Origin of the sequence: Bradyrhizobium lablabi, from assembly GCF_900141755.1 — a bacterium.
Taxonomy (GTDB): domain Bacteria; phylum Pseudomonadota; class Alphaproteobacteria; order Rhizobiales; family Xanthobacteraceae; genus Bradyrhizobium; species Bradyrhizobium lablabi_A.
The window spans coordinates 623562-852151 of record NZ_LT670844.1; the positions used below are offsets into that span (position 1 = coordinate 623562).

General features: G+C 60.9%; 221 protein-coding genes, 1 tRNA gene, 5 pseudogenes and 1 riboswitch (1 of these 228 only partly in view). Of the genes and pseudogenes, 90 read left to right on the forward strand and 137 right to left on the reverse strand.

Annotation, left to right across the window (positions count from 1 at the left end; genetic code table 11):
• Window positions 1–87: 87 nt before the first annotated feature.
• The 8 genes from B5526_RS02965 to B5526_RS03000 all read right to left on the reverse strand — a co-directional run bounded on the left by B5526_RS02965 (window position 88) and on the right by B5526_RS03000 (window position 11794).
• A complete protein-coding gene (locus B5526_RS02965) occupies window positions 88–756 on the reverse strand; it encodes a LuxR C-terminal-related transcriptional regulator (RefSeq protein WP_172841954.1) in 669 nt (222 codons plus the stop codon).
• A gap of 521 nt (window positions 757–1277) precedes the next feature.
• Window positions 1278–2444 (reverse strand): hypothetical protein, encoded by a 1167-nt coding sequence (locus tag B5526_RS02970; RefSeq protein ID WP_079536739.1) that lies wholly within the window; start codon window positions 2442–2444, stop codon window positions 1278–1280.
• A 131-nt stretch (window positions 2445–2575) separates the two neighbouring features.
• Window positions 2576–5518 (reverse strand): HAD hydrolase family protein, encoded by a 2943-nt coding sequence (locus B5526_RS02975; protein ID WP_172841955.1) that lies wholly within the window; start codon window positions 5516–5518, stop codon window positions 2576–2578.
• Window positions 5519–5543: 25 nt separating this feature from the next.
• Window positions 5544–6755 carry a glycosyltransferase family 4 protein gene (locus B5526_RS02980; protein ID WP_079536742.1) on the reverse strand — a complete coding sequence of 404 codons (1212 nt, stop codon included), beginning with the start codon at window positions 6753–6755 and terminating at the stop codon, window positions 5544–5546.
• A gap of 7 nt (window positions 6756–6762) precedes the next feature.
• Window positions 6763–7563, reverse strand: coding sequence for a polysaccharide deacetylase family protein (locus B5526_RS02985; RefSeq protein WP_172841956.1), 801 nt, complete (start codon window positions 7561–7563; stop codon window positions 6763–6765).
• A gap of 37 nt (window positions 7564–7600) precedes the next feature.
• On the reverse strand, window positions 7601–9772 hold the full coding sequence (locus B5526_RS02990) for a hypothetical protein (RefSeq protein WP_154071099.1): 2172 nt from the start codon (window positions 9770–9772) through the stop codon (window positions 7601–7603).
• A gap of 226 nt (window positions 9773–9998) precedes the next feature.
• The gene (locus tag B5526_RS02995) at window positions 9999–10814 is read right to left on the reverse strand and encodes a WecB/TagA/CpsF family glycosyltransferase (RefSeq protein ID WP_079536747.1); all 816 of its coding nucleotides are present in this window, start codon (window positions 10812–10814) and stop codon (window positions 9999–10001) included.
• Window positions 10811–11794, reverse strand: a complete 984-nt coding sequence (locus B5526_RS03000) for a UDP-glucuronic acid decarboxylase family protein (RefSeq protein WP_079536749.1) — start codon at window positions 11792–11794, stop codon at window positions 10811–10813. The genes B5526_RS02995 and B5526_RS03000 overlap by 4 nt, the downstream gene beginning before the upstream one ends.
• Before the next feature lie 259 nt (window positions 11795–12053).
• Here B5526_RS03000 and B5526_RS03005 point away from each other — a divergent pair, with 259 nt between their 5' ends.
• The 4 genes from B5526_RS03005 (at window position 12054) to B5526_RS03020 (ending at window position 18048) form a co-directional block, all read left to right on the forward strand.
• Window positions 12054–13403 carry a polysaccharide biosynthesis/export family protein gene (locus tag B5526_RS03005; RefSeq protein WP_079536751.1) on the forward strand — a complete coding sequence of 450 codons (1350 nt, stop codon included), beginning with the start codon at window positions 12054–12056 and terminating at the stop codon, window positions 13401–13403.
• Between the two features lie 155 nt (window positions 13404–13558).
• Window positions 13559–14869, forward strand: a complete 1311-nt coding sequence (locus B5526_RS03010) for an O-antigen ligase family protein (protein WP_172841957.1) — start codon at window positions 13559–13561, stop codon at window positions 14867–14869.
• A gap of 14 nt (window positions 14870–14883) precedes the next feature.
• Window positions 14884–16287 (forward strand): right-handed parallel beta-helix repeat-containing protein, encoded by a 1404-nt coding sequence (locus tag B5526_RS03015; protein ID WP_172841958.1) that lies wholly within the window; start codon window positions 14884–14886, stop codon window positions 16285–16287.
• 285 nt (window positions 16288–16572) lie between these two features.
• The gene (locus B5526_RS03020) at window positions 16573–18048 is read left to right on the forward strand and encodes an exopolysaccharide biosynthesis polyprenyl glycosylphosphotransferase (protein WP_079536756.1); all 1476 of its coding nucleotides are present in this window, start codon (window positions 16573–16575) and stop codon (window positions 18046–18048) included.
• Between the two features lie 456 nt (window positions 18049–18504).
• Here B5526_RS03020 and B5526_RS03025 read toward each other — a convergent pair whose 3' ends face one another.
• On the reverse strand, window positions 18505–19500 hold the full coding sequence (locus B5526_RS03025; RefSeq protein WP_079536758.1) for an aldo/keto reductase: 996 nt from the start codon (window positions 19498–19500) through the stop codon (window positions 18505–18507).
• Window positions 19501–19628: 128 nt separating this feature from the next.
• On the opposite strand from B5526_RS03025, the gene B5526_RS03030 reads away from it, so the two are divergent.
• The 4 genes and pseudogenes from B5526_RS03030 to B5526_RS03045 all read left to right on the forward strand — a co-directional run bounded on the left by B5526_RS03030 (window position 19629) and on the right by B5526_RS03045 (window position 22242).
• Window positions 19629–20531, forward strand: a complete 903-nt coding sequence (locus B5526_RS03030) for a LysR family transcriptional regulator (RefSeq protein ID WP_079536760.1) — start codon at window positions 19629–19631, stop codon at window positions 20529–20531.
• A 203-nt stretch (window positions 20532–20734) separates the two neighbouring features.
• Window positions 20735–21016, forward strand: a pseudogene (locus B5526_RS03035) (tyrosine-type recombinase/integrase); the annotation flags it as partial.
• A gap of 683 nt (window positions 21017–21699) precedes the next feature.
• The gene (locus B5526_RS03040) at window positions 21700–21894 is read left to right on the forward strand and encodes a hypothetical protein (RefSeq protein ID WP_079536762.1); all 195 of its coding nucleotides are present in this window, start codon (window positions 21700–21702) and stop codon (window positions 21892–21894) included.
• Window positions 21895–21930: 36 nt separating this feature from the next.
• Window positions 21931–22242, forward strand: coding sequence for a hypothetical protein (locus B5526_RS03045; RefSeq protein WP_079536763.1), 312 nt, complete (start codon window positions 21931–21933; stop codon window positions 22240–22242).
• A gap of 71 nt (window positions 22243–22313) precedes the next feature.
• On the opposite strand, the gene B5526_RS03050 is transcribed toward B5526_RS03045, so the two are convergent.
• The 4 genes from B5526_RS03050 to B5526_RS03065 form a co-directional block, all read right to left on the reverse strand.
• Window positions 22314–22571: a hypothetical protein gene (locus B5526_RS03050; RefSeq protein ID WP_079544644.1), complete on the reverse strand. Its 258-nt coding sequence runs from the start codon at window positions 22569–22571 to the stop codon at window positions 22314–22316.
• A gap of 88 nt (window positions 22572–22659) precedes the next feature.
• Entirely contained in the window at window positions 22660–22902 is a 243-nt protein-coding gene (locus tag B5526_RS03055; RefSeq protein WP_079536765.1) for a hypothetical protein, read from the reverse strand.
• Between the two features lie 356 nt (window positions 22903–23258).
• The gene (locus B5526_RS03060; RefSeq protein ID WP_079544645.1) at window positions 23259–24419 is read right to left on the reverse strand and encodes an IS30 family transposase; all 1161 of its coding nucleotides are present in this window, start codon (window positions 24417–24419) and stop codon (window positions 23259–23261) included.
• Between the two features lie 437 nt (window positions 24420–24856).
• Window positions 24857–25048 carry a hypothetical protein gene (locus B5526_RS03065; RefSeq protein WP_154071100.1) on the reverse strand — a complete coding sequence of 64 codons (192 nt, stop codon included), beginning with the start codon at window positions 25046–25048 and terminating at the stop codon, window positions 24857–24859.
• Window positions 25049–25533: 485 nt separating this feature from the next.
• Here B5526_RS03065 and B5526_RS03070 point away from each other — a divergent pair, with 485 nt between their 5' ends.
• From B5526_RS03070 to B5526_RS38785, 5 genes are all read left to right on the forward strand, one after another.
• Entirely contained in the window at window positions 25534–25746 is a 213-nt protein-coding gene (locus tag B5526_RS03070; protein ID WP_079536769.1) for a hypothetical protein, read from the forward strand.
• A gap of 1234 nt (window positions 25747–26980) precedes the next feature.
• A complete protein-coding gene (locus B5526_RS03075) occupies window positions 26981–27142 on the forward strand; it encodes a hypothetical protein (RefSeq protein ID WP_154071101.1) in 162 nt (53 codons plus the stop codon).
• A 288-nt stretch (window positions 27143–27430) separates the two neighbouring features.
• Complete coding sequence (locus tag B5526_RS03080) at window positions 27431–27793, forward strand: YciI family protein (RefSeq protein WP_079536773.1); 363 nt, start codon at window positions 27431–27433, stop codon at window positions 27791–27793.
• A gap of 616 nt (window positions 27794–28409) precedes the next feature.
• A complete protein-coding gene (locus B5526_RS03085) occupies window positions 28410–28652 on the forward strand; it encodes a hypothetical protein (protein WP_079544646.1) in 243 nt (80 codons plus the stop codon).
• A gap of 446 nt (window positions 28653–29098) precedes the next feature.
• Window positions 29099–29341: a DNA-directed RNA polymerase subunit alpha C-terminal domain-containing protein gene (locus B5526_RS38785; RefSeq protein ID WP_283807645.1), complete on the forward strand. Its 243-nt coding sequence runs from the start codon at window positions 29099–29101 to the stop codon at window positions 29339–29341.
• Between the two features lie 365 nt (window positions 29342–29706).
• Here B5526_RS38785 and B5526_RS03100 read toward each other — a convergent pair whose 3' ends face one another.
• A complete protein-coding gene (locus tag B5526_RS03100) occupies window positions 29707–30642 on the reverse strand; it encodes an oxygenase MpaB family protein (protein WP_079544647.1) in 936 nt (311 codons plus the stop codon).
• Between the two features lie 172 nt (window positions 30643–30814).
• Between B5526_RS03100 and B5526_RS03105 the strand changes: the two are divergent.
• Window positions 30815–31168, forward strand: a pseudogene (locus B5526_RS03105) (transposase); the annotation flags it as partial.
• A gap of 13 nt (window positions 31169–31181) precedes the next feature.
• Here the strand turns inward: B5526_RS03105 and glk are convergent.
• Both glk and B5526_RS03115 read right to left on the reverse strand, forming a co-directional pair.
• Window positions 31182–32135 (reverse strand): glucokinase, encoded by a 954-nt coding sequence (gene glk / locus B5526_RS03110; protein WP_079536778.1) that lies wholly within the window; start codon window positions 32133–32135, stop codon window positions 31182–31184.
• A 736-nt stretch (window positions 32136–32871) separates the two neighbouring features.
• Window positions 32872–33675 carry a YiiX/YebB-like N1pC/P60 family cysteine hydrolase gene (locus B5526_RS03115; RefSeq protein ID WP_079536780.1) on the reverse strand — a complete coding sequence of 268 codons (804 nt, stop codon included), beginning with the start codon at window positions 33673–33675 and terminating at the stop codon, window positions 32872–32874.
• Between the two features lie 248 nt (window positions 33676–33923).
• Between B5526_RS03115 and B5526_RS38350 the strand changes: the two genes are divergently transcribed.
• Window positions 33924–34112 carry a hypothetical protein gene (locus B5526_RS38350; RefSeq protein WP_172841959.1) on the forward strand — a complete coding sequence of 63 codons (189 nt, stop codon included), beginning with the start codon at window positions 33924–33926 and terminating at the stop codon, window positions 34110–34112.
• A 12-nt stretch (window positions 34113–34124) separates the two neighbouring features.
• On the opposite strand, the pseudogene B5526_RS38790 reads toward B5526_RS38350, so the two are convergent.
• A pseudogene (locus B5526_RS38790) lies at window positions 34125–34300 on the reverse strand (IS630 family transposase); the annotation flags it as partial.
• A 71-nt stretch (window positions 34301–34371) separates the two neighbouring features.
• Here B5526_RS38790 and B5526_RS37365 point away from each other — a divergent pair.
• A tRNA-Arg gene (locus B5526_RS37365) sits at window positions 34372–34490 on the forward strand.
• 39 nt (window positions 34491–34529) lie between these two features.
• Here B5526_RS37365 and B5526_RS39680 read toward each other — a convergent pair.
• The 3 genes and pseudogenes from B5526_RS39680 to B5526_RS03135 form a co-directional block, all read right to left on the reverse strand.
• Window positions 34530–34742 (reverse strand): annotated as a pseudogene (locus B5526_RS39680) (putative quinol monooxygenase); the annotation flags it as partial.
• Window positions 34743–34745: 3 nt separating this feature from the next.
• The gene (locus B5526_RS03130) at window positions 34746–35675 is read right to left on the reverse strand and encodes a DMT family transporter (protein WP_079536784.1); all 930 of its coding nucleotides are present in this window, start codon (window positions 35673–35675) and stop codon (window positions 34746–34748) included.
• 5 nt (window positions 35676–35680) lie between these two features.
• Window positions 35681–36016, reverse strand: coding sequence for a DUF1127 domain-containing protein (locus tag B5526_RS03135; RefSeq protein WP_079536786.1), 336 nt, complete (start codon window positions 36014–36016; stop codon window positions 35681–35683).
• 187 nt (window positions 36017–36203) lie between these two features.
• Between B5526_RS03135 and B5526_RS03140 the strand changes: the two genes are divergently transcribed.
• Window positions 36204–37193 carry a helix-turn-helix transcriptional regulator gene (locus B5526_RS03140; protein ID WP_349642762.1) on the forward strand — a complete coding sequence of 330 codons (990 nt, stop codon included), beginning with the start codon at window positions 36204–36206 and terminating at the stop codon, window positions 37191–37193.
• Between the two features lie 486 nt (window positions 37194–37679).
• On the opposite strand, the gene B5526_RS03145 is transcribed toward B5526_RS03140, so the two are convergent.
• Window positions 37680–38939, reverse strand: a complete 1260-nt coding sequence (locus B5526_RS03145; protein WP_079536790.1) for a hypothetical protein — start codon at window positions 38937–38939, stop codon at window positions 37680–37682.
• 123 nt (window positions 38940–39062) lie between these two features.
• Here B5526_RS03145 and B5526_RS03150 point away from each other — a divergent pair, with 123 nt between their 5' ends.
• Window positions 39063–40535, forward strand: a complete 1473-nt coding sequence (locus tag B5526_RS03150; RefSeq protein ID WP_079536792.1) for a PLP-dependent aminotransferase family protein — start codon at window positions 39063–39065, stop codon at window positions 40533–40535.
• Here the strand turns inward: B5526_RS03150 and B5526_RS03155 are convergent.
• The 4 genes from B5526_RS03155 to B5526_RS37370 all read right to left on the reverse strand — a co-directional run bounded on the left by B5526_RS03155 (window position 40456) and on the right by B5526_RS37370 (window position 43801).
• A complete protein-coding gene (locus tag B5526_RS03155; RefSeq protein ID WP_244562185.1) occupies window positions 40456–40911 on the reverse strand; it encodes a methyltransferase family protein in 456 nt (151 codons plus the stop codon). The genes B5526_RS03150 and B5526_RS03155 overlap by 80 nt on opposite strands.
• 72 nt (window positions 40912–40983) lie before the next feature.
• On the reverse strand, window positions 40984–41349 hold the full coding sequence (locus B5526_RS03160; protein ID WP_079536794.1) for a phasin family protein: 366 nt from the start codon (window positions 41347–41349) through the stop codon (window positions 40984–40986).
• A 331-nt stretch (window positions 41350–41680) separates the two neighbouring features.
• Window positions 41681–43330, reverse strand: coding sequence for an OFA family MFS transporter (locus B5526_RS03165; RefSeq protein WP_079536796.1), 1650 nt, complete (start codon window positions 43328–43330; stop codon window positions 41681–41683).
• Between the two features lie 351 nt (window positions 43331–43681).
• Window positions 43682–43801, reverse strand: a complete 120-nt coding sequence (locus tag B5526_RS37370; protein WP_154071102.1) for a hypothetical protein — start codon at window positions 43799–43801, stop codon at window positions 43682–43684.
• On the opposite strand from B5526_RS37370, the gene B5526_RS39685 reads away from it, so the two are divergent.
• Complete coding sequence (locus B5526_RS39685) at window positions 43757–43975, forward strand: hypothetical protein (protein WP_172841927.1); 219 nt, start codon at window positions 43757–43759, stop codon at window positions 43973–43975. The two genes, B5526_RS37370 and B5526_RS39685, sit on opposite strands and share 45 nt — an antisense overlap.
• Before the next feature lie 68 nt (window positions 43976–44043).
• On the opposite strand, the gene B5526_RS03170 is transcribed toward B5526_RS39685, so the two are convergent.
• The 3 genes from B5526_RS03170 to B5526_RS39690 form a co-directional block, all read right to left on the reverse strand.
• Window positions 44044–45594 (reverse strand): ABC transporter substrate-binding protein, encoded by a 1551-nt coding sequence (locus B5526_RS03170; protein WP_079536798.1) that lies wholly within the window; start codon window positions 45592–45594, stop codon window positions 44044–44046.
• 79 nt (window positions 45595–45673) lie between these two features.
• A complete protein-coding gene (locus B5526_RS03175) occupies window positions 45674–46228 on the reverse strand; it encodes a hypothetical protein (protein ID WP_079536800.1) in 555 nt (184 codons plus the stop codon).
• Window positions 46229–46636: 408 nt separating this feature from the next.
• Complete coding sequence (locus tag B5526_RS39690; RefSeq protein ID WP_079536803.1) at window positions 46637–46924, reverse strand: transposase; 288 nt, start codon at window positions 46922–46924, stop codon at window positions 46637–46639.
• A 950-nt stretch (window positions 46925–47874) separates the two neighbouring features.
• Between B5526_RS39690 and B5526_RS38810 the strand changes: the two genes are divergently transcribed.
• Entirely contained in the window at window positions 47875–48144 is a 270-nt protein-coding gene (locus B5526_RS38810) for a phasin family protein (RefSeq protein WP_433994635.1), read from the forward strand.
• Between the two features lie 224 nt (window positions 48145–48368).
• Here B5526_RS38810 and B5526_RS03195 read toward each other — a convergent pair whose 3' ends face one another.
• On the reverse strand, window positions 48369–48599 hold the full coding sequence (locus B5526_RS03195) for a DUF2721 domain-containing protein (RefSeq protein ID WP_079536805.1): 231 nt from the start codon (window positions 48597–48599) through the stop codon (window positions 48369–48371).
• 232 nt (window positions 48600–48831) lie between these two features.
• Here B5526_RS03195 and B5526_RS38815 point away from each other — a divergent pair, with 232 nt between their 5' ends.
• Both B5526_RS38815 and B5526_RS03205 read left to right on the forward strand, forming a co-directional pair.
• A complete protein-coding gene (locus B5526_RS38815) occupies window positions 48832–49383 on the forward strand; it encodes a hypothetical protein (protein WP_244562186.1) in 552 nt (183 codons plus the stop codon).
• Between the two features lie 167 nt (window positions 49384–49550).
• A complete protein-coding gene (locus B5526_RS03205) occupies window positions 49551–50336 on the forward strand; it encodes a response regulator transcription factor (RefSeq protein WP_079544652.1) in 786 nt (261 codons plus the stop codon).
• Window positions 50337–50368: 32 nt separating this feature from the next.
• On the opposite strand, the gene B5526_RS03210 is transcribed toward B5526_RS03205, so the two are convergent.
• The 6 genes from B5526_RS03210 to B5526_RS03235 form a co-directional block, all read right to left on the reverse strand.
• Window positions 50369–51793: an HlyD family type I secretion periplasmic adaptor subunit gene (locus B5526_RS03210; protein ID WP_079536807.1), complete on the reverse strand. Its 1425-nt coding sequence runs from the start codon at window positions 51791–51793 to the stop codon at window positions 50369–50371.
• The gene (locus B5526_RS03215; RefSeq protein WP_079536809.1) at window positions 51790–53577 is read right to left on the reverse strand and encodes a type I secretion system permease/ATPase; all 1788 of its coding nucleotides are present in this window, start codon (window positions 53575–53577) and stop codon (window positions 51790–51792) included. Before B5526_RS03215 ends, B5526_RS03210 begins: the two co-directional genes overlap by 4 nt.
• Before the next feature lie 122 nt (window positions 53578–53699).
• Window positions 53700–54164: a hypothetical protein gene (locus tag B5526_RS03220; protein WP_079544653.1), complete on the reverse strand. Its 465-nt coding sequence runs from the start codon at window positions 54162–54164 to the stop codon at window positions 53700–53702.
• Window positions 54165–54419: 255 nt separating this feature from the next.
• The gene (locus B5526_RS03225) at window positions 54420–55889 is read right to left on the reverse strand and encodes a hypothetical protein (protein WP_154071106.1); all 1470 of its coding nucleotides are present in this window, start codon (window positions 55887–55889) and stop codon (window positions 54420–54422) included.
• Window positions 55890–56273: 384 nt separating this feature from the next.
• Window positions 56274–57479, reverse strand: a complete 1206-nt coding sequence (locus B5526_RS03230; RefSeq protein WP_079544655.1) for an EAL domain-containing response regulator — start codon at window positions 57477–57479, stop codon at window positions 56274–56276.
• 225 nt (window positions 57480–57704) lie between these two features.
• The gene (locus B5526_RS03235; RefSeq protein WP_079536811.1) at window positions 57705–57890 is read right to left on the reverse strand and encodes a hypothetical protein; all 186 of its coding nucleotides are present in this window, start codon (window positions 57888–57890) and stop codon (window positions 57705–57707) included.
• A gap of 677 nt (window positions 57891–58567) precedes the next feature.
• Between B5526_RS03235 and B5526_RS03245 the strand changes: the two genes are divergently transcribed.
• Complete coding sequence (locus B5526_RS03245) at window positions 58568–58915, forward strand: hypothetical protein (protein ID WP_079536816.1); 348 nt, start codon at window positions 58568–58570, stop codon at window positions 58913–58915.
• 31 nt (window positions 58916–58946) lie between these two features.
• Here B5526_RS03245 and B5526_RS03250 read toward each other — a convergent pair whose 3' ends face one another.
• Together B5526_RS03250 and B5526_RS38820 are read right to left on the reverse strand one after the other, a co-directional pair.
• Window positions 58947–60491: an ABC transporter substrate-binding protein gene (locus B5526_RS03250; protein ID WP_079536818.1), complete on the reverse strand. Its 1545-nt coding sequence runs from the start codon at window positions 60489–60491 to the stop codon at window positions 58947–58949.
• A gap of 79 nt (window positions 60492–60570) precedes the next feature.
• Window positions 60571–61164, reverse strand: a complete 594-nt coding sequence (locus tag B5526_RS38820) for a hypothetical protein (protein ID WP_244562187.1) — start codon at window positions 61162–61164, stop codon at window positions 60571–60573.
• An 861-nt stretch (window positions 61165–62025) separates the two neighbouring features.
• On the opposite strand from B5526_RS38820, the gene B5526_RS03265 reads away from it, so the two are divergent.
• Both B5526_RS03265 and B5526_RS03270 read left to right on the forward strand, forming a co-directional pair.
• Complete coding sequence (locus B5526_RS03265; protein ID WP_079536822.1) at window positions 62026–62265, forward strand: hypothetical protein; 240 nt, start codon at window positions 62026–62028, stop codon at window positions 62263–62265.
• Window positions 62266–63151: 886 nt separating this feature from the next.
• On the forward strand, window positions 63152–63337 hold the full coding sequence (locus B5526_RS03270) for a hypothetical protein (RefSeq protein ID WP_079536826.1): 186 nt from the start codon (window positions 63152–63154) through the stop codon (window positions 63335–63337).
• A gap of 47 nt (window positions 63338–63384) precedes the next feature.
• Here B5526_RS03270 and B5526_RS38825 read toward each other — a convergent pair.
• From B5526_RS38825 to B5526_RS03290, 3 genes and pseudogenes are all read right to left on the reverse strand, one after another.
• A pseudogene (locus B5526_RS38825) lies at window positions 63385–63546 on the reverse strand (tyrosine-type recombinase/integrase); the annotation flags it as partial.
• A 381-nt stretch (window positions 63547–63927) separates the two neighbouring features.
• Complete coding sequence (locus B5526_RS03280; RefSeq protein ID WP_079536828.1) at window positions 63928–64182, reverse strand: hypothetical protein; 255 nt, start codon at window positions 64180–64182, stop codon at window positions 63928–63930.
• A 1082-nt stretch (window positions 64183–65264) separates the two neighbouring features.
• A complete protein-coding gene (locus B5526_RS03290; protein WP_154071107.1) occupies window positions 65265–65993 on the reverse strand; it encodes a hypothetical protein in 729 nt (242 codons plus the stop codon).
• A 1014-nt stretch (window positions 65994–67007) separates the two neighbouring features.
• Here B5526_RS03290 and B5526_RS03295 point away from each other — a divergent pair.
• The 3 genes from B5526_RS03295 (at window position 67008) to B5526_RS37380 (ending at window position 68623) form a co-directional block, all read left to right on the forward strand.
• Window positions 67008–67394, forward strand: coding sequence for a type II toxin-antitoxin system RelE/ParE family toxin (locus B5526_RS03295; protein ID WP_079536834.1), 387 nt, complete (start codon window positions 67008–67010; stop codon window positions 67392–67394).
• Between the two features lie 55 nt (window positions 67395–67449).
• A complete protein-coding gene (locus B5526_RS03300; protein ID WP_244562333.1) occupies window positions 67450–67707 on the forward strand; it encodes a helix-turn-helix domain-containing protein in 258 nt (85 codons plus the stop codon).
• A gap of 292 nt (window positions 67708–67999) precedes the next feature.
• Window positions 68000–68623: a hypothetical protein gene (locus B5526_RS37380; protein ID WP_154071108.1), complete on the forward strand. Its 624-nt coding sequence runs from the start codon at window positions 68000–68002 to the stop codon at window positions 68621–68623.
• A 132-nt stretch (window positions 68624–68755) separates the two neighbouring features.
• On the opposite strand, the gene B5526_RS03310 is transcribed toward B5526_RS37380, so the two are convergent.
• Entirely contained in the window at window positions 68756–69172 is a 417-nt protein-coding gene (locus B5526_RS03310; protein WP_079536839.1) for a hypothetical protein, read from the reverse strand.
• Window positions 69173–69221: 49 nt separating this feature from the next.
• Between B5526_RS03310 and B5526_RS03315 the strand changes: the two genes are divergently transcribed.
• A complete protein-coding gene (locus B5526_RS03315) occupies window positions 69222–70046 on the forward strand; it encodes a hypothetical protein (RefSeq protein ID WP_079536841.1) in 825 nt (274 codons plus the stop codon).
• Window positions 70047–70149: 103 nt separating this feature from the next.
• Here the strand turns inward: B5526_RS03315 and B5526_RS03320 are convergent, their stop codons facing one another.
• Entirely contained in the window at window positions 70150–70557 is a 408-nt protein-coding gene (locus B5526_RS03320; RefSeq protein ID WP_079536843.1) for a RidA family protein, read from the reverse strand.
• A 321-nt stretch (window positions 70558–70878) separates the two neighbouring features.
• Between B5526_RS03320 and B5526_RS03325 the strand changes: the two genes are divergently transcribed.
• On the forward strand, window positions 70879–71445 hold the full coding sequence (locus B5526_RS03325) for a GrpB family protein (protein ID WP_079536845.1): 567 nt from the start codon (window positions 70879–70881) through the stop codon (window positions 71443–71445).
• Window positions 71446–71749: 304 nt separating this feature from the next.
• On the opposite strand, the gene B5526_RS03330 is transcribed toward B5526_RS03325, so the two are convergent.
• The 6 genes from B5526_RS03330 to B5526_RS03355 form a co-directional block, all read right to left on the reverse strand.
• Entirely contained in the window at window positions 71750–73591 is a 1842-nt protein-coding gene (locus B5526_RS03330; protein WP_079536847.1) for a tetratricopeptide repeat protein, read from the reverse strand.
• Between the two features lie 693 nt (window positions 73592–74284).
• A complete protein-coding gene (locus B5526_RS03335; RefSeq protein ID WP_079536849.1) occupies window positions 74285–74677 on the reverse strand; it encodes a RidA family protein in 393 nt (130 codons plus the stop codon).
• 125 nt (window positions 74678–74802) lie between these two features.
• A complete protein-coding gene (locus tag B5526_RS03340; protein ID WP_079536851.1) occupies window positions 74803–77148 on the reverse strand; it encodes an acetamidase/formamidase family protein in 2346 nt (781 codons plus the stop codon).
• Window positions 77149–77434: 286 nt separating this feature from the next.
• Window positions 77435–78676, reverse strand: coding sequence for an acetamidase/formamidase family protein (locus B5526_RS03345; protein ID WP_079536853.1), 1242 nt, complete (start codon window positions 78674–78676; stop codon window positions 77435–77437).
• 249 nt (window positions 78677–78925) lie between these two features.
• Window positions 78926–80557, reverse strand: a complete 1632-nt coding sequence (locus tag B5526_RS03350) for an amino acid ABC transporter permease/ATP-binding protein (protein ID WP_079536855.1) — start codon at window positions 80555–80557, stop codon at window positions 78926–78928.
• Complete coding sequence (locus tag B5526_RS03355; protein ID WP_154071109.1) at window positions 80557–81474, reverse strand: ABC transporter substrate-binding protein; 918 nt, start codon at window positions 81472–81474, stop codon at window positions 80557–80559. Before B5526_RS03355 ends, B5526_RS03350 begins: the two co-directional genes overlap by 1 nt.
• A gap of 206 nt (window positions 81475–81680) precedes the next feature.
• Here B5526_RS03355 and B5526_RS03360 point away from each other — a divergent pair, with 206 nt between their 5' ends.
• Window positions 81681–83417, forward strand: a complete 1737-nt coding sequence (locus tag B5526_RS03360; RefSeq protein WP_197688409.1) for a CocE/NonD family hydrolase — start codon at window positions 81681–81683, stop codon at window positions 83415–83417.
• Here the strand turns inward: B5526_RS03360 and B5526_RS03365 are convergent.
• The 5 genes from B5526_RS03365 to B5526_RS03385 are packed head-to-tail and all read right to left on the reverse strand — an operon-like array spanning window position 83401 to window position 87420.
• Window positions 83401–84375, reverse strand: coding sequence for a catechol 2,3-dioxygenase (locus B5526_RS03365; RefSeq protein ID WP_079536859.1), 975 nt, complete (start codon window positions 84373–84375; stop codon window positions 83401–83403). The genes B5526_RS03360 and B5526_RS03365 overlap by 17 nt on opposite strands.
• Before the next feature lie 12 nt (window positions 84376–84387).
• On the reverse strand, window positions 84388–85239 hold the full coding sequence (locus B5526_RS03370) for a hypothetical protein (RefSeq protein WP_079536861.1): 852 nt from the start codon (window positions 85237–85239) through the stop codon (window positions 84388–84390).
• A 5-nt stretch (window positions 85240–85244) separates the two neighbouring features.
• Window positions 85245–85937 (reverse strand): 4-carboxy-4-hydroxy-2-oxoadipate aldolase/oxaloacetate decarboxylase, encoded by a 693-nt coding sequence (locus tag B5526_RS03375; RefSeq protein ID WP_079536870.1) that lies wholly within the window; start codon window positions 85935–85937, stop codon window positions 85245–85247.
• Window positions 85934–86647 carry a PIG-L deacetylase family protein gene (locus B5526_RS03380; RefSeq protein WP_079536872.1) on the reverse strand — a complete coding sequence of 238 codons (714 nt, stop codon included), beginning with the start codon at window positions 86645–86647 and terminating at the stop codon, window positions 85934–85936. The genes B5526_RS03375 and B5526_RS03380 overlap by 4 nt, the downstream gene beginning before the upstream one ends.
• Before the next feature lie 59 nt (window positions 86648–86706).
• A complete protein-coding gene (locus tag B5526_RS03385) occupies window positions 86707–87420 on the reverse strand; it encodes a TetR/AcrR family transcriptional regulator (protein ID WP_079544658.1) in 714 nt (237 codons plus the stop codon).
• Window positions 87421–87546: 126 nt separating this feature from the next.
• Between B5526_RS03385 and B5526_RS03390 the strand changes: the two genes are divergently transcribed.
• Both B5526_RS03390 and B5526_RS03395 read left to right on the forward strand, forming a co-directional pair.
• Entirely contained in the window at window positions 87547–88527 is a 981-nt protein-coding gene (locus tag B5526_RS03390) for a Bug family tripartite tricarboxylate transporter substrate binding protein (protein ID WP_079536874.1), read from the forward strand.
• A gap of 7 nt (window positions 88528–88534) precedes the next feature.
• Complete coding sequence (locus B5526_RS03395) at window positions 88535–89362, forward strand: transporter substrate-binding domain-containing protein (protein ID WP_079536876.1); 828 nt, start codon at window positions 88535–88537, stop codon at window positions 89360–89362.
• Here B5526_RS03395 and B5526_RS39370 read toward each other — a convergent pair.
• Window positions 89359–89490, reverse strand: coding sequence for a hypothetical protein (locus B5526_RS39370; protein WP_283807597.1), 132 nt, complete (start codon window positions 89488–89490; stop codon window positions 89359–89361). The genes B5526_RS03395 and B5526_RS39370 overlap by 4 nt on opposite strands.
• Before the next feature lie 117 nt (window positions 89491–89607).
• On the opposite strand from B5526_RS39370, the gene B5526_RS03400 reads away from it, so the two are divergent.
• Window positions 89608–90234 carry a methyltransferase family protein gene (locus tag B5526_RS03400; RefSeq protein WP_154071110.1) on the forward strand — a complete coding sequence of 209 codons (627 nt, stop codon included), beginning with the start codon at window positions 89608–89610 and terminating at the stop codon, window positions 90232–90234.
• A 19-nt stretch (window positions 90235–90253) separates the two neighbouring features.
• Here the strand turns inward: B5526_RS03400 and B5526_RS03405 are convergent, their stop codons facing one another.
• The 10 genes from B5526_RS03405 to phnG all read right to left on the reverse strand — a co-directional run bounded on the left by B5526_RS03405 (window position 90254) and on the right by phnG (window position 98556).
• On the reverse strand, window positions 90254–91513 hold the full coding sequence (locus tag B5526_RS03405) for an MFS transporter (protein ID WP_079536880.1): 1260 nt from the start codon (window positions 91511–91513) through the stop codon (window positions 90254–90256).
• A gap of 97 nt (window positions 91514–91610) precedes the next feature.
• Window positions 91611–92222: a pyridoxamine 5'-phosphate oxidase family protein gene (locus tag B5526_RS03410; protein WP_079536881.1), complete on the reverse strand. Its 612-nt coding sequence runs from the start codon at window positions 92220–92222 to the stop codon at window positions 91611–91613.
• Between the two features lie 24 nt (window positions 92223–92246).
• Window positions 92247–92828: a phosphonate metabolism protein/1,5-bisphosphokinase (PRPP-forming) PhnN gene (gene phnN, locus B5526_RS03415; RefSeq protein ID WP_079536883.1), complete on the reverse strand. Its 582-nt coding sequence runs from the start codon at window positions 92826–92828 to the stop codon at window positions 92247–92249.
• A complete protein-coding gene (locus B5526_RS03420; RefSeq protein WP_079544659.1) occupies window positions 92825–93982 on the reverse strand; it encodes an alpha-D-ribose 1-methylphosphonate 5-triphosphate diphosphatase in 1158 nt (385 codons plus the stop codon). Before B5526_RS03420 ends, phnN begins: the two co-directional genes overlap by 4 nt.
• A gap of 15 nt (window positions 93983–93997) precedes the next feature.
• Window positions 93998–94696, reverse strand: a complete 699-nt coding sequence (gene phnL, locus B5526_RS03425) for a phosphonate C-P lyase system protein PhnL (protein ID WP_079544660.1) — start codon at window positions 94694–94696, stop codon at window positions 93998–94000.
• 8 nt (window positions 94697–94704) lie between these two features.
• Complete coding sequence (gene phnK, locus B5526_RS03430; protein ID WP_079536885.1) at window positions 94705–95493, reverse strand: phosphonate C-P lyase system protein PhnK; 789 nt, start codon at window positions 95491–95493, stop codon at window positions 94705–94707.
• Window positions 95486–96370 carry an alpha-D-ribose 1-methylphosphonate 5-phosphate C-P-lyase PhnJ gene (locus B5526_RS03435; RefSeq protein ID WP_079536887.1) on the reverse strand — a complete coding sequence of 295 codons (885 nt, stop codon included), beginning with the start codon at window positions 96368–96370 and terminating at the stop codon, window positions 95486–95488. The genes phnK and B5526_RS03435 overlap by 8 nt, the downstream gene beginning before the upstream one ends.
• Complete coding sequence (locus B5526_RS03440) at window positions 96367–97470, reverse strand: carbon-phosphorus lyase complex subunit PhnI (protein ID WP_079536889.1); 1104 nt, start codon at window positions 97468–97470, stop codon at window positions 96367–96369. Before B5526_RS03440 ends, B5526_RS03435 begins: the two co-directional genes overlap by 4 nt.
• Before the next feature lie 3 nt (window positions 97471–97473).
• The gene (gene phnH, locus B5526_RS03445) at window positions 97474–98082 is read right to left on the reverse strand and encodes a phosphonate C-P lyase system protein PhnH (protein WP_079536891.1); all 609 of its coding nucleotides are present in this window, start codon (window positions 98080–98082) and stop codon (window positions 97474–97476) included.
• A 3-nt stretch (window positions 98083–98085) separates the two neighbouring features.
• Window positions 98086–98556, reverse strand: coding sequence for a phosphonate C-P lyase system protein PhnG (phnG, locus tag B5526_RS03450; protein WP_079536893.1), 471 nt, complete (start codon window positions 98554–98556; stop codon window positions 98086–98088).
• Between the two features lie 120 nt (window positions 98557–98676).
• On the opposite strand from phnG, the gene phnF reads away from it, so the two are divergent.
• A complete protein-coding gene (gene phnF / locus B5526_RS03455; protein WP_079536895.1) occupies window positions 98677–99405 on the forward strand; it encodes a phosphonate metabolism transcriptional regulator PhnF in 729 nt (242 codons plus the stop codon).
• A gap of 7 nt (window positions 99406–99412) precedes the next feature.
• Here the strand turns inward: phnF and phnE (B5526_RS03460) are convergent, their stop codons facing one another.
• The 4 genes from phnE (B5526_RS03460) to phnC all read right to left on the reverse strand — a co-directional run bounded on the left by phnE (B5526_RS03460) (window position 99413) and on the right by phnC (window position 103026).
• Window positions 99413–100261, reverse strand: a complete 849-nt coding sequence (phnE, locus tag B5526_RS03460; protein WP_079536897.1) for a phosphonate ABC transporter, permease protein PhnE — start codon at window positions 100259–100261, stop codon at window positions 99413–99415.
• Entirely contained in the window at window positions 100258–101142 is an 885-nt protein-coding gene (gene phnE / locus B5526_RS03465; protein WP_079536900.1) for a phosphonate ABC transporter, permease protein PhnE, read from the reverse strand. The genes phnE (B5526_RS03460) and phnE (B5526_RS03465) overlap by 4 nt, the downstream gene beginning before the upstream one ends.
• A gap of 67 nt (window positions 101143–101209) precedes the next feature.
• Window positions 101210–102142, reverse strand: a complete 933-nt coding sequence (gene phnD / locus B5526_RS03470) for a phosphonate ABC transporter substrate-binding protein (RefSeq protein WP_079536902.1) — start codon at window positions 102140–102142, stop codon at window positions 101210–101212.
• A gap of 68 nt (window positions 102143–102210) precedes the next feature.
• Entirely contained in the window at window positions 102211–103026 is an 816-nt protein-coding gene (gene phnC / locus B5526_RS03475; protein ID WP_079536904.1) for a phosphonate ABC transporter ATP-binding protein, read from the reverse strand.
• 197 nt (window positions 103027–103223) lie between these two features.
• Here phnC and B5526_RS03480 point away from each other — a divergent pair, with 197 nt between their 5' ends.
• From B5526_RS03480 to B5526_RS03490, 3 genes are read left to right on the forward strand one after another with little or no spacing between them, the layout of a single operon-like run.
• Window positions 103224–103892, forward strand: coding sequence for a chloramphenicol acetyltransferase (locus tag B5526_RS03480; RefSeq protein ID WP_079536906.1), 669 nt, complete (start codon window positions 103224–103226; stop codon window positions 103890–103892).
• Entirely contained in the window at window positions 103889–105094 is a 1206-nt protein-coding gene (locus tag B5526_RS03485) for an alpha-D-ribose 1-methylphosphonate 5-triphosphate diphosphatase (RefSeq protein WP_079536908.1), read from the forward strand. Before B5526_RS03480 ends, B5526_RS03485 begins: the two co-directional genes overlap by 4 nt.
• A 6-nt stretch (window positions 105095–105100) precedes the next feature.
• Entirely contained in the window at window positions 105101–105823 is a 723-nt protein-coding gene (locus B5526_RS03490) for a DUF1045 domain-containing protein (RefSeq protein ID WP_079536910.1), read from the forward strand.
• Here the strand turns inward: B5526_RS03490 and B5526_RS03495 are convergent.
• Together B5526_RS03495 and B5526_RS03505 are read right to left on the reverse strand one after the other, a co-directional pair.
• Window positions 105811–106572, reverse strand: a complete 762-nt coding sequence (locus B5526_RS03495) for an NUDIX hydrolase (RefSeq protein ID WP_079536912.1) — start codon at window positions 106570–106572, stop codon at window positions 105811–105813. The genes B5526_RS03490 and B5526_RS03495 overlap by 13 nt on opposite strands.
• A gap of 599 nt (window positions 106573–107171) precedes the next feature.
• Window positions 107172–108023: a division plane positioning ATPase MipZ gene (locus B5526_RS03505; RefSeq protein ID WP_079536914.1), complete on the reverse strand. Its 852-nt coding sequence runs from the start codon at window positions 108021–108023 to the stop codon at window positions 107172–107174.
• A 365-nt stretch (window positions 108024–108388) separates the two neighbouring features.
• Here B5526_RS03505 and B5526_RS03510 point away from each other — a divergent pair, with 365 nt between their 5' ends.
• From B5526_RS03510 to B5526_RS03520, 3 genes are all read left to right on the forward strand, one after another.
• The gene (locus B5526_RS03510; protein ID WP_154071113.1) at window positions 108389–110146 is read left to right on the forward strand and encodes an ATP-binding protein; all 1758 of its coding nucleotides are present in this window, start codon (window positions 108389–108391) and stop codon (window positions 110144–110146) included.
• 110 nt (window positions 110147–110256) lie between these two features.
• Window positions 110257–110835 (forward strand): peroxidase-related enzyme, encoded by a 579-nt coding sequence (locus B5526_RS03515; protein ID WP_079536918.1) that lies wholly within the window; start codon window positions 110257–110259, stop codon window positions 110833–110835.
• Between the two features lie 132 nt (window positions 110836–110967).
• A complete protein-coding gene (locus B5526_RS03520; protein WP_079536920.1) occupies window positions 110968–111258 on the forward strand; it encodes a DUF1330 domain-containing protein in 291 nt (96 codons plus the stop codon).
• 222 nt (window positions 111259–111480) lie between these two features.
• Here the strand turns inward: B5526_RS03520 and B5526_RS03525 are convergent, their stop codons facing one another.
• Window positions 111481–112119 (reverse strand): ParB-like protein, encoded by a 639-nt coding sequence (locus tag B5526_RS03525; protein WP_079536922.1) that lies wholly within the window; start codon window positions 112117–112119, stop codon window positions 111481–111483.
• Between the two features lie 108 nt (window positions 112120–112227).
• Between B5526_RS03525 and B5526_RS03530 the strand changes: the two genes are divergently transcribed.
• From B5526_RS03530 to B5526_RS03560, 7 genes are all read left to right on the forward strand, one after another.
• Window positions 112228–113115, forward strand: a complete 888-nt coding sequence (locus tag B5526_RS03530; RefSeq protein WP_079536924.1) for an ion channel — start codon at window positions 112228–112230, stop codon at window positions 113113–113115.
• A gap of 87 nt (window positions 113116–113202) precedes the next feature.
• Window positions 113203–113610, forward strand: coding sequence for a hypothetical protein (locus B5526_RS03535; RefSeq protein ID WP_079536926.1), 408 nt, complete (start codon window positions 113203–113205; stop codon window positions 113608–113610).
• Window positions 113611–113803: 193 nt separating this feature from the next.
• Window positions 113804–114085: an acyl carrier protein gene (locus B5526_RS03540; protein ID WP_002711294.1), complete on the forward strand. Its 282-nt coding sequence runs from the start codon at window positions 113804–113806 to the stop codon at window positions 114083–114085.
• A 9-nt stretch (window positions 114086–114094) separates the two neighbouring features.
• Window positions 114095–114565: a 3-hydroxyacyl-ACP dehydratase FabZ family protein gene (locus tag B5526_RS03545; RefSeq protein ID WP_079536928.1), complete on the forward strand. Its 471-nt coding sequence runs from the start codon at window positions 114095–114097 to the stop codon at window positions 114563–114565.
• Window positions 114562–115782, forward strand: a complete 1221-nt coding sequence (locus B5526_RS03550; protein ID WP_079536930.1) for a beta-ketoacyl-ACP synthase — start codon at window positions 114562–114564, stop codon at window positions 115780–115782. Before B5526_RS03545 ends, B5526_RS03550 begins: the two co-directional genes overlap by 4 nt.
• A 28-nt stretch (window positions 115783–115810) precedes the next feature.
• Window positions 115811–117088, forward strand: coding sequence for a beta-ketoacyl-ACP synthase (locus B5526_RS03555; protein ID WP_079536932.1), 1278 nt, complete (start codon window positions 115811–115813; stop codon window positions 117086–117088).
• A 20-nt stretch (window positions 117089–117108) separates the two neighbouring features.
• Complete coding sequence (locus tag B5526_RS03560; protein WP_079536934.1) at window positions 117109–118044, forward strand: lipid A biosynthesis lauroyl acyltransferase; 936 nt, start codon at window positions 117109–117111, stop codon at window positions 118042–118044.
• 1 nt (window position 118045) lies between these two features.
• On the opposite strand, the gene B5526_RS03565 is transcribed toward B5526_RS03560, so the two are convergent.
• The 6 genes from B5526_RS03565 to B5526_RS03590 all read right to left on the reverse strand — a co-directional run bounded on the left by B5526_RS03565 (window position 118046) and on the right by B5526_RS03590 (window position 124696).
• Window positions 118046–119158 (reverse strand): polyamine ABC transporter substrate-binding protein, encoded by a 1113-nt coding sequence (locus B5526_RS03565; protein WP_154071114.1) that lies wholly within the window; start codon window positions 119156–119158, stop codon window positions 118046–118048.
• Window positions 119159–119172: 14 nt separating this feature from the next.
• Window positions 119173–120336: an aminotransferase gene (locus tag B5526_RS03570; RefSeq protein WP_079536936.1), complete on the reverse strand. Its 1164-nt coding sequence runs from the start codon at window positions 120334–120336 to the stop codon at window positions 119173–119175.
• A gap of 7 nt (window positions 120337–120343) precedes the next feature.
• On the reverse strand, window positions 120344–120673 hold the full coding sequence (locus B5526_RS03575) for a rhodanese-like domain-containing protein (protein WP_079544663.1): 330 nt from the start codon (window positions 120671–120673) through the stop codon (window positions 120344–120346).
• Window positions 120674–120786: 113 nt separating this feature from the next.
• Window positions 120787–122712 (reverse strand): potassium transporter Kup, encoded by a 1926-nt coding sequence (locus B5526_RS03580; protein WP_079536937.1) that lies wholly within the window; start codon window positions 122710–122712, stop codon window positions 120787–120789.
• A 347-nt stretch (window positions 122713–123059) separates the two neighbouring features.
• Window positions 123060–123890: an OmpA/MotB family protein gene (locus B5526_RS03585; protein WP_079536939.1), complete on the reverse strand. Its 831-nt coding sequence runs from the start codon at window positions 123888–123890 to the stop codon at window positions 123060–123062.
• Between the two features lie 32 nt (window positions 123891–123922).
• On the reverse strand, window positions 123923–124696 hold the full coding sequence (locus B5526_RS03590) for a motility protein A (protein ID WP_079544664.1): 774 nt from the start codon (window positions 124694–124696) through the stop codon (window positions 123923–123925).
• Window positions 124697–126097: 1401 nt separating this feature from the next.
• Here B5526_RS03590 and B5526_RS03600 point away from each other — a divergent pair.
• The 3 genes from B5526_RS03600 to B5526_RS03610 all read left to right on the forward strand — a co-directional run bounded on the left by B5526_RS03600 (window position 126098) and on the right by B5526_RS03610 (window position 129049).
• Window positions 126098–128158 carry a hypothetical protein gene (locus tag B5526_RS03600; RefSeq protein WP_154071115.1) on the forward strand — a complete coding sequence of 687 codons (2061 nt, stop codon included), beginning with the start codon at window positions 126098–126100 and terminating at the stop codon, window positions 128156–128158.
• 260 nt (window positions 128159–128418) lie between these two features.
• Window positions 128419–128640, forward strand: a complete 222-nt coding sequence (locus B5526_RS03605; protein ID WP_079544665.1) for a hypothetical protein — start codon at window positions 128419–128421, stop codon at window positions 128638–128640.
• 7 nt (window positions 128641–128647) lie between these two features.
• Window positions 128648–129049, forward strand: a complete 402-nt coding sequence (locus B5526_RS03610) for a hypothetical protein (protein ID WP_433994636.1) — start codon at window positions 128648–128650, stop codon at window positions 129047–129049.
• Window positions 129050–129187: 138 nt separating this feature from the next.
• Here B5526_RS03610 and B5526_RS03615 read toward each other — a convergent pair whose 3' ends face one another.
• The 5 genes from B5526_RS03615 to B5526_RS03635 form a co-directional block, all read right to left on the reverse strand.
• Complete coding sequence (locus tag B5526_RS03615; RefSeq protein ID WP_079536944.1) at window positions 129188–130015, reverse strand: SDR family NAD(P)-dependent oxidoreductase; 828 nt, start codon at window positions 130013–130015, stop codon at window positions 129188–129190.
• 48 nt (window positions 130016–130063) lie between these two features.
• Window positions 130064–130783, reverse strand: a complete 720-nt coding sequence (locus tag B5526_RS03620) for an RraA family protein (RefSeq protein ID WP_079536946.1) — start codon at window positions 130781–130783, stop codon at window positions 130064–130066.
• Between the two features lie 429 nt (window positions 130784–131212).
• The gene (pssA, locus tag B5526_RS03625; RefSeq protein ID WP_079536948.1) at window positions 131213–132094 is read right to left on the reverse strand and encodes a CDP-diacylglycerol--serine O-phosphatidyltransferase; all 882 of its coding nucleotides are present in this window, start codon (window positions 132092–132094) and stop codon (window positions 131213–131215) included.
• Between the two features lie 175 nt (window positions 132095–132269).
• Complete coding sequence (locus B5526_RS03630; RefSeq protein ID WP_283807598.1) at window positions 132270–132992, reverse strand: phosphatidylserine decarboxylase; 723 nt, start codon at window positions 132990–132992, stop codon at window positions 132270–132272.
• A 47-nt stretch (window positions 132993–133039) separates the two neighbouring features.
• Window positions 133040–134995 carry an ABCB family ABC transporter ATP-binding protein/permease gene (locus B5526_RS03635; RefSeq protein WP_079536952.1) on the reverse strand — a complete coding sequence of 652 codons (1956 nt, stop codon included), beginning with the start codon at window positions 134993–134995 and terminating at the stop codon, window positions 133040–133042.
• Between the two features lie 229 nt (window positions 134996–135224).
• Here B5526_RS03635 and B5526_RS03640 point away from each other — a divergent pair, with 229 nt between their 5' ends.
• Complete coding sequence (locus tag B5526_RS03640) at window positions 135225–135830, forward strand: TIGR00730 family Rossman fold protein (protein ID WP_079544667.1); 606 nt, start codon at window positions 135225–135227, stop codon at window positions 135828–135830.
• A gap of 19 nt (window positions 135831–135849) precedes the next feature.
• Here B5526_RS03640 and B5526_RS03645 read toward each other — a convergent pair whose 3' ends face one another.
• From B5526_RS03645 to cysS, 4 genes are all read right to left on the reverse strand, one after another.
• Complete coding sequence (locus B5526_RS03645) at window positions 135850–136227, reverse strand: VOC family protein (RefSeq protein WP_079536954.1); 378 nt, start codon at window positions 136225–136227, stop codon at window positions 135850–135852.
• A 127-nt stretch (window positions 136228–136354) separates the two neighbouring features.
• On the reverse strand, window positions 136355–137953 hold the full coding sequence (gene cimA, locus B5526_RS03650; protein WP_079536956.1) for a citramalate synthase: 1599 nt from the start codon (window positions 137951–137953) through the stop codon (window positions 136355–136357).
• Complete coding sequence (locus B5526_RS03655; protein ID WP_079536958.1) at window positions 137950–138462, reverse strand: GNAT family N-acetyltransferase; 513 nt, start codon at window positions 138460–138462, stop codon at window positions 137950–137952. The genes cimA and B5526_RS03655 overlap by 4 nt, the downstream gene beginning before the upstream one ends.
• Window positions 138463–138501: 39 nt before the next feature.
• Complete coding sequence (cysS, locus tag B5526_RS03660; RefSeq protein WP_079536960.1) at window positions 138502–139896, reverse strand: cysteine--tRNA ligase; 1395 nt, start codon at window positions 139894–139896, stop codon at window positions 138502–138504.
• Between the two features lie 385 nt (window positions 139897–140281).
• On the opposite strand from cysS, the gene B5526_RS03665 reads away from it, so the two are divergent.
• The 3 genes from B5526_RS03665 to B5526_RS03675 all read left to right on the forward strand — a co-directional run bounded on the left by B5526_RS03665 (window position 140282) and on the right by B5526_RS03675 (window position 143294).
• Window positions 140282–140587 (forward strand): hypothetical protein, encoded by a 306-nt coding sequence (locus B5526_RS03665; RefSeq protein WP_079536962.1) that lies wholly within the window; start codon window positions 140282–140284, stop codon window positions 140585–140587.
• A gap of 145 nt (window positions 140588–140732) precedes the next feature.
• Window positions 140733–141911 carry a DUF2865 domain-containing protein gene (locus B5526_RS03670; RefSeq protein ID WP_079536964.1) on the forward strand — a complete coding sequence of 393 codons (1179 nt, stop codon included), beginning with the start codon at window positions 140733–140735 and terminating at the stop codon, window positions 141909–141911.
• 222 nt (window positions 141912–142133) lie between these two features.
• Window positions 142134–143294 carry an IS30 family transposase gene (locus B5526_RS03675; protein WP_079544668.1) on the forward strand — a complete coding sequence of 387 codons (1161 nt, stop codon included), beginning with the start codon at window positions 142134–142136 and terminating at the stop codon, window positions 143292–143294.
• 139 nt (window positions 143295–143433) lie between these two features.
• Here B5526_RS03675 and B5526_RS03680 read toward each other — a convergent pair whose 3' ends face one another.
• Complete coding sequence (locus B5526_RS03680) at window positions 143434–144405, reverse strand: LysR family transcriptional regulator (protein WP_079536966.1); 972 nt, start codon at window positions 144403–144405, stop codon at window positions 143434–143436.
• Between the two features lie 119 nt (window positions 144406–144524).
• Here B5526_RS03680 and B5526_RS03685 point away from each other — a divergent pair, with 119 nt between their 5' ends.
• From B5526_RS03685 to B5526_RS03695, 3 genes are all read left to right on the forward strand, one after another.
• Complete coding sequence (locus B5526_RS03685) at window positions 144525–145637, forward strand: alpha/beta fold hydrolase (protein ID WP_244562188.1); 1113 nt, start codon at window positions 144525–144527, stop codon at window positions 145635–145637.
• Between the two features lie 120 nt (window positions 145638–145757).
• Window positions 145758–146168 carry a hypothetical protein gene (locus tag B5526_RS03690; RefSeq protein ID WP_172841960.1) on the forward strand — a complete coding sequence of 137 codons (411 nt, stop codon included), beginning with the start codon at window positions 145758–145760 and terminating at the stop codon, window positions 146166–146168.
• 498 nt (window positions 146169–146666) lie between these two features.
• Window positions 146667–147170: a GlcG/HbpS family heme-binding protein gene (locus B5526_RS03695; protein WP_079536968.1), complete on the forward strand. Its 504-nt coding sequence runs from the start codon at window positions 146667–146669 to the stop codon at window positions 147168–147170.
• Between the two features lie 109 nt (window positions 147171–147279).
• Here B5526_RS03695 and B5526_RS03700 read toward each other — a convergent pair whose 3' ends face one another.
• From B5526_RS03700 to B5526_RS03710, 3 genes are read right to left on the reverse strand one after another with little or no spacing between them, the layout of a single operon-like run.
• Entirely contained in the window at window positions 147280–149037 is a 1758-nt protein-coding gene (locus B5526_RS03700; RefSeq protein ID WP_079536970.1) for an NAD+ synthase, read from the reverse strand.
• A 45-nt stretch (window positions 149038–149082) separates the two neighbouring features.
• Window positions 149083–149436, reverse strand: a complete 354-nt coding sequence (locus B5526_RS03705; RefSeq protein ID WP_079536972.1) for a diacylglycerol kinase — start codon at window positions 149434–149436, stop codon at window positions 149083–149085.
• A gap of 1 nt (window position 149437) precedes the next feature.
• On the reverse strand, window positions 149438–150826 hold the full coding sequence (locus tag B5526_RS03710) for a class II 3-deoxy-7-phosphoheptulonate synthase (RefSeq protein WP_079536974.1): 1389 nt from the start codon (window positions 150824–150826) through the stop codon (window positions 149438–149440).
• A 174-nt stretch (window positions 150827–151000) separates the two neighbouring features.
• On the opposite strand from B5526_RS03710, the gene B5526_RS03715 reads away from it, so the two are divergent.
• The gene (locus B5526_RS03715; RefSeq protein WP_244562190.1) at window positions 151001–151906 is read left to right on the forward strand and encodes an alpha/beta hydrolase family protein; all 906 of its coding nucleotides are present in this window, start codon (window positions 151001–151003) and stop codon (window positions 151904–151906) included.
• 259 nt (window positions 151907–152165) lie between these two features.
• On the opposite strand, the gene B5526_RS03720 is transcribed toward B5526_RS03715, so the two are convergent.
• Window positions 152166–152378: a hypothetical protein gene (locus B5526_RS03720; RefSeq protein ID WP_079536978.1), complete on the reverse strand. Its 213-nt coding sequence runs from the start codon at window positions 152376–152378 to the stop codon at window positions 152166–152168.
• Between the two features lie 299 nt (window positions 152379–152677).
• Window positions 152678–153889, reverse strand: coding sequence for a sodium/glutamate symporter (gltS, locus tag B5526_RS03725; RefSeq protein WP_079536980.1), 1212 nt, complete (start codon window positions 153887–153889; stop codon window positions 152678–152680).
• Between the two features lie 265 nt (window positions 153890–154154).
• Between gltS and B5526_RS03730 the strand changes: the two genes are divergently transcribed.
• A complete protein-coding gene (locus tag B5526_RS03730) occupies window positions 154155–155009 on the forward strand; it encodes a transglutaminase family protein (protein WP_172841961.1) in 855 nt (284 codons plus the stop codon).
• 91 nt (window positions 155010–155100) lie between these two features.
• Window positions 155101–155979, forward strand: a complete 879-nt coding sequence (locus B5526_RS03735; RefSeq protein ID WP_079536984.1) for a transporter substrate-binding domain-containing protein — start codon at window positions 155101–155103, stop codon at window positions 155977–155979.
• Between the two features lie 182 nt (window positions 155980–156161).
• Here B5526_RS03735 and B5526_RS03740 read toward each other — a convergent pair whose 3' ends face one another.
• The 3 genes from B5526_RS03740 to B5526_RS03750 are packed head-to-tail and all read right to left on the reverse strand — an operon-like array spanning window position 156162 to window position 158893.
• A complete protein-coding gene (locus tag B5526_RS03740; protein WP_079536986.1) occupies window positions 156162–156830 on the reverse strand; it encodes an amino acid ABC transporter permease in 669 nt (222 codons plus the stop codon).
• Between the two features lie 47 nt (window positions 156831–156877).
• On the reverse strand, window positions 156878–158122 hold the full coding sequence (locus B5526_RS03745) for an NAD(P)/FAD-dependent oxidoreductase (RefSeq protein WP_244562191.1): 1245 nt from the start codon (window positions 158120–158122) through the stop codon (window positions 156878–156880).
• Window positions 158123–158134: 12 nt separating this feature from the next.
• Window positions 158135–158893 carry an SDR family NAD(P)-dependent oxidoreductase gene (locus B5526_RS03750; protein ID WP_079536987.1) on the reverse strand — a complete coding sequence of 253 codons (759 nt, stop codon included), beginning with the start codon at window positions 158891–158893 and terminating at the stop codon, window positions 158135–158137.
• 261 nt (window positions 158894–159154) lie between these two features.
• Here B5526_RS03750 and B5526_RS03755 point away from each other — a divergent pair, with 261 nt between their 5' ends.
• Window positions 159155–159490 carry an antibiotic biosynthesis monooxygenase family protein gene (locus B5526_RS03755; RefSeq protein ID WP_172841962.1) on the forward strand — a complete coding sequence of 112 codons (336 nt, stop codon included), beginning with the start codon at window positions 159155–159157 and terminating at the stop codon, window positions 159488–159490.
• A 19-nt stretch (window positions 159491–159509) separates the two neighbouring features.
• Here the strand turns inward: B5526_RS03755 and B5526_RS03760 are convergent, their stop codons facing one another.
• From B5526_RS03760 to B5526_RS03780, 6 genes are all read right to left on the reverse strand, one after another.
• Window positions 159510–159836, reverse strand: a complete 327-nt coding sequence (locus tag B5526_RS03760; protein ID WP_154071116.1) for a hypothetical protein — start codon at window positions 159834–159836, stop codon at window positions 159510–159512.
• A 172-nt stretch (window positions 159837–160008) separates the two neighbouring features.
• Window positions 160009–160140: a hypothetical protein gene (locus B5526_RS39375; RefSeq protein WP_283807599.1), complete on the reverse strand. Its 132-nt coding sequence runs from the start codon at window positions 160138–160140 to the stop codon at window positions 160009–160011.
• A gap of 181 nt (window positions 160141–160321) precedes the next feature.
• On the reverse strand, window positions 160322–161707 hold the full coding sequence (gor, locus tag B5526_RS03765; protein ID WP_079536989.1) for a glutathione-disulfide reductase: 1386 nt from the start codon (window positions 161705–161707) through the stop codon (window positions 160322–160324).
• A 119-nt stretch (window positions 161708–161826) separates the two neighbouring features.
• The gene (locus tag B5526_RS03770; RefSeq protein WP_079536990.1) at window positions 161827–162351 is read right to left on the reverse strand and encodes a DUF2059 domain-containing protein; all 525 of its coding nucleotides are present in this window, start codon (window positions 162349–162351) and stop codon (window positions 161827–161829) included.
• 25 nt (window positions 162352–162376) lie between these two features.
• Window positions 162377–163075, reverse strand: a complete 699-nt coding sequence (gene rpiA, locus B5526_RS03775; protein WP_079544673.1) for a ribose-5-phosphate isomerase RpiA — start codon at window positions 163073–163075, stop codon at window positions 162377–162379.
• Between the two features lie 150 nt (window positions 163076–163225).
• Complete coding sequence (locus B5526_RS03780; protein ID WP_079536991.1) at window positions 163226–164062, reverse strand: SDR family NAD(P)-dependent oxidoreductase; 837 nt, start codon at window positions 164060–164062, stop codon at window positions 163226–163228.
• 85 nt (window positions 164063–164147) lie between these two features.
• On the opposite strand from B5526_RS03780, the gene B5526_RS03785 reads away from it, so the two are divergent.
• From B5526_RS03785 to B5526_RS03805, 5 genes are all read left to right on the forward strand, one after another.
• A complete protein-coding gene (locus B5526_RS03785; RefSeq protein ID WP_079536992.1) occupies window positions 164148–164834 on the forward strand; it encodes an HAD family hydrolase in 687 nt (228 codons plus the stop codon).
• 154 nt (window positions 164835–164988) lie between these two features.
• Window positions 164989–165474 carry a hypothetical protein gene (locus tag B5526_RS03790; RefSeq protein ID WP_079544674.1) on the forward strand — a complete coding sequence of 162 codons (486 nt, stop codon included), beginning with the start codon at window positions 164989–164991 and terminating at the stop codon, window positions 165472–165474.
• 102 nt (window positions 165475–165576) lie between these two features.
• Window positions 165577–166611, forward strand: a complete 1035-nt coding sequence (gene moaA, locus B5526_RS03795) for a GTP 3',8-cyclase MoaA (RefSeq protein ID WP_079536993.1) — start codon at window positions 165577–165579, stop codon at window positions 166609–166611.
• Between the two features lie 329 nt (window positions 166612–166940).
• Window positions 166941–167480, forward strand: coding sequence for a TRAP transporter small permease subunit (locus tag B5526_RS03800; RefSeq protein WP_079544675.1), 540 nt, complete (start codon window positions 166941–166943; stop codon window positions 167478–167480).
• Window positions 167477–169084, forward strand: a complete 1608-nt coding sequence (locus tag B5526_RS03805; protein ID WP_079536994.1) for a TRAP transporter large permease — start codon at window positions 167477–167479, stop codon at window positions 169082–169084. Before B5526_RS03800 ends, B5526_RS03805 begins: the two co-directional genes overlap by 4 nt.
• 68 nt (window positions 169085–169152) lie before the next feature.
• Here B5526_RS03805 and B5526_RS03810 read toward each other — a convergent pair whose 3' ends face one another.
• A complete protein-coding gene (locus B5526_RS03810) occupies window positions 169153–170238 on the reverse strand; it encodes a TRAP transporter substrate-binding protein (RefSeq protein ID WP_079536995.1) in 1086 nt (361 codons plus the stop codon).
• 978 nt (window positions 170239–171216) lie between these two features.
• On the opposite strand from B5526_RS03810, the gene B5526_RS03815 reads away from it, so the two are divergent.
• Window positions 171217–171936: a hypothetical protein gene (locus B5526_RS03815; RefSeq protein WP_079536996.1), complete on the forward strand. Its 720-nt coding sequence runs from the start codon at window positions 171217–171219 to the stop codon at window positions 171934–171936.
• Window positions 171937–172714: 778 nt separating this feature from the next.
• Here B5526_RS03815 and B5526_RS03825 read toward each other — a convergent pair.
• The 3 genes from B5526_RS03825 to B5526_RS03835 form a co-directional block, all read right to left on the reverse strand.
• Complete coding sequence (locus B5526_RS03825) at window positions 172715–173803, reverse strand: TRAP transporter substrate-binding protein (RefSeq protein WP_079536998.1); 1089 nt, start codon at window positions 173801–173803, stop codon at window positions 172715–172717.
• A gap of 201 nt (window positions 173804–174004) precedes the next feature.
• Window positions 174005–175141: an Mrp/NBP35 family ATP-binding protein gene (locus B5526_RS03830; RefSeq protein WP_079536999.1), complete on the reverse strand. Its 1137-nt coding sequence runs from the start codon at window positions 175139–175141 to the stop codon at window positions 174005–174007.
• Between the two features lie 56 nt (window positions 175142–175197).
• Window positions 175198–175635 carry a VOC family protein gene (locus B5526_RS03835; RefSeq protein ID WP_079537000.1) on the reverse strand — a complete coding sequence of 146 codons (438 nt, stop codon included), beginning with the start codon at window positions 175633–175635 and terminating at the stop codon, window positions 175198–175200.
• 255 nt (window positions 175636–175890) lie between these two features.
• On the opposite strand from B5526_RS03835, the gene B5526_RS03840 reads away from it, so the two are divergent.
• From B5526_RS03840 to B5526_RS03855, 4 genes are all read left to right on the forward strand, one after another.
• A complete protein-coding gene (locus B5526_RS03840) occupies window positions 175891–176820 on the forward strand; it encodes an NAD(P)-dependent oxidoreductase (protein WP_079537001.1) in 930 nt (309 codons plus the stop codon).
• Window positions 176821–176963: 143 nt separating this feature from the next.
• Window positions 176964–178568, forward strand: coding sequence for a sensor histidine kinase (locus B5526_RS03845; protein ID WP_079537002.1), 1605 nt, complete (start codon window positions 176964–176966; stop codon window positions 178566–178568).
• An 81-nt stretch (window positions 178569–178649) separates the two neighbouring features.
• Window positions 178650–178859: a DUF1289 domain-containing protein gene (locus tag B5526_RS03850; protein WP_079537003.1), complete on the forward strand. Its 210-nt coding sequence runs from the start codon at window positions 178650–178652 to the stop codon at window positions 178857–178859.
• Between the two features lie 25 nt (window positions 178860–178884).
• Window positions 178885–179397, forward strand: a complete 513-nt coding sequence (locus B5526_RS03855) for a TIGR02281 family clan AA aspartic protease (RefSeq protein WP_079537004.1) — start codon at window positions 178885–178887, stop codon at window positions 179395–179397.
• Window positions 179398–179462: 65 nt separating this feature from the next.
• Here the strand turns inward: B5526_RS03855 and dusA are convergent, their stop codons facing one another.
• Window positions 179463–180467 (reverse strand): tRNA dihydrouridine(20/20a) synthase DusA, encoded by a 1005-nt coding sequence (gene dusA, locus B5526_RS03860; RefSeq protein ID WP_283807628.1) that lies wholly within the window; start codon window positions 180465–180467, stop codon window positions 179463–179465.
• 263 nt (window positions 180468–180730) lie between these two features.
• Between dusA and B5526_RS03865 the strand changes: the two genes are divergently transcribed.
• Entirely contained in the window at window positions 180731–181069 is a 339-nt protein-coding gene (locus B5526_RS03865; RefSeq protein WP_079537006.1) for a type II toxin-antitoxin system RelE/ParE family toxin, read from the forward strand.
• On the forward strand, window positions 181066–181347 hold the full coding sequence (locus B5526_RS03870; protein ID WP_079537007.1) for a helix-turn-helix domain-containing protein: 282 nt from the start codon (window positions 181066–181068) through the stop codon (window positions 181345–181347). Before B5526_RS03865 ends, B5526_RS03870 begins: the two co-directional genes overlap by 4 nt.
• A 344-nt stretch (window positions 181348–181691) precedes the next feature.
• Here the strand turns inward: B5526_RS03870 and hydA are convergent, their stop codons facing one another.
• The 7 genes from hydA to B5526_RS03905 are packed head-to-tail and all read right to left on the reverse strand — an operon-like array spanning window position 181692 to window position 188225.
• Window positions 181692–183095 carry a dihydropyrimidinase gene (gene hydA / locus B5526_RS03875; protein ID WP_079537008.1) on the reverse strand — a complete coding sequence of 468 codons (1404 nt, stop codon included), beginning with the start codon at window positions 183093–183095 and terminating at the stop codon, window positions 181692–181694.
• A gap of 28 nt (window positions 183096–183123) precedes the next feature.
• On the reverse strand, window positions 183124–183903 hold the full coding sequence (locus B5526_RS03880) for an SDR family NAD(P)-dependent oxidoreductase (RefSeq protein WP_079537009.1): 780 nt from the start codon (window positions 183901–183903) through the stop codon (window positions 183124–183126).
• A complete protein-coding gene (locus B5526_RS03885; RefSeq protein ID WP_079537010.1) occupies window positions 183900–184904 on the reverse strand; it encodes an NAD-dependent epimerase/dehydratase family protein in 1005 nt (334 codons plus the stop codon). Before B5526_RS03885 ends, B5526_RS03880 begins: the two co-directional genes overlap by 4 nt.
• A 4-nt stretch (window positions 184905–184908) precedes the next feature.
• Window positions 184909–185637, reverse strand: a complete 729-nt coding sequence (locus tag B5526_RS03890) for a maleate cis-trans isomerase family protein (protein WP_079537011.1) — start codon at window positions 185635–185637, stop codon at window positions 184909–184911.
• A 2-nt stretch (window positions 185638–185639) separates the two neighbouring features.
• Window positions 185640–186422, reverse strand: coding sequence for an ABC transporter ATP-binding protein (locus B5526_RS03895; RefSeq protein ID WP_079537012.1), 783 nt, complete (start codon window positions 186420–186422; stop codon window positions 185640–185642).
• 1 nt (window position 186423) lies between these two features.
• Window positions 186424–187233, reverse strand: a complete 810-nt coding sequence (locus tag B5526_RS03900; protein WP_079537013.1) for an ABC transporter permease — start codon at window positions 187231–187233, stop codon at window positions 186424–186426.
• An 8-nt stretch (window positions 187234–187241) separates the two neighbouring features.
• Entirely contained in the window at window positions 187242–188225 is a 984-nt protein-coding gene (locus B5526_RS03905) for an ABC transporter substrate-binding protein (RefSeq protein WP_433994637.1), read from the reverse strand.
• 232 nt (window positions 188226–188457) lie between these two features.
• Here B5526_RS03905 and B5526_RS03910 point away from each other — a divergent pair, with 232 nt between their 5' ends.
• Window positions 188458–189237 carry a GntR family transcriptional regulator gene (locus B5526_RS03910; protein WP_079537015.1) on the forward strand — a complete coding sequence of 260 codons (780 nt, stop codon included), beginning with the start codon at window positions 188458–188460 and terminating at the stop codon, window positions 189235–189237.
• Here the strand turns inward: B5526_RS03910 and B5526_RS03915 are convergent.
• Window positions 189234–189500 (reverse strand): hypothetical protein, encoded by a 267-nt coding sequence (locus tag B5526_RS03915; protein ID WP_079544676.1) that lies wholly within the window; start codon window positions 189498–189500, stop codon window positions 189234–189236. The two genes, B5526_RS03910 and B5526_RS03915, sit on opposite strands and share 4 nt — an antisense overlap.
• A gap of 482 nt (window positions 189501–189982) precedes the next feature.
• On the opposite strand from B5526_RS03915, the gene B5526_RS03920 reads away from it, so the two are divergent.
• On the forward strand, window positions 189983–191446 hold the full coding sequence (locus B5526_RS03920; RefSeq protein ID WP_197688410.1) for a catalase: 1464 nt from the start codon (window positions 189983–189985) through the stop codon (window positions 191444–191446).
• Window positions 191447–191569: 123 nt separating this feature from the next.
• Entirely contained in the window at window positions 191570–192313 is a 744-nt protein-coding gene (locus B5526_RS03925; protein WP_079537016.1) for an MIP/aquaporin family protein, read from the forward strand.
• 142 nt (window positions 192314–192455) lie between these two features.
• On the opposite strand, the gene fdhA is transcribed toward B5526_RS03925, so the two are convergent.
• Window positions 192456–193664 carry a formaldehyde dehydrogenase, glutathione-independent gene (gene fdhA / locus B5526_RS03930; protein ID WP_079537017.1) on the reverse strand — a complete coding sequence of 403 codons (1209 nt, stop codon included), beginning with the start codon at window positions 193662–193664 and terminating at the stop codon, window positions 192456–192458.
• Window positions 193665–194264: 600 nt separating this feature from the next.
• Between fdhA and B5526_RS03935 the strand changes: the two genes are divergently transcribed.
• The 5 genes from B5526_RS03935 (at window position 194265) to B5526_RS38355 (ending at window position 201226) form a co-directional block, all read left to right on the forward strand.
• A complete protein-coding gene (locus B5526_RS03935; protein ID WP_172841963.1) occupies window positions 194265–195044 on the forward strand; it encodes a helix-turn-helix domain-containing protein in 780 nt (259 codons plus the stop codon).
• 339 nt (window positions 195045–195383) lie between these two features.
• The gene (locus B5526_RS03940; protein ID WP_079537019.1) at window positions 195384–195911 is read left to right on the forward strand and encodes a DUF305 domain-containing protein; all 528 of its coding nucleotides are present in this window, start codon (window positions 195384–195386) and stop codon (window positions 195909–195911) included.
• A gap of 75 nt (window positions 195912–195986) precedes the next feature.
• The gene (locus tag B5526_RS03945; protein ID WP_079537020.1) at window positions 195987–199163 is read left to right on the forward strand and encodes an efflux RND transporter permease subunit; all 3177 of its coding nucleotides are present in this window, start codon (window positions 195987–195989) and stop codon (window positions 199161–199163) included.
• 2 nt (window positions 199164–199165) lie between these two features.
• Window positions 199166–200434: an efflux RND transporter periplasmic adaptor subunit gene (locus B5526_RS03950; protein ID WP_079537021.1), complete on the forward strand. Its 1269-nt coding sequence runs from the start codon at window positions 199166–199168 to the stop codon at window positions 200432–200434.
• Window positions 200435–200458: 24 nt separating this feature from the next.
• A complete protein-coding gene (locus B5526_RS38355; RefSeq protein WP_172841964.1) occupies window positions 200459–201226 on the forward strand; it encodes a hypothetical protein in 768 nt (255 codons plus the stop codon).
• Window positions 201227–201395: 169 nt separating this feature from the next.
• Here B5526_RS38355 and B5526_RS03960 read toward each other — a convergent pair whose 3' ends face one another.
• From B5526_RS03960 to B5526_RS04015, 11 genes are all read right to left on the reverse strand, one after another.
• A complete protein-coding gene (locus tag B5526_RS03960; protein ID WP_079537022.1) occupies window positions 201396–201746 on the reverse strand; it encodes a Rieske (2Fe-2S) protein in 351 nt (116 codons plus the stop codon).
• Window positions 201743–202393 carry an urea amidolyase associated protein UAAP2 gene (locus tag B5526_RS03965; protein WP_079537023.1) on the reverse strand — a complete coding sequence of 217 codons (651 nt, stop codon included), beginning with the start codon at window positions 202391–202393 and terminating at the stop codon, window positions 201743–201745. The genes B5526_RS03960 and B5526_RS03965 overlap by 4 nt, the downstream gene beginning before the upstream one ends.
• Before the next feature lie 13 nt (window positions 202394–202406).
• Window positions 202407–203228, reverse strand: a complete 822-nt coding sequence (locus B5526_RS03970) for an urea amidolyase associated protein UAAP1 (protein ID WP_079537024.1) — start codon at window positions 203226–203228, stop codon at window positions 202407–202409.
• A gap of 19 nt (window positions 203229–203247) precedes the next feature.
• The gene (locus tag B5526_RS03975) at window positions 203248–203850 is read right to left on the reverse strand and encodes a DUF1989 domain-containing protein (RefSeq protein WP_079537025.1); all 603 of its coding nucleotides are present in this window, start codon (window positions 203848–203850) and stop codon (window positions 203248–203250) included.
• A gap of 9 nt (window positions 203851–203859) precedes the next feature.
• Window positions 203860–204252, reverse strand: coding sequence for a RidA family protein (locus tag B5526_RS03980; protein ID WP_079537026.1), 393 nt, complete (start codon window positions 204250–204252; stop codon window positions 203860–203862).
• Window positions 204253–204274: 22 nt separating this feature from the next.
• Window positions 204275–205060 carry an amino acid ABC transporter ATP-binding protein gene (locus B5526_RS03985; RefSeq protein ID WP_079537027.1) on the reverse strand — a complete coding sequence of 262 codons (786 nt, stop codon included), beginning with the start codon at window positions 205058–205060 and terminating at the stop codon, window positions 204275–204277.
• Window positions 205061–205067: 7 nt separating this feature from the next.
• Window positions 205068–205724: an amino acid ABC transporter permease gene (locus tag B5526_RS03990; RefSeq protein WP_079537028.1), complete on the reverse strand. Its 657-nt coding sequence runs from the start codon at window positions 205722–205724 to the stop codon at window positions 205068–205070.
• A complete protein-coding gene (locus B5526_RS03995) occupies window positions 205721–206368 on the reverse strand; it encodes an amino acid ABC transporter permease (RefSeq protein WP_079537029.1) in 648 nt (215 codons plus the stop codon). The genes B5526_RS03990 and B5526_RS03995 overlap by 4 nt, the downstream gene beginning before the upstream one ends.
• A 29-nt stretch (window positions 206369–206397) precedes the next feature.
• Window positions 206398–207255: a transporter substrate-binding domain-containing protein gene (locus tag B5526_RS04000; RefSeq protein WP_079537030.1), complete on the reverse strand. Its 858-nt coding sequence runs from the start codon at window positions 207253–207255 to the stop codon at window positions 206398–206400.
• A gap of 91 nt (window positions 207256–207346) precedes the next feature.
• Window positions 207347–208180, reverse strand: coding sequence for a nitroreductase family protein (locus tag B5526_RS04005; protein WP_079537031.1), 834 nt, complete (start codon window positions 208178–208180; stop codon window positions 207347–207349).
• Window positions 208181–208341: 161 nt separating this feature from the next.
• Window positions 208342–208448, reverse strand: a riboswitch (guanidine-I (ykkC/yxkD leader).
• A gap of 289 nt (window positions 208449–208737) precedes the next feature.
• Window positions 208738–209223: a MarR family winged helix-turn-helix transcriptional regulator gene (locus tag B5526_RS04015; protein WP_079537033.1), complete on the reverse strand. Its 486-nt coding sequence runs from the start codon at window positions 209221–209223 to the stop codon at window positions 208738–208740.
• A 176-nt stretch (window positions 209224–209399) separates the two neighbouring features.
• On the opposite strand from B5526_RS04015, the gene B5526_RS04020 reads away from it, so the two are divergent.
• From B5526_RS04020 to B5526_RS04040, 5 genes are all read left to right on the forward strand, one after another.
• Window positions 209400–210677: an amidohydrolase/deacetylase family metallohydrolase gene (locus tag B5526_RS04020; RefSeq protein ID WP_079537034.1), complete on the forward strand. Its 1278-nt coding sequence runs from the start codon at window positions 209400–209402 to the stop codon at window positions 210675–210677.
• 34 nt (window positions 210678–210711) lie between these two features.
• Entirely contained in the window at window positions 210712–213099 is a 2388-nt protein-coding gene (locus B5526_RS04025; RefSeq protein ID WP_079537035.1) for a xanthine dehydrogenase family protein molybdopterin-binding subunit, read from the forward strand.
• Window positions 213096–213932: an FAD binding domain-containing protein gene (locus B5526_RS04030; protein ID WP_079537036.1), complete on the forward strand. Its 837-nt coding sequence runs from the start codon at window positions 213096–213098 to the stop codon at window positions 213930–213932. The genes B5526_RS04025 and B5526_RS04030 overlap by 4 nt, the downstream gene beginning before the upstream one ends.
• Window positions 213929–215125, forward strand: coding sequence for a xanthine dehydrogenase family Fe-S subunit (locus B5526_RS04035; protein WP_154071117.1), 1197 nt, complete (start codon window positions 213929–213931; stop codon window positions 215123–215125). Before B5526_RS04030 ends, B5526_RS04035 begins: the two co-directional genes overlap by 4 nt.
• A gap of 69 nt (window positions 215126–215194) precedes the next feature.
• Window positions 215195–216601 carry a purine-cytosine permease family protein gene (locus B5526_RS04040; RefSeq protein ID WP_079537038.1) on the forward strand — a complete coding sequence of 469 codons (1407 nt, stop codon included), beginning with the start codon at window positions 215195–215197 and terminating at the stop codon, window positions 216599–216601.
• 31 nt (window positions 216602–216632) lie between these two features.
• On the opposite strand, the gene B5526_RS04045 is transcribed toward B5526_RS04040, so the two are convergent.
• Genes B5526_RS04045 through B5526_RS04065 form a run of 5 tightly spaced genes read right to left on the reverse strand, consistent with a single transcriptional unit; the run spans window position 216633 to window position 221635 of the window.
• A complete protein-coding gene (locus tag B5526_RS04045) occupies window positions 216633–217658 on the reverse strand; it encodes an aromatic ring-hydroxylating oxygenase subunit alpha (protein WP_079537039.1) in 1026 nt (341 codons plus the stop codon).
• Between the two features lie 17 nt (window positions 217659–217675).
• Window positions 217676–219028: an amidohydrolase family protein gene (locus tag B5526_RS04050; protein ID WP_079544678.1), complete on the reverse strand. Its 1353-nt coding sequence runs from the start codon at window positions 219026–219028 to the stop codon at window positions 217676–217678.
• A 5-nt stretch (window positions 219029–219033) separates the two neighbouring features.
• Window positions 219034–219834 carry an ABC transporter permease gene (locus tag B5526_RS04055; protein ID WP_154071118.1) on the reverse strand — a complete coding sequence of 267 codons (801 nt, stop codon included), beginning with the start codon at window positions 219832–219834 and terminating at the stop codon, window positions 219034–219036.
• Window positions 219831–220637: an ABC transporter ATP-binding protein gene (locus B5526_RS04060; protein WP_244562336.1), complete on the reverse strand. Its 807-nt coding sequence runs from the start codon at window positions 220635–220637 to the stop codon at window positions 219831–219833. The genes B5526_RS04055 and B5526_RS04060 overlap by 4 nt, the downstream gene beginning before the upstream one ends.
• A gap of 56 nt (window positions 220638–220693) precedes the next feature.
• Window positions 220694–221635 (reverse strand): ABC transporter substrate-binding protein, encoded by a 942-nt coding sequence (locus B5526_RS04065; RefSeq protein WP_244562194.1) that lies wholly within the window; start codon window positions 221633–221635, stop codon window positions 220694–220696.
• Window positions 221636–221951: 316 nt separating this feature from the next.
• On the opposite strand from B5526_RS04065, the gene B5526_RS04070 reads away from it, so the two are divergent.
• Window positions 221952–222359, forward strand: coding sequence for a RidA family protein (locus B5526_RS04070; RefSeq protein ID WP_079537041.1), 408 nt, complete (start codon window positions 221952–221954; stop codon window positions 222357–222359).
• On the opposite strand, the gene B5526_RS04075 is transcribed toward B5526_RS04070, so the two are convergent.
• From B5526_RS04075 to B5526_RS04095, 5 genes are read right to left on the reverse strand one after another with little or no spacing between them, the layout of a single operon-like run.
• A complete protein-coding gene (locus B5526_RS04075) occupies window positions 222356–222940 on the reverse strand; it encodes an NAD(P)H-dependent oxidoreductase (RefSeq protein WP_079537042.1) in 585 nt (194 codons plus the stop codon). The two genes, B5526_RS04070 and B5526_RS04075, sit on opposite strands and share 4 nt — an antisense overlap.
• A gap of 4 nt (window positions 222941–222944) precedes the next feature.
• Window positions 222945–224300 (reverse strand): FAD-binding oxidoreductase, encoded by a 1356-nt coding sequence (locus B5526_RS04080; RefSeq protein ID WP_079537043.1) that lies wholly within the window; start codon window positions 224298–224300, stop codon window positions 222945–222947.
• Window positions 224297–225106 (reverse strand): cysteine hydrolase family protein, encoded by an 810-nt coding sequence (locus B5526_RS04085; protein WP_079537044.1) that lies wholly within the window; start codon window positions 225104–225106, stop codon window positions 224297–224299. The genes B5526_RS04080 and B5526_RS04085 overlap by 4 nt, the downstream gene beginning before the upstream one ends.
• A 3-nt stretch (window positions 225107–225109) precedes the next feature.
• Entirely contained in the window at window positions 225110–225529 is a 420-nt protein-coding gene (locus B5526_RS04090) for a cupin domain-containing protein (protein ID WP_079537045.1), read from the reverse strand.
• A gap of 27 nt (window positions 225530–225556) precedes the next feature.
• Entirely contained in the window at window positions 225557–226375 is an 819-nt protein-coding gene (locus tag B5526_RS04095; protein ID WP_079537046.1) for a creatininase family protein, read from the reverse strand.
• A 189-nt stretch (window positions 226376–226564) separates the two neighbouring features.
• On the opposite strand from B5526_RS04095, the gene B5526_RS04100 reads away from it, so the two are divergent.
• Window positions 226565–227467, forward strand: a complete 903-nt coding sequence (locus B5526_RS04100) for a LysR family transcriptional regulator (RefSeq protein WP_079537047.1) — start codon at window positions 226565–226567, stop codon at window positions 227465–227467.
• Between the two features lie 62 nt (window positions 227468–227529).
• The gene (locus B5526_RS04105) at window positions 227530–227919 is read left to right on the forward strand and encodes an ArsR/SmtB family transcription factor (RefSeq protein WP_079537048.1); all 390 of its coding nucleotides are present in this window, start codon (window positions 227530–227532) and stop codon (window positions 227917–227919) included.
• Here B5526_RS04105 and B5526_RS04110 read toward each other — a convergent pair.
• Window positions 227891–228590, reverse strand: the 3' portion of a protein-coding gene (locus tag B5526_RS04110; RefSeq protein WP_079537049.1) for an alpha/beta fold hydrolase. It continues 53 nt past the right edge of the window; the window shows 700 of its 753 coding nt (coding positions 54–753); its start codon lies beyond the right edge, outside the window — the gene reads right to left on this strand; its stop codon occupies window positions 227891–227893. The two genes, B5526_RS04105 and B5526_RS04110, sit on opposite strands and share 29 nt — an antisense overlap.

The window sequence follows — 228590 nt, forward strand, 5'->3', positions numbered from 1 at the left end:
GTTCGGCGCTCTTTCATCGCACCGATCCCAATGAATAGAGGCACACCGTCGATCCAGTGTTGATTTGCGTTTCCGGCGATGAAGTTTTCACCTCGAATCCGCGGGACGCATACGCCCGATATTGGCAAGCACCGTCCGGTTGCGAATCGAGAGCTTCTGGAAAATATGATGCAGGTGGACCTTGATGGTTCCTTCTGAAATGTGGAGCCGCTTCCCGACTTCCCGATTTGAAAGCCCGGTTGACACCAACTCTATGATCTGCCCTTCGCGAGCTGTTAGAGCGACCACTGATTCGTCGGGCTCGCCGCGCACGCGGGTATTGCGGACCGCGCGCGGCACGAGTTGCTGCCCGGACATGATCTGTCGCAACCACCGTACTAGCGACTGCGGCGTGCCATCCTTGGGTAGGACGCCGCTGGCGCCCATGGAGAATGCTGTCGCCGGGTCGGTGGCCGATGATGATAGGAAGACCACTCGCGTGGGAAGCGCTTCCGTCCTGACCACCGCGAGAACGGGAAGTCCGCTCAAGTCCGCCAAGGACATGTCGAGCAGCGCCAAGCTCGGGGAATGACTGCGTATGGCCTCAACGCATTCCGTTTCGTCCTGGCAACTCGCCACGACGACGAAATCGTCCTCGGTCTGCAATACGCTCGCCAGGCCGCACAGGAACACGGGATTGCGATCGCCAATAACAACGCTGTTCCGGCGCGGCGTTTTGTCCGTATCGCGCGGTACACGGGAAGTGGACGCGACCAATGGCGTACTCCGGGTCAAGCGTGGCCTTGTCGCGGCCGGCCTGGATCGTCCGCGGCCATCGGTGCATTCGCGGAATCTTGCAACAAACGGGATCTGGCGAGGCCGAGCCGTGCGGACATTCAATCGGCGACGCGTGACTCTGGGACCATCATGCTTAGCAGCCTCAAATAACGGATACGACCTCCTCACGTCGCGCCCTCCTCATTCGACACCAACGACACGCCTGCTCTTGACGGCGGCGACTGCCGCGGACCATCTTCCAACTCGGCCAATTCTTCTTAAGCAATATGGTCGCAAATGGGCCAGAAGGTGGTGGCAAGGACAATGATACATAGGAGGTAACTATGCGTCGTCGTGCACATGCTACCGCTCTTGTTGGATAGTGTTCCCTTCTGCGTGGGCTCTCCTACATGCTATGAGCGGATCATCCACAATCTGGTTTTTGGGGCGGATCGAACAGCACCAGCCCCTTCTTGATTCGAGGAGCGACCCACGGGCGATGGCCAATCAGATCTAAGCCTTCAAGGATCCAGCACCGCGCCGGCCGCGTCGCGTTTCAACGTCGCCGAGTTGGGTTCGACAACATTGCTGCCGGTTCGCGCCGAGAGAACTGTCGCAGGGAGTCGACGCAATCGGCCAGGTGATTCCGGATCCGCCCCCCTCATGATCATCGGACCGAATTTCCGCCCCCAGAATAGGCCGCGTCCGGCGAGCAGAGCCGGCGACCACGTCCAGTGGACTGCAGGGAGGGGAACGGACCACCAGAGCAAGCCTCGTTCGGCGAGCAAGGAAAGCAGGATTCCGACCGCCAATGCGGCAACGGTCGTCAACGCGAAGAGCAGCGCGACATTTGGCCCGGACGGCACCATGACGGGCTCCGCTGGCAGCAGCAATTGGCCGTCAGCGAACCTGACCATGTCCGGCGCCACCACCGCCTCTCGTTCCTCGGCCACCACCCCTTCCCGCGCAGCGGCCAACGCTGCTTTCAGACGTGCGAGTTTGGCCGATCCGTTGAGATAGCTCGGGTGGCGTGGACCGAAAACGGACGACAGCGCGGTCATTTCTCGTTCGGCCACGGCATACGCCTCGATGGCCTGTTGCCGCAGTCGTCCGCGCAGATATTCGGACGCCACCCAATTCGCCAATCGGGCGGCGCGCTCCGGATCGGACGCAGTGACCGCGACCGTTATCAAATAGGACCGCGGATCGTTGGTCACGGTGATCTGCCTCATGACGCGTGCGACGGCAAGATCGCGCGGCATCGGCGCGGGCAGCCCGAAAACCGACCGAACGGACGACAGCACCCGCGCCGGAAGCGACGGGCGCGCATAGGCCGGATCATTGTCGAGCCCGAGCACCGAAACGACCGCGCTGGCGGTCCCGCGCGAGCGGACGATGCGGGCCGCGCTATCCACGACGGCTGCCGCGTCAACCGCAGCGGTCGACTGGACTTTCTCACCCGAAACAGTTTCGTCACGGGTGAAATCGAGCTTGATCATTGCTTCGCCGGTATAGCGTGGCGCGATCAGCACGAGTGCGACCGACAGGGCCGCCAAGGCGATGCCGAGAACCGCGGCAAAGAGAGCCCTGTGCCTCCACAGGATTCGCAGCGTGTCGTACACGACGCTTTCGTAGTGGATGCGCGGGGTGTAGATCGCCTTCTTCTCGAGTGTAGACCTGCTGGACATCCTGGTCTCCCGGATAGATGCCGTCCTTTAATCGCCTGTTGCATTGCACCGGTTAGACCGGTTCCCTTCCGCCACCGGCGAAAGAGTGGCAGGAATGGGTACCTCCTATTCCCCAATTCGCCCGGCCGCCGTCATCGCACGAAAATCCTGAAGACAGCGGGGTCGAATAAGCCGCGGAACAGATTTCTGGCCCGGCTCTCGTCCGCGGCTTGCAGCACTTCCAGAAACAGGGTCGGGCCGCCGGGCCGTAAGGTTTTACCCTCGGCGCAGTGTTCACATGACCCACCGTGCGGATGCACAAGCAAGCGTGCGATTTCGAGCAGGCCCCGCTGGTACGGATGTCGAACGATCTGGCAGCCGAGGAGCCGGGCCTCACGGACACGATCGATATTGGCCGGGGCAAAGCTATGAGTGGCTGCGCGAAACATCGGCAGATCCCATTCCGAGTCGCCGACCGCGATCGTCTCGGCGTCGGGCCTCAAGACCCAATCGCGCAGGGCCGACAAGCCTGTACCCTTATTGACATCCTTGGCCACGATCGTCGTATCGATTGTGGTTTGGTGGAAGGAAAGCCGATCCAGCCCCAAGGATTTCATCAAATGATGCATGATGAGCTTCGGGAGGGGGGCAGGTGCGCCGCCTCCGATACTGAATGAGCGCGCCGAATTCAAGACAGAGGAGAGAAGGCCGCGCGGTTTGTCATGATAGCTGAAGGCCCTAATGGAATATTGATGGCGGTCGTCGAGGAATACCCCGGGGAGCAGCCGCAAATGACTTCTCAGCTGGTCCAACTGGACCATAGCCTCCGGGTCGATGAGAATTCGCTCGCGCTGACCTACAGCGTCCCACAGATAGCTGCCGTGCTCGGCGACGCCTCCGGCCAAATGATAGGCCTGGCAGTAATCCTTCACTTCGGCGGCCGACCGGGCCGTGTTCAGGGCGACCGAGAATCCATGCGCGTTCAACAAGGAAAGGGCCTCGATCCCGACCGCTGAGGCGCACGGAAAACCGAAGAGCCGACGGTCGAGCACGCCGTCGACATCGAGCGCGACAAGCGGCGAACGCCACTCCAGCGCTTGCGGCGGCCGACAAAAGCTGCCGCAATATCGCGCGGCATGGACCGTGAGAAAATTCCAGGCGCTCATGAATTGGAGATGGAATTCCTGCTGCCTGTCGGCGGCAAGCGGCTTGCCGAAGAGGTGCGCTTGGGCTGTGTCCATCGCCCAAAAGCCTGCCAGCAATTTGTTCATGAAGAGCCTTCGCTCTACGCCTGTGTCTTCCGACTGCTCGACATAGCGTCGGATTAGCCGGCTCTCCTCATCGGGTGAGAGCGCCAGGGTCAGGATGGTCTCCGCCAGGTCGTAGGCAGGATCGACCACGTTCAGCTCGGATTTGCCCATGCCGTGATGCTCGTAGTCGGTCTTGAGCAATCCGTGTGACCCGTTGATCCATTCGGTGCGCGCCATATTGCCGTCGATGAGCGTGGGCAATGGGCAGTGCTGCTGTGCCAGTCTCCGCTCAAGGCGCGGCCGCATCAGCGTGTCTGTAATGATTCTGCCGTAGGCCTTGCTGAGAGCCTCCTGCAGCAATCGATAACCATTTTGATGCTGTCGCAAATGCTTGCTTGAAACTAAATTTGTTCCGAGACTCAGGCAGCGAACTCTCGCGGCCACGTATGAGGCGGACGTCTCAATTAGTTTTTCGCGCTCCTCGGCTCTGTTCAGGGGGAATGAAGCCTGCGGAAACCATTCCATATAGAGGATCCCGTCGCGAAGCCCGAGAATCGGCGGGACGAAGCCTGAGAGCCGGTGACCGGCCAGAAACGCGTGATAGCCGAGCCATCCCCAACCGACGCTCTTTGCCAGGACGTACCGCGTTCCCTCCTGTCCCTGAGGCGTCTTCAAGTGAACTTCGTAAATCCGTTTAAGCCGCGTGCTGCGGCCGCCGCGCGACAAACTCTGTAAGCGAGCATTGAACTCCGTTACGCTTTTGCTGGCGACCAGCCGTATGTCGGCGACATTCTGGCGCCAAAAGTACTCAGCCAATCGGCCTTCCACCAGTCTTTGGTCGAGTAGCCGATGCTTATGCCATTGCTCAGGTTCCAGCGACACGACAAAATTTTCGGACAGAGGCCCGAAGCAGTCTCTTCTCGCCGGGTGAGCAGGGGCGAGGACTCTGAGCTTATCGGGAGCAAATCCTGCTCGGCGAGCCAGATCGAGACCCAAGACAATCGTATCACCGGTGTGTGGCGCATCGTCAACAATCAGGGCCGTGAAGCCCCGCTGGGCGCAACGACTGAGTTCCTGACGCTCCCACCGCCCCGGACCTTTGTTCGGCTGAATCGTCAATGAGGACACCGTCCGATAGCCTTCAGCCTTGAAAAACGCTCGCAGCAAAGGAGCAAAATAGGAACCTGAGGTGCGCAGCCCCAGGATCAGGATTGCTTCCGACCGATCCGGGAAGCGCTGCGCAAAGCGTTGTCCGAGCGCCAGGACATCGAAATGTGTCAAGTCGAGCCGGCGGAATGGGGTTGGGACACCGATGTGCTCAGTTTGCAAATCGGGTGGCAGAGGCGAAAGCAACAGCTTGGCCAAATTGCTGCCTGACTCGGCGAAGCAGGTCGGGTCAGAGAGTTGCCGGGCAACGACGACTGCAAGAAAATCGTCCAGCCCTGCCTGCCAGCGCTCCCGCCAGCGACGTACCTGCGCCCGGCGGCGCTGTGGCAGGATACCCGTCAGTCTTTCCGTCGCCCATCTGGCGCTACGTCCAAGAGCCCTTGCGGCCAATGCCCTAGGCATGCGCAGGGTTGGCCCGCGCAGGTGCTCGTCCACAGCGTTCAACAATCCGCAGGAAAGCAGAAATACGTTGGTGACGACTTCACTGGTTTGCCAGCCCCCCGGAGTACTCGGCAGCCGATCGATTTCGTCGGCAAGGCGCTCAATTGCTTCGCCAACCGTCAGATGCGGATCCAGACACCAATTATAGGCGGAATAGAAATTCGTCTCGGCCGGCAACGCGTCGTGTCGCGCCGGCAGTCGGTCGAACATCGCAGGTTTTGTCAGTGTGAGCATCATGCGTTTGCTGCAATTCTCCGTCGTCCTACGACGCCGATACGGTATCCATCTCGTGCACATCATGCCGGGAGTATCCGTCGACGGCGCGTGCGTAGATTGCCATGAGCACCTCATGGTTCGCGTCGGCGGTGAAATTCTGATCAAAGGTCTCCCGCGCGGCCCGTCGCATCCGCTTCAGAGCGGATGAGTCCGAGAAGAGGCATCGGACCTTCGCGGCCAAGTCTTCCGGGTTGCCAGGGTCGAAGCGCAATCCGTTGCGGCGGTCCTCGACGATTTCGGCCATCGCTCCCAGTCTGGAGACGACGACGGGCGTGCCCTTGGCGAACGCCTCGATCACAACGCGCGGAAGCGCACTTTCGTAACATTGCGACGGCAGCACTAAAAACGCCGCCGCTCCGATCAGATCGTAGACCTTCTCGTGCGAAACGCCTTGCAGCCACTGAATCGCGGCATTTTGTGCCGCCGCCTCCTGAACCGCGGGCGCCAGCGGACCGTCGCCGGCGATCTTCAACGGCACCGCCTTCCCAACGCTCCGCCACGCCCTCAGAAGGGTCTCGACCCCCTTTTCCGCCGACAGCCGGCCGACATAGACGGCATATCCGCCGTTTCCCGCGCCCGCGCCCGGCTCCGGATAGGCGAAGTTGGATTTGACGGCGATTTTGTCTGCGGGAAGCCCTCCCTCGATGAACTTGCGCCGGCTGAATTCACTCAGGGCGATATACGCGTCGACTGCGTTGCGCCACGTTCCCAATAAGCGATGCGACGCGATCATCGCCGCGACTGCGGCGCTGGCGGCGCGGCTGTCGCGGTAGCAGCTGTGCGCAACGCCGCGCCAGGGGACCGTCTTGCCGAGGCAATCCTCGCAAGGCTTGCCGTCGCGGAACAGGAGGGCGTTGACACAGACAAGCCGAAAGTTGTGCAGCGTCTGGACGACGGGAACGCGCTCGGCCCGCGCGGCGTAATAGGCGGCAGGAGAGATCAGCGGAAGCGTATTGTGGAAATGGACGACCTGCGGGTGATGCACGCCAATCAGACGCCGCATCTCGAGAAATGCCGGACGGCTCCAGATCGTGCGGCCCGCGAGCTCCAGGCGTCCCATGCCGTCGGTTGCGTCGTTGGACAGGCAATATTGCGTCACACGGTGTCCGTGCGCCCTGAGCATTGCGACCTCGGCTGCGACGCATTGGTCCTCACCGCCGGCGAGCTTGTAGAAGTTGTGCGCCACCAGGATGTTCATGATCGTCTCATCCTCCGGCTGCGGCCGTTTTCGCCGCCTGCGCCGCTTGGTCGAGCACCGTGACCGAGGGCATGGACAGCCGGCAGAGTTGTCCGTTGGTGAGGGCGGGCGCTTCACGCACGAAACTGCCCATAAGACACAGGACGTCTTTCAGACGCTGCCATTGGCTGGCGTCCTGCAACTCCCAGGAATGTCCCCATAGATGGAAGACGCCGCCTCGGTCGATGGCGTGGCGCAACAACGATTCCGCCATCGCGGGCCATTCGGCCGCACGACCATGGATGACGTAAAGCCAGAGATTGGCCAAAGCCTTCCGCTTGATCGCGTTTTTTGCGAAAGCCAAAAAGCGGTGCGGAAAGGCCTGAATGGTTGTCGGCATCAGCATGAGCCCCGCTTGCCGCCGCGGGAAGTCGAGCGAAAGCAATTCGACGCCGCGCACGCCGACGTATCCTGCCTTTTTCGCGATCGCTAGGTGCCGGCCCGAGTACTTGCCTTCCGGCGGACAAAACATCAGGCACGGCAGGCCGGTGTTGTTTTCAAGCCAGGATCTGGAGCCGACGATCTCTTGCCAGGCTTGTTGCTCCGTCGCGCCGGTGAGAACAGTGTGGTGCAGAGTATGCGCGCCAATTTCAAAAACGAGGCTCAGCTCCCGAAGCTGGGCAGCCGTCATCGTGCCATTCTCTGCGGTCATCGGTATGTAAAAGGTGCCGCGCAGGCCATACTTCGTGAGCAGTTCGGCGACGCGCAAATCCAACGGATGGCCGTCGTCCCAGCTTGTCGTGATGTATGTCGTCGGCTTTACAATCACACTTCCACCCATGCATTGAGGAGGGAAATACCTACGTCTAGCCAAATCTCTTATGTGGACACAGCGGATCGTCGAATTCAGCCTTCAGCCTGCCAACCATTGTGTCGATGCGGCGGGAGGCGATGTATTTGATGAGCACGTACCAAAGTCCGCGCAGCGACCACGATGCGGCGAGCCTCTTCAGATGTGCTCGCGCGCAGGCCTCGATTTCGTCCAGAGACCGCTGCTTCTCTTCGAGAGGCTTGATCGTCTCAATGAAGGTTCGCAAGACGCCATGGGTGAACATCTGTCTGCGCAATAGAGCGCCGGGGTGGCCTATGGTGGCCTTCACAGTTATTCCCGTACCATACAGCATGTACGCCAGATCGTGTGATGCCGGATACCAACGCTTGGGGACGTCATCGCGGAACAAGCAATGCTCATGCGCGCCCAGGTCGACGAATGAGAGATCTCTGGCCACGATGCCGCACAAAACATTATTGAGACTTAGATCGCCGTGAACATTTGAGTCGATCGACCAATATCTGTTCATTGCAGCGACAAATGCGCGCGAGGCCGATTCCAACACTTCAGATGTCACGTTCTCACCGGTATCCAGGCACAAGTCGAGCTTTCTTCCTGGAACCATAGTCATCACCAGTGCGAGTGGTGATTCGCATAAGTACAGTGGCGCCGGACTAGAGATTTTCCAGCCATTGATGGTGAGACCGTCCACCGCTGCATGCAATCGAGAGAGCGCATCAAGCTGCGTGCGCACCACTTCGACATTTGGCGCTGCGGATGGTTTGTACAACTTGATCACCAAACTGCGGTATGCTTGCCAGACCGGCTGCTGGTTCGGCGATGTAACAGCATAAACAATCGCCTGGCCCCCCTCATCAAGCTGTTCAACAACCCAGCCGCGGTCTATGGAGCTTCGGGTGAACTGCTGGATTACCCGGACCGCCATCGCTGAGTTGGAATCCGAGCCAATCTGCATGGGATCTGGTTTTGGGTTGCATTGCGGGACGAGGGTTAGGAACGCTACCCACCGTCCCACCGACCCGGCGACGTTACCCGCCAAGAAACCGTAAGCCGCCCCCACCAACCCCCACTCGACCATCAAAAGCCAGACGAGAAGGCCGGTGATAACGGCCCCGATTGAACCGGCCCAGACGATTGCACGAGCGCGCTCCAAGCTCGCCAGCGCGATGGAAGCTGGAGTACCTACGGCCGACGCGAGCAGCGCTACGGCCAGAACGGCGACGGTGTGACCCTGTCCCTCGTACTCCTTGCCGCGATAGAGCAAACGCATCACGTCGTCACCGATGAACAGGACCACGAAGCAGAACGAAGTCATCACCACACCGAGCAATAACCCCTCTCGAACCATCTGACGGCGCAGCAGCGCGCCGCCGCCCTCCTTCAAAGCGAAGACTGCTCTCGGTGTCATTATATTGTTCATCCCGGTGATCACGGGGTTCGCAAACAGCACGACGCTCATGCATGCAGCGAAGACGCCTGTCGCGGTCGTGCCGACGACCAGGGCCAACAGCCAGTAAGTTATGTATCCCTGCACGGACACGGTGATCTGGCCGGCGAAAAGCCATCTGCCCAAGCCCCAACTTTGTCTCGCTGTTGTCAGCACCTGAGTCCAGCGGAACGCAAATTTGCCGCGGGAGAAGCACAGCCACACGATCGAAGTGGAGGCGCAGGCAAAGCCAAGCGCGGCACAGGCGGTAGCGCCGGACATCCGCCCGACCCATCCTATCCAGCAGAGTCCGGCCAGCTGGATCGTCGCTACCGCCGAATCCAGAATCAGAGCTTGGCCGGTGTGCAGGTGCGCCAAGGAGAACTTGCGACCGAATTCCCGCAAAAATGCGAAAGGCAGCACCCCCGCCAGCGTCCAGGTCATTGCGCGGAGCCGCGGATCTGCGCCAGTTGCGGAAAGAGCCAACGCGATCACGAGCAGGATGACAATGCCGAGCGCTGACAATAGAGCACTGTGTGTCAGCGAGCTGCCCGCATGTTCAGCTGGCGTTCCCCGAGCGCGGTGCTGTTGGATCGTATAGGGCAGTGAGATCAGCGATTCCTGGATGGAAAGCGACGATACCAGCAGAGAGATTCCGATCGAGTAAAGTCCGAGTTCGTTTGGAATAGTCCAGCGCGCGATCACGACCGTTGTCAGAAAACTGGCAGCGCTCACTACCGCCTGATCTGCGAGCGCCAAGGCGTGCGTTCCCCAAGTTCCCCAAGCGGTGCGCAGCAGACTGAGCGTAGTCCATCGCTCCTCCTTCCCGCCTAGCGTTTCGCCGGTGCCATGAGGTGCGCGGTCGAAACCAACGACGTTGGGCGTCAACGGCGGACGCCGGCTTTCGCCGTCGTGCGAGTGGGAGAGGGACACAGCAATCGTTCTCCGCGCTGTCCATGGATTGCCGTTGCGATGCATGGGCAGCCTATTTCCAAGATGGCGACCCTGAGGGCGCGTCCTCGGAGGGTCTGATTGCGCGGCGCATCAGTTCGCCAACGGCGAGAAACGCGAATCCGGGCACAATGTAGGCGTAGCGCCGCCACAGGCGCCGGGGCTCCGAGCACAGTCGGAACAGCCACTCGAGCGCGTGACGTTGCATCCACTGCGGCGCCTGGCGCTTCGTCCCGGACAGGAAATCGAATGCCGCGCCGACGCCGATCATGACCGGTGCGTCGATGCGCCCGAGGTGTTCCGCCATCCACCGCTCCTGTTTCGGCGCACCCAGCCCTACCCAAACGATGTGCGGCCGCGCGGCGTTGATCGCATCGACGGCCGCGCGGTCCTCCGCGGGCGTCATTTTCCGGAACGGCGGGCAGAACGTGCCGGCTACTTGCAATCCCGGGACGAACCCGACCAAAGCTTCCTTCAGTTTCTCGGCGACGCCGACGTCGCCGCCGTAGTAGAACTGCCGGTAGCCGCGCCGGCCGGAAACCGCCGTCATTTCCCGCATCAGGTCAGGCCCATAGACCCGTTGCGTGCGCTTCTTGCCGATCAGACGCAGGAAATACACCACAGGGACGCCGTCGGGCGTCACCATGCCGGCCTCGTTGTAGATCTTGCGCAGCAACGGGTCACGGCGGCATTCCATGACGGCGTGGACGTCGGTGACGCAGACGTACTCGCGGCATCCCTCGCTTATCCAGCGTTCGAGCGTCGCGATCGCGTCGTCCATAGCGATGGCGCAGACGTTGACGCCGAGAACTTCGCCGCGGTCAGTATGCAGGCGGACCACTGCGCTCATTGGGGGAACTTCCATACGAGCTTGTCCGCCTCGCGCGAATTAGCCAGCAGCGCGTCGAAATAGTCGATGGTCTTGTTGAGACCTTCCTCCAAGCTGACCTTGGGCGTCCAATGCAGAAGCTGACGCGCGCGCGAGATATCCGGTCGGCGTTGGCGGGGATCGTCCTGCGGCAACGGCCGGAATTCGAGTCGCGAGCGCGAACCCGTCAGGGAAATGACGAGCTGGCCCAGCTCGCACATGGTCATTTCCGCAGGATTGCCCAGATTGATCGGCCCGTCGACGTCCTCCTGCGGCACGTTCATCAATCGCGTCAGTCCGTCGATCAGGTCGTCGACATAGCAGAACGACCGGGTCTGTGCCCCCGACCCGAAGATCGTGATGGGCTCGCCTTTCAGGGCTTGGACGATGAAGTTGGAGACGACGCGCCCGTCCTGGGGATGCATATTCGGGCCGTAGGTGTTGAATATGCGCGCGACCCGGATGTCCAGCCGATGCTGCCGCCGGTAGTCGTAGAACAACGTCTCGGTGCACCGTTTGCCTTCATCATAGCAGGCGCGCGGCCCAACCATGTTTACCATGCCGTGGTAATCCTCGGTCTGCGGATGGACGTCCGGGTCGCCGTAAACTTCGCTGGTGGACGCCTGCAGGATGCGAACGTGCAGCCGTTTGGCGAGCCCCAGCATGTTGATCGCCCCGAGCACACTGGTTTTGGTGGTTTGGATGGGATCGCGCTGGTAGTGGATCGGCGAGGCCGGGCAGGCGAGGTTGTAAATTTCGTCGACCTCGACATAGAGCGGGAACGTCACATCGTGCCGCATGACCTCGAAAGCAGGTTCGCTGAGTAGCGGTTCGATGTTGCGGCGCATGCCGGTGAAGAAGTTGTCGACGCAAAGCACCTCGCATTCCTGCTTGAGTAATCGCGCACATAGATGTGAGCCGAGAAACCCCGCGCCGCCGGTCACCAGAACACGTTTCTTCACGATGCGCCTCCTGCCCGTTGCATGTCAGCCAATCCGGCATGTGGCACCGGCACGTGGCAGCCAACAACCGCGCACATGGATTGCAACGGGGCGCATAAGGACTATCGGAAGCAGAACAAGGGTACTCCAACGGGAGTACTCCCGAGGAGCGCGACGATAGTCCCTGTTTTTCAGCATTGCAGCGCACGCAACGACTAGTCTCGACGCGAGCGGATGACGAGGCCGAACTCGGGTCAGGCCGACAACGCACGGAGCCGTCGTGGTGCACGATCAGGAGCTGATTTCGATAACCTCTGCAAACGCCCGCGTTGCGGCCGCATTTCGGCGCTTCTCGCAGGCGGCCTGTCTGGCTGCGTTGCTATTCCCCGCCACGCTGTCGGCCGAGGGCGTCGATAGCCATGCCTATCGGCTGGCCCCGGGCGACCGCATCACGGTGACGGTCTTCGGCCAGCCGGAACTGTCAGGCGACGTGCTCATCGATGACGCGGGCGCCATCACCATTCCTCTGACCGATCCCATCGAGGTCAAGGATGTAACGCTGCTCGAATGCCAGAAACGCATCGTCGACCGACTTGCCGACGGGATCCTGCGGAAGCCCTCGGTGAGCGTGCGCATCGCCGAATTGCGTCCGATTTCCGTGTTAGGCGACGTGCGCCTGCCGGGAGCCTACCCGTTCCGTTACGGCAGCACGATACAAAGCGCCGTGGCCCTCGCCGGAGGCTTTGGCCCCGGCGAATTGCTGCGTAACACTGCCGTTTCCGAATTCCTGTTAGCCGAGGAGCGCGTAAGTCAGCTGACCTTGCAAAAACGCACCCTGCTCGTGCGCAAGGCCCGTCTCGAGGCGCAGCGCGACGGACAGGACACCTTTTCACCGCCAGCCTTTTCCGACGCTGACGATGACAAGGACACCATCAAGATCGTGGCAAACGAAAGGGATATCTTCGCCACCCGAGGCGCGATCCTGCGAGATCAGATCGACTTGCTCCGTTCGGAAAAGCCGCATCTGCAGGAGCAAATCGAGGCCAATACCAAACAGGGCGACGCCGGAAAGAAGCAGCTTGACCTGATCCAGCAGCAAATCGAGCGCTACGAAAAGCTTTTCAAACAAGGACTGGGGACCCAGAACAACGACTTCCAGTACCGCGTCCTTGAGGCGAACCAGGAAGCCAGTGTCTGGAGGCTGCTGTCGGACATCTCGCGCCTGCAGATGCAATCGGGAGAACTCGACTTCAAGATCCAGGAGGTGGAAGCCGCATTCAAGCGACAGGTCGCGACGGAACTGCAGGAAACTCGCGACCGCCTCAACGAACTGGAAGTCACGCTGCCGGCGGCGATTAGAATTCGAGACGTCAAGCTGCAATACGCCGGCGGCGCGGCGGCTCAGGGCAGTAGGCATTTGATCAGCATCACACGCGCGCGGAGCGGTCACCCTGTTGTTCTCGACGCGAGCGAAACGACGCCGGTCGAACCTGGCGATGTCATCAACGTCCAAAGCGAGATGCCGCACGTCCTGCAGCACGACGAAGCCGCTGCCGGCCCGCTGACTTTGCAATCCTACAAGATGCAAGAGACCCAGTCTGGAGAAACGCTCAGCCCGATTTCCCGGTAGCGGCCGTCACTGCGAGCATGTCCTTCCGGCGGCCACCCATTTGGATTCCCTGTTTCCCTGGACGCCGTATGATCCGATCTCTCTCAGTTCCACATTCCACGAGCCTGGGCGACCGTTACATCCTGGCGCTCTCGTGCGTTCTGCTGGGATATGCGATGATCGGAAAGGGCTTTGCATATCTGGGATTGCCGCCTCTCTTTATCGGAGAGATAGCCCTCCTCGCCGGGTTTGTCGTCGTGTTGCGGACCGGCTGTCTCGTCGCTGCGCTGGCTACGCTGCCGAGCCTTGTCCTTGCAGCAACGATGATATGGGTACTGCTGCGCACACTGCCCTATGTAGGCGCATATGGCTTCGATGCGCTGCGCGACAGTGTAGTGATCATGTATGGGGGATTCGCGTTCGTCATTATCGCGCTGCTGCTGGAGGATGGCCGCCGCATCAATTCGATGCTTCGGTCTTTTGGAGCGTTTTTAAGCATCTACGGCCCGACAATTCCCTTTATATATGCGCTCCATCATTACATGGCGAATTACGTTCCAAACTGGCCCGGATACAACGTTCCCGTGCTCGAAATTCGATCGGGCGAGATCGCGGTGCATCTGACCGGAGCCGCCCTGTTCGTCCTCGTCGGGTTTCGCAAGGTATCGTCGCTCTGGATCCTCTTTGTGTTGGCCGGGATGATGATGGCGAGCGTTTCGAGCCGGGGCGCGCTGCTTGCCATTGTTCTTCCCATCATCTTTGCGGTGCTGGTGCTTGGCAAGCTGCGCGAACTGGCGCTTGTGATCGTGGTCGGACTGGCGATCTTCGCAACGGCTTATGCCGTCGAGACGACGTTCAGAGACCGCCGTGAAGCGCGAGCCTCCTCCGAGCGTTCGCTCAGCGCACAGCAGATCGTCGACAATGTCGTGAGCATCGTGGGCCAGGGAGGAGAGCAGACGGAGGGCACGAAGACATGGCGTCTCGAATGGTGGAACATCATTTTGGCGAACACTATGTTCGGCCCGAATTTCTGGACCGGACGTGGATTTGGTTTGAATCTCGCCGATGCCGACGGTTTCCGGGATGGAGATCATCCTGATCTTCCGGCGTTGCGGAGCCCGCATAACGTACACATGACAATGCTGGCGCGTGCCGGCGTTCCTGGGGCGGCGCTGTGGCTCGGCTTCCTTACCTCTTGGTTCGCCATGATGATGCACGCGATGCTGACCGCCCGTCGCCACGGGCAGACTGAATGGGCTGGTCTGTTCCTGTTCGCCAGTTGTTATGCCGCGTCCTTCGTCATTAATGCCAGCTTCGACGTCGCGCTCGAAGGACCCATGCAGGGCATTTGGTTTTGGTGTCTGATCGGATTCGGCATCGGCACGACGATGATCTACCGGTACATGCAGGATAACTGCTTATGGAAGGCCCGACTAGGTCGCCAGCTTCTGCCGGCCCGCGCGCGCCGAGGCCTGCCGCCTGCCTGACGGTGCTTCTGTGCTTGCTGGCCGCAACGTCGGTGCAGTCCGGCGTTCTCGACGAGCCCTGCCCCGCGGCGACGATCGCGATAGAGCCGGGCGCGTCGATTCAAGCTGCCGTCGATCGGTCCGGAGACGGTGCCGCATTTTGCCTGAAAAACGGGATCCACCGAATCCAGGCCGTCCGGCCCCGCCCGAATCAGCGCTTCTATGGGGAAGGCCGGACGATCCTGAACGGCAGCCGCCTGCTCATGCAGTTCGGCCGGGAAAACAACTATTGGGTCGCGCGCGGCCAGCGGCAGAACGGACAAAGACGCGGGGAATGCGCAAAGGAAGCGCCGGCTTGCAACTTGCCGGAAGGCCTGTTCATCGACGACATCCCGCTGGTTCAGGTGCTCGCCAAGGACGAGGTCGGGCCGGGGCGGTTCTACTTCGATCATGCCGCCGGAGACATCTACTTCGCGGACGACCCGGCTGGTCACAAGGTCGAAGCCACGGTAGCCGCATTCGCCTTCGAGAGCAGCGCGCCTGGCATCCTAGTCAAGAACATGACAATCGAAAAATACGCCAGTGTCGCCCAGAAAGGTGCGATCCAAGCCCAGCAAGCCGCCGGCTGGGTCGTCGAGAATTGCGAGTTGCGGCTGAACAGCGCCGCTGGGATCGCAGCTGGATCGGGCACCCGCGTACGCGACTGCAACATTCACCACAACGGCCAGATCGGTATCACGGGCGTCGGCCGGGACGTCCTGATTGAGCGCAACCGCATCTGGGAAAACAATACCCGCGAATTCCTGTCCAGTTGGGAAGCCGGCGGCGTCAAGTTGGCGGTCAGCGAAGGCGTCGTCCTGCGCGGCAACTACGTACATGACAACCGCGGCGCCGGCCTGTGGTGTGACATCGAATGCCGCGACGTCCTCTACGAGGACAATATCGCCGAACACAATCACGGCGCCGGGATCTTTCACGAGATCTCGTTTTCGGCGGTCATCCACAACAATATCGTCCGCCACAACGGGAGCGCCGAAAAAATCTGGTTCTGGGGCAACAACATCCTGGTTGCGGCGTCGCAGGATGTGGAGATCTACGACAACACGCTGACCGCGGACGCCGGTAAATGCGGCATCGTCCTGGTGGACCAGGGCCGGCGCATGAAATCAGGCGGGACATACAAGACGCGCAACAACAAAGTCTACGACAACGACACAATATTCGAAGGTGCAGCCTGCGCCGGTGCCGCATCCGACGTCAGACCGGGCGACGAAAACGCCTCCGTCATCGAAGACGGCAACAACCTGTTCGATCGTAACATCTATCGCGTCCCGCGCGGAAATACGCCCCTCCGGTTCGCGTGGGGACATGCGGTTTTCGGGTGGGAAGAACTGCACCGCGCGGGGATCGAGCAAAACGGCAGCCTGATCATTTACTGAGGGACAGAACACGCCCCACCGACCGGGCCCGCCACAGCGGCGATTTCGGGTTACCACCTAGTTGCAGTCGGGACTGCGGTACGGCGCGTATAAGAATCGGCGCGTACGGCAAGTTTCCGCAGTTGCCGCGCGGCGGACGCAGACAGGATTGCGGGCAGTCAACGGCGAGGAGCGCGCGGCGAGCGAACGCAGGCTCTGCGGAATTGCAGCCGAAGAGTTGCGGCAATCCCCTTGTCGGCCGGCAAGAGGCGCGTCCCGCGCGCATCGAACGGAGCAAGAGACAGCATGGCAGACGAAGGTCTGAACCTGCATCCGGCAGGCCCGGCGCGACTCCGCCGCCGCAGTCGACGAGACCGCGATTTCGGTCTCGTCTATCGGTACCGGAAACCTATCGTCGTGGCTTCGCTCGTCTGCGGCGATCTCGCCGCTGCGCTGGCCGCAATCTTGTGTACCCATTTGCTGATACGGATGACCGGACTCCCGTCGCCGGCGCCTCAGCGCGTCACCGCATCGTTTGTCGTCCTCGCCTTCTTCGTCGTCGGACTTTACACCGGATCCGGTCCGGGACCTTACGAGCGATTCCGGCTACGCTCCATCGGTATTGCGGGCTTGATCGCCATCTCGACCATTGCCACGCTGCCCGAACGAAACGTTATCGACTTCATGATCGTGCAATTCGCCAATGCGGCCTGCTTGCTGCTGATCGGCCATTATATCGAAGCCACGACCCGGGGTCTGCTGATCTATACCGACTTGTGGGGGGCCTCGACCGTTCTGGTCGGCGCGGCCGACCACTGCCAAAAGCTGGCACACCTCCTGGCGCGCAACCCCGAGCTTGGTCTGAAGCCAATCGGCTTGATCAGGACCGCCGATGCCAGCAATTCGAAGGGCGAACCATTCCCTATACCCGTGATCGGGACGACGACCGACTTCGGTAACATCCGGCCGCGGACCGAAATTGAAGTCGCAGTTTTCGCGACCACAAGCGAATTGGCGGCGGTCCCTCGCGATTGCCCTGCGTTCGCCCCCTCCTGCTGTTTCATGCTGCTTGAAGACATCCACTACATTCAGGGCCCCTGGGTACACGCGCGAACTATGGGCACAATGATCGGCGTCGAGATCAGACGCAACCTATGCTCTTGGCAGAGCCGGCTGCTGAAAAGGACGTTCGATATCCTGGTCGCTATTACTATCGCACTGTTAGTTCTGCCGGCCGTAGCCTTGGCGGCGCTAATGATTAAACTCGTTGACCAAGGACCGGCCTTTTACGTCCAGAAGCGCATCGGGCACAACGGGACGACCATAAAGGTGCTCAAGCTGCGGACGATGTATGCGGATAGCGAGCGGCTCCTTGAAGAGCATCTACGGCGCGACCCGCAAGCCCGCGCAGAGTGGCAGCGATTCTTCAAGCTCCGCCGCGATCCGCGGATTTTACCGATTGTCGGCAACTTTCTGCGTAGCTCCAGCGCGGACGAATTACCGCAACTCTGGAACGTAATCTGCGGCGATATGAGCCTAGTCGGCCCGCGGCCCCTACCCGCCTATCACGCCGAGCAGTTTGACGAGGAATTTCGGTTGCTCCGGATCGGTGTCATGCCGGGCATCACTGGACTATGGCAGGTTTCCTCTCGCAGCGACGGCGATCTGCAGATTCTGCGGGAACAGGACCTTTTCTACATCCGTAATTGGTCGCCTTGGCTTGATTTGTACATCCTGCTGCAGACCGTGCCGGCTGTTCTGGGTGCCAAAGGAGCTCGTTAGTTGTGCCGGAGACACCTCAGTGCGCGATGAAAGCGGTCGTTTTCTATCTCTTATTGCGGCGCGGTGGCGGGCATCCGTCGTGACCTACGAAGGGCTGCTGCACCGGGCCATAACGTTCAGAAGCATTTTGCGGGTCGGGTCCACTGCAGCGCGTTCAGAGCGCCGCTCACGATGGTTGTCTCTGGATTTTCCTTGACCTCTCGGTGCACGTATCGTGCATACGCGGCCATCTAACACATCGAAAAATTTGAACTCTCGCTCGAATCCATCATGAGCGAGTTTGGGATAGCTCAAGCTAATGAAAGCCAAGCTGATCAGCCTTTAGATGGCCTCAACGTCCGCTTTGCGCATAATCGGACGTTCTCTTAAGGGCGCGCTTTGGACCCATAGCGTACTTACTCGCATTTTCTCCTCCTCGATGGACAGGGCACGCTTCACTTCCGGACGCGCTCTCGCTCAGCGGCCGGTCGTTGCTTCGAGCCACTCGGGGTAGCGCGCGCCCTGGACCGTGATCGCGGACGCGGCGCGTTCGATCTCGGCGAGGTCGTCCCCCGTCAGCTCGACATTCGCCGCGCCAAGGTTCTCCTCGAGCCGGTGGAGCTTTGTGGTACCGGGGATCGGGACGATCCACGGCTTCTGTCCGAGGAGCCACGCGATGGCGATCTGCGCGGGAGTCGCGTTCTTCTTTTTCGCGATTCGGCCGAGCAGGTCGACGAGCACTTGATTGGCCTTCATTGCCTCCGGTGTGAAGCGCGGCAGAATGCTGCGAAAGTCGTTGCTGACGAGCTTAGTGTTCTCGTTCATCGTGCCGGTCAGGAAGCCCTTACCGAGTGGGCTGTAAGGCACGAAGCCGATGCCCAACTCCTCGCAGGCCTGCAGCACCCCGTTCTTCTCCGGCCCGCGCGTCCACAGCGAATATTCATTCTGAATCGCTGTGATTGGCTGGACCGCATGGGCGCGCCGGATGGTCTGCGCGCCAGGTTCGGATAAGCCGAAATGCTTGACCTTACCCTCCTGGATCAGATCCTTCACCGTACCCGCCACATGCTCGATCGGCACGTCGGGATCAACCCGGTGCTGATACAGCAGGTCGATGACGTCGACCTTAAGCCGCTTCAGCGACGCCTCAGCGACCTCGCGGATGTGCTCGGGCCGGCTGTCCAAGCCGATCTGCCTTCCCGTCTCGGGATCGAGCCTCCAGCCGAACTTGGTGGCGATCACCACCTGGTCGTGAAACGGCGCGAGCGCCTCGCCGACCAGCTCTTCGTTCGTGAACGGGCCATAGACCTCTGCGGTGTCGAAGAAGGTTACTCCGCGTTCGACCGCCCCGCGGATGAGATCGATAGCCTGCTGCTTGTCGAGGGCGTGGCCATAACTAAAGTTGACTCCCATGCATCCGAGGCCGATCGCGGACACTTCGAGCCTGCTTTTTCCAAGCTTGCGCTTCTTCATCGTTGTTTCTCCATTCTGTTAAGATCGTTCCGCAATCAGCCCTGAGCGACGTCAGTGGTGACTTAAGGGGATGGAGCTTGTGCGATTAGATGCTAGAACGCGCAAGGATCTATGAGTCGCATTCATAAATGCTTCGAGAAAATCTGAATGACGTCCTCGCTTTCCTCGCCGTCGCGAGGTATCGCAGCTTCACGCGGGCGGCGGCGAAGCTCGGTGTTTCGCAGTCGGCGCTGAGCCACACCATCCGCGGCCTCGAAGCTCGACTGGGGCTGCGACTTCTGGCACGAACCACACGGAGCGTCGCGCCCACCGAAGCGGGCGAACGCCTGCTCGGGGCACTTGGACCGCGTTTCGACGAGATCGAGGCCGAACTCGCCGGACTAAGCGAACTCCGGGACAAGCCTGCGGGCACCATCCGCATCACCAGCGGCGAGCACGCAGCGGAAGCCATCCTCTGGCCTGCACTGGCGAAGCTCTTGCCGCGCTATCCCGACATCAAGGTCGAGCTCAACATCGACTATGGCCTGACGGACATCGTCGCGGAGCGCTACGACGCCGGCGTTCGTCTCGGCGAGCAGGTAGCAAAGGACATGATTGCGGTGCGCATCGGTCCCGACTTTCGCATGGCGGTCGTCGGCGCACCTTCCTATTTCGCCAGACGCCCGAAGCCGAAGCACCCGCAGGACTTGACCGCGCACGACTGCATCAATATCCGCCTGCCGACCTATGGCAGCATCTACGCCTGGGAATTTGAAAAGCGAGGGCGTGCACTAAAGGTGCGCGTCGAAGGACAGCTGGTGTTCAACAACATCGCTCTGAGAGTGAATGCGGCACTGGCGGGATTGGGCCTGGCTTACTTGTCCGAAGACCAGGTGCGGGAGCACGTCGCCGAAGGCCGTCTCGTCCGGGTCCTCAGCGATTGGTGCCCGCCGTTTTCAGGCTATCACCTCTACTATCCAAGCCGCCGACAAGCTGCGCCAGCATTCGCTTTGCTGGTCGAAGCGTTGCGATACCGCGGTTCAAGTCGCTAACGTCCACTCATGGCACTTAGCTAAAGTCAGCGGTTTAGTGTACGTCCGCTTCGCGCCACAAGCGGTCGATCACGATGCTCGTTTGAATGAGAACATGAGTTGCTATCATAATGCGCTCACAACAGAGCGACGCGGAAGGGCGGTGAGGCGGAGGAACCGCTATGCCTGCTCGTCCTGTCAAAGATCGTTCTCGACCTTGGAACAGACGATTGCTCTTCCCCAGTCGGCTTCATGCGCGGCCTCACCTATCCACCCGACAATATGCCCGGCTCGTGCATCGTTGGGTCGAAAGCATCGGCTTGGAATCGGCCTCTTATGGTACGCATTCGATGCGGCGCACAAGGGCTACCCAGATCTATCGCAGGACTAGCAACCTGCGCGCTGTGCAGCTCCTCTTGGGCCATTCGAAGCTGGAAAGCACCGTCCGATATCTCGGAGTTGAAGTGGACGACGCTCTGAACATCGCGGAGCAAATCGAGCTTTAGTCATCAACCCGGGACGCTATCCGTCCCTTCCCACCGCATTTCTTACACGGCGCGGGATAGATCTTTCGGCCGGGCTGGACTGGCTGCTTGACCGGAGCGAATCCAGTGCCGTCGCATTCCGGACATTTGATCTCAGGCGGGTTCGGGAATGAGTGTTTCGCAGACGGCTTTTTCATTGCGACCTTTCAAAGAAAATCGTCGGCCGGAATATGATCGACCGACGGTTTTCCGACTGGGTCCGGGAAAATGTCCGGTGTTTTCAACCTAGCCGGACTTTACGCCTTCGCAACAAAAGTCGCTCATTAATATTGATACCTGCGCTGCGCGTTAAATCTGGAACCGGCAAGCAAGAGCCCACTCGCTTTCTCTCGAATAGCTGGAATTGGTAGGTAACTCGAATGTACCTAGCCGAAATTCCTCCTCCGTTTCGCCTCCAGGCTGTGTCGTCGTGCTCGCATTGTAGAGCGTGAACGCTGCATTCGGGAATTGTTTCCAGATGGCGCAAGTACCGAATGCGTTCGGCCCTTGCACGGGAGCCTTAGATCGAATGATCGCGCCGCGCCTCACGGGAGGTGATGCATCGCAACATGCACACCTTAGCAAGCGCAAGATGTTGCTGCGCCATCATGCCATCTCCTAACAGCCTCGAAATCCGTGTATGGTCTGTCTTCGGTGAGGTTGCCATGACATTCGCCATTCACGCATCGAAGAACGGCCAGAGCGTCGTGACTGTTCGTATCAACCCCGCTGTTGCTGTCAACAAAGCGCGCGTGCTGGAAAGCTTGGGCTGGCAAGTTCACGTTACCGATTCCGCTGGGCACCAGTTCGACCCTTCTGACTTCGATCGGCTTTCATCGCTTGCTGACGAAACGGCCTAGCCGCCTCGTAGGGTCGGGGCTGAAGGCGAAGGGAAAATGAGCGACCGGCTCTCACTCTCGATATTTACGATCGAAGTTGACGGCAAACCGACGCTCGCCTTTGAGGCCAAAAGATACTCCGAGGCGGAGGCTATCTGCGGAGACGAAGAGCTCAGAGCCAAGCTGAGTTTACTGAAGTCCGGCGACGTCACTATATGCGGCGACAACGCGCTTCTGGATGTACGGCTCGCCCGCCCCGATGAAGCAGCATTTTATAGGCAAGCGGCTGAAGCGTCACAATCGAACGACGATCTCCTGCTGGTCTACCTAGTTGAGTTGGATGGGCCGGAGGACCAGCAGACAGAGTGACAACATTTGCCAAGCACTGGCATAGGCGGGCACCACTTGATGCTAGAGAGACCGCCCTCGGGCTTTGTCTTTCAAAGCAACTTTGCGCGCACAAAGAACACTCGAAGCGCGTTTGTCGCCTGCACACTCATCATCGCATCTTCAGCTGCCGCCTCCAGGCCGACTTTTGCATCGTTGTGCTGTGATTGAAACTCCATCCATTCGACCGTGCTGAGACTGGTTATGAACCGATAAGCATCCCCGATCGTCTTGATCGCAACGGTCTCGCCGTTCAACTTAATTCGGAACGTCGCTTTCAGCGGTGTGTCAGAATGTGATACATCGTTCATCATATTTTCGTTTGTGCAATGGTACCGGCAAAGTCAATCCCAGCATCTTTTGCGCGACAGCTCCAGCCGCGGGCTCCGCGACCCGCCCTTACGCACCGAACGGCCGCGCGCATGGAATGAAGCGCCATCTCGCGATGGTCAGATGGAGCGTAACCTCCTCGTGCGCATAGAGGCTGTTCAACAGCATCTTCATGTCGGCCATGTTGCGCGTCGGCTGACGCGCATCGGGTAGCTGCTCAAGCGCGATCAAGGCAGTCGCGAGAGCCTCGCCGATAATGAACTCGTCGCGGCCCGTCACCGATCCCAAACCGGCAGTTTTTGGAGTACTCATGGCGCACGCCCTTTCGGCATTCTCTCGGGCACAGCAGTGAAGGGCCGTTCCCGATCGCCTGGCTTGGAAACCACAATCTTAGAAAGCTAACCTCGTCTTGCGGCGTTTCAAAGACGTCGGGAGGGCCACCGGACGTGCGAGGAGACCGTTCTACATTTGCACCTTGCTACCGAACAGCGTGCGACGGCGTGACGCCCATGGAGCGACCTGGCGTTTTGCCGCCATCGCCTAAGCCAGCCATCAATGTCCGCTATCGGGGTAACCCGGAAAACATATCCTCCCACTGAGTTCTTCTCAGTTTGGCACCTTTGAGACATGCCGCCCTTACGATGGATGTCGGCTTTCAGGGTGCCGGCTCAACCGGTCGACGCAACACAGGCGCTAAATCTCTCTGCTGGGGTTTCAAATTGCAAGGTCTCACGTGGTCGTTCGTTTAGCTGACGAGCCACTTTGTTCAGGTAGGCTTGTGAGTGCACCGACAAGTCGGTGCCCTTCGGAAAGTACTGTCTCAGCAGGCCATTGGTGTTCTCGTTCGACCCGCGCTGCCACGGGCTTTGCGGATCGCAAAAATATACGTCGATTTTGGTCGCCAACGTAAAGCGACGATGATCCGTAAGTTCCTTTCCCCGATCCCAGGTCAGGGACTTATACAGCTCCTTTGGTAGCTTCTTCGCCTGCTTGATGAGCGCGGTGACGACCGTTCGGGTGTCCTTACCGGCCACCTTGGCCAACATCACGTAGCGCGTATGACGCTCGACCAAGGTCGCGATGTAGCTGTTGTTCGGCCCGGACAGCAGATCGCCTTCCCAATGGCCAGGCACCGCTCGATCTTCAACCGCCGCCGGTCGCTGGCGGATTGAGACGATATCCTTGATATGCCCCCGTCTATCGCCATCCGGATCGACCGGCTTGGAGCGACGCATCGAGCGCTTCGATCGAAGATGACTAAGCAGCTCTTTCTTGAGCACGCCACGGGTTTGTACAAATAAGCTGCGGTAGATCGTCTCGTGTGACACCTGATTACACTCGTCTTCAGGATGCGTTCTCTTCAGCCAGCCGGCTATCTGCTCGGGTGACCAATCCAATCTGAGCTTCCCCGCGACAGCTCGCCGTAGCCGCGGACTGCTCGCCAATTTACAGCATTTTGGACGACGAGCTCGCGCCCAGGCATTCTCGTCCGCAAGCGTCGCTCGGTAGCGATCATAGCCGCCATTGCGGCTCATTTCCCGGCTCACCGTCGAGGGTGAGCGGCCAAGCAACTTGGCGATCGATCGGGCCGATCGATGTGCCGTAACACCTCTGGAAATCACCTCGCGTTCCGCGAGCGTCAATGCCAGCCTGGAGCGACGCCGCTCGGCAGGACGAATCCCACCATGCGGAGCCACCAAAAAATAGATCGACGATGACTGCTTACCAAAAGCGCGTCCGATCGCCTTTAGCGACTCCCCGCGCTTCCAGCGATCCCATAACTCCGTTTTCTCTGCCGCAGTAAACCCTCTATGAAATTTGTGAGCCATCAAACCACACTCCATCTCTCCTTTAAGATAAAGTGTTGCGTCAACCGGTTGAGACCACCGGGGTAAAGCGGAAGTAACGCGGACATCGCCAAAATGGCGCGATTGACCCGGTCTGCCGCCTGCTAGTGTCAAGGCGCAGACAATCCCATTCAATACCGCACGGTCTGGGATTGGATGACTTCGGCGGTCGGGTCAGATGCCAAGAACCGGTGTATCGCCATCGCGCCCGTTAGAGCCAGCATGAAAAGCGCAGCCACCAAAACAGAGTCCACGTAACGTGACTTGTCCGTTCGCATCGCAATCACTCCCGTTGGCTGGAAGTTCAGCACCGCAGGGCAGAATCTACACCCGTCACGTTTGATCACAAGAGCCTAGTTACGCGGCCTAGCTAGGTGACGCCGTGCTTGCGAAGGAAGATTCGACTGATTCCGACCGGATCATCGGGCAATAGCTACCTCGCCCGCCGGAATGGGCTTTGCTGTTTTATGCTCTGCTGCTTCGTTCGTGCGCAGAAGTTCTTCTGCATCATGGGCAGTCCGAAGCGCCACGGATTTCCGGTTAAATCTAATGAGCTTGGTTTGCCCATCGCAAACGATCCAGCCTTTTTCGACATGGATGATTGTGTACATCGCCATGATCCCCAAAATTTGACGCGATCATTTGGCTAACGCGGACAATTCTAGTTCACGCAAGTTAAGACAACCCGCGACCAAATGAATAAATCTGGTTTCATCTATCTTAATCGGATTGCAGAAATTCACACCCGGCGCGCCGGGGGCACTGCGCGCTCGCGCCGACGAGGTGATCGAGTAACCTGTTAAATTGCTGCAGTGCACGAGCCTCTTGTTGGCACGTTTGAGACATGCCGGCTGCGTCGACCGGTTGAGCCGGCAAGGGCAAAGCGGAAAACATATGCTCGTACTGAGTTCTTCTCAGTTTGGCCCAGGCTCAATGAGAGTGACAGTGAACCCTTCTCACGATGCATCTCCAATAAACAGATAGCGGGTAGTCGATGTGTCAAGGGCACTTCCCTTTCACGCAATAGCCGCACCGATGTAATGAAAGCCTGGGCAAACAAAGCGTAGAATGCGCTCCAATCTTAGGTAGGTAAGCCATGAAACAACAAATGAGTTGCCGCGATATGGAACTGCTCTATCGACGACGAGCCGTGTTTGACTGTGAGCATAGTTGGAAATGGCTTGGCGAAGCCGAGCGCTGGGGACACCTGGCACAGAAGGAGACCGCATCGCGCTTTAAAAAGATTGGGCCGATGGCGATGGGACCGAACACCATCCACGGCGATTTACGCGGTAAGCAGATGGGCTAACACCCTCTGAAGAATGAGCAACAACTCAGCTCAAGTGACCTAGCAGAATCCAACAGCGTAAAAGTCAAATGACACGCGAGGGAAGACGATTGCTGAAGCATCGAGGCTCTGTGAGATGTGAAGAGCTTGGCGGCTTCTATCGCGCTTCAAGAAGAATTTAAGGAACGGCGGAAAGACGGTGTGCGGTTGGCCGAGCATCAAGGCCGCTGCGTCCTTTGACTCACGCTTTTGACGTGGCTCACGAGGGCGATCCTCCCGCCTTAGACGGAAAGCAATGAAAGAGGTTCTTCGCGGGAGTGATAACGATCGCCCGCGGGCCTCCACGGCAGACCGGGCGGGCGCCCGCAGCTGGGAACGCTCTTCGGCGGTGTGCAGTCCAAGTAATTTAGCTGCTTGGTCGATGGAGCAGCGCGCCTTCACTTCAGCGAAGTCAAATGAATGACATGGCAATCGCCTTTCGAGGAACAACTGCCCCTAATCGTACCATGCGCCAGGAACACTTCGGGTACATGGGTATTGCGAGTCCAGCATGGAGTTTTAAAATGAAACAAGTGCTCGGAGTGAGTGTCGCTCTCCTGCTCTTCGGGAGCGGCGTGTGGGCAAACCTCAGCGTCGGCTCACTTTCTCAAAACACCGGCGCGTGGGTCTCGCATTCTCGTTGAACGCGGACCGAACCAGGAATGGCACACGCGCTTATCGCGCTGAACTAAGGCAGTGACGGTCTCTTGCGACGCGTAGAAGCGCACGCCGGGTGCGACAGGCGTGAAAGCTGCGAAGCTTGGCGTATCGCTCGATACGCGAGGGTAACTGAAAGCAAAGGTCGCGATAATTAGCAAGTAGTCTGCCACATTTGAATTGAACGGCTTTCTTTTTGATTTGCCGGAACAATCCACCGTATGCTCGGTTGTCATATGTTCCCGACCATCAGCGAGCCGTGATGACAAACAGAATGATCCCAACAAGTATGTTCGGCAGAATCGACAGGGCGATTAGTCCGCTAAGTCCTGCCAGAACCCGAATCAGACGCTTGGCCAACAGACGCAAAGTCCAAACCAGGGCGGCCAGCAGAGCAGCGGCCAACAAAGAGAGCCGCAACGCTGATGGAACCGAACTGCTCGCTTCGACTAGCAGTTTTGTTTAGCAGAGTTCTTTCGGCTCCCAATCCGCCTTCTTCGACACTTCCCATTCTTAGGCGCACGATGCCCTTCGGTCCATGCCCTCAGAGGAGGTAGCTATGGAACATCAATTTTTCATTCGCCAGCAAAACCTTAAGCTCTATCGCAGTCTTGTGGCTGCATCGGAAGCAGCGGCGGCGAAAGCTGACGCGCGGCAGGAGAAGCTTTTAAAGCTACTGGCAGAGGAAGTAGCGAACGAACCGCCGGCCAGAAAGCACTAAGGCGCTTGATGCCGGCATGAGTGGCTTCAACAGATTGTATTCGTGACGAAACTTGTGCTGAGCGCAAATCGCAGCGCGGTTTGTGGCTTGGGGTCAACGCCTTCGCCGCTTACGACTTGGACAGACCAATTGCTTTCGACCACCTCATCTGTGACGGGATAAATGCCGACGGCGGATACGTCCTCGCATCCGGGTAGGTGTGGATTTCCCTGAGAGCTATTTGCTTCAGTTCTTCTGTGGATATCAGCTGACGTACTCTGTTGAAACTCAACTCTAGAGAGGCAACAAATGACCTACTTCTTGTGCAAAATGATCTTGCCGCGCTCGGACTTCGTACAAACGATGACCGACGCCGAGAAAAACATCATGAAGGCTCACGGCGACTACCTTCAGAGCCTGGCCGAAGTTGGTTCGATCGTGTGTCACGGCCCTGTAGATGATCCCAAAGGTGGGTGGGGGCTGTCGATCTTTTCTGCAAGGGACCAAATGGAGGTTGAGCGTCTGACAGCCGCCGACCCGATAATTCTGGATGATGTCGGTGCGAGGTATGAAATTCTTCCGATGAAAAAACTTCGGATGAAGGGAGCGAGCCGAGCAAGCCGAGCGCCGTTGAAGTTCCCTACATGCGCGTCGTCGGTGAGCCGGCAGTAGATTCACTGCACAGTCGATGTCGCCCATTGGCAGATAGTGTTGCAAAAGTCTTTTTGCGGCATGTGACTCAAATTCTCCGAACCGTAGACGCGGCGATCGAATAAAAATGTGGGGGGACTACGCCGGCATGCGCGAAACTCACCGGCGATTCCGGTAACGGGTTTGAGGCTGCATTGATCCGCGATTGTCGCTTGCTTCGTCCTTTGGCGGGAAATCAGCCGCAGTGCCTTTTGAGACTTTTGCAACAAAATCGGCACTTAGCTGACATTAGGTTTTGGTCAATGTCCGCTTTGCGGCGGGCGGTCATACAATGTCTGGCAAGCTGAGACTGCTCCCACTAAAATGTTTGGCTCAACGAACGAGCCAGTGTGCTGCGCAGCGTCAGCGGAATGCGGCGTCAAGAGCAACACGACTGAAAAAAGCGTTCCAGCCATGGGTGATGGCTGAGACGCTTTGGGAGTTCCGCCGGATTTGGCAATCGCGCAGCTGATCGGTCGCCTCACCCCTCATCGTCCGGATGATGCCGCGCATAAAACATGATTTCGCGAGCGTAGTTTAGTTGCCATTCGGTACCGGCGGGAGGAAGCTCTCGGCTGTGGGCACAATGGAGAGCAGCATGAGCAAGGCAGGTCTCGGCAATCGCCACCGCAACAAGGATGGCGAAATCAGCGGCAAACACGGAAACACCCCCGTCCGCACGCTGCGCAAAATTTACGGACAGGGTTTTGCCGCCGGGTATCCGGAAACCGCGCAACTGAGTGAATTAATGCTGCAACTCAATGAGACTTCGCTAAGCCAACTCCGCCGCGACCACGAGACGCACCATTTAAAGCACAAGATCGCTCACGTATCGGAATAAAGGCGCCGACTTTTCGAACTGGAGCTGAAGGTGAAGGCACCAAAATGAACCAGGTGAATGCCAGGCACGAGATCATTCGCGAATGGCGTTCGCTTCCGAAGGAGCTGAGACAAACGGACGAACAAGCCGCAGCGTTCGCGATGCAGATAAAAGACAAATACAAATTCTCTAGCGACAGCGCTGACCGCTATCAAACCGTCAAAGATTGGTTGCTGCGTTACCTATCGATTACGCGCGGGCTGGAGCGAAATGCTGAAGGCGAAGGGAAAATGAGCGGCGACGAGAAAAGCACCGATCCCGGCCTCTCGGCTGCTGAGCGGAAAACTCTCAGAAGCCGCGAGGCAGAAGAAGCGGTCGCGGAGCATGAAAGCGCTCAGAAGGCATTTCATGAAAATCGGGAGCGGCTGCGGGAAGAACGTCTCAGGCGGGAGACAGCGGCGGGGCCGATACTTTATCCGGCCCCAGAGCTTCCAGACGACACCCCCGTCGAGAACGTCCGATTTGCTACCAGGATACGGAAGACACTCCATGCCGCTGGCATGAAGACGATTGGCGACGTGCGTGAAGTTTCCGACGCTGCGCTGCTTAGCCTTCCAGATTTCGGCAGCGGTTCGCTATCTTATCTTCGTGAGGCCCTTGGTCTCCCGTCAACCGATGGCGTACGTCCAAAGATCAAAAAGCCCACCTGATTTGCGGTGATTGCTAAGCCGCTCGGGGCGGCTTTCGCGGGCCACCTACCCGTGTTTGACCCCATGCGCGATAGCTGCTGTCGCAGGATCAGGGGCGGCAGTATGAGAGGCCTTTCCACTCGTCAGCGCCGCGTCCGAATAGATTTCGCCGGCGATGGTGATCAACGCTAGTATGAAGATGACGACCACAGCTCTCATGGTCGCTTTGTCGCGCGCGAATGCGGCAAACTCAGTCAAATACCTCGGCTAAAAACGGAAGTTTCGATTCGAGATGCCCCGCTATGACTCAAGGAGCCAATGGAGGGAAGCTGCTCTCTTCCGCAGGCTTACGTTGTCTGGTTTGCGATTCCATTCCGAGGCATTTTTTATTCCATCATCGGCCGGCCGATCCAAAGTCTGTTGAGCCAACGCACTGCCAAGTCGGGCCGCCTCTCGCCTTGCAAGCGCGCCAGGGCCTCTTGATAAGGGCCCACCGCTCGTATGCGTATTGGAAGCCGCGGATAGAGGCGTCGGATCAGCGCGAGCGCCAAATTCATGCTACGTTGTTCACATTCGCCGAAGACCAATCCGAATTCACCGCGTAGCCGCTCTGGCAGCAAGTGGGCCGTGAGCGCTAGATACCACTTCGGCGCACGCAATTTTGTCGCGCCCCCCGAGAAGATTTGCTCAGCAATTTCGCGGGCGGCGGGGCTGACAGTGAGCATATCCGACCGCAGCATCGCCTCATTGTAAGCAGTGAATGACGTCCAGCTTGATGGTAAATCGGCTGGCCGAATGCCGAATAACGCCGCGAACAGGCGGGCCTCGACCCAGTATTTCTCACGCTCGATATCCGTGAGCGCTGGCAAGACGAGATCATGAGTTAACACGGCAGTCTCTGCGAGCGTGGAGTGCACCCACCGTAGCGCCGAGACCTCGTTGGCGCGGTATTGAGAGCCCGCGGCGAAGCGGCCAACCGTCCCCGGCAATATTCCTGTCACCGCGGCGTGACGCCGATGCAGTCGCCGGGCCGCAGCCAGCGCCTGATCGCGCGTGCCAAACACCATCGTGAAAACAGTGTTGAACGTTTGGTGGAACCGGCCGATCGGATCAGCAAAGGTCCGGGAATGCTCGGCGATGGCAGCGGCAACCCAGGGGTGCGCTAACTGAAGCAACAAGGCGCGGCCGGCGCCAAGGAAGACGGCCGCCTCGCGGTCGACCCGCCAGGTCAGTGAAGCGGGACCGAAGACCCCCTCAATTGATCCGGCCGCCGCCTCGCAAACGGTGTCGAGACTGCTTTCAAAATCATCTTCAGACAACAACGGTATATCCTTGCGATCTGCAACCGGATGACCGGCCGACAAGTCCCGGATCCAAGTAAGAGCAGTATTTTTCCCTATTGTCATCGCTGGCGCGCCAACCGAGAAATACCTCTGCTCCATCGAGGTCGCCTGTGTCCTCCGGGCGTGCCCTTGGGACATTACCTGAATTTTGCCTTGCGCTCTTGATGGACCGATCAATGGCGAAAGCTTCAAGGCCTATATCGATCAGTTCCTCGTGCCGACGCTCAAGCCTGGCGACATTGTCATCATGGACAATCTCGGCAGCCACAAGGGCCAGGGGTGCGCCCGCTATTTGCTCTGTCGGCGCGAGGCTTCTCTTCCCGCCGCCCTACAGTCCTGACCTCAATCCTATCGAGCAGGTGTTCGCCAAGCTGAAACGCTGCTCCGAAAGGCCGCCGAGCGAACTGTCGAAGCAACCTGGCAGCGCATCGGAGCCCTGCTCAATTGCTTCACACCACAGGACTGCGCCAACCACATCCGGAACGCAGGATATGCTGCCACCTAAATGGAAAATGCGTCTAACCCGCCAACGGCAGATGAGCTAGGCCGAGGAGCGCCGGCGACTCTTCGAGGATGAGACAGGTCGGAATTTTGGCCAGCATGCCGGCGAAACGTCCCTTTCGTTCGAATCTTTCGCGGAACGGAGACGACGCGAACGCTTCCTTGAACTGCAGCAGTATCCCGCCGGCGATGTATATGCCGCCGGTGGCGCCGAACGTCAGTGCGAGGTCGCCGGCCGCCGACCCCAGGAATGCGCAGAAATGTGAGAACGCCCTCACACATTGGAGATCTGTCCCGCCGATGGCGTAACGAGTTACGTCGGCCGGCGTCAACGCCCGCGCGGCGGAGCCGTCGATTGTGCAGAGTGCTTCATAGAGATTGACGAGACCTGCGCCACTGAGCACGCGCTCGGCCGAGACATGGCTCCAGCGCTTCCGAAGGACCTCGATGATGGCGTCCTCCTCTTTGGACGCGCTCGGCAAGGTCACGTGCCCGCCCTCGCCCGCGACCATCACCCATTTTCGCCCGTCAGGTATCAAGGCGCTCACGCCCAGTCCCGTGCCGGGACCGATGATCCCGATCGGACCGGCGGCTTCCGGAGTTCTCGGCCCGACCGGAAACACGTCCGCGCCCGGCAGATGCGGTACCGCCATTGCCGTTGCGGCGAAATCATTGACAACCTTCAGCGAGCCCAGTCCAAGGCTTCGATGTAGATCGCTGATTGAAAATGACCAGCCCAGGTTCGTGAGCGTCACCTTGTCGCCGAACACCGGGCCCGCGACCGCAAGAGCGCCGTCGAGTCCGGACCGCAATGCAGGCGGCAGACCGTTGAGATAATCGGTCAGCGCGTCGTGAAGCGAGCCGAATCGGGCCACCTCCACATGCATGAGCTCACGATATTTGCCGCCCTCGGCGATCGCGAACCGTGCGTTCGTACCTCCGATGTCTCCGATGATGCGTCGGCCGCCCAATCGATCCCCTCCTTTTCGCTCTCGGTACCTGCAAAGCTTTCCCGGTGGCCCGCCTCTACCACGGACCGCGCGCTTCGGAGAAGCCCGGCGCCTTGCCGCGCGGGCCTTTTGCTCATAAAGCCGAGATGCTTTGTCGAGGAGGAATGCGGCGACGAAGTGATCGAGCGCGGTGTTCCGGTGGTTCACCCGACCGCAGCACCGGGCCGGGTGCACCACGTCAATCTAGCTGGTCCTTTCGGGATCCGTCCAATTGTAGGCCTCAAGAACTGTTAAACTCGCCTGCATGAAGGCAAGGTAACTTGTATGGGAAACTAAAAAACCAAGATCGATCAGTTCAAGCGCAGCCTCCCACGAACTCTGTCTCGGTACGGATCTCGCTCGCGCGCCCCCACGAATAACCAAAGGTCGGAAGCTGCGGCCGCGCTGCCGGCCCTTCGTTCCCGCTAGGATGTCGTCCGAGCAATGGATCAATAGTAGGTGTGGCTTAGACATATCAATCTCCAGACTTGTGGTCGACGAGACGGCGATCAATAACCAAGCGATTGAAGCCGTGAGCGCTGCACCGCGGCCGTTTCGTTCACCGGCCGTCGATCGGTGAGGCGACTGACAACGGCAGTGCGCTTGGGCTGCCGGGTTCACCATCGCGGCCTCGCTCGATCCAGGACAAAGTACTGATGCCCATATCTGAAACGGCGTGAGCGTTGCGCAACTCAGTGCCTCATCCGGGAAATTTGGGCTAGGCCACCTCCGCGATCGCGCCTTCGATTTCTGGAGCGAGCGTGACGTGTGCGGTGTGAGCCTGGGGAAGATCGGCCCAATGCATGTCTTTATAATTGAAGCCGCGCGCGAGCGTGGGCTTCACCACCATGAAGTAGGGCGAAATATCGAAGTCGCACGGCGCATAAAGTGACGAGTGACGGATCTCGGCGATTTCGCGCGGCGCCGTCTGACTCTCGACGCGCGTGATCTTAGGCAGGATCGGGTAACGCACGGCGTCGAATGCTTGCGCAATCAGCGAAGAACAGATGATGCGGCTGGCATCGCCGGAGCCGAGTGCGATCGTTCGGCGGTTCCAACGCTGCGTCACCGGCCATGGGAATAGATAGCGCATCAGGTCGATGACGTTCTTGAAATCGTAGCCGAGCCCAATGCGTTCGGAGGCGTAACGGCAGACCTTTTCGCAGTCCGCGTCGCTCAAGCCCACCGGCCGACAGATACGGGTTTGACAATGCAGATATTTCGACAACGGCGCCGACACGACACCTTCGTCGATATTAGCTTCGATCAGTACGTGGGGCTCGCCGTCGGTTGCGGTGCCGGCGATCGGCCCGACGTACAACGCGGAATGCGACCAGGTTGATTGAGTGAGATATTTGATGCTGCCGGAAATACGGCCTTTGCCCTCAACGAGCAAAACATCACCAGGTTGAAGGGTGTCGCGTAAGGCCGTCAAATCGTTAACAGTGAATGGCGCACGGTGGTTGGTCGGCTTCTGCAACCGGGCAATCAAACGTCCGGCACTGTCGAACATCCAGCCCATGACTCGTCCCTCACCTTTTTGGTGTTTTCCTGTATGGCAGTTCCAGACAGCTCTTCTGCCGTTCGGTCACCCACGTTACATCCCAAGCGTAATCATTGAGAGATGGAGTGGACCATTGCACGGAGGTTGATCCATCCGTTACATTTGGTTGAGACGAGCATACCTAGGTTTAGGGATCGGCCACCTGGGCCGTTGCGACTGATGGGAACGTCGCACCTCGTTCTGGTCCACACCCGAGGAGCAACAACATGACCCCACACATCCCCGAGGAATTTTCCACCAGGTTGATCGACTGGAGTCCCTTCGTGATCATGGGCAACGCGATGCCGCCCCGAGATCCTGATGAAGACGAAGAGGACGAAGAGGACGAGGACGAAGAGGACGAAGAGGACCGCGCCGACGAACCGCCGGTCGTGCGCGAGCCGGACGAAGACTAGAGCATGATGCTTTTAGGATTGGGCATAGCCTGAGTTTCGGAAATAGTTGGCGCATTCGGTGGGCGTAAATGCTCGGAGGATTTCGCCGATTGTGACGCAGATGGTTTCGGCCGAGCGCGCGGCGGCCTTGCGCAACAAGTGCTTGAACTTGGCGAAGACCTGTCGATCGGGTTCAGGTCCGGCGAGTGAACGGACGTCGCAGTCGCGACAGTTGATGTCTGCTTTTGGCGCGAAACGTACAAGCTGATGGACTCGCCGCGTGTCCGTTGTTGAGGGATCAACGGACCAATTTCAGATCCGGCCCCGAGGTCTGAAAATGACGTGTGACCCCAGACCACGAATCTGGGGTCCAGAGTTCGAATCTTTTCGGGCGCGCCAGTCTACGCCACGGCACGCTGTGGCAAGCTCGGCGTGAAGATCGAACGCGGCCTCGTCCTTCCACCGCGAGTGGATGTAGAACAGGTGAGGACCGCGCACCGAGCGGAAGGCGTGAATATTCAGGCAGCCAGCCTCCTCGCGGGACGCAGTGACCGATTCGCAAATGGCCTGCGCGAGCGCGGCTTCCTGGCCCTCCCGGGCGTGAAAGCGGGCGAAGACGAAAAGCTCCAAAGCTGTCTCCCAAGATAACAAGTGTCAGGCCGCCTGCTCCACACGCTCGGGCACTGCGCTGGATTTCTTGAGCAGAATGTCGGCGAGAATTGCGGCCAGGACGATGAGCCCGCCGACGACCGTTGCGACCGCCGGGATCTCCCCGACCGCGAGCCAGACCCATGCGGGCGCAAGCGGCGTTGCTAGGCTGCCGATCAGGGCTGACCGTGTTGCGGAGACGAGCCGCGTGCCGAGCGTAAGCAAAAGCAGGCCGAGGCCGAACTGCATCGTGCCGAACAGCGCGAGGTAGAGGAAATCGTGTGCCGTTGCGGCGAGCGGATGCGAAACCGGCGCGACGATGACGGCGCACAGGAACGCGGAGAGGCATGCGGCGGGGAGCATCGAGATATTGCGATTGCGGCGCACGATCACCATCATCGCCGATATCAGGATCGTCATGATGAGCGCGAGCAGGTCACCGAGCAGGTGACCAGAGGCGAGCGCGCCGCTGCTCATCACGACGACACCGACGAGCGCCACGAGGCTGGCGGTGAGCGTCGTCCAATGCTCCCGGTCCGCCGTCCACGCATACGCCAACGTAGCCGTGATGAACGGCGCCGTCGCGTTGATCACCAGCACGTCGGCGACGCTCGTCTGGCGCAGCGCGTTGATGAAGCAGATTGTCGCAAGCGCCGATGAGATCGTCACCGCGACCCCAGCGATCCCCGTCTGGCGAATCGCCGGGAGAACGCGACGGCCTTCACGCCAGACGATGTAACCGGCGATGAAGATGCCGCCAAACAAGGCGCGCCAGAACAGCACCGTCCAGACGTCGAGGTCGATAAGACGGGTGAAGAGCCCGGCCAGGCTGAAAGCGATGGCAGATGCCGTGATCAGCACGGTGCCCGGCCATCTCCGGCCGCCATCGTTTGCGGTCGCGAGAGCCACCATGACGGCCGTTGCGGTCGCCGCCATGGCAATCAATGCCGCCAATCGCGAAGTGGCCGCCAGAACGACTGGCGCATCTCGTAGTCGACGATGCTGGGATCGACGCCGATGTCACGCAGGATCCGCTCGTCGAAGTTCGCGAGCTCGCGGCGCGCCACGCTGCGGCGGCGCCACTCGCGCAGCGTCGCGACGATCGAGCCCAGGATCAGGCGCCAGGGCCCACGCGGCGCCTCGACCGGGCGATTGGGAACGGTGGCCGCCGGCTCGTGCCTGGCCGATGCCCGCGGGGTCACAAATTGCGCCGCAACTCGGTCCCGAAGCCTGGGCGCGGTGATCGGCTGCTGGCGCTCCTGCAAGAGTGTCGACATGATCGCCTCCTCTTTCTCTGCGTTGCGACTACCGAAACAAATATCGCTGTTACTTCAGTGTCTTATTTCAGGTTTCTGCCGAACCGTGACGGCCTCGGCGATTGCTACACCGGTTATACGCCGCCATACCTGCCAACACGTGTCAGGTATTTTCTGCTAGGCTGTGGAAATGCGAGCGAGCCGGCTGTTGTCGATCCTATTGCTCTTGCAAGCCCGCGGTCGGATGACGGCCGAAGCGCTGGCGAGCGAATTCGAGGTTTCGGTTCGCACCATCTATCGTGACGTCGATCAGCTCAGCGCCGCGGACGTGCCGATCTATGCGGATCGCGGCCCGAGCGGCGGATTCCAGTTGCTCGACGGCTATCGCACCAAGCTCACCGGCCTTTCGCCCGCCGAGGCCGAGACACTGTCGCTCGCCGGCCTGCCGGGACCCGCGGCGCAACTTGGCCTCGCCGATTTGCTCACGGCGGCCCAACTGAAATTGAGCGCGGCATTGCCCGAACGCGCACGCGCAAACGCAGGCCGCGTCGGCGCGCGGTTCCACCTCGATCCCGTTGGCTGGTTCCGCAGTGCCGATGACGCCAAGCTGCTGCCGACGATCGCCAACGCGGTGTGGAACGAGAAGTGCCTCGACGTGCACTACCGGCGAGCGGAGGGCGCGGTCGAGCGCCGGCTGCAGCCGCTCGGCCTCGTGCTCAAGGCCGGCGTCTGGTACCTCGTCGCGCAGGTCGGCGATCAGCCGCGCACCTATCGTGTCTCCAACATCATCGACCTCGCGGTGACCGAGGAGTCGTTCAAACGGCCGAAGGATTTCGACCTGACGCGGTTCTGGGTCACGTCATCACGCGCGTTCGAGACCAGCGTCTACCATTCCAGCGCGACGCTGCGGGTGACGGCGCGCGGGCTCGCCAAGCTCGACGTGCTCGGCTCGCTGGTCGCCCGGGCGGCCGCCGAGACGGCGACGCCGCCGGATGCCGACGGCTGGGTCAGCGTCACGATCCCGATCGAGTCGATCGACCGGGCCGCGTCCGGTCTGATCGCGCTCGGTGCCGACGCCGAGGTCGTCGAACCCTCGGAGCTGCGCGAGCGGCTCGTCACGACGGTGCAGGAGCTCGTCCGCCTGTACGCGCCCACGCAGCTGACGGAGCGCCGCCCGCGACAGCGCAAGCGGCGCTGAAGGCCGCCCTTTCGAGTGAGACGAGAACCGGTTCGAATACCGTATCGAACGTGACCCGCGCTTCTTGCGTCGTATCGAACAGGCGCGGAATAACCTGCGGGCAGGACGCGGGATCAGGCTGGATAACCTTGAAGCGGAATGATGGCGCCTGCACGCGTCGCGTCGGAGCATGCCCACACAGTTGAGCAAATCACCGGATAGAATATCGCGGGCTCGCGCGCTGCATCATAGCGCCACGGCGAAGCAATAGTGCCCATCTTCATCGACCGTGGCGCGCCATTCTGCGCCAGAGCACGCGATAGCGGCCTACGGTAGCCGGTGCGGCGCTCTCGTCCTCCGAGAAATTCCGACCTCGTCACGACCTGCAATCCCAATTTGAGAGGCTGACTTTGCTCCACAGTGATCAAGACCGCAGTCGGCCGAACTGCTCCCGGGGGAAGAGCCGGGTGGCCACCGGATGATACTTCGATCATAGCGGCGCCGACCTCACGGGTGCCAGGTCGCCATGTGCGCCGCGTGCGCCGGCCCGTAGGCGCCGGGACCAAAGAACCGGTCGTAGTAGTCGGTGTCGATGTGATGAGCCTGCATCACCCACATCAGATGCATCGCATCGGTGCCGCCGGGAAAGCGGCCGTAAGTGTCGTGTATGTAGTTGCAGATCGCCTTGGTGCAGGCGAGCCCCTCCGCGCTGATTCGAATCGTGCCGGCGCGATGCTCCGCCTCCGACATGCGATGCGGCACCGGCCCGGTTTCCTTGCGGCCGCGTAACGGCGGCGCAAGCACCGCGTCAATTGCTGCATCCATGCTCGGGTGATAGGGCGGACAGCTTGCCTCGAACACGCCGTCGAGCCCGACCGGATTGCCGAATGTTGCTCCGCCATTCGCCGCGACGATGCGAAAGCCCACGCGCTTAAGAATTTCGAGCGAGAGAAATCCGCAGTGCTTCCATCCGCCCAGCCCCAGAGCCTCGGTTGCCAGGAACATGTTCTGGCAGATTGCCGCCGGCTCGCTGAAGACGTAGTAGCAGGCCTGCCGCTCGACGATCGATAGCGGCAGCATCCGTTCGGCATCGAGGAAGCCTTCCTTCAGCCAGCGCTCCGTGCCGGCTGGCCGATAGCCGTGGCGGTCATCGACAATGTTCATGCCGCCGCCCGCAGGCGCGTAGCGGCGCAGCGCGGGATCGACGAACTGCGCGATCAATGAGATCAGCGACGCGCTCACATCGCATACCGGCAGAAACAGCGTCGAGCCTGGCTGGTTCGAATCCCAAAGGTCGTGCCCGCTCATCGGCGGTATGCGGCGCGGAATGTCGAGCCGGCCACGGCGGAGCTCCCGACGCTGCGCGCGGTACGCTTCAAGGAGCTTGGTGCGCTCGTCCGGGGTCTCGATCTCGCGCAGCTTGCTCGCCGCGACGTTGGCATCGAGGACATAGAGCCCTTCATCGTTGGTGAAGAAAAGCGCCGTGTGGCCGCCAGGCCGCGTCGTCGGGAATGTGCGGCCGCTGCGGCGACGGTAAGGCGCCGGCGTCGGCAGATCCCAGAGCGCCAGTCCGGAGAATCCGGCGCCCGCGCCGACCAGCAGCGCTTCCTCAATCTCGCTCAGGGGGACCGGTGTGTGTGCGGACTTGCAGCGGAAGGGCCCCTCCGGCATCTCGAAGCCGAGACCGAACCGCCGCGAGCGCCGGCCATAGAGGGCTTCGAACAATGGGTAGCTCCAGGCCAGGTCCAACAGTTCGGACGGCGTCATCAGCTCGATCCTTGCAAAACCCGCGACCAGCGCGGAACGAGCAGAAGCTAGCTCTTTACTGGATCGGCAAGATGGTCCACTTTCGCTCATTACAGCAAACCACTTATAGGCTGACTTTTTCCGATGACATTGCGCGGATGGGCCGATCTCTACGCTTGGCAGCTCGATCGGGCGAGCCGCACGCCGCTCACACGGCAGATCTACATACAGGTGCGCTCCGCCGTGCTGTCCGGCGCGCTCCGTCCGGGCACGCGCATGCTGTCCTCCCGAGCCATGGCATCGAAGCTCGGCGTGGCGCGTGCGTCCGTGGTTTTGGCGTATGAGCACCTGCTCGCCGAAGGCTATGTCGAGAGCCGCCACGGCTCGGGCACGTTCATCGCGGGCGATCTGACCGGCCTTGCATCACGACGGCGCGGCGCTCCGCGCGCGACAAAGCGCGCCGTGCCGACATCGGCGCAGACCTTTTCCGACTTCGAGCGATCGGCGGTGCAGAGCGACGCCCGCCCGTTCAACACCGGCCGCACGCTGATCGATGCGCGTACCGCCGAGACGTGGCGCAGCCTGACCCATCGCGCCGTGCGCCGGCTCGGTGCGAATGACCTCGGCTACACCGATCCCGCCGGCCTAGCCGAGCTGCGCGAGAACATCTGTGACTATGTACGAGCGGCGCGCGCGGTGCGTTGCGACCCCGAGCAGATCGTCATCACGGCCGGCACCCAGCAAGCAATCGACATCGCAATCCGTGTGCTGCTCGCGCCCGGCGACGAGGTGTGGGTCGAGGATCCTGGTTATCCGCTGACCCACGCGCAGTTGCTGCTCGCCAAGGCGCGGCCGCATCCCATTCCCGTCGATGCCCAAGGTCTGGTCGTCGACGCCGGCATGCGCATGGCACCTCGGGCGCGCGTAGCGTTCGTCACGCCCTCGCATCAGTTTCCGACCGGCGTTGCGCTGTCCATGGCGCGTCGCCTGGAGCTGTTGGCGTGGGCGCGGCAGAGCGGCGCGTTCATTGTCGAGGACGACTACACCAGCGAGTTCCGCTATTCGGGGCCGCCGCTCGCATCGCTGCAGGGCCTCGATAACACCGAGCAGGTGATTTACGTCGGCACGCTCAACAAGGCGCTATTTCCGGGTCTACGCATCGGTTACGCCGTGGTGCCGCGCGCGTTGCTGCAGGCTTTTGTAGGCGCGCGCTATCTCATCGATCGCCAACCTGCGACGCTGCAGCAGGCGGTCGTTTCCGAGTTCATGCAACAAGGCCATTTCGCTGCGCACATTCGTCGCATGCGCCAGCTATATCGCGAACAGCGCGACGCGCTGGCGGAGACGCTGATGCGTCGCGCGGCGGATCGGCTCGACGTTGCGGTGCCCGATCAGGGCATGCACCTCGTCGCCTATCTGCGCGACGGATCGTCTGACATCGCTGTCGAGGCCAGCGCCCAACGCGCCGGTATCGTCGTGCGCGCGATCAGCCGCTTCTATCGCACAGCGCACCCCCGCGCAGGTCTCATGCTGGGGTTTAGCGGGTTTCCGCGGCAGTCGATCGTACCGTCGGCCGCTCGGCTGGCGACGCTCGTCGCCAAGTGTGTCCGAGCTTAGGCTGATAAGCGTGGCCACATTTGCGCTCGAGATAGGCTTCCTCCCGAGCCACTACGCCATAGCGGATAACGAGGACGAAGGGCACGAGCGCCGCCAGCAGCCAGAGGCTGTCGAAGGCAATGGCGAGACCGACGAGCCCAAGAAACATGCCGAGGTAGATGGGGTCGCGCGTGAAGCGATAGGGGCCTGTGTCGACGATGGTGGTGGTCGGCATGTTGGTGGGTACGTTCGAGCCAGCCCGAGTGATGGTAGTGATCGCCCAGGCGGCGAGCGCGAGCGCTATGGCAAACACCGCACCGCCGATCCAGCCCGCGGGCACCGCAGCCGGCATGAACGGCAAGGGCATGAGCCATTGCAGGGCGACCGCGGCAAGCACCGCGAGCGCCGGCCGGACGCCCGAAGCGGGCGCGGGATGGATGACGAAAGCAGTGAGGTATTGGCCGGGGCGTTAGCCGGTTCGACGCTCGTCGGTCTGCGGCGCTTCCGGCCTTGCGCTTAGGTTAGCTCCGGCCTTCAACAATTGTTGCTGATAGGCGTTGCCATCCTCCGCGAGCAGTTCCATCGCTCGCGTAAGCCAGTTCTGATATTCCCGGAATACATCGGAGGGTGTCGCGGCTTCGCCGATCTGTTTGGCCGCTTCAAGCGCCGCTTGCGTGCTCTTACGACGCCGCGCAAACCAACCGTCGGCAAATTCCTTCAAGCCATCGAGCGCGGTTTCTTGGTTCTCCCAGAACTTGACGCCTATCGGTGCATAGGCCTTCAAAGCAGTTGCTGGCTGCAGGATGTTCGGAAATAACGTCACGTTGTCGCTCATGACCTTCTCCGCATGAGTTGCCTGCCCTGTAACTAGAAATAACCGTCCGCGCCGAGGACCCGGTGGTCAATATCGCACAGTCGGTCCGTTATTATCACGTCAGGAAGACTGTCTTGCCGACGCCGTGCTTGCATCCGCGCTGCCACAAGGTTCTTGTTGCTTTGACGGAACAGCATTTTTGATTCGCGCCCTCGGCGGCGCCTTTGGGGCTCCGCAACGGCCCGATGTCTGCGAGAGCCACTGTAACGATGTGGTGCACCGCGGCGAACGGGGAAACGGAAACGCCGTGGAGCGTTGAGGTTGGTACCGTCCCACGGCCTTTAATCAATCATCAAAAAATCTTGGCCGCGCTTTGCAGCGTGATCCAGACACCCCATGCAAGTGGGAGTCCGACGAATGCCCAGAACAGCGCGGCCCTCGCGTCGAGCCCGCCGAACCCGATTCCGAACGATCCGGAGGGTCCCGATGCGCTCGCCGTCGCCGTCTGCAGTTTTGCGACTTCTGCTTCGCGCATGTACCACTTCGGATCGACCGGCTTGATCAGATAGTTGCAGATCAGACCGGCGATCAGCATCGCGCACAGGATGTACATCGTGGTGTTGTAGAGCTGGTCGGGCTTGACGCCGGCCGCGAGCTGGAATTCGCGGATGTAGTTCACCACGACCGGACCGATGATGCCGGCGGTCGACCACGCCGTCAGCAGACGGCCGTGAATGGCGCCAACGAACTGCGTACCGAACATGTCGGCGAGATAGGCCGGCACGGTGGCGAAACCGCCGCCATACATCGACAGGATGATGCCGAAGCCGAGCACGAACAGCAGTTTTGAACCCATCGCCGCAAACGTCGGCGCCAGCGCGTACAGCGCAATGCCGAGCAGGAAGAAGCAGTAATAGGTGTTCTTGCGGCCGATCTTGTCCGACAGCGACGCCCAGAAGAAGCGGCCGCCGATGTTGAACAACGAGAGCAGCCCGGTGAAGCCGGCTGCGATACCCGCGATCGTCGCCTTCTGCGCGGCCGTGAGTGCATTGAAGCCCAGATCCGGCAATCCGATCAGCTTTCCGGCGAAGATTTCCTGGAGCATCGGCGAAGCCATGCCGATCACGCCGATCCCTGCCGACACGTTCAAACAAAGCACCCCCCAGATCAGCCAGAACTGCGGCGTCTTGTGCGCATCTTTGAGATGAACGTTATACTGCGAGATCATCGCATTGGCCTTGTCCGGCGGGGTCCATCCCTCCGGACGCCAGCCCGCCGGCGGAATGCGATAGCGGAAGGCGCCGATTGTCATGAACACGAAGTAGATGACGCCCATCGCGACGAAGGTTTCCCAGACGCCGACCGAGGTCGGGGTCTTGAAGTAGTTCATCAGGAGGTTCGCCAGCGGCGCGCCGATCATGGCGCCGCCGCCGAAGCCCATAATCGCCATGCCGGTCGCCATGCCGCGGCGGTCGGGAAACCATTTCACCAGCGTCGAGACCGGCGAGATGTAGCCGAGACCGAGGCCGACGCCGCCGATCACGCCCGAGCCGAGCCACATCAGCCACAGTTGATGCGTGATGATTCCGATCGCACCAAGGAAGAGACCGCCGCACCAGCACAGTGCGGCGACAAAGCCCGCCTTGCGCGGCCCGACGCGCTCTAGCCAGCCGCCCCAGATCGCGGCTGAGACGCCGAGGAATACAAAGAACAGCGTGTACATCCAGCCCATGCTGGCGACTTTCCAGTCGCAGGTCGTTGTGAACAATTCCTGCACCAGCGTCATGTCTGGACACGCCTTCGGCGCGGTCAGCCCGATCGCGCGCGAGAGCGGCAGCCAGAATACGCTGAAGCCGTAGGCCATGCCGATGCACAGATGAATGCAAAGCGCGGCGGGGGGCACCAGCCAGCGGTTGAAGCCGGCGGTCGCAATCGTTCGTTCCTTGTCGAGGATACTACCTCCGGTGCGAGGCATGGCTCCAGCGCTACTGATCGTCGTCATCGATTCCTTCCCTCGCAGTTGCCTTTTGCCGGGCAGGTCTGCCGCCTAGGATCCTGTGTCTTCAGTTCTTCGCGGCGCAAGCTCCATTGCTGCCCGCACATTTTCGAGATGCGCCAGGATCGCAAGCGCATTCGATGATTCCAACGCCGGATACAACCGCGCGGCGGACGCTTGGTCCGTGCAAGCTCGCAGTGCGTGCCGCGAGGCACAAAAGGACTTCGCATCCTTGCGGAGAAATCAATTGGGACTGAAGCCCGATCGTGTGTCGATACCATGGCGAATGTCTTTTTGATTGGGCTCTGCAATCACTTGAGAACGAACCGCAACGGCCCACGATTCAATCGGCAGCTGTTACGCGCGTAAAGTCTTCAATGTTTCGATGGCGTCCCGAACGTTTGGATCGAGGCCCATACCACCGACTTTGAGATGCGCGAAGAAGTTGGACATCCGGGGGCTCCAGGACTTTCCCATGTGCTCGGCGATGCCCGGGACCGCTTTGTCGTCATGGCCAATGTCAGCTTCCCCGACGCCCTGTTTGAGGTGGGCGAGGTAGAAGAGATAGCCAAATCGCTAGGCATCGAGATTTCTTCTCTGAGTTGGAATGATGCCCATTTTGAGACGTTGGCGCGTCTCATGGTCTCGTAACCCTCAAGCGGCTTCTCGCATAGCGCGCTTAGGACATTTTCTCGGTCACTCATGACGTTGCGCACTTATTATTCCAGTTCGATCGGCTGGTAACGTCCGTTTTCGTCAAGCGCAGTTCCCCATATTTTGTGCGAAGACTGGTGTTCCGAGCGGCTATAATTGAGGGGGATTCCGAGACCGAGATCGAGATTGCGCGTGCTCTCAAGATTGTCGATAAGCCGCTCGGTATCGAGCTGCGGGCCTGTCCGCTTCAAGGCCTGGATCAGGACGTTCGCGCCAACATAGCCTTCGAGCGACACGTAGTCCGCCGCCTCGCCGGGAAAATATTTAGCAAGGGCGTTCTTGTATTCGAGGACCATACTCGAATAGCCGGCAACGGCCGGCACTACCTGTGTCACGATGACGCCGGTGGCAAAGCGTGGTCCCAATAGCCCCAATTCTTCGGCGAGGGCGGTGCTGCCGACGAAGGACACGTTGGTGTAGATCATTCCGGGATAGAGGTCGCGCGTCTTCTCGATGAACTTGGCGGCCGCTCGATAGCTGGCAACCATGACCACGGCCTTGATGGCCGGCTTCTGCGATTTCAACTGATTTACCGCCTCGTCCACGTCCACGGTATTTCGCTTGTAGTTAAGCCGGACAATCGCGCTGTCGTTGACGCCGAGCGTGCGAAACGCCTTCGCGACACCCGCGAATCCCGCGTCGCCATATGAGTCCTGCTGGGCGAATACGGCGATCTGTCTGGGCTGTATCCGTCGCAACTTTGTCAAATAGCGGACGACGGCATCGGTTTCCTCCGCATAGCTCGCACGATAGTTGAATACATAGTGATCGGGGGGATCGTTACGCAGGATATTCGCGCCCGTAAAAGCGCCGAAGAACAGCGTCCGCCGCTCAAGTGCATAGGGCACTCCGACGGCCGCGGTGGGCGTTCCGACATTTCCGATGAAACCGAATACCTGATCTTTCTCGTAGAGCTGTTTCATGGCCGGACCGGTCCGCGTCGGTTCATAGCCGTCATCAGCCGCGATCAGCCGGAGCATCCGACCGTTCACGCCACCAGCGTCGTTGACCCGGTTGAAAGCGGTATCGATCCCGAGCTTCATCTGGCGCCCAAGCTCCTTTGCAGGCCCGGAAAAGGGCGCCGCGATTCCGAACCGGATTTCGGTATCGGTGACGCCGCGCACCGGAGGCCCAGCCGGAACCGGCGCGTTTGCTGTGGCGGCGGCGGCGGAAGTCGGCCCTACAACACCCGCCAGGGTAGGCCCCGGCCCGGTGATCGATCGTTCAAGATCGGCAAGCTGACGCTCTGCCAGCCTGCAATCCATCTTCCCGGTTGTCACAGCGTTACGGCCGTCGGCCGCGCTGCGATTGAGCAGTTGTGTAAGGTCGTCTCGCTCGGCTTCGTTCGACGAGGCCTCCTTGATCACAGCCGCGAACTTGTCGACGATGGTCTGGATGCGGGGGCGCGCGACGTCGGTGCAGGCCAGCGCTGAACCAATGATCGGTCCAACGCGGCCCGCGAGGTCGCGAACGACGTCGGTATTGCTGCCGGGTGCTGCGCTCGCGGCGCCCGCGAGCAAAGCGCCGAACAGTACGGATATCCAACGAGGGGTCATCGCAAACTCATTACCAAGGTCGTAGTGGACGCTTGATTCGGCATCTTCGCTTCTCCCCTTGTGGATGTATCGTTTTCTGTCATTGAGACGTTTCGCTTGAGTTGGGTTTCCGACGCCATTGCAGGAACTGCTGCAGTAGCTGCTCGGACTGCTCGTGCGTCGCAAGCCTGGTCTGCGCTGACGCAAGGATTGGTTCAAACTCGGCAATCGCTGGCTTCGATCCCTCGTCCCGTTGGCTGGGTTGAAGCAGAACGGCCTTTATCGACCGCATGATGCCAGGAGCAGAAGACCCAGGGACCATGATGACAAAGAAAGACGCGGCGATCGCCGAAACGCCCAGGGCCGCCGCGGAGCGGCTTGCGATGGCAATCACCGTTGCCCGCCAATCCTCTTTCGCGAGCCCAGGCGGTTCGTGAATGAACTCGGGGTCAAGTGGATGCCACAACGCATCGGAAATCGCGTTCTCAAGCTGGTTATCGAGCGAGGCTGAAGAGGAAATTGGGCTCCTTACGGGCTCGGATACTGTTTCGTGGGAGAGGGATAGACGTGACTGCGATCTCTCGCGCAGCCAGCGCGGTGCATAGGAGATAGGATCGTTGGGATTCAGTTGCTCGTGCTCACTCAGGCTACTCATACGCTACTCCTCATAACTCTTAGGAATTGCACCGCGGTCGCGGATGGCGCCGCAGTGACTCTGCCGTGGGTGCTCTCAGGATGTGTTGGACGGAAGTTCGAAGCGTAAGCACCGTCGCCCCCGGAAAATCCGAGGTCGGTCCGAACGATTTGCAAAGCCAAGCTGGAGAATTTGAATCAAAGTGTCCGATGCTACATCTGGATCGTGCGTCTCTGCATCGAGCGGCGCCCAAGTCGGCCGGCGAATAAGATCGCAAGACCGCGGCCTTTCCATCGCTTCCACTGCCCCTCCCCCTAGCAATTGACCGTCCTTGACGACGGCGGAAATGTCTCCAGCAACCGGACCGGAAAGTCACCGAGATTTGATGGAACCGAGCCAAGACATTATTAGGTCGAAAACTCGACGAAACTAGGGCCTGTCGTCATTTGAGCCAAGCGAGCGCGCAGACCAGGTGCAGTCCGGCAAGGAAGTTGCGGGCAGTTTTTTCGTAGCGTGTCGCGATACCTCGATAATGCTTGATGGCATTGAAGAAACGCTCGAATCGCGCCACGGAGCGCCTGAACGGAATTTCCAGATCACCGCCTCGACAAACAGGCGGTTGCCAAGCTCGCTGCTGCGGCCAACCGTGCCGGGACGGCCCGGCAGAAGAGTCTCAATCCGCGCAAACTGGTCGTCGCGCGATCCATAGCGCTTCATCGCAAAGCCTCCCAAAATGAAGGCTCCCTATGAATCACGCTTCAGATGATTTGCGAATCCGCCAAATGACGACAGGCCGTAGGGTTAGTTTTTTTCTAGCAACAACCTTGGAACGACGCCGACTTTGCGAGAAGCCATTTATCCTCGGGCATTAACACAAGCCTTGAAGCCGCCGGTAGCCACAAACTCGACAAAATCATCGCATGGTTTGGACCCGCCGCAGCGCATCAACCTAACCTGCAATGACGCGTCGGTGATTTTGGGGAAAATTGCGATGCGTACACGATGGAAATCCCTAAGCGAAGTTGAATTCGAAAGATTGCTGGATGCCGTGAGAACGGCCGTTGCGCCTGCTCCGGAGGAGGACTTTTTGACCTACCCGTCAACCTTCAATCAGCCGGCGACACCCGCAAACGATAACCAATTGGGCTTGCCGCTCATTCCGTTTCCGGAAGGCTGGTACGCCCCCTGACTGCGCGCGTTTCCTCACCTCGCCGATACGCCTGAACGATAGACCGAAGTCGGACCTCGACTGCCTTGGGGCGCGTCAGGTATCCGCCTGCGTTCCATTCAGAGTTCCAGTCACCACATGAACGCCGCGTAAGGAACAAGGCAGAACCGCGATTCCATCGCAAACATGGCGGAGTCCTTGCGTTTGGTTTGATTTTGAACAGCGGAGGAGTTCAACAATGTCGACCACACACCAAGACAAATCGAGCGATAAGCCCCGCCAGCGCAGCCGGAAGGCGGACCGGCGGGGCCAAAAAACTGATCAACAGCAGAGCCCGAAGTTCGACCAGCGGGATGAAGATCAAATCGGCCCAATGATCGCGTCAAATGACGCCCCCACGAACGACGCAGCCGCACCGGCGGAGCTCCCCTCAAGCGGGGCACCGCCCCCAGCGGATGTGCCCTTAATCGGCAAAGCCGCACCGGCGGATGCCCTCTCAATCGGCGCGCCGGCGGACGGCCATCCAGTCAGCATTCAAACTATCGCGATTGCCTACGGGGACTACACCAAGAAGTCGTTCCAGGAGACCAGGTCCTTTGTCGAGAAGTTCATGGGCGTGCAGTCATTCGACAAGGCGATTGAGCTTCAGACCGAATTCGCAAGGCAGGCTTATGCGAACTTTGTCGCTGAGTCGCAGAAGATTCTTGAACTCTACAGCGAACTTGCCAAGCAGATCTTCAAGCCTTGGGAGGCCTTGCGGCCAAGGTGACCCAAGCCGGGCGCAAGATCTCACAGTGGCACGCGAAGCAAATAGCTGCCTTGGTGCAGGCTGTGTGAAAACAGAGGCCCCGGTTTCTCCGGGGCCTTTTTTGCACCGGCTCGGGCGGCTTGAAAGCATCAGGACGCCATTGCGTATGTCAGGAGAGCCCCGATTACGGGCTCAGCTATATGTTCTCCGATTTTGAGCGTGCGGCATCGTTAAATGATCCACGCTTATAAGTGATGATCGAAGTCATGAAGCACAATTCGCGTCCCGCGGGCGAGATTTACCAGCGACAGGATGAAAAATACCAGCGCTACAATAAACAAGATCGCAACGCCGTACTCGTGCGCCATTCGCAGCATGGCACTCGCAAACGCGATGATCAGCAAGGCCGTGATGATGGCGCTGACGGTGGAGTAAACTATCGACCTGTTGAGCAGCGTGGCCCGACCCGCCGACAATCTACACACTTATCGCGAAACTGGATGCGCCGACATTAACCATGCGGGAGCTTACCGCGACAAGGGCCGGACGCTTAATGAGCGCTTAACTTTTTTGCGCAACACATAGGCAATCAACTTGACGTTTTGACTATCGCAAGAATTGCGAGCGGAACTCAGCCCCTGATGCGGGAGTTGGATGAGAACGCTTCTCATTGGTACTTTAGCCGCGACGTTGGTCGGATGTAGCTGCATGTTGCCGCCGCAACTGAGGATGGACGTATGCGCGGACCCGAACGGGTTCGCCTGTTTCGACAGGACGGCTGCTAATCAACCGACCAATGCAGAGCCAGCGTCGTTCAAGGCCAATTCCGCGACAATAGGAGTGAAGTCCACGATCGCGGAGAAGACGCAAAAGCCGTCGTCTGCTCATGTCCGCGATAGAATCCATCTCGCCACGAAAAAGGCGAAACCCACCACGATTGCGGCCAAAGTCGAGCCTCCGGCTTCCGGTCAGCTCGCCGAGACGTCCGATCCAGTCATTATCAAGGCGAAGACCACGATTGCTGCGAAGTTGGAGGACCCAGCGTCTGCCGACTTCGTTGAGATGAAACGGGCCATCCGAAAAAATACATTCGGGCAGTCTGTCGATACCATTTGCGGCCGCGTCAAAGGAAAAAAAGCTTCGGGTGAAGATACCGGAGATAGGCCGTTTCTATATCTCGTGAAGGATGATGACGCATACGTTGTCAATGGTCCCGCTGGTTCAGCGGCGGCGACCGCGTATCGCAACATTTGCAACTAGTGCTGGAAACAGAGCGGCGACGGAAGTTTGTTGCCTGCGATGGACCCGAAGGGGCCTCTGACCGACACACCTGCGCGCAGGCCGCAGGGCTGTGTGAGGCAAATCTGGTTCCATGGAAATCCCGGACTAATGGAGTGGTTCAGCAGTTTTCTGAAATCGGGGACATCATGGACGATTTTGCCAATCCTGCAGTACCCCTCAACGGAGCGCAAAAGTCGCCGGTACTCGTGATCATCGAGCATCACGTCCTGGCGCGCACCTGCATCCTGAATATTCTCAAGAGAGAGCTTGCTGGTTTCGAATTTGTCGAATTGGCAACGACGAGCGGGCTGAACTGGTTAGCAGGAAGAGATGTCCGATTGATCACGCTGCATACCGGGGACAAGCGGATCACTGATCCTTCGATCGAGGATAGTCTTGCGCTGATCGCAGAGTACTGTCCGAACGCGTACGTTGCGCTGTTGTCAAATCGCGACGACGATGCCACCGCCTCGGCGGCGATGCAGCGGGGAGTCCGTGGTTTTTTTCCGACCTCGATTCCGCTCGAGGTCGCTATCGCTGGATTGCGCCTTGTTCTTGCCGGGGGGGTCTACCGACCGCTGGCGATTTTTGGACAAAGTGATCCGTCGAACCTCAACACCATATCGGAATACAACGGCGCTCCCGAGCTACCCGCCCTCCACGCGGGTAACGGCGCCACCATGATTGTGCCCGAGCAGACGATGGTCGACCTTACGCCCCGCGAGCAACACGTGCTCGAGGCGCTGAAGCTCGGCCTTCCCAATAAGCTGATTGCCGTCAAGCTAAAGCTTTCGGAAAACACCGTGAAGATGCACATTCAACACATCATGCGGAAGTGTTCCGCTCACAACCGCACCGAGGCGGTGCTTCGTTGGAGCCAACGGTTATCCGGTCATAACGGTCACGCACGCTCACGACTGCCTCCATCTTGAAGGTAGCCTTGCTCTCCCGATGTTGGCAGCGCTCAATCCTCGCGGAACGCGCTGTTGAAGCTGTCGAGCAGGGGCCTCAGCGCATAGAGTGCCACGGTGCCGCGACCAGTCTTGATGAACACCTGGGCCGGCATTCCCGGAATAATCTGGACACCGTCAATCCCAGCGACCCGCGGATGCACTCGAATCTTCGCGGCGTAATATGGCTGATCGGTGCGCTTATCGACAAGTCTGTCGGCAGAGACTTGCGTCACAGTCCCTTGGAGCGGTGGTACGCGGCGCTGGTTGTAGGGCAGGAGATTCACATCGGCACTGAGTCCGGGACGGACCACATCGATGTCCTCAGGCCTGACGCGCGCAGTTACGATGAGACGATCTTGCCGCGGAACCAGATCCATGAGAGGCGCGCCGGCGCCGATCACGCCACCGAGGGTATGAATCCGCAGTTCGGTTACCACGCCGTCCTCGGGCGCCCTGACCGCCGTTCGCAAGAGTTGATCCTCGGCCGCCTGTAGCCGCTCGCGGATCTGAAAAATCTGGTTTTGTGCCTCGCGCAGCGACTGCGCAATCTCGCTTTGCCGGTCACTCTCTAATTTGAGGAGGGTCGCCTGCGATTCGTTGATGACCTGCCCGGCGCGCGAGATCTGTGCAACAATTTCACCCCGCCGCCCCTCGATGTCAGCCATTTCCCGCTGGAGGTTCAGAAGCCGCGGGCGCCGCTCAAGGCCCTTATCAACGAGCATGGCGACCGTAGCGGCTTCCTCGCGGACGATTTCGACGCGCTTCGAGGCCGCGCTTTCCTGCGCCCTGAGGCCCTCGATTTCCTTTTCGACCTGCGACTTTTTTTCCCGATTTACGGCCGCCTGCGATTGAAAGACCTGCCGACGTGTTTCGAAGATGCGTTGCTGGGCGGTAAGGACGGCCGCGACTGACGGACTCTCGTTCTGCATCATTTCCAACTTGGCCGGAAACGATACCCGCTCGTGCCCGTGCTGTTCCGCCTGCAGCCGTGCTTCTCGTGCCGTCGCGTCCCACAACTGGCCTTGCAGGCTCTGGACTTCGGCACGGGCCTTGGTGTCCTCCAGCGAGATCAGTGTTTGTCCAGCGCGGACAACATCACCGTCCGCGACCAGAATTTTCCTGATGATGCCCCCCTCAAGGTGTTGGATCGTTTTCCGGCTCGACTCCGATTCCACGACGCCGGAAGCGACCGCGGCGCTCTCAAGCGGCGCGAAGCCCGACCACGTTCCCAGACCAAGCACAAAGCAGAGTATGAGCAGATTGCCTGCCAGGGTGACACCGCGAAGCCTCGTGCGAGGCGAGGTCGGCGTCGGAACCGAGCACCAGGCAAACTCAAGAGGCACGAATTCGTCGATTCCGGTAATCACGACCCCGAACCGACGCTCGCGGAGAAGGTCGGGCGAAGGCGCCTGCGTTTCTTGTCGCTTCCAGATCACGGGACAACTTGCTCCGCCGATATTTTCGCGGCCGTGCCGGTACTCTCGGGCAGAGTAACCTGCAACGGAACCTGGGGTCGGCTTAAATGCCTTTCGAAGATTTCCTCGCTGTCGCCGAATGCGGTGACCGTGCCATCCTGCATGATGGCAATCTTGCTCGTAGCGGCGAGAATACCCATTCGATGGGTGATGACGATCACCGAGCTGTTGGCGATCTTCATTTGTTCAATGGCATCCAAGAGCACGCGTTCGCCGACGTAGTCGAGGCTGGCGTTCGGCTCGTCGAGAACCACAAGGCGCGGGTCTCCAAAGAACGCCCGCGCAAGGCCGAGACGCTGTCGAAATCCGCGCGAAAAACCGAAGCCCCCATTGGGAACAGGGGTGTCATACCCCTCGGGTAGGCGCATGATCGTGTCATGGATTCCAGCGAGCTTCGCGGCTTTGATGACCTTCTGGAGATCGGGATCATCGAGCCGTCCAATATTGTCCCTTATCGTTTCCCCAAACAGGTTGATGTCCTGGGGCAGATATCCGAGGTGACGGCCGCCCCGCCCTTCGCGCAATACCGACACGTCAATATTGTCGAGCAGGACTCGACCGTGGGTAGGCAGTGAGATTCCGGCAATGATCTGGCCGAGCATTGACTTGCCCGAACCCGACGGACCAATGATGCCAAGGCATTCGCCAGGCGCGACACTGAGCGAGACGCCGGTTAGCAGGAAGCACCGCGACTCACGCAGCACCACGCCAACATTGTCGACCATGAGACCGGCCCGCGGTTGATCCGTTGGAACGTCTGTCTCTTTTGGTACAGCGGAATTGGCGGCAAGAACGCCTCCGAGCCGCCGATAGGCGCTCAAGGCCGCCGCTAGAGCCTTCCAACCCGCGATAGCGCCCTCGACCGGTGCGAGCGCGCGGCCGAATAGCAGTGTCGCGGCAAAAATGATGGCGGGACTTCTGCCGTGATCAAGGACAAGCCACGCGGCCGCGCCCATCATCAGGACCTGCCCCAGCGCGCGTACCGGCTTGGCGACGAGCATGATGATCTCACATCGCCGCTGGGCCAGGTCTTGTTCGCTTCGCGCGTCCTGCGTGGACTGGTAGATCAGGCGCGCGGCGCCGTCGAACATTCCCATGGTCCGGATCATGTGAATGTTGCCGGCAACCGTCATGAGCCGGCCATAACTTCTGGACAGCGCGGCGCTGGACCTTGCCATTGCATCTTCCGTGAGGAGCTCGCTGGCAAGTGTGAGGCCGAAGAGAACAAACACGTTGCAGGCACCCACCGCGCCAAGCAAGGGATGCACGAGAAAAAGGACCATGAGAAAGAGAGGCGCCCAGAGCGCGTCAAACAGCATCGGGCAAGCGCCGGATTCGATGAATTGGCGCAGAACGGCAAGATCCCGATAGACGTCCGATGCGCGTGCCGGATCGCCGCGGAAGGCGTATTCCAGGGAAGCCGACAGCACGCTGGGGCGAAGCCGATCTTCAAACCACGCAGCGAGCCGGCCCAATATGCCGCGCCGCAAAGCATCAAGCACGCTTCCGACCACAACCGTGAGCGCAACGATCAGCGTGAGCATCAGCAGCGTGTCGATGCTGTGGCTCGACAAGACGCGATCATAGATCTGAAGGAGGTAGATGGACGGAGCAAAGAGCAGCAGATTGTAGCTGCAACTGTATGCGAACACGAGGCCAAGCGGGCCTGCGCAAGCCCAAAGGGCCGCCTGCAGCGGGGTCTGTGGAGGCGGAACGATATTTAACCGGATGGACGGCATCAGCATCGTCGTTACCGCCAGAGATTTGACTTCGCTCGACCGTCAATCCGACGTGGCGACAGATCGACCGGCGCCAAATGGACCGGCGGCACCTGCCGCCGGTCTTCGCCAGCCTGACGGGCCGCCGGTTAGATGGAAGTGTCGAATTGGAAGTCCACGTTCCCGCCCATTGCGAGGTTGCCGCTTCCACCACTGCCGCCAATGCCGGCCATCACGGCCTGGTGCTGGTCGACCCAGAGCGAGTTGTCCTGGGTGGCTGTCGTATTGGCATAGACCTTGGATGTGTCGTGGCCACTATACGACTTCTGGTCGCCGTTCGAGTTGGCGTTGGCATAGGCCTTTGACCACTTCTCAGCCTCCGCGCTCGCCTTGCCTGCGTCCCAATAGGCCTTTTGATCGACGTGATCGCCGGTGCTGACATGCACGCTTGCGCCGTTCGCCGTGTTGGATGGATCGAAGTTGAGCGTCGGCGCGTTGACGACGTATCCCTTGAAACTACCTTCGCCGCCATTGCCGGCGCTGTTGCCGCCGGTGTTGATCGACTTGAATTCGATCGAGTCGGAAACGTGAATTGATGGCTTTGCGATCTTCATGCGAGCCTCCGTGATGAGTTTGTTTTCGTGCGTCATCCGTCAGGATCAGGATAACGGATTTGCGCGCCGAGTGTGATCCGAGCTTGCTTGAACGGGATAGATGCCAAATGGCATGTCATCCGGTTCGATGGGCTACACACGAAAGGCTTACATGCCTCGTGGGCGTCTCGATGGCGCGAAGATCGGCGGCGTGCCAGAGCGCCGGCACACCCTTGGTCTGAACATCGAGCCGGACAACTGGTGCGCGTTGTCGCTCTATGACATCAAATGAAGATCGGACAGAAGGTGCATGGCAACGTCACCGCCCAGCGCAACATTGCCGTGGCCGCCGTTGCCGCCGATTCCGGCCATCTGGATCGCGCTCTGGTCGATGTGCACGTTGTTGACCTGATGCGCTTCGGCCGTCGAATGGGGGCCCGCGATCGCAATATTGATTGGAGCATAGATCGCGACACTGAAATCGATGAGGCTCCCCGAGAAGTGGCCGCTGCCGCCATTGCCCGCGCCGTTGCTCCCGGTTGCGATCGCGTCGGAGCCGCCGCCCAGGCCCGAGAAGAGGATGCTGCCATTCCCACCCATTGCCACGTTGCCGCTGCCGCCATGTCCCCCCACGCCGGCCATCTGTGAGGAGGATTGATCCAGATGCACGTTGTTGGTCTGGGTGGCGTTCGCACTGGAATTGTATCCCGCCACCGCGATGTTGATCGGGTCATACAGCGCGAAAGATGCGTGGACGAGGCCTCCGTAAGCGTAGCCGTCTCCGCCGTTGCCGGCATGGCTGCCGCCGCTCTGGATCTCCCAGCCACCTGACGCAGAACCGGATCCGAGCGTAGACACGTGGCCGCCGATGGCGGCGTTGCCGTTTCCACCATTGCCGCCGACACCCGCTATCTGGATAGCAGCTTGATTGATGTCCACCGTATTCGACTGAGAAGCTTCGGCCGTGCCGCCGGGGCCCGCGACCGCGATGTTTATCGGATGGTAGATGACGACAGGGGCATCCACCAGCGTTCCTGAGAAGGTGCCGTTGCCGCCATTGCCGGCGCTGTTGCCGCCGGTCGCGATCACGTGGGAGCCGGAGGAAGAAATGCCGACATTGCCACCCGACGCGATATTGCCGTCGCCACCGTTCCCCCCGATACCGGCCATCTGAACGGCGGATTGATTGAAATTCACATTGTTCGTCTGCTCAGCTTCGGCAATGGAACCGTATCCCACCGCCACACTAATGTTGATGGGTTCATACACGACCATGGAGGCGTGAATGATGCCTCCATAAAAATAGCCGTTTCCGCCGTTACCGGCCGTATTGGCTCCGCTGTCGATCGTACCGGAGCCAAGCCAGGCATGGGCTGAGCCGGAGTGGGCCTCGAGGGCGGAAATGTTTCCGCCAGCGGCCACGTTGTCGTTTCCACCGTTGCCGCCAATGCCTGCAACCTGAACGACATGTTGATCAATCTGAACTATGTTGGACTGATGGGCATCAGTCTTGCCGTGAATGCTGGCGTGCGAGGCGTCAAGCGGACTGAAGATCGCGACTGGAGCGTTCACCTCCAATTCGGAGAAGAAGCCGTTGCCGCCATCGCCGGCGCCATTGTCGCCAGTGTCAATCGTGGAATACGGTGAAGAGTCCGGCCATCCGGGAGCAGGCGCGCCATGGCCATCATGCCCATAATGGGACTGATGATGCAGTCGGATTCCATCCGACAGCTGCCAAAAATTCATAGTCGCTCTCCCTGGTCGCAATCGCTCCGCACAACTCGACAGACCTCTTCCGACCTCAAGGAGAAATCTCGTCCTCGGCAAGCGAAAAGCCGAGTCGTCAATTCGGATTGGAACGTGCGGGCGATAGACGTGATATCGGTTACGCCGATTCGGGTGTGGAGTAGTTGTACCCTGTCGAGCGCCAAGACAGGAATCGGCAGGTTGCCGGACGTTTGCCGGTCAATGTTTGGTTTTGGTCAATCTCGTCATTCTGACCATGCGCCGATCACTTCCCGTCTACCCCCGAAAGCAGACAATTTCAGAGCCAGTTGGCACTTCGCATTTGTGCCAAGGCGAATTTCCCCGTGTTTTTCAGCTTTAGTGGACAGGCCAGCCCGCATATCACTATGGCATCGCCACGGAGCGGCGCAGCGTGGTCAGCGCGAACTTTTGTGCCGTCATAGGCTTCGCAAACAGAAAGCACTGCACCAGATCAAAACCCATATCGCGCACGGTGAAAAAGTCGGCTCGGGTCTTCACGCCCTCGGCTACGGTGCGAGCGCCAAAGCCACGCGCAAGGTCGAGGATTTGGCGGCATACGACCTGCTTCAAGCGATCGTCGGCGCAGCCGGCGATGAATTGTCGATCGACCTTGATCTCGACAAAGGGAAAGTCCTGAAGTCCAACCAGCGACGGCCATTCCGATCCAAGATCATCGATTGAGATGCCGATGTTGCTGAACCGAAGCTGTCTGGCGGCCGCTTTCGCCAAGTCCAGGTTAGAAATGACATCAGCGGCGTCAATCTCAATGATAAGCCCTTCGAAGGCCGGGTGATCCGGCATCTGCCGGCGCAGAGTCGCGACCGATTTTGGGTCCTGAAAAAAAGTCATCGGTAGGTTGATGCTGATCTCAATGGCCCGGTGCTGGATGAAGTTGCGCCAATCTTCAACCGCCCGGCCAATCACGAATTCTGATAAAGCGGAAAGGAAGGGGTCGTCCTTATCGGTCAAAAAATACGCTGGCGCAATGACACCCCAGGTCGGATGTCGGACGCGTATGAGCGCCTCGGCGCCGCACAGTGCGAGCGTGTGTGCGTCGAATTTCGCCTGGTACCATAGTTCCACCCAGCCTCCGTTCAGCGCTTCGGCCGCTTCGATCACGGGGCTCGGCGGCGCTTCGGTGGGCAGCAGCGGAGCGACACTGTTGCCCAAACTCCTGCTGTCAAAAGGCGTGGCGAGCGTCGGCAACATCGCGATCCCGCGATGCTCGCCGAGTTCTTGGACGGCCGCCAGCATCAACGAGTTGCGGGGGCCAAGCAGGAGAACCTTACCGTCGAATGATCTTGCTGCGAGCGCTTCCAGCATCCCAGCCGCCTCGATCCCGCCTGTCGACAACCCTACGATAACGAGGTCGGGCGCTTGTCCATCGAGCACCGCGCTCAGTTCGCCAACTTGCGTGCACTCGCAGGTGATAAAGCCGAGTTCTTCCAGAGCCTCTCCGAGGAACTTCCGAATGTGCCGCTTGCCGTCGGCGATGCAAACGCGAGGCGCGACTTTTCGCCGCCCAAACGTAGCGAACTTGATCGCCTCTTCGGCGGGCGAATTTTCCATCGCGTCCTCCTGCATTGACGGGACCGCACTTTTCTCTTCGATGATTCGGAAAATGTGGCGGTTCCCGACGATCAACAGGAAAATTCAGATTTTGGCGCTTCACAAGGGACGGTGGGTGCGTTGAGAGACCTAGCCGTCCGACCAAATGCGCATGCTGTGCCGCCTGCGAGACCACGGCTACCAGAGGCGAAATTCCCTATCAAACCGACGCGATAAAGCTTGTCCTCAGTGATCACGCAGGGTCTTTTCAGGGGCGCTATATTCCGTCGCGGCCGTGTCAATCATCAAGGCGTTAAATATTTCAGCCGCCATATGGTTTAGTTTTGCCAGACTTGTTTCGATATCGCCGTGCGTCGGCGCGAGATCGCGTGGATTCTGGTAATCCCTGAATTGGATAATCTGGCCTGTCATGCGCAATTCTCCGTTATCAGGATTATCACGATGCCGATCATTGCCAGAGTAAGCAGATATGCCGTCATTCCCATACGGCTATTCGGGTGGGGGGTCGCACCCGTTCGAGTGTCTATTAGGAAAGGCGGGAGCCGAGAGTGATTTTAACATCTTAGGGATTTGAGGTCGTCTTTTCTCATAGGAAGAGAACGATTTTGTAACCATTTGCTCGAACGTTGCCATTCTCGCAGATTGGTATTTCGCAATTCAACCGGGCGTGTGCTGAATGAAACAGCAAGACGTGAAGCCTCTGATTATCTGGGAGTGGGACCGATGGGTCCAAACGCAGTCTATCAATCCCAGGAGGGCGAGCGCCCGAGATTCGTTTAAGTTCTTTCTTGAGCTGCAAGAGGCGCGGTCTCCGCTTTTGGATTTTCAACCAAGAGGTCGAGACAAGTGGCAAATCGTGCACGGGTGGCTGCTGAGCGAGGGACGGGTGTCGAATTGAGATCTAGCGCGCTGCGCAAAATTTTGGGCGCTGCAATAAATTACGCGGATACGGTCTTCGGTACAGGACAGCGATGTACCCCTTCATGCCGGTAGGGCCTCGGAGCGATCCGAGGGCCTTGCTTTTGTGCAGGAACGATTCCCGGTTTCGTGCTAAAATGGCCGCTGCTTGCGTTTGTTGGGAGTTGCTTATGCGTCGGAGCTGGACCCCGTCGATTGTCCCGAACGGCGACGACCAGAACGTGTACCTTGTCGTTGACGACTTCGGCGATGGTGGCCGTGTGTTTCGCGAAGCCGATCTTGAAGGCACCGATCTTGAAACGTTGATCGTCGATCTTTTGGACGGTCAATACCGAAATCCCATTCGTGTCGTCGCGTTTAACACCGCCGAGAGCTGGTCGCAGGACGTCTCATCGGAGATCGCGCAAGAACTTCGTCGCCGCTGCGATCTCCAACTGCGCGACGTTCCATCGAGCATTCAGGATTTCGTCGAGCGCCACGAGGGCCGCGACCGCCAGCTCACGTTGCGGCTCGCCTGAGCTATGCCCTTACAAGCGATGACATCGATGCTTATTCAAGTTCGATCGCCTGGTACTTCCCCTTGTCATCAATCGCCGTTCCCCATATTTTGTGCGAGGCTTGGTGTTCAGCGCGGCCATAACTGAGAGTGGCTCCAAGACCCATGTCGAGATCGCGCATACCCTCCAGGACGTCGACGAGCTTCTCGGTATCGAGTTGCGGTCCAGCACGTTTGAGCGCCTGGATAAGGACGTTTGCCGAGATGTAGCCCTCGAGCGACACGTAATCCGGCGCCTCGCCAGGAAAATATTTGGCAAGGGCATTTTTGTATTCGAGAACCACACTCGAGTAACCGGAAACCGCCGGCACCACTTGCGTCACGATTACGCCGGTGGCATAGCGCGCTCCCAATAGCATCAATTCATCGGCAAGGGCGGTGCTGCCCACGAACGACACGTTGGAGTAAATCATTCCAGGATAGAGGTCGCGCGTCTTCTCGATGAACCTTGCGGCGGCCCGATAAGTTGCAACCATGACTACCGCTTTGATTGGCGGCTTCTGCGCTTTCAACTGATTAACCGCTTCGTCCACATCCACGGTGTTTCGCTTGTAGTTAAGACGCAGAATCGCGCTGTCGCTGGCGCCGAGCGCACGAAATGCCTTCGCGACGCCGGCGAATCCCGAATCGCCATATGCATCCTGCTGGGCGAAAACAGCGATCTGCCCAGGCCGCAGCCGGCGCAATTTTACCAGATAACGCACCACGGCGTCGGTTTCCTCCGCGTAACTCGCACGATAGTTGAATACATAGCGATCGGGAGGATCGTTGCGGAGCACATTCGCACCCGTGAAAGCGCCGAAGAACAACAGTCGTCGCTCGAGTGCGTATGGTACCGCAACGACCGCGGTGGGGGTTCCGACATTTCCAATGATGCCGAATACCTGGTCTTTCTCGTAAAGCTGCTTCATGGTTTCGGCGGTCCGCGTCGGCTCATAACCGTCATCAGCCGAGATCAGCTTGAGCATCCGGCCGTCCACGCCCCCGGCGTCGTTGATCCGGTTGAAAGCGGTATCGATCCCGAGCTTCATTTGGCGCCCCAGCTCTTTTGCAGGGCCGGAAAAGGGTGCCGAGATTCCGAACCGAATTTCTCGATCGCTTACACCACGGGTTGTGGTGCCGGCAGCTGGCGGTGCGGATGTTGTGGCGGCGGCGGCGGAAGACGGTGCAATTGCACCGGACAAAGCTGGCCCGGCGACCGACCGTTCAAGATCAGCGAGCTGGCGTTCTGCTAGTCTGCAATCGACTTTGCCTGTTGTCACGGCGCCATGGCCGCTCGCGACGCTGCGATCGAACAGCTGCGTGAGGTCGTCACGGTCAGCCTCGTTGGACGAGGCTTCCTTGATTACAGCCGTGAACTTATCGACGATAACCTGAATACGGGGCCGCGCGATGTCCTGGCAGGCCAGCGCTGAACCAATGATCGGTCCGACGCGGCCTGCAAGGTTGCGTACAACGTCCGTCTTGTCACCAGGCGCTGCGCTCGCAGCGCTTGCGAGCAAGACACCAAATAGGATCGTTATCCAACGGGGGGGCATCGCCGACTCCGCAACCAAGGGCACATTGGACCCGTGATCAGGCATCGTCGCTTCTCCCCCGTTTGATTGATCGGTTCCGCTATTGAGATGTTTCGGTCGAGTCAGGTTTTTGGCGCCATTGCAGAAATTGTTGAAGTAGCGTTTCGGACTGCTCGTGCGTCATGACAGGCGGGCTGGTCCTGGTTGACGCCAGGATCGTCTGAAACTCGGAAAGAGCGGGTTTCGAGTCATCGTCTCTCCGAGACGGCTGATAGAGAGTGGCTCTTATTGATTGCAAGATCCCGGAGAAGGACGAAGCACCGGCGTCCGGTTGCCGGGCATAATCTCGCGAAACAGGGACCACAATGACGAAGAACAACGCCACGAGGGCTGAAACGCCGACGGCTGCTGCGAAGCGACCGGCGACACTCATCAATGCCGTTCGCCGATCCGGTTCACGCACGAACCCCGGAGGTTCGTCAATCACCTCAGGGTCGAGTGGACGCCGCAGGCCCTCGGAAACCGCATCCTCAAGCAAAGCGTCAACAGAAGGTGGAGAGGAAACAGGGCGCCTGGCGGAACTTGTTGCGCGCGAAGAGGGTAATCGCAGCTCTGCTCTTTCACGCAACCAGCGCGGTGCATAGTACGTGGGATCGTTGGGATTGAGATGGTCCTGTTCATTCAAGGTACTCATATGCTACTCCTCATAATGCTTGGCTGTTACACCGCAGTCACCGCATGGCACCGCAGTAGCAGGCCTGTGGACGTTTCTCTGGATGCGATAGACGAGGGTTCCAAGCGGGTATGTCCGTCGCGCGGAGAAATCCGCAGTCGATCCGAATGAGATGCAAAGTTTGGTGGGAAATTTGAAGCAAAGTGCCGGATACCAAATCCGGCACCGTGCGACGTAACCCGCGTCAGCCCGCGAGATACAATCTCAAGACCGCAACGTCCCACCGCTTCCATTGTCTGTTCCCCTCGGCAAAAGTCCGCCTTGAGGGCGGAAATGACCTCCAGCAATCGAGCTGGAAAAATCACTGAGATTTGAAGGAACCGAGGCAGGGCAATATTAAGTTCGAACCTCGACCAAATTGAGGTTAGTTTTTGCCGATCAACAACTTGGCGCGATGCTGAATTGCAAGGCAGCGCGCTGTTGATCGGACAAAATAACCGGCTGTTTCAGAAACGCGGGGCCGGCCACAAACTCCGACAAAATAATCGCACGGGTTCGAAATGTTGCATCGCAACATCGAAGCATGAGCGAACAGAATCTTCATTCAACGCGATGCAATCGGCCGTTCTGCAGCCGAATAACCGGTGCCATTAGTCAACGGTTAACCAAGACCTCGCGATTCTGATTTTCGCGGCTTCAGTGGCCTTTACCGTGTGGACGAACTGACTCACCATTTTCCGAATTAGGCCACACCGAAATTCAACTTAGGCCACTGAGGATTAAAACAGGCCAGTGTTACACCCATAGAACACCCAAATGGGCGATGGCCGAACCAATTGCGAGCCCGTATGTTGAATTCCAGTTCTGTTGCGGAGTTGCATTGTGTCTTGGGATGAGCGTTTTGCCGAGCCGATTGTGCTGGACGATGGCACCACCAAGTTGGCGACCCTGCGCGAGGCTATTGCGCACCTCGCCAAGATTATCCCCAAAGCCGAACGCAACCTGCCGGAGATCCTGACGGCGTCCGATATTTTAACGAAGGCGGCCCGGTCGAGTTCGCGCGCATCGCGACCATCCAGGCACTTCAACGGGACAGAGAAAACGTGGTCTGACGGGTTGTAGGATGCCTCGTTTCAGGAGACGAAGTTGGAGCCCGGACGAGCTAAGGCTCCTAAACAAACTAGTTGTCGCCGGCGCGTCACCACGCACAGCAGCCGAGGCACTGAACAGAGCAAAGGAAACAGTTCGCACCAAGGCGCGGATGATCGGCTGTCCCTTCCCTCACCGCGATGAGGTCAAACGCAACCGGCTGCAGAAGGAGGAGAAATCTCGCGGGCAAATGCGATAAAGAAATTGAGCCCTCGGCAAAGATCAACTTCCACGATCATATCTATCCCTATTGGACGCCAAATCGTCACATTTGGATTCTCAGTGCACACGAAAATCCGAGCGCACACGCGAGGTTATCCATAATGGTCCGGAGCGAAACAGCTCCAATCAAAGACCGGATACATTGATGCAAGACCGCTTACCGCCAGCTCGACGAAAACCTCTTGCAACGCACGGCCGGACCATACATTGGGTCAAACCCCGGAGGTCAGACCCCGTCGATGCGGAGTCTGCTCTTCCAACGATAGTGTTGCAAAAGTCCCAAAAAAGCCCTGCGGCTGATTTTCCGCCAAAGGACGAAACAAGCGGCAATCGCGGATCAATGCAGCCTCAAACCCATTACCGGAATCGCCTGTGAGTTTGGCGCACGGCGGCGTAGTCCGCCACATTATTATTCGATCGTCGCACCTACGGCTCGGAGAATTTGAGTCCCTTCCGCAAAAAGACTTTTGCAACACTATCCCAACAACAGCGGACATTGGTTTGCGGGATCGGCACTGGCGGGCGACAGAACCTGCCTAATTTCGGCCGTCAGGGCACCCAATATCGACACCGTTTCGGCGAACTGCCGTCAAACGCACGGACAACCGTGTCCCTGTACAGCGTACGGGGAACTCACATGTCCTTTGAAATTGTTGCGGAAAAAGAAAGCGAAACTGTAAGAATGAAGAGAAACAGTTCGCTGATAGCCATTGCTAAGGCGCAGGTGTGGGCTAGCGAAGGATGGAATGTCACTATCGTGGTCGTGGATGAGAATGCACCGGGGCTAGGCGAAGAATTCGCTTCATCGTTGGCTTGTGCGTGAGCAATCCACGTAGATCTACGGAGAAGGGAGGCGACACCTTTGTTGATTAGGATACTGTCGATCGCCAAATTGAACATGGCAAGGTCCCGAGCGCGCCCTTCGATCTGAAGTTTCGTCCGGATCGACCAGACATGTTTGGGCCGCTACGGCGGCTTTGCTCCGGTCACCTTGCCCTTGTTCCAAGGCACCCGCTTAGGAGGTGCGGGTATAGCATTCGCTTGATCCTGCGTGGTTATTCTCCTCGGTTGCAGACGAGGAGAATCATGGGCGACTGGTTACGGCATTGAAATTAGTTCGGCTTTTTCCAACCTTCATTTGGCCATGGCGCGGTGGCTTCGTTTTGAGTGGATTTGACGTGGTCTCGACTGCTTGGGGCAGAGTGAAATGCAACGACGCGATTTCATCAAAGCGCTCGGTGGAACGGTGGCGTTGTGGCCTCTCTCGGCGCACGCGCAGCAGGGAAAGGGCGCAATTTTGACGACGTCCGGTTTCAAATCGAGATAGAAAAAGCGGTGAACGCCGGCGGTGAGTTTGGTTGAGAATGGCCATCTCTTCTGGTTTTCAAAATAATTTGGATCGCCAAAAGCTCTCTAAAAATCATCCTCGTCGGCTTCGCGGTGACCCGGCGGGTTGCCCTTTCTGAAATCGGAACAGTACTCAGCCACCAGCGCTTCAATTTGGGCAGCGTTGAAAAAGGATGGGGTTTTGCCGACATCTCGGTGGAGCATGGATAAGGCACCGATGCGGTCCGGCATTCGCTTTAGTGCCGACTTCAGCGAAACAAGCCCGACGCCATCCATCTTCACAATTTCTTCGAGATCGTGATCGAAGTCTATCTGCACCATTTTCGCCTCTCTTGGTTGTTCGGGGCGGAGCGACGGACTGTCACCGCACTTGTCACCGGACGGGTGAGTATAGGCCCATACCAGACTGGAAAAGAAGCCGCACAGGGGTCTCAAAAATGGACCAGGCCATACGGACGAATGGGGATTTCAAGACCGGTGCTCATGCCGTTCAGCAGACCTTGATGCCGTCTTCGGTGTGAATGCGCAGCTGAGCCGACGAGTGCGAGACGACGTAGTTTTTTCCACGCCACTCGAAAACCGCTTTCATTGTGTTCTGCGGCGCGCGCTCCCACGCGTCTCTTGCGCGCGCCAGTAACTCAGTCCGTTCTTGCTCGGACAGTTGCTCGCTAGAGGACACTTAGACCGCCTCCTTGTCGCATCAATGTCGTACGGAGTTTCCGTGCTTAGTTCGCCACCCGTCGGCAAAAACCCCGGGCGCCCCTCGGTGACTCAGAAATGGCCGCTGGTGCGTTTTGGCCCATTTCCGCGAAAAACGAATCCACGAGCCTCTAATACACGCTTACCGCCAAGGAGGCGCTACCCAGCAATGAAGCGGCCCGGCGCGCGGTGAGTGGTGGACGACACGCGCCGGGTCTGACCATCCCCCTTTGGCCCGCGAGGCATGGTCGAAATCGAACGTAAGGACGATTCGTGGCAAAAACCCGCCCGCATGCACTCTGCACACAGGCGGGGAACCTGTTTGTCGGCGTTCGCCTAGATCGCCTAGAGGAGAAATAATGTTGAATAACTTGCCAGCCCACAGTTCGGCCACCAACGGGCAGTCCATCGCCCGTAAAATAGGGGGATCTGCGGGAAATCGCGGGAACCGAGCGCGCGGGGTTTGACGCCAGCACGTTTTCCGGACACTCGCTCTGGGCGGCTTCCTGACCTCCGCGGCGAGCAAGGGAGCATCCATTTTCAAGATGATGGACGTATCCCGTCACAAGTCGGTGGATACCTTGCGGGGCTATTTTCGCGATGCAGCGTTATTCAAGGATCATGCGGAGACCGGTTTGCTTTAAAGGGGGCTGTGCGCCGATGCCGCTGGGCTTGGCAAGGTACAGCGTCATTTCCTGCTAGGTCTAATCGAGCCAACCGGTGCTTTGCACGGGCCACGGCGCCTGGGCATTTTGCTCGGGCCGGACCTGTGCTCGGGCATTTTGCTCGGGCCGGACCTGTGCTCGGGCATTTTGCTTGGGTCGGACCTGTCGGTGCTTTTGCGCGGGCCGGACCTGTGCTCGGGCATTTTGCACGACCTGTGCCCGGGCATCTTGTACGGGCTGTACGGGCCGGATCTGTGCCCGTGCATCTTCCTCGGCCGCCCAAGCCTGGAATTGCTTGAACAAGGCTTCCGGTGATGGCTGACGGATTTCGGTCTGACTCTGATAGGCAGTTTTGAAAGCGGCGGCAATTTCGTCGCCCGTCGGCGCCTCCCTTGCAGTCGGCAGCAAAGCCTGAGCGCCGGCGGTCGATTGAATTATTGGCATCGACTGACCGGTGCCATCTTGAGGCGCCGATGTGGCGACCAGGGAAGCCGTCGCGCTCGCAAAGTGCACGAGTGGATTTCCCACGAATAGAATCGCGAACACGATCGCTGCCGCCGTTACAACCAAAATACTCGTCTTGAGGATTCGCGACGAAATAGCCGCTCTGTCCCAAGCCTTTCCGATACCCGGCTGCTCGGATTCTTCGGTATGATCGGAGAGAAAGAGAGGAATAAGATGGTTCGTCGCCATGGGTGATGCCTCCACGCTAAACGCAAAATCGGGCCATCCTGGCATCAGGTTCTTATTGTTCTTGTTGACCGGCACCCTGCTATCGAGGCCTAAAAAAGAGCAAGAATCGCCGGCACGAATTAGGAGAAATCTTGATTTCATTGGGGCGAGACCGCACGATTTTTCGTTGGTTTTTGCGGCACCGGTAACCCGCGATCTTCCAAGATGATAGATCCGGCGCGCTGCGGACAGCAGCGCAGCGGCTTCCTCCTGAAAACCCTCTGTAGGGCCTGGGGCCTGTCATCGGTCGCGCGCCCGCTTGCGGCGCCCCCAATGCTGCGAAAGAGATCGCCCGCCACCGCCTGTCCGTTCCCGACCCACGCATTTAGGCTTCACACAGGCCATGACTTCGCGGTCTCGCGGCGCGATGCGCCCGAGTCTTGATAGGGTTCACCCTCGAAAATAAGAGGGCGCAGGGAATGCCGGGTGCGCGCTGCACCCGCGGTCTCGTGTGCAAGATGCACAAGGAAATGCGCACACGAGCATACAGGTTCAGCGGAGGCATCCGGCATCCCCTGCGTGATGGCTTTACGGCTTATGCCGTGCTCTCCCCGGCGACGAATTCGTCTTGTCACCGTCGTCGACGGATTTGAGCGGCTCCTCAACCCCGGTCGGGTTTGAGTTAGCCACCGCCGACTTGGCACCAGCAACGGGTGTCAGGACCACACGGTTTTGCCGTACGCTAAAACGTCGTTCGTCTTGCGCGCCTGCAAATCGCTCACGAGGTTCAACCCGCCCTGCGACCGCCATTGCGCGCCGACGCTCTCGCGTCCACCACATCCCGTCCCGCGTTCGTGACGACGCGCGACCGCCCCTCTTCTCGGAACGGGACGGCCGGAGTTAAACTACTGATTTGGGGTCTCCGTGAAGCGGAATTTTGCCCGTCGTGCCAATCTGCCGCAAGGCGACGGGCACCGCGTGTGGCAACGATCTTCGCGCGCTCGGGCCGCGCTGTTCTTGCCGATGCTCGCGGTTTCCGCGTCGGCGACGTTTTGATCCCTTGCAAACTATAGTTCATAGTATTATAGTATAGAGAACGACAGGTCAGCGTTGAGAATATTCAAGACCAAGCCTTTTTCCCGCTTTGCCCGACGCGAACGGATTTCGGATGCCGCGCTCCGTGAAGCTGTCGATCGCGCCGAGCGCGGCCTGATGGACGCGGATTTGGGAGGCGGTGTCATCAAGCAACGTGTCGCGCGGCCCGGACAGGGACGCTCGGGCGGCTTTCGCGTTCTGATCGCTTACCGCGCGAAGACCCGCTCGGTGTTTCTGTTTGGCTTTGCCAAAAGCGCGCGCGGGAATGTCGAAGATGACGAACTCGCGACCGCGCGGGAGATCGCGCGGCTCTGGCTCGAAGCGGACGGGAAGGCTTTGGCGAAGGCGCTTTCGGAAGGCATTATTGAGGAGGTAGACCATGGCAAAGAAGAAAAAAGTTAGCCCGCTGGCGAAGGCCCTGCTGGAAACGGCGGGCGACATGCGGAAGGCCGGGCTCATGGACAAGGCCACCCACGAGAAGATCACCCTGCGGCATTTGGGAGCGACAGGCGCGCCCAAGGCCCTTCCGATTACAGGGCCGCAAATCCGGGCCATGCGCGAACGGGCTCAATTGAGCCAGGCGGTGTTCGCCCGCTATCTCAATCTGACCGTGGGTTACGTCTCGCAGTTGGAGCGCGGCGCGAAACAGCCGACCGGCGCGGCACTGGCCTTGCTCAACGTGATCAAGCGAAAGGGGATCGACGCTATTCTTTAGTGGCCGCGATCAACCGGGACGTCGAACAGTTTTGCCTCGAAATACTGAATTGCGGTGACGGCACGACCAGCCGCGCTTTCGCGGCACCATATCGCAAGCTGCGCAAGCGCGGGTTGAAGCCGCTCGAACCGGAAAGCCGTTGACGCGTGCTATGGTCGAATTTGAAACGTGAATTAAGTGCGCTGGCACCGTAATTCTCCTACCATCATGCCGACGATTCATTCGAAAGGGCTTTGACGTGCCATTGTGCTGGATTTGCAATAAAGAGCCAGGAACGACCGGCGAGCATCGCTTGAAGCGATCCGATATAAAGGAGCAGCTTGACGACAACGTGTCGTTGCATTTTCATACTGACGCGCGCCGGAATCTCAAGCTACAGAGTTCAAATGCGAAGCGGCTTAAATTCGAGCCCTCAATATGCAATAGCTGCAACAGCGCAAGAACCCAACCGCATGATCTTGCTTGGCAACAATTATCGGCGGTTCTCCGGAGGAGAAAGTCCCCACTTAAAACAGGCGATGTCATTCGGGCGAACAGAATTTTTCCCTACATGACATCTGCCGAGATGCGGAACGTACATCTTTTCTTTGTTAAGTGGCTTGGATGCGAAATTGTCGAAAGCTGCATTCCGATTCAACCTCCAATCGAAACGCTTTCGGAGGCAATCATGGACGGAAAGCCGCACCCGAATATCTGGCTGGCATTCGGCGTCGCGCAACGCGATGCGGATTGGGTCGGAGCTTCTGTCGTCGACGCCGCATCTTTTAATGGCCGGGCGAAGCACGATTACCTTTGCCGAATTTATGAGGTGGGAATGTTAAGCGTTCGGGTGAGGCTGTCCGGAATAAAATTGAAGGACGACTGGCATCCCTCTCCTAGCAACCGTTTCCTCATTACTGATCTTGAGGGAGCATAGACGAACTGGCGAGCAGAGCCCGTAGGATGGGTTGAGCACTCGCGAAACCCATCACCTTGCCGCGTGACATTGATGTTAGCACGATGACGGGACGACGTGATGGGTATCACTGCGCTCAACCCATCCTACGGGTTACTGCGCGTCTTTTACAGCGCAACGCTGGTATGGCGTGCCGTCGATTTTGAGTGCGCTCTTTTGACCTGGCGAAAGCCTAATGGTCGCCTTTTGCCCTTCGATTCCCTTTGTGAAGTATTCCCAAAACTCAAAGCACGTTACAGATAAATTCGTTCCGTCTCCGACAACAGATTTCCGCTCTATCCGACAGTGATTTTCGTATTGGTCGAAGATCGGAGCGGGTTTGCCATCGATAACATTGCCTAGGTCGATTAGCGTCCTGCTATTCGGATCTTCTTCGTCGAGACATTCTGCTTGGGTTTTGGCCCAAATTCCTTCAAATAGCTCTGCTGCGCACAAGGGTGTTTGCGACGCTAATGCGAGGATGAAAAACGCCCCGAATACGTCTCGCCCAATCGTCGTAGTTGTCCGCATATACCAGCTCCCGTTAGGGACTTTGCGGCATTTTCCTGAAGGCAGCAAGATGCCCCGCCAGCCGCCCGTAAAGGTGACCTTCGACACCAACACACTGTCCGGCATCATCGACCCGGATCGACAGCTTGGCGAGGCCGACCATACGGCCTATCAGGCGGTCCACGCCGCGGTGAAGACGGGACAAATCCGCGGCTTTTTCAGCGAAGCGCTCGTCACCTTGGATGCGATCGGCCGCAAAGCCAAGGCCGAGGTCTTGGGCGCCGCCCGCTTCGTGTCTGAGACCGCCTCGACCGGGCCGAACCAGATCACGATTACCCTGGGTCCTCGCTGGAAACGTGTCGATATTGACCATCGGATTCTGACACGCATTGAAACTGCGCGCGCGATTGGGATGCGCGGGTTGATTGGACCCCGGCGCTTCGGCGACAGCCTGGTGGTGCGCGGGTTTGGCGAGGATTTTTATGAACCCTATCCGTCCGGGGCAGCTTTCGTGGCCGCGACAGACACCGCCAACGGCCTTGACGCGGCGATCGTGGCGCGGGGTCTCGGCCGGGCGCAGGTGATCAAACTCGCCAAATTCTTCAGCGAACGCGATGGCGCCGACGGCGAATGGTGGCCTCAAGGGCTGGAGCGGACTCGGAGCGCCGCTGAAAGGAAGAAAGTGCGCCTTGCTGTCAATGAATGGGCGGATGGCGAAGCTCTGGCAGCTCATGCCGGCTACGGCAACGACCTGTTTTGCACGGACGACAGGGGTGGCGACCTAGGCGATAGGTCGATCCTTCATCCCAATCATCACACCTGGTTGTCGGAAACGCACGGCGTGATCATCGTCAACGTCGCCGAACTGGCCAAGCGCTTGGCGACAGTGCCATGAAGGGGTCGAGCAGCGTCTGAACTCGGGCTCGGTCATTCGGCCGGACGTGCGAAGCCATCCGGTTCATCATGTTCGAGACCGGCAAGAAGGCCAGAGCAGCCCGTCAGCTATCTGTCAAAACCTTCGTGCAGGGCCGCCGGCAAACTAGGTCGATCTCGATCAGCGCATCGTACGCGAGCCCCGTCACCCCCACACAGGTTCGCGCCGGCAGGCGGCCTTCGGCAAAATAACTACGATAAGTCGCGTTGACAGCGGCGTAGTCTTGCTTGACGCGCGTGAGGTAGATCCGCGCCATCACGACATCTTCAAGACCGAGCTCGAGCCCGGCCAGCACCAGCCGCAGATTTTCCATCACCGCGCGGGTCTGCGCCTCGATGCCGTCGGGCAGTTGGCCCGGCGCGGCCGGCGTATCGGGCATTTGTCCGGTGACAAAGACAAAACCGTCGGTTTCGACGGCGTGGCTGAGCGGCGCTACCGGTTTCGGGCCGCCGGCGATCATGTGGAATTTCAATGAAGCAGCCTCGTGGAATTTCAATGAAGCAGCCTCGGTTGTTTAGGATCGCGGAACGTTTTCAAACAAGCGCTTGCTCAGGATGGCGTGAAGCCCCCAGTTTGGGAATTTGAATCACAGACGCCCGGCCAAACACAATGCTCCTGCCTCGGCCCGGCAACCAGTTGGCGCAAAGCGGACATCAAATGTTAGGTAACGCCCGCAGACTCGGTCGAAAATGATTCTGAGCGGGCTTACTAAAGCGGGACGATAACCAAGGAGTGATGCTTCGGCCGCCACCTGCGTGATACGTTTCCGTGAAACGCAATCAGGGGCGTGAGCATGGAGAAATACGGAGCCGGGTCGATTGTTGTCTCCGACTATGATCCCAACTGGCCGATCTTGTTCGAGCAAGAAAGCACGAGGATCAAGAAAGCTCTCGGCTCGTTCGCTTTGGCCATCGAGCACATGGGTAGCACGGCGGTTCCAGGCCTGCCATCGAAGCCCATCATCGACCTGCTAGTTGGCGTACCTAGCCTAGAGGAGGCAAAAGAACGATGGATCGAGCCGATCAGGTCGCTTGGCTACAATTACGTGCCGGAGTACGTGTCGTGGCTCCCTGGCGAGTTGTTCTTCCGAAAGGGGCCTCCGGGCCCGTGGACCCATCATGTGCATTTGATGGAGCCGTCTTATCCTCGGTGGGAGGCATTGCTGGTATTCCGCGATTATCTCCGCGCACATTCCGAGGCAGCCCAAGCTTACGCTAACATTAAGCGGGCCCTCGCCGCCTCGTCGGTAGACGACATAGAGGCTTATCGAACCGGCAAACATATCTTCGTCGAGGAGACCACTGCCAAGGCGCGTGCTTGGCGCGCGCATGCAGCACGGTCAATGATGGCGCCCGATTAGGATACGCCTCAACTTCTGCATTTGGCCCTTCGCGTCACTTCGCTACCTGCAGCAACCACGTCGCTTCAGGAGCAAAGCGGACGTGACCGAAATTTATGAGTACGCTCCCTAGCTAGGGCGTGAACCCATAAATCTGTAGTAGTCGGCGGAGTCCGCTTTGGTGCGCGTAACGGACTCAAGTCGGACATCGCGTCATGTCCGAAAAGTGCCATTTTCGGAAGTCAGACGTCGAGAGTTATCCGTGACGAACAAAAAAAACTGGACGTTGCCGGGGCTTTGAGTTTGTAATCTGGAGGCCGAGTGCTCATGGGACTACGCCAAGCGCCTTCAGTTCGGCATTGGCGGCATCCCACTCGGGGGAACTGTGCGGGCAATCGCTTGCTACCAGACGGAAAAGGCGAGTTGCTTCATCTTTCAACCCCTTCGTCAGCGAAAGCTCCCCGCTGTAAAAATTCGTCTCGCAGACCTGGCCCTTCTTCTTGGTGGCGTCCGGATCGTCTGAGGCAGCAAGTACAGCAGCAGGCGTCATCTGGTCCATGAACAATCTGATGACAGGCGCCGGCCAGACGGTCATGTCGATCTGGGAACTGGTTTGCGCCAGACGGCTCGGGAGATTGTTCCGCTGACCGACGATATCGGCCCACAGCGCCAGATAGGCATTTTCCGGTGCCTGCGCACTTGCTTGGTTAAAATCGGCCAGCGCCTTTTCGACTGAGCCGGCAAAGAGATATGAACGCCCGCGAGCAAAGTAGGGCACGGGGGATTTCGGATTGAGCCGGATCGCCTCATTGTAGTCGGCGATGGCGCGCTCGAAGTCACCCTTGGAGCTGAAGACGTCACCTCGACCGACGAAGGCCTTGCCGGATTTTGGATCAAGCCGGATTGCCTCATTGTAGTCGGCACTTGCGCGGTCGAGGTCGCCCTTGGCGCGATAAGCGACACCTCGACCGTTGAAGGCGCTGGCATCTTCGGGATCGATCCGGATCGCCTCACTGTAGTCGGCGATGGCGCGGTCGTTGTCGCCCTTTTCGAGATAAGCGATAGCTCGATTATTGAAGGCCGCGGCGTCTTTGGGATCGAGCCGGATCGCCTCACTGTAGTCAGCCATGGCGCGCTCGTTGTCGCCCTTGTCGCTGTACGCGTAACCTCGATTGTTGAAAGCCTTGGCGCGTTTGGGATCGAGCCGGATCGCCTCATTGTAGTCGGCGATGGCACGGTCGTTGTCGCCCTTGTCGTGATAAGCGACACCTCGATTGTGGAAGGCCGTGGCGAATTCGGGATTGAGCCGGATCGCCTCATTGTAGTCGGCGATGGCGCGGTCGTTGTCGCCCTTGTCGCTGTAGGCGTAACCTCGATTGTGGAAGGTCTTGGCGCGTTTGGGATCGAGCCGGATCGCCTCATTGTAGTCGGCGATGGCGCGGTCGTTGTCGCCCTTGTCGTGGTAGGCGCTACCTCGATTGTCGAAGGCCATGGCGTCTTTGGGATCGAGCCGGATCGCCTCATTGAAGTCGGCGATGGCGCGGTCGTTGTCGCCCTTGTCGCTGAAGGCGATACCTCGACCGAGGAAGGCCTTGGCGTGTTTGGGATCGAGCCGGATCGCCTCATTGTAGTCGGCGATGGCGCGGTCGTTGTCGCCCTTGTCGTGGTAGGCGCTACCTCGATTTTGGAAGGCCATGGCGAATTTGGGATCGATCCGGATCGTCTCATTGAAGTCGGCGATGGCGCGGTCGTTGTCGCCCTTGTCGCTGTAGGCGTTACCTCGATTGCTGAAGGCCATGGCGAATTTTGGATCGATGCGGATCGCCTCATTGTAGTCGGCGATGGCGCGGTCGTTGTCGCCCTGTTCGTTATAAGCGGCACCTCGATTGTTGAAGGCCATGGCCAATTTGGGATCAAGCCGGATCGCCTCATTTAAGTCGGCGATGGCGCGGTCGTTGTCGCCCTTTTCGTGGTAAGCGGCAGCTCGATTGGTGTAGAAAGCCGCCAGATAGCGTCCTTTCCATTTCCCCGAATTGATGCTCCGTGTACAGTCAATGATCGCAGCTTCGGGGTCTTGCGGAGTATCACAGTCAGCGGCGGCTGAATAACTCAAGAATATCGTAGCGGCAAAAAGCGCGCTCCAGAATCTCCAATCCGTGGGGCTCATGCAATCTCCTTGAGCGAACCTTGGTATCCTGAAATATGTGTCAGTATTTGTTGTTCTGGTTCACATTCAACTGACAAGGTCACTTACTAAAATGTTCTGCTGAGGGTACATAAGTTGATTGGTGCCAGGCTACTAGCTTCTAAAACGTCGCCATTGGGTCAATCGCGTCGCCTTTGGCCCCGCGCCGGTCACTTCCGGTCTTCTCTTATTAACGGACATCATCAGGCCACCCCGGCATGTCTCAAACGTGAGGTATGATCCTTCTTTGCGCGAGGACTTCTTGAACCGGCGACATGGCGGGAGCGACCAACGGATGTTCGCAGAGTCCGACGATCCTCGTCGCAACGGAAACGGCCAACGCGAACCGACATGGTTCTTTTTTTGAGGTCGGCCTCGCGGAGGAGCCAATCCGAGATGATGTGCTCGCGATTCCTCTTCTGACCCGTAAAGGACTTTCCGCAGAAACAACAAAGTCTCGCCATGCGTCGTGCTATCAAGCCTGACCCGTTCGAAATGCTCTCGACCATGCCATTGTACTCTCAAATTTCTTTCAAGAATTAAGCTTAAGCTGTTCAAATAACGCAATAATTTCGGCAGTCGGAGCCGAGCATAGAGTTCTAAACGTATCCAGGAACCCCAGCCAGCCGCCGGATTGAGAGATCAATGAAACGGCGGCGCGTCTCGACAGCCGCGTTAATGACGCGCCGGCCGCCGGCACACCAGATCAATCTCGATCAGGGCATCATACGCAAGCCCGGTCACGCCGACACAGGTGCGGGCCGGCAGGCGGCCCTCCGCGAAATAACTCCGATAGGTCGCGTTCATCGCCGCGTAGTCCTGCTTGAAACGCGTCAAATATATCCGCGCCATCACGACATTTTCAAAACCAAGATCGAGCCCGGCCAGTACCAGCCGCAGATTTTCCATCACCGCGCGGGTCTGCGCCTCGATGCCGTCGGGCAATTGGCCGGGTGCATCGGGCGTATCCGGCATCTGTCCGGTGACAAAGACAAAACCGTCGGTTTCGACGGCGTGGCTGAACGGCGCTACCGGTTTCGGGCCGCCGGCGATCATGTGGAATTTCAATTGAAGCAGCCTCTATTTTTATTCGAGCATGATCTCCGGGCAAACGCTTCGCGTTTGTCCCGAGGAAAACCGGTTCCCACCCTCGGGTCAAGCCCGAGGGCATGCTCTTCCGGATCATGCGGTTGTCAGGATCGCGGGACGTTTTCGAACAAGCGCTTGCTCAGGATGGCATGGACGCCCCAATTGCCATCCACCACTTGCGTCACGCCGAAGTCGACCGCGGCCGACATCAACGCGATCGCCTCGTCTTCGCTCAACCCTTTGACGCTCATCAGGAAGCGGCGCATTTTGCGGAAGGCGTCCTTCATCGCAAGATCCAGCGACGAAGTCGCATAAACCTCGCTCTGCCCCTCGGCGCCGAATTCGGCGAGATAGTTCGGATGGCTGAACCCGGTCAAGACCCAGTCGGTCGCGGTTTCGATCAAGGGATAGGTCAGGTCGGCGAAGATGCAGCCCGCCAGATCAGCTTTCTTGTGCAGGATGAGCTGGAACGTTCCGGTCATCGAACATTCGATGGCGGTGCCACCCAACTCACCGTCACCCTGCGAGGCATGTGGATCGCCGACCGAAAACAGGGCGCCCGGCACCGAGACCGGCAGATAGACCGTCGATCCCTTGCCGAGCCGCCAATTGTCGAGATTGCCGCCGAAATAGGACGGCGGAATCGAGTCGACAAAATCGACCTCGCGCGGCGCCACCGCGATCACCCCGAAATGCGGCCGCAAGGGAATGCGAATGCCGTCGAGCACGTTATGCCTGCGCTTGACCGAGCCTGCTATCACCGGCACGCCGGGGTAATCGTAGGTCACGTGAACCACGCCGAACGGATCGACCTGCGGTTCCCAGCGATAGGAGTACAACGCCCGCGCATAGGGCGCCTCGTTGTCTTCGAAAATCTCAAAGATCGTCACCGCCTCGCGCGGTTTTGGTTCGGCGAGCAGCTCGTTGTAGTGATATCCCCACCACGCCGCGACGCTGGAGCCGAAGACCTGGCCGTCGAAATCCGGGTTTTTGCTCGGGCGCGGCACGATGTCGAGGATGCGGACCTCGAGCACATCGCCGGGCTGCGCGTCCTTAACCGCCACCGGCCCCGTGCAAATGTGCACGCCAAACCCCTCGCCAGCGCCGCGGCCGTAGACCGACGCGTCCATCGGGCCGGCGCCGCGCCGATCGACATTTTTTGCCTCACGAGTCCAGTGAAACACGCTTTCGGCCCCCGCATCGCCCGTGATCATGCGCTCCGGATCGTCGGAGGCATGCTGGGTCAGGGTCTCGATGGTGATCGTATCGCCGGAATTGATTTCGATTTGCGGCTGTAGCGATCTGGAAAAATATCCCCAATGCACCCGCGCGGCCTCCACCGCCAAATGATGGTGACGACGCTCGCCTTCGGCGCCCGGGCTGGCTTCGGCTGGCACCGGCGCTGCGCTGTTTCGTGCTACCGCGGAGGGATGATGGCTGCGCAGCTGCGCCAGCGCCTGCTGCGGCCAGCCGCGCTGGCCGGTCGCAGCCGCGGACGCCGCGGCGCGCTCGAGCTCCTGCTGGCGGAATTCGCGCGGCGACAGTCCGAAGCGGTGGCGGAACGCCCGGCTGAAATGCGCGGAATCATTAAATCCGTTGCGAAAGGCGATTTCCGAGATCGAGTGATGGGCTTCCGCTGGACTTGAAAGCTCCGTCGATGTCCGCTGCAGCCGGCGCTCGCGCAAATAATGCGTAAAGCTGCTGCCGGAGCCTTCGAACAGCTTTTGCAAATATCGCTCGGAAATCCCCTCTAGCTCGGCCACCCGCGCCGGCGTCAGCTCGGGATCGTCAAGCCTGCGCTCGATGGTCTGGCAGAGACGGTGCAGGATCGCCGCCTGCGTCACGGTGCCGCCCGCATCCGCTGTCGGCGGCACCAATTGCCGAACGAAGGTCGGCAAGAGATCGGCGAGGCTTTGGGCGACCGCAGCCCATTCGGGATCGGACAATGTCTCGAGGTTTCGCGCTGATGTCTCCAAGGTGCGGGAAAACACCTCGGTAAAACCGCCCGGCGGCAGCACCCGGACTTCGTCGAATACCGGGTTGCTCACTTTGCGGCCATGAAAGGCTTCCGAGGTCACCGACAGGACCACGGCGCGCAAATCGCGCTGGAACGCGACGCTCCAGTCGCCCTTTCGCGGCAATAGAAGTAGCTGCCCGACTGAGATGATCTGATGACCGGCGCCAGTCCGCAACGTGACCCCGTCCTCGGCCGGCAACAATACGATCGGCACGTCGTCGGCCGGGTGTGGCAACGGCGATACAGCCTGCGATCCCGCGGCCAGCTTTGCCAATACGACGCCTTCGGCATGGCGCCGTGATGCGGTGGCATGCCCAGCGTGCACGCTGGATGCCGCCGATGGCTTGAGGCCGACAGCGCTCAAGACGTCCTGCCACGCCTCCTGCCGGTCGCTTTCGCAATAAGATTCGCTCGTGAATGGGCGGAAGCTCATACATCGACCCCAAACACGCGAATCGAAGCAACCTCCGTGCCAAAGGCGCGGCCCCAGCCGCCCCGCGGGCGACCAGATACCGCTTCCGGATATCCTCAAGGGGATTCTCCCCCGACATCCCGCTGGGTTCCACGCTCTGGAGCCCACTGCATGGCCTCGTGGTTCGAGACGCGCGGCCTTGCCGCGCTCCTCACCATGAGGGTCTTGGACCTCATCCTGAGGAGCCGCGCCCTTGCGCGGCGTCTCGAAGGATGAAGCCACCGAACTGGAAAATCGCTCCCGGACCTCAGTCGCACCGGAAGACGTTTTTCCGGATGGTGCCGTGGACGCCCCAATTAGCGTCGACCACCTGGGTCACGCCGAAATCGGCGCCCACCGACATCAGCGAGATGGCCTCGTCTTCGCTTAGGCCATGCACCGTCATCAGGAACCGGCGCAATTTTCGGAACGCGTCCCGCATGGCGCGGTCGAGGCTCGAATGGTTGGCAATCTCTAATTGCGCATTGGCGCCGAGCTCGGCGAGATAGTTCGGATAGGTAAAGCCGTAGACCGACCAGGCGTGGTCGGTCTCCAGCATCGGATGGGATAGTCCCTCCAGCGCCGTGCCGCCGAGATCGCGGTTCTTGTGCAGGATGAACTCGAAATCGCCGGTCAGCGAGGTCTCGATGGCGGTGCCGCCGAGCTCGCTGTCGCCCTGGGCCGCATGCGGATCCCCGACCGAGAAGAAGGCGCCGGGAACGGCGACCGGATAATACATCCGCGCGCCCTTGCCGATCCGCCAGTCATCGATGTTGCCGCCGGTATAGCTCGGCGGGATCGAAGAGACAAAATCCGCCTCCGAGGGCGCAAGGCCCATGGTGCCGAAATGAAGCCGCGCCGGCACTTTTACATTCGCGAGAATGTTCTCGCGCTTGCGGATGGTCGCGTGATCGACCCGCACGCCGGGATAGTCGATGGTGGCATGCACAATGCCGTCGGGATCGGTCTGCGGGGTCCAGACATAATTATAGACGGCTTTTGCAAACGGCTCGCCTGACGTGTCCAGTTCGAAGATTGTGATGACTTCGCGCGGCTTCGGCTCCTCGATCAGGTCGTGATAATGAAAGCCCCAATTCGCCGCGGCGTTGGAGCCGAAGCACCGGCCGGCGTGGCAGGCGCTGCAACTCGGGCGCGGCTTGATGTCGATGATGCGGACTTCCAGCACGTCGCCGGGCTCCGCGTTCTCCACCGCGACCGGCCCCGTCAGGAGGTGCACGCCGACGCCCTCGCCCGACCCGCGGATGAACGGCCCCTGCGTCGGGCCGGCGCCGCGGCGCGCCATCGCCTTATGCTCGCGGGTCCAGTGGAACACGCTTTCCGCGCCGGGATCGCCCGCGATCATGCGCTCGTAATCGTCATTGGCGTGATGCGTCAACGTCTCGATGGTGGCGCGGTCTCCCGAGCGCAGCGTCAGCGCGGGCGCGACCTTCTTTGAGAAGTATCCCCAGTGGACGGTCGCCGGAGATACCGGCAGCAGATGGTGCTTCATGCGAGTGCCTCTTCAAAAAGCGATCGGTGGTGGATCGGGCGACCGACGCCGCCCCGCCGTCGTGCCGGTGAAAATATCTCCGACCTCATCCTGAGGAGCGCGCCCTTGCGCGCGTCTCGAAGGATGGCCGCGAGTCCGTGCGTTGCCGCCATCCTTCGAGACGCTTGCGGAGCCTGTCATCGGGCGCGCATTCGCGCGACCCGTTGGCAAGCTCCTCAGGATGAGGTCGGTATTCTCCTACAAGCGCGGTCATGCCGCGCTCTCCGGCGCGTCGTCGCCCTCCATCACGCTCAGGAAGCGCTGGGTCACGGGGTGGCTCGGATTGGTGAGGATTTCGTGGGCCGGCCCCTCTTCGAGGATCGAGCCGCCGGACAGGAATGCGACGCGATCGGCGACTTCGTCGGCGAAACGAATTTGATGGGTGGCGATGATCATGGTCAGCCCGTCATCGACGGCGAGCCGCCGGATGACTTCCAGCACCTCGCCCACGAGTTCGGGGTCGAGCGCTGACGTTGGCTCATCCAGCAACAGCACGCTGGGATTGGGCGCCAGCGCACGCGCAATGGCGACGCGCTGCTGCTGGCCGCCGGAGAGATGCCGCGGCAAGGCATCCGCGCGATGGCTGAGACCGACGCGCTCGAGCAATTCGCGGGCGCGCCGGTCGGCATCGACACGGGTCATGCCGTGGACCCAGCGCAGCGGCCCCGCGACGTTCTCTTTTGCGCTCAAGTGAGAGAACAGGTTGAACTGCTGGAACACCATACCGACGCCGACGCTCGCCCGTTCATGGGCGATGGCGCGCGGCGATAATGGCTTGCCGTCGTCGCGATGGCCGAGACGGCGGCCGCCGACGCGGACCATGCCGGAATCCCAGTCCTCCAGATGGTTGATGCAGCGCAGGAGCGTGCTTTTGCCCGAGCCGCTCGGCCCAAGCAGCGCCACCACCTCGCCGACCCGCACCGTCAGATCGAGCCCGTTGAGGACGGTCTGGCCACCGTAATTCTTGCGCAGATCGCTCACTTCGACGGCCACATTGTTGCGCTCGACCATGGCGGCGTGTTTTGCGCGATCCAGCCGCGAGGTCGCGCGGCGCGAAGGTGGCGGCAACTCGTCCGGCGGCGGATTTTGGGGGGCGATCGCGGGCACCGAGGTTTGTTCGGCCAGCGTCAGCCCGCCCGCCAGATCGGCGCGGCGCCAGGGCAGGAAGATCGCAAGCCGCCCCTGCGCCGTGGGCCGGTCGAGGTCGAGTGCGCGCTCGACGAAGAGCTGGATCACGCTGACCGCGGTGGTGAGCGCCAGATAGATCAGGCCGGAGGCAAAGAAGATCGAGAAGAAATCGAAGGTAGACGACGCGAGCTGCGTGCTCCGCAGCGTCAGCTCTTCCACCGAGATCACACTTGCGAGCGAGGAATTTTTCAGCGCGCTGACGGTTTCATTGCCGAAGGCCGGAATCATGGTCCGGATCGCCTGCGGCGCGATGATCCGCCGCATCAACAGCGCCGGCGTCATCCCGAGCGCCTGGCCGGCCAGCACCTGTCCGCGGTCGACGCCGAGCACGCCGGCGCGAAGCATCTCGGCGATGAAGGGCGCTTCGTTGGCGGCAAGCGCCAAACCCGCCGCGCCGACCGCGCTGAGCTTGAGACCGATCTGCGGCAACGCGTCATAGGCAAAAACCATCTGCAGGATCAGTGGCGTGCCGCGGAAGATCACGGTGTAGCCGCGGGCGAAGGCAGCCAGCACGGAAAACCGGCTGAGCTGCATCCACGCCAGAACGAGGCCGAGGATCAGCCCGCCGCCTAACCCGAGCGCGGTCACCATGACGGTGAACCAGATGCCCTGGATCAGGTACGGCAGGCTGAGATAGTGGACGAAAAGCGACATCACTTGACCGAGAGGATGTCAGGCTCCTTGAAGTTATTGACGTCGAGCTCCCACTTCTTGAGCAGCGCCATGTGAATTCCGGCTTTTTGGACTTCGATCAGCGCGGCGAGCACGGCGTCGCGAAATTCAGGCTTGTTCTTGGGAACGGCGATACCGACCGAATAAGGAATGGTGACCGCGATCGCCTTTTCCAGTTTGTCGGGGTTGGCCTTCACCGCCTGATCGACGGTGTTGACGTCATTGACATAGGTGTCGGCGCGGCCGGCGAGGATCGCCTGAATGCAGTTGGCGTTGTTGTCGTAAAGCTGCAGCGTCGGCTCCGGCTTGCCGGCGGTCTTGCATTCCGGGATCAGCGCCTGGACCAGTGGGACTTCGACGAAGCCGGTATTTTCCGCCGCGGCCGAGCCGCACATCGAAATGTTGATGCCGGTGATCTTCTTTGGATTGCCCTTGGCGACCAGAACACCATCAAACACTTTCGAATAGGTGATAAAATCGGCCGCCTTGGCGCGTTCTTCGGTCGCATAGATGTCGGAGATGACGATATCGGCCTGCCCGCTCGCCAATGTCGTGAGTAGGGCTGCGAAGGTCACGGGCTTGTAGGTCAGCGTGAAGCCGAGGCACTCGCCGATCTGCTCGCCGAGATCGATATCGAAGCCGACATATTTATTGGGGTCTTTCGGATCGATCGCTTCATAGCCCGGGGTGTGCGGGTTGATCGCGTTGACGAGCTGCTTGCCTTTGAGGCTCGGATATTTGGCCTGCAACGCGGCGCAGCCGGCTGGTGCTGCGGCATTGGCTGACATCGGGGCGCAAATGCCGGCCAGCAGAAAAGCAGCCAGCGCAGCCGTTCGAAATCCGGCACTCCCGGCGGATGGCCGCCGCATGTGGGCTTTTAAGGAAAAACGCTTATGCATCGGTTTGCTCCTTCGACGTTGCCATGGCGAAGCCATGTTCCAAGTTCGAAGCAGGAGCCTACGGTCACGTCCCCGTGCGCCGCTTGTCCCGGGGCGCACAAAAAGTTGGATCAGCCGCCCCCAGGATTTGGGCAACGGCTGCGGAATTTATGGGCGTGGGGATAAAAAATATGCAAGCGTGATCAAAACAAACTCAAGGCGAGGAAATGGTTGCACCGACCGAGCAGGACAACATGCTTATCGAGTGGGACGTCGGAGTTACGATGGACGACGGCCTGACGCTGCGCGCCGACGTGTTCAGGCCGAAGACGGAAGGAAAATGGCCGGTTTTGCTGACATATGGTCCTTACGCGAAGGGGCTCGCGTTTCAAAAGGGCTACCCGAGTGCCTGGCAAAACATGATCGCCAACCACCCTGATGTCGCATACGGCTCAACCAACAAATATCAGAATTGGGAAGTGGTGGATCCCGAAAAATGGGTGCCGTATGGGTATGTCTGCGTGCGGGTCGACTCGCGGGGAACCGGACGATCGCCCGGATATGTGGATCATTTTTCTCCCGGGGAAACACGCGACTTCTATGAGTGCATCGAATGGGCTGGCGTCCAGGCGTGGTCGAACGGCCGCGTCGGCCTCATCGGCATCTCCTATTACGCCATCAATCAGTGGCATGTGGCTTCGCTGCAGCCGCCCCACCTGGCGGCCATGTGCATCTGGGAAGGCGCGGCCGACTGGTATCGCGACATGACGCACCATGGAGGCATCCTTTCGACGTTCTGGGCAAACTGGTACGACATGCAGGTAAAGACCGTACAGTATGGCTTGGGAGAACGAGGGCCTCGCAGCCAAGTTACCGGCGCATTGGTTTGCGGCGACGAAACCATGTCCGACGATGAATTGGCGCATAACCGGACGAGCTTCGGGGAGGACATTCTCGCCCATCCCCTCGACGACGGTTACCACAAGGCCCGTTCACCAAACTGGGACAAGATTACGGTGCCGTTTTTGTCAGCGGCGAACTGGGGCGGACAGGGCCTGCACGCGCGAGGAAATTTCGAGGGTTTTGTTCGGGCTGCCTCAAAGGAGAAATGGCTGGAATGCCACGGACTGGAGCATTGGACGCATTTTTATACCGACTACGGACGCGAGCTGCAGAAGCGCTTCTTCGATTTCTATCTCAAGGGGGAACCCAACGACTGGGGCCAGCAGCCGAAAGTTCAGCTGCAGGTCCGGCACATTGATCGTTTCGTGACGCGACATGAAACCGATTGGCCGCTACCCGCCACGGTGTGGACCAAGTTCTACCTCGACCCCAGGAATCAAGTTCTTTCCCTGCAACCACCTGCCGAAGACGCGGAGATTAGTTTCGCAGCGATGGGCGACGGACTGACCTTCTTGTCCCGGCCTTTGACGGAGGAGACCGAGATCACAGGGCCCATGGCGGCGAATTTGCGAATTTCTTCGAGCACCGAGGATGCCGACCTCTTTGTGGTTTTCCGGATTTTCAGTCCGGACCTGCGGGAGGTGACTTTTCTGGGCGCGATTGATCCGCACACACCCGTGGCACAGGGTTGGCTGCGCGCTTCCCACCGCAAGCTCGACGACACGCTGTCTCGACCGTATCGCCCTTATCACAGGCATGACGAGGTGCAGCGATTGCAGCCGGGCAAACCCGCCGATCTTGCCATCGAGATATGGCCGACATCGATCGTCGTCCCGAAGGGGTATCGAATTGCGCTAACCGTTCGCGGAAAGGACTACGAGTGGCAGGCCACCACAGGCGCGAAACTTTCGAATTTCAAAAACGAACTCAGGGGATGCGGACCATTTCTACACGACGATCCCCGCGATCGGCCAAGCCGGCTGTTCGCAGGAACAACCACATTACACGTCGACAGAACGGGCTTCAGCCACGTCCTGGTTCCGATCATCGCGAGTGGCTAGAAGGGCTCTCGACCGGCGGCGTGCCGTGGGTGTGAAACGACTCGATCGTCTTCAGCCCCCACGCCTGGCCTTTCTTGCGCTCTTCCTCGGTCCACACGATCGGCTTCCAGTCGGGTGCGAGAATGAGACGGGCGCCGGCGTTGGCGACTTCGACGCGATTGCCGCCGGGCTCGTAGACGTAGAGGAAAAATGTCTGCTGGATGGCATGCTTGTGCGGTCCGGTCTCGATATGGACGCCGTTCTCCAGAAAGATATCGGCGGCGCGCAAGATCTCCTCACGGCTGTCGAGCGCGTAGGTGACGTGGTGGAAGCGGCCCGGCGTATTGGAGTGATCGCGTGAATAGGCGAAGTCGTAACTCTTGTTCGACATCGTCATCCACATCGCGGCTTCCGTGCCGTCGTTGAGCACGATCTGCTCGGTGAGCCGGCAGCCCAGATAATTTTCAAAGAAGATACGGTTGGCCTTGATATCCACCGCGAGGCAATTGAGGTGATCGAGGCGTCGGACATTGACGCCGCGAGCGGGAAAGCGCTGTGCCTGATTTTTCAGCGCGGGCTTCTGGTCGGGTGGCGCCTGGTACCATTCGGTCTCGTAATAGAGCTCGATGACATGGCCGTCCGGATCGCGGCAGCGGAACGCCGGCCCCTGCCCCATATCGCCCTCGGTCCAGCCGATCTCGAAGCCGGATCCTTTCAGCGCGCTGACGCGGCGCTCCAGCGCCTGCGGGCTCCGCGCGCGCAACGCCATATGCTCCATGCCTGAGGTTTTCGAGGCGGTCAGTTTCAGCGAATAGCGCTCGTAATCGTCCCAGCCGCGGAGATAGACCGAATCGTCCTTGCGGCCGCTGATGGTCATACCCATCACGTCGACGAAAAATTTCAGGCTTTCGTCGGGTTTTGGGGTCAGCAGTTCCATGTGCCCGAGATGGGCGAGATCGAAAATCGGCTCGGGGTTCATGGCAGCGTCCCTCTAAAAAAGCGGTCGCGTCACGTCGTCGAATAATTCATCGACCGCGAACGCGCGCGGAATAAGCCCTTGTTGCGCCGTGTATTGGATAATCAGTTCCAGCGAGCGGCGCATTTCGTCGGCGCTAAACTTGGGCGATGCGGCCGGCGCACGCGCCGCGCTTTCTTGCAGCAGCCTGAAAACCTCCCGCACCGCTTCGGGTTGCGTGCGCGACAACGTCTCACTTACCACCACCATATGGTTGATCGGCATCACGCGGTGCTTGGCGAACCAAGACTTCTCTTCCGCCACGGCGTCCGGAAACAGCAGTTTCAGGCCGGGGCGATCGACTTTTTCTCCGAGCACAGCGTCGAGCTCGCCGTCGAGCAGCATCTGGATGATCTCTTTGCCTTTCGGCGCCCGCTTGGTCGTGTCGCGGAATTCGGCGACATGCGCGTCCTCGAATGTCACCCAGTCAATGGAATCGAGATCGACGCCGTAGTCGTTGGCGAGGATGCCGCGCAGCCAAGCACCGGTGGTGGTGGTGAAGGAGCGGATGCCGACGCGCTTGTTGTTGAGGCCGACGGGCGTCAACGTTCCAAGCTTCGCATTGTAAAGCGCGTATGCGTGCTGAAACCGCGCCAGCACGACGTTCGGCAATAGCACCATCGGCTTGCCAAAGCTTTTCGCCATCAGATAGGTGACGATCGCCATCTCGGAGACGTCAAACGCGCCTTCGCGGACCATCGGCTTAAAGCCCTTGTTGGTCGGCGAATGCTCGACGAAATCGAACTCGACCAGATCGGATTTGATCAATCCGTTCTTCAGCGCCGCGGTGCCGGGATGATCGCCGAGCAATGTGCGTAGCCGCATCATCGGGGTCAATCCGCCTCCGGTTCGTCGATATAGACCAGCCCCGCCTTGGCCAGCGGCTCGCGCATCTTGTACATGTCGAGCCCGAGCACGCCGGAGGCCAACTGCTTGCGCTTGCCCTCCTCATCGGCCTGGCGTTTTTCGCCCTTGGCGGCGACTTCGGCGGCCTCTTTCCGCGCGACCACCACGACGCCGTCATCATCGGCGATCACGGCATCGCCGGGATGGACATTGATGCCCGCGCAGACCACCGGCACATTGACGGCACCAAGCGTCGCCTTGACCGTGCCCTTCGCCGAGATTGCCCTCGACCAAACCGGAAAGCCCATTTCGCGCAGCGATTTTACGTCGCGACAGCCGGCATCGATGACGAGGCCAGTGACGCCGCGCGCCATCAGCGAGGTCGCCAGGAGATCGCCGAACATGCCGTCGGTATTGTCGGTGGTGCAGCCGACCACCAAAATATCGCCCGGCCGGCACTGCTCGACCGCGACATGGATCATCCAGTTGTCGCCGGGCTGCGCGAGCACGGTGACGGCGGTGCCGGCGGCCTCGGCGCCCGTCCATACCGGGCGCATATAGGGCTTCATCAGCCCGACACGGCCGTAGGCTTCGTGCACCGTGGATGTGCCGAGCGCGCCGAGCCGTTTGACCACCGCGGCGTCGGCACGGTTGATGTTGCGGACAACCACCGTCTTCATGCCAGTTCCTCCATCGCCATCGGGAATAGCCGCTGATAGGCCTCGCCATAGGTCATGGCCCTACCGGAGTTGCGCCCGCCCTGCATGCCCCGCTGCAGCGCCACCCGCTCGTAATAGGCCCACAGATGCTTTTGTGCCGCCAGAATCTCGAACGTCTTGCGTTTTATGTCCCAGACCTCATCGATGTTGAGGATGACCTGCGGCTTGAAATTGCACATTTCCGGCTGATGCGGTTCGAACAAGAACACCGGCGGCGCGGCGTAGTTGTAATCGGCCTGCGGCTTGTGCCCCATCGCCTGCGCCACGATCCGCGCCTCCTGCGCGTAAGCGGCGGCTGCCGGATGATCGACATTATAAGGATCTTCCAGCGAATGCGTGAGCACAAAACTCGGGTTGAGCTCGCGATAGATATCGATCAGCCGCTCCATATGCGCAGGCGTCAAGTGCAGCGGATAATCGCCGGCATCGAAGAATTCGATCTCGGCGCCGAGGGCGGCCGCCGCACGCTCCGCCTCGTCCTTGCGGCCGGCCTTGACCTTTTCCAGCGTCATCCCTTGTTGCTTCCAGGCGAACTGGGATTCGCCACGCTCGCCGAACGCCAGGCACACGATCTTGACGCGGTAGCCCTTTTTGGCATGCAGCGCGATCGCGCCGCCGGCGCGCCAGACAAAGTCTCCGGGATGGGCTGAAACGACAAGTCCGGTTTTCATGGGATGCAAACTCCCCTTTTGGTTGGAATTTAAGGAACGTGCCTCTCGAGGCGGGCCGCTCAGTTCTTGGCTGACACGGCAGATCTTCGACGCAGCGCCTCCGGCTGATCAAGCGCGGGCGCCTGGAGTGAAGCGACCGTCGCATGCACCAGCTGCTCGATGGCATTTCCCGCATCAGCGCCATCCGCGCCACCCCTCGACAGGCGAGAGACGCGTTCGGGCGTCACCAGCGAGTAGTAGAGCGCGCCGAGCAGGAAGTGGCTGCGCCAGACGATCTCGTTACGCGGAATGTGCGGCAGGCTCTCGTGGATCGCATCGATAAAGGCGTGGCTGGTGTCATCAAACGTCTGCGCGATAATGCGCCGCGCGACTTCGTTTCCCTCAGCCGACATCACCGCGCGGAGCCGTGTGAACCGCGCGCCTCCGCCTGCGAGATCGCTGCCCGAGGAGAATGCGGGCAGCACATAGGCGCGGACGATCGCCTCGAGCCTGTCCTGCAGATCGCGCACCCGCATGGCGGCGGCCAGCAGTTCGGAGCGCCTGCGGTTCATCGGCCCGCAGTGACGGCGGTAGATTTCGAGAAGCAGTCCGTCCTTGGTCTTGAAATGATAGGTCACGCTGCCGGGATTGGCGCCCGCTGCCTGCGCAATGTCCCGAACCGAAACGGCGTTGAAGCCGTTGGTCGCGAACAACTCTTCCGCGGCGCACAGGATCGCCTCCCGCAGATTCGGCTTGCGGGGTGCGGTGGCCTTGCTGGCGGACTTGCGGACCATCATTTGTATGAATGTACAAAAGATAAGGTCTGGTCAATAAAAATAATGGGCATTAGTACTGGGCCGGGCTGTTCCCGTCGCTCTCGGCGATGGACTTCACCAAGCAAGAAAGAGGAGCGTACCGGCATGCCGGGCTTGATCAAGAAATTCGGCTATCTCGTCGCGGGCGCAGCCCTGGTGCTGGTTAGCGCCGGCGCGAATGCCGAAGATTTCCCGAACCGGCCCGTCCACATTTTGGTGCCTTACGCGGCGGGCGGCGCGGTGGACGTGCTGGCGCGCACCGTCGGTCAGTCGCTGGGAAAGATCTGGGGCAAGCAGCCGGTCATTGAGAACCGCCCCGGGGCCGGCGGGATCATCGCGTCGCAGGCGCTGACGCAAGCGGCTGCGGATGGCTATACGTTGATCCTGGTCGCGAGCGGGCACCCGCTCAATCAGTTCATCTACCCCAGCCTGCCCTACGACACGTCAAAAGATTTTACCGCAATCAGCGAGGTCGCCTCGTCGCCGCTCGCGATCATGGTCTCGACGAAAAGCCCGTATGCCAATCTTGGGGATCTGCTCGCGGCCGCCCGGAAAGACCCCGACGCCCTGTCCTATGGGATGTCGGGCAATGGAACGTCCGCGCATCTCGCCGGCGAACTGTTGAAGTACATGGCCAAGGCCAAGATTGTCGCCGTGCCCTACAAGGGCGGAACGCCGGCGCTGACCGCCGTGATCGCCGGCGACATTCCCATCAGCATCAATCCGCTTGCGGAGGCCGTCGGCCAGATCGGACAAGGTGGCCCATTACGCGCAATTGCGGTGACCTCGGCGGAGCGTTCGAAGATGTTACCCGAGGTTCCGACCGTGGCGGAGTCCGGTGTCCCCGGCTACGACGTTTCGGTGTGGTGGGGATTTCTTGGACCCGCGCACATGCCGCCCGAGTTGGTCACAAAACTCGAGACCGATCTGAAAGCGGCCTTGCACGACCCGAACGTGCTGACGACTCTGGAAAAGATCGGCGCAACGCCGGTGGGCAGCACCTCCAAGGAATTCGACGCGTTCATGCACGCGGAAGTGACAAAATGGGAGCCGGTGCTGAAGGCGGCAAATATTCGCGCGCAGTGAGAACAAGATGTCAGCATCCCAACTATTTCGCTCGATCCTGCATCCTGGCTGCGTTATTCGAAGCGCGTTCGTCGTCGCCATCCTCACCGGCGTGCTGGGCGCGCTTGGCGTCCACGCGGGCGACGAGAAAGACCTGCTCGCCCCCACGGGCAGTCTGCGCGTCGGCGTTTATCGCGGCAGCCCGACCTCGATGGTCGTCGACCCCGCCACCGGGCAAACCCATGGCCTCGCTTACGATCTTGGACAGGAGTTCGCGAGGCGCCTGAACGTGCCCGCGAAATACGTAACCTTCCAACGTGTTGCGGATGTCGTAACCGCGATCAAGAACAATGAGGTCGACTTCACCGTCACCAATGCGACGCCCGCCCGGGCGGAAGATGTCAGCTTCAGCCCGCATTTGATATCCGTCGAGCTCGGCTATCTCGTTCCCGCCACGTCTCCGATCAACCGAGCTGATGAGCTGGATCGGCCGGGCATCCGTATCGGGGTTACCAAGGGCAGTACATCGGAGCGCACGCTGCCGGCCAAATTCAAGAACGCAAAAATCGTTGCCGCCGAGAATGTCAGGGTGGCGATCGAGATGCTGAACCGCGGTGAAATCGACAGCTACGCCACCAACAAGCCGACGCTGTTCGAAATGTCGGATTCGATGCCGGGCGCACATGTGCTGGATGGCAATTGGGGCCTGGAGCACATGGCGATCGCCATTCCCAGGGGACGCGAGCAAGGCTTGCCGTTCGTTGCAGACTTTGTACGGGAGGCACAAGCCAACGGACAGCTGAAGAAGACGGCGCAGCAAGCGGGATTAAGGGGCGCCGTCAAAGCAGAGCCCTAGGGCGTGATGATTTTGAGTTGAATCGTCGCCTGCGCAAGTTCGATCACCTCGCCCCGCTTGCGGGGAGAGGTCGGATCGCGCAGCGATCCGGGTGAGGGGGATTCTCCGCATACGTTGTGCTTCAGCATTCGCGGAAACAGCCCCTCACCCCAACCCTCTCCCCGCAAGAGCGGGGCGAGGGAGAAGTCACCGCTGTGCCTCAACCTAAAGTCATCACGCCCTAGGGGCCGCCGACGTTTCATCACGTGGTCGTCAAGTCAGCTTCCGTTGACGACAGCGCGGCGGAGGCCGAAATTCACCCCATGAAATCGCCATACGCCATCATTGCATACTGTTCGTGGCTAGTGCTCGGGCTGGTTTGGCTGCCGGGCTACTTCATGAGCAAGAACACTGCCAATGTGCCCAGTCTGGCCATGCAGATTCCGGCTTCGGCCCTCCTCGCTATCGGCTTTGTTTTCCTGCTTAGTCCATGGCCTCGTTCTCTGAACGTGGCGGTCACGCCCCAGGATGCGTTTTTTGGAATAATCGGCGTCGCGCTCGATTTGGCCGGGGTCGGTTTTGCCATCTGGGCCCGCCTCGCCCTTGGGGCCAACTGGTCAGGATTGGTCGTGACGATGAAACAGGCGCACGAACTCGTTCAAACCGGTCCGTATGCCCTCGTACGCCATCCGATCTATACCGGGATTCTGCTCGCAATGATCGGCACGGCGCTGACGCGTGGAACATTGGCGAGCTACATCGGCGTTGCAGCAGGCTTTGTCGCCATCATGATCCGCGTCGGCATCGAGGAACAACTGATGGGCAATCGGTTCGGCGAGGCACACCAGACGTACCGGCGGCGAACCTGGAAGCTGATCCCGTTCGTGTGGTGAGCAGGGCAAAGCCGGTATCTCACTTCGCGTTCGCAGGCGCGTGCAGATGCCACAAATCCGCGCGCCAATGCAGCGCAATCACGAGCATCAGCGCCAGCCCTGTCGCCGCATAGAGCGTGCCGGTCGCGGCGAAGCCGATCGCGTCGATCAGGCTGCCGGAGGCCAAGAGGCCGAGCGGCAGGCTGTAGATCACGAGCATGCGCACCCCCATCACCCGGCCGCGAAAATGCTCGGCCGCGGTCCGCATCAGGATCACCGCGATCGAGATCATGGTCAGGCTCTGCGAAAAACCCGCCAGCATCAGGCAGGCGATCGCGGTTGGCATCGATTGCATCTGCGCAAACACCAGAAGTGCGGCGTACCACGCAGCCGTCGCGCCGATCATCAGCCGCGCCACCGGGACGCCGCCCACAAAACTCAGCAGGACCGAGCCTGCGAGCGAGCCGATGGCAAAACTCGCCGAGAGATAACCGAGCCCGGTCTGGTCGGTGCCGTAAATCTCGCGCGCGACATAAGGCAGCAATCCGTTGGACAGGGGATAGGCGGTCAGGTTGGCGAGGAACGCGATCCAGATCGCGGCCCGCATCCGCGGCGTGGTCCAGACATAGGCCCAACCCTCCCTGAGGTCGCGCAGCGGCGATCGCCGTAGCGCGCCGCCGGCCACTTCATCGGCAGGAAACGGCTTTGCGGGCGCCACGACGCACAGCGTCAGCACGGTGCTGACGACGTAGAGGCTGAAGATCGCTACATAGGCCGGCCCGATGCCGAGGGATGCGAACAATCCGGCGCCGCTCAGCGCGCCCGCGATCCGCGCGGTATCCATCGTGGTTCTGGAAACGCTGATGGCGCCGATCAATTGGTCATGCGGCATGATGGTGGCAACCAGCGCGCCGCGCACGCCGAGATCGGACGGCCGCACCAGGCCCATGATCGCCACGATGATGAATACGTAAAGCGGGGTCAGATACCCCGTCAGCGCCAGCGTCATCAGCGTCGCCGACAGCGTCGCATAGGTCGCGCGCATCATGGCGAGCAGGTCGCGGTGACCGATGCGGTCACCGACCACGCCGAACACCGGCGCGATCAGTGTGCCCACATAACTGAGCGACGCGAACACGGTCAACAGCAGCACCGATCGGGTCTCGACCAGCACATACCACCCGAGAATGAGCGTCTCCATCTCGAAGGCCCACGATGTCAGGAGATCGGCAGGCCACTGGAAACGGTAATTCCTGATAAGGAAGGGTGCGAACGCGGCAGGCCGCGCGAGCGCGCTCAAAGCCCGTTGCCCCGGTTCATCGCGTTCCACCCTGCCCTGGTTTTTTAATTAGGGGCAGCGTAACGACGATATTACCGGTGTCAATCGTGCCGGATCGTCACCACATCGTTTGCCGCGCGCGTTCCGGCCAGGCGCGGTCGTATTCCTCGCCGCCGACCCTGTTCTCGCTCATCTCGGCAAGGATCTGGCCCGGCGTCGGCAGGGTTTTGGGGTCGATCCGCTTGTCGGGATTCCACAGGTCGGATCGGACGATGGCACGCGCGCATTGAAAATAGATCTCGTTCACGGTCATGACGATGACGGAGCGCGGCGCCTTGCCGTCGACCTTGAACGACGCCAGCACATCCGGATCGACCGAGACCTGCGCAGAGCCGTTGATGCGCAGCGTCGTGCCGGAGCCCGGGATCAGAAACAACAGCGCGACCTTCGGATCGCGCACGATGTTGCGCAGTGAATCGACGCGGTTGTTACCGCGGCGATCCGGCATCATCAGCGTTCTGTCGTCATGGATTCGAACAAAACCCGGCAGATCGCCGCGCGGCGAGCAATCCAGTCCCTCCGGCCCGCTTGTTGCGAGCGCTGCAAACGGCGACTTCTCGATCAGCACGCGATAGGACGGCGTGATGCGGTCGGCGACCTTGACGGTGGAGGCCTCGTTAGTCTCTCCGTAGATCGCTTCAAGCTGCGCAATGGTTGCAATCATCGTCATTGCCGTTCTCCCGAAATCGCAGCCTCACTCGCCTCTGATGATCCGCGTCAGCTGACGCGCATGGTATTCGACGCTGCCGACATTGATAATGGTGGCATCGGGAGCCGCCGCGTCATCGACGGCGCGGCGAAGCCGGTGCTCGATCTGGCCGTCGCTGCCGCGCGCCCGCGCGGCCAGGCGTTGCGCGAGAATGTCGGAGGGCGCCGTAATCGAAACCACGGTGACATGCGCATAGACGCGGCGCATCGTCTCGACCACGGCGCGTGATACGTTGACGACCACCGTGCGGCCGGCGCGGATCTCGTCATCGATGGAGACGGGCAGACCATAGCCATGGCCATGGGCTTCCCAATGCACGGCGAACCCGCCGTCCGCGCGCCTTTGCTGGAAGGCCTCAAGACTCACCTGCTCATTGTCCTCGGAAGCCGTGGCTTCCCGCGTCACCACGCGGCGCGGAAAGACGACGGTGCCGTCCTCGGCGCATGCTGATTGCGCCAATCCGATCAGCGTATCCTTGCCGGCGCCGCTCGGCCCGACCACCAGGATCAGCCGGCCTGGCCCGATCGCGGTCTTCGCGTGATCCGATATGGCTGGAGCTTCGGTCATGCCACGCGATGTCCTTCGCGCCAGACGCTGCGCACCACCGGCGTATCGCGCGCCACATGCACGCGAATGAGATCGGCGCGCTTGCCGATGACGATCTCGCCGCGGTCCGGCAGGCCGACCGCTTGCGCCGGCGTCTTGGTGACGGTGCGGACGGCGGAGGCCAGATCGATCCCCGGGACGCGCTGCGGCAGTTGCAGCGCCGCCATCAACAGGCTCGAGGGGATGTAGTCGGATGAGAGGATATCCAACAGCCCCTCGCGGGCGAGATCAACGGCGGCGATGTTGCCGGAATGGGAGCCGCCACGGACGACGTTGGGCGCGCCCATGAGAATTCCGATGCCGGCCTGATGCAGGCCGCGCGCGGCCTCTAACGTCGTCGGAAACTCCGCCACCGAAACCTTATCGCGGATGGCGTCGCTGACGTTCTCCTCGGTGGTGTCGTCGTGACTGGCGAGCGGGATCTCGTATTGACGTGCGAGCGCGACGATCTCGCGCATATTGCCCGCGGCATAGGCCTTTTGATAGGCAAAGCGCCGCTCGAACAGCGTGTCGAGCTCGGCGTCGGTCATGCCGGCGCCCTTGCCGCGATAATAATCCCGCAATTTGCCTTCGTCGCGGAACTGGCGTTGTCCGGGGGTGTGATCCATCAGCGACATCAGCCGCACGTCCGGCCGCCCGATCAATTCCCTGGCTTCCTCGACCACGCTCGGCATCGGGATTTCGCAGCGCAGATGCAGGAAGTGGTCAGCGCGCAGGAGGTTCGCGTCGCGCGCTGCTGCGATCGCTTCCGCCATCACCCCGGCCCGGCCATCGACTTCCTCGGCACCGTCCTCGCGCCAGACCCGCAACGAATCCAATACCGTCGTGATGCCCGACGTGGCGAGTTGCCCGTCATAGGAGACGACGGCAGCGATCGGGTCCCAGAACACTTTTGGGCGCGGCACGTAATGCGCCTCGAGATGATCGGTGTGCAATTCGATCAGGCCCGGCATGATCAGATCGCCGCCGGCGTCCTCGCTGCCGAGAGGAACCTTGCCCTCGCCAAATCCTGCAATGCATCCACCGGCAAACGCGATCCAGCCGTGCTCGATCACTTGATCCGCCAGTACGATCCTGGCGTTGCCGATAACGGTTTCGGAGGGTGTCGAAGTCATCTCAAGCATCTTCCTTCAAGCCGCAGCGGCGAATGATGTCACGTCGACGATCCGGTCGGCGATCAGGTGCCGGATCTCATCGTCATGGACGATGGCGACCATGGCAACACGAGCGCGCTTCTTTTCACCGATCAGATCGACCACCACAGTGCGATTGGCGGCATCGAGCGAGGCCGTTGGCTCATCGAGCAAAAGGATCGGCAGGTCGGAGATAAAGCCGCGCGCGATATTGACGCGCTGCTGCTCGCCGCCGGAAAAGGTCGAAGGCGGCAGGGCCCAGAGCCGCTCGGGAATGTTGAGGCGGCGCAGCAACTGTCCGGCTTTTTCCCGCGCCAAAGGTCGCGGCGTCCCGTTGGCGATCAAGGGCTCGGCCACCACGTCAATGGTTGCGACCCGTGGCACCGCGCGCAAAAACTGGCTGACATAGCCTGTCGTGGCGCGGCGCACGCTGAGAATCTGGCGCGGCTCGGCGTTGGCGAGATCGATCAGTGCGCCATCGTGACGGACGCCGATCCGGCCGCCATCGCAGCGGTAATTGCCAAAGATCATTTTCAGGATCGAGGATTTACCGGCGCCGGAGGGACCCGACAGCACCACGCATTCGCCGGCCTTGACCTCAAAGGAAACGCCGCGCACCACGGGAAGCTGCACGCCGCCCTGCAGATGCATCGTAAAAGTCTTTTCGGCGTTTTCAATTTCGATCATCGCGGTCATCGGTGCGCTCATGCCGGCAAAATCGAGGAGACGAGCAATTGGGTATAGGGCTCGCGGGGATCATCGAGCACCTGATCGGTCAGCCCTGTTTCGATCACCCGGCCGCCTTTCATCACCATCACCCGGTGCGACAACAGCCGCGCCACCGCGAGATCATGGGTGACGACGATGGCGGCAAGATCTAATTCGCTCACCAAATTGCGCATCAAATCGAGCAGCCGCGCCTGCACCGAGACGTCGAGCCCGCCGGTCGGTTCATCCATGAACACCAGCCGCGGCTCGGTGACGAGATTGCGCGCGATCTGCAGCCGCTGCCGCATGCCGCCGGAATAGGTCCGCGGCGCGTCGTCGATGCGCTCCGTATCGATCTCGACGCGCTCCAGCCAGGACGATGCCGTGTTGCGGATATTGCCATAGTGGTTCCAGCCGACCGCCATCAATCGCTCGCCGACATTGGCGCCGGCCGACACCGCCATCCGCAAGCCCAGCGCGGGATCCTGGTGCACATAGCCCCAGTCGGTACGAAACAGAAACCGCCGCTCAGCCTCGCCGAGGCCAGCGAGGTCGCGCAATACCCCGTCGCGCATGCGATAGGACACGCGCCCCGCGCTCGGCGCGAGCTGCGCCGACAATAATTGCAGCAGCGTGGTTTTGCCGGAGCCGGACTCGCCGACGATCGCCAGCACTTCGCCGGGATAAAGCGCAAAGGAAACGTCTCGGCAGGCGGTCAGCCGGCCATAGGTTTTTGTCAGTCCCTCCGCGACCAACAGCGGCTGGTCGCTGTCATGGTCAGCCATGCGCCCTCTCCTTGTGCGGCGCCGCGTTTTCCGTGCCGCGATGACCGGAGGCCTGGCGGCTCTCGCAAAAATCCGTGTCGGAGCAGACGAACATCCGGCCGCCCTGGTCGTCGGTGACGATTTCATCGAGATAGGAATCATCCGCCCCGCACAGCGCGCACGGCGCGTCGAAGCGGTAGCGGGTGAATGGATGATCCTCGAAGTCGAGCGATACTACCGAGGTATGCGGCGGTATCGCATAGATGCGCTTTTCGCGGCCGGCGCCGAACAATTGCAGCGCCGGACAATTGTCCATTTTCGGATTGTCGAATTTCGGTGTCGGCGACGGGTCCATCACGTAGCGCGCGTTGACCTTCACCGGATAGGCATAGGAAGTCGCGATATGCCCGAAGCGCGCGATATCCTCGTAGAGCTTGACATGCATCAGCCCGTATTCGCCGAGCGCATGCATGCGCCGCGTTTCGGTCTCGCGCGGCTCGAGGAAGCGCAGAGGTTCGGGGATCGGCACCTGATAGACCAGCACTTGTCCGGCATGCAGCGGCGCTTCGGGAATCCGGTGCCGGGTCTGGATCACGGTGGCGTCGGCCGTTGATGTTGTGGTCGCGACATCAGCGGTCTTGGCAAAAAACTTGCGGATCGAGATCGCATTCGTGGTGTCGTCGGAACCCTGGTCGATCACCTTCAGCACGTCTGATGGCCCGAGGATCGCCGCGGTCACCTGCACGCCGCCGGTGCCCCAGCCATAGGGCATCGGCATCTCGCGGCTCGCGAACGGCACCTGATAACCCGGGATCGCGATCGCCTTCAGGATGGCGCGGCGGATCATCCGTTTTGTCTGTTCGTCGAGATAGGCGAAATTGTAGGCCGGCGCGTTCATTCGGCGGCCTCCTGAAGGGGCGGCGACGCTTCCGCTTCGGCAAACTCCTTGCGGAGTTTTCGTAGCAAACCAAGCTCCGACTGAAAGTCGACATAATGCGGCAGTTTCAGATGCTCGACAAAGCCGGTCGCCTGCACATTGTCGGAATGCGACATTACGAATTCCTCGTCCTGGGCGGGCGCGATCGTCTCGTCCCCGAGTTCGCGGGCGCGGAGCGCCCGATCCACCAGCGCCATCGACATGGTCTTGCGCTCGCTCTGCCCGAAGGCGAGACCATAGCCGCGGGTAAAGCACGGTGCTTCCGTCGCCGAGCCCTTGAACTGATTGACCATCTGGCACTCGGTCAAGGTGATCGGACCGAGCGGCACCGCAAAACCGACGTCTTCGGCGAAAAATTCCACCTCGACTTCGCCGAGGCGAATTTCGCCGGCGAACGGATGGTTGCGGCCATAGCCGCGCTGCGACGAGTAGCCGAGCGCGAGCAAGAACCCCTCATCGGCGCGGGCGAGATTCTGCAGCCGCAGATCGCGGTCGGCCGGAAAACTGAGCGGCTCGCGGGTGAGATCGCCGACCGGCGAATCCGCATCCGCCTGTGGCGAAGATTCGATCAGGCCGTCGCGGCCCAAAATGTCGGTGACGCGCGGCGTCGCCACGGCCGATGCGTCCGATGTCGCGGGCGGTTCGGGATCGAACCCCTCGGAGAGCTGCGGATCGAGCAGCCGATGGGTGTAATCGAACGTGGGCCCGAGGATCTGGCCGCCCGGAATGTCCTTGAATGTCGAGGAAATCCGGCGGCGCAACTCCATCTTGCCGGTATCCACCGGCTCGGTGGCGCCGAACCGCGGCAAGGTGGCGCGGAACGCCCGCACCAGGAAGATCGCCTCGATCATGTCGCCGCGCGCCTGCTTTATCGCAAGCGCTGCCAGTTCGCGATCATAGAGCGAGCCTTCGGCCATCACACGATCGACCGCGAGGCTGAGCTGTCCGGAAATCTGGTCCAGCGAGACTTCGGGAACCTCGCGATCGCCGCGCCGCTCATGCGCCAAGAGGCGATGGGCGTTCTCGATGGCGCGCTCGCCTCCCTTGACGGCGACATACATGCGCTAGCCTCCCTTCGCGACAAGCCGCGTGGTGCGGGGTATCGCGATAATGGTATCGCCGTGGACCAGCACGACGTCGATGCCGCGCGGAAACAGAGTGGCGTTGATGGCAAGCCGCTCGAACAGGTCGGCGGGCTCGATCGTCGCCTGCATCACGGCCTTGCCGTCGATGCCGGGGCCGCGCAATTCGAAGCTCTTGCCTTGCGTCAGGCTCTCGACCTGCAGGATCAGCGTGGTCGACCGGTCAGGATATTCATTGCCGCCGAAGGCAAAGCGATCGAGCGCGGGAAGCGCGCTGGGGTCGCCGATCAGCGCAAAATGGCAGACCGAGGAATCCGCGATCACCGGCGCGCCGGTGTGGAATTTCAGCCACTTCGTCACCTCCGAGGTCTCGGACATGAGCGGGTCGAGCCAGACCGGCGTGTCGTGATCGAACAAGGTCAGCGCGATTGCCGCGCTGCCCTTCATCAGCGGGTGAGGCGCGCCAGTGGCGACCGCGATGCGCCGAACGCTGCCGGGGCGCGCCATCGCATCCATCACCGAGCGGAAGGTCGTTTGCGCCGACAAGACCTTGTCGGCGAACCCTGCGGGCAGTTCGGCAACCGTGGTCATCACTCAACCCTCACCGCGCACCAGCGTGTAGAAATCAACCCGCGTCGCCGCGGTCTCCTTGGCCTTCCGGTTTCGAGCGGCGGTCATGGCCGCGCGCAGCGGCGCGAGTACATGTGACTCCACCGCATCGGCAAATTCGTTCGACTGCACCATCGCATCGCACAGCGCGATCATCCGCGCCTTCTGCCGGTCGCGGCCGAGCGTGTAGCCAAAGCCTACCTCGCCGGTCGAAAGCCGCACGGCCGCGCGCGAAACTGTGGCCTCGCCGAGGTTGAACGGCGCGCCGTCGCCGCCGATGCGGCCACGCACCATGACCAGGCCGTTCTCGCCCTCGCGAAGATTTTCGTAAGGCGGTACCGCGATGGTCTCGAGATGCCCGGCAATCTCGGCCGCGTCGGAATGCGCCAGCACCGCCATCGCCGCCTGGCGATGCGCCTGCCTGGTATTTTGATCGCTTTCGATGCCTTTGGTCATGTCGGCCCTTGCCGGAATCAAGTTGTCTATGATACTAGACAACTTGATGGAGAAACGCCAGTGACCGTTTCGTGACAAACGCATGATTTTTCCGATGTGCCTCCTTGGGCGTTCCGCGCCATGAGCACGCAGGATGCAGCCTCGGGCGTGGCGCTGTGGCGCCAGGTTGCCGACGGCATCGAGCGTGGCATCGCCAATGGCAGCTTTGCCGCCGGCGAAAAGCTGCCGGGCGAGATGGAGATCGCCGAAACCTATCGCGTCAATCGCCACACCGTGCGCCGCGCACTGGCGACGCTCGCCGAGCGCGGCCTGGTGCGCGCCGAGCGCGGCAGCGGCACCTATGTGGAAGCGCCCAAGCTCGCTTATCCCCTGCGCTCGCGGACGCGGTTTTCCGAGATCGTTGGTGCCGGTGGCCGCGAACCCCATGGGCAACTGATCGACGCTTCAGAGGACGTCGCGACGCGCGAACTGGCGCGGCAACTTGGACTGAAAACCGGAGCGCGGCTGATTCGGATCGAGGCGCTGCGGCTCGCAGACCGTACGCCGATCTGTACCAGCACCACCTGGCTTTCCGCCGAAAGCTTCCCTGACGCCGGCCGCGTCTTCGGCAGCACGCGCTCGATGACCAAGCTGCTGGCGCATTACGGCATCCGCGACTATCGCCGGGGATCAACCCGAATCACCGCGGCGATTGCCGACGCGACCGATGCCGCGCGGCTGGACCTCGCGCTCGGGCGTCCCGTTCTCGTGGTCGACGCCACCGACGTCGATATCAACGACAAGCCGCTCGTGACCAAGCGCTCCCGCTTTGCCGCCGAGCGCGTCGAGTTCCTGGTCGAGAATACCTAAGCTCGCGTCAGACGACCGCGCGCCGCCCGATGATCGCAAAGCGGAGCTTGCTCGAGATCCAGTCGATGGCCGCGACCGCGACCAGGATCATCAGGATCAGGAACGACACCTTCTGCCACTCGAGCACGCGGATTTGCTCGGCCAGTTGCAGGCCGATGCCGCCGGCGCCGACAATACCGATGATGGTGGCCGAGCGCGTGTTCGATTCGATGAAATAGAGCACCTGCCCCGCGATCACAGGCAATACCTGCGGCAAAAGGCCGAAGCGGATTTCGTGCAACGCATTGCCGCCGGAGGCGCGGATGCCCTCGACCTGCTTCTTGTCCGCGCCCTCGATCGCTTCGGAGAACAATTTTCCGAACGCGCCGAAATCCGACACCGCGATCGCCAGCACGCCGGCAAACGGTCCAAGGCCGACGACGTTGATCCAGACCAGCGCCCAGATCAGCGTATCGACGCCACGGATCGAATCGAGGAAACGGCGGATCGGAAAACGGAAGATATTTGAGGGCACGATGTTCTTTGCCGCCAGCAGGCTGACCGGCAGCGCGAAGGTGGCGGCAAGCGTCGTGCCCAATAGCGCGATCGACAGGGTTTCGCCGAGCGCTTTCAGATAAAGCGGCAGCGAAGAGCCCGGATCCGGCGGGATCATCATCATCGTGATCCAGCCGAGCTGATGCAACCCCGCCAGCATCCGCGCCGGCGAGAAGTCGAGGTGAACGAGACCGAAGGCGAAAATCCCAAAGGCTGCAAGGAGCATCAAGGGGGTCGCCAGCCGCGCCGATAGCGGCCGGTCGAACACGTCAGGATATCGCGCGTGAAGGCCTTCGGAATCCGGTACCGGCAATTTGCTCATGCGTGGCGGTCCTTGCCGAACAAACGACCGCGGATCCAGCCGGTGCCGATATCGATGACGAAGACCGTAACAACGATCATCAGGAGGATCGCGCTGACATCGGAGTAATAGAATTTTCTGATAGCAACCACGAGCTCCTGCCCGATGCCGCCGGCGCCGACAAAACCCATCACCGAGGCGCCGCGCACATTGATTTCAAAGCGCAGCAGCGTGTAGCTGGCAAACCCCGCCGCCACCTGCGGCAGCACCGCGAACCGCATGCAGGAGATCCAGCTGGCGCCGGTGGATCGCACCCCTTCGACCGGCTTCATGTCGACGTTCTCGACCATTTCGGCAAATTGCTTGCCGAGCGCACCGATCGAATGGATGGTGATCGCCAGCACGCCAGCCATTGGGCCGAGACCGAACGCGATGACAAAGATCAGCGCGAACACGATATCGGGAACGGTGCGGCAGAATTCCATCAGGCGTTTGACGATGACGCGCAACCAGACCGAAGGCGAGGTATTTTCAGCCGCCAGGAAATTCAGCGCAAAGGCGAGCACGGCGCCGAACAACGTGCCGACATAGCTGATCAGGATGGTTTCGCCGAGCAGCAGCGACCATTTTCTAAAACCCCAGAGCCATTCGGTGAGATTGGTCCAGACCCGCGCGCCGTCCTCCAGCGTAAGAATGCGGTCAAAATAGCTGACAAAATTTCCAAAATGCGTGAAGAAGGTCCGCAGATTGACCTCGGCGCCGAACGAAGCAACCACGAGAGCTGCGAAGAATATCGCCGCGCCCAGCGCGACGCGCAGGCGCTTGCGCGCGACCGCCTTGCGATAGGCCGCGTTGAGCGCCGCGAGTTGCTGGCGCGGAAGAATGGATACTGCGATCGTCATGTTATCCGGATCCGGACAAACAAAAGAGCCGGGTCGCGACCCGGCTCCGGTTCCATATGTCCTGCAATCAGGACGCCTTCTTGCGCAGATTGTCGACGAACTTAATCAGCTCGATGGTCTTGTTGTAATCTTCGTTGGCGATCGGCTGCCACGGCAGATTCTTGCCGTCGGAGAGCTTTTTAAAAGCGTCCTTATCCTTCTCTGGAGCATCCAGGAACGCCTGCTTGATCGCGGCCTTCATGTCCTCGGGCAAATCGCTGAGATAGGCATAGGGCGAGTTGATGATGAGGTCCGATTTCACGATGATGCGGAAATCTTCCTTCTTCAGCGGCGTGCCGTCGCTGCTCTTCACCATGTTCTTGGCGAGCATCCGCGTCAGGTTGGAATCGTCTTCCGCGTTCCACCAGTTGGCGGCAACGTCGACGGTACCCTGCGCCAGCGCCAATACCGCGTTCTCATGGCTGCCGGTGAACACCACCTGCGAGAAAAATTTCTCGGGGTCGACGCCCATCTGGTTCATCTTGAAGCGGGGCATGTTGTTGCCCGAGGTCGAATTCGGATCGACCAGGCCCAGATTCTTGCCTTTCAGATCGTTGAGCTCGTGATACGGGCTCTTGGCGAGAACATAAAACACCGAATAGTAACCCTTGGAGCCGTCGGCGTTGACGTCGATCACGAACGCATCTGTCTTGACCCCGGTGACGCGCGCGCGCGAGAACGAGGCCGGGCCGTAATAAGCGAGCTGGATGTTGCCGGCGCGCTGGCCTTCGATAACCGCCGCGTAGTCATTGGCGATGCGCAGATTGACCTTGATGCCGAGTTCCTTTGACAGATAGGCGACGAACGGAGTGAAGCGTTCGGTCACACCTGAAGCATTCTCCGCTGGGACCACCGCAAAAGTGATCTCGGGATATTTTGTCTTCCAATTCTCCGCGGATGCGGCTGACGCGGTGAATGCCAGCGCCGTCGCGCTTGCAACAAAAATGCGACGATTGATCATGACGCCCTCTTTCCTGGGTTGAAGCTCGCGGTATTTTCGCGGAATGCTGTGGTTATCGACGCGGGTACTCAGGCTGCGGCAGCCGTGCCGAGAGCCGTAACGGTTGAGCCGCCGGGCAAATCGGCGGGTGTTGCGCCCATGACTTCATTCGCCTCGAGATCGTACAGCTCGCGCGCGATATGTTCGGTGAGCGTGGCGGGTGCGCCATCAAATACGATCCGGCCTGACGCCATCCCGATCAGGCGATCGCAATAGCTGCGCGCCAGATCGAGCGAATGCAGGTTGCAGATCACAGTGATGCCGAAATGCTTGTTGATGCGCAGCAGCGCGTCCATCACGATCTTGGTGTTGCGGGGATCGAGCGAAGCGATCGGCTCGTCGGCGAGGATGATGTCGGGTTCCTGAACCAGCGCGCGGGCAATTGCGACCCGCTGCTGCTGGCCGCCGGAGAGCTGGTCGGCGCGTTGCGCCGCCAGCGAGGCCATATCGAACTGCTCGAGCGCCGACATCGCGACCGCGAGGTCTTCTTCGGGCCAGAGCTGCGCCAGCGAGCGCCAGGACGGAATTTGCGAAATGCGCCCCATCAGCACGTTGGTCAGGACGTCGAGCCGGCCGACCAGATTGAACTGCTGAAAGATCATGGCTGAGCGGGCACGCCATTGCCGCAGCTCCTTGCCGCGCAAGGCCGTGACATCGACGCCTTTATAAAGGATCCGGCCTTCGGTTGGCGGTGCCAGCCGATTGATCATCCGCAGCAAGGTCGACTTGCCGGCGCCGGAGCGGCCGATCACACCGACAAAACCACCGGGCTCGATGGCAAAAGAAGCATTGTCGACAGCGGCCTTTGTGCCGAAACGGCACGTCAAACCTTCCACCACCAGCATGCAATGCTCCAGGACGCGTAGCTGCCACCATCGCTAACGTCTGGATTTTACAGTTGTGTGACAGCCTCGCTGCAGTGCAACCAATGTCCACCGCTGATTGGCTGTCATCCAAATGTCATGCTGCTGTCACCGGGCCCATCGATGACGTGCAGCCTTGAACGAGTATCTTTGGATCAGATCTATCGCGGGAAGTTCGCATGGCCGGCAAAATGCTTTCGATCGAACCGACCATCGACCCTACCGCCAAGCTGCATGAGGTGAGGCTCGGCGCCTATTGCGAAGTAGGCCCCCGCACGATCCTGCACGAAGTGTCGATGGACGACTATTCCTATGTCGTCAACGACGCCCAGATCACCTATACGACGATCGGAAAATTCTGCTCGATCGCGGCCATGACCCGGATCAATCCCGGCAATCATCCGATGCAGCGGGCTTCTCAAGCCCACTTCACCTATCGCGCCAGCGCGTATTTTGAGGGCGAGAGCGACGAGGCCGAGTTCTTCGAATGGCGGCGGGGCCATCACGTCCATATCGGCCACGATGTCTGGATCGGGCACGGCGCCATTGTACTGCCGGGGCGCAACGTCGGCAGCGGCGCCGTGGTCGCGGCCGGCGCCGTCGTCACCAAGGACGTTCCGGCCTACGCCATCGTCGCCGGAAATCCGGCGCGAATGATCCGGCGGCGATTTCCGGAGGGCGTGACCAACCGGCTCGCCGCGCTGGCGTGGTGGGACTGGGACCACCAAACGCTGCGCCGGGCCCTGCCCGATTTCCGAAAACTGGCGATCGAGGACTTTCTCGCAAAGTACGAGCAGGCGGGCATTCCCACCCAGCCAGCCACTCCGCGACGAAGTGCCGTATCATGACGGATATTTTTATCGAGGGCGGCCATGCGTTGCTCGGCGGAGAAATTCGCGAAACCTCGCTTGCGATCGCGGGCGGCGAAATCAGCGCAGTCGATCCGGACCATAGCCGCGCCTCGATCGGCCTTGACGCGCGCGGCCTGAAGGTGTTGCCCGGCATCGTCGATCTGCATGGCGATGCGTTCGAGCGGCAGATGATGCCCCGCCCCGGCGTCGATTTTCCGATCGACGTAGCGCTCGTCGACAGCGACCGGCAGGCGACCAGCAACGGCATCACCACCGTCTATCACGCCACCACCTGGTCCTGGGAGCCCGGCCTGCGCAGCGGCGACAATGCCGGGCAATTGCTCGAGGCGATCGAGACCCTGAGGCCGCAGCTTGCAGCCGATACCCGCTTCCACCTGCGCCAGGAGACCTACAATCTCGATGCTGAACCTGCCATCGCGCAATGGCTGTCCGACGGACGCATCGATCTGTTCGCCTTCAACGACCACATGGAGTCCATCGTTGCAAGCGCCGCCCGGCCGCGGAAGCGCGCGCAGATGGTGGAGCGCTGCGGCATCTCCAACGAGGAATTCGATTCCCTGGTGCAGCGAGTAGTCTCCCGCGCCGATGAGGTTCCGGCGTCGATCGCGCGGCTTGCGGAAGCCGCAAGAAATACAAATGTCCGGATGCTGTCGCATGACGACAACAGTCCAGCGATGCGCGAGGCCTTCCGCGCGATGGGCGTCAACATCGCCGAATTTCCGATCAACGAGGAAACCGCGCGCGCGGCGGCTGCGGCCGGCGATGCGATCGTGTTCGGCGCGCCCAATGTGGTGCGCGGCGGCAGCCACACCGGCTGGACCAAGGCGGCCGACATGATCGAAAAGGGTCTCTGTTCGATCCTCGCCTCCGACTATTACTATCCCGCGCCATTGCTCGCGGCGTTCCGGCTCGACGTCGACGGCGTGCTGCCGCTCGCGCAAGCGTGGGACCTGATATCGGCGGCGCCGGCCCGGGCGGCGGGTCTTGCGGACCGCGGAATTCTCGCCAAGGGTTTCCGCGCCGACATCGTCCTTGTTGACGACGAAGTGCCGCTGCGGCCACGCATTGTCGCCGTCATCGCCGCGGGGCGTCTGGTGCATCTTTCCGATGCGAGCCGCCTGACCCATCGATCGCCCGGCGCGAGGCGGTTGCAGCCGCGTGAGGCGGCTCTATTCTGAAGAGATATGGCCAGCTTTCCGCGTTATGCGATCTATTATGCCTCCGCGCCCGGCAGCGATCTCGATCGCTTCGGCGCGCAATTGCTCGGCTATGACGCCTTTAGCGGCGAGGAGTTGCCGTTTCCGGATGGCATCGCGGAGGTCGTGCCGGATTGGCGCGAACTGACAAAAGATCCGCGAAAATACGGCTTTCACGCCACGCTGAAGGCACCGCTGCCGCTTTCGGCCGCCAGGAACGAGGCCGAGCTTGTTTTGGCTTGCGAGGCGTTCGCCGCCGCGCCGCGGCCTATTCCGGTGATTACGCCTAAGGTCGGTTCGATCAGCGGTTTTATCGCGGTTGTGCCTTCCGAGCCGTCGGCCGGACTCGAGCAGCTTGCCGCGGATTGCACGCGTGAATTCGATCAATTCCGCGCGCCACTGACGGCCGAAGATCGCGAGCGACGCAATCCTTCAGCGTTGACGCCCCGCCAGCGTGAATATCTCGATCGCTGGGGATATCCCTATGTGATGGAAGAGTTCCGCTTCCACATGACGCTGACGGGGCGGCTCGATGCCGGGCGGCGCGAGTCCATCCTGGCGATGCTGCGGGGGCGTTTTTCCAAAATCGGCCTTACCATGCTCGTGATCGACCGGATCGCGCTATTCCGTCAGGACGATGCTCACGCCCGGTTCCGGATCGTCAACCACTGGAAACTACGCGCGAGCGAAGCCGCCGATCAGAGCCGGTAATTCAGGTCGGATCGCGTCCGCCGCAGCCAGCCCCTCACCTTCCGTACCATGCCTGCGCGCCAGCCTTCGGTTACGGTAACGGGTTGAGGCGCGAGCTCGGACGCCGCGGCTTGTGCCTCCACAACGGGCATCTCCTCGACCGCAGGAGCGGATAGCTCGGCCTCTGCGGGTTCGCTGGCGAACGACGGACGCGCCTCTTGCTCGCTCACCGGCGAATTCGGCTCGGATTGCAGCACGTCCGGTACGTCGATCGGCGATCTCTGCACGACCGGCCGCCGGCTGCGGCGCTTCTCGGTGGCCGACCGCTCGACCTTCGGCCGCCGTGCCTCCTCCGCGAGCGCGGCCGATTGCAGTGCGAGCGGCCCGACATTGGCGAGAAACGCACGCTCATATCCGCGCGAGAGCCGCTCGACCGCGTCGTCAAGCGGCAACCAATCGACGGCCTTCACATCGTCCATCAGCTCGTGGGCCTGCTCGCCGCTCGCCTCCATGCGCCAATAGTGGACGACTTTCGACCGTCCGCCCGACTCATAGACCAGCGTTCCCAAAAATTCCTGCACGGAAACATCATGCCCGGTTTCTTCGAGCACCTCGCGCTTGGCGGCGGCGCGCGCGGTTTCGCCGTCATCGAGCTTGCCTTTGGGAAGTACCCATTCGTTGCGCTTGCGTAAGCGCACCACCGCGATCAGCGGAGTTTCCTCCTGCCGCAGCACAATGCCTCCAGCCGCCAGAACAGGCTCCCTCGCCATCGCTATTATGGCCTCTTCTTCAATGACGCTGCGCGCACGCATCGTCCGCGCGATTTTCGCAGGCACGCCGGCACGGCGCCGGCTGGTTTCCCGATCATGCCCGGAACTGTCCCCAACATTTTAAGATGATCCTCGTTTCATCAGAATGGGAGGACGGCTCGCGGAATTCAAGTTAACGGGTGAGGCTCGTGCATGACGAGCGAGATATATTGTATGCAATAATCTTCCGAGCTGGAAAACATTTCAGACTCCCGATCAAAAAATTTTGCGAATGAAGGATTCCTCACTAATGTCGCATTGATCGCGGATCATGCGCGCATCGAAAAAAATCCCAGCGGATGCTATGAAAATATCTGACTATGATTGCCCGTCTTGCGGGGCATCATACTTGGTCGCCGAATCGACGTCGGCCCCGGCAGGCCCGAGCCACGCCGACTGCGCAATATGCGGCGAGCGCCTGGCATCTTGGGAGGAACCCAAATTGAGGGTCTATCGTCTCGAAATGTCGGCGGAATTCAAGTACCCGCGAATCCAGCCGCCGCCGTCGCCGCAGTAGCCTTTACCTCATAGCCCGGTCGTAATCAGCAGCCTGGTCGTGTTCAGCCCACCGCCAGGCGGCTGCTGTGGCTGGTCATTGCAGCGTTTGAGTGCTGTTCGCCCAGCAAAATAGCGCCGAGCAGGTTCTGCATCTCCAGGCGCGCGGAGACATGCGACATGGTCGGGCGCGTGCCGAGCGTGACTTCATCGATGTCATCGACCGCCGTCAATCCGCGCGGGTAAAGCTCGCGGAAGATCACCCGCTCGGCCAAACCTTCGACGCAGCGGAAATTGAGCCAGCGCGACAGCTCCTGCAGCCCGCCGCCGACCAGACGGTTGTTGCGCGATCCGAGCGTGGAAAGCCGGTTGCGCAGGACAATCCACTCGGCGGAGGCCTGCTCGGCCTGGCGTTGCCGGCGCGCCGTCTGCACCATCTGCGAATAGTGACTGGTGCCGCTAACCTGGAACGTCCGGGGATCAACGCTACCGAGGACATCGAGGTCGACAAAACTGTCGTTGAGCGGCGTGATCAGGGTGTCCGCGAGCGAATGAGCGAGCCGCATCAAGTAATTATTGTGACCGGGGGTATCGATCACGATCACGCCGCAGCTGCGCCCGAGCGCGTCCACGGCATCGGTCAGGGTCTTGCATCCGACCGCTTCATCTTCGGCAGAGGGATAATGGACCTTGCCGAAGCTGAAATGATCGGGAATTTCGAGATCGCGGGCGACCTGCTTCGCCCAGGCGCGCCGGTTCTCGATGAAGTGGGTCAGGCTCTTTTGCCTGGCATCGAGATCGATGGTGGCGACCCGCTCGCCCGACTTGATCAGGGCAATCGCAATATGCATTGCGACCGTCGACTTGCCTGATCCTCCCTTTTCATTGGCTACCACGATGACGCGTGTGGACGACATGAACCCTCGCTTATCGGTTGAAGCTCTGGATGATCGCCTGATCTTGGGTAGAGGTAGGTGATACGAAGTCAGCCGTGATTCTTTGCTTCGCCGCAAGCCCGCACGGCGTCTTGAAATGCACGAGGTGCGCCCGCGATGCTCAGGGATTGGTAAACCAAACGTTAAGCAACGCCGCCGCGGCGCGATCCCGGCAACGCCGAAAGCTTCGATTTTCGCGGAAATCACGCTGTCAAAGCCGGCCACGGCGACCCGGCAAGGCGAAATCTGACCAAGATGTCGCACATTTGACCTATCGTGAGCTCTGCCGGCTTAACCGTTTCTCCAACCACCGCCTGCATAGTGGAGCTCCTGACCCAAGTCATGACATGCCAGGTTCAACCACTGTGACATCCTTTGGACGTGTGATTTCGGTGCGTGGGTCCCTCGCCCGGGTCGGACTTCTGGCGGTGAGCCAGATGAGCCTCCCGCAGGTGCGAGCTACCGTCGGCCGCTTCATCAGCATCCGCTGCACAAATTCCACCATCGTCGCCATGATCACCGAAGTGTCATGCGAGAACCTGCCGACCTCCGACACCTACATTGCCAGCGCCTCGGTCGACCTGCTCGGCGAAATTCTCGGCGTCCCGGACCGCCCCAAATTTCAGCGCGGCGTCACCAATTATCCGACGATCGGCGATGCCGTCGACCTGATCACCAACCAGGAGCTTCGCACGGTCTATGCGCCGAGCGGCTCGGACCAGATCAATATCGGTACCCTGCAGCAGGATCCGTCCGTCATCGCCTATGTCGATGTCGAGGAGATGCTCTCTAAGCACTTCGCGGTGCTCGGTTCCACCGGCGTCGGCAAGTCGACCGGTGTGTCGCTGCTGCTGAACGAGATTCTCAAGTCGCGGCCGAATTTGCGGATTTTCCTGCTCGACGTGCACAACGAGTATGGCCGCTGTTTCGGCGAGCGCGCGCTGGTTCTCAACCCGCGCAATCTGAAGCTGCCGTTCTGGCTGTTCAATTTCGAAGAGATCGTCGACGTGCTGTTCGCCGGCCGGCCCGGAGTGCCCGAGGAACTCGACATTCTTGCCGAAGTGATTCCGGCGGCGAAGGGAATCTATACCCAGTACCAGAACTCCGACCGGGTCGGATTGAAACGGGCCGATCCCAAGGCGGTCGGCTACACCGTCGATACCCCGGTGCCTTATCGACTGGTCGATCTGATTTCGCTGATCGACGAGCGCATGGGCAAGCTCGAGAACCGCTCGTCGCGGATCATCTATCACAAGCTGATTTCGCGCATCGAGACCGTGCGCAACGATCCGCGTTACACCTTCATGTTCGATAACGCCAATGTCGGCGGCGACACCATGGCCGAGGTCATCAGCCATCTGTTCCGGCTGCCGGCCAACGGCCGGCCGATGACCATCATGCAGCTCGCCGGCTTCCCGGCTGAGGTCGTGGATTCCGTGGTGTCGGTGTTGTGCCGGATGGCGTTCGATTTCGGGCTGTGGAGCGACGGCGTCTCGCCGCTGTTGTTCGTTTGCGAAGAGGCCCACCGCTACGCCTCCGCCGACCGCAATATCGGTTTCGGGCCGACCCGCAAGGCGGTCTCGCGGATCGCCAAGGAAGGCCGCAAATACGGCGTCTATCTCGGGCTCGTCACGCAGCGTCCCGCCGAACTCGATGCCACCATCATTTCCCAGTGCAACACGCTGTTCACGATGCGCCTTGCCAACGACCGCGACCAGGCGCTGCTGCGCTCGGCGGTCTCGGACGCCGCGGCAAACCTGTTGTCGTTCGTGCCCTCGCTCGGCACCCGCGAAGTGCTCGCCTTCGGTGAAGGGGTGGCGCTGCCGACGCGCTTGCGCTTCAAGGAAGTGCCGCTGCATCAACTGCCGCGCAGCGAAGCCACCATCTCGACGGTGCCCTCGGTTGCCGCCGGGCACGACATGCATTTCGTCGGCGCCGTGCTGGAGCGCTGGCGCGGCGCGACCTCGAGCCGCGACGTTCCCAACGATCCCTCCATCAATGAACGCACACAGGTTCGCCAGATGTCGGCGGAATCCCCGATGCTGCAGCCGTCGATGGGGCTCGATCCCGACCGGTTTTCGCTGCTGAAGAAGCCGCTGCGCTGACGAGGCGGTCGCGGCCCCCCGTCGCTCACGTCAAGCACGCCTTGCGCGGATGCCGTCATCGACTATGATTCCGCCGACCGCATTATGCGGCGTGAGCCGGAACCCGCTCCATGACCCAGCCCGTTGCAAAACGCTTCCCGACGCCCGCCATCGACAGCCTGCCGCACGATATCCGCGGCCGCCTCCTGGCAGTGCAGGAGAAATCCGGCTTCGTTCCGAATGTGTTCCTGACGCTGGCCTATCGGCCCGACGAATTTCGGGCGTTCTTTGCCTATCACGACGCGCTGATGGAGAAGGACGGCGGCCTCACCAAGGCCGAGCGCGAGATGATCGTGGTCGCGACGTCCGCCGCCAACCAATGTCATTATTGCGTGATCGCGCACGGGGCGATCCTGCGCATTCGCGCCAAGAATCCGCAAATCGCCGACCAGATCGCCGTCAACTACCGCAAGGCGGATATCACGCCCCGCCAAAAGGCGATGCTCGACTTCGCGATGAAAGTCTGCACCGAGCCGCACAGGATATCCGAACCGGATTTTGCGACCGTCGCCAGCCACGGTTTTTCCGACGACGATATCTGGGATATCGCCGCGATCGCCGCCTTCTTCGCGCTGTCGAACCGCATGGCCAACGTCACCGACATGCGCCCGAACGACGAATTTTATCTGATGGGCCGCGTGCCGAAATAGACCGGCCGCCTTCGGCAGTTCGTAGGGCGGATTAGCCGAAGGCGTAATCCGCCGAGAGAAAGAAAAGTAAGATGGCGGATTACGCTAGCGCTAATCCGCCCTACGGTCTGATGCTGGTTCGCGAGGTAAGGAATGAAAGCGTATCTGGTGCTCGACTTGTCGGTGAATGACTTAGGTGGTTTCAGAAAATACATCGCTGAAATCCCTGCATTCATCGCAAAACATTCGGGAAAATACATAGTTCAAGGGGTTCAGCCAACGACAATTGAGGGTGATTGGAAACCCGAACGCATGGTCATCATCGAATTTCCAGAACGCGAAAAGGCAGAAGCATTTCTAAGTGACCCTGAAATTCAAGACCTGTTCAAGGTGCGCCACGATACGACGACGAGTAAACTGGTGCTTGCCGATGGGTGCACGTAACCGCCTGCCTTCCGAGTGAGATATGGGGACGAACTATCCTACACTCCTGCTGAGGGCCGAAAGTCGTCCCATTGCGTGACCGACCGACTACTTTTATCCGTCGGGGTTTTTCAACAACCTGCTACAGCATGATCCGGAAAAGTGGGTACCGGTTTTCCGAAAAGATCATGCTCGGACAAAAAGATAGAGCGGGATGACGCTTCGAAGAAGAGTCATCACGCTCTAATCGTCCCCCGCGGGACCGCACCAGCCGGGCAGATAGATCGCATCCTTGGTTTTCGCCAGCGCCAGGCTTTTTTCCATGGCTTTGTCGAAATTGGCGTCCACGCTTGCGCGCGACATCTGACGGCGCAGGAAATCCGCCCACAGGAATTCGCTGAACGGGGTGGTGTCCTTGGCAAAGCCGCCGGAGCGCCGCAACTCGCCGGCGAGGCTGCGGAAAGGGTCGTCCTTGAGGTCGGTGATCGATTTCGGCAGGTCCTTGAAGTGCCGGCGTTCACCCTTGGCGTCGTAGGGATAGACCCATCGCTTGTTGTCCATCACCCCCCAGAACGCGTCGCGCTGCACCATGGTGAGATCGCCGATCACGGTGACGAGAATGTCCTCGATGCCTTCCTCGTGAAGCGCGCGCGCCAGATGATGATGGTCGACGACGTAGTAGCGCTTGTCCGATCCGAGAACCACCGGGATCATATGTCTGCCGAGAAACTCGCCCTGTGTTTTCTTCGACTTGTGCTCCTTCCAGTACTCACGCAAGCGGTTGCGCTTTTCCTTCACTTCCCTCATTCCGACGGTCATCTGCGTCGGACGCAGCGAGAGGATCGGGACAGCATGAAGGATCGGTTCGCGCGTATTGGCCATGGCTTGAAACCCCTTGTCTGACGCCTAAAAACACCGTCTGAAATCGGACCGACTATGCCATGATGGCAGGGGCGAATAAATGCCCTTGCTGGTTGAGAGATCTGGAAGATGGTTAAGAGTGTGAGCGAACGAACACCGAAGGCGCGGGTGGTGCGGCTTGGCGGCCGCGAAATCATCGTCGCGGAAGGCCAGCATCTCGGGTTTTGGGCCGACATCAGCCATCGCTGCATGACCGCCTCCTGGCCGTCCTTCATCGCCGGAGCCGCGCTGGTGTTCGTCGTCTTCAACGCGATTTTCGCAGGCTTCTACTGGATTGCAGATCAACCGATTTCGAACGTGCCGGGCGGCGCCTATATCGACTATCTCTATTTCAGCATCGAGACGCTCTCGACCGCCGGTTACGGCGACATGCATCCGCAGACCCATTACGGGCATTTCATCGCCGCGACCGAGCTGTTCACCGGCATCTTCTCGATGTCGTTGATGACCGGGTTGATCTTTGCGCGCTTCTCGCGACCCAATGCCCGGCTGCTGTTCGCCGATAATCCGGTCATCTCGAGCCATGAGGGCAAGCCGACGTTGATGGTGCGCTTCGTCAACGAGCGTCACAACATCATCGGCAACGCCGCCGCCAAACTGTGGCTGATGAGGAACGAGGTGAGTGTGGAGGGCGGGACGTCCCGAAGGTTCTACGAGCTGCCGCTGGCGCGAAGCGAGCACCCCGCGCTCGCTTTGAGCTGGACGCTTTACCATGTCATCGACGAGCAGAGCCCGCTTTACGGGCTCGACGCGGACGACTTCGCGGCAGCCGATGTTTCGCTGGTGGTCGTGGTCTCCGGATACGATGTTGTTGCGGCGCAAACAATCCACGCCCGAAAGAGCTACGATTATCCCGCGGTTCGTTTTGGGCAGCGCTACGCCGATATCCTCGATCGCACCGAAGACGGCCGCCTCAGGATCGACTACGGCAGGTTCCATGAGACCCTGGAGGGGTAGTTTATCGCATCGGTACCATGTCAACATTTTCTTGAGACACGCGGCGAGCGTGCTAAATAACATCAGGAAGTTCCGGAACTGACCGCCGTGAAAACCCAACAGCCCATCGCATCCGAAGAAGAGCACCGCGTGCTCCAATTCCGGCCGCGCACGATCGCGCAACATCAAGGCCAGCTTCGGGAACCGGGCGACCGCACGGTCAAGCAGGACGCTGTTAAGCAGGGCGCAATTAAGCAGGGCACTATTAAGCAGGGCATCACTAAGCAGAATCTGCGGGGTGCGGCGAATGATTTGTCGCGCTATGAGCGAGACCGCACCGAGCCGGACGATTTTCGCCACCGCATGCTGGCCAACCTTGCGGCTTTGGCTTTTACCATCGCGCTGACCGCGGTCGGAATCTGGCTCGCCATGAACATCGCCGATCTGCGCAAGACCCAGGACTGCGTGCTGATGGGGCGGCGCGATTGCGCGCGCATTTCCACAGCGCATTTCTAGCGTTGCAGCCTGCCGTTAGCTGTTTTGGCCCCGATATCGGGCCCGGCAGCGCGGGCCCGGCTCCATTGAACTCAGGGCGTCGCTCCGATATACGGGCACTCGACTCCGGACCCGTGGATGGGGCATTCCGGGGCGCTGCGCCCCCCTGCCGTGCCATCCTGGAATTTATCCTCAATATATCAAAGGCTTAGTGATGTCCTCCACATTCGATCAGGTCGCCACGATTATCGCTGAAACCTGCGACATCCCGCGCGACACGATCACGCCCGAAAGCCACGCCATCGACGATCTGGGGATCGACAGCCTGGATTTTCTCGACATTGCGTTCGCGATCGACAAGGCGTTCGGGATCAAGCTGCCGCTGGAAAAATGGACGCAGGAGGTCAACGACGGCAAAGCCACCACCGAGCAATATTTCGTCCTGAAAAACCTCAGCGCGCGCATCGACGAATTGGTCGCCGCCAAGGGCGCGTAACCGCGAATCATGCATCTCGAATATTTCCAGCTGATCGACCGCATTCTCGACCTCAACACGGCAGAGAAGACCATTACGGCCGAAGCGCGGGTTCCCGAAGTGAACACCATCTTTGAGGGCCATTTCCCGGGTCACCCGATCATGCCCGGGGTGTTGCTGATTGAATCGATGGCGCAGACCTCGGGTTGGCTGTTGCTCGCGCTGATGAAGTTCGAGCGGATGCCGTTTCTGGCCGCCGTCAAGGAAGCCAAGATGCGCGGCTTTGTATCGCCCGGGGAGTTGCTCACGATCGAGGCCAACGTGCTGCACGAAGGCTCGGGCTATGCCATGACCGAAGCGCGGGTGAAGGTCGGCGGCAAGTTGAGGTGCAACGCGACGATCACCTTCAGCCACGTCCCCTTCCCCAATCCGGAATTGCGCGGACACATGGATGCGGAGGCCAAGCGCGTCGGCTTTCCCCAGCAGGCGCTCCTGCCATGACCGAGACGACCGCTTCGAACCAGGGACCGGCGCAAGTGTCGACGGAAGTCTGGATCACCGGCATCGGACTTGCGACCTCGCTTGGCGAGGGGCTCGATGCGAACTGGGACGCGCTCAATCAACGGCGCATCAATGTCGATGAAAAGGGCTTCGCGCCCTACATCGTTCACCCCTGGGCGCAGGTCAATCTCGACGCCCAGATCCCCAAGAAGGGCGACCAGCGCCAGATGGAAGCCTGGCAGCGCATCGGCACCTACGCCGCCGGGCTCGCGCTCGATTCGGCGGGCGTCAAAGGCAACAAGGAAATTCTGGGCCGGATGGACATGGTGATCGCCGCCGGCGGCGGCGAGCGCGACCTCGCGGTCGATACCGCCATCCTCAATGCGGAAGCGCAGGGCAATTCGGCGCCCGGCTTTCTCAACGAACGGCTGATGAACGATTTGCGGCCGACACTGTTCCTGGCGCAGCTCTCCAACCTGCTCGCCGGCAATATTGCCATCGTCCACGGTGTCTGCGGCACCTCGCGCACCTTCATGGGCGAGGAAGCCGCCAGCATCGATGCGGCGCGGATAGCGCTGGCGCGGATCGCCGCCGGCCAGAGCGACATCGTGCTGATCGGCGGCTCGCAGAACGGCGAGCGCAAGGACCTTTTGGTGCTCTACGAGTTCGGCGATTTCAACCTCAAGGACAAATTCGCTCCCGTCTGGGCGCGTCAGGACAACGCCGGCTTCGCGCTCGGCTCCGCGGGCGCCTTTCTTGTCGTCGAGTCCAAGGCGCACGCGATCGCGCGCGGCGCCAAGCCGTTTGCGCGCCTGACCAACGTCGTCGCCGATCGGTCGCAGCGCAAGCAAGCCGGCGACGTCAAGGCGACGCTGGAACAACTTTGGTCGAAGCTCGGCAAGCTCAGGGGTAACGGCGCCATCATCACCGGCGCCACCGGCGCCGAACCGGTCACGTCGGAGGAACGATCCTTCCTCAGTGAACACAGGGATTTCGCGGTGCGCGCGACCGGCACCATGTTCGGCCACACCATGGAAACCCAGTTTCCACTGGGACTGGGCCTGGCGGCGCTCGCAATCTCGCGCGGCGCGCTGTTTCCGCCGAACGATTCCTCAGGGCTAGAGATTGAAATGTCCAAGCCGCCGGCCCAGATTGTAGTCGTAGGCGCAGGTCACTGGCGCGGCGAAGGGATGGCGCTCGTCGAGGCCATCAAGTGACCGTTGCGGTTTGACCGGCGGGGGAAACATGACAGCACCACGCGACAAATTCGGAAGACCGATCGTCGTCGTCACCGGCATGGGCATCGTTACCTCGCTCGGCGCCGGCAGGACCGATAATTGGGCCAAGCTCACCGCGGGAGAATCCGGCATCCGCACCGTCACCCGCTTCCCGGTCGATGGCCTGAAGACGACCATGGCGGGCACCGTCGATTTCGTGACCGTCGAGCCATTTTCCTCGACCGGCCTGACGGAGCGCCTCGCCGAACTCGCCACCGAAGAGGCGCTCGAACAGTCCGGCATCGGCTCTAAGGGCGACTTTCCGGGGCCGCTGTTTCTGGCCGTCGCCCCGGTCGAAGTCGAGTGGCCGCAGCGACAGGAACTCGGACGCGCCGTCGGAAAGCAGGAACTCAGCTATGACGACCTGCTGCGGATCAGCGGCGGCGGAAAGTTCATGCCCTATCATCGCCGTTTCATGTTCGGCTCGGTGGCGGGACATCTCGCGGAAAAATTCGGCACCAAGGGTTCGCCGATTTCGCTTTCGACCGCCTGCGCCTCTGGCGCGACCGCGATCCAGCTTGGCGTCGAGGCGATCCGCCGCGGCGAGGCTGACGCCGCCCTCTGCGTGGGGGCCGACGGCACCGTCAATCCGGAAGCGATGGTGCGGTTTTCGCTGCTGTCCGCGCTCTCGACCCGGAACGATCCGCCCGAGGCGGCGTCCAGACCATTTTCCAAGAACCGCGACGGTTTCGTGATGGCGGAAGGCGCCGGCGCGCTGGTGCTGGAAAGCTATGAGGCCGCGACCGCCCGCGGCGCGCCGATCCTCGGTGTGCTGGCCGGCTGCGGCGAATTGACCGATTCATTCCACCGCACCCGGTCGAGCCCCGACGGCAAGCCGATCATCGGCTGCATGCTGAAGACCCTGGCCGACGCCGGCATGACGCCGGAACAGATCGACCACATCAACGCTCACGGCACCGCGACGCCTGAAAACGACAAGATGGAATATCTGACGACCTCAGCGGTGTTTGGCGAACTGGCCACCAAAATCCCGGTATCGTCGAACAAGTCGATGGTCGGCCACACCATCTCGGCGGCGGGCGCGGTCGAAGCCGTGTTTTCGCTATTGACGCTCGAACATCAGAGAATTCCGCCGACCATCAATTATGAGACGCCGGATCCGGCGATCCTGTTCGACGTGGTCGCCAACACGGCGCGCGACGCCCGCGTCACCGCGGTGATGTCGAACTCGTTCGGCTTCGGCGGCCAGAATGCCTCGCTGATCCTGACGCGCGAACCGCTCTGACAAGCGCGCCGCTTGCAACCATGAACCGCCGGCTCCTTCGCACCAAGGCGCGTGTTCGCGACGCCGCCAAGCCGATGACGGAAGCCGCACTAGGCGCGCTGACGGTAGCGTTGCTGCGCACGACGCGCTATTTCGATCCGGTCAAGACCGCCGATTTGTTCGGCCGCGTTACGCGCTTCATCGGCCGCAGGCTGCGTGAGGACCGGATCGGCCGCGAGAATCTCAAGGCCGCCTTCCCGGAAAAATCTCCTGAAGAGATCGAAACCATTCTGGCCGGCGTTTGGGACAATCTCGGTCGCATCGGCGCCGAGTTCGCCCACCTCGATCACATCTGGGACTACGACGCGGATCATCCCGAAAAGGAGAGCCGCATCGAATTCGGAGCGCGAACAAAACAACTGTTCGATCAGCTCAGGGACGACGGCAATCCGGCGTTGATCTTCACAAGCCATCTCGGCAGTTGGGAACTGCCCGCGTTGGGCGCGGTCGCGCACGGACTGGATTGCGCCATCCTGTACCGGCGGCCGAACATCGAATCGGCTGACCGTGCCATTGAGCGGATCCGCGCGGTCAATATGGGGACGCTGATTCCGGCCGGCCGTGAGGCGCCGCTCAAACTCGCAGAAGCTCTGAAAAACAACCAGCACGTCGCCATGCTGGTCGACCAGTATCTCACCAACGGCGTCGAGGTGACGTTCTTCGGCCGCAAGACCAAGGCCAATCCGATGCTGGCGCGGCTGTTGCGGCAGGTCGAGTGCCCGATCCATGGCGTGCGCATCATCCGCCTGCCCGGTTATCGTTTTCGCGCCGAGCTGTCGGAAGAGGTAAAGCCGGTGCGCGACGCCTCGGGCCAGATCGACATTGCCGGCACGATGCAGGCGGTCACTTCCGTGGTCGAGGGCTGGATTCGCGAATATCCGGATCAGTGGCTGTGGCTGCATCGCCGCTGGCGGTAGCCTATCTGCCCGTCTTCACCTTGGTCCACAGCCGGTTGATGACGCGCTGGGTCGCCGGATCGCGCGCGGTGATGACGAACAGTTTTTGCAATGTCGCTTCGTCCGGATAGATGTTCTTGTCGTCGAGGATTTTCGGGTCGACCAGCTTCTGGCTCGCCACATTGCCGTTGGCGTAGGACAAAAAATCCGAGTTCTTGGCCGCGACCTCGGGCCGGTAGAGGTAATTGATCAGCTCATAGGCCTCCGCGACGTTGTTGGCATCGGTCGGGATCGCGAAATTGTCGAAGAACATCTGCGCGCCCCCTTGCGGGATCGCGTAGCCGATCTCGATGCCGTTGTTGGCTTCCGCCGCGCGGCTGCGCGCCTGCATGATGTCGCCCGACCAGCCCACCACCAGACAGATCTCGCCCGTCGCCAGCGCGCTCAGATATTCCGAGGAATGAAACTTGCGCACATAGGGCCTGATCTTGCTGACGAGATCGGCGGCCTTTTCCAGGTCTACCTGCTTGGTCGAATTCGGATCGAGCCCGAGATAACCAAGAGCTGCCGGGAAAATGTCGTCGGCGGAGTCCAGCATGTGGACGCCGCAGTCTTTGAATTTCGCGAGATTCTCCGGCTTGAAGACGATGTCCCAACTGTCGATCCTGGCATCGGGGCCGAGGATTTTCTGCACGGTCTTGACGTTGTAGCCGATCCCGGTCGTGCCCCACATATAATTGGCGGCGAACTGATTGCCGGGGTCGTAGACCGCAAGCTGCTTTGTCACCACCAGCCAGGCGTTGGCGAGGTTCGGCAGTTTCGATTTATCGAGCTTTTGGAAAACATGCGCGGTGATCTGGCGTTGCAGGAAATAGGCGGTCGGGACGACGACGTCGTAGCCCGATTTTCCCGCCAGCAACCGCGTCTCCAGCGTCTCATTGGCATCGAACGTATCGTAGACCACCTTGATGCCGGTTTCCCTGGTGAAATCCTCCAGCACCCCCGGCGCGATGTAGTTCGACCAGTTGTAGAAATTAACGGTGCGCTCCGCAGCCTTCGCCGGCAGCGAGAACGCCGCGAGGATCGCGGCGATCGCCGCGACAAACCGGACTTGAGGAGAGGTCAAGCCGCGCATGGTTCTTTGATCTCCTATCGGCGGTGCACTGCGTCCGACAAGCGTTCCAGCGCGGTGTCCAGCGTTGCATCCTTCTTGGCAAAGCAAAACCGCACCACCGACGTCACCGCGTCCTTTTCGTAGAAAGCCGACACCGGAATGGCGGCAACCTTGTAGTCGGTCACGATGCGCTTGCAGAACGCCTCATCGGTCTCGTTGAGGCCGAGCGGGGAAAGATCGACGGTGAGGAAATACGTGCCTTGCGAGCGCAGCACCGGAAAGCCGATGCGCTCCAGGCCTTCGGTCAGACGATCGCGGCTCCGCGCCAATTCCTTGCGCATGTCGTAGAAATAATCGTCCGGCTTGGCGAGCCCATAGGCCACCGCCGCCTGCAAATTGGGCGCGGTGGTGAAGGTGAGAAACTGGTGCACTTTCGCGGCTACCCGCAGCAGCGGCGGCGCGGCGCAGACAAAGCCGATCTTCCACCCCGTCAGCGAAAAGATCTTCCCCGCCGAGCCGACCTTGATGGTGCGGTCGCGCATTCCCGGAATGGTGATCAGCGGAATGTGCTCGCGGCCGTCGAAGATCACATGCTCCCAGACCTCGTCGCAGATCGCAACCGTGTCGAACTCCTGACAGAACCGCGCCAGAAGTTCGAGGTCCTCGCGCGGGTAGACCACGGCGGCCGGATTGAGCGGATTGTTGAACAGCACCGCCTTGGTCTTGTGGTTGAAGGCACCTCGCAGCATCTCCTCGGAGAGCCGCCAATGCGGCGGTTCGAGCCGCAGCAAACGCGGGATGCCGCCGGCCTGGCGAATGATCGGCAAATAAGAGTCGTAGACCGGCTGGAACACCACGACCTCGTCGCCGGGCTCGACCATGGCAAGGATTGCTGAGGTCAGCGCCTCGGTGCCGCCTGACGTCACCATCACTTCTGTCATCGGATCGAGGTTGAGACCGTGCCAGCGGCCGTAATGCGCCGCGATCGCCTGGCGCAGTTCCGGGATGCCCATCATCGAGGGGTATTGATTGTAGCCGTCCATCACGGCGTCCGACGCCGCGCGGCGGATGTCTTCGGGGCCGGGATCGTCCGGAAAACCCTGGCCGAGATTGATGGCGTTGTTGTCGCGCGCGAGCTGCGACATTGCCTCGAAAACCGTAACGGGAAGATCCGCGAAGATCTTGTTCGTGGAGGTCATGAGCCGGTCAGCCGCCGGTTTTGGTCGGCAATCCCGCGGCCTTCCAGGCCAGCATGCCGCCCGCGAGGTGCTTGTCGTAGGCAAGACCAGCGGCCTGGGCGGCCAGCGACGCCGTCACCGATCGTTTGCCGGAACGGCAGGCGAAGACAACCTGTTTGCCTTGCGGATCGGGAATATCCTCCGGGTCGAACGCCGACAGCGGGACAACGACGGCACCCGGATAGGCCTCCACCGCAACCTCATTCGGCTCGCGGACGTCGACAAGGAGGTAGCGGCCCTCGGCCATGCCCTTCGAGACTTCCTCTGGCGTCAAATCATGCACCTGGCTCACGCGAATTCCTCCCAAACGATTGCTAGATTGCGCGCATTCCGAAAACCCGGCAAGCGCCTGATCTTCTGTTCGAGCATGAGCTTCCCGGAAAACCGGTTCCCACTTTTCCGGATCATGCTCTAGACGGTCACCTGCGTTCCCACCTCGACCACCCGTCCGCTCGGAATCTGAAAATAGTCGGTGGCATCGTTGGCGGTGCGGCTGAGCGCGATGAAAAGATGATCCTGCCAGCGCGGCATGCCGGAATGCGCGGCAGGTTTCAGCGCGCGCCGTGACAGGAAGAACGACGTCGACATGATATCGAATTGCCAGCCGAGTTTTCGCGCGATGGCCAGCGCCTTCGGCACGTTGGGCGATTCCATGAATCCGAACCGCAGCGTCACCTTGGAGAACGTCTTGCTGATCTGCTCCAGCCGCACCCGCTCGGAAATGTCGACCCGCGGCGTCGAGGCAATTTCGATCGTGAGGATGACGTTCTTCTCATGCAGCACCTTGTAGTGCTTGAGGCTGTGCATCAGCGCGGTCGGGGCGCTGACGGGATCACTGGTCAGGAATACGGCGGTGCCGGAAACCCGCTGTGGCGGCCGCTTTTCCAGCATCGCCACCAGATCGGCCAGCGGGAACTCCAGCTTGCGCGATTTCTCGAACAAGAGCCGGCTGCCGCGCCGCCAGGTGTACATCAGGAGCATTACGACCGCGCCCAGCGCCAGCGGCACCCAGCCGCCTTCCAGCACTTTCAGAAGGTTCGCCGCAAGGAAGGTGAGATCGAGGAACAAGAACGGCGCGATCAGCGCGGCGGCCGCAATCGCCGACCATCGCCAGACCCGCCAGATCACGACAAAGCCCATCATCGCCGTGACCACCATGGTTCCGGTCACGGAGATGCCGTAGGCCGAGGCCAGCGCGCTCGAGGAACGGAACATCAATACCAGCAGCATCACGGCGATGAACAGCAGCAGATTGATGCGCGGGATGTAGATCTGGCCGGAATGGGCTTCGGAGGTGTGGCGGATTTCAAAGCGCGGCAACAGGCCGAGCTGGATCGCCTGGCGCGTCAGCGAATAGGCGCCGGTGATGACGGCCTGGCTCGCGATCACGGTCGCTGCCGTGGCAAGACCGACCATTGGCTTCAGGGCCCAATCCGGGAACATCAGGTAGAACGGGTTCTCCACCGCCTTGGGATCGGCGATGACGAGCGCGCCCTGTCCCAGATAGTTCAGTGCCAGCGCTGGCAGCACGATGAAAAGCCAGGCGGTCTGGATCGGCCGTTTGCCGAAATGCCCCAAATCAGCATAGAGCGCCTCGGCGCCGGTGACGGCGAGAAACACCGCGCCGAGCGTGACGAAGCCGATGATGCCGTGATGCAGCATGAACGAGACGGCAAGCAGCGGATTGAGCGCCAGCAGCACTTCGGGATGCCGCACAATCGGGGCAAACGAGGCGATCGCGATGACGCCGAACCAGACGCACATGATTGGCCCGAAGAAAGCCGCGACGCGCGCGGTACCGCGCGACTGCGCCGCGAACAGCGCCAGCAGGATCAGGACCGTCAGCGGCACCACGTAAGGGTCGGCCGCCGCGCTGACGAGCTTGATACCTTCGATCGCCGAGAGCACCGACAGCGCCGGCGTGATCACCGCATCGCCGTAAAACAACGCGCCGCTGATAATGCCGAGCAGCACGATGATGCCGGCGTGGCTGCCCACCGCGCGCTGCGCCAGCGCCATCAATGCCAGCGTGCCGCCCTCGCCGTGGTTATCCGCGCGCAGCAGGATCACCACATATTTCAGGGTCACCACGATGATCAGCGCCCACAGGATCAGCGACACCACGCCGAGCACGGCCTGCGTGGTGACGACGCCCGAGGGCCCGCTGGCCGCGACCACGGCTTCGCGTAGCGCGTAAAGCGGGCTGGTGCCGATGTCGCCGTAGACGACCCCGATGCTGCCGATCAGGAGCGACTTAAAGCCGGCGGTGGAATGCACTTCGGCATGCCCGTTGGCCACCGTCGTTTCCGCGGCGGGAGCTACAACATCACTGGTCATGGGAGTTTGCGGCCTCAAAAATGCTTCACTGCACGCTACAGCTTGATTCAACTGAATTGAATCGAGCTCTAGCGCTATTCTTTTGTTTGAACATGACCTTCTCGGAAAACCGGTTGCCAGTTTTCCGGATCATGCTTGAGCAAAGCGAGGCGGCTTATAGTCCTGCGCTTGTCCCTCAGCCTAGCCTGAATCCGGGTCAGCGCCATGCAAAAATGTGGATTGTAAGCTGGGGTTCCGGCCTCGCCCGCACAACCGTCCGGCATCCGAAAAATAGCGCGTGGCGGCGCGATGCCGCACCTTCTCGCCACCGCCAACACTGGGATTGCGGTATTATAGTAGTGGAACAATTACGGCTTCAGGTCGGGCGGCAGCGGCGGATCCTCGCGCATCAGCGTGATGGTGACGCGCCGGTTGGCCGATAGCGAGGGATCGTCGGGAAACAGCGGCTGGGTGTCGGCTTTTCCGGAAACCGCAAAAATATGCGACGGCGGCAAGCCTTCCCGCTCGAGAATCTGGCGCACCGCGTTGGCTCTATCAGCCGAAAGATCGAACGCCCCGTAATCACTCTGCGTCGGCACGAAGCCTGCGGCGGTGTGACCGATGATCGATATCCGCAGCGGCGTCGCCCGCAGCGGCGCCGCAAGCTTCTGGATCAGCCGGCGCGTGCGCTCGTAGGGTGTCCTGGAGCCATCCGCGAACATCGAGCGGCCGTCCTGATCGACGATTTCGAGGTTCAGGCCCTGCTTGGTTTCCTCGAACATGATGTGTTTGGAGATTTCGGTCAGTTCCGGCATGTCCTGCAGCGCCTGGCGCAACGACGCCGAGGCGAGCGCGAATTCGCGATCGATCTGGAGGCGGGCACCTTCGGTTCGTTGCCGCTCCTGCTCATCCGGGGTCGGCGTATTGGAGGCGTCCTCCGGGGAGATATGATCGGTGTGTTTCAGCTTCGGCCGCGTCGGCAGGCCGTCGGATTCGATGATTCCGGAATAGCGCGCCTCGGTCTGCACGCCGAAGGCATCGCGCATCGAGCCGGCGACGATCTTGAGCTTGTTGTTGTCCATGGTGGAGAACGCGACGAGCATCACGAAGAAGCTCATCATCAGACCCATCAGGTCGGCGAAGGACACGTACCAGCCGTGTCCTCCGCCATGTGCCGCGCCACGTTTTTTCTTGGCCATCGCTTGCTTTCCGGAGCGCCGCTACATGCCGATCAGGCCGGTACCGGCTCGCCCTCCTCATGGCGGTGTTTCTCCGGCAAATACGCCAGCAGCATTTCCCGCACCAAGGTCGGGCTCTTGGAGTCCCGGATCATCAGGATGCCGTCGATGATCAACGTGCGATTGGTTTCCTCGTCGAGCAGCTTGCCATGCAGTTTGTCGGCGATCGGCAGGCAGAACAGGTTCGCGACCACCGCGCCGTAAAGCGTCGCCAAAAGAGCGGTCGCCATGAACGGACCGAGTTTCGACGGGTCGGTCATGTTGGCGAACATCTGCACCATGCCGATCAACGTGCCGACCATGCCGAACGCCGGCGTGCAGTCGCCGATGGCGCGATAGATCTTGCCGCCTTCGTCGAGATGCATCAGGAAATTGTCGCGGTCCCGTTCGAGGTTGTCGCGGATGAATTCGAGATCGTAGCCGTCGGCGACGTAGCGAATGCCCTTGGCCAGGAACGGTTCGTCGGTCTCGACTTTCTCCAGGCCGACCGGTCCCTGCTTGCGCGCGATTTCCGCGATGCGGGCCAATTCGTCGACCAGGTCGCGCGCCGACAGTCGGCTCATCGTGAAGGCGAATTTCGCTCCGAGCGGAACGCCGTGCAGGATAGCGCTGAGCGGAAACCTGATCATGGTGGCGGCGATCGAACCACCGAAGACGATGATCATAGCATGCTCGCTGATGAACATATGAATATCGCCGCCCATGAGCATTATCAACGCAACGACGGCAGTGCCGAACGCGAGCCCAATGCCCGTCATGATATCCATGGGAGACTCCAACGCGTAGGCGAACAACCGGCCGTTCTGGACGGTGGCGCGGCTCATCTTAAGTCGCGCAACCGGAACCCTACGTCCGCGCCATTAAAGACGCGTAAAGGATAAGTCCTTCGGCGCTCGAACGGATTAAATCAAAGGCGGCCAAAGCGCGATCTAAACGTTCTGCTAACCATAACGCGGCTTTCGCCGATCTGGACCGTCATTGCGAGCAACGGGTCGCGCGAACGCGCGCCGCGTCCACCGCATCCCATCCCGCGTTCGTGACGACCGCGAAGCGCCCCTGATCGCGAGTAGCGAAAGTTCCATTGAGTTCAGTGACCGAGCAGTGAACCAGTTCACATGCCGGCGTCATGGGCGCCTGTTATTCTCATCTATGAGGCGCTGACCACGCCGAATGAACGACAGCTGCCTGAATGCTTGGAGGACCAAGCCATGCAAAGCACAAGCGTCGGTGAATACAAGCCAGAGATGGTCTTCCGGGATGGTGTGGCACAGTCCCGTCGCGTTTCCTCCGCGCAAGAAAGAAATTCGATGCTGGGCGCGCGGGCGCGAGACGCTCGGAGCGTGGAACAGCGAAAAGAAATCATCCACCGGCTGGCCTTCGATACATCCGCCAACCCCGCAACAAACTGCCACGTCAGTAACTAAGGAGAAGCCAAGATGCGCCATCCTTATTCGCATCTCCTTGCGACGTTTGCTGTGTTGATGTTCACCGCGAATGTGTTTGCAGCTTCGGACGTCAGCGAGAATGGGACTGACCTGCGAACAACCTCCGGGGCTTCTCCGCCTGCGGTCAGACTGGCCGATGCGCCGAGGCCCGGAGGCGGAGGCGGAGGAATTGTGCGCGGCCGTTGCGGTTTGGCAGCCGGTTCGGCGTGCTGTCATGCGCCGGGCCATATACCAAGCTCGGTGTTTGGGCCCTTGGTCGCTTGCGGGCCCGCGCTCGGTTGCAACATCAACAGCGACACTTGCGCTCAACCCTGCGGCGGTGAGGGCCAGGCATGCTGTGACGGACCGGAAACCACTTCACTCAAATGGACCAGCAGCGGTGCCGTTTACACTCCGACATCGCCGGGCCTTCGACCCATGTGCAGCGCCGGTGCGTGCGGCAAAGATACACACGTCTGTTCCGCCGCATGCGGGACAACCGCTGGTGCTGCTTGTTGTCCGCCGGACGCCAGCCAAGCGACCGCGCGATGTTCTGGCGATGGTCTGGTCTGCGACTTCGCAGATCCGGCTTCCCATACTGGTAACTGCATCGTCTGCGGGAGCCGGGGGAATTCACCTTGCCCGGCTGGCTGCGACACGGGACTGGGATTGCTGAACGGGGTCTGCGACATTTGCGGAGGCCCCTCGCAGCCCGCCTGCGACAGCCCATACGAAAAGCCGGACGTGCTGAACGTCAACTTGCCTAATGGCCCGATCAATCTGAAAGGACCAATTCCAATTTACCCAGGCGAACCGGCAAAAGGTGGCTGGGCAAGCTCCGTCATTCAGAGCAACGTAGGGTTAGCGCCGGCCGCCGACGAACTGGTCCGTCTCGCACAGCCCCTCGACCTGTACGGCGGGGAATTGCTGGCGGACGCGACTTTCCCCTACCCTAACCCTCCGACGAAGGTGAAGAATCCTTCAGTGGTATTCTCGGTGCCGATCTCCTTTACCGCCAGCGGTGCGCAATTCACGGGTCCAAACTACAGCTGTTCAACAGGTTCCACCTGCGTGCCGCCGATCGCAGCTGACGGAACAAGCGCCCTCTATCTCGCCCGGGTCGAGGATTGTCTTTCCAGCATCCATCATCTGTCGATCCCACAGGTGAAGGATTTCGCCGGAAATCCCATTCCGTGCAACTCTGCGGATGGAATCGCAGGCACGAGCGGGTACTGGTACGACATCGCACCGCCATGGAGTGCGACAGCCACGCTTGACTTCGGTGCAGGCAAAGTCCCGCCACAAGACGGCGGCATGGTATCGGGCATCCTGAATGTTCCGGCCCAGTTACCGGTGCCCGGCAACTCGGTGCGCATCGAATTCGAGCTCGGTATTACCAACGCCAACATTGTCCCGGGTAGCCCGTTTATTAATTCTCTGGCGTGGGGAGACGTGTTTTCAGCAGGTGCCCCTCTGGGCTGTTGTGAATACGCCCTGACGCGCTTTGCCGTGCAGTTCAATCCAATCAACGTGCTGCCAGCCGCGTTTTTACAGATGAAGCTTCTGCCATACACCATCCTCTATCGGCCGCCCGGCGATCAAAGTTCCGGAACCTTCAAGGCAACTGAGTCATTCGCGACCAGTATGAGCATCGGAAGCAGCACCACCGTCGACACCTCCAAGAGCTTTGAGAAGTCAAGTGAACTCCAAGACGATCAGAAAGTTACCGCGTTTATCGCCACCATCCAGCAAATAGACGGGCAGTCGACGACCACGAGTACCACATGGGACAGCAACGCCGTGATCGGAAAAGGCCTGACCGACACTGCTTCGCGCACCATTGTGCGGGCATGGACGGTTGGATCCAACAGTGCCGATGCAAGTATCGTTCCGGCCCGCGAATACGTCGTGCCCAATACCTGTACCAAAGAAAATTATGCGACCAACAACTGTTCCGTGAAGCCGGCTGAGAGCTATCAGCAGGAGCCGTTCTGGGCGGATCGGATCGTGCTGCTGCTGAATCCTCAAGCGGCGCTCTGGGACTTCAACGGAACGCCCGGCATGCAGCTTCTTGGCGCGGTCGAGTTTGACGAAGTGTCCATCAGGGATCTGGATGTCTGCGCCAACAACCTCAATCCGCAAGCTTGGCGCTTGAGCAACGGTCAATGGCTTAGCCCAAGTGAGTGCCAGGATCTGGTTGCGCTAGACCCGTTCTACGGGATCGGGCAGTCGTTGGATCCATCACTGTCGGGGCGCGGACTGCCGGTCGGCGGCGGCCCTTACGGCCGCGATCCGGTCAATCCAAACAGTTCGGCAAGCGCGACCTTCCAGGATATCTTCTCCTATCAGACCGCGCAGTCGACGAACGGAACGGCAACCTTTAGCACAAGTGTTACCGACGTGATCGGTTTCAGTTGGAGCGAAAGCGTGGCGTTGGCGTATCAGCAGGGCCAGTACGGGGTGAACGTCGGCTTCAACAAGAATGTTACGCTCAAGCAAGGTGAGAAGGTGACGACCGGGACATCCATGAAGATCAGCTACACCGCCTCCACGATTTCCACGGACACCCGCACGACCGAGATCGATGGCATGTTCGCCGACGACCACGACTTCGACACCCCGGCTTGCCAGGGCGATTCAGGCAAGTGCTATAGGCCCTCGGTGCGGGTCTTTATTGATGAAATATTTGGGAGTTATATGTTCCAGGATCGGGACGCGCCGGGGCCGCTGCCCTCGGGCATGCATTTCCCTCCCCCTGGTGGGATTGGCCCAGGTGGGATTGGCCCAGGTGTGATTGGCCGGTAAATGGCGCTCGCTTGAGGATGGCCACGGCTCGCGCGTTGCGGCCATCCTTGGAGACGCTTGCCTATTTCGCGGCAAGATCACGGCAACAGTGCGCAGGATGGGTGAAGCGCAGTGATATCAATCGGTTCACCACGCACGCGCAACGGCCGATGGGTTTCGCAACTGCTCAATCCATCGCGCTGGCCCTCCTGATCCCCAAGCGGAACTTTTTCCAGGATATCGCATTGCTCTTCGCGGCTGGGCCTTCAGGAGCGCAACTAATGGCAACTCAAATAGTGATGGATCACACCGGCGACACAAGGCACCATTTCGACGCGACGGACACCAAGAATCTCTTGAAGGCCGAGGAACGCTTCAAGAAGTTGACCGGGTCGGGCTTTACGGCGGCCGTTCGCGACGCTTCCGGAAAGGTCACCGTGACACGGGCGTTCGATCCGAATGCGGAAGAAACCTTGTTTTTTCCGCGGCTGGTCGGCGGCTAGCCTGCCCATGTTTCGACAATTGTTGGGTTTTGCGGCGGATCGTCTTCAGCGTCTGGGCGCCGAATGTTCCCGCCGGGCGAAACTGTGGTGGGAACGGTCACGTGAACCGGACAAGAACGAAGAGCGCGGCCTCAACCTTTTGAGGGAATGGCTATCGCCCCAGCAACTCGCGCAGTATGACGCTCGCAAATATTTCGACGTCATCGGCTCCCAGAGCGGAAGGCGATACCGTATTTACCACGGCACCGCCGCCAATGTCCGCGAGATCGACGGCGCCGGCCGTCCGCGCGACGGCTGGTGCTTTGTGCCTGATGCGCGTCTCGTCGCAGGCGATGTCATGCTGGCACAAAAGATTGCCTTGGAAACCGACGAACGTCGCGCGTTGAGTGTGGCCAGAAGCTTTTTGTAGTGCGTAGGATGGTGGAGCCAACGGGTCGCGCGAAGCGCGCCCGATGATAAATTCCGCGAGACCCATCCTATCACCATGAGCGCGCAGCAAGCCGATGGGTTTCGCAAGGGCTCAACCCATCCTGCGAGCTACGGGCTGTCAGCGCGCCGCGAGCCCCGTCAGCTCCAGGCTGAGCGCGCGCAAGCGCTTGCGGGCTACCTCGTCATAGGCCTGCGGATTGGCCTGCGCCTCGCGCATGCCATTAAAAAACAGGCCGCTCTTGTCAGCGACGTCATCGCCGCGCACGAGATGCAGGATCGCTTCGCCGCCCTGCTCCACGGTCGAAACCGGCGTGATGCCGCCGGCGCGCACCATGGTCGTGTTCATGTAGGTCGCCGGATGCAGCGAATTGACGGTCACGCCCGAGCCTTTCAACTCATTGGCGAGATCGATGGTGAACATGATCTGCGACAGCTTGCTCTGCGCGTAGGCGCGCGAGCCGTTATAACCTTTCGTAATCATCACATCGTCGAAGTCGATCGGATGCTGGCCGAGCGAGGCGACATTGACGATGCGCGAAGGCGCGGCTGCCTTCAAGAGCGGAAGCAGGAGGTGAGCGAGCAGGAATCCCGAAAGGTAATTCACCGCAAAACGCAGTTCGTATCCCTCAGTGCTGGTCTTCCGCGCGGGTCCTCCGTTCATTGATCCGATGCCCGCATTGCTGACGAAAACGTCGAGCCGCCTGTGGTCGGCGAGCACGGCTTCGGCGAGTTTTCGCGTCCCCGCAAGCGACGAGAGATCGGCCTGATAGAAGACCGGCACGGCGTGCCCTGCCCGCTTGATTTCCTCAATCAGCGAATTCGCCCGCGCCGCGTCGCGGCCGTGGATCAGGACCTTGGCGCCGCCGGCCGCGAGCTCGCTTGCGACATAGCGGCCGACGCCGTCGGTCGAACCGGTGATCAATACCGTCTTGCCGTCCATCTTCATCTCAATGCGCTCCGATCAATGCGCTCCCGTCAAGGCGCCGCAAAACCGTCAGTGAATTTCGGCCGACCGCTTCAGCGCCTCTTTCAGCTTTTCGAGTGAAAAGTCCTTGGCTCGCGCGATTTCGAGAATGGGCGTCTCGCGGCGGCCGCAGAGTTCGGCGGCCTCGGGGATTTTTGCGGCAATGTCGAGCGGGATCACGATCGCGCCATGACGGTCGGCATGGATCAGATCGTCGTTGCGCACCGTCATCCCGACAACGCGCACCTCGCCGCCAAAGCTTTCGGCGTGGACCCAGGCGTGCGACGGGCCGATCGACCCGGCCAGCGCCTGGAAACCCGGCGCCCATTGCGGGATGTCGCGGATCGATCCGTCGGTGATGACCCCTAAGCAGCCGAGCGCCTTGTGCACGGAGCTCTGCACCTCGCCCCAGAACGCGCCATAGCCGACATCCGCCCCGTCGATATCCTGGATCACGGTGATGCGCGGACCAAATCCAGTGCCGACATATTCATAATAGGCGATGCGGCGCTTGGCCTGCTCGGCGGCCGGAAGGCCGGATTGCAGCACGGAACGGATCGTCACGGTACGGGCATAGCCGACCATCGGCGGCAGATCGGGGAACGGGCAGACCAGCGGTTTGGTCGTATAGCCGATCAGGCGGCGTTCGGGGGCTACGATTTCCATGGCGTTGCAGATCGTGGGCGTATCGTAGCGCCCGAGCGCCTCGAGCAGCGAAGCAGGCAGCGGCGCTTTTGCAGATTCCGTCACGGCGTTTTCTCCGGAAAGTTAGGGGCCGGCCATCTTTAACGGCCGTATCGGGACAAGCCATATAACCGAGATCGGGATCGAACCCAAACAGGTGTTCGCTCATGGCAGATATCCTAGAGCAGGATGATGTTAGGTCGAGGCGATTATCTCAAACCGTCATCCTGAGAGTCTGACTGAAGATGCGGCCAACGGATTCGGTGGTTTTAGTGAAACTCGTCATGCCCGGGCTTGTCCCGGGCATCCACGTCTTGTCGACATCAGAGCAAGAAAGACGTGGATGGCCGGGACATAGGCAAGCGGAAGCGACGCCGTCCTTCGGACGGCTATGCCCGGCCATGACGTGGTTGGAAAGTGCCTGAATGAGCTGGCTGAATTTCAGTCAGGCTCTCAGGATGACGGGGATGGCCCTGAGTGTATCGCCCCCGGCGCTCAGTTCAGCCGCGCCGGCCGGTTGTCCTGGGCTGGCTCCGCGACCGTCGGCGCAAACGGTGCTGCCGGAGCCGGCGTGCTGGCTTCGGCCGGCGCCGCCTCCGCCGCGGCGGCTTTGCGCGCGTGGTCGCGATAGGACTTCCATCCCAACGGCAGGCTCAGAAGGTACAGGATCGAACCCGCCGACAGAATGTGCCAGGGATAGCCGACCAGGAGCGCGATGAAGAAGATCACGGAGACGAAGACCGGCAGCACCATTTCCGGCGGCACGCGCATGCGCACGGTCTTGCCGGAAAACACCGGCAGCCGCGACACCATCAGGAATGCGATCAATAGCGTAAAGACCGCCGTCAGCACGGCCGGAGGTTTCGGCAGACCGAGAAAAGCAAGGTAGATCGGCAGCAGCACGGTGACGGCGGCGGCGGGTGCGGGAACGCCGGTGAAATAGTTGGTCGCAAAGGCGGGCTTGTTGGGATCGTCCATGGTGGCGTTGAAACGGGCGAGCCGCAGGCCGCCACTGATCGCAAACACCATCGCTGCGATCCAGCCGCCATTATGCAATTCGTGCAATTGCCAGAAATACAGGATCAGTCCGGGCGCGACGCCGAAATTGACAAAATCTGCAAGGCTGTCGAGCTCGGCGCCGAATTTCGACTGGCCCTTGATCAAGCGCGCGACGCGGCCGTCGATGCCGTCGAGCACCGCGGCGAACACGATCGCCGCGACCGCCAACTCCATCCGCCCTTCGGTCGACAGCCGGATCGCGGTCAGCCCGGCGCAGATCGCGAGCAGGGTGATGACGTTGGGCACCAGCATCCGCACCGGGATCGGGCGAAACCGGCGGCGGCGCGCTTCGAGATATTTCGGGTCGATCGGCATCATGGGCCTCGATCATAATCCGATTTGATTTAATCGGATCACGATCTCAACTCCTTATTTGAGCATGATCTCTTCGGAAAACCGGTACCCACTTTTCCGGATCATGCTCTACATATAGCAAGCGCGGGCCGCTTACGCCATTGCGGCCGCCAAGGCGCTGGTTCGGCAGCGCAAATGGTTAATCGGCGCGGAACGTGCGGCCGTTATCGCCCGCCCTGAAATCGGCCAGGATGGTCTCGCCGGCGACCGCGGTCTGGCCTTCGGCGACCAGGGCTTTTGTTCCCTCGGGCAAATAGACGTCGAGGCGCGATCCGAAACGGATCAGCCCGAACCGCTCGCCGGCGCCGATGGTCTGGCCTTCGCGAACAAAGGAGACGATCCGCCGCGCCACCAGGCCCGCGATCTGGATCACGCCGATACGCCCGTTCGGGGTCGAGATCACCAGCGAATTGCGCTCATTGTCCTCGCTCGCCTTGTCGAGCTCGGCATTGATGAAGGCGCCCGGCCGGTACGCGATCCGGTCGATCCGGCCGGCCACCGGACTGCGGTTCACGTGGCAGTTGAACACGCTCATGAAGATCGAGATGCGCGGCAGCGGCCTGTCGCCGAGCCCGAGTTCGGCCGGCGGCAGCACCTGCGTCACCTTCGAGATGCGCCCGTCGGCCGGCGCCACCACGAGGCCCTCGCGCACCGGCGTCACGCGCACCGGATCGCGAAAAAACAGCGCGCACCAGACCGTCAGCACCGTGCCGATCCAGCCCAACGGCGACCAGATCCAGAACAGGATCAGGCTCGCCAGCGCAAAGCCGCCGATGAACGGATAGCCCTCGGGATGGACAGGCGGAATTTGCGCGCGGATGGAATTGGCGATGGACATTGATTCGCGCTCTGTTGGATTCACTGGTCTGTTGTGCCCTCTTCCCGCGTGGGAGAAGGATTATGCTTCGGTCATTCCGCAGCGGCGGGCGTCACCAGCGCTTCGTCGACCGGTGGCGGCCCCCGGTTCGGCGCTTCGTTCTCGTCGGCGATCCGCGCCAGTCGCTCCCGCGCCTCCTGGGCCTCGCGCTGCCTGTTCCACATACTGGCATAAAGTCCGCCCGATGCCAAAAGCTCACCATGGGTTCCGCGCTCGGCGATGCGGCCCTGATCCAGCACGATGATCTCATCGGCGCCGACGATGGTGGAGAGGCGATGCGCGATCACCAGCGAGGTGCGGTTGCGCGAGACCCGTTCGAGCGCTTCCTGGATTTCGTGCTCGGTGTGGCTGTCGAGCGCCGAGGTCGCCTCGTCCAGCACCAGGATCGGCGGCGCCTTGAGTATGGTGCGCGCGATCGCGACGCGCTGCTTCTCGCCGCCGGATAGTTTCAGGCCGCGCTCGCCGACCTGGGTCTCATAGCCCTTCGGCGACAGCCGGATGAAGGGATCGATCTGCGCGAGTTTTGCGGCCTGTTCGACCTCGACGTCGGTGGCGTCCCAGCGGCCGTAGCGGATGTTGTAGCGGATGGTGTCGTTGAACAATACCGTGTCCTGCGGCACCATGCCGATCGAGGCCCGCAGCGAGGTCTGCGAGACTTTCCGGATATCCTGGCCGTCGATCAGGATCTTGCCGCCGGAGACGTCATAGAGGCGGAACAATAGTCGCGAGATGGTCGATTTGCCGGCGCCGGAGGGTCCTACGATGGCGACCGTCTTGCCGGCGGGCACCTCGAAGCTGAGGCCTTTGAGGATCGGACGCTCGGGATCGTAGGAAAACCGCACGTCTTCGAAGCGCACATTGCCTGACGTCACCACCAGCGGTCTGGCGCCGGGCATATCCTTGATCTCGGGATTGCGCGACAACACGTTGAACATCTTCTCGATGTCGATGATCGCCTGCTTGATCTCGCGATAGACCATGCCCATGAAATTCAGGGGCTGGTAGAGCTGGATCATCATGGCGTTGACCATGACGAAATCGCCTACCGTGTTGTGGCCGCTGCGCACCCCATACGCGCACATCAGCATGGTCGCGGCGAGACCGGCGGTGAAAATGATCGCCTGCCCGGTGTTGAGCACCGCCAACGAAGTATAGGTCTTCACGCTGGCGCGTTCGTAACGCTCCATCGAACGGTCATAGCGGGTGGCTTCGCGCTCCTCGGCGCCGAAATATTTTACAGTCTCGTAATTCAGAAGCGAGTCGATGGCCTTGGTGTTGGCCTCGGTATCGGAATCGTTCATCCGGCGGCGAATCTCGATCCGCCACTCGGTCGCCAGATACGTGTAATACATGAAGACCACGACCGTGATCATGGTGACGAGCACATAGCGCCAGTCGAATTTCCACAGCAGCACGCCCGTCAGCAGTGTAACCTCGACGATGGTCGGGATCAGCTGCAGGATCACCATCCGCACGATGACTTCGATGCCGGCGCGGCCGCGCTCCAAGACGCGCGTCAGTCCGCCGGTCTTGCGTTCCAGGTGAAAGCGCAGCGACAATTCGTGCATATGGACGAAGGTGAGATACGCGAGCTTGCGCACCGCATGCATCGCCACCCGCGCGAAGATGCCGTCGCGCCATTGCGTCAGCACCGCCATCAGCACCCGAAGGCCGCCATAGCTCACGGTCATGATCACGGGTGAGGCGATCAACCACAGCGTCCAGTTCGACGGCTCAACCGGCGCGGTATCGGCGCCGGTCAGCGCGTCGATCGCCCACTTGAACGTAAAGGGCACCGCAAGGGTCGCGAGCTTCGCGATCAAAAGCAGCACCATCGACCAGACCACGCGCATCTTCAGGTCGGCGCGGTCGCTCGGCCAGATATAAGGCCACAGATGCGCCAACGTCCCGATCAGGGTCGCCTGCTCGATGGAATTGGTAGAGGGCATCGCCTCGCCGGCACCCCGGGCCGAATCGGTGTGAGCCATTAATCTAAGCCGTTTGGCGCTTGGACGATCGCGGTCGCGCGCAGTTCTGTTTTTCGCATTCTTCCCGTCATATATAGGGTTTACATGCTCCGCGCACCCTTGCCCGGGGTGAAACTTTCACGATTCCCGGGCATTTACGAATGGATTCCCCTGCACCTGCGAATCCGTTAGGCTTGACGCCTTTACGCTGCAGTGCCACATGGCCATTATGAACAAAATCAAGACTGTTATGAACAAAATCAAGACTGTCTGCGTCTATTGCGGCTCCGGCCCCGGTACCAATCCCCATTTTGTCGAAGCCGCCATTGGGCTCGGCAAGGTTTTGGCCGAAAACGGCATCCGCCTCGTCTATGGCGGCGGCTCGATCGGGCTGATGGGCGCGGTTGCGACCTCCGTGCTCGATCACGGCGGCACCGTGACCGGCATCATCCCCGACTTCCTCACCACGCGTGAGAACGCGCTCAAGCGCGTGCAGGAAATGATCGTCACGCCCGACATGCATGAGCGCAAGCGGCTGATGTTCGAGCGCTCCGACGCGTTCGTGGCGCTGCCCGGCGGCATCGGCACGCTCGAGGAGCTGGTCGAGCAACTGACCTGGCAGCAGCTCGGCCGCCACGCCAAGCCGATCCTGCTCGCCAATATCGATGGCTTCTGGGAGCCGTTGCTGGCGCTGCTCGCGCATATGCGGGCCACGCAGTTCATCCGGCAGACGCTTGCGGTCGAGATTCTGAAAGCCGAACGCGTCGAGGATATCCTGCCGCGGTTGCGCTCGGCGGCTGCGCGCGCCGAACAGGGCGCGGAGGATATGGCAACCGAGATCGTGCGCCGGCTTTAGCCGCCGCGAGGCGATCAGATCAACCTTCAGGAAACGTCACCGCCTCGATGCGATTGCCGTCGGGATCGATGACGAACGCCGCATAGTAACGCACGCGGTCATGCGGCCGCAAACCGGGCGCGCCATCGGAGCGGCCACCGGCGTTCAGCGCAGCCGTGTGGAACGCATCGACTTCGGCGCTTGATTTGGCCCGCAGGCAGATATGGACGCCGCTGCCCGGCTCGACCGGCGCCATCTCGCCACGAAGGTTGATCCAGAACTCCGGATAGCGCTTGCCGAAGCCGATCGTCGCGGGGCGCGTGACCACGCGTGCAAGACCGAGCGCTGCGAGCACGGGTTCATAGAAGCGCGCTGATAGTTCGAGGTCACGGACGGCGATGGAGACGTGGTCGATCATGGGACGCCCTCATCTCCCCCGTCATTGCGAGGAGCGAAGCGACGAAGCAATCCAGCTTTCGTTTCGCGGATGAAAAGCTGGATTGCTTCGCTGCGCTCGCAATGACGGGGATGGTTCGTCGCACCCCTCACGCCGGCGCGCCTGATTTCACGAGCTTGTAGACCACCGAATCCATCAGCGCCTGGAACGAGGCGTCGATGATATTGGGCGACACGCCGACCGTGGTCCAGCGCTCGCCCGCCTCGTCCTCGCTCTCGATCAGGACCCGCGTCACCGCCTCGGTGCCGCCATTGAGGATACGCACGCGGTAGTCGATCAGTTTTAGGCCCTCGATGTATTTTTGGTATTTGCCGAGGTCCTTGCGCAGCGCGACGTCGAGCGCGTTGACGGGGCCGTTGCCTTCCGCCGCCGAGATCAGTTTCTCGCCGGCGACATCGACCTTCACCACGGCCATCGCCACCGTGACGCGCTGGCCGTTGGCGTTGTAGCGCTGCTCGACATTGACGTCGAATTGCTCGACCCTGAAATATTCCGGCACCCGCCCGAGCGTGCGCCGCGCCAATAATTCGAACGAGGCGTTGGCGGATTCATAGGCGTAGCCGGCAGCCTCGCGTTCCTTCAATTCCTCGACCAGGCGAGCAAGCTTTGGATCGTTCTTGTCGTAGGGGATGCCGGCGCGCTCGAGCTCGGCGATGACGTTGGAACGGCCGGCCTGATCGGAAACCAGCACCTTGCGATGATTGCCGACCGATTCCGGCGTCACATGTTCGTAGGTCTGCGGATCCTTGAGCACGGCGGAGGCATGGATGCCGGTTTTTGTCACGAACGCGCTTTCGCCGACGTAAGGAGCATGCCGGTTCGGCGCGCGGTTGAGCATGTCGTCCAGCGTCCGCGACACTTTTGTCAGCGTCGCCATCTTGTCCGGCGACACGCCGATCTCGAAGCGATCGGCGAATTCTTGCTTGAGCCGCAGCGTCGGGATCAGCGAAACCAGATTGGCGTTGCCACAGCGCTCGCCAAGACCGTTCAGCGTGCCCTGGATTTGCCGCGCGCCGGCGCGCACCGCGGCCAGCGAATTCGCAACCGCCTGTTCGGTGTCGTTGTGGGCGTGGATGCCGACGTGATCGCCGGGAATATGTTTTGTCACCTCGGTGACGATGGTCTCGACCTCGTGCGGCATCGTGCCGCCATTGGTGTCGCACAACACCACCCAGCGCGCGCCGGAATCAAAGGCCGCCTTGGCGCAGGCCAGCGCGAATTCCGGGTTCTCCTTGTAGCCATCGAAGAAGTGCTCGCAGTCGAGCATCACCTCGCGGCCCGCGGATTTGGCGGCCTTCACGCTGTCGCGGATCGAGGCGAGATTTTCCTCATTGGTGGTCTCGAGCGCGACCCGCACCTGATAGGCCGACGATTTTGCGACAAAGCAGATCGCATCCGCCTTGGCCTCCAGCAGCGAGGCCAGGCCCGGATCGTTGGAAGCCGAGCGGCCGGCGCGCCGCGTCATGCCGAAGGCGGTGAAGCGCGCGTGATTGAGTTTTGGCTTGGTTGCAAAGAATTCGGTGTCGGTCGGATTGGCGCCGGGATAGCCGCCTTCGACATAATCGATGCCGAGTTCGTCGAGCAGGCCTGCGATCAATTGCTTGTCGCGCAGCGTGAAATCGACGCCGTTGGTCTGTGCGCCGTCGCGCAGCGTCGTGTCGAACAGATAGAGGCGCTCGCGGCTCATGAGGTCCCTCCCGGCGATGCGCCGCCCGTAAGCGTCTTCTGCATCGTGGTGTTGGCGAGCCATTCGCCGTTGACGGTGACGGTGTTGCGCTGCTTGGCGACATAACCGCGCTTGGTGAAAAATTCGAGCGTATTGTCGCTGGCATCGACGTCAAGCGCCTTGGCGCCGCGGCCGCCGGCGAGCTTTTCCAGCGCATCGCACAGCATCGAGCCTACCCCCTGCCCGACCACGCTCGGATGCACGTAGAGCATGTCGATATGGTCGTTGCCCTTGAGCGACGCAAAACCGACCGGCGAATTCTGCAGCGTCGCAATCAGCGTCAGCTCGGAGGCGAGCCGCTTGCCGAATTTCTCTTCGTCGTCGGCGGCGCTGGCCCACGCCTCCTGCTGCGCCTCACTGTAGTCGTCGCCGGTCAATTCCTCGATTGCCGCCGCGAAGATCGCCGCCAGCACGGGCGTATCCTCGGCAAGGAAAGGCCGCAATCCAGGTTTCGGCAGGGTTTGTCCCATTGCCTCAACTTGCTCCGAACAGATTTGGCACCAGCCCGCTCATCGCGCGATCTCCCAGGTGGTGCCTTCCTTGGAATCCTTTATCACCACGCCCATCGCCGCGAGCTCATCGCGAATGCGATCGGATTCCTTAAAATCTTTTCGCGCGCGGGCGGCGGTGCGAGAGGAAATCAATTCGTCGATTTGTTTGGCGTCGACACCACTCGCTTGCTGCTTGCGGCTCTTCCATTCCGCTACACTCTCCGACAGGAAACCGAACAGCCGGAGCGATGCAGCAAACTGGCTGCGATCTCCGTCGTTCCCTGCAGCCGCGCCGTTGCGCAAACCGTGCAGCGAGGCGATCATCTGCGGCGTGTTCAGGTCGTCCGACAGCGTCTCGATGACGGCATCCGACGCTTGCCCGCCTTTGACGTCGGCTGCGACAGAATACCAGTCGTCGAGCGTCTTCGCGCTTTCCTCCAATCCCCGCAACGTCCAGTCCATCGGCGAGCGATAATGCGCTTTCAGCATATTGAGGCGCAGCACTTCGCCCGGCCAATCGGCCAGCAGATCCCGGATCGTGACGAAGTTGCCGAGGGACTTCGACATCTTGGTGTCTTCGATCTGCACGAATTCATTGTGCATCCAATAATTCGCCATCGCCGGCGTGCCATGCGCGCAGCGCGACTGCGCGAGTTCGTTCTCGTGATGCGGAAAGATCAGGTCGATGCCGCCGCCGTGAATATCGAAGACGTCGCCAAGATAAGCGGTGCTCATGGCCGAGCACTCGATGTGCCAGCCCGGACGTCCCCTGCCCCATGGGCTTTCCCATCCCGGTTCATCGCCGGACGATTGCTTCCACAACACGAAATCGAGCGGGCTCTTCTTATGTGCGTCGACGGCAACGCGCGCACCCGGCCGCTGCTCGTCGAGCTTGCGGCCGGACAGCGCGCCATAATCGGGCATCGACTGGACATCGAACAGCACTTCGCCGCCGGCCTCGTAGGCATGGCCACGGGCGATCAATTGCTTGATCAGCGTCACCATGTCCGCCTTGCCGTCGGCGCGCGGCAGCACGAAATCGGTCGCGCGCGGTTCGAATGTCGGTGGCAACGAGCCCAGGGCCGCCACTTCGGAAGCAAATTGCGCCGCCGTATTCTCGGTCACCTTGCGGATCGCCTCGTTCAGCGGCAGGCCCGGAAAATCCCGCGCGGCGCGCGCGTTGATCTTGTCGTCGACGTCGGTGATGTTGCGGACGTAAGTGACGTGGTCCGCGCCATAGAGATGCCGCAGCAGACGAAACAGCACGTCGAACACGATGACCGGGCGCGCGTTGCCGATATGGGCGAAGTCATAGACCGTCGGCCCGCAGACATACATGCGCACATTGTTCGGATCGAGCGGCGTGAAGCGCCGCTTCTCCTTCGTCAACGTATCGTACAGGCGTAAGTCCATGGAAATCCCGTCCCTTGCGGCCGGGCGTCCAGTGATCTCATGAGAGAAAAGACGGCCTCAGCCAGCGAATCGCTAGCTCATAATCTCGCGGCAAATGCCACAAATGGCGAGAAAACCGTTCATGGGGAATACCATGGGCCAGGGACAGGGATTGCGTCAAGTGCCCTAGAACCTCGGCCTGCCGAGGTTCTAGCCCTTGTTTGATGCGTTTTCTTTACGCGAACCGGTACCCATCCCGCATCAAGTGCGGGACAGGCTTTCACTGGAAAACGCCTTGGAAAAGCCCGCTTGCGCCATGAAACGGCCCCGGGGCCGCAATGGCTAATGATTATTAAGGTTTTGGGGCTATCGAATGCGGCAGCGTCCTCTCATCCGTCGGTGCAGCATGCGAACGATGTCAGCGCTTCTGGCCTGTGTGGGGCTGCTGGCGGCCTCGGCTGCCTCCGCCGATAGCCGCGTCTTCATCATCGCCAATCAGCCGGACGGTTACGGCGTCGACCAGTGCCTCGCCAGGGGCGATAAATGCGGCGCGCATGCCGCACGGTCCTATTGCCAGTCGCGGGATTTTGACCAGGCCTCGTCCTACCGGCGGATCGACCCGGACGAGATCACGGGTTCGGTTCCCAAGGCGGGTGCAAACTGCAACCATGCAGGCTGCGACGAATATGTCGCCATTACCTGCCAACGCTGAAACGCCGGCCGCGTTACCGTCCTCACCCGCCACATCGGCGCCCCGGAAACGACGTGACGCTGCCCTGAGAAGCGGCTATGGGAAGCCGCGATGGCAGCGCCTTGGGCTTTTCAAAACCCGCGCGAGTGACCCAGATAAGCCGGATATGCCTGAAATATCGATTTCCCCCGTTTCCCGTTGGATTTTGGCCTGCGCTGCGCTGATTGGCGCGAGCGCGCTGAGCCTTGACGTCTCGGCGCAGACCCCGCCCGGCGCACCGCCGCCGCCCGGCCCTGCGCCGCAGGGAGCGGCCGCCGTCAATCCGATGTGTCCGCGGCTGGAAGCCCAATTGGCCACCATCGACCATGGCGGCGGCTCGGGCGATCCGGCCAAGGACGACCAAATCCGCCGCTACCAGGATGCCGCCACCAAGCAGCAAAGCGAGCTCGATCGCGTGACCTCGCAGGCCAAGCGGATGGGCTGCGACAGCTCCGGGTTTTTCTCGCTGTTCAACGGCCAGTCGGCGCAATGCGGCCCGGTCAACAACCAGATCCAGCAGATGCGGGCCAATCTGGAGCAGATCACGACCAGCCTGGAGCGGTTGCGCAGTGGCGGCCTCGGCGGCGCCGATCGCGAAAATCAGCGCCGTTCGGTGCTGCTGGCGCTGGCGCAGAACAATTGCGGACCGCAATATGCCGCTGCCGCGCGCGGCCCGGGCAATTTCCTGGATAGTCTTTTCGGCAATAACGGCAATCCGAACCCGCCGCTGCCCGGCGCTGATTTCGGTCCGCAATCCGGCACTTTCCGCACCGTCTGCGTCCGCACCTGCGACGGCGGCTATTTTCCGATCTCGTTCGCCACCGTTCCGGCGCGCTTCCCGGACGACGAAAAAACCTGCAAGGCGCTGTGTCCTGCGACGGAGGCGAACCTCTACGCCTATCGCAACCCCGGCGAAGACATCAACTCGGCGGTATCGATCAGCGGCCAGCCTTATACCCAGTCGCCGAACGCGTTCCGCTTCCGCCAGGAGTTCAATCCGTCCTGCGCCTGCAAGGCCGCCGGGCAGACCTGGTCCGACGCGCTAAAGAGCGTCGACGACAAGGCCGCCGCCGAACAGCAAGGCGACATCATCGTCACCGAAGAGAGCGCGAAGAAGATGGCGCGGCCGCCGGCGCCGAAAGCTCCGCCGGTCGCGGCGAAGAAGGGTGCCGCCAGCACCGCAGCGGCCGCGCCGGCAGCTCCCGCGGCGGACGCCTCGGCATCGGCTCCCGCGACCGCTTCCACCGGCGCGCCCGGCGACAAGCCGATCCGCTCGGTCGGCCCGACGTTTATTCCCGCGCGGTAGTCTCGTCGTTCCTGCGAAAGCAAGGGACCCCAGCGTGAGCGCAATTGCGCTCATCGCGGCGCCGCGGCCTATCGTCAAGGCGCCGTGGCAGTTGCCTTTGCCAGGACGCGTACTCATAAATCTAGCTTGATTGGTGGGGCTTGATCGATGTCCGCTATGCCCCGGTGGTCTCAACCGGTTGACGCAACACTTTATCTTAAAGGAGAGATGGAGTGTGGTTTGATGGCTCACAAATTTCATAGAGGGTTTACTGCGGCAGAGAAAACGGAGTTATGGGATCGCTGGAAGCGCGGGGAGTCGCTAAAGGCGATCGGACGCGCTTTTGGTAAGCAGTCATCGTCGATCTATTTTTTGGTGGCTCCGCATGGTGGGATTCGTCCTGCCGAGCGGCGTCGCTCCAGGCTGGCATTGACGCTCGCGGAACGCGAGGTGATTTCCAGAGGTGTTACGGCACATCGATCGGCCCGATCGATCGCCAAGTTGCTTGGCCGCTCACCCTCGACGGTGAGCCGGGAAATGAACCGTAATGGCGGCTATGACCGCTACCGAGCGGCACTTGCAGATGAGAATGCCTGGGCGCGAGCTCGTCGTCCAAAATGCTGTAAATTGGCGAGCAGTCCGCGGCTACGGCGAGCTGTCGCGGGGAAGCTCAGATTGGATTGGTCACCCGAGCAGATAGCCGGCTGGCTGAAGAGAACGCATCCTGAAGACGAGTGTAATCAGGTGTCACACGAGACGATCTACCGCAGCTTATTTGTACAAACCCGTGGCGTGCTCAAGAAAGAGCTGCTTAGTCATCTTCGATCGAAGCGCTCGATGCGTCGCTCCAAGCCGGTCGATCCGGATGGCGATAGACGGGGGCATATCAAGGATATCGTCTCAATCCGCCAGCGACCGGCGGCGGTTGAAGATCGAGCGGTGCCTGGCCATTGGGAAGGCGATCTGCTGTCCGGGCCGAACAACAGCTACATCGCGACCTTGGTCGAGCGTCATACGCGCTACGTGATGTTGGCCAAGGTGGCCGGTAAGGACACCCGAACGGTGGTCACCGCGCTCATCAAGCAGGCGAAGAAGCTACCAAAGGAGCTGTATAAGTCGCTGACCTGGGACCGGGGAAAGGAACTTACGGATCATCGCCGCTTTACGTTGGCGACCAAAATCGACGTCTATTTTTGCGATCCGCAAAGCCCGTGGCAGCGCGGGTCGAACGAGAACACCAATGGCCTGCTGAGACAGTACTTTCCGAAGGGCACCGACTTGTCGGTGCACTCACAAGCCTACCTGAACAAAGTGGCTCGTCAGCTAAACGAACGACCACGTGAGACCTTGCAATTTGAAACCCCAGCAGAGAGATTTAGCGCCTGTGTTGCGTCGACCGGTTGAGCCGGCACCCCGATAGCGACCAAATTCCGCAGCGCTGCGAAACGACGCGATGTGCCATTAGCGGGCATGCCGGTATCTCCTCGAGAGGTCGTCTAGACACCGATCAGCGGACAGTATTTCAGCCCATCACGTAGAAGCATCAGACTCTTCTGCGCCGTCTGGTTCGCTCGTCATCAATGTCAATTCCGATTTTGTTGGTAGCGCCCGAGCGGTTCTTCACGTGATCGATGAAGGCTCGCAGTTTCGGCATCATTTGATGGCGGCTGGGATAGTAGAGAAACACACCCGGCGCCATCGGTGCGAACGGCTCCAGAACGTGCACGAGTTTTCCCGCTTTGACCGCTCCGGCAGCGATCGGCTCGGGCACCTGCGCAAGGCCCAATCCTTCGACGGCCGCGCCAAGCATTGTGGGCATGTCGTTGGCGATAAAAGGTCCTGAAACGATGACTTCGACGGCCTCGTTGCCGTTGACAAAGGACCAGGGCGCGATCGACCCGTTTGAGTGGCGCATGCGCAGGCAGGCGTGCCGGCGCAGATCGTCGATGAGTTCCGGCCGCTGCCGCCGACGCAGATAGTCGGGGCTACCGACCACAGTCAGCGGGTGCGACGGCGTCAGACGCACCGCGATCATATCGGCCTCGATGAACTGGCCGAGCCGGATGCCGGCGTCAAATCCTTCGGCAGCGATATCGACCAGATCCGCGCTTGCGGCGATCTCCACCTCGACATCGGGATAGGCTTGGCAGAACGACGCGATCAGCTGCTCCAGCAGGTGCGGCACCACCGCCCGCGGCACCGTGAGGCGCAACAGTCCGGCAGGCCGCTGCCCAAGGTCACGCGCAACCTCGCTTGCGGCGACAAGCTCCTCGAAAGCGGGCTTTGCGCGCAAGAGAAATCGTTCGCCGGCTTCGGTCAACCCGACACTGCGAGTCGTGCGTATGAAGAGCGCCGCGCCGACGCGCGCCTCAAGTGCACGTACTGCCTGGCTGATCGCCGACGGAGTGACCCCGAGTTCCGCGGCTGCTCTCCGAAAACTGCGGTGCTGGGCAACGCTCAAGAACGCCTCCACGCCGTCGAGCGCGCCTTGCCTGACTGTGAAGTTCTGCTTCATAGCCCGTCAATATTATCACGAATAGTCGCTCGCGGGAAGCAGTCGTATATTCGACTTGCAAATCGGGAGTCACGCCGACGTCGAGGCCCGAGATGCGCGACAATCAAGGGAGCAACACAATGCGAGACGCGACGTTTTCCCGACGCGACATGCTCTGGGCGGGGGGCGCGCTCACCGTCGGCGCGGCTTTCGCGGAGCCGCTTAAGGCCGCTGCCGCCGAGCCCAGCGGGGCTGGCCCAGAACCGACATCTTGGGTGGATTCGGCGATGCCCGAGGTGACGCATCGGATGATCGAGACGAACGGTATCCGCTTGCATGTGGCCGAGCAGGGTGAAGGCCCGCTCGTCATCCTCTGCCACGGCTTTCCCGAGTGCTGGTATTCCTGGCGGCATCAGCTCGGCGCGCTGGCGAAGGCTGGATTCCGTGCGGTGGCCCCCGACTTGCGAGGCTATGGGCGGAGCGACCGTCCGGAGGAGGTGGAGAAGTATACGATTCTCGATGACATCGGCGACATCGTGGGTCTCGTCGATGCTCTGGGTGCTAAGCGAGCGGTGATCGCCGGCCACGACATCGGCGCCGCGATAGCATGGCAAACGGCGCTTCTGCGCCCCGACATCTTCCGGGCCGTCATCGCTCTCAGCCCGCCGTTCCGCTCGCGGGGGTTTGGCGACTCGGGGCCACCGACGACGCTCATGCCGCGGACCGAGAATGCGGTGTTCTACCAGCTCTTCCTCCAGAATCCCGCGGCGGAGGCGGGGCTCGGGCGCGACCTGCGTCTCACCTTCCGTTACCAATTCTACACGTTGTCGGGCGACAGGCCACCGTCCGCGGACGTTGGAGGGCTTCCGCCCGGGATGATGCCTCGGAAGGGCGGCTTCATGACCGATCCGCCGTCCTTGCCGGCTTGGGTCACGGAGTCCGACATCGATGTTTACGTCAAGGAATACGCGCGGAGCGGATTCCTTGGTCCCCTCGCCTGGTGGCGCAACATCGATCGCGGCTGGGAGTTGATGGCTCCCTTCGCCGGAGCGGCGGTGACCGTTCCCGCGCTGTACATGGCGGGCGACCGGGATTTTGTCGCCACCGTTTTCTCCCAGGACATCGCGAAGCAGTCGGCACTGGTCCCCAAGCTCCGGCCCCCGATAATGCTGCCGGGCTGTGGTCATTGGACCCAGCAGGAACGTGCTCCGGAGGTAAGCGCCGCCATGATCGACTTCCTTCGGCAGTTGTAGGCTCGCGGCTGTCCTTATGTGACCGGCCGGCCCGCCGGGGGACTTCGAGACGATCGCTCGTCGTTATGCGGCCATGAACGATCAACCCGAGAACCTAACCAGACTGAACGAGGTGAGCCGATGAAATTCATAATCCCATTTCTCGTTGCAGCGCTTCCGGTAGCTGCCTTTGCACAATCACAGTCCGGGCAGGCCCCAGGCGCGCCGGGCGTGGCGCTGCCTAAAACCACCGAAGTGATGGTCCTTCTGACTCCTAAGCAGGCGGTGACCCGCCAGCAAATCATGGCCGTCATGCCATCCGAGATTCGGGAAACAATGAAGCTCTATCTCGATGGAAAAATCCGCCAGTGGTATTCGCGGGGCGATGGTAAGGGCGTCATCTTTTTGATCGACGCGAAGACCCAGGACGAGGCGCGAGCGGTCATGGAAACCCTGCCGCTCTCAAAAGGACAGTTGGTGGATCACGAATATATTCCGGTCGGACCCTTGATGCCGCTACTGGGATTGTTGGGCCCGGGAGCGCAGCAGTGACTCTCCTCGTGGCGTTCTCCAGGTAGCTTAGGGTCACGAGGCGCCCAATGACCACTGCGAAACCGCGCAGATCGATGGAGGATCGGTCTTCCCGGCGCATGCGAATACTGGTGACCCGAATGGCCCCTTCGAGGCCTGTCCGCTAATTAGCTCGAATGCGCGCTGATATCCATGGTGGCCCGGAGCACAACACGCTCCAATCAGAGGCCGGATACATTGATGCAAGACCGCATCTGCCAGGTTGAAGAAACCTCTTGCAACGCACGGCCGGACCATACATTGGGTCAATCGCATCGGTTCAGCAATGTCCGCGCGGAGTCCGTTCGTCGCTCAACAACGGACATTGGTTGGACGGGATGGCACCTCTGTTCGGTGCCAGATGGGAAGGACTTAGAGCCAAGCGTGGTTTACTAAGTCCTGACGTCGGACCGGAAATACACTAGGCTCCGCCTATGCCGTCCTCAAAAGAGGATCGGTGAAAAACTCAGGGGTAACGTTATGCAACCGTCCGGGATTCGTCGTGCCGCCATTGCTCTCGCCTCGACCTGCACCTTTGTTCAGGTCGCTCCAGCGAGCGCGCAACTGCTCAGTCACAAAGACCTAACCGCTTCCATCGCAATGACCATTGTGCAAACTGCAATCGAGACTTGCAAGGCTAACGGCTACGCCGTGTCGGCGACCGTGGTCGGCCGCAACGGCGAGATCATCGTGCAGGTGCGCGGCGACGATACGGGGCCACACACCATCGAGAACAGCTTTCGCAAAGCCTACACCGCGCGGACGTTCCGTTCGCCATCGGGCGCGCTGGTCGACCGGGTGAAGGCTGACCCAACGCTCGGCTTGATCCATCTAACTAACGTCATCGCCAACCAAGGCGCGCTCCCGATCAAAGTGGGGGATGAGGTCATCGGCGCGGCCGGCGCATCGGGCGCGCCAGGCGGCGAAAAGGACGAGGCTTGCGTCAAGGCCGGGATCGACAAGGTGGCCGATCAGTTGAAGTGAGGGCGCAATAACTCCACCGTCCGGGGCGGCGGAGTCCACGCCCTTAACAAACAACATCGGTGGTTATGGGTCCCTGCTTTCGCAGGGACGACACTGAGTTCTGGGGCGTCTACCCCTCGAACACTTCCGCCGACGCACGGCCGGCGCGCGCGACGAGTTTCTCGTCGGGTTCGGGCAGCGCTTCGCCCTTGTCGCGAAAGCGATTGGTGATGGGATAGCGGCGATCGCGCCCGAAATTCTTTTCTGTCACCTTGACGCCGGGGGCGGCCTGGCGGCGCTTGTACTCGGCGATGTTGAGCAGTCGGTCGATCCGCATCACCACATCGCGATCGAAGCCGGCCGCGATGATCGAGGCCAGCGGCTCTTCGCGCTCGACGAGGCGCTCCAGGATCGCATCGAGCACCTCGTAGGGCGGCAAAGAATCCTGATCGGTCTGGTTCTCGCGCAGCTCCGCGGTCGGCGGCCGTGTGATGATGTTGACCGGAATGACTTCGCCCGACGGCCCCAGCGCGCCCTCCGGCTTCCATGAATTGCGCAAGGCTGAAAGCCTAAACACTTCGGTCTTGTAGATATCCTTGATCGGATTGAAGCCGCCGTTCATGTCGCCATAAAGCGTCGCGTAGCCGACCGACATTTCCGACTTGTTGCCGGTCGTGACCACCATCGCGCCCGACTTGTTGGAGATCGCCATCAACAGCGTGCCGCGGGCGCGCGCCTGCAGGTTTTCCTCGGTGATGTCGCGCGGCAGGCCTTTGAAGGTTTCCGACAGGATCGCCTCAAAGCCGTTGACGGCTTGCGCGATCGGCAGCACCTCGTAGCGGATGCCGAGCGCGGCCGCGAGTTTTGCGGCGTCGTCGAGCGACACCTGCGCGGTATAACGAAACGGCAGCATGACGCCGCGGACCCGCTCGGCGCCGAGCGCGTCGACCGCGATCGCGGCGCACAGTGCAGAGTCGATACCGCCGGACACGCCGAGCAACACGCCGGGAAATCCGTTTTTGCCGACATAATCGCGCAGGCCCAGCACGCAGGCCGCGTAGTCGCCCTTGTCGCCGTCGACGACCGGCGCCATCGGCCCATTGCAGCGCCAGCCGGCCTCGGTCTTGCGCCAGCGCAAGGTCGTGATGCTTTCCTCAAAAGCCGGCAATTGCGCCGCCACCGACAAATCGGCATTGAGCGCGAACGACGCGCCATCGAACACGAGCTCGTCCTGGCCGCCGATCTGATTGAGATAGATCAGCGGCAGCCCGCTCTCGGTCACGCGGGCAACCGCAACCGACAGCCGCACATCGTTCTTGTCGCGCGCGTAAGGCGAGCCGTTCGGCACGACGATAATTTCCGCCCCGGTCTCGGCGAGACATTCGACGACGTTTTCGTATTCGGCGGACTCTTCCAGCCAGATGTCCTCACAAATGGGCACGCCGACCCGGATGCCGCGGACGGTCACGGGGCCGGCGGCAGGCCCAGGCGCGAACAGGCGTTTTTCGTCGAACACGCCGTAGTTCGGCAAATTGGCCTTGTAGCGAAGGGCCACGATGCGCCCCTCGTCCAGCAAGGCGAAGGCGTTGTAGAGCTTGCCGTCCTCGACCCAGGGACTGCCGATCAGGACAGCCGGGCCGCCGTCGGCGGTTTCCCGCGCCAAGCTCTCGATGGCGGCGCGGCACGCCGACTGAAACGCCGGTTTCAGGACCAGATCTTCCGGCGGATAGCCGGTGATGAACAATTCCGGGAACACCAGCAGGTCGGCGCCCTCGGCGCGCGCCTTTTCCCGCGCGGGACGCACTTTGGCGGCGTTGCCCGCGACATCGCCCACGGTCGGGTTCAACTGGGCCAGCGTGATGACAAATTCTTCGGCACGTTCGGTCATGGCGTGATGGTGCCTCGCGCGCGGCAAAACTGCAATCGCATGCTTTTAGATCGCGCCCATGCGTTCGGCGATGGCAAACAGCCAGAACAGGCCCGCCATGACGATCGCGACGCCGACCGCCGCCGAACCCATGTCCTTGACCCGCCCGATCTGCGGATCGTGATCGGTGGTGAGCCGGTCGGCGAGCTTCTCGATCGCGGTGTTGAGCAGCTCGACGACCAGGACCAGAACAACGACGGCGACCAGTTCGATGCGCCGCATCAGGGTCGTGCCGATCAGCCACGCCAGCGGCAGTGACAGCACAAGGGCAACGATCTCCTCGCGAACGGCCTGTTCCGAGCGGACAGCAAAGATCAGGCCGTTACGCGTATTGATCGTCGCCTTCCAGAACCGCCGCAACTTAGAGTCCCGCGGCGACCGGCATCGGTTTGGCCTTGCCGCCGCGCTCAGCCTTGAGCAATTCGGCGATCAGGAAAGCCATATCGATCGACTGCTCGGCATTGAGACGGGGATCGCAGACCGTGTGATAGCGGTCGTTGAGATCCTCGTCGGTGATGGCGCGCGCGCCGCCGATGCATTCGGTGACGTCCTGGCCGGTCATCTCCAGATGCACGCCGCCGGCATGCGTCCCCTCCGCCGCGTGAACGGTGAAGAACGATTTTACTTCGGACAGGATGCGGTCGAACGGCCGCGTCTTGTAGCCGGTCGTCGAGGTGATGGTGTTGCCGTGCATCGGATCGCACGACCAGACCACGACTTTACCCTCGCGCTTAACGGCACGGATCAATTGCGGCAGATGATCGCCGACTTTGTCGGCGCCGAAACGGTTGATTAGCGTCAACCGCCCGGGCTCATTGTCCGGATTGAGCACGTCGATCAGCCGCACCAGTTCGTCCGGTTTCAGCGAGGGTCCGCATTTCAAGCCGATCGGATTCTTGATGCCGCGGAAATATTCGACATGGCCGTGATCGAGCTGGCGGGTACGGTCGCCGATCCAGATCATGTGACCCGAGGTCGCATACCAGTCCCCGGTCGTGGAATCGACGCGGGTGAAAGCCTGCTCGTAGCCAAGCAATAACGCTTCGTGGCTGGTGTAGACGTCGGTCGAGCGCAGCTCAGGGTGGCCTTCAAGATCGAGCCCGCAGGCGCGCATGAAATTCAGCGCGTCCGAGATGCGGTCCGCCAGTTCCTTGTAACGCCGCGACTGCTGGGAATCCTTCAGGAACCCGAGCATCCACTGATGCACGCTGCCGAGATTGGCGAAACCGCCGGTCGCGAACGCGCGCAGCAGATTAAGCGTCGCCGCCGACTGGCGATAGGCCATCAACTGGCGCTGCGGATCGGGGGTGCGCGCTTCCGCCGTGAATGCGATATCGTTGACGATATCGCCGCGGTAGCTCGGCAGCTCGATCCCATTGAGCTTCTCGGTCGGCGAGGAGCGCGGCTTTGCAAACTGTCCGGCGATGCGGCCGATCTTCACCACCGGCACCGCGCCGGCATAGGTCAAGACCACCGCCATCTGCAGGAAGACGCGGAAGAAGTCCCGGATGTTGTTGGCGCCGTGCTCGGCAAAGCTTTCGGAGCAGTCGCCGCCTTGCAGGAGGAAGGCCTCGCCTGCGGCTACGCGCGCAAGCGCCTTTTTCAGGTTGCGGGCCTCGCCTGCAAAAACCAGCGGGGGAAACGTCGCAAGTTGCGCCTCGACATCCGCCAACGCCTTGGCATCGGGATAATCGGGGATCTGCTTGACCGGTCTGGCGCGCCAGCTGTCGGGTGTCCATCGCTCGGACATGACGTCAACTCCTTAAGCAAAAACCGCTACTTAATGGCCCATAGCGGCGGCCGGGTTATACACAGGCTGATCCCCAACCGCCAGTTGGATTTACAACCCCCGCGACAAACCCTTGCGGCAAAAGCCGAATTCGCATTTGGTGGAGGTATCGCGAAAGCACGGGGGGTGATCGCGGTGGCGGAGCCTGCACTCGACGACGTATTCATCGACGACATCAACTTCCCCGCAGTGGATGGTTATTTGCTGGGGGCGAGCCTGTTTTTGCCCCGTGGCGCCAAACGCCACGCCGTCCTGATCAATTCGGCGACTGCGGTTCCGCGCAAAATCTACCGGGGGTTTGCCGGCTATCTGGCGCGGCGGGGCTGCGCGGTCTTGACCTACGACTACCGCGGCACCGGCGATTCCCGGCAGAAATCGCTGGTCGGCTATAACCAGCCGAAATCGCTGGTCGGCTTCAAGGCCTCGATGGCGGATTGGGCCGCGCTCGATGTCACGGCGGCGGTGGCCTGGATGCGGGAGCGCTACAAAACCCTGCCGCTCAGCTATGTCGGTCATTCCTTCGGCGGCCAGGCGCTTGGCCTGCTTCCCAACAACAAGGAAGTCTCTCGCGGGCTGCTGATCGCCGCCCAAGCCGGATACTGGAAGCTGATGGCCGCGCCGGAACGCTACCGCGTCTACGCGATGCTCAATTTCATAGGCCTCCCCGTTACCAGGATGCTGGGATATGCGCCGGGCTGGATGGGCATCGGCGAGGACCTGCCCAGGGGTGTGTTTGAACAATGGGTCGGCTGGGTCATGAGCGAGCGCTATTTGTTCACCGATCCCAAGCTTCCCGGCCTGACGAATTTTGCAAACTACAAGGGCGCGATGCGCGCGCTGTGCCTTTCCGACGATCCCTGGGCGACCCGGCCGGCGGTCGGCCTGTTGTGTTCGGGATTTACTTCGATCGAGCCGGAGATCCTGAGCGTCACGCCCGCGGACGCCGGCGTGAGCAAGATCGGCCATTTTGGTTTCTTCCGCCCCGAACATCGCGACTCGCTGTGGCGAGGTGCCGCCGAATGGCTCGAGGCGACGGATTAGGTGCGGTGCACGACGAAACACCGATGTCTGTTAGGTGCGAACTTTGTGCCTCAACAGCGGTGAAGTGATCATCGCTACGACTGATCCCCACGCCGGCGAACTCACGGCCGGCGCGTCCTGAATGGGCGCGCGAGGTGCAATCTTGCTCGGCAAGGCGTGGACTGCGAAGCCGATCTGACGAGGCATCTGAAAGGGGCTGAAACCGGCATCAAAAACATTGCCGCAGTGCGCAGCCAATGCCGCTGTCGATCGCCTGGCCTCAGGCAGCGGTACTCAGCTTCTCGAATGCAGAGTTTTTCAGACGGTTGAGGTCGCGTTCGCCGGACGCCGCCTGCTGAAGGATATGCTCCGCCACTTCAAGCGGCGTTACAGACTTTCGGGCCAGGAAGCGGCGATCGGTGACGACCTCGTTCAACGCCTGCCGCATAACGGCAATCGTCGACGAATCGTATTTTTGCTTCAGATCAGTCATCGTCGCGGCTCCAATTGTTGCCGCGTCATAGAGCCCTTTTGTAAAGGCCTGATGAACTGAAACCGCCCTAGCCGCGCTCTGTTTTGGACTTCGACTGCCGCTTCGGCTCGGGCTGCGTATTACGGACGGCCTCTGCCAGCATCTCGCGCAGCTCAGCCTTGGTTTTCGCGGGTTCCCGCGTGAGGGATTTTTGCCATTGGGTCATCAATTATATGTGGGGATTCGAAGGGGGAATTAAAGCCCCCTGGAACTGCCCGCTTAGGCGGCCAATCGCTGTCCCAAAATTCGTACGCGTCAACTCAAAGAGCGAGAAACGCCTTGATCGCGATGACATTGATGATGTCGACGAAAAAGGCCGAGACCAGCGGCAGAATGATGAAGGCGTTTGGTGACGGCCCGTAGTGCTCGGTCACCGCGGTCATGCTCGCGATCGCGGTCGGCGTCGCACCGAGGGAAAGGCCGGTGAATCCGGCACTCAGGACAGCGGCCTGGTAGTCCCGGCCGAGCAGCGGGAACAGCGCGAGGACGATGAACGCCACGGCCGCCACCGCCTGTATGGCGACGACAACAAGCAGGGGCCCGGCGATTTCGGCCAGGGTCCAGAGCTGCATGCTCATCAACGATATCGCGAGAAACACCGAGAGCGCATAATCGGAAATGAGCGCCAGCGACGGCGTGCGCGCGGGCCACGGCAGCTTCGGAAAGATCAGCGGCACTGTGTTGGACAGCACGATGCCCATGATAAGACACGGCACGAAAAGCGGCAGCTTGATACCCATCTCGGTGATCGGCCTGTGCACCAGATATCCAAGGATCACGGCAATATTGATCATGAGCAGCGCGTACATGAAGCTGGACTTGTCGATCGGTTTGGCGTCCGCCTTGGGCGCTGTGTCTTCGGCGCCGGCCGCAGCAATCCCGGCGATCAGGTTTTGGCGCTCGATCAGGAATTTTGCAACCGGCCCACCGAGCAGGCTCGCCACGATCAAACCCAGCGTCGCCACCGCCGCACCGGTTTCGATCGCCGCGGGAAATCCATGCTCGGCCGCAATCGCGGGCGCCCAAGCGATTGCCGTGCCATGCCCACCGACGAGAGCGATAGATCCCATGATCACACCCGCCGCCGACGGCAGGCCGAACAGCGAAGCGCCGAGCATTCCAACCACATTCTGCAGAAAGACGAAAATCGTCGTCAGCACGCACAAGACAATCAGCGCTCTGCCGCCGGCGAGCAGATCGGACAGTCGGGCGTTGATGCCAACCGCCGCGAAGAAGATGACCAGCAACCTGTCACGGGCAATCATCTCGAAGCCGATTGCCCAGCCGGTTGCGGCATGAAAAACCCACAGGACAACCGCTGCAAGAAATCCGCCGGTGACCGGCTCGGGGATGTTATAATTACGCAGAAAAGCCAAGTTTCGTGTTACGATCACGCCGGCGAAATAGACGACGACACCGAGAGTAAGCGTCAGGAAATCCGGCGCTACAAGCGAATTGGCGGCTGGTGTCATGATGCCCTTCCTGCTGTCGACCGGATTTCGGTTAGGGCCGCGTAGAAGTTTATTTCATTATCGGGGCCGTTGAAAGTTGCGGTGCGGAGCACCGAAAGCGTTTCGGTAGAGGACGATGTCTATCGCCGTCTCGCCGACGGGCGGATATGCCGCGCTGGCGCGGGATCATGTTCTGACAGCGTGCGCCACCACGCACCATCGTATTCCATTCTCGCGTATTCCATTCTCGCGTATTCCATTCTCGTTCGGCAGAAGGAGTTGCACGATGAAACGCATCCGCATCATCCATAAGACCGAGTACTTTTACAATCAGCCCGTCACATTTGGCCCACATCGAGCGATGATGCGGCCCCGCGAGGGGCACGATGCTCATATCGCGAGAGCGCGCGTCAAGGTCGAGCCGAAGGCAGAAGTGAGTTGGCTGCGCGACGTCTACGATAATTCCATCGCCATTCTCACCTTCGAAGGGAAGTCCGACAAGCTCAGCCTCGCAAGCGAAGTGGACGTCGATCTTTACTACGACGCCCTCAACGAATGGCCGATCTCGCCAGATGCCCGTTCCTTCCCATTCCAATACCCTCCGGAAGAGCACATCGATCTGATGGTGTATCGCCTGCCGAGCTATCCCTATGATGGGCCGATACTTCACCGATGGCTGCGAGATCTTTATCAGCCCGGTCAGGTCATCAACACGATCGATCTCCTCAGCAATCTGAACACGCACATCTATCGGTCATTCAAATATGATGCCCGTGACGCGCTTGGGGTTCAGCTGCCGAACGAGACACTGATGCGCGGCAGCGGAACGTGCCGCGACTTCGCGGTGTTCATGATGGAGGCTGCTCGATATTGGGGATTCAGCGCGCGATTTGTCACCGGTTATATCCAAATGGCTGAGGGGCAGCATGGCGCCACTCACGCCTGGACGGAGATCTACATCCCCGGCGCGGGATGGCGCGGCTTCGATCCCACAAACAACAAACTCGTCAGCAGTGAACATATCCCCGTCGCTGTGTCGCGCGAACAGGAGAAGGCTTCTCCGCTGTCCGGTTCATGGGAGGGCCCGTCAGACGCCTTCGACCGGATGACGGTCTCGGTACAGGTCGTGGAAGCACCGTGATGCCAATCGCGTCACAGCGGTTAACCTCCAAGCTATTGCTGCATCGCGAGACGCACGCTAGGCTCGGCCAAGTGGGTAGCAGGAGGCACGCGTGACTACATCGGATGACAGCAAGATTTCGGAAGATCGCCGCGAAGCGCTGCGCTACGCCTTCGCGGTCGGCAGCGGAGCGGCGCTGGCCTCCGCGCTTACGAGCCCGGCATCGGCCCAGGCGAGCCCGGATAACACGCTCGATCGCATCCGCGCCAACAAGGTGCTGCGCATCGCGGTGCTGCCGGGAGAGCTGCCCTATTTCAACAAGGACCTCGCCACCGGGACCTGGTCCGGCTTTTCGATCGAGATGGCCAACGACATCGCCAAGCTGCTCGACGTCCAGCTCGAATACACCGAATCGACCTACGGCAATTCGATCCTCGATCTGCAATCGAACAAGATCGACCTCGGCTTTGCCCTCAACCCGACCCCACAGCGCGCTCTGGTCGTGGATTTTACCGCCACCGTCTTCCCGCATCCCTTTGGCGCCATGCTCAAGAAGGGTCTGGAAGCCAAGAGCTGGGCCGACATCAACAAGCCCGACGTCAAGATTGCGGTCGACGTTGGCTCCGCCAACGAGACGGTTGCCCGCCGCTTCGCGCCGAATGCGACCATCAAGTCGCTGAAGTCGCGCGACGAGGTCATGCTGGAGATGTCGTCGGGGCGGGTCGATTGCGTCGTCAACGCGCTGGTGCTTGGCCTGACGGCGATTGCCAAGAACCCGAACCTCGGCACCTACAAGATCCTGCAATCACCCTCGGTGGCGATTCCTTCCAGCATGGCGGTGCGGCGCGAACCCGACAAGCGCTGGCGCGACTTCCTGTCGGTGTGGGTCGACTACAATCGCGGCATCGGGCAGATGCGCGAATGGTTCGTCAAGGGGTTGTCGCTGGCGAACGTCAAGCCGGAAGACGTGCCGGTCGAACTCAACATCTGAGGGTCTTTGAAGCTATCTCGGACCTCATCCTGAGGAGCGGCGCCTTCGCCGCGTCTCGAAGGATGGCCGCGAGTCCGTATGTTGCGTCCATCCTTCGAGACGCTTGCTTCGCAAGCTCCTCAGGATGAGGTCCGTATTCTCCGTTATTCTGACGCGGACTTATGTGACGCGGCTTGACGGGCTCACGCCTTCTCATAAGTCAGGCCGCGCTCGAGCTTGCGTCCGACGAGCGTCGCCGGAAACAGGATCGCAAAGTAGATCAGGGCCACGATCGTATACACTTCCAGCGGCCGATAGGTGTCGGCGTTGATCAGGGTTGCGTTGTAGACGAGATCGGGAACGGCGATCACGGACACCAGCGAGGTGTTCTTCAACTGCGTCACCGACTGGTTGACATAGGGTGCCAGCATGGGCTTGAGCGCCTGCGGCAGGATCACCAATCGCAGCACGCGCCATGGTTTTAGTCCGAGCGCCCTCGCCGCGTCCCATTGTCCGCTGTGCACGCTCTCGATGCTGCCACGCACGATCTCGGCGTAAAATGCGCCGCCATAAAGCGACAGCACGCTGACGGCGGCGGCATGTGCCGGGATGTTCACCCCGAGCACGACCGGAAGCGCATAATAGAACCAGATGATCTGAACCAATAGCGGCGTGCAGCGGAACAGTTCGATATAGGCGAGCAGCAGCCAGTCGATTACCGGCAAGCGCCGGAGCCGCAGGATGCCGACGAAAAGGCCGATCAATGTTCCGAGCACGACGGTGCCGATGGTATAGGCGATGGTCCAGCCGAGCCCGAGCCAGAACAAGTGGCTGTATTTGCCGAGGATCGCAAAATCCCAAACGTAGGGCATGTCTGCTCCCGCTTAGAGCGCCCCTTGCGTTTGCCAATCGCCGGGCATCAGAGATAGCGGCTCGGCGAAAAGGCACTGACGTCGAAGGGTGGCGGCGTTCCGGTGATCATGGCCGCGATCGCAGCCCCCGTTGCGGGGCCAGTGGTAAAACCGATGTGCTGGTTGCCGAACGCCAGCCACAGACCGGAATGCCGCGGCGCAGGCCCGATCACGGGTAAGCTGTCCGGCAGCGTCGGCCGCGCTCCGCGCCAGGGTTCGCCGACGGCGTCACCGAATTCGACCACGCTGCGCGCGACCGCGACCACCTGATCGAGCTGCGCGAACGACGACGGCGCGTCGCGGGCGGTCAGTTCGACGCCGGAGGTGACACGGATGCCCTGCTCCATCGGCGTCATGAGAAAACTGCCTTCGGCGTCATGGATCGGACGCTGCAATGAACGTGCCGGATTCGGCATGAACTCCCGATGGTAGCCGCGTTCAAAGGCCAGAGGCACACGATAGCCAAGCGGCCGCAACAGGTCCGCCGACCAGGGTCCCAGCGCGACCACGACATGGTGCGCCGATATCGCGCCGTCCGCGAGCACCGCGCGCCAGCGCTCGCCGTCAGGGGTGATCGCCTTGATGTCCGACTGCCGGACCTCGCCGCCTGAGGAAGCGAACATCTTCGCGTAGGCCTTGACCACGGCGCCGGGCGAGTCGACGGAGGCCGTCTGCGTGTGCAACAGGCCCACCTTGTAGAGGGGCACGATATTCGGCTCGAGCGCGGAAATCGCCTGGCGGTCGAGAACCTCGCTGGCGATGCCATATTCGGCCAGAAACGTCTGCTCTTCCTTCGCCGCAGCGAGGGCGTCGCTGCGCCACGCCTTCAGCCAACCGGTCTCGCGGATGCGCTGCGCCGCATCCGCCTTCACGATCCATTCCCGATGCAGTTTGAGCGATTCGCCGATCAGCCCGTGCAGGGCGGTCGCCCGCGGTTTGACACGAGACGGTGCCGCATTGGCCAGGAAGCGGACGATCCAGTCGATATTCGCCATCGCCCAACCGGGATCCCAGCGCAGCGCCGCGTGCCGGTTGGTCAGGTAAGATGGCAGCGCGCTCCAGAGCGACGGCTTGTTGAGCGGCAAGATCGAGCCGCTACTGAGAATACCGGCGTTGCCATAGGAGGTTTCGCTGCCCGGCTCGCGACGATCGACGAGCACGACGGCCAACCCCCGCTGCCGCGCGGCATAGGCCGCGGACACGCCGACAATGCCCGCGCCCAGGACAATGACATCCACTGTTTGATCTTTCACCCTGTCCACCACCTACATCAGTGTAAGGCCGCCATCGACCGGCAACACGGCTCCCGTCATATGTCCGGCCTCCGGCGACAACAGAAAGGCGACCACCGCCGCCACCTCATTGGGGTCAGCCAATCGCGCGAGCGGATTGGCCTTGGCGGCCAATTGCCAGCCCTGCTGGTCCAACGCGCCCATTCGCCCGGCATCCTTGCGCGTGTAGCCGGGCATGACGACATTGGCGGTTGCGCCCGAGCTTGCGAGTTCGATCGCAAGACACTTGACCAGCGCCTCGAGCGCGGCCTTAGCCGCCGCTGAGGCCGGATAGGTCGCCTCGAGCGTGAAGCGATGGGCAACGAAACTAGAGATGGCGACGACGCGTCCCTGGGGTCCACGCGTCAGATCCGGCAGCGCTTCGGTCGCCAATTCGTGAAACGACATCGCCATGACGGCGAACGACCGCTTGAGCCCCGCGCGTGGCAATTGCGTGAAACTGCGGCGATCCGCAAACCCCGCGGCATGGACGATGGCGTCGATGCTGCCGAACGCGGTGCGCGTCGCGGCAACCAGCTCGGTTGCCGTCCCGGCATCGGCGAGGTCGCCGGTGTGGCAGGCGACCTTGGCGCCGGCAAGCTGACAGTCGCTCGCGACCGCCTTCAATCGCTCGAGCCCCGCGGCGTCGGCGCCTTGCCCATGCAACATCAGGCACTCATCTGGGCCGGCCAAGCGGCGCGCGACCGCCGCGCCGATCCCGATCCCCCCGCCGGTGATGATTGAAACGCGCATGGATCCTTGTTCTTGAACGGGTTTGCCCCGGCAAACTATAGGTCCCGCACGCGCGAATGCAAACCATCGCTGATGGCTTCGTGGGCCATTGCTTGGATGACCCCGGTGATTGCCCGACGGGTTGATCACGACTGCTGTTAGATGACGGTCTTCGGCCATGTATAGAATAGGATCGGCCCCCACGTTCCGATCCTATTCTACGTGGCATTTTTGGAGGGCCGGCTTTCATCCCGAGCCCCGCCAACTCAAGGAGCAGACGGCATGACCCAGATTTCTGCAAAGGGCGATGTGATCACCCTCATCAATGTGTTCACAGTCGAGCCGTCGAACCAGCGACGACTCGTTGCCCTTCTAACCGAAGCCACGGAGGTTTCGGTGCGTCAGGCACCGGGCTTTGTTTCGGCCAGCCTCCATCGCAGTACGGACGGCACAAAGGTCACGATGTATGCACAGTGGCGCAGCATCGAAGCGTATCAGGCGATGCGTCAGGATCCCGCCCCACTGCCGTTTCTTCAGGAAGCGCTCACGATCGCCACGTTTGAACCTGGCGTATACCAAGTCGTGCGAACCTTCACGCCCGTCGGCGAGCCGCGCTGAAATCACCCCACGTACGGCGTCACGTCTCGGCTTTGGCGGCAGCGGCAGAGCTCCAGAGCGAACCAGGATTGGCACGGTCAGGATAAATCTCGAGAACCCGGTCATAGAGTTCGCGGGCGGCGTCATTCAACCGAATGAAGTCACGGATATACTGGCGCGTCTCTTCGACATTTCGCGGACTATCATCGTTGCCGGGAATCTTATGTCCGGCAACGACTGCTAAAGGTTTCAGCGCGTCAATCCTGTCAAGCGCGGCAATCCATTGCAACCGGGTTTGCCTGTTCGATTCGTTGAGAAACGGGTGAATGCCGTTTAGCGCGGTACGGGGGGTTAGTGTATTTCGCATTGCGCGGAGGCGCCGCTATTGCCTCGGCCCAGGCCTTCTGCTGCGGGGTGAGCTGGTCCGGTGCCAGCGGCGCGAAGCGGAACGGTGTCATCCGCCCGGCTTACCGTGGGGCCCGTCATGACGAGCGCCAGGCAAAGCGCGATCGTCGAGCATTTCATCTGGTTTCTCCCTGCTAGAGCATGATGATTTTGAGTTGAATCGTCGCCTGCGCAAGTTCGATCACCTCGCCCCGCTTGCGGGGAGAGGTCGGATCGCGCAGCGATCCGGGTGAGGGGGATTCTCCGCATACGTTGTGCTTCAGCATTCGCGGAAACAGCCCCTCACCCCAACCCTCTCCCCGCAAGAGCGGGGCGAGGGAGAAGTCACCGCTGCGCCTCAACCTAAAGTCATCACGCTCTGGCCGCGGATTTTTTGTTTTGTTTTCCGCGAATCCTTCCAAGCTCAAAGCTTGGAAGACTTCAAGTCCGGGACGTTCGCGCGAAAGGCTACTCTGCGGCCTGCCGTACATGGCGCGCGGTGGGCGTGCGCATGGTCACGAGTTCTTCGGCGGCGGTTGGATGCAGCGCCATGGTGGCGTCGAAATCGGCCTTGGTCGCCCGCAGTTTGACCGCGATGCCGAGCAGCTGCACCATTTCGGCGGCGCCGTCGCCGACGATGTGGCAGCCGACGACGCGGTCGGAGATCCCGTCGACGACGAGCTTCATCAGCATCCTGGTGTCGCGGCCCGACATCGTCGCCTTCATCGGCCTGAACGTCGCCTTGTAGATATCGACATGGCTGAATTGCGCGCGCGCCTGCGCTTCGGTCAGCCCGACCGTGCCGACCTCCGGCTGCGAGAACACCGCGGTCGGAATATTCTCGTGGTCGACCTCGACCGGGCGCTTGCCGAATACGGTGTCGGCGAAGGCGTGCCCCTCGCGGATCGCGACCGGCGTCAGGTTGGTGCGATGGGTGACGTCGCCGATCGCGTAGATATTCGGCACCGAGGTCTGCGAAAAGCCATCGACCGCGATCCCGCCATTGTTCGGATTGATGGCGACGCCCGCCTTGTCGAGCCCGAGACCGCCGACATTGGGATGCCGTCCGATCGCGAACATCACCTGATCGGACGAAATGCTGGAGCCGCCGGTCAAATGCGAGGTGAACTCCTTGCCGTGTCTGTCGACCTTGTTGACGACGCAGCGGGTGAGGATGTTGATGCCCGCTTTTTCCATCTCGGCGCGGACGTGGCTGCGCACATCCTCATCGAAGCCGCGCAAAATGTTTTCGCCGCGATAGACCAGCGTCACGTCGGAACCGAAACCGGCAAAGATGCAGGCGAATTCCAGCGCGATATAGCCGCCGCCCTGGATCAGGATGCGCTTCGGCAATTCGCGCAGGTGAAAGACCTCGTTCGACGAGATCACGTGCTCGATGCCCGGTATCGCCAGCCCGTGATTGGGGGCGCCGCCGGTCGCGATCAGCACATGTTTTGCCGTCACGGCCTCGCCGGTCGCAAGCCGAAGCGTATGCGCGTCCTCGAACACCGCGCGGGTCTTGACGATGCGTGCGCCGGATTTTTCGACATTGGTGGTATAGGCGGCTTCCAGCCGCGCGATTTCGCTGTCCTTGTTGGCGATCAAGGTCGGCCAGTCGAAACTCGCTTGAGGAATGGTCCAGCCGAAGCCGGCCGCATCCTCGATCTCCTGGTGGATGTGGGAGGCATAGACCAGGAGCTTTTTCGGCACGCAGCCGCGGATCACGCAGGTGCCGCCCATCCGGTATTCTTCGGCGATCATGACGCGGGCGCCGTGACCGGCGGCGATCCGGGCGGCGCGCACCCCGCCCGAACCGCCTCCGATGACAAACAGATCGACGTCGTACTCAGCCATCTCTCATCCTGCCCGGATTCTTTTCTAACGCGTTTTCTACCGCAGATAAGTCTACGCAATCTGCGTGAACTTGATTGCTATGCGAACCGGCATCCACTTCGCTAGAAAACGCTTCGAAATCAGATTTGCTTGCCTCGCTTGCGCATCTCGGCGCGGAATTCACCGTTGATGGTTTCGCCAAATTGCTGCGCCCACTGGTTCATATAGGACATGCTGAACTGAATTGCCCGTGGCTCCGCGGTGAGCAGTTTCTGACCGAGCGGCGACTTGTAGAACGTCACCAGGTCCTTCAATTCCTGCTCGGTAAATTCGTTGGCGTAAACCTTCGCCATCCCCTCGCCGATTTCCTTCTCGCGGCCGGCGAGCTTCTGGGCGACGATCACGGCGACCTCATTGAGGTCCTTCTGATAGTTGAGGTTCGATTGCAGCAACTGGTCCTTGGTCTGCTGGACCAGATTGGGAACGGCGTTCGCATACATGGCGCTGGCGTTTTTCATCGCCAGAATTTCCTTGGCGGCCGCGATAGCCGCCGGAGATGCGTCCTTGAGCGGCGGCGGCGTCGTTTGCGCCCCGGCCGGGACGACGGTCAGAGCCAGTCCGAAGGCAAGGCTTGCGGCCGACAGGATTCTCGATAGACGCTTCATTCCAAATTCTCCTGAAATTGCGGGGTTACCGCCGTTCAACAACGCGAATTCCGTCAGCCCCCGCCAGCACCGCCATGCCGGCGAGACCGATGAACAGCCCGTGCTCGACGACACCCGGGATTGCCGCCAGCAATCCCGCCAGGCGCGGAGCATCGATTATCCGTCCGAGATGGGCATCGACGATCCAGTGGCCGCCATCGGTGACAAAAACGTGGCCATCTTTGCCCTTTCGGAGCACCATTTGCCCTGAAACGCCGCTTTCCGCAAATGCCCTGGCGATGGCGCGCTGCGTCGCCTTTAGGCCGAACGGGACGACCTCCACGGGTAGCGGAAAGCGGCCGAGCGCTTCGACCCATTTAGAGTCATCGGCGATCACGATCATGCGATCGGAGGCGGTCGCGACGATCTTTTCCCGCAGCAACGCGCCGCCGCCGCCCTTGATGAGATTAAGCGCGGGGTCGATTTCGTCGGCGCCATCGACGGTCAGATCGAGCCGGTCGATGTCGTCAAGCGTGGTCAGCCGAATGCCGCAGCGCAACGCATCGTCGCGGGTGGCCTCCGATGTCGGTACGCCGATGACGTCGAGCCCGGCGCGGACGCGCTCGCCGAGCAGTTCGACGAAATGTTTTGCGGTCGACCCGGTGCCGAGGCCAAGCTTCATGCCGTCGCGCACATGCTCCAGCGCGCGCGCCGCCGCCTGCCGTTTCAATTCATCCATGGTCAATTGCAAACGAAGCCCCGAAAGCTATTGGCAAAGAACTGCCGGCGATACCACCGCCGATCCGCCGGCCGGCGACATCAGGCGGAGCCTATCTAGCGTCGTTTTGGCCGCAGGAACAGCGCCATGCACCGCAAATGATACCTTTTGCGGGCACTAAAGCCCCGCCGGCTTGTCCATCGCCGCCATGATGGCGGCGAACCGCTCCTCGACGTCCTCGCGCATTTCCGGATGGGTGAACACGTAAAGCTCGTCGCCGCGGATCGCGGCGAGAACGCGCGCGGCGACCTCCGAAGGGTCGAGCCCGGCCGCCAGGCGCGCGGCGATCTCGGCGAGCAGCCGGCCGGCGGGGCTCGCCGGGTCCGGCGGCTGCGTCGCGCCGTAGCGCTCGGGCCGGTTGCGGCCGCTCTCGCCGATCCGGGTGCGGACATAGCCCGGACAGAGCACGGTCACGCCGATGCCGTGTGGCTTGAGCTGCATCGCGAGCCCCTCCGACATCCCGACCACGGCGAACTTGCTCGCCACATAGGGGCTGAAGCCAAGCCCGCCATTCATCCCGGCCATCGAGGCGGTGTTGACGAAGTGGCCGCCCTCGCCATGGCCGCGGATATGCGGAAGGAAGGTCCTGATGCCGTAGAGGACGCCGAAAAGATTGACGTCGAGCACCCATCGCCAATTGTCGAGTGAGATATTGTCGATGCCGCCGGCCGCCGCCACACCGGCATTGTTGCACACCACATGGACGTTTCCGAATGTATCGCAGGCCGCTTTCGCCGCGCGCTCGACGCTTGCGGGATCGCCGACGTCGCAAACGACGCCGTTGACGCCAGGCCCGACATTGTCCAGGCTTTTGACGGCGGCCGAGAGCGCATGGGTCTCGATATCGGCGAGCATCACCTTCATGCCGGCTCCCGCAAAGGCCCGGCCGAGCGCGAACCCGATGCCGCTGGCGCCGCCTGTCACGAATGCTGTTTTGCCGGCGAATTCGCGCATGATGATCCCCGCTCTCTTTTCCGAAAATAGGCCGGATGCCACATCCCTACTTGCATGATTGGGCGCGGACCGATAGCGATTTTCGATGACCACCGCCCGCACTATCGTATTCGATCTCGACGGCACGCTCGTCGACACCGCGCCCGACCTGATCAGCGCGCTCAACTACATTCTCGACCGGGAGGGTCTGCCCGCGGTCCCGCTGCATCTGGCCCGCAACATGATCGGCGCCGGCGCCCGCCGGCTGCTCGAACGCGGCCTGGAATTGGATGGCCGCTCGATAGGCCCCGAAGACATCGACCGGCTCACCAAGGATTTTATCGATTATTATGCCGCCCATATCGCCGACGCCTCGCGCCCGTTCGAGGGGCTCGAAGCGGCCCTCGATGATCTCAGCGCGCGCGGATATCGCTTTGCGGTTTGCACCAACAAGCTGGAATGGCTGTCGAAGCGATTGCTCGACCAGCTCGGATTGAGCGAGAGGTTTTCGGCGATTTGCGGCGCCGACACGTTTGGGGTCTCCAAGCCCGATCCGGCGATCCTGCAGCAGACGGTCGCGCGGGCGGGCGGCGTATTGTCGTCCGCGATCATGGTGGGGGATGCCGGCCCGGATGTCGGCGTCGCCCGCCGCGCCGGTATCCCCGTGATCGGCGTCGAATTTGGCTATACCGACGTTCCAATCGCCGACCTCAAGCCGGATCGGCTGATCGGCCATATGGCGGACCTGCCGGCAGCGGTCGAGAGCCTGATTTTGCATCGAAACGCCATCTAAGACATTGATTTATCGTCGATATTTTTTCTCGCCTATGCCGCCATTAACCATCAATTAACGACGCGGGCCCGCACGGTTGCACGGCTGTCCTGACGCTCCTATGGTCGAAAGCGGGGATTGTGGCTTTAAGCCGCAGTATATTGACGGATGGATCATGCGTCGTGTCATCGCGATTGCCGTAGCGGGAGCTAGCCTGGCCGGCTGCTCCTCGTTTTCCTTGGATGCCTTCAAATCGACGCCGCCGACGGTGCAGATCCAGCTCGATTCCGTGCCGACCGGAGCCGATGCGCGGACCTCGCTGGGGCAGAGCTGCAAGACCCCCTGCTCCGTCGCGGTTGCCGCTCCCGACACCGGTTTCTCGGTCACCTACACGCTGAACAGGTTCCAGCCGGCGACGATTCCGGTGCAGGTGATCCGCAACCCCGGCGATTTCTCCTCGCCCGCCTCGACTACCTTCGATCCCAATCCGGTGGTCGCCGAGCTTCAGCCGGCCGGCCCGCCGCCCAAGGCCGCACGGAAAAGGATGCTGAAGCCGAAGAAGCCGAAAACGCCCAAGGGCACCGCCGCAGCGCCCGAGCCGGCGGGTTCGCCATTCCCCGACGCATCGCAACCGCCCGCGCCCGCCACGCCGAGCCGTTGATCGCTCGCACCGCACCAGATCGAGCTTTGCGGATTGTACGCGGGTCGCATCGTGCATAGATTGTCACAGTGGAACCAAAGCCGCAGTGACAAGGCGCATTGAATGAACGGACCCTTATTCAGTCCCTCCGCATCGCTGGATCGTCCGATGACCGACCCGTTCGGCCGGACCATCAGCTATTTGCGGGTGTCGGTCACCGATCGCTGCGACCTGCGCTGCTTCTATTGCATGTCGGAAGACATGACATTCCTGCCCAAGGCCGATCTGCTCACGCTGGAAGAGCTCGACCGGCTCTGCACGGCATTCATCGCCAAGGGCGTGCGAAAGCTGCGCCTGACCGGCGGCGAGCCGCTGGTCCGCCGCAACGTGATGTCGCTGGTGCGTTCGCTGTCACGCCATCTCAAAACCGGCGCGCTCAATGAACTGACGCTGACCACCAATGGCTCGCAACTGTCGCGCTTCGCCGGCGAATTGCGCGACTGCGGGGTTCGTCGCATCAACGTGTCGCTGGATACGCTCGATCAAGCAAAATTCCGCGCCATCACCCGTTGGGGCGAGCTCGACAAGGTGATGGCCGGCATCGAGGCCGCGCGGTCGGCAGGACTTGCCGTCAAGATCAACGCGGTGGCGCTGAAGAACCTGAACGAGGATGAAATCCCCGCGCTGATGGAGTGGGCGCACGGCAAGGGCATGGGGCTAACGCTGATCGAGGTGATGCCGATGGGCGACATCGGCGCAGGCCGTATCGACCAGTACGTGCCGCTGTCGCTCGTGCGCGCGCGGCTCGCCAAGCAATACACGCTGACCGACCTCGACGATAACACCGGCGGCCCGGCGCGTTACGTTCGCGTCAGCGAAACCGGCGGCAAGCTCGGCTTCATCACCCCGATGACGCATAATTTCTGCGAGGCCTGCAACCGGGTGCGGATCACCTGCACCGGAACGTTACATACCTGCCTCGGCCACGAGGATGCCTCCGACCTGCGCAAACCGCTGCGAGCCTCCGCCGACGACGCGCTGCTGGCCCAAGCGATCGACCGCGCCATCGGCCTCAAGCCGAAGGGCCACGACTTCATCATCGATCGCCGCCACAACCGCCCGAGTGTCAGCCGCCATATGAGCGTTACCGGCGGTTGAGGTCGCAGCGCGCCCGTAAGCGCGCCCGCGGGCGAATATTCCCCTTCATAATCAACAAACTTCCAATTGACGGCGGCGCCGCGCGCTGAAATGGTGCGGCGGCTTCATGCTAGCCCGGCTGGAAAAGCCGCTGCGCCTAAGGGCTGCAGTCAAGACGGCTGAGGCGTTAATTGGGGGAGGACTATCGTTGCAATCGCTCCTGCGAATGAGCCATTTCTTGCAAGTGTCGTGTCTTGCAAGTGTCGTGGCTCCACGCGTTCCCCGCGCGGTGGCAAAGCGATATCAGTTGAACCGATCGGCGCGTTTTGACGACCGCCGGAGAGAAGATGATGCGCCCATTGTTGGCGGTTAGCGCCGCGATCGACCAGATCAACGAAAAGATCGGCTACATCTGCAATTTCCTGGTGCTGGCCGCCTGCATCGTCAGCGCCGGCAATGCGATGATCCGCTACGCGTTCAGCTACAGTTCGAACGGCTGGCTCGAGCTGCAATGGTACATGTTTGCCGTGCTGGTGATGTTCGGCGCCTCCTACACCTTCAAGCGCAACGAGCATGTCCGGGTCGAGATCTTCTATCTGTTCCTCTCCGAGCGCGGCCAGCTCTGGCTCGACCTGATCGGCACGCTGTTCTTCCTGATCCCGGCCTGTCTGTTGCTCGCCTATCTGTCCTGGCCGTTCTTCTATCAGGCCTATGCGGTGGGTGAATTGTCGAGCAATGCCGGCGGCCTGGTACGCTGGCCGATCAAATTCGTGATCCCGGCAGGCTTTGTGATGCTGGCGTTGCAAGGCGTATCGGAAGTCATCAAGCGCATCGCCGCGCTGCAGAACCTGGTGACGATCGATGCGAAATACGAGAGGCCGACGCAATGATTACGCTGGAGATGATGCCACCGCTGATGTTCGGCGGGCTGGTGCTTGCCATGCTGATCGGCTTTCCGGTGGCGTTTACGCTTGCCGCGGTCGGACTCTCGTTCGGCTTTCTCGCGATCCATCTCGGATTCTTCGACCTTAATTTCCTGCAGGCGATACCGGGCCGCGTATTCGGCAGCGTGCTCGCCAACGACCTGTTGCTGGCTATTCCATTCTTCACCTTCATGGGCGCGATCCTGGAGCGCTGTGGATTGGCCGAAGACATGCTCGATTCGATGGGCCAGTTGTTCGGGCCGATCCGCGGCGGCCTCGGTTATTCCGTGATCATTGTCGGCTTCATCCTCGGCGCCATCACCGGCACGGTGGCGGCGCAGGTCATCGCCATGGCGCTGATCTCGATGCCGGTGATGATCCGCTACGGCTACAACATGCGCTATATCACCGGCGTGCTGGCGGCATCGGGCACCATCACCCAGTTAGTGCCGCCGTCGCTGGTGCTGATCGTCCTCGCCGACCAGCTCGGCAAGTCGGTCGGCGACATGTATCTCGGCGCCTGGGGCCCCTCGATCTTCCAGATCCTGCTGTTTGCCGGCTACACCTTCCTGCTCAGCATCTTCAAACCGGACCATGTGCCGGCGGTACCGAAAACCGCGCTGACACTGACCGGCTGGCCGTTGTGGCGAAAATGCCTGCTCGGCATCATTCCCTCGGCGGTGCTGATCTTCGTCGTGCTCGGCACCATGATGCTCGGTCTGGCGACCCCGACCGAAGCCGGCGCGATGGGCGCCGTCGGCGCCATCGTGCTCGCCGCGATCCACAGCAAGGATTTTTCCACTACCGGCCGCAAGATCCTGATCATCGGCGTGATCGCCTGCGGCATCGGCACCATGGTCGGAATCTTCCTGACCGAAGGGCTGATCTTCAAGCTCGCCTTTGTCGTCACCTATTTCGCGGTGGTCTGGGTCTGTCTTGAGGCGGTTCGCATTCCCGAACTGCGCGGCCTGATCAAGCAGGGCTACGAGACCACCATGCGCATCACCACCATGGTGGTGTTCATCCTGATCGGCTCGACCTGCTTCTCCGTCGTCTTCCTCGGCGTCTCCGGCGGCGTATGGCTGGAGCATATGCTGACCTCGCTGCCGGGCGGCGTCTGGGGATTTTTGATCTTCATCAATTTGTTCATCTTCTTCCTGGCGTTCTTTCTGGACTTCTTCGAAATCGCTTTCATCATCCTGCCGATGATCGCGCCGATCGCGCAGAAGATACTGGCGCCGGTGGTCGGCGCGGATGCGGCGCTGATCTGGTTCGGCGTCATGCTGTGCGTGAACATGCAGACGTCGTTCATGCACCCGCCGTTCGGTTTCGCGCTGTTTTATTTGCGCGGCGTCGCACCCAAGGAAGTCAAGAGTTCCGACATCTACTGGGGCGCGCTGCCATGGGTCGGGTTGCAGGTCATCATGGTGGTGCTGGTGATTGCGTTTCCGATCACCGTCACCGCGCTGCTCGACAAGCCCTCGACGGTCGATCCGAACAAGGTCAACTTCAACGTGCCGCAAATCGAATTGCCGCCGCTCGATTTCAGCGAGCCGCCGAAATTCAAGTAGGCGCGCCGAGATAGCCGCATAAAAAAGCCCCGGAACCGCGCTCCGGGGCTTTTGCTTGCGAGCCGCGATCATGCGCGCAGATGGCGCGCCATGAATGAATCGTAAGCGAGTTCGGCGACCTGGAACCACTGATAGGCCGGGTTGGTATAGGCGTTCAGCGAGTCATAGACCTTCTTGAAGCTGGCGTTGGTCGAGGAAATCTCCTCATGCAGCTCCTTTGCCGCCTTGAAACACGCTTCCATGATCGCGGGCGAGAAGCCGTGCAACTTGGTGCCGGCGGCGAGCAGACGTTTCAGCGCCGGCGGATTGACCAGATCGTATTTCGCCGTCATCCAGGTATTGGCATAATGCCCGGCCTGCTCGAGGATCGCCTGATAGCTCTTCGGCAGGCTGTTCCACTTGTCCAGGTTGATGAAGGCGAGAAGGATCGCGCCGCCTTCCCACCAGCCGGGATAGTAATAATGCGGCGCGACCTTGTAGAAGCCGAGCTTCTCGTCGTCATAGGGACCGACCCATTCGGCGGCATCGATGGTGCCCTTCTCCAGCGCCGGATAGATGTCGCCGGCCGCGATTTGCTGCGGCACCGCGCCGAGTTTCTGCAACACGCGTCCCGGGAATCCGCCGATCCGGAATTTGAGGCCCTTGAGATCGTCGACGGTGTTGATCTCCTTGCGGAACCAGCCGCCCATCTGGCAGGTGGTCTGCCCTGCGAGCAGCGAGATGACGTTGTAGTTCTTGTAAAACTCGTTGAGCACTTCCTTGCCGCCGCCGAGGGTGTACCAACCCTGATTGGCACGTGAATTGGGACCGAAGGCAACCGAGGTACCAAAGGCGAAGGTGGGATCCTTGCCGAAATAATAATAGGACGCGGTGTGCCCCATCTCGACGGTGGCGTTCTGCACGGCATCGACGACTTGCAGAGCAGGGACGATTTCGCCGGCGGCGAACACCTGGATCTGGAATTTATTATCGGTCGCTTCACCAACCGCCTTGGCCATCAACTCAGCGCCGCCGTAAAGCGTATCAAGCGATTTCGGCCAGCTACAGGTCATGCGCCATTTGATGTCCGGGCTCGATTGCGCGATCGCAGGCGCGGCAATGGTTGCCCCCGCGACGCCCACGCCGGTCGCCTTGATGAAGTCACGACGTTTCATGAATTTCCCTCCCCTTGGTGATGTGAGACGTGCCGCTCGCCTTCGTTTCGAGGCTTGACGCCAGCATGGTCCATCCTCGTGCGGAATTCCATGACGAACTGGCTTGCCGCAACGCAAAAATCATCCGCTTTGGCGGATGATGACGGGGGTGCGCTACGGATTCGAATTTCAAACACATACAGCTTCGCGATCTCGCCGCGTGTTTCGCGCGAGGTTTGCTTTGATGTCCCGCCCTCAGAGATCAGAGGGCACAGGGAATGCCGGGCGCCCGATGCGCCCGATAGCCGCGTGTGCAATGGTAGTGGTAGAACGCACACGCGTTAGTCAGGTCACACCGGAATCACCCGGCACTCCCCGCGCAATGGTTTTAACGGTTTCCTGCGCGCTCTCCCCGGCGACCGGGCTCTTTTGCCACCGTCACCCCTGAGAAGCTTGCTTCTCAAGAGCTTGACACCAGCGTCGGGGTGTCAGGACCACACGCCTTCTCCGTCCGCAAGAAAGCGCCCTCGTCTTTGGCGCCACCTGCGTCCACCACATCCCGACCCTACGTCCGTGACGATCGCGAAACGCCCCTCTGTGTGGGACGGGATGGCGGGAGTCCTAAAGGTGATTTGGGCAAATCACGAAGCGGAATATTTTTGCGAAGCGATCTGGACGACCCAAATCAGCCTGAGATCGTTCACGAATTTTCTGTTTTGGCGCAAGCCGTAGTCCGGGCGGAGAGAACAGCAACCGGGATCGCCCCGGGTTTCGCTGCGCTTCACCCGGGGCTACGGCACTGGCGAGGTTCATGGCGGGGGCGCGTGATTCCGGCTACGCGGGTTCTGGCATCCTGGAGGGATCGCGAGCGGCGGACGCACTTCGGTGATGCGCATTATCCCATAGGTTACGTGCACTGTCACCGTAATGCCCACGGCGGATGCACTGTGTTAGCATGTTGAGGCAGGAACAATCGCGCTTGCAGGAGGTGCCGAGCCAATGAACGAAGAAGAACCGACAGAAGCAGACATTACAGAGCTTGAAGAATTGAGGATCGAGTTAACGGAGAATTACTACGGCGCCATTGGTAAGGGCATCTCAGCTTGGTCCAGGACCGAGAGCGGCCTCGTTGTCATCGCAGCCCTGCTGTTGGACACGAAACAGGAAAAGGCAGGTCTGATCCTTTATTCGATTGCAAACTTTCACTCTTGGCTCGCGATCATTGACGAGCTTTTCGAGATGGACCCTCGATATCGGGCGCTCCGACCGGATTGGACTGTGATCGCAAATCGGCTCAAGAAGCTTAACGATACGCGCGTGCGGCTTGCGCATCATGCGCTTGAGAGCGGAAAGGGAATTGAGGCTATTGTGGCAGGCGAGGACATTGAGATGCTTCTGCCGTCGTTAAAGCCAAGCAAATACGACACGCGGACCAAATCCAAGAAGCATTCACCTCTACAAATAGAACAATTGGCCGACTTTGTGGATGAGCTTGCCGTTGTCAGCAAAGGACTTGGAGAGTTGCTGAAACGTATGGCCCCGATCTTTCTCGAACCGAAGAAAAAGCTCGTCGAAAGGGTTCGAGAACTTCGGCGGATGGCGGGCGTTGTTGAACCGGAAGTTGAAAGCACCGCAGAGAAATTCCTTAAACACATCGATATGCTGAACGTCGTCGGCACGCGCGACGGGGAGCACCGAGATCAATCCGACGGTAAGTAATGCGGGATCGGCATCACGGCCGCCGCTGGCCACCTGCCATGGCGGCCTAGCGATGTCCGTCCACGGGGCAAAGCGGAAATGCCGTTCAAGTAGGGCCACTTCTGTCGGGGATTGGGCTTGTGCAACAGCAGGTCAACGTAATTTTGCGTGCAAGTCGCCGGATGACTTGCGTCGATTCGACCAGTTGGCGCGTAGCGGGGACTACGAGGCAGAAGAGAAGTGGCAGAATGAAAAGGAAGCTACCGGCCAGTGCGTGCGGCTGGGCGACGGCAAAATGGTCATGGTCGAGGATAGGCGGGGGTCATCGTTCTGCGTGAGGCCAAGAGGCGAAACCGAATGCTTCTGGTCATATGAGGGGGAGATACTTAGCAAGGCCGGCTATGACGCTTTGCAGGAGGAGCTTCAAGCCCGCTTCAGGGCTGAACAGCCCAAGGCTCATGCTGACGTGCGGGGTGTTTGTAAATGACCGGATGAAAGAGGGCCGCGCAACATGGCATGCTGCGCGGGAAATGCGTTACGGTTTACGGGACCAGGACTGGAGCGCCCTGTGTTTCATGGCATATGCGGCTTCCGATCGCGAGACCGCTAAAAATGCTCTTACCCATATCGATGGTCGATGGGATCGCAGCCTTTGGCGTACCAAAGAGTTCTTTGATCAATCAGTAGCATGGATTCAGAAGTAGATTTGAAAGGCGAAGCTGCTGCTGAGTTCCCGCAACGCAAAAAGCCCGACCTCCGCTGACGCCGGGCTTTTGGTGTAGTACTTAAGGCTTAGCGATCAGCCGCGGGTGCGCGAGCGGATCATGAAACTATCAAAAGTGTATTCGGCGACCTGCCACCACAGATATTGATCCGAGCGATAGGCCTGCATCGCCTCGATCGATTTCTTGAAGTCGGGATTCTTCGCGGAAATCTCGGTCCACAATTCGTTGGTCGCCTTCAGGCAGGCTTCCAGCACTTCGTTGGTGAAGGGACGAAGCTGCGTGCCGCCGGCGACCAGGCGCTTCAACGCGGCCGGATTCTGCATGTCGTAGCGCGCGGCCATCCAGGTGTTGGCATTCGCCGTCGCGTTGTTGACGATGGCCTGATAGTTCTTCGGCAACGAATTCCACTTCTCCAGATTGCAGAACGCGTGCACCGTCGGGCCGCCTTCCCAGAAGCCGGGATAGTAATAGTACTTGGCGACCTTCTGAAAACCGAGTTTCTCGTCGTCATAGGGACCGACCCATTCGGCGGCGTCGATGGTGCCCTTCTCGAGCGCGGGATAGATGTCGCCGCCGGCGAGCTGCTGCGGCACCACGCCGACCTTCTGCAGCACCTGACCGGCAATGCCGCCGATGCGGAACTTCAGTCCGGAGAGATCGGCGACCGTCTTGATCTCCTTGCGAAACCAGCCGCCCATCTGGGTGCCGGTGTTGCCGCAGGGAAACGCGATCACGCCGAACTTCTTGAAGAACTCGTTGCCGAGCTCCATGCCGCCGCCCTGATACCACCACGAATTCTGCTGACGCGCGTTGAGGCCGAACGGCACCGAGGCGTAGATCGCAAAGGTCGGATCCTTGCCGACGTAATAATACGAGACGGTGTGGCTCATCTCGATGGTGCCGTTGGAGGTCGCGTCCAGCGCCTGCAGGCCCGGAACGATTTCACCGGCGGGAAACACCTGGATCTGAAACTTGTTGTCGGTCATCTCGGCAACCTGTTTCGCGAAGTATTCGGAGCCGCCGTAAAGCGTATCGAGCGACTTCGGGAAACTCGACGTCATGCGCCACTTGATCTCGGGCGAGGACTGCGCGATCGCCGGCGAGGCGACGGCGGTCACCGCGGCACCGGTTGCGGACACTTTTAAAAAATCACGACGCTTCATTTAAGGTATCTCCTTGCAGGGGCGTTTTGTAACGGGGTTTCCCGGATTTCCTGGAGCAGTTTACTCGGCGAGGCAATTTCGGCGTCAACCGGAGGGCGCTCTGGCGGGGGGCTTTAACACGGAAGTTCGGCGACAGAATACGCAACAAAGGCATGACTGGACTGATTAAACGAAAGTCGCATACGGGCTTCGGAAAGCGGCTCAGGCCGCGGCGATGACGCCCTTGAGCTGATCGCGGACCTTGGCCCCGATCGCCCGGTAGATCGCGGCGTGCGGGCCGTCCGGCTCGCTCTCCACCACCGGGGTCCCCGAATCAGAGGTGGCGCGTATCGACATATGCAGCGGAATTTCGCCTAAAAAAGGCACCGCGAGCCGCTCGGCCTCGTGCCGCGCGCCGCCGTGACCGAAGATGTCCGACTTCGTGCCGCAATGCGGGCACTGGAAATAGCTCATATTCTCGACAATGCCGAGCACCGGCACGTTGACCTTCTTGAACATTGCCAGTCCCCGCCGCGCATCGATCAGGGAAAGATCCTGCGGGGTCGAGATGATCACCGCACCCTTGAGAGGCACGTTCTGCGCCAGCGTCAGTTGCGCATCGCCGGTGCCGGGAGGCATGTCGACCACGAGAATATCGAGCGTACCCCATGCGACGTCGCGCAGCATCTGGGTGATCGCCGACATCACCATCGGCCCGCGCCAGATCATGGCGGTATCCTCTTCGACCAGGAAGCCGATCGACATGATGGCGAGGCCGAAACGCGGAATCGGAATCATCTTCTTGTCGTCGTTGAGCTGCGGCTTCTCGCGAATCCCGGTCAACCGCGGCACCGACGGCCCATAGATGTCGGCGTCCAGCAGGCCGACGCGCAGACCGAGATCGCGCAAGCCCAGCGCCAGATTGAGCGCGGTGGTTGATTTTCCGACGCCGCCTTTGCCGGAGGCCACCGCGATGACCGCGGCAATGCCGGGAATTTCCGCCTGCTTCGACATCGGCGATGTCGGAGACTGCGGCGGCCGATGCGCCGAGACCGGCGGCACGCCGTGGGTGTGGCGATGTGCCGACGGAGCCGGCGCGGCGGCGGCGCCCGCCTTGCGTTCCGCGGTGAGCGCAATCAAAGCCACGGTGACGCCGGGAATGGCGCGCACCGCGGCTTCGGCTTGGGCGCGTACGCTTTCCCAGGCGCGGGCTTCCGCGGCATCGACATTGATCGAGAAAAACACCTTGCCGTCGGTCACCGAGACCGCCGACAGCACATTAGCCGCGGTCAACGCGGTGCCGCGCGGCGACGCCACCTTGGCCAGCGCATCGAGAACCTGCTGCTGCGTTACGCTCACGGCGCATCTCCTAGCGAGTATTGGATGCGACCCATAGAGCCTTACCGCTCGAAAGGCTACCTCGCCCCGACGTCATCCGCCCGCTCGAGGGGCGCCGCTTCGCCCTGCTCCTTGGCGGCCTCGTAATTCAGCTCGATCATGACGCCGTTGGGGTCATTGACGAAGATCTGCCAGAGGTCGCCGCCCGGAACCTGCCGCGAGTCGAATGCCATGCCTTTGGACTCCAGCCGCCGCTTCATGCCGGCGAAACCGTAGCTGGCAAAAGCGACGTGGTGGACGACGCCGGAATCCGGCTTCTGCGGCTCCTCGGTCTTGGAAATATCGACCAGATGCACCACCGCCTTGCCCTCGGAATACATCCACGCTCCGGGGAAAGCGAAGTTCGGCCGGGCGCCCTTCTCCAGCCCCAGAATATCCTCGTAGAACCGGACGGTGTCGGCGAGGTGGCGGGTCCGGATGTTGAAATGGTCGAGCACGCCTACACTGACGCTCATCGGTGTCACTCCCTTTGTTCTTGAAATTGCTGATGCCGATGGCTGATCCTAGCACAAAACCGAGCCTGCGCAGCAACATGGTCCTGCGCAGCAACATGGGTCCTGCGCAGCAAAATGGGTCCCGCGCAGCAAAGGGGACCCGCGCGTCAAACGGGGGCGTTGCCCTTCACGCCCGAGGGTTTATTGTGCGCGCTCCCTTAAGTCTTGCGCGGAACCTGTTTCGAGGACCGAACCAGCCCCCGCCTTGTCTCAATCATGATAGTCCGGCCGTTCGACGCCGGCGAAACCCCAAGTTCTAAAACAAGGTCTAAAAACATGGCTAAAGTCGCTTTTCTCGGTCTCGGCGTGATGGGTTTCCCCATGGCAGGACACCTGGTGAAAAAGGGTGGCCACGAGATAACGGTCTACAACCGGACGCCGGCCAAGGCGCAAGCCTGGGCGGAAAAATTCGGCGGCAAGACCGCGCCGACGCCAAAAGCCGCGGCCGAGGGTCAGGATTTCGTGATGTGCTGCGTGGGCAATGACAACGACCTGCGCGCCGTCACGCTCGGCGCCGATGGCGCTTTTGCAGGCATGAAAAAGGGCGCAACTTTCGTCGATCACACCACCGCATCCGCCGAAATCGCCCGCGAGCTCGATGCGGAGGCGACCAAACGCGGTTTCAGGTTCGTCGACGCCCCGGTTTCCGGCGGCCAAGCCGGCGCGGAAAACGGCGTTTTGACCGTGATGTGCGGCGGCAGCGAGGAAGCCTATGCCGCCGCCGAGCCGCTCATCGCGGCCTATGCAAGGATGTGCAAGCGGCTCGGACCTGCGGGGTCCGGCCAATTGACAAAAATGGTCAACCAGATCTGCATCGCCGGACTGGTTCAGGGCCTTTCGGAAGGCATCCATTTCGCCAAGAAGTCCGGGCTCGATGTCGCGGCCGTGATCGACACCATCTCGAAGGGCGCCGCGCAATCCTGGCAGATGGAGAACCGCTACAAGACCATGGCCGAGGGCAAGTACGATTTCGGCTTTGCGGTCGAATGGATGCGCAAGGATCTCTCGATCTGCATCGCCGAATCCCGGCGCAACGGCGCGAGCCTGCCGGTGACGGCGCTGGTCGATGCGTTCTACGCGGAAGTCGAGAAGATGGGCGGCAAGCGCTGGGACACCTCGAGCCTGCTCGCGCGGCTGGAACGCTAGGGTTCCGGCCCACGCGAGAGAGGTTAATTTAACCTCCCATTAACGTGATTCTTTAGCGCTTTAAGTCACCTCTTAAGGATTTAGCGCCAGAGATAGACAATGCAAAAGCTCGCGCCGTCCGCGGGCAGGATTTGTGTTGTTTGATGAGTAAACCCGCAGATAAGCCCGAAGTTGTGCAGCTTCCGGCTGAACCGCCTGTCGCCGTGCCGGCAAGTCACCGCCGCATCGCCGCGCAGCGGGTCCGCGAGGCGCGGGATCGGTTAACGTCAACCAGCGGAACCCGTCCCGCTTTCGATCGCGAATTGCTTCGGCAATATGCCCAGACCCGGCTGTCGGCATCCTATGTCGTGATGCTGCTCGTGGTAGCATCTGGCCTGTTGTTCGGCTTCTGGATGCAGCCGGTTTCGGCCGCGGCCTGGACCTGCGGCATGCTCTGCATCCACGCCGTCACCATCCGCAATTGCCGCAGATTCCTGCTGGAGAAGCCCTCGCTGACCCGAACCCGCAAGTGGCGGACGCAGTTCGTGCTGCTCGATCTGTTCTACGGGCTGTGCTGGACCACGATCCTGATTCACCCGGCGAGCCCCGACGCGGTTTCGAACGCGCTGATGATGTTCCTGATCCTGTTGGTGATCGCGGTCTCGAGCATGCTCGCGGCGAGCCTGCCGATCGCAGCGCTCGCGGCGACCGCGCCGGTCACCGCGGCGATTGCGCTGAATTTCGTGCTGAGCGGTTCATTCGACAATTACGTGCTGGCGTTGCTCGCGGTCGCCGCCGAGGGCTATTTCGCGCTGCTTGCCCACCGCCTGCATTCGACCACGCTGGCGACGCTGGAGGCGCGCGCCGAGAAAGATGCGCTGATCGGCGAACTCGAGCAGGCGAAGGCAATCTCGGACGAGGCGCGGCATCGCGCCGAATCCGCCAACGTCGCAAAATCGCGGTTTCTGGCGCAAATGAGCCACGAATTGCGCACGCCGCTGAACGCGATCCTCGGATTTTCCGAGGTGATGAAGAGCGAGATTTTCGGCGCCCACACGGTGCCTGTGTATAAGGAATATTCGGCCGATATTCATAATTCGGGCGTACACCTGCTCAACCTCATCAACGAAATCCTCGACCTGTCGCGGATCGAAGCCGGAAGGTACGAGCTCAACGAAGAGGCGGTATCGCTCGTGCATGTCGTCGCCGACTGCCATCATCTCTTGAAGCTGCGCGCCTCAAGCCGCGGCATCACCATTCACGAAGTGTTCGAGCAGGGCATGCCGCGCATCTGGGGCGATGAGCGCGCGACACGGCAGATCGTGCTCAATCTGTTGTCAAACTCGATCAAGTTCACCCCCCAAGGCGGCGAGATCTGGCTCAAGGCCGGATGGACCGCCTCGGGCGGACAATATCTGAGCGTCAAGGATACCGGCTCCGGGATTGCGGAGGATGAAATCCCGATCGTGCTGGCGTCCTTCGGCCAGGGCTCTAATTCGATCAAGTCAGCCGAACAGGGTGCGGGCCTTGGGCTGCCGATCGCGAAAAGCCTGATCGACATGCACGGCGGCACGTTTACGCTGAAATCAAAACTGCGCATCGGCACCGAAGTGATCATCACCTTCCCGCCGGAGCGCGTGATGTCGGCGCTCGCGCCGATGGCCGAGGAGGCGCCGCCGCTGCAGCCGGAAACCGCTGGCACAGCGACCGCCGACGACAAGCGCCGCCCGCGCAACAAGCCGATCATGAGCGCGGGGACCGGATTATGAATCGGATGACCAACCGGATCAGGAATCCGAAGATGATTGGGGCGCTTGCACACGCGACCGAATCCGTTTCACTATCGAACCATGAGTATAGATACGCCGTGCATCGCCGTCTGTATGATCGACCCCAGAACCAGCCTTTGTTTTGGCTGTGGACGTACGCTTCCGGAGATCGCGCGCTGGCACCGGATGGAGCGCGCGGAGCGGCTTGCGGTGATGGCGGAGCTCGCGCCGCGCATGGCGGAAGCCGGTCTGGTGCCGCCCGAGGCCGCCAGCACTTCGAAAGCCGGCTGAGCCATAGCTGCATCGGAGGCGCGCCGTGAGCCGCCTCCTGCTTGTCCTGTTGGTGCTGGTGGCGACCGCCGGCGCTGTGGTGGCTTATGGCGACCCCGAACGGATCGCGCGCGCGGGCGACACCGTCTCCGAATTATTGCGCAAGCGCGCCGCGGCTCCTGCGCGCGCCGTGCAGATCGCGCGCGGCCAGGGCGGCGAATTCGCGCTACTGGCCAGGATCAACGGCGTCGTCGCGCCGATGGTGATCGATACCGGCGCGACCTCGGTGGTGCTGACCTATGAGACCGCCAAGGCTGCCGGACTGCCGCTGGAGTTGCTCGAATACGACGTCGACGTCGAGACCGCCGGCGGGCACACCAGGGCGGCACGGCTGACGCTCGACCGCCTCGCCATCGGCAAGCTCGTAGAGCGCTCGGTGCCGGCGCTGGTGGTGCCGCATGGGCAGATGAAGACCAACTTGCTCGGCATGAGTTTTCTCGATCGGCTGGAAAGCTGGGAAGTGCATGCCGACCGGCTGATGCTGCACGGCTATCCATAAAATCTTTTTTTGACGCGCATTTTTCACGCGAACCGGTATCCGCTTCGCTCGAAAACGCTTTGGAATTACGCTGCCAATGCAACGCGGTCCTCGACCAGCGCGATCGCATCGCGCAGGACATTCACACCAGCGCCCGGTTTGACGCCGTTCTCAGCGAGGTGACGGCGAAACGCCCGCGCGCCGGGCACCGCGTGAAACGCACCGACAAAATGCCGCGTGATCGAATGCAGCCGCGTGCCTAGCGCGAGTTCGCTTTCGATATAGGGCATCATGGCCTCGAACACCTGCTTCATGGTCGCGTGCGGCGCGGCCTCGCCGAACAGTTCGGGATCGGCCGACAACAGCCGCCATGGCTCCTGATAGGCGGCGCGGCCCAGCATGACGCCGTCGACAAAGCCGAGGTGCGCTTTGGCCTCCGCGAGGCTTGCGATCCCGCCATTGATGATGACGGGCATGTTTGGCATGGCGGCCTTCAGCCGATAGACCCTGTCATAATCGAGCGGCGGGATGTCACGATTTTCCTTCGGCGATAATCCGTTGAGCCAGGCTTTGCGGGCGTGGACGATCAGCGCGTCCGCGCCGGCATTGACGACGCCGCGCGCGAGCGCATCGAGCGCCGTTTCCGGATCCTGATCATCGATGCCGATCCGGCACTTCACCGTGACGGAAATGCCGACCGCGCGCTTCATGGCCTCCACGCAAGCGGCGACCAGCGCCGGCTCCGCCATCAGGCAGGCACCGAAGCGGCCGTCCTTCACCCGGTCCGACGGGCAGCCGACATTGAGGTTGATCTCGTCATAGCCGAAATCCTCGCCGATTTTGGCAGCCGCCGCGAGTTCGCGCGGATCCGAGCCGCCAAGCTGAAGTGCCACCGGATGTTCGCACGGATCGAATCCGAGCAGCCGCTTGCGATCGCCATGAAGGATGGCGGGCGTCGTCAGCATCTCGGTGTAAAGCAGGCTCCGCCGCGTCATCAGGCGGTGGAAGACGCGGCAATGCCGGTCGGTCCAATCCATCATCGGGGCCACGGAGAAGCGAAGGTCTAACATCTTGTTTTCATTCGAATTTATTACTCTTGTCCGTCCAATCGATAATGGTCCGACAGACAATCTGAAGCACCAGAGCTAAAGCATTTTCTTTTCCTTTCAAAGGCTTGATCCGATCACTTGATTATTCTCACCTATTTCAACCTCGATCGGTACTGCATCGCAGTACTGATCACACCCATGCAGTACCGCGACAGGGACGGCGACGCTGCGGTGATTTTGCCGCTCGGCCAACAGCGGCGGGCAAGACTTGCCGTCACATACAAAATTTTGTATAGCTGGTCTTAATGATGGTTTCCAAGCCCGTCGAGTTCCGAGGTAGCGCACTGGAGGATTTACGCGCGTTTCCGGAGGCGGCCCGGGGTGAGGCGGGATATCAGCTTGACCAAATCCAGCGAGGGCGCGAGCCAGACGACTGGAAGCCCATGAATGCGGTCGGTCGAGGGGTACGCGAAATTCGGATTCGGGATGCCGCGGGAGCATTCAGAGTGTTGTATGTGGCAAAGTTCGACGACGCCGTCTACGTGTTGCACTGTTTCCAGAAGAAGACGCAGAAAACGAGCAAGACGGATATGAACCTAACCGCCCAGCGTTACCGGGATTTGTTAAAGGAGCTAGGTCGATGAGCAAGAAACGCTTCGCCAATGTGTGGGATGCAATTGAGGATACACCTGCGCAAGCTGAGAACATGAAGCTCCGTTCCGCGCTGATGATGGCTTTGAAGGATCATATCGCCCGGACGGGGCTGAGCCAATCGGAGGCTGCGAAGCTTCTTGGGGTTACCCAGCCGCGTATCTCTGATCTCATGCGCGGCAAGATCGAATTGTTTGGCCTCGATACCTTGGTCAACATGATCGGAGCCGCCGGCTTGCATGTTGAGATGCGTATCTCGGACGCCGCCTGACAAACAGTCAGCCCCCTGCTCCGTTCTCCGATCTTGTCTGCACATGGCATCGACCTACCTCAACATAGTGCTTCTGAGATCGCTCCCTTGACGTGAAGTTGGCGCTACCGCGAACTGCGAAGCGATCCACGCTTTTGAGCTACGCTAGACTTTTCGAGACGATCTATCCCGCAATCGATCGTGCGCTCGTTCGAGGAAGTTTAAGCGCGGATTGGCGTAGTACGGATTGGACCGACTGCGAAATTTGGCGTGAGCGAGCGTCGGTATATGCGCTTTTCCGGGATCATATCCACCCCGATTGGAAGCTAAATCACCAAGAGAAGAACAAGCGGCACAACAAAACTTTAGGCGTAAGCCGAAATATCTCGCTCCAAAATCCGGCCTGCGCCCTTGTTGCCGACGATCATGCCATCACGTGCAACAATCTCGCCCCGGGCGATCGTCATCACCGGCCATCCGGTAACCTCGAAGCCCTCCCACGGGGTGTAGTCGGAGCCGTGGTGCAGATTCTCCTGTCGGATCGTCTCGCGACGGTGGGGATCCCACAAAGTGATATCGGCGTCGAAGCCGACGCCGATCGATCCCTTTCGCGGGTAAAGACCGTACATCTTGGCGTGATTGGTAGAGGTTAGCTCGACAAACCTGTTCAGCGAAATTCGACCTGCCGAAACTCCTTCCGAAAACAGGATCGGCAGCCGTGTTTCGATCCCCGGAATGCCATTCGGAACCCAGCGAAACGACGTTCTGGCCTTGGGCGTGAGCTTGCCTTCACTGCTTTCGTATCGGAACGGGCAGTGATCCGAGGAGAAGGTCTGGAACACGCCCTGCTGCAGGCCTTCCCAGATCGCCGCCTGGCTGGCCGCATCGCGGGGCGGCGGCGAACAGACGTATTTTGCGCCTTCCATGTTCAGACCCTGAAGATCGTCCGCGGTCAGCGTCAGATATTGCGGGCAGGTCTCGGCATAAACTTTCAGGCCGCGCCGCTGCGCCCAGCGAATCTGCTCCATCGCCTCGCGACCTGAAACGTGAACAATCATGATTGGCACATCGATCAGTTCGGCGTGACTGATCGCGCGGTGTGCCGCTTCACGCTCAACCAGCTCCGGGCGGGAGGTCGCGTGAAAAAACGGCGAGGTCTGTCCCGCGCGCTCTAATCGGTCGGTCATGTATTTGATGGCATCATAGCCTTCCGCATGCACCATCACGAGTGCGCGCTCACGGCGCGCCACCTCGAATACTTCGAGCAGTTGCCGGTCGTTCAGCACGAGGTCGTCGTAGGTCATAAACACCTTGAACGATGTGTAGCCGGCCTTCAGCAGCGCCGGCAGCTCCTGTCCGAGAACCTCCGGCGTAGGATCGGAGATGATCAAGTGAATGGAGACATCGATGTGGCATTCGCCCTCTGCCTGACGCACGTAATCCTCGACGCATCGGCGCAAACTCGTGCCGCGCTGCTGCAGGGCGAACGGCATGATGCAGGTATTGCCGCCGGCGGCGGCGGCGGCGGTCGCCGAAGCGAAGTCATCCGCCATCACGACATCGGGCCCGGAAGGCTGGGCGATATGCACGTGGCTGTCGATGCCGCCCGGAAGCACCAGCAACCCGGAGGCGTCGATCTCGCGCGTCGCTCCCTCGATCTCCGCGGCAACCGCGACGATGCGCCCATCGCGAACGCCGACATCGGCGCGAAATGTGTCGGAAGCCGTGACAACGGTGCCGCCACGAATGGCAAGATCCAGCTTGGTCATGCGCCTCTCCTGTCGATCCCTGCAACGCTCAGGCCGCGGTCCATCCACCGTCCACCATCAGATTGACGCCGGTCACAAAACTCGCATCATCGCTGGCAAGAAACAACGCCGCCCGTGCCACGTCATCGGGCAGCCCGAGCCGCGGCCATGGCGTCCGCCGATGCGCACGATCCAGCACCTCGGGATCGATCGCACGGCCGGTGGCGCCGGTCTGGATTTTGCCCGGCGCGACGGCATTGCAGACGATGCCGTGGGCGGCGTAATCGGCCGCGATTTGCCGGGTCAGGTAAGCAATCGCCGCCTTCGATGTGCCATAGGCAATGTCGGCCGGCGCGGCGATGAATCCGTGTTGCGAAGACAGATTAACGATCCGCCCCCGGACCTCGCCGCGCGGCTCCTGAGTTATCATTTGCCTGACGGCCGCGCGACAACACAAATAGGTCCCCGTCAGATTGACCTTGAGAACGCGCTCCCAATCGCCCTCGTCCATCTCCAGCAGCGGTCTTGCATGACGAATGCAGGCATTGTTGACGATGCCGTCGAGGCGGCCGTAACGGGAGACGGTCTCGGCGACCGTCGCGTCAACCTGCTCGCGCCGCGAGACGTCGGTCCGAACATAGACGGCCTTGCCGCCCTCCGCCGCAATCACATCGATGGTCGGCATGCCGCCCTCGATAACCTGTTGCGTCACATCTGCAACCACGATGCGCGCGCCTTGGGACGCAAATAGCCGGGCGATGGCGCGGCCGATGCCGGACGCGGCACCGGTCACGATCCACACCTGATCCGCGAGCCTAAGGCCGGTCATGACGGCGTCCCTCCATGCCTGGGAACTGGGTCAAACGCTGGACCAAGCCACTGCAGATAATCAGCCAGCGCCTCGTCAAGATTGTAGCGTGGCAGGAAGGCCGTGTCGCCACGCAGGCGATCGATAGCCATGGCAGCGCGATCGTAGGGCATGTAGTAATCGATGTTGGCCTGCTCGCCGTGCTGGGCGAAACGCCATTCGAAGCCAACGCGGAGTTGTTGCAGCCGCGCGCAGAAATCCGCGATCGACCATTTGAACCCAGCTGCCAGATTGTAGACCTGATGCCGACGGGTGCTGGCATACAGCAACTCGAGTACAGCGGCCGCCGCATCCCGCGCATAGAACCAATCGCGCGGATGCGGGCGCGGCAGGATCGCCGGGATGCCTGATCGGGCGGCTTGCACGATCTGATACGGGGCACTCGGCGTATCCCGCGCGCTCGTTGCATATTCCCATCGGCCGAAACAGGTGCCAAGACGGCCAATCGAAAGGTCGAGCCGATGCAGATCGGCGAGCCGCAATGCGACCGCCTCGCTGGCCTGTTTGGTGATGCCATAGAGCTGTTCGGGACGCAGCGGCGTATCCTCCGTGAGCAAGCCGACATCTCGTCCGCTGGCGCCGTAGACCGAGCCCGAACTCAGGTGCAGCACGCGCCGGATGCCGCAAGCCGCCGCAGCCTCGACGGTGGCGGCCGCACCTTCGATGTTGACGCGCACGACCCCGACAGGATCGGCGATCTCACGGCTCGCACCAGCGGTGACCGCGGCGAGATTGAGGACGCAGTTGGCACCACTCTGACGCAACGCGATTTTCAGGCCTTGGGCATCGCGGATGTCCCCGATGACCTGTTCGAACCTGCCGGGAAGACCGGCGAACGTGCTCGCCGCATGTTCGGAAACCGGAAAAAGATCGAAGCCGATGACGCGCTCGCCACGCATCAGCAGCGCTTCGGTCACCGCCAGACCAACAAAGCCCGCCGCCCCCGTGACAAAAGCAGCCATCGGATCAGGCCGCCTTGCGAAACAGCGTGCCCCAGCCGGTGACACGGGACGGATCGACGCCTGCAATGATCAGGCTTTTCCAGATCACGGTTGCGATGGTGTCGTAGATGGGAATGCCGACTTCTTGCTCCAGTTTATCAACCAGCGGCGCCGCATTCAGATTGGTGCAGATCACGGTGATGGCCTGCGGTGCTCCCCGTGCAACCATCCGCGTCATGTCGATGATCTGCTGCGCCGTGACCTCCGAGAACGAAAAATTGTCTTGAAGTCCGAGATGCCGCTCGCCCCGACAGGCGATGCCCAGTGCGCTATAGTTGGCCAGGATGCGCTCCTGCACATCGTCAAGATAGGGCGTCACGAAGCCGAGTTGCTTGACCTTCGTGGCGGCCAGCACCTCGTTCAACGCCAGCATCGATGTTGTCGCGGCAATTCCGGTCGCGGAGGTGATCCGCTCGCACAGCCTGACGTCGGCTTCGAAACCGAGCCACCCCGAAGACGTGCCGTTCCAGCCGATGACGTCGACCTTCGCGTGCGCCAACAGTTCGGCCGCGCGCAGGATCTCACTGTCGTCAAATTGCGCCAGCGCGCTCGCGGACAAGGCGATCTCGGTGACCTTGAAGCGGGAAAAATGCACACTGACTTCCGGGAGGCCCGCGACCATCGCCTGGGAGACCGGCTCAAGAATGGTGTTGGACGAAGGCGTCAACATGCCGAGGAGAATACGTTTGGTCATGATCATTCCATGGTGAGGTGGCCCGCCTCGGCCCGTTCGGGCCTCAGCAAGTTCAGGATGTGGCGCTTGATGTCGTTGAACCGCGGGCTGGTGATGTCGCGGGGACGAGGCAGATCGATCGGGATCAACTCGCGGATGCGCCCGGGTCGGGCCGTCATGACCGCGACATGCGTGCCAAGCGTGAGAGCTTCGTCGACGCTGTGGGTGACGAAGACGATGGTGCCGGCATGTTTTTGCCAGATGCCGACCAGTTCATTTTGCATGTCCATGCGGTTCTGCTCGTCGAGCGCGCCGAACGGCTCATCCATCAAGATGACCTGCGGGTTCATGAGCAACGCGCGGGCAATCCCGACGCGCTGGTTCATCCCGCCTGACAGCTCGGATGGATAATGGTTTTCGAAACCCGTCAGACCCACCATGTCGATATAACGCTGCGCCGCCTCACGACGCATCAGCTTCTGGCTGCCGCGCAGCAGCAGGTGGAAGGCAACGTTTTCCCACACCGGCAGCCATGGCATCAGATTGGCGTGCTGGAACACCATGCCACGATCGGCTCCGGGCGAAGTGATCGCCCTTCCATCGACTGTTACCTGACCTGAGCTGGGCTTCTCGAAGCCCGCGATCATATTCTGGAGCGTGGATTTTCCACAGCCGGAGGGGCCGAGCAGACAGAGAAATTCGTTCTTCTCAACCGACAGGGTGATGTCGTCGAGCGCAATGACATCGGTCTTGCGCTTCAGGTCACGAAAGGTCTTGCTGACGTTCGAGATCTGGATTGTCGCCATCCTACCCCTCCCCGCCCTGAATCGTTGTATTGCGCTGCCAGTGCAGGACGCGCGCCATCAGCGCACGAATTGTCAGGTCGCTGAGAAAGCCGAGCAGTCCGATGCTGGCCATGGCGGCCAGCACGAGGTCGTAGCGCAGGAAATAATAGGAATCCCAGAGCACATAGCCGAGGCCGCTCTTCACCGCGACCAGCTCGGCCGTCACGGTCAGCATCCACGCCGAGCCGATACCAATGCGCAGCCCTGCAAATATGCTGGGCAACGCCGCAGGCACGACGATGTACCGCAGCAATCGCCGTTGATCGCCCCCAACCATGGCGCCGGCCCGGATCAGGTTACGGTCGCAACTCTTCACGCCATGAATAGTGTTCACCAGGATCGGGAAAAACGAGCCGAGAAACACCAGGAAGATGGCCGGCTTGTTGGCAATGCCAAACCAGATAATGGCAAGGGGAATCCACGATACCGGTGGAATCGGACGCAAAACCTGTAACGTCGGCTCGATGATGGTCTCGATCCGCCTGGACCAGCCGATCGCCACGCCAAGCGACACTGCAAGCGCTGTTGCTATGCCGAAGCCAGCCATCACGCGGGTAATGCTGGCCGCGGTATCGAAAATCCAGCGACCGCTGTAAGTCTGCGTATTGCCGTCGATCGCGAACACCCAGTCGGCCCATGACCGCAACACGGTCGTCGGCGCGGGGAGCAGGGCTGCCGGCAGCGTGCCAGAGCGCGAAAAAATCTCCCAGCCCACCAGGATCAGCACCGGAACGATCCATCGTTCCAGCCCCTTCAGTCGCAGCGACTTCATGGTGCGGCTCAGTAGCCGAGATCAGACTTCGGCTTTCCGGTCGCAGCCTCAAGAAACCGGTAATCCAGATTCTTTTCCACCGCCGCCGAGACATCCGAGTTGATGTATTTCAGGTCGCGCATCATCACCGCGATCGCAAGCGCGGATGCGCGATACATCTTGGGGTCGGGATAAAGGTTGCCGATCGCGTCCGCAGCCACCGACTTGTCGAGGCCCGTCACCTTGTTGATCACGTCGATCCAGGCCGACTTGTCGCCCGCAATATAGTCGTCGATCTTGACGATCGCCCGCACGGTTTCTTCAAGCGCCTTCGGCTCGGCGGCAATCACGTCCGAGCGGGTCAGCATCAGATTCGTAAGCTTACCGGCCGCCTGGTCATAGGGATGGGTGAACAGCTTGGCAGCGTTCAGCTGCACGATCTGCGTCCCGAACGGCTCGACGGTGCAGATCAGCTCGATTTCTCCTCGCCGCAACGCCTGCAGATGATCGGATGGATTCGGAATATTGATAAACTGAACGTCCTTGTTGACGTCGATACCCTGCTTGGCGAACGCCCCGCGCATGTGGATATCTTGCGCATTGCCGCGCGAGGCGGCGACGCGGAACGGCTTGCCCTCCGCCTTGTACTCGGCAATCACCTTCTTCAGGGAACCCCAGTCTTCGGGAGTGACCGGCAGATCGTTGGTCACCAGCATGGTCGATCCGCCATTCACCTGGCCGGATATCGCAACCACATCGAAACCCTTATCCAGAGCGACCGCATAATGAAGATAAGTAACCTGCCCGACATCGATGCTCTTCGAGACCAACGCCGTGAGAACGTCGTTTCCGGTGTTAAAGCCGATTGCCTCGACTTTGACGCCCTTGGCATATTGCGGCAGCAGCGCGAGGGGCGTGCAGTGCGCGCATTTTGCGTAACCGAGCTTGATGGTCGGCTCCGCCTGAGCCGCCGCGGGCACGTCATTCATGGCCAGCACGGCGAGCGAGGCCATGCCCGCAACGAGGCAAATCAACTTTTTCATGAGAACACTCCGAATAGACGGCACCAAGTTGTCACCTTCACTGCAACTGCTGTGCCAAATTGAATGCGATATGCAAAGCATCTTTTCTATAATATAAGCAGGGAGATATCGAAAATCTGAAGGCTAATTCTGCCACTTTTATGGGCGGCGTGAGGGACAAACGGATGATTATGAGGCACACCGCTTCGAGCGCGAGATCGACATGACCGAAACAGCAGCGCGCAACCGCGCCCGTCCGCGCTTCAAGTCTGCTCGGCTGAAGCTGTCAGTAATTCCGCCAAAGCAAGCTCTGCAACGACACTCCCTGCACGACCAATTGGTCGCGAAGCTGCGTGAGATGATCTTGAACAGCGAACTGCGCCCGGGGTCGGCACTCCCCGAAAAGATGCTGTGCGAGCGCTTTGGGGTGTCCCGCACGCCGCTTCGCGAAGCTTTCAAGGTTCTGGCATCCGAAGGACTGATCGAGCTGCGACCGCACCGCACGCCTCAGATCACGTTGATTGAACCCGACGAAATCGCGGCGGTGTTCGAGGTCATGGTCGCACTAGAGCGATTGGTCGGACTTCGTGCCGCGAGCCTTGCGACACCAAAAGAGATCGCGGCAATCGACGCGATGCATGCACAACTTGTGGCGCTCCATCGCGACGGTGCGCGCGCCGCTTATTTTCGCATGAACCAGCAAATCCATGCGGAAATCGCGCGGCTGGCCGGCAATCCGGTGCTGCAAACGACATGGGCAGCTCTGACAACGAAAATCCTGCGGGCCAGGTCGCTCGCCAATTTCGACGCCAGGCGTTGGGACGCGTCGATCAACGAGCACGAACATTTCATGGCGCTGTTGCGCGCGGGCGAAGCTGAGGGCTTCGCGGACGCGCTCAGCGAGCACATGCGCCGGACCGGCTCCGCCGTCTGTACCATGCTGACGGCACCGCGCATGGCGCCGGAGGGTACGGATCAAGACGACCGTATTCGCCCTACCTAGCAACCGCGGCAAATGCCGCTGATCATGCGGTCGAGCGCCGCGTTCTCCCGGTTGACTGGATCGTTCGGATCCATCAGGTTTTTCTCCGAGGGCACTTGATCAGCACGCGGCTGGCGGTGCCCCACCGGTGCCTCCGGCAGCAATTGCTGGGCCGAGTTCATCGACGGGGGTGGGGCTGGATTTCGAGAACCAGCCGGCTGCGCAATCGCCACTGAACTCTCGACAAGGGCCAGTAGCGCTATCGTCGCGATCAACTTTCGCATCGTGGGTCTCCTAGCTGGGACCCCCCTTCCCACGATCATGGTGAGGGGAAGCTCGATCGCCAAGCTGCGGCAAGCCTCACGTTTTGTTTAGATGCTCGGGCGCAGGCCGCACCGGGTGCCTCGCGCGCGCCTGTCGCGCCAACGGGGAACGCCGCTGAACCGCCCGCCTCGACCGCGCATCGGTCGGCACGTTCGACGATAAACGCATTGCAGCAATGCTCTCGCCGAAGCCCTGGTGGATGTGTGGGCAAGGCCCGGCTTGTGCTGAAGCACTGGGCAGCAGCAGCTGAATAGCGCAAAACCGGTGCAATCGCAGCAATCGAACCAAAGTCATTGCAGTGCGAATGCATACATTTCCGCTCACTCCCGGCCTCTCGCAAACGCAATTCTGTCAACAGACGATGTTGCGAAAGCAAGAGCAACGCGACCGAAGAGCGGTCGCGCGGCCGGGATCTCAATGTCTCGTCATACAGGAGTAATCCGTGGCCAAACGCCCTACCCTCACCACCGACAGCGGCATGCCTGTCGCCGACAACCAGAACAGCATCACCGCGGGCCCGCGCGGCCCGGTGCTGATGCAGGACTTTCATCTGTTGGAGAAGCTTGCGCACCAGAATCGCGAGCGCATCCCGGAGCGCACCGTCCACGCGAAAGGCTCGGCAGCTTACGGCACACTGACCATAACCCACGACATCTCGAAGTACACGAAGGCCAAGGTGTTGCAGAAGGGCAAGAAGACCGAAGCTTTCCTGCGCTTCTCGACGGTTGCGGGCGAACGCGGCGCCGCCGACGCCGAGCGCGACGTGCGCGGCTTTGCGCTGCGCTTCTACACTGAGGAAGGCAACTGGGATCTCGTCGGCAACAACACGCCGGTGTTCTTCGTGCGCGATGCGCTGAAGTTTCCTGACTTCATCCATACCCAGAAACGGCACCCGAAGACCAACATGCGCTCCCCGACCGCGATGTGGGACTTCTGGTCATTGTCGCCGGAGAGCCTGCACCAGGTCACCATCCTGATGTCGGACCGCGGGCTTCCGCAAAGCTATCGCAATATCGACGGCTTCGGCTCGCACACCTACTCGTTCATCAACGCGAGGGGCGAACGCCACTGGGTGAAATTCCACTTCAAGACCCAGCAGGGCATCAAGAACTGGACCAACGCCGAGGCCGCTCAGAAGGTCGCCTACGACCGCGAGACCCATCAGCGCGATCTGTTCGAAGCGATCGAGAAGGGCAATTTCCCGAAGTGGAAATTTTCCGTGCAGATCATGCCGGAGAGCGACGTCGACAAGCACTGGTACAATCCCTTCGACTTGACCAAGGTGTGGCCGCACAAGGATTATCCGCTGATCGAAGTCGGCACGCTGGAGCTCAACCGCAATCCGAAGAACTATTTCGCCGAGGTCGAGCAGGCCGCGCTCGCGCCGTCGAACATCGTACCGGGCATCGGCCATTCGCCCGATAAGATGCTGCAGGCCCGCATCTTCTCCTACGCGGACGCGCATCGCTACCGGGTCGGCGTCAACGCGCACCAGCTCCCGGTCAACCGGCCGCGTGTCGAAGCGAACGATTATCACGCTGACGGGACGATGCGGCTGGAGGGCAAGCCTTACCCGGACGCCTTCTACGAGCCGAACTCGTTCAACGGTCCTCTCGAGGACCAAAGCTACCGCGACCCGCCGCTCAAGATCATGGGTGACGCGGCCCGCTACAATCATCGCGACGGCAACGACGACTATCGCCAGCCCGGAGAGCTGTTCCGGCTAATGAGGCCCGACCAGAAGGAGCAGCTGTTCAATAACTACAAGGCGGCGATGGAGGGCGTACCGGTCGAGATCGTCACGCGGCAGATCGTCCACTGCTACAGGGCCGATCCCGAATACGGCCTCGGCGTCGCGAAGGCGTTAGGCATCGATTTCAAACCGCAGACGATCGCCGCCGAGTAGCGATGCTCGCTTCGCCGGCCGACGGCGCTCCCCCGTGCCGTCGGCCATCCCCAAGACCAACGCATTTTTCCCCGGCGCAACCCGGATCGCGCCGGGCGGTCAATCTCACCTCAGGAGTCAACGATGTCTAACCGGATTGCACCAAAACTCCTTGCGGAGTTCATCGGCACCTTCGCCTTCGTGTTCATCGGCGCCGGAGCCGCGGCCGTGGTCGGCAGCGGTGTCGGCCTGCCGGGTATCGCTGCGATTGCCTTCGCCCATGGCCTTGCCATCATGGCCTTCGCCTTCGCCTACGGCTCCGTGTCAGGCGGGCACATGAACCCCGCTGTCACCATCGGCGTGCTCGCCGCCGGCGCGATGGGCGTTGGCGAGGCGATCGGCTATATCATCAGCCAGCTGATCGGCGGCATCGCCGGCGCGCTGTTGTTGCGGACTGTTCTGGGCGGAGCCGCCACGGGCCTCGGCATGCCTGCACTCGCGCACGGCCTTGCTCTGGGCGCCACGACGGTCACGATCACGCCGGAGGCCGGCTTCATGATCGAGGCCTTGCTCGCCTTTTTCCTGGTCACGGTCGTACTCAGCACGGCGGTTGCGGGCCGCGCCGGCAATCTTGCGCCGCTGGCGATCGGAATGACGCTAACCCTCAATATCATCATGGGTGGGGCCCTCACCGGGGCCCCCTTCAACCCGGCCCGTGCCCTTGGCCCGATGGTCGCGACCGGCAATTTCAGCGATGCCTGGCTCTACATGACGGCCCCGATCGTTGGCGCCATCGTCGCTGCCCTTCTGCACACGGGCCTCGCGCGGCTCGCTCATGAGCGAATGGCAGTCAAGCCGGACAGGGCTGCGCAGACGCCCGCCGAATGAGTCGCATCGAGACTTAAGGTCAGAAGGAAACGGCGCCGCTCCGGAGGGAAGTGGCGCCGTTTCCGATTCATCGGCAACGCGGCGGGCGCTCGACAGGTAGTCGCGGCGGACGCAGGTACCAGCAGCCGCCGCGACGTTGACCTCAGGCCGCCTTGGGGAGTTGCCCGTGCGGATCGATGACGAATTTATTTGCGACGCCGGCGTCGAAGGATTTATAGCCTTCCGGCGCCTGATCGAGACTGATCACCTTCACATTGACGATTTTGGCGATCGGCAGCCGGTCCCAGAGTATCGCCTGCATGAGCTGCCGGTTATACTTCAGCACTGGCGTCTGGCCGGTGTGGAAGGTGTGGGACTTTGCCCAGCCGAGACCGAGGCGCAGGCTGAGGTTGCCATGCTTAGCTGCTCGCTCCTTGGCGCCGGGATCGTCGGTCACATACAGGCCGGGAATGCCGATCGCGCCGGCGGCCCGCGTGATATCCATCAGGCTGTTCAGCACGACAGCAGGCGCTTCGACGACCTTGCCGTCTGTTCCCTGCGCCTTTGCTTCGAAGCCGACGCAGTCGATCGCGCAATCGACTTCGGGGACGCCGAGGACGTCGGCGACGAGTTCGCCCAGGCGATCGTGCTTGGTCAGGTCGACCGGCTCGAAGCCGACATTCCTGGCGTGCGCGAGGCGCTCCTGGTTCATGTCTCCGATCAGCACGGCTGCCGCGCCAAGGATGCGCGCCGACGCCGCGGCCGCAAGCCCGACCGGCCCCGCGCCTGCAACATAGACTGTCGATCCGACGCCGACCTTGGCGGTGACGGCCCCGTGGAATCCCGTCGGCAGAATATCTGAGAGGCAGGTCAGATCACGGATCTTTTCCATCGCCCGCGCCTTGTCCGGAAACTTCAGCAGGTTGAAATCAGCGTAGGGCACCATCACGTAGTCGGCCTGACCGCCGATCCATCCACCCATGTCGACATATCCATAGGCACCGCCGGCGCGGTCGGAGTTGACGTGAAGGCAGACGCCGGTGTCGCCTTCTCGGCAGGTCCGGCAGCGGCCGCACGCGACGTTGAACGGGACCGAAACGAGGTCGCCGATCTCGAGATACTCGACGTCACGGCCTTTCTCTATCACCTCGCCGGTGATCTCGTGCCCGAGCACCATGCCGGCCGGCGCCGTCGTGCGGCCCCGAACCATGTGCTGGTCGGAGCCGCAAATATTCGTCGTTACGACCTTGAGAATGACGCCGTGGTCGATCGTCTTTCCCGCTGGATTGCGGAAGGTCGGAAAGTCGATTTTCTGAACTTCGACGCTGCCTGGCTTGAGGTAAACAACGCCGCGGTTGGAGTTGGAAGCCATCTTCAATCTCCTTTAGGTCTCACCTGTGCTTCATTTTCAACGTGCTGAGCTTTTGTGGACGGTCAGGAGCAGTTGCGCGATGGACGCTCTCAGATAGTCCGACTAATTCGGAAATACGGACGGACCTTGAAAATGACTATGGCCGTCTTGCTGCCGTTGGGCCGGCCTTGCGCAAATTCTCAGCGGGTCCATGCCTTGGGTCCATGGCGATGGCGCTGTTAGCGCTTACGCCCTGCCAATAAAGATCGACCACGCGAGGCTCAAATCATCGTGACGCTCGAGCGTCAACTCGTCGTGAGAGCGGCAGGCTCGGTGTCTTGATCGGTTACGCGATCGCCATATGTCGCATGTGGAAGCCACAAGGCGGGCAGCAAGTGAGATCGAACAATGGCCAGTTCCGCCCAAGCGACGTTGAATCAAGCAACATTGAATCAATCCGCTTCCCTGTCGCCCCCCGCACCTGCGATCCCCCAATATCACCCGCCGGCGCGGCTGCATCCAGGTGTCGGAGTTCGCTCGACCGTCGACTTCTCGCCGTCCGAGATCGTCGGGCGCCATTCCGCGGCTTGGTTGGGTCTGCACGTGGAAACGGTGCAGGTCATGCGGCACACGCCGTTCGAATATGGATTCCGGGCGCCCAGCCATCTGCTCATTGCGGCCGAGCTGGCGGAGCGCTACGACGGTGAAACCTTCGTCGAAGGACTGCCCCGATCGACCTTGCGCGATTTCACGCACAAGCTGACCTTCGTTCCCGCCGGGCATGACTTCCGCGGATGGCAGAGACCGCGTGCGCTGACGCGTACAACCTATTTCTACATCGATCCGCACGGACCTCTCGCCGATCCCGAATTGCGGTTCGGCGAGATCGAGTTCAAGCCGCGCCTGTTCTTTTACGATCGCGATCTCTGGGAGACCGCGCTCAAGCTAAAATCGCTGGTCGAGAACCCGGGCTCGATGCAACGGCAATATGCCGAAGCGCTCGGCATCGTGCTGATGCACGAGCTCGTTCGCATCAACGGTGAGGTTGCACTGCCCGGGCCGGTCAATCGTGGCGGCCTTGCGCCCTGGCAGCAGAAGCGGGTGGCCGCGTATATCGAGGAGCGCATTACCGACGAGGTTTCGCTCGCGGCCCTCGCCGAGCTCGTGCGGCTGAGCCCGTACCATTTCTCCCGGTCGTTCAAGCGTTCATTCGGCACACCGCCGCACAGATATCACGCCATTCGCCGAATCGAACGGGCCAAGCAGCTATTGGCGAATCGTGAACTATCCGTCACCGCGATTGCGCTCGAAATTGGCTTCGGCGGGACGAGCACGTTCACGGCCGCTTTTCATAGACTGACCGGCCAGACCCCGAGCCGTTATCGTCGCAGTCTCGACTGAAGGAGTCGACGACGGGACTGCCGCTTCGCTCGCCGCTTCCGTTCTGAACCAATCTTGAGCCGGTTCACAACGGAAATCACTCATCGTTGATTGGGTGAGGCGTTTTGTTGAACTCAATGTTTGAGCAACGCCGCTTTAAATCCGATTTCAGAAGTCTAAATCGGTTTTTAATTGAGAAAGATTGCAGTGCGTCATCATGTTGGAGCGGCTCCTGGCCCGGCACGCGGTCTGCATCGTCGGGAATTTCCTTGAGCGAGCTTCCAAGAAGAACATAGGGAACGCGAAAGGCCGGGCGGTGATAAATCCACGCGCAACGATCGACTGTGTCCGGAGGTTAAGATGGTCTTGTTCTCGCGCCGCTTTATCCGCAAACGGGTGATCTCACTTGCGACCACGGCTTCGGTGGCAGCGACCTCGTTCGCCTTGGCGCAGGATCCAATGGCGGCGTATCACGTCCGCGGAGCGATGCCGATCCAGTATGTTGCGGATCGGCCGGACTATACTCAGGAGCAGCCGTTTCTGTCGGAGAACGACGCCGCCATGAACAGGATGATGGCGGATATGACGATCAAGCTGACCGGCGATGTCGACCGCGATTTTGTGGCGATGATGGTGCCGCATTATCAAGGCGCGATCGACATGGCGAAGGCTGAACTCAAATACGGCCATAATAAGCAGCTCCGCCGTATGGCCCGCGAAATCATTGTGTCCCAGCAGCAAAAGATTTCCGAGATGCGGCTTGCCGTCGGCGCGGAATTAGCGCCCTCGGCGCCTTCAGCGATGCAGCCCGGCGCGACGGCTTCCTCGACGGCTTCTCACGATGCGACGTCACATGATTCAATGAATATGACGATGGACGTGAAATAGCGGTGAAACCTGCGGCGCAGTCTTTTGACGGCGGGTTTTCTCGCGGGTGTCGGCTTCGCGCAGCAAGGATAGATTATGGGCATTGTTCGATTTGCGCTGCGGTTTCCGCACACCTTCTACGTGGTGGCGGCGCTGATCCTGTTTCTCGGTTTCGCCGCGATCCGCTCGATGCCGACGGATATTTTTCCGGAAATCAATATCCCGGTGGTGACTGTCATATGGCAATACACCGGTCTCACCACGCCGGAAATGGAACAGCGCGTCAGCACCTACAGCCAATATTCCATCAGCGCTAACGTCAACGGCATCAAGAATATGGAAGCGCAGACCCTCAACGGTCTGTCGATCCAGAAGATCTTCTTCCAGCCGGACGTCAATCTCGACCTCGCTATCGCGCAAATCGTGTCGGCGACCAACGCCATCCGCGCGCTGATGCCACCCGGCATCCAGCCGCCAATCGTCGTGCAGTTCAACGCGTCGAGCGTTCCGGTCCTGCAACTCAGTCTGAATTCGGATAGCTTGAACGAGCAGCAACTCTACGATTTCGGCATCTATCGCGTTCGGCAGCAACTGGCGCCGGTTCACGGCGTCACCCTGCCGACGCCGGCAGGCGGCAAATATCGTCAGATCATGGTGGATATCGACCCGGACAAGCTGCTGTCCCGGGGACTGACGCCGCTCGACATCGTCAACGCGGTCAATACGCAGAACCTGACACTGCCGTCGGGGACCGCGAAGATCGGCGACACCCAATACACCGTGCGAACCAACGCGACCCCGGCATCGATCAACGACCTCAACATGATCCCGGTCAAGTTTGCCAACGGCGCCACGATCTTGTTGAAGGACGTGGCGCAGGTCCGCGACGGATCGCTGGTGCAGCAGAACGTGGTGCGCACGGATGGCCACCGCTCGGTTCTGCTTAGCGTGATCAAGAACGGCAACGCCTCGACGCTGGCGGTCGTCAACGGCGTGAAGAAAGCCCTGGAAGCGACCCGCGCCGCCGCGCCGGCCGGACTCAAGATCACCGAGCTGTTCGACCAGTCGATATTCGTCACGAACTCGGTCACCGGTGTGCTGCGCGAAGGTGCCATCGCGGCTGGCCTCACCGCGCTGATGATCCTGATCTTTCTAGGCTCCTGGCGCTCGACGCTGGTGGTCATGATTTCGATCCCGCTGGCGGTCCTGTCGTCGCTCGTGGTGCTGTATTTTCTCGGCGAAACCCTGAACACCATGACGCTCGGCGGCCTCGCGCTGGCGGTCGGCATATTGGTCGACGATTCGACGGTCACCATCGAGAACACGCACCGTCTGTGGACCGAAGAAGGCATGCCGCTTTCGGAGGCGACCCTGCACGGCGCCGCTGAAATCGCGGTGCCGACGCTGGTTTCGACGCTTGCCATCAGCTGCGTGTTCACCTCGGTGGTGTTCCTCGACGGTCCAGCCAGGTATCTCTTCACACCGCTTGGGCTGGCCGTGGTATTCGCGATGCTGGCCTCCTACGGATTGTCGCGTACCCTGACGCCGATCACGATCGGCCTGCTGCTGAAGGGTGAACGTCATCACACGGAGGACGGAGCGCCGAGGGGCTTCTTCTCGCGGATGACTGCCGCATTCGACCGCGGTTTCGATCGACTGCGCGACGGATATGCGAAGCTTCTGGCAATGTTGCTTCGCCGGCGATTGATCGTTCCGATCGTCGCAATGTTGATGCTTGGTCTCGGCGCGGTGATGTTCTTGCTCGTTGGCCGGGACTTTTTCCCGCTGATCGACGGCGGCCAGATCCAGCTTCACGTTCGCGCTCCCGCCGGCACCCGCATCGAAAGCACCGAGGCGGTTTTTCAGGCGGTCGAGGACAAGATTCGCGAGATCATCCCGGAGAAGGACCGCACCTTGATCGTCGACAATATCGGACTACCGGCGCGATCCTACAATCTGGCATTCGCCGACGGCTCGACCATCGGCGTCAATGATGGCGTCATCCAGGTGGCACTCAAAGAGGGCCACAAGCCGACCGCCGATTACGTCAAGAAATTGCGCGAGGTACTGCCGGCCGCATTCCCGGAGGACGTGTTTTACTTCCAGGCGGCCGATATCGTGACGCAGATACTGAACTTCGGACTGCCGGCGCAGATCGACGTCCGGACGGTGGGCTATGATAAGAACAATCTCTCGGTGGCGAGGGAACTCCGTCGACGCCTTGCCGCGATTGCGGGCATCGTCGACGCGCATCTGCAGCAGGAAGTCGACGCTCCGGCGTTCTACGCCCAGATCGATCGAACCCGGGCCGCGCAGCTCGGCCTCAATGCCAGCACGGTGGCCACCAACATCAATGTCAGCCTGAGTTCGTCGGAGCAGGTGTCGCCCAACTTCTGGACCGACCCGAGCACTGGGATTCCGTATTATCTGGCCGTGCAGACGCCCGAATACAAAGTCAATTCGCTAAATGCGCTCGGAAACACCCCGGTTTCCACCTCGCTGGCGGTCAGCGGTCAAACCGTCCCGGGCATGCTCAGCAATGTCGCGACGTTCAAGCGGGACAAGGTCGCGACCAATTCCAACCAGACCAACATCCAGCCGGTCTTTGACATCTATGCCAGCGTGCAGGGCCGCGATCTCGGCAGTGTGGCAGCCGACATCAACAAGGTCACGACCGAGCTGCAGAAGGAGCTGAAGCCTGGCAATTCAATTCAGGTGATAGGCCAGATCCAGAGCATGAACGACTCGTTCCGGAATCTGGGCATTGGGCTCGTGTTCGCCGCGGTCTTCGTCTATCTGCTGATGGTTGTGAACTACCAGACCTTTGGCGATCCGTTCGTCGTGATTCTGGCTCTGCCGGCGACACTCTGCGGCATCGTGACGATGCTGTTCATCACCGGCACCACGCTGAACGTGCCGTCGCTGATGGGGGCGATCATGGCGGTCGGCGTCGCTTCCGCGAACTCGATTTTGCTCGTGACCTTCGCGCGCGAACAGCAGCTGAAAGGGCACACCGCCTTTGAGGCGGCGCTGAGTGCCGGCCACACCCGAATCCGTCCCGTGCTGATGACGGCCGCCGCCATGATCGTCGGCATGATCCCGATGGCGATCGGCGGCGCCGGCGAGGAACAGAATGCGGCGCTTGCGCGCGCCGTCATCGGCGGCCTCTTGTTCGCGACACCGACAACGTTGCTGATCGTGCCTTACCTGTTCGCCATGCTGCGCAAGGGCAACGATGGAAAGCCTCACCATGGCGTGTTCGAGGATGTTTAGGAATGAGCGAGATTCGTGTGCGGCTAAAAAATGAAGTTGTTGAGGACCGGCCTGATCCTGAAATCGATCGCGTTGTTACGCTACCGAACGTTGCGCCCAGGCGGCGACGTTACGGAGGCGCGCTGTTCGGCGGAAGCGCGCTGCTGTTGCTCGTGGGTGGCCTTGCAATAGGAGGTTGGCGCCACTACCAGGCCCAACTCGAGGTCGCGGCCACCGCGCAACAAAGCCGGACTCTTGTTCCCGACGTTCGCGTAGCCGCGGTCCGCGCCAGCGACAGTAAAATTACCGCCACCTTGCCGGCGACGACGACAGCATTCGAGGCGGCGAATATTTTCGCTCGCACCAGTGGCTACGTCGAAAAGCGCTACGTCGACATCGGCGATCGGGTCAAGGCCGGAGCGTTGTTGGCGGACATTACCGCCCCGGAGCTAGACCACCAGATTACGCAGGCCAAGGCGACGCTGACCCAGGACCAGGCGACATTGCAGCAGACGCAGGCAAGCCGGGACCTAGCCCAGGTTACCAATGCGCGCGACAGCAATCTGGTCAAGCAGGGATGGCTCACGCTTCAGCAGGGCGACAATGATCGCCTGACCCTGCAGGCGCAACAAGCAGCGGTGGGAGTGGCTCAGTCCAATATTGCCGCCCAGGAAGCCCAGATTCGTATCCTGGAGCAGGCGAAGGCCTACCAGCGCGTGGTAGCGCCGTTCGACGGTGTGATCACCCAGCGCAACATCGATAACGGCAGTCTGGTGACGTCGGGATCGACCTTCATGTTCACGCTGATGCACCCCGATGTGATCCGCACCCAGGTGTTCGTCCCCCAGGACGAGGCGTTCGGGCTTGGGCCCGGCGTCGATGCGGTGGTTCGTGTCCCCGAGATTCCGGATCGGAGCTTTCCGGGCAAGGTCACGCGGATCGCCTCCGCGTTGCAGCCCGGCAGCCGAACGCTGCTGACCGAGATCGACGTGCCCAATCCGGACGGCGCGCTCAGTCCCGGGATTTATTGTACCGTCGAGCTATTCATCCCCCGCAAGACTCCATCGATGATCATACCGGCCGACGCCGTTGTCTTCGATCAGAACGGCCAGCATGTCGCGGTCGTCGAGAACGGCACCGCCCATCTGCAGAAGATCACGGTCGCGCGCGACTTCGGCACGGAAGTCGAGGTGCACGACGGCGTCAAGCCCGGCGATCAGGTCATCCTCAATCCGATGGTGAACCTCGTGGAAGGCAGCAAGGTCGCGGTGCGTAAGACGCAGACAAGCTAGATCGGCCCGGAAGAGGTAATCGCAATGCGACGCTTGTTATTCACGGCAGCCGCCCTGCTGTTAGGCTGCGACGCCAGCCTGGCGCAGGTCTCCACCATGGGCACCACCGCCATGGGCCTTCCATCGACGCCGGGGACGATGCTGTCCTCGCCGCTGAGCGGCCCGGGCCCGTTCTCGGCGGCGACCCAGCCGGGTGCTCCCGCCACGACGCTGGCGCCGCTGCCGCTGGCTTCGGACCCCACGACTCCAGGAACTGTCGTGATCTGTTCCACACCATCGGGGCAAATTGCGCCTGCAACTCCGACCGTGACTGTAACTGCGATGTCCGCAACCGGCGGCACAACCGGAACGACGCCATCGACGTCCGCGGGCAGCACAGCCACGACGATGTCATCGACCGCGACGACGTCAACGGCCCCGTTGGGGACCATTGCCACCCCGCGCGTCGGCAGCACGACAGGGACCATATCGCCACCATCCCTGCTCGGCAGTCCCTCGACCACCGTATGCAGCTCTACCCCGGGAGGCCCGCCGACAAATGGCGCGGCTTTGCCGCTCTCGACGTCGCAAATTCCGGCGAACCTGCCATTCGGCACCATTCAGCCTGCTATCACCGAGCTTGGCGGCACCAGCATCGATCCCACAATGACCGTGGTGCCGACGCCGAACACATCGGCATGTGCCGAGGGCATGACGATGAATGTGGCGACGCCCGGCATGATGACGCCGGCCAATGCGACGGGCGCCCCTGCGACACCCGGCGTATCGCCTCCATCGCCATCGGGCTGCTGACGGGAAAACTCCCGCGGCTGGTGAACTCGTCGAGATCAATGGCGCGGACCATTTCACCATTCTGGATGAACTGCGGCGGCCAGATGGAACGCCGGTCAAGCTGACTCGGACGCTGGAGGAAGGATCATCCTGAACGAACGATCGCGCGAACAGCGACGTTGGGCCCGAGCTACGCCGCAGCGGATTTGACTGCCGCGGCATCGACCCAGATTTGCCCGTCCTTGGTCCTTACCGGATAGCGCCGCAACGACCGGCTCGGCCATCCCACGGAAACATCACCGTTTTGAAGATCGAACGAGGCAAGATGACGCGGACAAAACAAGCGGCCGTCGGCGACACGGCCCCAGCTCAGATCGGCCTGTTCATGCGGACATGCGCGTTCGCAAGCAAAGATCCGATCGCCATGGCGAACCAGCAACAGATCAATGGCCTCAAACCGCACACAGACGATCGTTTGATCCGCGAGACGTTGCAACGGACAGATCGCAACCCACTCCCCGCCTTCCGGCGTCGTGGTCATAGCGAAGGCGGGTCAGTGATCATGACGCGGATCGGCGTTGGATTGAACCCGTTGCAGGGATTGTTGATCTGGGGACAATTGGAAATGACGAAAATCACATCCATCTCCGCGGTGATGTCGACATAATTGCCCGGCGCGGAGATGCCATCGACCACCGTGAAATTTCCGGAGGGGTCGATCGGTACGTTCATGAAGAAGTTCAGGTTGGCGACGATATCGCGCTTGCTCAAGCCGTACTTCGATAGCTCAAGGATAAAGTTTTCGCGGCAGGCATGCTGGTATTTGGTCGGCTCGCCAAAGCGCACCGCGTTGCTTTCGCAAGAGCAGCAGCCGGCCGAGGTATCGTGCCGGCCGCAGGAATCAGCCGTAATCCTCGCCATCACGCGGCCCCTGTTCGAGACCAACTGCGTCCCGAGATCGACATAGGCCGACCCCTGAACGCGCAGCGTATCCTGTGCGCTGTAACGCTCGGCCGGATCGCCGACGCAATAAAGCAGCGCATCGACCGCCTGCTGACCTTCGCTGTCGATGATCCGCAGCGTCTGTCCGCGCTTGAGCACACGCGACCAGGGCCGCTCCGCCGGTATGTCATGGGTGTAGGCGGCGACGGAGTCATTTTCCGCAGATGTGGTTGCAAGACTGGTCATCCTGGCCTCTCCTTTAAGCGAATAGCCGGTCGGTGAACGCGAAGGCGCGAACGATTTCCGGCGATATGGTTCGGCAAACGTCATCCGGCGCGGCCGGCGGGGCGCGATGACGGATCAGCGTTACCGGTCCCGAGAGCGAAGGGCGGGCAGGATTGAGCGGATGCGCGCAATTCGACAACACGAGGATGACGTTCATTTCCGCACGAAGATCGACAAAATCACCCGGCCGCTTGCGGTCGGCGTTCCAGAGAAAGCGGCCGTTTGCATCGACCGAGACCGGTGCAAAAAACGAAACGCAGGGCGGGATGTCACGCAGGCCAAGGCCTACCTTGGCGGCGGCTGCGAGAAAATTCTCATGCGTGTTGCGCGACGCGACCCCGAACGCGGCGAGCGCGGAAGCCGGCGTCGAACCGCCGACGATGGTATCGTGTGCGCCGCTGGTATCCTCGACCAGCGACACGAATACGCGTCCCATGTCTGAGAGGATCACGCGCCCTTTCGAAAGCGCGGCACTCCATTGCACTTTGACTGTGTCGGCGCAGTTGATGCGCTCGGAAGTGTCTTCTTCGCGCCAGCCGATCATCGCGACGCTGGACGTGCCGGACATATCGATGATGCGCAGCGCCTCGCCGCGGCGCAGCCGCATGGTCGTGTACCAATCGGCGGGAACTTCTTCGCTGCCGATGACTGTCTCTTTCGCAATCGGTATCGAATTCAGGGCGGTTGGCTCCGGGAGCCCTTTCGGTCTGGCTTCCTGTCCGGCTGCACGAAGCTGTTCGTAGCGGCGGCGGTTAGCTTCCGAGATTTCTCGCTTTTTTGCTTCTGCCGAGATCATGTTCGTTGCTCCCTGCGTCTCACGTGATGGTAAAGTGCGCCTCGACTGGCCTTCCGGCTTTGCCGTTGATTGGCAGGATGTCCTGCGGACAGGCGGAGAACGCGATGACCAGGTCCATCTCGGCCCGCAGGCGAACATAGCCGCCGGGCACCGGCCGCGGCGGCGCCGCGAAACCAAGCGTGCCATCCTCCGACCAGGGAATGTTCATGAACAGATTGAGCGGGCTCGGCACTTCCTCGGGCTTGAGGCCGAGCTCGGCCATGCCGGCAAAGAGATTATCCGTGCAATTATCGTGATAGCCCTCGACGCCGAGGAAAGCGTAGCGATAGCGGTCGCAGGCTGCGATCAGCGTGTCGTGAACGCCCCCTGACGTATCGTCGATCAGCGTCAGAATCGGGCGGCGCTTGTTGGTTCGCAAGATATCGCCGGGCCTCGGAACCATATGCAGGCTGTGGGCGCGCGTATGCTCGTTCGACATGAATTCGGTGAGATCGGTGCGGTTGAACGCCCAGGTATCGACGACCTGCTCGCCATGGGTGTTGATGACAGTCACCATCTGCCCGGCCGAGACAAAGGCGGCCTTGCCGCGCCGCGCTGGAATTTCGATAAGAGAGCTTGTCATGTCAGCGTCTCACGGCCTGAAGGCAATCATGTCGATCTCGACAATTCCACCGCGCGCCAGCGCCGTCACACCCACCGTGGTTCGGGCCGGACGCCTGCCGTCAATAAAATAGCCCGAGAAGATTTCATTCATCTTCGCATAGTCGCGGTTGAAGTCGGTCAGGAAAATCCGCGCGCAAACGACATTGGCGAACGTCATCCCGCACCCCCTGAGCACACGGGCGAGGTTATCCATCACCTTCAACGTCTGCGTCTCGATGCCCTGCGGAATTGGAAGAGCATCGTCGTCCGGATCGGTCGCGAGCTGTCCCGTCACGAAAACGAATGGCCCGCATTCGACGGCATGGCTGTATGGCGTGACCGGCTTCGGGGCATCGGGCAAAAGGTGGAATATCGGCTCCATGATGGACCTCCCGTGATTTTTTTCAGCGCCTACCATTGGCAGTGTCACCCGCATAACGCTGCAGAAACTGGCGCGCGCGTTCTGTCTCCGGATCGGAGAAGAACCGATCCGGCGATCCCGTTTCCACGACCCGCCCGCGATCAAGAAACAGAACCCGCGTCGCCGCCTCGCGCGCGAATCCCATTTCATGGGTCACGATCACCATCGTCATGCCTTCGCGGGCAAGGTCGCGCATCACCACCAGCACTTCACCGACAAGCTCCGGATCGAGCGCACTGGTCGGTTCGTCGAACAGCAGAAGATCCGGGCGCATGGCGAGCGCGCGCGCGATGCCGACGCGCTGCTTCTGGCCGCCCGACAGCTTTGCCGGAAATGCATCCCGCTTCTCGAGCAGCCCGACCTTGGAGAGCAACGCCAGCGCCTCGTCGCGGACCTCGGCTTTGGGCCGCTTCTGCACCTGGACCGGTGCTTCCATCAGATTTTGCAGCACCGTGAGGTGCGGCCACAATGCAAAATGCTGAAATACCATGCCGATACGCGTTCTGATCTTCGACAGGTCGCGGTCGCCCATGACGATTCCGGCGCCGTTGATGCCGACTTGCTCGCCATTCAGGTAGATTTGTCCGGCGTCCGGCCGCTCCAGCCAATTGATACAGCGCAGCAATGTCGATTTGCCCGAGCCTGATGGTCCGAGGACGCAGATCGTCTCGCCCTTGTCGACCTTGAAGCTGACGTCGCAGAGCACTTCGACGTCGCCAAACCGCTTCGACACCCCGGCGACATCGAGAACCTTGCTGGATTGCGCCATCGCCCGCCTATCGCCGTGCTTCGGCTACGCGGCCGATCGAACTTACGCCTGCCTCGATCACGAGGCAGAGGCCCCAATACAGAAACACCGCCGTAATAAAGGCCGCAAACGGAACGTAGTGCCGCGACTGGATCGAGCTCGCGGCATGGGTCAGTTCCGGCAACGCGATGATGGTCAGGAAGGCGCTGTCCTTGATGATCTGGATCATCTGATTGCCGATCACGGGACCCGCCGACAGCAACAGCGGCGGCAGAATGATGCGGCGGAACAGCCGCAACTCCGGAAAACCAAATGCGACGCCTGCCTCGATCGGCTCCCGCGGCTGCGCCGCCCACGCCCCGCGCAGGATTTCGGCCATGTAGGCGGCGTTATAGATCGTCAGGGCGGCAAGCCCCGAGGTCCAGTTATCCAGCCTGACGCCAAACGATGGGAAACCGTAGTAAACGATGTAGGCAAACAACAGAAAAGGCACGCATCGCATGCCGTCGACGAAGGTGCGCGCCGTCCACGAGACGAGTGGTTGTTTTGACATCAGCGCGGGCGTCAAAATCGAGCCCAACAACAGCGCTGCGACGGCCGAAAGCGTGGACAGGATCGTGGTGTTGGCCAGCCCACTGAGAAGCAGCGAGCGCTCGCTCCAGACGATGCCGAAATCATGTATCATGCGGCGGCCTCGACGGCGAGCTGACGCCGCTCAATCCAGCGCTGCAGCGAAACCAGCGCAAAGACGATCGGCGCGTAAAGCGCGATCGCTACCAGAAACGGCGGCAACGGCTCATAGGTCTCCGAGCCAATCCTCACCGCAGCGCGGGTGATGTCGACGACGCCGACCACCGCCAGCACCGGCGTGACCTTGATCAGCAACGACATCTCATTGACGAGGCCGGGAAGGCTGACGCGGACGATCTGCGGCAGGACGATCCGGCGAAAGCGCTGCCCCGCACGCATCCCGACCGATTGCGCCGCCTCATACTGGTCCTTCGGGAAACCCATCAGTGCGGACCGCCATACTTCGCAGTTGAAGGCCGAGGTGTTCATGACCAGCGCGAGAATCGCGGCCGAGATCGGATTGATCGGCACCCCGATATTGGGGAGTGCGAAAAACAACAGCAACAATAGCGTGACCAGCGGTGTCGCGCGCAGCACGCTGACATAGAGCACCACGATACGAGCAACGATCGGAACATTTGCCCAACGAATCAACGCGAGGCCAAGTCCGATCGGCAACCCGATCAGGATACCGACAAGCGACAGCGACACCGTCACGACGGCGCCCCCGAAAATGGCCGCGATATCGGCACCGCTCATGACAGATCATCGCTGTCGGGTGAATACCTTCAGAATTCCGGCTCGAACGAAACCGGCAGATCCGGGAACGCCTCGCCGAACCATTTCTTCTGGAGCTCGGCAAACCTGCCGTTGGCCTTCTCCTTGGCGATGAACTCGTTCAGGAAGGCCAGCAACTCGGTGTTGTCCTTTGCCACGGCCCAGGCCGGAAACGATTTTCCGGAGACCGCCTGGCCTACTTCGAACACGGCCGGTTTTTCGGCCACCAGCGTCTTCAGATTGATGATGGTATTGACGACATAATCGACGCGGCCCAGTGCGAGGTCCTGATAGGCCTCGGGATAGGACGTGTACTCGACGATCTTGCCGAGCTTTCCGCCTTCTTTCTCCAGCATGGTGTTGAGTTCGGGGAGACGGGCAAGCAGCGCGCTGCCGGCCTGAACGCCGACGATCTTTCCGTTAAGATCCTTGATCGAGGAAATCGACTTGTCGTCCTTCCGTTTGACATAATAATGCGTCGCATCGGCAATCGGGCTCGTGAAATCAAGCGATTTTTTGCGCTCTTTGGTAATGATCGCTGCGGTAATCGCGACGTCGTATTTGCCGGTGCTAACGCCGGCCAGGATGCCGGTCCAGGGCAAGATCTCCTGCTTGATCTCGAACGGCGCGAATTTGCGCAAATCTTCGATCAGCTCATTGTCAAAACCTGTCGGCTTGCCATCCTTAACAAATTCGAAGGGACGGAAATCGTCCTCGGTCGCAACGATGAGGCCGCGCTTCTTGATCTCATCGAGGCCCGCGGCCTTGGCGTTTCCGATCAGCATCGGCATGGCGAACAGCGCCGCCAGCGCGCCGAGCATCAGGCGTCTTGACGGGGAATTGGAGCGGAGGAACGAATAGTTTGTCATGCGGACTCTCCCTTTGTGATGGCATGTCATGGCCTGCGAATAGATTTGGCCTGCAAACAGAGTTTTGACGTCGCGTTTGCAACAGGTCCTTTCAATCGAAGCTGAATCCGTGTGAACGCAGATAGGGCGGGAATGCCGCGCCCTCGGCTTTGGCGGCCTGCCGCGCCTTGTCTTCCGACCAGCCATAGAAGGACGCTTCGCCAAACTCGGCGTTGGAGCGCTGTTGTTCTCTGGGGATGGCGTGGCGCGCATTGCGGCGCCGATCGTAATCATCGATGGCTTGCGGAAGTGCTGCGTCATCATAGCGGTTGAGATGCGTGGTCGCGCGACGCGGCAGCCGCAAGCTGACATAGCCTTCCGTGCGCGGGTAGCCGAGACATAGTCCGGCAATGGGAAACACCAGATCAGGCAATCCCAAAATGCTCGCGACCTTGTCGATCTCGTTGCGGATGACGCTGATGGGACAAACGCCCAGACCAGCGGACTCCGCGCACAGGATCATGGTTTGCATCGCCAGCGCGGCGTCGACGGTAGCGTTGAAGAAACCTTCCAGTGTGCCGTTTTTGACCGGCTTGGCGCGCAATTCGCCGATCCGTTGCAATCGTCTGGCGTCTCCCAGGAAGACAAAGAAGACCGGCGAAACGCCGATCCATGGCATGCTCTGAAACAGCGCGCCGATCGCCGCACGTTTTGCGGGATCGACAACGCGCAAGATCGACGCTTGCTGAAAATCAGATTTGGCCGATGTGCTCAAGGCGGCGGCGACCAGCAGATCAAGTAAGGCTTCGCTCGGGACTGCATCGGCGTATTGGCGCACCGTCTTCCGCGACAGGACGCGCCGGATGAAGTCGCTGTCTTCGACGTCATTCGCCGACGGCCCGCCGTCGCCAAAACGACGCTCGATCGCCTCTGCATAGGCCGACATCAATGCGAACCCCGAACGGTTGCGCCGCGCGCAACCGGCAAGGCATCGACGATCATTGCGGGTGTTTGGAAATTTGAGACGTTCATTTGCCAACTCCACTGAAGGCTCAAAAGTTCGGGAATTGGCATGGACCCGAGCGATACCAATTCCTGGCCACTGAGGTCTCCCGGGATTTTGTCCCGCCGTGCCCTGCGCGGATTTCTCCCGCTCAGGCGGCGGCTCTTGGACCAGCCATCAAAGGTGATGCGGAACCCTAGCCACCAACTCAATGACCAAAGCTTCAGCAAAGGACATGCCAGACCAGCCCACCAGCATTATCGTAGGCTTGTGCCTCTCGACTTCGCACCCGTTGAACCCGAGGTTTTGCCCAAGCGCTTAGGGATTGCGGACAAAAAGCCCTTTCGGCTTGAGCATTTGTCGATTGGAAAAATGCGAAGTATACTTCGCAATGGCGCCAGTTTTCGCGACGTGGGCGTTCATCGTCTGTCTGCAGCTGCCGTTTTTGAGGCACGCGTTGCACAGATTGTAATCGCCGGGCCGCCCGTCCGATCCGCCGTTCAATCGGGAGCCGCCCTCGCCTCGTCCTGATCGGAACTCGCAGCCACAATGCGCTGCATCATGGCAATGAACCGCTTTTGATCCGCCTTGCTCAGATCCGCCACGGTCTCAAGGTGCGCGGCGCGCGCCGCGCCCTCTATGCGCCGCAGCAGTGCCGCGCCTTTCTTGGTGAGCCGGCAAATCTGCGCCCGGCGATCCCGGTGGTGGATCGTACGTTCGACAAACTTGCGTAGTTGCAAGCGCTTAAGCGCCCCGGTGGTGGTGGTGCGGTCGAGCGCGACATCCGCCGCAAGCGTCGTCTGGTCGGCGGTTCCACGCTTTGCGAGCGCGGAGAGCAGGCTATACTGCAGCGGGGTGATCTCGAAAGCTGCGCACCTCTTCTGGAACAGGGCGACGTGGATCTGATGCAGCCGCCGTATCAGGAAGCCGGGGCGCTGCTCGAGCGGCCAGGCGGCTTCGGCTTTTCGCGGGCGTGTTCTGGCCATCGATCACTCCCGGGGCGCGGGCGACGCGCCGCCGTTCTGCATGAATTTGATGCTGTCTATGGCACGAATGTTGCTGTATGAAAATATGACGAAAATACGAAGCATACTTCGCAATTGCCTCGTAGCTAAGAAATTCGCGGCTAAAGCACGCCGGCGATCGGGAGAGGAGATCGGTCATGTCTGTAAGCACCACATTTGACCTGCTTCTGCGCGGAGGTCGCGTGATCGATCCGGCATCAGGCATTGATGGGATGAAGGACGTCGCCGTCCGCAACGGCAAGGTCGCCGCGGTTCAGGCGGACATTTTGCCGACCAGCGCCAAGGAGATTGTCGACGTCACGGGCCAGATCGTATTGCCGGGGCTGATCGATACCCACGCCCATATCTATCAGTATGTAACCGGACGCTTCGGCGTCAATGCAGACATGGTGGGCGTCCAATCCGGGGTGACTACGCTGGTCGATCAGGGCGGTCCGTCCTGCATGACCTTGCCGGGTTTTAGGCATTTCATTGCCGAGAAGGCGCAGTCGCGAACCTATGCTTTTCTATCGGCCTATCTCGTCGGCGGTTTGGAAGGGCATTATTACCCCAATCTCTACAGTCCCGACGGCGTCGATATCGATGCGACCGTGAAAGCGGCGACCGCCAATCGCGATCTCGTTCGCGGCATCAAGGCGCATGCCGAGATCGGCGGCTTTGCGCGCTGGGGCATCCGCGTCATCGAGATGGCGGCCGAGATCGGACGCCGCGCCGACCTTCCGGTCTATGTGCACTTCGGACAGCTTTGGGGCCTGCCGGAAAGCGGCACCAACGGCGAAGATGTCGACACGATCCTGACGCGGGTAATTCCGCTGCTTCGCTCCGGCGATGTTTTGGCCCACCCGTTCACGCGTCATCCCGGCGGCTTCGTCAATCGCGAAGGCGAAGTGCATCCCGTGATCCAGGCCGCCCTCGATCGGGGCTTGCGGGTCGACGTTGGCCACGGCAGTCACTTCTCGTACCGTCTGGCGCGCAAGGCCATTGCTGCCGGCATCATTCCGACCACCTTGGGAGCCGATATCCACGGCTACAACACCCATGTGCCGGCGCCGGCAGGCACGCCTGATGAGCATGCCGATGACGAAAACCATCCCTTCGCAAGTCAGGCGAAGTTCAGCCTGGTCCAGGCGATGAGTTCGATGATGGCGCTCGGTCTCACGCTGGAACAAGTGGTGCCGATGGTCACTTCGCACGCGGCTGAAATGCTGGGTCTTTCGGGCACCATCGGAACGTTGCGCCACGGCGTCGATGCCGACGTCACCGTGCTCGCCCAAAAACCCGGCCGTTACATTTTGCGGGATAACGAGAAGACGGAAGTGGTTGCGGACCACCTGTTGCAGCCGGCGTTTTGCTTGCGCGCGGGCGTGCGTCACAATGCCGTCGCTCCTATCCTGCCGCAAGCCGTGGCAGCCTAGCGCACGCAGCGATCTCGAGTGGAGACGGCGGTGAATGTCTCACGCTGAAAGCGAGCCTCCCTCGAGCGCGGCAGCCGGCACCGGACAAGGGATCGGGGCACGGCTATCGCGCAAGGAAGATGATCGCTTCATGCGCGGACGCGGCCAGTATGTCGCCGATATCCGGCTCGCCGGTCTCAAGGATGTCGCCTTCGTCCGCAGCCCGCTGGCCCATGCGCGGATCAGGGCCGTCCACGTGCCTGAACGCTTTCGCGACGTCGTATTCACAGCCGCAGATTTGGCGGGAGTAAAACCGATCCGCGCAGTGTCCGGCCTGCCCGGTTTCAAGATCTCGGAGCAACCTGTTCTGGCGACCGATAAAGTGCGTCACGTCGGCGAACTCGTTGCCATGTGCGTAGCGCCGACCCGGGCGGAAGCCGAGGATATCGCGGCCTCGGTGACGCTCGACCTCGAAGAGCTCCCTGCCGTCTACCATATGCTCAAAGCGAGGCAAGCGGGGACGGCGCTGGTCCACGAGCATTGGGGCGACAACGTCTTTCTCGAAAGCGCCTTCGAGGTCGATATCCAGCCTGCCTTCGATGCCCCCATCAAAGTGACGCGCGAAATATCGACCGCGCGCCAATGCATGTCCCCGCTGGAGGGACGCGGCGTGGTCGCGAGCTTCGACCACCGCCTCGACCAGCTCACGCTCTATACGGGCGCCCAGATGCCGCACATCGTACGCAACGGCCTGTCCGATTGTCTCGGCATGGAGCAGGGCCGAATCCGTATTGTATCGCCCGATATCGGCGGAGGGTTCGGCCACAAGGGAATCCTGCTGCCGGAAGAGGTCTGCCTTGGCTGGCTTGCCATGCGCAAAGGCCACGCGGTGCGCTGGATCGAGGACCGGCGCGAACATCTGACCGCGAGCGCCAATTGCCGCGAGCACCACTACAAGATATCAGTCTATGCCGATCGCGACGGTAGCTTGAGGGGGATCGACTGCGAGGCGACCGTCGATTCCGGCGCATACTCGTCCTATCCGTTCTCCGCCTGCCTCGAGGCCGCGCAGGTGGCGAGCATCCTGCCCGGTCCCTACCGGATGCCGGCCTATCGCTGCAAGACCTTCTCGGTAGCGACCAATAAATGTCCGATCCTGCCCTATCGCGGCGTTGCCCGCACCGGTGTCTGTTTTGCGCTGGAAATCATGCTGGATGCGGTAGCCACAGAATGCGGGATCGAACCTGGCGAAGTCCGGTTGCGCAATCTGGTGAAGCCCGATGAAATGCCGTTCGACAACATCACAAAAAAACATTTCGACAGCGGCGATTATCCGCAAGCCATGCACCGCGCGCTTACGGCGATCGATGTCGCGGCGGTGCGGGCCCGTCAGCGCGCGAAAGAACCGGATGGGCGGCTGATCGGCACTGGCCTCTCGATCTATTGCGAGCAGGCCGCCCATGGCACCTCGGTCTATGCCGGTTGGGGCATTCCAATGGTGCCGGGGCACGAGCAGGCCAATGCGCGCATGACGCCGGATGGCGGGCTCGAAATCCGGGTCGGCGTGCACTCGCATGGTCAGGGTCTTGAGACCACGCTCGCCCAAATCGCCTATGAAATTCTCGGCATCGACACGGCAAGAGTGCGTGTCGTGCATGGCGATACCGCGATCACGCCTTATTCGACCGGCACCTGGGGTTCGCGTTCGATGGTGATGGCCGGCGGCGCGGTTGCAACCGCCTGCATCGAGATCGGCGAACGCGCCAAGCGTATCGGCGCCAAGCTTCTGCAACTCGATCCGGCGATGGTGACATTGCGCGACGGCCGTGTGTGCGGACCGAACAGCAGCATCGGCCTCACTGAGGTCGCCCATACCTGGTACCGGCGCCCGCAGGATCTGCCGGGAGATGTCGATCCTGCAGGGCTGGAATCGACCAGCGGCTACAAACCGCAGCGCGACAGCGGCACCTTTAGCTACGCCGCCCACGCCGTTACCGTTGCGGTCGATCCCGATCTCGGTGAAGTCGAAATCCTCGACTACGTCATCGTCGAGGATGGCGGCGTGCTGGTCAATCCAATGATCGTCGACGGCCAGATCTTTGGCGGCCTTGCGCAGGGGATCGGCACCGCACTCTATGAAGAAATGCCGTTCGATGCCGCCGGACAACCGCTCGCGACCACGCTTGCCGACTATCTGCTTCCGGGTCCGACCGAAGTTCCGGAGCCGCGTCTCGATCACATGGAGACGCCCTCGCCCTACACCCTGTTCGGCGTCAAGGGCATCGGCGAAGGCGGCGCCATCGCGCCGCCGGCCGCTATCGCCAACGCCGTGAACGATGCGCTGCGTCCGCTCGGGGTCGAACTCCTGCATTCGCCGATTTCGCCACGCCGTGTCGTCGAGGCGATCCTGGCGGCACGTGACGCGCAAAGATCAGCCGCATGAAGGCGGCAGCGTTCGCCTACGAACGCCCCTCCGATTTGAAGACGGCGCTTGCCTTGACGGCCGACACGAATGGCTCGAGCAAGATCATTGCCGGTGGCCAGTCGCTTGGCCCGATGCTCAATCTGCGGCTGGTCGAGCCGGATCTGATCATCGATATCGCGGGGCTATCCGAGTTGAAGCACGCGGAACGCAGCGGCAATGAGCTCGTCATCGGCGCTTGCGTCACACATGGCGACATCGAGGATGGGCGAATACCCGACGTTACCCGCGGCGCCATGCAGCGGGTTGCAAGCGCCATCGCCTACAGAGCGGTCCGTAATCGCGGCACGATCGCAGGATCGCTCTGTCACGCCGATCCCGCCGCAGACTGGGTTTCGGCGCTGGCGGCGCTTGGTGCAAAGGTCACGCTGCGCAGCCTTGTTGGAACGCGCGATCTCGCCATCGAAGACTTCGTGACGGGAGCGCTCGAATCCGCGCTGGTGCCTGGCGAAATCGTCGAAGCCGTCCGCGTGCCCGTGATAACGCCGTCGGCACGCTGGGGCTATGGCAAGGCCTGCCGCAAGCCGGGCGAATTCGCTCACGCCATCGCCGCGGTGCTGATCGATCCGGAAAAGGCGAGCGCACGCGTGGTCATCGGCGCCGTGGAGGCAGCCCCGATCGTTCTTGGCGACGCGGCTGAGCTTTTTGGCGGACGGGTTACCGGCGACTTCAAGCGGCAATTCGATGCGCTTGTGGCCGATGCGATCCTGCTGAAGGCAGGCATCGTGAATGCCACTGACCGGCACATTCATGTCGCCGTGCTGCGCCGGGCAATCAACGAGGCTGCCGCGTGACCATGATCGCGCTCACCGTAAACGCCCGCGACGTCAAGGCTTCCGTGGAGCCGCGCACCCATCTCGCCGATTTCTTGCGCGAAAGTCTCAATCTGACCGGCACGCACCTCGGCTGCGAGCACGGCGTGTGCGGAGCGTGCACGCTGTTGCTCGACGATGTGCCGGCGCGTTCCTGCATTACTTACGCGGCCGCCTGCGATGGCGCGCGCGTTACCACCATCGAAGGCCTCGATGATGACGAAATCACCACTGAGCTGCGTGCGGCCTTTAAGCGCGAGCATGCCCTGCAATGCGGGTATTGCACGCCGGGGATGTTGATCTCGGCGCGCGATCTCGTGCTTCGCCTGCCCGCCTCCGACGAACGCAGCGTGCGTGTCGGATTGAGCGGCAATCTCTGCCGCTGCACCGGATATGTCGGTATTGTACGGGCGGTCCGCGCCGTGATCGACGACAGGCGCAAACGAGGGATAAAGCCGGTCCCCGGTGGGGGACGCAGCGCCCTCGGCCCGGTGGGATCCGGTTACGGCGCGACCGCTTCCACCTCAAATATTGGAACCGCGCCGACGGCAAGGACCGAGCCGCAGCATGAAGTCAACGACGCGATGGTCGTTGCGGACTTCACGCCCGAAAAGGTTTTTAAGGATCATTTCACGGTCGGTTATCCGCCCGAGCGGGTCTTCGACATGTTCGGCGATGTCGCACGCCTTGCCGCCTGCCTTCCCGGTGCGTCGCTCACCGGCCTGCCGACCCCGGAGCGCGCGGAGGGCCTGATCCGCGTCAAACTCGGTCCGATCTCAGCGAATTTCCGTGGCGCCGCGCGGATCGAGCGCGATCCCAGGAATTTGTCCGGCCGGATCGTCGGCATGGGCAGCGATCAGCGCAGCCGGTCTTCCACGCAAGGCGAGATCCGCTACCAACTCGTACCAACAGAGCAAGGCGCTGCGACGCGCGTCGAGCTGTCGGTCGGCTACACCTTGCGGGGAATGCTGGCGCAGATCGCCCGTGAGGCATTGGTGCGCGATCTTGCATCCCGGCTGACCGCCGAGTTTGCGGGCAACCTCGAACGGCATCTCTCGGGCGCTGGGCCAAATGGAGCGGCGGAGGGAGCCCAAGACCTGAATGCCGCCGCTCTGCTGATGGGGTTTTTGCGCGAACGTGCGCGCAAGGCCCTTCAGTACATCTTGGGTCGATAGCAAAGGTATGACTGGTACGATTCTTGCTCAGTTCACGCCGGAAACGATCTTTTTAGTGGGGGAAGCGTCATGACGGATTCCGAACTACGTGCCGACATCCACAGCATCGAGCCCATTCCTGATGCCGACCGGGACTCGACCGGGCTGCAGCAGATGTGGATTTGGGCAGGAGCCAACATCGCCCCGGTCAACTGGGCGCTCGGCGCGCTCGGTATCATTCTCAAGCTTGGCTTGTGGGAGACCATCGCGGTCATCGTCGTGGGCAACCTTGTCGGCTGCGCGATCTTTGCCGCCTTCACGGTGATGGGCCACAAGACCGGCGTCAATCAGATGGTGCTGAGCCGCTCGGCGTTCGGACGCCGCGGAGCCTATCTGCCGAGCCTATTGATGTTCCTGATGACGCTCGGCTGGATCGGGGTGAATACCTACTTCCCGGTCAAGATCGCGATGGCCATTCTCGCCCAGTTTGGCGTCCCCGACAATTTGGTGACGACCTTCATCGTCATCACCGTCATCATGGTGCTGCAGGTCGGGATCGGCATCTACGGCTTCTACGCGATCCGCACCTTCGAGAAGTACACTGTGCCGGTGACCGTGGCCATCATGGTGCTGATGAGCGTCCTCGCCTGGAGCCGGCCGGGGGTGGTCAATTGGAACCTCACCAGCACCCTTCCGCCCGGCGCTCATCTGGCGATGCTGACGCTATTGATGTCTGCGATCGGGGTCGGCTGGGGAATTTCCTGGGTGACGTGGGCGTCGGACTATTCGCGCTTCGTGCCCCGCAACGTCTCTTCCAAATCCGTCTTCTGGTATAGCTATATCGGAATGTTCGTGCCGACGGTGTGGCTCGCCATCCTCGGCGCGACCATCGCCAGCGTCACGCTCGATACCGACCCGGCCAAGATGGTCAGCGCCGTGTTCGGCGGCCTATCGAGCATCCTTGTGCTGCTATTGGTGCTGCACGGCCCGATCGCGACCAATATCCTGAACGTGTATTCGGCGACGCTGGCGGCGCTTAGCATGGGCGTCCGCCTGTCGCGGACCGCGCTGGCGCTGATCGTAGGTATCGCCGGCTATCTCGTCACGATCTACTTCATCTTCGCGCCTTCGTTCGCCAAGGCATTCGACAACTGGATGATCAGCCTGTTGCTGTGGATGAGTCCTTGGGCAGGCGTCGTGATGGCCGACTTCTTCATCAAGCGGCAGGGCCAGATCGATGTCGCCGAACTCTACCGGTCGCCGGAAACAAGCGCCTATGGCGATATCAATTGGGGCGGCATCATCGCGTTTTTGGCAGGCCTCGTCGCCGGCTGGGCGTTTCAGGACGGCCTCGTTCCGGCGCTCCAGGGTCCGCTCTCCGGGCTTTTGGGCGGGGCGGACCTCAGCTGGTTGTTCGGGATCGTCGTCGCCGGCGCCGTGTATCTGGCTCTCAGCCGGCGCGCTGTCAGCGCGCCCTCGATTGTCACAACAGGTTGAGTGACGCGCGCTGGAATGAATCGCAGCCTATTCAGGCGATCTGCTGCCTGGGTTGCTCTTCCTCGTTGTGACTGTGGAGCAAGTCGAGCAGGCGCTTGCGCATGATCATTCCCGGCCGGTCCGAGGGCATGTGCTTTTCGATCTTGCGGCCCATGTCCACGATGGCATCGGGATCGGTGGATTCCAGCATATCGCGATCTTCGGCGATGATTGCGGCGTCCCAATCGATCAATTCCTGCGTGGAGCAGTCGGCCTCGGTATCGTTGCGAAAGAGAATCTGAACGACCTGAATCTGGCCGTCGGACACCGGCGTCGCGCAATTGAAAATGATATGCCGGATGCCTGACGGATACTCCATGTCGAGCCGCCGGCAGAACGGCATGAACCATTTGTTGCGCTGATGTCTCTTCGTCGTGGGATCGGTCGTTCCGGTGATCCTGGCGGCGTTGGGCGGGTTCCTGATGGTGATGATTGTTTCAGCATCGAATCCGTAATCGGTTTCGACGATTTCGTATTTTTCGGGCTTTGGTTGATTGATGTCGCCAAACGTCCCTTTGTGCACGAAGGCAAAATGGGCGTTGTCGAAGGAATTTTCCATCAACCGAAGCGCGGCCGTATTCCACTTGTCGTAGAATTGGTGGATGCGGCGGTAACCGGCGGTGCGGTCTTCGGGAATGTCGGGAATGTCGCTTAAGGGTTCATCGAGCGCGACCCAGACGTAACCATAACGGGTCTGGGCGTGAAACGAGCGCGCCTTGGCCTCGGGTATCGGCTGCTCGAATGGAAATTGCGGAATCATGACGAGCTTGCCGTCGCGGTCATATTCCCAGCCGTGATAGCCGCAAACGATGTTGCCGTCTTTGCACCAGCCCTTCGACAGCTTGGCGGTGCGATGGCAGCAGCGATCTTCCAGCGCCGCAGGCTCGCCCTTCCCGTCAAGGAACAGCACGATCGGTTCACCGAGCAGCGTGAACGGCCGCGGGCCGTCTTTGAGGTGATCGACCGGCATCACCGCGTACCAGAAGCGGCGAAGCACGGGTTGCTTTGTATTCAGCATGATGTTCTCTCCGGTGTCTAAGCAGCCAGCTGCGCGACGACGCGAGCCGCGTCGGATCTCAGTCTTTCAATGTCCAGGCCGGGTATGGCGTTATTTTCCACGACGATCCGTCCGCCGATCAGCAAATAGCGGACGCTGGCCGAGCCCGCGCAAGTCACCGGCGCAATCAAGGGATCGTGCATGCCGAAATGCCGCGGCTGATTCAGATTGAAGATGGCGATGTCGGCCTGTTGCCCCGGCGCCAGTGTGCCGATCTGCGGCAGTCCCAGCACGCGCGCGCCTCCCGCGGTCGCCCAGTGCACGACGTCCTCAGCCGTCACAGCATCGGCGCCTTTGACAGCCCGATGGGTATGCCAGCAGCTGTGCATTTCGCTGATCATGTCGGCGGCCTCGTTCGATGCCGCGCCATCCACGCCAAGCGACACCGCGCCGCCGAGGCGCGCCATCGCGTCCGCAGGAGCGACACCAGAGCCGAGGCGGCAATTGGACTGCGGGCAGTGCGCCATGCCGGTTCCGGTGCTTGCTAGAATTTGCACTTCGTTGGAATCGAGATGGACGAGATGCGCGAACCACACATCCGGTCCAAGCCAATCATGCTCGGCGAGCCATTCGACCGGCCGCTTGCCGTGCACCGACAGGCAAAAATCGACATACTCGGAGGATTCCGACAAATGGCTGTGCAATCGCAGCTTCATCCTTCGCGCCGCTGCGATCGCTTCCTTCAGTTCGCCCGGATCGATCGACCAGGTCGGCGTCGTCGGCGCCAGCACAACCTGGGAAAGGCTGCCCGGCGAGGTATCGTGAAAGCGCTGGGCGCAAGCTTCGACGGATTTGAGCATGTGGTCGAGCTTCTCGATGGGCATCGGAACGAACTCGTCGGTGTCGAAGTGACGCCCCTTGGTGGCGCCGCCGCGACAGAACACCAAGCGCATGCCTAGGCTGCGGGCGACTTCGAAAATCACCTGCGCGGGATCAAACCTGAAACTGTCGCTGAAAAGGTAGTGGTGATCGGCGACCGTCGTCGTGCCCGACAGCAGCATTTCCGAGAGCGCAATCCGGGCAGCAACCGCCAGCGCCTCCTCGTCGATCTTCGACCAAAACGTATAGGGCACCGAGCGCAGCCAGCCGGCGAGCGGCAGGTTGATGCCGGAGCGCACGCCCTTCATCACGCTCTGGAACAGATGATGATGGGTCGATATCAGGCCGGGATAGACCACGCAGCCGCTGGCATCGAGCCGGCGCTCCCCCGGCTGCGCCTGCAGCGCGCCGATTTCGACGATGACGCCATCGCGAATGCGGATCGCACCGCTGGTCCGCATCGCCGCGCCGGGAAGTCCAGTGAAAATCCCGGTCGCATTCTCGATCAGCATGGCGGTCACGTCTCCACTCCCATTTCGCTTTCGTGCCAGTTCGATAATGCGAGTTTTGACAGAAAGACCATTGCTCCGAACAACCCTACCCCGGTCAAGGTGATCAGAAAAAGCGCGGCGAACATGCGGGGAATGTCGAGCGTGAAGCCTGCGTCCAAGATCTCATAGGCCAGGCCCGATGAGCGGCCGCCAGTGCCGGCAACGAACTCGGCTACGACCGCACCGATCAGCGCAAGCCCGCTCGAAATTCGCAATCCCCCAAAGAAATACGGCAACGCTCCGGGGATCTTGAGTTTTACGAGCGTCTTGAGACGACCCGCGCGATTCATGCGGAAGTAATTGGCAAGGCCCGGATCGACGCTTCGCAGTCCGAGCGTGGTATTCGAGATGATCGGAAACAGCGCCACCAGCGTCGCGCAGATCGTCAGCGAAAGCTGGGTATTCTTGACGAGAATGATGATCAGCGGGGCGATGGCGACGACGGGCGTGACCTGCAGCAGCACGGCATAAGGAAACAAGCTCACTTCGATCGCGCGGCTCTGCACGAACATGAATGCGATCAGCGTGCCCAGAACAACCGCCGCCGCGAACGCCTGTAACGTCACCCGCAAGGTTACCATCAGCGCCCGCAGCAATGACGGGCCGTTCTTGATGAGGCTGAGATAGATGTCGCTTGGCTTCGGAAACAAATAGACGGGGATCGACGCCAGCCGGCAGCCGACTTCCCACATCGCGATCAAAATGACGCCGACGGCAAGAGGCGCCGCGATCCGGACAAAGGTCTCCGACTGCAGCAGCGGCTTCACAGCACACCTCTCGATGCCTGGGGAAGCGATGCTTCGGCAAGCCAGGTCGAGAGTTCACGGCAGTAAGCGGCGAACTTGGCGCTGCCGCGAAATTCCTCATCGCGCGGCTGCGGCGCGTCGATCGTCATGGTTCTGAAGATACGCCCGGGGTTTGCGGCCATGACGATGATCCGGGTCGACAGGAATACTGCCTCATAAATCGAGTGGGTGACGAACACGGTGGTCAGTTTGCGTTCCCACCATAGCCGGACCAGATCGGCGTCAAGCTTGTTCCGGGTGAATTCATCAAGCGCCCCGAACGGTTCGTCCATCAACAACAGATTGGGGTTCGTGACAAGCGCGCGGGCGATCGAGACCCGCATTTTCATGCCGCCGGATAATTGACGCGGGAAATGCCGCGTGAATTTGGACAGACCGACGCGCTCGATCGCCTCAGCCACGATCGACGCCGCTTTTTCCTTTGCAACGTTGGCAAGTTCAAGTGGCAGCCGCACATTGGCATCGACCCGGGCCCACGGCATCAAGGTGGGCTCCTGGAACACGAAGGCGAAGCGCCGCCCGTCCTGGCCGACCTGTCCGAAATCGCCGCGCCACCACAACAGCCGGCCGTCCGACGGCTCGATCAGATTGGCGATCAGTTTGAGAAGCGTGCTCTTGCCGCAGCCGGATGGCCCGATCAACGTCAGGAATTCGCCGTCGGCGATGGAGAGATCGATCGGCGCCAATCCGCGCGTGCCGTTGGTGAAAACTTTCTCGGCCGAAAGGATTTCAACCGCCGGTGGCTGATCGCCACCGGCCGTCATTCGGTCCGTGCTTTCGTTGATCGGCTCGCCCGGCACAATGGCGTTCATGGCGGATCCTATTGCACGCCGACTTTGAGATCCTTGACGAAACGCGCATCGAGACCCTTCTGCCAATCCGTCTTTGGATCGAGCAGCCCACCCTCAACCAGGAAGTCATAGATCTTCTTGTAGCGGTCGACGGTGATGATCCCGATGCCCAAAGTCGCTGCATCGCCGCCATCGATGGCTTTGTTCTCTTTGAGTTTCTCGATCGCGAAGTCGATCTGACCGTCGGTCATCTTGGGATTGTCGGCCTTGATCAACGCGTTTCCTGGAGCCGGATTCTTGATGTAGTCGCGCCAGCCCTCGAGCGAGGCCTTCACAAAGCGGGCGACCACATCGGGTTTCTCGGCGATCATCTTTTCGGTCGTGACAATCGTCGAGCCATAAGGCGGATAGCCCCCATCAGCCAACAGAAAAAATTTCACTTTCTCGTTCTGCTGCTGCGCCTGGTACGGCTCGGACGAGGGATAGGCCTGCTGCGCGACATTCTTGTCGGCGAAGAACGGCTGCAGGTTGAAGGTATAGGGCCGTACCTGGTCATCGGTAAAACCATATTTGGTGCGCAGCCAGGGCCAGAAGGTCGCGTGGGAGGTGCTCGCGATCAGGATCGGCTTGCCCTTCAGCGCCGCGATATCGGTGACGTCATCATGGGTCATCAATCCCTGCAGGTCGAACTGGAATGATGAGGCGACCGTCACCAGCGGCAAATTCTGCTCACGCCCTTTCAGCACCTGAATGTCATAGCCCATCATGAAATCGGTCTCGCCGGCCAGCAACAGCTGAGTGCCATTGACCTGCGGACCGCCCATTTTGATGGTCACGTCGAGACCAGCCTTGTCATAAAGTCCGGTCGCCTTGGCCTGATAGAAACCGCCGTGCTCGGCCTGGGCGAACCAGCTGGTGAGAAAGGTCACCTTGTCAGCGGCAAGTGCCGGCGCAAGCTGGCCGACCATCATGCCAGTTCCGATAAGAGCGCACGCGATCATTCGCGGCAGAAACTTCATTGCCATCTCGGCTACCTCGTTTCGGGCCAGCGCTTCGCCGGCCATCCGTGTTCCCAGGGCCAAAGCATGACGGGCCAACCCGTCACCTGAAAGCATTTTAATTCGAGCCATCCGTTGCCTTTTCGGCAACGGTGACTTCGGTTCGGCGCGAAACGGATGTGCAAAAAAAGTGCCGTCGCTGCCGCGAGCGTGCCGGGTCCGTAAAATGACGATGACGAGATCGGCAAAGTCGACTTAAAGTCGGATGGAACCGTTTCGGTTTTCATCCATGAGGCATACCGCTTTGCGCGCGCTTACTCCTGCATCAATTAGAGCCCCCTTTGCGCGCTACAGCCACGGGATCGCGGTGCCCGCGGGGCACCGGCTGGTATTCACCTCGGGTCAGCTCGGCATCCGCGCCGACCAAGCCATTCCACCAGATTGCGAAGCGCAGGCTGACCTCTGTTTTGCGAATATCGCGGCCATTCTCGCCGAAGACGGCATGACGCTAGCCAATATAGTTCGCCTTAACGCCTATGTGACGGATCGCGAGCATGTGCAGGGCTATATGCGCTGCCGCGACCGGCACTTTCAGGAGACACCGCCGGCTTCGACCCTGATGATCGTGACAGGTTTTACAAGGCCGGAATTCCTGGTGGAAATCGAGGCCGTGGCGGCCGCGCCCGAGCACGACTAGAAGCGCTCCATCTCCCGTCGCACGCTTGCCAAGAAGCCCAGCCGCTTCGCTTTCGACGCGGTGTTCATGTGGTAGAGCGCGAGATAGCGCACTTTGGCCTTGGAACCGGTGAACCAGGGTAAATAGCGCTTGATGATTTTGCGCGGCGGATCGGCAATGGCGATCGCTTGCCAGCGCGGGCGGCCGTAAGTCGAGATTCCGGTGATGCGTTCGATGTGAAGCAACATCGGCTTGGCCTGCGCCGGATCGGAAAGGTCCAGCGCAATCCCTGGGCCGAACATGCGGTCGAACCAGCCCTTCAACATGGCAGGCGGCCCGAACGACCAGGTCGGAAATTGAACGACCAGCGCGTTCGCGGCCATCAACCGGTCGACATAGGCCTGATTGTTGGCGCGATTGCGCGCGGGATCATGATAGTCGCGGCGCCGCTGCGCTGACAGTACGGGGTCAAAACCCTCGGCATAGAGGTCAAGCAGGTCGATCGTATGTCCCGCTTTTGTCAATCCGGCCAGCGCCTCTTTCCGAATGGCGGCATGAAAGCTGTCGTCGAGCGGATGGCAATACACATAAAGCACGCGCATTCGCTTAAGGTCTCGTGCTCGTAAAACTGCGCATCTTGCCGGGATTGAGCAAGCCGTACGGATCGACCTCGTGCTTGAAACCTAGTTGATCGGCTTCGATGCGCTTGTAGCGGCTACCGTCCTCGACGGTGAAGACGTGCGGGTTCGCGATATAGACCCCTCTCTCCTCGTGCAGCCGGATGATCTCGTTCAATCTGTCCGCATCCCTGTAGCGCACCACCGGCAATCCGCTACAAGTGACGCGGCCGTTGAAGCGGATGAATTCGAGATGCTGCAGCACTTCGTCTGGAAACAAATCCCGCATCTCCGCCACCTTCTCCAGCAGGCGGTCGTGCGGATAGAGGCATTGCAGGTAGGTGACGGAGCGGTCGGATTTAAGCACCTGCAGGGTCGTATGGTTCCAGGTGTATTCGTAGAGCGGAACCTGGCCGGGGCTATCGTCGGTCGGCGTCTCCAGCGTGATCGTACCGCGCCCACCTAGCAGCGACTTGAAGCTTTCGAGCGAGGGCTCCGCAATCATCGCGATCAGGATGCTTTTGTCATCCGGACAATACGGCTTCAGCGCGCCGAAATACGAAGGCAGCGGCGAGGTAATCGGCGCAAGCACTTTCTTGACAATGCCGTCGGCAAGCGCCGCTTCGTAGCCGAACGCGGTGGCTTCCATAAAGTCGTCGAACACGACCACGACGTCGATCCACTTCCACGCCGGCGCCAGAGGCATTTCGAGCGCGGTGATGATCCCGGTTGTGCCGTAGGTGCGGTTGATCTTTTGCGCGGCGTCGCCGCGCAATTCGATGATGCGCGGCTCCTCCTCAACCGTGACGACGCGCGCGGCAAGGATGTTACCCGGCTCCCGCAGACCGCCATAATTCACCGAGCCGATGCCACCGGACCCGCCGGCGACAAAGCCGCCGATGGTGGCGGTCCGCTTGGTGGAGGGATGCATCCGCAACTCCCAGCCGGAGGATTGCAGCTCGGTGTCGATCGCGTTCATCTTCGCGCCGACGCCGACGCGCATGATGCCGGGCTTGGTCCATTCGATGGTCGCGAGCGCCATGACGTCTAGCAGCACGCCGCCCTCTAGCGGCACCGCCTGGCCGTAATTGCCGGTGCCGCCGGCCCGCACCGTCAGCGGCACGCGATGGCGCGCGCAGGCTGCCGCCACGCGCACCACATCCGCCTCGTCGCGCGGCGCGACGATCAAATCGGCGGACTTGCCGTCGAGCTGTTCGTTCAAAATTGGACTGTACCAGAAGAAATCACGCGAGCGTCGTCGCACGATCTTTGCGTCGGTGACGGTCGGAATATCGCCGAGATCGGCGATAAGCGAAGCGAGCGTGCTGGATGAAAGAGCGTTCATGTCTCGCGGCCTGCGAGGTTTGCGATTATCTGTTCCGATCTAGTGACAAAACCAAAGCATTGGCGAACGTTGTAGATCGTCGCAGCCAGACAATAATCGGGCGAGGTAGTGGCGGCACAGTCCGCCACCAACAAGCAGTCGTAACCGCGAAAACTGGCATCCTGCAAGGTGCAGAGCACGCACTGGTCGGCGTTGACGCCGGCGAACATCAGGGTGGCGACGCCGAGATTACGCAAAATGCTGTCGAGCTCGGTATCCTGAAAGCCGGACATCCGGTATTTTGCCACGTGAATATCCGAAGGATCAGCCGCAAGCTCGTCGACGATCGCCGCGGACCAACTGCCGCGCTCCAGAACCTTTGCGCCGGAGCCCGGCAGCGGATCGCCGAGGCCGACGCCGGTGCCCGAGGGCTTGTAGACGTGCAGCAACGCCGGACTGAGGTTGAGCCTGTCCGGCCGATTGCCCCAATTGAGCCAGATCACCGGAACATCATGATGGCGCAGCACGGGCAGAAGGGCTTGCAGCGGCGCGATCGGAGCCCGGACCGGCGCGACATCAACGCCGCAATGCGCGAGCCAGCCATCCGGATGACAGAAGTCGTTCTGCATGTCGACGATGATGATGGCGGTGCGCGCAAGGTCGAGGGTGACGAGCTTGCCTTCGGCCTGCAGCGTCATCGGCCGCGGCGGCATCGGCTGCCTCACCAGATCGGCTCGTGTCTCCGAGACTGACCAGCGGTTGCGCGGACTTGAGCCCAGCGGTCGCAACCCTTCGTCATCTTTGCTGCAGGTTCCAGCGGCCGTCATGGATCACTTTCCCTGCAGGACGCGGATATCCTCGGCGTCGAGCTCAACAGGCTCGCCGCCGCGGATCAGTTCGGCAAAGCCCTCGTTCGGGATCATCACGGTGAGGGTATAGAGCTTGCCGGCGCCGGTATTCTCGATCACATGCTCGGAACCGGGATGCAGCAATAACGAGTCGCCCGTCTTGATCGACAATGTCTTGCCGTCACAGCGAGCGACGCCCTCCCCGTGCAGCACGTGAAAGAATTCGTGGGCGCTGGCATGTTCGTTTGGCGGCGTGGCGCCGCCGGTTTTGAAGATTTCGATCACAAAGATGTTGTCGATCGCATCTGTTTCCTTGTCGAACAGCATCACGAAGTAATTGGTATCCTTGGGCGAAATTCGGAACGCCTTCGCCTTCGCAATGTTTGCGGCGCTAAATGCCATGCGGAACTCCCTCCAATCTCCAATTCGTTACGGCTTATCGAACGCCGTATCGGCGGCGACCCGCGATAACGGATAGCGGCTGATCTGGTCGATCAGCACGAGTAGCTGCCCGGCTGCATGCTCAACCGTCAGTTTGCCGAGGTCGGCGCTTGCCTTGGTAGCGTCGCCGCAGGCCCCCTTGGGATGAAGGTCCTGGGCCTGCCAGCCGAAACGGGCGCCGCCCTCCGGGCCCAGCATGTCGGACTCGCGCTCGATCGCAACCGACAACGGCACAAAGTTTTCGGCACGCTTCATCTCGACGAGGTCTGGATGCAGATGCAGCATGACGCTGGTCTCGCTCTGACCGCCGTGAATGCCATGTTTGTTTTCTTGCCTATCGAAAAATTCGTCCATGTCGATCAAACGCGGCCACATTACCGATACCGCGAACATGCCGAGCTTGACGCGCAACTCGCGGCAAACGATGTCCACCAGTTGCGGCTGGCCGCCGTGCGAATTGAAGAACAGAAGTTTGCGAATCCCGGCGCGATGCACGCTTTGGCCGAGTTCAAACCAAGCGCGCCCCAAGGTCTCGTAGGACATCGTCAATGTGCCCGGGAAAGCGAGGTGCTCGTCGGATTTGCCGACCGGCAACATCGGCAGCACCAAAGCAGGGCACTCCACCGGCATCAATTCGACCGCGCGCGCAATGATGCCGGCATTGATCGCCGCATCGACACCGACCGGCAAATGAGGCCCGTGTTGTTCGACCGCGCCCACCGGGAGGATTGCCACGACGCGCTCCGCGTCGAGACCGGTAAAATCCAGCGTGGTCAGATCCCACCACCAATGCGATTTAAGGACCATGCGTCAATCGTCTCCGGTGACCGGCGCGCGAGCGCTTCGGATCGTCGTCTTCAAAGTTCGTCCGTCAACGCTGATTGAGCACGCAAGCGCCGTCTCTTGAAAGTGCTTTGATTAGGCAAAGGCGTTGCCTTTTAGGCAACATGAAGCCATCCTGAGAGCTCAACGAAAATACTCAGGCGTGGTCCGAAGATGCTGCACAGCCGGTTGTTAACCTATGTCGATGAGGTTGCCAGGACGGGATCAATCCGCAAGGCCGCCAGCCATCTGAATGTCGCGGCGTCCGCGATCAGTCGGCAAATCCTGGCGCTGGAAACCCAATTGGGAACGCCGGTGTTCCAGCGCCTGCCGAAAAAGCTGATCCTGACGGCCGCGGGCGAGGTTCTGATCGGCCATGTCCGCCAGACCCTGAAGGAATTGACCCGCGCCCAGGCCAAGATCGAGGAGCTTAAGGGCCTGCGGCGCGGCGAAATCACGGTCGCGATGATGAGCGGGCTGGCGTCGAATCTGGTTCCCGGAACGGTGAAGGAATTCCGTCTCACCAATCCACGGGTCAAGCTGATCCTGACCCTTTTCACGACCGGCGAGGAAATCCAGTCCGCGGTGGCGAACGGCGAGGCCGACCTCGGCATCGGGTTCGACTTCACCAAGGACAGCAATCTGAAGGTGCTTGCCCGCGCGGTCGGAAAGCTCGGCGCGGTGATGGCGCCAAACCATCCGCTCGCGAAGCGCGCCGGCATTCGCCTCAGTGACTGTATGGATTACCCGCTGGTCGTGGCGGATGGCAGCACGGCGATCAGGCCCTATCTGGACGCGGCATTCACACGCGTCATGCTCGATCTCCAGCCGATCATCGAAACCAACGCCATTGAAATCATGCGGCATGCGGCGATCCTGGAAAACGGGATCACCTTTCTCACCCCGTTCGACATTGAATTCGAGCGGCGTGCCGGGCGCCTCGTCTACATCCCCGTCCGCGAATTATCTAATGATACCCAGGCGCTGATGCTGATCGGTCACGAGCGGGGCAGCAGCGCAATCGCGAGCGTGCTCGCCGAAATGCTAAAGGAGATGATGCGGGAGGCTGCTTCCTAGTCCTGCGCATGCTGGCGCCGAGACTGTTTGAATAAAGGACCGCTAAGTCACATGTCTGCCAAATGATAAACTTGGATCATACTTTTGCCGCCCTTGCAGACCCTAAACGCCGCGCTATCGTGGCTCGCCTTGTGCGAGGGGATGCAACGGTCGGCGAACTAGCCGAGCCCTTTGGACTTTCGCTGCTCGCCCTTTCCAGACACCTGAAGGTCCTCGAGGACGCTTCTCTCGTCATCAAGGAGCAGCATGGCAAACATCGCAGATGCCGCCTCAGGCGCGAAGCGCTTACGAGCGCGGCGGAATGGATCGATTTCCACCGGACATTTTGGAACAGCAATTTCACTCAGACGGACGTGCGCCTGAATCGAACGAAGAGGAAGAAAAAGAACCGAGAGGGCGGAGAAAGACCGGATCCGCCTTCGCTCATGGGCATGGGGCCAGAAAAGGTATGATCGCTTCCGCCAGACGTGCGGTAGCGGAAAGCTGTGGGGCGTGGCCGGTCGGCAAGGAGACGACCGACGCGCCGGGCGCGAGGGCTTGCATGGCGCGCTGCACCGGTAGAATCACGGAACGGTCGTCCAGGGTTTCGACGTAGAGGCGCGGGATTCGACCGTAACGTTCGGCTGTAGCAGGCGTCGTCACCGCGCGGCCGCCTTCGCCCTGCGGGGTTAATTGCGCGGCGGCAGAAGCAGCATCGCCTTCCGTGCAATCCTGCAGGAAAAACGTGATGGCCGCTTGGGCCGGCACGCTCGATACAAGACGATCTGCCGACCATACGAGGTGTGGCCCGATGCCGGAGGCTGCCGGATGCTGCTTGCTGATCGAATTGACGACATCCTGGAAGCTCTCCCCGCCCGGCAGCATCATGCCAGCGACATACACAAGTCGCGACACGTGGTCGGGCCAACGCTCGGCGAAAGCCGTGATCAGGAGTCCGCCGCCGGAATGACCGACCAGGCTGACCGGACGGCCGAAGATGCGGACAACGTCATACACATGCCGCAGGCAAGCCTCGAACGTGACGTCGGCAGGATCCGAACCATCGACACCGTTGCCGGGGAGATCGACGGCGTGGGCTACCAAGCCCGCAGCCTGGAGATAGGGCGTAAATCGCGCCCACGCC

Bases quoted from the DNA above. Each gene is read 5' to 3' on its own strand.
- B5526_RS02970 (WP_079536739.1), bottom strand. From the start codon at position 2,444: ATGTCCAGCAGGTCTACACTCGAGAAGAAGGCGATCTACACCCCGCGC.
- B5526_RS02975 (WP_172841955.1), bottom strand. From the start codon at position 5,518: ATGATGCTCACACTGACAAAACCTGCGATGTTCGACCGACTGCCGGCG.
- B5526_RS02980 (WP_079536742.1), bottom strand. From the start codon at position 6,755: ATGAACATCCTGGTGGCGCACAACTTCTACAAGCTCGCCGGCGGTGAG.
- B5526_RS02995 (WP_079536747.1), bottom strand. From the start codon at position 10,814: ATGAGCGCAGTGGTCCGCCTGCATACTGACCGCGGCGAAGTTCTCGGC.
- B5526_RS03010 (WP_172841957.1), top strand. From the start codon at position 13,559: ATGATCGGAAAGGGCTTTGCATATCTGGGATTGCCGCCTCTCTTTATC.
- B5526_RS03020 (WP_079536756.1), top strand. From the start codon at position 16,573: ATGGCAGACGAAGGTCTGAACCTGCATCCGGCAGGCCCGGCGCGACTC.
- B5526_RS03025 (WP_079536758.1), bottom strand. From the start codon at position 19,500: ATGAAGAAGCGCAAGCTTGGAAAAAGCAGGCTCGAAGTGTCCGCGATC.
- B5526_RS03030 (WP_079536760.1), top strand. From the start codon at position 19,629: ATGCTTCGAGAAAATCTGAATGACGTCCTCGCTTTCCTCGCCGTCGCG.
- B5526_RS03040 (WP_079536762.1), top strand. From the start codon at position 21,700: ATGACATTCGCCATTCACGCATCGAAGAACGGCCAGAGCGTCGTGACT.
- B5526_RS03045 (WP_079536763.1), top strand. From the start codon at position 21,931: ATGAGCGACCGGCTCTCACTCTCGATATTTACGATCGAAGTTGACGGC.
- B5526_RS03050 (WP_079544644.1), bottom strand. From the start codon at position 22,571: ATGAACGATGTATCACATTCTGACACACCGCTGAAAGCGACGTTCCGA.
- B5526_RS03055 (WP_079536765.1), bottom strand. From the start codon at position 22,902: ATGAGTACTCCAAAAACTGCCGGTTTGGGATCGGTGACGGGCCGCGAC.
- B5526_RS03060 (WP_079544645.1), bottom strand. From the start codon at position 24,419: ATGGCTCACAAATTTCATAGAGGGTTTACTGCGGCAGAGAAAACGGAG.
- B5526_RS03065 (WP_154071100.1), bottom strand. From the start codon at position 25,048: ATGTACACAATCATCCATGTCGAAAAAGGCTGGATCGTTTGCGATGGG.
- B5526_RS03070 (WP_079536769.1), top strand. From the start codon at position 25,534: ATGAAACAACAAATGAGTTGCCGCGATATGGAACTGCTCTATCGACGA.
- B5526_RS03075 (WP_154071101.1), top strand. From the start codon at position 26,981: ATGGAACATCAATTTTTCATTCGCCAGCAAAACCTTAAGCTCTATCGC.
- B5526_RS03080 (WP_079536773.1), top strand. From the start codon at position 27,431: ATGACCTACTTCTTGTGCAAAATGATCTTGCCGCGCTCGGACTTCGTA.
- B5526_RS03085 (WP_079544646.1), top strand. From the start codon at position 28,410: ATGAGCAAGGCAGGTCTCGGCAATCGCCACCGCAACAAGGATGGCGAA.
- B5526_RS03115 (WP_079536780.1), bottom strand. From the start codon at position 33,675: ATGGGCTGGATGTTCGACAGTGCCGGACGTTTGATTGCCCGGTTGCAG.
- B5526_RS38350 (WP_172841959.1), top strand. From the start codon at position 33,924: ATGACCCCACACATCCCCGAGGAATTTTCCACCAGGTTGATCGACTGG.
- B5526_RS03130 (WP_079536784.1), bottom strand. From the start codon at position 35,675: ATGGCGGCGACCGCAACGGCCGTCATGGTGGCTCTCGCGACCGCAAAC.
- B5526_RS03135 (WP_079536786.1), bottom strand. From the start codon at position 36,016: ATGTCGACACTCTTGCAGGAGCGCCAGCAGCCGATCACCGCGCCCAGG.
- B5526_RS03145 (WP_079536790.1), bottom strand. From the start codon at position 38,939: ATGACGCCGTCCGAACTGTTGGACCTGGCCTGGAGCTACCCATTGTTC.
- B5526_RS03150 (WP_079536792.1), top strand. From the start codon at position 39,063: ATGACATTGCGCGGATGGGCCGATCTCTACGCTTGGCAGCTCGATCGG.
- B5526_RS03160 (WP_079536794.1), bottom strand. From the start codon at position 41,349: ATGAGCGACAACGTGACGTTATTTCCGAACATCCTGCAGCCAGCAACT.
- B5526_RS03165 (WP_079536796.1), bottom strand. From the start codon at position 43,330: ATGACGACGATCAGTAGCGCTGGAGCCATGCCTCGCACCGGAGGTAGT.
- B5526_RS39685 (WP_172841927.1), top strand. From the start codon at position 43,757: ATGCGCGAAGAAGTTGGACATCCGGGGGCTCCAGGACTTTCCCATGTG.
- B5526_RS37370 (WP_154071102.1), bottom strand. From the start codon at position 43,801: ATGGGAAAGTCCTGGAGCCCCCGGATGTCCAACTTCTTCGCGCATCTC.
- B5526_RS03170 (WP_079536798.1), bottom strand. From the start codon at position 45,594: ATGACCCCTCGTTGGATATCCGTACTGTTCGGCGCTTTGCTCGCGGGC.
- B5526_RS03175 (WP_079536800.1), bottom strand. From the start codon at position 46,228: ATGAGTAGCCTGAGTGAGCACGAGCAACTGAATCCCAACGATCCTATC.
- B5526_RS39690 (WP_079536803.1), bottom strand. From the start codon at position 46,924: ATGAAGCGCTATGGATCGCGCGACGACCAGTTTGCGCGGATTGAGACT.
- B5526_RS38815 (WP_244562186.1), top strand. From the start codon at position 48,832: ATGTTGCCGCCGCAACTGAGGATGGACGTATGCGCGGACCCGAACGGG.
- B5526_RS03205 (WP_079544652.1), top strand. From the start codon at position 49,551: ATGGACGATTTTGCCAATCCTGCAGTACCCCTCAACGGAGCGCAAAAG.
- B5526_RS03215 (WP_079536809.1), bottom strand. From the start codon at position 53,577: ATGCTGATGCCGTCCATCCGGTTAAATATCGTTCCGCCTCCACAGACC.
- B5526_RS03220 (WP_079544653.1), bottom strand. From the start codon at position 54,164: ATGAAGATCGCAAAGCCATCAATTCACGTTTCCGACTCGATCGAATTC.
- B5526_RS03225 (WP_154071106.1), bottom strand. From the start codon at position 55,889: ATGAATTTTTGGCAGCTGTCGGATGGAATCCGACTGCATCATCAGTCC.
- B5526_RS03230 (WP_079544655.1), bottom strand. From the start codon at position 57,479: ATGGAAAATTCGCCCGCCGAAGAGGCGATCAAGTTCGCTACGTTTGGG.
- B5526_RS03235 (WP_079536811.1), bottom strand. From the start codon at position 57,890: ATGACAGGCCAGATTATCCAATTCAGGGATTACCAGAATCCACGCGAT.
- B5526_RS03245 (WP_079536816.1), top strand. From the start codon at position 58,568: ATGCGTCGGAGCTGGACCCCGTCGATTGTCCCGAACGGCGACGACCAG.
- B5526_RS03250 (WP_079536818.1), bottom strand. From the start codon at position 60,491: ATGCCCCCCCGTTGGATAACGATCCTATTTGGTGTCTTGCTCGCAAGC.
- B5526_RS38820 (WP_244562187.1), bottom strand. From the start codon at position 61,164: ATGAGTACCTTGAATGAACAGGACCATCTCAATCCCAACGATCCCACG.
- B5526_RS03270 (WP_079536826.1), top strand. From the start codon at position 63,152: ATGTCCTTTGAAATTGTTGCGGAAAAAGAAAGCGAAACTGTAAGAATG.
- B5526_RS03280 (WP_079536828.1), bottom strand. From the start codon at position 64,182: ATGGTGCAGATAGACTTCGATCACGATCTCGAAGAAATTGTGAAGATG.
- B5526_RS03300 (WP_244562333.1), top strand. From the start codon at position 67,450: ATGGACAAGGCCACCCACGAGAAGATCACCCTGCGGCATTTGGGAGCG.
- B5526_RS03310 (WP_079536839.1), bottom strand. From the start codon at position 69,172: ATGCGGACAACTACGACGATTGGGCGAGACGTATTCGGGGCGTTTTTC.
- B5526_RS03315 (WP_079536841.1), top strand. From the start codon at position 69,222: ATGCCCCGCCAGCCGCCCGTAAAGGTGACCTTCGACACCAACACACTG.
- B5526_RS03325 (WP_079536845.1), top strand. From the start codon at position 70,879: ATGGAGAAATACGGAGCCGGGTCGATTGTTGTCTCCGACTATGATCCC.
- B5526_RS03330 (WP_079536847.1), bottom strand. From the start codon at position 73,591: ATGAGCCCCACGGATTGGAGATTCTGGAGCGCGCTTTTTGCCGCTACG.
- B5526_RS03340 (WP_079536851.1), bottom strand. From the start codon at position 77,148: ATGAGCTTCCGCCCATTCACGAGCGAATCTTATTGCGAAAGCGACCGG.
- B5526_RS03345 (WP_079536853.1), bottom strand. From the start codon at position 78,676: ATGAAGCACCATCTGCTGCCGGTATCTCCGGCGACCGTCCACTGGGGA.
- B5526_RS03350 (WP_079536855.1), bottom strand. From the start codon at position 80,557: ATGTCGCTTTTCGTCCACTATCTCAGCCTGCCGTACCTGATCCAGGGC.
- B5526_RS03355 (WP_154071109.1), bottom strand. From the start codon at position 81,474: ATGCATAAGCGTTTTTCCTTAAAAGCCCACATGCGGCGGCCATCCGCC.
- B5526_RS03360 (WP_197688409.1), top strand. From the start codon at position 81,681: ATGGTTGCACCGACCGAGCAGGACAACATGCTTATCGAGTGGGACGTC.
- B5526_RS03365 (WP_079536859.1), bottom strand. From the start codon at position 84,375: ATGAACCCCGAGCCGATTTTCGATCTCGCCCATCTCGGGCACATGGAA.
- B5526_RS03370 (WP_079536861.1), bottom strand. From the start codon at position 85,239: ATGATGCGGCTACGCACATTGCTCGGCGATCATCCCGGCACCGCGGCG.
- B5526_RS03375 (WP_079536870.1), bottom strand. From the start codon at position 85,937: ATGAAGACGGTGGTTGTCCGCAACATCAACCGTGCCGACGCCGCGGTG.
- B5526_RS03380 (WP_079536872.1), bottom strand. From the start codon at position 86,647: ATGAAAACCGGACTTGTCGTTTCAGCCCATCCCGGAGACTTTGTCTGG.
- B5526_RS03385 (WP_079544658.1), bottom strand. From the start codon at position 87,420: ATGGTCCGCAAGTCCGCCAGCAAGGCCACCGCACCCCGCAAGCCGAAT.
- B5526_RS03390 (WP_079536874.1), top strand. From the start codon at position 87,547: ATGCCGGGCTTGATCAAGAAATTCGGCTATCTCGTCGCGGGCGCAGCC.
- B5526_RS03395 (WP_079536876.1), top strand. From the start codon at position 88,535: ATGTCAGCATCCCAACTATTTCGCTCGATCCTGCATCCTGGCTGCGTT.
- B5526_RS39370 (WP_283807597.1), bottom strand. From the start codon at position 89,490: ATGCTGAAGCACAACGTATGCGGAGAATCCCCCTCACCCGGATCGCTG.
- B5526_RS03410 (WP_079536881.1), bottom strand. From the start codon at position 92,222: ATGACGATGATTGCAACCATTGCGCAGCTTGAAGCGATCTACGGAGAG.
- phnN (WP_079536883.1), bottom strand. From the start codon at position 92,828: ATGACCGAAGCTCCAGCCATATCGGATCACGCGAAGACCGCGATCGGG.
- B5526_RS03420 (WP_079544659.1), bottom strand. From the start codon at position 93,982: ATGACTTCGACACCCTCCGAAACCGTTATCGGCAACGCCAGGATCGTA.
- phnL (WP_079544660.1), bottom strand. From the start codon at position 94,696: ATGACCGCGATGATCGAAATTGAAAACGCCGAAAAGACTTTTACGATG.
- phnK (WP_079536885.1), bottom strand. From the start codon at position 95,493: ATGGCTGACCATGACAGCGACCAGCCGCTGTTGGTCGCGGAGGGACTG.
- B5526_RS03435 (WP_079536887.1), bottom strand. From the start codon at position 96,370: ATGAACGCGCCGGCCTACAATTTCGCCTATCTCGACGAACAGACAAAA.
- B5526_RS03440 (WP_079536889.1), bottom strand. From the start codon at position 97,470: ATGTATGTCGCCGTCAAGGGAGGCGAGCGCGCCATCGAGAACGCCCAT.
- phnH (WP_079536891.1), bottom strand. From the start codon at position 98,082: ATGACCACGGTTGCCGAACTGCCCGCAGGGTTCGCCGACAAGGTCTTG.
- phnG (WP_079536893.1), bottom strand. From the start codon at position 98,556: ATGACCAAAGGCATCGAAAGCGATCAAAATACCAGGCAGGCGCATCGC.
- phnF (WP_079536895.1), top strand. From the start codon at position 98,677: ATGAGCACGCAGGATGCAGCCTCGGGCGTGGCGCTGTGGCGCCAGGTT.
- phnE (WP_079536897.1), bottom strand. From the start codon at position 100,261: ATGAGCAAATTGCCGGTACCGGATTCCGAAGGCCTTCACGCGCGATAT.
- phnE (WP_079536900.1), bottom strand. From the start codon at position 101,142: ATGACGATCGCAGTATCCATTCTTCCGCGCCAGCAACTCGCGGCGCTC.
- phnD (WP_079536902.1), bottom strand. From the start codon at position 102,142: ATGATCAATCGTCGCATTTTTGTTGCAAGCGCGACGGCGCTGGCATTC.
- phnC (WP_079536904.1), bottom strand. From the start codon at position 103,026: ATGCTGGTGGTGGAAGGTTTGACGTGCCGTTTCGGCACAAAGGCCGCT.
- B5526_RS03480 (WP_079536906.1), top strand. From the start codon at position 103,224: ATGGCCGGCAAAATGCTTTCGATCGAACCGACCATCGACCCTACCGCC.
- B5526_RS03485 (WP_079536908.1), top strand. From the start codon at position 103,889: ATGACGGATATTTTTATCGAGGGCGGCCATGCGTTGCTCGGCGGAGAA.
- B5526_RS03490 (WP_079536910.1), top strand. From the start codon at position 105,101: ATGGCCAGCTTTCCGCGTTATGCGATCTATTATGCCTCCGCGCCCGGC.
- B5526_RS03495 (WP_079536912.1), bottom strand. From the start codon at position 106,572: ATGGCGAGGGAGCCTGTTCTGGCGGCTGGAGGCATTGTGCTGCGGCAG.
- B5526_RS03505 (WP_079536914.1), bottom strand. From the start codon at position 108,023: ATGTCGTCCACACGCGTCATCGTGGTAGCCAATGAAAAGGGAGGATCA.
- B5526_RS03510 (WP_154071113.1), top strand. From the start codon at position 108,389: ATGCCAGGTTCAACCACTGTGACATCCTTTGGACGTGTGATTTCGGTG.
- B5526_RS03515 (WP_079536918.1), top strand. From the start codon at position 110,257: ATGACCCAGCCCGTTGCAAAACGCTTCCCGACGCCCGCCATCGACAGC.
- B5526_RS03520 (WP_079536920.1), top strand. From the start codon at position 110,968: ATGAAAGCGTATCTGGTGCTCGACTTGTCGGTGAATGACTTAGGTGGT.
- B5526_RS03525 (WP_079536922.1), bottom strand. From the start codon at position 112,119: ATGGCCAATACGCGCGAACCGATCCTTCATGCTGTCCCGATCCTCTCG.
- B5526_RS03530 (WP_079536924.1), top strand. From the start codon at position 112,228: ATGGTTAAGAGTGTGAGCGAACGAACACCGAAGGCGCGGGTGGTGCGG.
- B5526_RS03540 (WP_002711294.1), top strand. From the start codon at position 113,804: ATGTCCTCCACATTCGATCAGGTCGCCACGATTATCGCTGAAACCTGC.
- B5526_RS03545 (WP_079536928.1), top strand. From the start codon at position 114,095: ATGCATCTCGAATATTTCCAGCTGATCGACCGCATTCTCGACCTCAAC.
- B5526_RS03550 (WP_079536930.1), top strand. From the start codon at position 114,562: ATGACCGAGACGACCGCTTCGAACCAGGGACCGGCGCAAGTGTCGACG.
- B5526_RS03555 (WP_079536932.1), top strand. From the start codon at position 115,811: ATGACAGCACCACGCGACAAATTCGGAAGACCGATCGTCGTCGTCACC.
- B5526_RS03560 (WP_079536934.1), top strand. From the start codon at position 117,109: ATGAACCGCCGGCTCCTTCGCACCAAGGCGCGTGTTCGCGACGCCGCC.
- B5526_RS03565 (WP_154071114.1), bottom strand. From the start codon at position 119,158: ATGCGCGGCTTGACCTCTCCTCAAGTCCGGTTTGTCGCGGCGATCGCC.
- B5526_RS03570 (WP_079536936.1), bottom strand. From the start codon at position 120,336: ATGACCTCCACGAACAAGATCTTCGCGGATCTTCCCGTTACGGTTTTC.
- B5526_RS03580 (WP_079536937.1), bottom strand. From the start codon at position 122,712: ATGACCAGTGATGTTGTAGCTCCCGCCGCGGAAACGACGGTGGCCAAC.
- B5526_RS03585 (WP_079536939.1), bottom strand. From the start codon at position 123,890: ATGGCCAAGAAAAAACGTGGCGCGGCACATGGCGGAGGACACGGCTGG.
- B5526_RS03590 (WP_079544664.1), bottom strand. From the start codon at position 124,696: ATGGATATCATGACGGGCATTGGGCTCGCGTTCGGCACTGCCGTCGTT.
- B5526_RS03605 (WP_079544665.1), top strand. From the start codon at position 128,419: ATGGCAACTCAAATAGTGATGGATCACACCGGCGACACAAGGCACCAT.
- B5526_RS03610 (WP_433994636.1), top strand. From the start codon at position 128,648: ATGTTTCGACAATTGTTGGGTTTTGCGGCGGATCGTCTTCAGCGTCTG.
- B5526_RS03615 (WP_079536944.1), bottom strand. From the start codon at position 130,015: ATGAAGATGGACGGCAAGACGGTATTGATCACCGGTTCGACCGACGGC.
- pssA (WP_079536948.1), bottom strand. From the start codon at position 132,094: ATGATGCCGATCGACCCGAAATATCTCGAAGCGCGCCGCCGCCGGTTT.
- B5526_RS03635 (WP_079536952.1), bottom strand. From the start codon at position 134,995: ATGGCTCACACCGATTCGGCCCGGGGTGCCGGCGAGGCGATGCCCTCT.
- B5526_RS03640 (WP_079544667.1), top strand. From the start codon at position 135,225: ATGAACAAAATCAAGACTGTCTGCGTCTATTGCGGCTCCGGCCCCGGT.
- B5526_RS03645 (WP_079536954.1), bottom strand. From the start codon at position 136,227: ATGATCGACCACGTCTCCATCGCCGTCCGTGACCTCGAACTATCAGCG.
- cimA (WP_079536956.1), bottom strand. From the start codon at position 137,953: ATGAGCCGCGAGCGCCTCTATCTGTTCGACACGACGCTGCGCGACGGC.
- B5526_RS03655 (WP_079536958.1), bottom strand. From the start codon at position 138,462: ATGGGACAAACCCTGCCGAAACCTGGATTGCGGCCTTTCCTTGCCGAG.
- cysS (WP_079536960.1), bottom strand. From the start codon at position 139,896: ATGGACTTACGCCTGTACGATACGTTGACGAAGGAGAAGCGGCGCTTC.
- B5526_RS03665 (WP_079536962.1), top strand. From the start codon at position 140,282: ATGCGAACGATGTCAGCGCTTCTGGCCTGTGTGGGGCTGCTGGCGGCC.
- B5526_RS03670 (WP_079536964.1), top strand. From the start codon at position 140,733: ATGCCTGAAATATCGATTTCCCCCGTTTCCCGTTGGATTTTGGCCTGC.
- B5526_RS03675 (WP_079544668.1), top strand. From the start codon at position 142,134: ATGGCTCACAAATTTCATAGAGGGTTTACTGCGGCAGAGAAAACGGAG.
- B5526_RS03680 (WP_079536966.1), bottom strand. From the start codon at position 144,405: ATGAAGCAGAACTTCACAGTCAGGCAAGGCGCGCTCGACGGCGTGGAG.
- B5526_RS03685 (WP_244562188.1), top strand. From the start codon at position 144,525: ATGCGAGACGCGACGTTTTCCCGACGCGACATGCTCTGGGCGGGGGGC.
- B5526_RS03690 (WP_172841960.1), top strand. From the start codon at position 145,758: ATGAAATTCATAATCCCATTTCTCGTTGCAGCGCTTCCGGTAGCTGCC.
- B5526_RS03695 (WP_079536968.1), top strand. From the start codon at position 146,667: ATGCAACCGTCCGGGATTCGTCGTGCCGCCATTGCTCTCGCCTCGACC.
- B5526_RS03700 (WP_079536970.1), bottom strand. From the start codon at position 149,037: ATGACCGAACGTGCCGAAGAATTTGTCATCACGCTGGCCCAGTTGAAC.
- B5526_RS03710 (WP_079536974.1), bottom strand. From the start codon at position 150,826: ATGTCCGAGCGATGGACACCCGACAGCTGGCGCGCCAGACCGGTCAAG.
- B5526_RS03720 (WP_079536978.1), bottom strand. From the start codon at position 152,378: ATGACTGATCTGAAGCAAAAATACGATTCGTCGACGATTGCCGTTATG.
- gltS (WP_079536980.1), bottom strand. From the start codon at position 153,889: ATGACACCAGCCGCCAATTCGCTTGTAGCGCCGGATTTCCTGACGCTT.
- B5526_RS03730 (WP_172841961.1), top strand. From the start codon at position 154,155: ATGAAACGCATCCGCATCATCCATAAGACCGAGTACTTTTACAATCAG.
- B5526_RS03740 (WP_079536986.1), bottom strand. From the start codon at position 156,830: ATGCCCTACGTTTGGGATTTTGCGATCCTCGGCAAATACAGCCACTTG.
- B5526_RS03750 (WP_079536987.1), bottom strand. From the start codon at position 158,893: ATGCGCGTTTCAATCATCACCGGCGGGGGGATCGGGATCGGCGCGGCG.
- B5526_RS03755 (WP_172841962.1), top strand. From the start codon at position 159,155: ATGACCCAGATTTCTGCAAAGGGCGATGTGATCACCCTCATCAATGTG.
- B5526_RS03760 (WP_154071116.1), bottom strand. From the start codon at position 159,836: ATGCGAAATACACTAACCCCCCGTACCGCGCTAAACGGCATTCACCCG.
- B5526_RS39375 (WP_283807599.1), bottom strand. From the start codon at position 160,140: ATGCTGAAGCACAACGTATGCGGAGAATCCCCCTCACCCGGATCGCTG.
- gor (WP_079536989.1), bottom strand. From the start codon at position 161,707: ATGGCTGAGTACGACGTCGATCTGTTTGTCATCGGAGGCGGTTCGGGC.
- B5526_RS03770 (WP_079536990.1), bottom strand. From the start codon at position 162,351: ATGAAGCGTCTATCGAGAATCCTGTCGGCCGCAAGCCTTGCCTTCGGA.
- B5526_RS03780 (WP_079536991.1), bottom strand. From the start codon at position 164,062: ATGCGCGAATTCGCCGGCAAAACAGCATTCGTGACAGGCGGCGCCAGC.
- B5526_RS03785 (WP_079536992.1), top strand. From the start codon at position 164,148: ATGACCACCGCCCGCACTATCGTATTCGATCTCGACGGCACGCTCGTC.
- B5526_RS03790 (WP_079544674.1), top strand. From the start codon at position 164,989: ATGCGTCGTGTCATCGCGATTGCCGTAGCGGGAGCTAGCCTGGCCGGC.
- moaA (WP_079536993.1), top strand. From the start codon at position 165,577: ATGAACGGACCCTTATTCAGTCCCTCCGCATCGCTGGATCGTCCGATG.
- B5526_RS03800 (WP_079544675.1), top strand. From the start codon at position 166,941: ATGCGCCCATTGTTGGCGGTTAGCGCCGCGATCGACCAGATCAACGAA.
- B5526_RS03805 (WP_079536994.1), top strand. From the start codon at position 167,477: ATGATTACGCTGGAGATGATGCCACCGCTGATGTTCGGCGGGCTGGTG.
- B5526_RS03810 (WP_079536995.1), bottom strand. From the start codon at position 170,238: ATGAAACGTCGTGACTTCATCAAGGCGACCGGCGTGGGCGTCGCGGGG.
- B5526_RS03815 (WP_079536996.1), top strand. From the start codon at position 171,217: ATGAACGAAGAAGAACCGACAGAAGCAGACATTACAGAGCTTGAAGAA.
- B5526_RS03825 (WP_079536998.1), bottom strand. From the start codon at position 173,803: ATGAAGCGTCGTGATTTTTTAAAAGTGTCCGCAACCGGTGCCGCGGTG.
- B5526_RS03835 (WP_079537000.1), bottom strand. From the start codon at position 175,635: ATGAGCGTCAGTGTAGGCGTGCTCGACCATTTCAACATCCGGACCCGC.
- B5526_RS03840 (WP_079537001.1), top strand. From the start codon at position 175,891: ATGATAGTCCGGCCGTTCGACGCCGGCGAAACCCCAAGTTCTAAAACA.
- B5526_RS03845 (WP_079537002.1), top strand. From the start codon at position 176,964: ATGAGTAAACCCGCAGATAAGCCCGAAGTTGTGCAGCTTCCGGCTGAA.
- B5526_RS03850 (WP_079537003.1), top strand. From the start codon at position 178,650: ATGAGTATAGATACGCCGTGCATCGCCGTCTGTATGATCGACCCCAGA.
- B5526_RS03865 (WP_079537006.1), top strand. From the start codon at position 180,731: ATGATGGTTTCCAAGCCCGTCGAGTTCCGAGGTAGCGCACTGGAGGAT.
- B5526_RS03870 (WP_079537007.1), top strand. From the start codon at position 181,066: ATGAGCAAGAAACGCTTCGCCAATGTGTGGGATGCAATTGAGGATACA.
- hydA (WP_079537008.1), bottom strand. From the start codon at position 183,095: ATGACCAAGCTGGATCTTGCCATTCGTGGCGGCACCGTTGTCACGGCT.
- B5526_RS03880 (WP_079537009.1), bottom strand. From the start codon at position 183,903: ATGACCGGCCTTAGGCTCGCGGATCAGGTGTGGATCGTGACCGGTGCC.
- B5526_RS03885 (WP_079537010.1), bottom strand. From the start codon at position 184,904: ATGGCTGCTTTTGTCACGGGGGCGGCGGGCTTTGTTGGTCTGGCGGTG.
- B5526_RS03890 (WP_079537011.1), bottom strand. From the start codon at position 185,637: ATGACCAAACGTATTCTCCTCGGCATGTTGACGCCTTCGTCCAACACC.
- B5526_RS03895 (WP_079537012.1), bottom strand. From the start codon at position 186,422: ATGGCGACAATCCAGATCTCGAACGTCAGCAAGACCTTTCGTGACCTG.
- B5526_RS03900 (WP_079537013.1), bottom strand. From the start codon at position 187,233: ATGAAGTCGCTGCGACTGAAGGGGCTGGAACGATGGATCGTTCCGGTG.
- B5526_RS03905 (WP_433994637.1), bottom strand. From the start codon at position 188,225: ATGGCCTCGCTCGCCGTGCTGGCCATGAATGACGTGCCCGCGGCGGCT.
- B5526_RS03910 (WP_079537015.1), top strand. From the start codon at position 188,458: ATGACCGAAACAGCAGCGCGCAACCGCGCCCGTCCGCGCTTCAAGTCT.
- B5526_RS03915 (WP_079544676.1), bottom strand. From the start codon at position 189,500: ATGCGAAAGTTGATCGCGACGATAGCGCTACTGGCCCTTGTCGAGAGT.
- B5526_RS03925 (WP_079537016.1), top strand. From the start codon at position 191,570: ATGTCTAACCGGATTGCACCAAAACTCCTTGCGGAGTTCATCGGCACC.
- fdhA (WP_079537017.1), bottom strand. From the start codon at position 193,664: ATGGCTTCCAACTCCAACCGCGGCGTTGTTTACCTCAAGCCAGGCAGC.
- B5526_RS03935 (WP_172841963.1), top strand. From the start codon at position 194,265: ATGCGGCACACGCCGTTCGAATATGGATTCCGGGCGCCCAGCCATCTG.
- B5526_RS03940 (WP_079537019.1), top strand. From the start codon at position 195,384: ATGGTCTTGTTCTCGCGCCGCTTTATCCGCAAACGGGTGATCTCACTT.
- B5526_RS03945 (WP_079537020.1), top strand. From the start codon at position 195,987: ATGGGCATTGTTCGATTTGCGCTGCGGTTTCCGCACACCTTCTACGTG.
- B5526_RS03950 (WP_079537021.1), top strand. From the start codon at position 199,166: ATGAGCGAGATTCGTGTGCGGCTAAAAAATGAAGTTGTTGAGGACCGG.
- B5526_RS38355 (WP_172841964.1), top strand. From the start codon at position 200,459: ATGCGACGCTTGTTATTCACGGCAGCCGCCCTGCTGTTAGGCTGCGAC.
- B5526_RS03960 (WP_079537022.1), bottom strand. From the start codon at position 201,746: ATGACCACGACGCCGGAAGGCGGGGAGTGGGTTGCGATCTGTCCGTTG.
- B5526_RS03965 (WP_079537023.1), bottom strand. From the start codon at position 202,393: ATGACCAGTCTTGCAACCACATCTGCGGAAAATGACTCCGTCGCCGCC.
- B5526_RS03970 (WP_079537024.1), bottom strand. From the start codon at position 203,228: ATGATCTCGGCAGAAGCAAAAAAGCGAGAAATCTCGGAAGCTAACCGC.
- B5526_RS03975 (WP_079537025.1), bottom strand. From the start codon at position 203,850: ATGACAAGCTCTCTTATCGAAATTCCAGCGCGGCGCGGCAAGGCCGCC.
- B5526_RS03980 (WP_079537026.1), bottom strand. From the start codon at position 204,252: ATGGAGCCGATATTCCACCTTTTGCCCGATGCCCCGAAGCCGGTCACG.
- B5526_RS03985 (WP_079537027.1), bottom strand. From the start codon at position 205,060: ATGGCGCAATCCAGCAAGGTTCTCGATGTCGCCGGGGTGTCGAAGCGG.
- B5526_RS03990 (WP_079537028.1), bottom strand. From the start codon at position 205,724: ATGATACATGATTTCGGCATCGTCTGGAGCGAGCGCTCGCTGCTTCTC.
- B5526_RS03995 (WP_079537029.1), bottom strand. From the start codon at position 206,368: ATGAGCGGTGCCGATATCGCGGCCATTTTCGGGGGCGCCGTCGTGACG.
- B5526_RS04000 (WP_079537030.1), bottom strand. From the start codon at position 207,255: ATGACAAACTATTCGTTCCTCCGCTCCAATTCCCCGTCAAGACGCCTG.
- B5526_RS04005 (WP_079537031.1), bottom strand. From the start codon at position 208,180: ATGTCGGCCTATGCAGAGGCGATCGAGCGTCGTTTTGGCGACGGCGGG.
- B5526_RS04015 (WP_079537033.1), bottom strand. From the start codon at position 209,223: ATGGCCAGAACACGCCCGCGAAAAGCCGAAGCCGCCTGGCCGCTCGAG.
- B5526_RS04020 (WP_079537034.1), top strand. From the start codon at position 209,400: ATGTCTGTAAGCACCACATTTGACCTGCTTCTGCGCGGAGGTCGCGTG.
- B5526_RS04025 (WP_079537035.1), top strand. From the start codon at position 210,712: ATGTCTCACGCTGAAAGCGAGCCTCCCTCGAGCGCGGCAGCCGGCACC.
- B5526_RS04030 (WP_079537036.1), top strand. From the start codon at position 213,096: ATGAAGGCGGCAGCGTTCGCCTACGAACGCCCCTCCGATTTGAAGACG.
- B5526_RS04040 (WP_079537038.1), top strand. From the start codon at position 215,195: ATGACGGATTCCGAACTACGTGCCGACATCCACAGCATCGAGCCCATT.
- B5526_RS04045 (WP_079537039.1), bottom strand. From the start codon at position 217,658: ATGCTGAATACAAAGCAACCCGTGCTTCGCCGCTTCTGGTACGCGGTG.
- B5526_RS04050 (WP_079544678.1), bottom strand. From the start codon at position 219,028: ATGCTGATCGAGAATGCGACCGGGATTTTCACTGGACTTCCCGGCGCG.
- B5526_RS04060 (WP_244562336.1), bottom strand. From the start codon at position 220,637: ATGACGGCCGGTGGCGATCAGCCACCGGCGGTTGAAATCCTTTCGGCC.
- B5526_RS04065 (WP_244562194.1), bottom strand. From the start codon at position 221,635: ATGATGGTCGGCCAGCTTGCGCCGGCACTTGCCGCTGACAAGGTGACC.
- B5526_RS04070 (WP_079537041.1), top strand. From the start codon at position 221,952: ATGAGGCATACCGCTTTGCGCGCGCTTACTCCTGCATCAATTAGAGCC.
- B5526_RS04075 (WP_079537042.1), bottom strand. From the start codon at position 222,940: ATGCGCGTGCTTTATGTGTATTGCCATCCGCTCGACGACAGCTTTCAT.
- B5526_RS04080 (WP_079537043.1), bottom strand. From the start codon at position 224,300: ATGAACGCTCTTTCATCCAGCACGCTCGCTTCGCTTATCGCCGATCTC.
- B5526_RS04085 (WP_079537044.1), bottom strand. From the start codon at position 225,106: ATGACGGCCGCTGGAACCTGCAGCAAAGATGACGAAGGGTTGCGACCG.
- B5526_RS04090 (WP_079537045.1), bottom strand. From the start codon at position 225,529: ATGGCATTTAGCGCCGCAAACATTGCGAAGGCGAAGGCGTTCCGAATT.
- B5526_RS04095 (WP_079537046.1), bottom strand. From the start codon at position 226,375: ATGGTCCTTAAATCGCATTGGTGGTGGGATCTGACCACGCTGGATTTT.
- B5526_RS04100 (WP_079537047.1), top strand. From the start codon at position 226,565: ATGCTGCACAGCCGGTTGTTAACCTATGTCGATGAGGTTGCCAGGACG.
- B5526_RS04105 (WP_079537048.1), top strand. From the start codon at position 227,530: ATGATAAACTTGGATCATACTTTTGCCGCCCTTGCAGACCCTAAACGC.